This is a genomic window from Bradyrhizobium sp. USDA 4541, assembly GCF_024171085.1.
Classification (GTDB): domain Bacteria; phylum Pseudomonadota; class Alphaproteobacteria; order Rhizobiales; family Xanthobacteraceae; genus Bradyrhizobium; species Bradyrhizobium australafricanum.
This window is the reverse complement of sequence record NZ_JALJZF010000001.1, coordinates 2997790-3228475: the sequence shown is the minus strand read 5'-3', so window position 1 is coordinate 3228475 and position 230686 is coordinate 2997790. Positions and strand designations below refer to the sequence as shown.

The window sequence follows — 230686 nt, the reverse complement described above, 5'->3', positions numbered from 1 at the left end:
CCCACAACAGGCCGGTATAGAGGCGCTTGATCGAGGTGTTGGGCTGGGCAAGGTCGTTGAAGGACGGATCGACCGCGATGATGTCGGGGTCCCAGAAATAGGTGGTCGGCGCACCGCGCGGACTGAAGTCGCGCGGCGGGCTGGTGATCGTCGTCGGCGGCCCGACCGGCGCGGGCGCGTTCTGGGCCAGCGCGCTGCCGATGCCCGCGACGGCGGCGGCGGAAACCGCCAGTCCCTGAACCAGCGTGCGCCGTGAAACATTCGGATCGCGTTGTTCTTCGTTCGGATCGCTCCGCTCGTGGCGTGTCATCGCATCCTCCCACTCTGTTGGCCGGCCGTTGATCCGGCCTGGCGAGTGGAGGTTAGACTGCTCTCGGAGAGGTTGCGAGTGACGGTTTTTCATCCCCGCGCGCGGAAATTTCACATTGTTGTGGTGCGGGCCGTCGTTGCGGAGCGACGTCTCTTACCGCGCCCCGCTTGCGGGGAGAGGTCGAAATTCAAGCGCAGCTTGAATTTCGGGTGAGGGGGTACAGGTCTCACGACCATCACAACTGGTGGAAGCAGCCCCTCACCCTACCCTCTAAGAGCGAGCTTCGCTCGTCTCGACCCCGTGAAGAACGGGGAGAGGGAGGATAGAGCAGCACTCAATCCGGCCGGATCATCTCGAACATGTTTTCCGGCTTGATCTCGAAGTAGTCGCCGCGGCGGCCGGCGCGGACGATCGGGTGCGCGAGGCCGGTCTGGTAGACGCCGTCCTTGATGAAGGCCTTGTCGATGTGGACGGCCACGACCTCGCCGAGCGTCAGCCAGGCCTCGGCCTTCTTGCCGTCAGCGCCCTGGAGCTGGACGATCTGGCTCACCTTGCATTCGAACGACACCGGGCTTTCGGCGACCCGCGGCACGTTGACAAGCTTGCCGGCGACCTGCGTGAGCCCCGCGAGCCTGAACTCGTCGACATCACGCGCGACATGCGCCGCGGTCGCGTTCATGTGCTTGGCGAGATCCATCGTCGCCAGATTCCAGACGAACTCGCCGGTGTCCTGGATGTTGGCGACGCTATCCTTCCAGTTGGTGGAGGAGAAGCCGATGATCGGCGGCACGTAGCAAAAGGCGTTGAAGAAGCTGTAGGGCGCGAGGTTGACGTTGCCGCCCTTGTCGCGCGAGGAGATCCAGCCGATCGGCCGCGGCGCCACGATGGCGTTGAACGGGTCGTGCTTCAGGCCGTGGCCGTTCTTCGGCTCGTAGAAATGCAGGTCTTTGGCGGTCACGATTGCGTCCTCGTCATTCCGGGATGGTCCGTAAGGACCAGACCCGGAATCTCGAGATTCCACAATGCGCGATTGCGCATTGGGGTTCGATGCTTACGCATCGCCCCGGAATGACAAAGGAGTCAACTGACGAAAATGTCAGTGCTGGCGCTCAAGGGCTGGCGCTCAATTGGCGCGGCCGCGCGGCGACAGGCCGGCGATCACGAAATCGATCATCTGGTCGATGGTCGGGCCCGGCTTGGTGGCACATTGGGCGATCATCTGCGGGTGGAAGAACCGCATCATCGCGGTGCAGGCGCACAGCGAGGCGAGCTGCAGGTCCTTGATCTCGAACTCCCCCGACGCGGCTCCTTGCGCGATCACCTCGCCGATAATGGAGGCGATACACTCCATATGCGCGACGCAGACGTCCCAGTCCTCCTGCATCGCGATCTCGACCATCTCGTGCATCTTGGAATCGCCGACATAGCGCTCGGTGTTCATGCGATTGATGGTCGTCATCATCTGGCGCAATCGTGGCGCCGCCGGCCCTTCCGAGCGCGCGATGCGCCGGGCCTCGATCTCGACCTCGCCCATCAGGCCGCGGGCCACGCCCTCGTGGATCGACTTCTTCGAATCGAAGAAGCGGTACACGTTGGCGGGGCTCATCCGCAGCTCTTTGGCGATGTCGGCGACCGTCGTCTTCTGATACCCGATCTGCCGGAACAAGCGCTCCGCCACCACGAGAATCCGCTCGCGGGTGTCGGTTTCGCTATGTTCCGAGATCAGCGTCATGTTGGGCCTGCTCAATCTTCAATTATTCGGCCGCTTCAGCAAGCGAAAATGCGCGTTGCGCATCGCCGGCATGCTGCGGCGCAGTATCGGTTTGCTCGGAGCCGCTTTCCTCGAGGGTCTTGCGGAACCAGAGGGCGTAAAGGCCCGGCAGATACAGCAAGGTCAGGAAAGTCGCAACAAACAAACCGCCCATGATGGTGATCGCCATCGGGCCCCAGAACGCCGAGCGCGACAGGGGGATCATGGCGAGGATGGCGGCCAGGGCCGTCAGCACCACCGGCCGGGCGCGCCGGACGGTGGCTTCGACGATCGCCTCGCGCCGGGTCAGGCCGGACGCCACGTCGCTCTCGATCTGGTCGACCAGGATCACGGCGTTGCGCATGATCATGCCGGCGAGCGCGATCAGGCCGAGCAGCGCCACGAAGCCGAACGGCTGGTTGGCGACGTTGAGCCCCAGCGAGGCGCCGACGATGCCGAGCGGCGCGGTCAGGAACACCAGGAACAGGCGCGAGAAGCTCTGCAGCTGGATCATCAGCAGCGTCAGCATCACCATCACCATCACGGGGAAGAGGATGAAGATCGACGCATTGCCCTTGGCGGATTCCTCGAACGCCCCGCCCGGCTCGATCCGGTAGGCCGGCTCGAGATGGGCCTGGACGTCCTTCAGCTTCGGCGAGATCTGGTTGGTGACGTCGGGCGCCTGCACGCCGTCGACGACGTCGGAGCGCACGGTGATCGCCATGTCGCGGTTGCGCCGCCACAGGATCGGCTCCTCATGCGCATATTCGATCTTGGCAATCTGCTGCAGCGGGACGGCGACGCCGTTGCGCGTGGTGATGGTGAGATCGCCGACGCGGCCGAGATCGAGCCGCTCGGACGGCACCGCGCGGGCGACCACGCCGACTTTCTCGATGCCGTCGCGGATCGTGGTGACCGGCGCGCCCGAGATCAACATAGCCAGCGCCTGCGAGACGTCCTGCGGGGTCAGGCCGAGCGCGCGCGCCCGATCCTGGTCGACGGCGAGCTTCAGGTAGGGCGATTGCTCGTTCCAGTCGAGCTGGACGTCCTTGACGTTCTTGTTCTGGCGCATGACGTCGCGCACCTGGTAGGCGATGTCGCGCACCTTGTTGGCATCGGGGCCGATCACGCGGAACTGGACCGGGAAGCCGACCGGCGGACCGAAATTGAAGCGGTCGACCCGGACCCGCGCCTCGTTCAAAGCGCCGTCGGCGGCAGCCTGCTCGATCTTGGCCTTGACGCGCTCGCGCGCCTCGACGTTCTTGGCGAGGATCACGATCTCGGCAAAGGCCTCGTTCGGCAGCTGCGGGTTGAGGCCGAGCCAGAAGCGCGGCGAGCCCTGGCCGACATAGGCGGTGTAGGTCTGGATGTCGTCATCGCCCTTCAGCAGCCCTTCGGCCTGCTTCACCGCCTTCTCGGTGACGTTGAAGGCGGTGCCCTCGGGCAGACGCAGCTGCAGGAACAGCTCGGGCCGCTCCGACAGCGGGAAGAACTGCTGCTGGACGTGGCCGAACGCAACGATGGAGGCAACGAAGACGCCGACGGTCGCCGCCACCACCTTGATGCGGTGATCGACGCACCACTGCACGACGCTGCGCAGGCCGCGATACATCCGCGTCTCGTAGATCGCGTGCGGATCGTGGTTCTGGTGCACCTTGATGTTGGGCAACAGCTTGACGCCGATATAGGGCGTGAAGATCACCGCGACGAACCAGGAGGCGACCAGCGAGATCGCCACGATCCAGAAGATGCCGCCGGCATATTCGCCGACCGCAGAATTGGCAAAGCCGATGGGGAGGAAGCCAGCGGCCGTGACCAGCGTTCCCGTGAGCATCGGAAACGCGGTGGATTCCCAGGCAAAGGACGCCGCCTTCATGCGGTCCCAGCCCTGCTCCATCTTCACGACCATCATCTCGACCGCGATAATGGCGTCGTCGACCAAAAGGCCGAGCGCAATGATCAGCGCGCCGAGCGTGATACGGTGCAGGTCGAGCGACATTGCGTTCATCACGATGAAGACGATGCCGAGCACCAGCGGCACCGACAGCGCGACCACGATGCCGGTGCGCCAGCCGAGCGCGACAAAGGAGACGAACAGCACGATCGCGAGCGCCTCGACGAAGGAGTGCACGAACTCGCCGACGGCGTGCTCGACCACCTTGGGCTGGTCGGCGATCTGCTGGACATCGACGCCCTGCGGCACCGCCTTCAGGAACTCGGCGGTCGCCTTCTGGACCTCCTTGCCGAGCTCGAGGATGTTGGCGCCCTTGGCGGTGACGACGCCGATGCCGAGCGCCGGCTTGCCTTCCTGACGCACCTTGAAGCTCGGCGGATCGACATAGCCGTGGCTTACGGTCGCGATATCGCCGAGCCGGAACACGCGGCCGTTGCTCTCGACCGGCGTCTCGGCAACCGCCTTGACGCCGTCAAGCGCGCCGGTGACGCGCAGCGGCACGCGCTGCGATGAGCTCTCGACGGTACCGGCCGGGGTGACGTTATTCTGCTTGGCGAGCGAATCGAACAGCGCCTGCGGCGTGATGCCGAGCGTCGCCAGCTTGGCATGCGAGAACTCGACGAAAATACGCTCGTCCTGGGTGCCGTACAGATCGATCTTGGTGACGCCGGGCACCTTCAGCAGGCGCTGGCGAAAGCCCTCCGCGACCTTCTTGAGCTGCGCATAATTGGCGCCGTCGCCGGTCATCATATAGAGGATCGAATCGACGTCGGAGAATTCGTCGTTGACGACGGGACCGAGGATGCCGGAGGGCAGCTCGCCCTGCACATCGACCAGCTTCTTGCGCAACAGATAGAAGAGATAGGGTACGTCCTTCGGCGAGGTCGAATCCTTGAAGGAGACCTGCATCGCCGTGAAGCCCGGCTTGGAATAGGTCTGCACCTTGTCGAAGAACGGCAGCTCCTGCAGTTTCTTCTCGATCGGATCGGCGACCTGCATCTGCATTTCCTGCGAGGTCGCGCCCGGCCACATCACCGAGACGTTCACCACCTTGACGGTGAAGAACGGATCCTCGGCGCGGCCGAGCTTCTCATAGGAGAAGAAGCCGGCGGCGGCGAGGATGATCATCAGGAACAGGACCAGCGTCGGATGGCTGACCGCCCAGGCCGAAAGGTTGAAGCGCTTCATCGAACTCTCCAAGTTCTAGACCAGTCCCAGAACCGTTTCCGCTGCTATGCGAGGGTTAGAACGACAGCGACGACACGACCCGCACCTTCTGGCTCGGATCGAGTTTCTGCACACCGAGGGCGACCACCTTGGCGCCATCGTCGACGCCGCCGGAGATCACGACGTTGTTGCTCTCATAGGCCTTCACCTTGACCGGCTTCAGCGCGATGTCGCCCTTGTCGTCGACGATGTAGAGCGAGGGATCGCCGCCCTGGCTGTACAGCGCCGACAGCGGCAACTTGGCGACGCGCTCGCTCGCCTTGTCGGCCAGCGTCAGCGTCGCGGTCATGCCGAGCGAGACCGCCTCGTCCGCGTCCGGCAGCGAGAATTTTGCGAGATAGGTGCGGGTGGCGGGATCGGCCTGCGGCGCGACCTCGCGCAGCCTGGCGGCATAGCTCTTCTTGGCGTCCGACCACAGCGTCACCGTGGCTACGCCCGACCTGGCACGAGCAAGAAGCGTCTCGGGGATCGCGACGACAGCTTCCTTCTCGCCAAGTCGGGCGACACGGATCGAAGCCTGGCCCGCGGCAACCACCTGGCCGGGCTCGATCATGGTCGCTGTGACGACACCCCGGGTGTCGGCCACCAGCGTTGCATAAGAGAGGGAATTCCTGGTCAGCTCGACCGAGCGCTCGGCACGGTTCAGCCGCGCGCGGGCCTCGTCGCCGGCGGCCTTGGCGGAATCGAGTGCCGCGTCGGTGGTCCAGCCCTTGGCCTTCAGATCCTTGGCGCGCTGCTCGGCGGCGGCGGCCTGCGCCAGCACGCCGGTGGCGGCGCGGAATTCCGCCTCCGCCTGCTCGGCCTGCAGCTTCAGGTCGACCTCGTCGAGGGTGGCCAAGGGCTGGTCGACGTCGACTGTCTGTCCGACCTCGACCAGCCGCTTGGCCACCTTGCCGGCGACCCGAAAGCCCATATCGGCTTCGATACGGGGCTTGATGGTGCCGACAAAGCTGCGCTCAGGGGTTTCAGCTTCATAATGGACGGTCGCCACCAGAACGGGGCGCCCCGGATCGGCGTTTTCAGCCGCCTTTTCATTGCAGCCGGTCAGCGCGAACACCGCGAAAGCCAATGATGCTCCCGTCAAGAGCCTGTAATAGCTCGAGAAAACGGAACGAACGAACATCTGAAATCTCCTTCAGGCTGACGACTGATGAAGAGTATCGATTTATCACTGATAAATGTCAATATTCGTCAGTAATAACCTATTCGTGAGGTTGGCCGTGATCAGGCTCCTCCGCCCGATACCTCGACTTTCGCTTCCGTCCTTTACGGTCCCGGAAGCACCGGCGTGCGAGGTTGCGGCGATGTCATGGATCTTTGCCCTTGGTTACGCCGGCTTCTTGGTCTGGTCGGTAGGCAGAGCGCGCGAACGCGCGGCTGAACATGCTGCGACTGGAATGCTGCGTTCGCCCCTCTATTGGTCTGGCGTAGGGCTCATCGGCGTTTTGGTCGCGCTGACGTTCGCCGAGCGCTACGCCCTGGCACAGGGCGGCGTCCTGATGTGGGCTTGGCTTGCCGCGCTCGGCACCACGCTGGTCGCGATCTTCTTCGTGCGCCGCGCGCTGAAGTGGCGCTATCCGATCTAGCTAGCCCGGTCGCAGGATGGGTAGAGCGCAGCGAGACTCATCATCTCGCCGCGGTTGCCCAATGCTCTACCCATCGCAACCCGTCACGGCGCACGCGTCATCGCTACTTCGCGCCGGCGAACTCGGTCTTGGTCTCGTGGCTGCCGAGGAAAACCAGCAGGCCCGCGGCGAGCGGCAACAGCGACAACACCAACAGGCCGGTCGACGTGCTGCCGGTGGCTTCCTTGACCCAGCCGATCAGATAGGGCCCGCCGAAACCGGCGAGGTTGCCGATCGAGTTGATCAGCGCGATCGCGCCGGCGGCAGCGGTGCCGGAGAGCCAGGCGGTCGGCAGCGTCCAGAACACCGCGAAGGTGCAGAACACGCCGATCGCGGCGACCGTCAGCACCACCATCGTCATGACCGGATCGGTGATGTAGCTGGAGACCGCGAGCGCCAGCGCGGTCAGCAGCAGCGGCGCGCCGACATGGAACACGCGCTCGCGGGTGGCATCGGAACGGCGCGCCCACAGGATCAGCCGAATGCGTACGGGATCGCGGTGACGAAGCCGGTCTGCGCGTTGGTCAGACCGAACGCCTTGACGATCTGCGGCAGCCAGAACTGCATGCCGTAGAGCGAGGCGACGAAACCGAAATAGATCGCGCTGAGCGCCAGCACCTTGGGCGAGGACAGCGCCTCGCCCAAGGTGAAATGCTTCGCCGCCTGCTTGGCCGCGACCTCGGCGTCGAGCTTTGCCTTGAGCCACGCCTTCTGCTCGGCCGAGAGCCACTCGGCCTTCTCCGGCCGGTCGGTCAGATAGAACCAGGTGACGATGCCGAGCAGCACCGAGGGAATGCCCTCGATGACGAACAGCCACTGCCAGCCCTTCAAGCCCATCACGCCGTCGAGGCCGAGCAACAGGCCGGAGATCGGCGCGCCGATCACGGTCGAAATCGGCACCGCGAGCGCGAAGGCGGCGAGGAAGCGCGCACGATACTCGGCCGGATACCAGTAGGTCAGATAGAGGATGATGCCGGGGAAGAAGCCGGCCTCGGCGACGCCGAGGAAGAAGCGCAGCGCGTAGAAGCTGTGCTCGTCATAGACCGCCGCCATCAACGCCGAGAGGACGCCCCAGCTCACCATGATGCGGGCGATCCACTTGCTGGCGCCGAACCGCTCCAGCGCCAGATTGCTCGGCACCTCGAAGATGAAATAGCCGATGAAGAAGATGCCGGCGCCGAACGAGAACACCACCGGCGAGAACTTCAACTCGCTGTTCATGGTGAGCGCAGCGAAACCGAGATTGACGCGGTCGAGATAGGAGAAGAAGTAGGCCAGGATCAGGAACGGGATCAGCCGCCAGGAGATCGCGCGGATCGTCGACGTCTCGATCTCGCTGCGGGCGCCGCGATCGGGCGCGATGGTAGCTGTCTGGCTCATGAGCTTTCCCCGGGTGTTGCTTACCGTGAGGATTATTGGCTGGCCCCACATTGAGCAATGGCAAAAACTCATAGCTCACAGCGCAAACGGGAAACCTGTGCGTTTTGTGCACGGCGTCATTGCGAGCGAAGCGAAGCAATCCACTTATCCGCTTGTGGCGCGATTGCTTCGCTGCGCTCGCAATGACGGAGCCACCCTATTCAGCCAGCTGGAAGCGCTCGAAGCGGTCGAGCTCTTCCTCGATGCGCCGCTTCAGCTCCTTGCGTGCCGCCTGCTTCTTGCCGTTGCCGACCCAGCTCCATTTCTGCATCAGGAGCTTCTTGTTCTGCCGGTCGGTCTTGAGGTCGAGGGCGGCGACGACGTCGTCGCCGACCAGCACCGGCAGCGCGAAATAGCCGAACAGGCGCTTCTCCTTCGGCACATAGGCCTCGAAACGGTGGCCATAGCCGAAGAACAGCTCGGTGCGCTTGCGCTGGATGATCAGCGGATCGAACGGCGAGAGGATGTGGACCAGGGTGGGATCACCCTCGCCGGTCGCGTCCAGCACCTCGGGCCGCGCCCAATGCTCCTGCTTGCCGGCGCCATCGAGCGCGATCCGCACCAGCTCCTTGCGGCGCACCCTCGCCTCGATCAGGCTGCGCACCGCCTTCTTGCTCGGCGCGTCGAGATGGCAGATCGAATCCAGGCTGACGATGCCCTGTGAGCGCAGCGCGCGGTCGAGCAGATAGGCCGTCCGGGCCGAGGCCGGGGCCGGCTTCGGCGGCTTGTCCCAGCCGAAGTGCCGGGTCATCAACTCATAGGTCTTCAGCATGCCGGCGCGCTCGCTGATCGTGACCACGCCGCCGTAGAAGGCGAGCTGCAGCGCGCGCTTGGAGGGCTTGCGGCTCTGCCAGAGATGCTCCTTCTCGGTCAGCACGTCGTCATCGATGTCGCGGATCGTCAGCGGACCGGCACGAAGCAGCCGCAGCACCTTGCGCGTATCCGCCGGGGTCACCGACGAGAACCATTTGTGGCCCTCGCGCTTGTGCGCCTTCATCGCCGGCAGGAAGAAGCCGATGTCCTTGGACGGAATGTAGGACAGCGCGTGCGTCCAGTACTCGAACACGCTCTTGTCCCGGCTCTGCGCCTGCTTGAGGTCGGCGCGGCGGTAGTCCGGAATGCGGCTGAACAGGATGTGGTGATGGCAGCGCTCGATCACGTTGATGGTGTCGATCTGCACATAGCCGAGATGATCGACGGCGGCCGCCACCGCTGACGCCCCCTCGCCGAACGGCACCTGGGTATCGAGCCGCTGCGCGCGCAGCCAGATATGGCGGGCCACAGCATTGTTCAACGAAAGGGGTTCGGCGGCGCGGGACATTGCCCCAGCAATGTAGTGAGATTCGCGCAGCTGTGGAGAGCCGCGCGGCGGAAATCAGCTCCGCATCATTCGGAACGGCTACGTCGATCCGACGACCCGCCGCAACCACGGAACGTCCCCGATCGCCGCCGCGAGCGCGGCGCTTTCTCCATGGAAGATGCGGGACGAATGACCGCCGACCGGAAACCAGCCACGGCCATCTTCGACGTCCCGCCGATATTCCTCGAAGCCGATGCTGCCGTCCGGGCGAAGGAAGATATCGACGCAGCGCGAGGCAGCTTCGTCATTGATCGAGCGGAGGACACGATTGACGTTGGCCATGATGTCCTCGCTTCCCGTCTGCCTGCCTGGCGCAAGGCGGGGCGGCACACCCAACCGTGACCCAGATCACATTCCGGGCTTTGAACCGGTCCTATTCTTCCAGCATCAAAACGACAGCAAGCCGGATTGGCTAGCCCGACATTTGAGGACGAAAACCATGACCCGCTCTTTTTCCTTGTCTTTTCTGACGATCGGCGCCGCGCTGTCGATGACGGCGGGCGTCGCACTGGCCGGCAGCGAGGCCGTTCCTGCCGCACAGATTCTCAATGCGCTGAAGCCGAAGTCGGCCACCCGCGGCCTTTCCGCCGGCACGCAGGTCGACCTCGCGGCTTCCGCCAAGGAGGCAAGCTTCCTCAACACCGTCCGCAACCGGCAGACCCGTTCGTTGTCGCGCGTTGAACGCCAGGAGATCGCCGACATCGCGGCGAACAAGCCGAAGATCGATCTGGAGATCCACTTCGACTACAACTCGGCCGACATCAGCAAGGGCTCGACCCAGGCGGTGCAGGAGCTCGGCAAGGCACTGTCCGATGCCAGCATGAAGGGCTCGACCTTCGTCGTCGCCGGCCACACCGACGCGATCGGCGGCGAGGCCTATAACCAGGACCTGTCGGAGCGCCGCGCCGACACCATCAAGAAATTTCTGGTCGAACATTACGGCCTGAACGGCTCGGATCTCGTGACGGTCGGCTACGGAAAGACCCGGCCGAAGGACCCGAGCGCGCCGATGGACCCGACCAATCGACGCGTGCAGGTCGTCAACATGGATACCAAGACCGCCTCGCAGTAATCTCCCGCAGCCCCGATCCGCCTGCCATGCCCGGCAGGCGGATCACTACTTCAAAGACCGTCATATCCAGCCCTGAAACAGCATCAGGCGGTTGAACGTCGCCATCGACGTCTCGATGACAGCGGCCGTGACCGGCAGCATCGCAACAAACCCTACGCATCCAACCGCAACGAACGCCCACAGCAGCCAGCGCGGCGCACCCTTGCGCGTCAAGGCGTAGACCAGCACGAAACTCGCGGTGGTCGCCGCGGGGAGATAGTAATAGATGAAACCGAGCGTGCGCGGCAGCAGCGCCCAGGCGAGATACGGGCCGAGGTAGAACGCCAGCACGAGAAATGCATCACGGCCGCGCCCGACGATCCAGTCGCGCAGCGCAATGATCAGCGCGATCAATGCCGGCCACAGCACCAGCGGGTTGCCGAGAAGCACGATCGCGGCGAACCTGTCATCGCCGACCTTCTCGAACAGGTACCAGACCGGGCGCACCAGGAACGGCCAGGACGGCCATGAGCTCATATAGGTGTGGCCCGCGATGGCGGCCGTGGTGTTGTCGGCAAAGATGCGACGCTGCGCCTCCATGATATCCGTGAACGAGAGGCCGTAGAGCGGCACGAAGGTCGCGAGATAGACGGCCGCCGGGATCAGCACGAAGCAGACCATGAAGTGCGGAACACGAAAATCCGGCCACAGCTCCGGCCGGTACCACGCATTGGCGTCGGCAAAGCGCGTGCGCCAGCCCTGCATCAAGCGGATCGCAGCGACGATCGCGATGCAGGTCGCGAGCACGAACAGCCCGCTCCATTTGCAGGCACTGGCAAGCCCCGCGAACAGCCCCGCCAGCGCAAGGGCGAATTGCGGCTGCTGTTGCCTGAAGCCGTGGACGAACGCCGCGATCGCGAACAGGCCGAAAGCGAGCGCGAAAATATCCAGCATCGCGATCCGCGACTGCACGAACAGCATCTGGTTGAAGAAGGCGAGCAGCGCGGCAGCGATCGCGCGTTGCTGCGACGCGAACAGCGCAAGCCCGCCGAGATAGACGCCGACCAGCGCCAGCGCACCGAACAGCGCCGCGGGATAGCGCCATCCCAGCGGCCCATCGCCGAATGCCTTGATCGAGAGGGCGATGATCTCCTTGGCAAGCGGCGGATGCATCGGATTGAGGATCGGGCCCTCGCGCACCGGCAGCAGCATCTGCCGCGCCGCCGGCACGTAATGCACCTCGTCGAAATAGAGCTTGTCCGGCGCCGTGATCCCGAGCAGCAGCACGACATGGGCGACGATGAAGACGATTGCTGCGACGATCGCCGTGCGCGCGGCGGGACGTCGCGGAACAGAAGGAGATTTGGATACGGTGTTCAAAGGGCAAGCATGGTGCGAGGGGAACACAGCTTGTGACAAATATACGATATCAGCTGCATCCGCGATCCGTCGCCACGGTCATGTGACGGAACCATCGATGCCCATACTGTCATGCCCCGCTTCATGCGGGCATCGAGTACGCCGCGGCCTGTCGGCCGAGCACCGAAATCTCTGGAATGCTGGATCGCCCGGTCCCGTCTACGCCAAGGCTTCGACGAGGCCACGAATCCCTGGCTCGCCGAAGCTTTAGCGAAGGCGGCGAGCCGGGCGGTGCCAGCGAAGCCCTGCCTTACGCCGCCGCGTCGCCCTCATAGGCCTGGCGCAGACCTTCGATATCGAGCTTGATCATCCCGAGCACGGCCTGCATCACGCGCGCAGCGCCGCCGGCGTCGGACCCGCCGAGATATTGGCGGACCGCCGCCGGCACGATCTGCCATGCGACGCCATAGCGATCGCGCAGCCAGCCACACTGCTCGGCGGTGCCGCCGGCCGCGAGCAACGCGTCCCACAGGCGATCGACCTCGGCCTGGTCGACACAGTCGATCGCGAACGAGACCGCGTGGGTATGCTCCATCCTCATCCCGCCGTTCAGCGCCATGAAGCGCTGACCGGCGAGCGTGAATTCGACCAGCAGCACCGTGCCGGCCTTTCCGCCGGGGCTGTCGATGACATTCTTCTGGACGGTCTCGATCCGCGAACCGGGCAGCAGCGAGACGTAGAAGTTCGCGGCCTCCTCGGCCTCGCCGTTGAACCACAGGCAGGGAGATACCTTCGACATGCTGAGCTCCTCGTGATGGCGGGATGCGATCAGGCGGTCGCCGCGGCGGACTGCGCCTTCATCGCCGCCTCGACGTCCATCCACATCACTTCCCAGATGTGACCATCGGGATCCTCGAAGCTGCGGCCGTACATGAAGCCGTAATCCTGCTGCGGCGACGGATCGGCGCTGCCGCCCGCGCCCGTTGCCTTGGCGACGTAGCCGTCGACCGCGTCGCGGCTGTCGGCGGACAGGCAGATCAGCACTTCGCTCGTGGTTTTGGTGTCGGCAATTTTCTTCGGGGTGAATTCGCGGAACTTGTCGTGCGTCAGCAGCATGACGTGAATCGTGTCGGAGATCACCATGCAGGAGGCGGTGTGGTCGGAAAATTGCGCGTTCTTGGTCGCGCCGATCGCCTCATAGAAGGCGGTCGCGTGGGCGAGATTGCTGACCGGCAGGTTGACGAAGATCATTGTCGGCTTGGCCATGAAAGGCGCTCCTTTTCGCGGGGTTGTGCCCCGAGGACGAACCGCCTCGCCGCGTCCCGACATCACCGCGCCGATTTTTCTTGCGGCGTCCTGCCGCAGGGTGACGTCAGGTCACAATCGGTGTCGGCATGGTCAGGAATGCCCGCGTCACATGCCAGAACAGCTCCCGATTGGTGGCAAGCGCCACCGAATGGGCGGTGCCGGGCAGGATGATGAACTGCCGATCGCCGTTCGGCAGCTTGTTGAAGAACTCCTCGAGGTCCGGAACCGCGGCGATGCCGTCATATTCGCCGCGAACCAGCAGCACCGGCGCCAGCACCTTCTCCGGATGCACCACCGGCAAATTGGCGGTCATGTCGAGATAGGTGCCGGTCGGGATCTGGTCGCCGAACTGCATCTCGACATCGGCCAGCAGCTCGACCACGGCGGGGTCCGACGTGCCGGGCCTGTCGCGGGTCGCGATCGAGCGGATCATGTCGCGGTCGCGCTTGCGCATGTTGTGGCTGCGGTAATAGGCGAGTTGCTCGGCGCGCTTTGCCAGCGTCGGCGAGCCCTCCCCCTTGTAGGTGAAGGCCGCGAACACCAGCCGGTCGATGCGCTCGGGTGCGGCCATCGCGAATGCGCCGGCCCGCAGCGCGCCCGAGGATTCGCCGACGAAGTGATATCGCTCCTGCCCGGTCTCGCGCGCGATCACCTCGACCGCGGCCTTCAGATCCTCGACGCCGCTCGCGATGTCCGCATTGCCCGACGTGCGGCCGGACTTGCCGTAGTTCTCGTGGTCCATGGTCCAGCAATCGAAGCCGTAGCGGGCAAATGTGTTCAGCAGCGAATACTCGCCCTTGCCCGGCACCGTGAGGTCGAACACCCGCGATGTCACCGACGAGCCGTGGACGAAGAACACCACGGGCCGCGCCGGCTCGCCCGGCTTCGGCGCGCCGATCCGCTTGCGGAACATCCACAAGGGGATGTCATCCTTCTTCGCCCAGTATTCGTTGCTCCATATTTCTCCTTCGGCAGGAACCGCGGTGGCGGCCCGTGCCGACGCTGCGCCGAACACGCCGGCGGCCGTTGCAATGCCGATGCCTTTGATCATGCTGCGCCGCGAATGGTCAGATGACATCATGGTTCGCTCCCTTCCGGATTTCTTCGTCCGATACGGCGCGATCGAGCATAGCAGCGGGCATGTCCGGTTGCGCGACGGGCGCATCTCGCCTCCGCCAATCCGATGCACGATTTTGTGAATGCGTTTTCCGGCAAACGGCGCGGACGACGGGCGGACTTGGTCCTAGTCTCCGCGGCGATCCGACCGGAAAAATCCGGCGAGAAGTGGGAGCGAAGAATGAGCAGCAATCTCACCGACGATGAACTTGCCGCCTTGATGCCCTCCGAACTGTGCCAGCACCAGACGCCGATCCCGACCCAGATCGTCTCCAGCGACGAATTCTATCCCGATCCGCAGAACGAACGTCAGCGCGAGGTCGAGGCGCGGCTGCTCGCGATGGCCGACGATCTCGGCGGCAAGCAGGGCCTCGACCGCCGCAGATTCTTCCAGACCGCGGCCGGCATGGCCGCCTGCTTCGTCGCGATGAACCAGGTCTATGGGGAGCTGTTCGCCGTGACGCCGGCGGAGGCCGCGACACCCGCAATGGCGCAGGAGCGCGCCAACTCCCTCAAAGACCAGTTCATCATGGACATGCACACGCATTTCCTGCGCGACGACACCCGCATCATGGGTTTTGTGGAAATGCGCAAGGCGGTCGGCAAGGCCGGCTGGAACAAGGAGCTCAACGATCACGAGCAGACCATCGAGGATCTCAAGTTCGACAACTACAAGAAGGAGATGTTTCTCGATTCCGACACCAAGATCGCGCTGATCTCCTCGGCGCCGTCGGATATCGAGCAGGACTGGTTCCTGACCAACGAGCAGATGGCCGACGCGCGCAAGAAAATGAACGACGAGGCCGGCTCGCGGCGCGTGTTCTGCCACGCCATCTTCACGCCCGGGCAGCCCGGCTGGCTCGACAAGCTCGACGCCGCATTGGCGCTGAAGCCGGAATCCTGCAAGGGCTACACGATCGGCGACAACACCCACAAGGAGATCAGCCGCTACCCCTGGCGGCTGGACGACGAGAAGGTCGCCTACAAGGGTTATGAGAAGATGGTGAAGGCGGGCATCAAGAACGTCTGCGTCCACAAGGGACTGTTTCCGCCCGGGATAGAGAAGCAGTATCCGAATCTGCGCGGCTTCGCCGACGTTGCCGATGTCGGAAAGGCCGCCAAGGACTGGCCGCAGCTCAACTTCATCATCTACCACTCGGCCTATCGCCATGTCGGCGGCGATCCGAAGGTCGCGCTCGCCGAGTTCGAGCGCACCGGCCGCATCGCCTGGACCTCGGATCTCGCCGACATCCCGGCGCAGTACGGCGTCAACAATGTCTATGGCGACGTCGGACAATTGTTCGCGACCACGCTGGTCGCCGAGCCCAATGTCTGCGCCGCGCTGATGGGTACCTTGATCAAGGGGCTCGGCGCCGACCACGTCTGCTGGGGTACCGATGCGCTGTGGACCGGCGCGCCGCAATGGCAAATCGAGGGCCTGCGGCGGCTGGAGATCCCCGAGATGATGCAGAAGAAGTTCGGCTATGCACCGCTCGGCCCCGCCGACGGGCCGGTGAAGACGGCGATCTTCGGCGACAACAACGCCCGGCTCTACAACATCCAGCCGAAGCGCGCGATGCTCGACCTCAAGGGCGATCGCTTTGCGATGATGAAGGCGCAGTATGAGAAGGCTGGCGTAGAGCCGTCGAACACGCGTTACGGCTATGTGGTGCCGAACGGTGTGATCGATCACCGGGTGTTTGCGTAGGGGTTAGGCCCCGTCATTGCGAGCGCAGCGAAGCAATCCATATCTCTGCTCGGGGACAGATGGATTGCTTCGTCACAGCGCAAAATTGCTTGCAATTTTGTCGCGAGCCCCTCGCAATGACGGAAAAGGTCATCGCCCCGTAAATCTCGGCTTGCGCTTCTCGCTGAACGCCCTGGCGCCTTCCTTGAGGTCGTCGCTGTCCTTGATGGCGTCGAGCTGCCGGCGCACCTCGGCGACCGTCTCCAGCGGCCCCTTCGGCATCGCGTCACGGGCGAGCTTCTTGAGCGCCTGCACCACCAGCGGCGCGTTGCCCGCGATCTTGGTCGCCAGCTCCAGCGCCGCCGCAAGGTGCTGCCCCGGTGGCGTGATGCGGTTAACGAAGCCGATCTGGTAGGCCCGCTCGGCCGACAGCTCCTCGCCGACAAGCAGGAACTCCATCGCGATCTTGTGCGGCATGCGGGCCAGCACCGAGGAGACACCGCCGCCGGTGGTGCCGATCTTGGCTTCCGGATAGACGAACCGCGTCGTCTCCGAGGCGACGCAGATGTCGGCCATCTGCACCAGAACGAAGCCGCCGCCCACCACCCAGCCCGACGTCGCCGCGATCACTGGCTTGTCGAGCTCGACACCGAGCCCGGGCACCGCCTGCCACATATTGGCGGGGAAATCCCGGACGTCGGCGCCGACACAGAAGTACTTCTCCTCGGCCGAAGCCAGCACCGCGACGCGGTCATCGCTGTCGCGAAAGCGCCGCCAGGCTTGCTGCAACTCGTCGCACAGCGCATTGTTGAGCGCGTTGTGCGAGGAGACGCGGTCCATCGTGATGGTCGCGACGTGGTCGGCGCTCTCGTAACGCACGAGCGTCATGCTGGCCTCCTCCCCCGGACTGTCATTCCGGGGCACGCGAAGCGTGAACCGGAATCTCGACGCAAATGTCGCGGCTATTTCTTCTCGTCGGGATGGCGGTGCACCGGGTCGACCCACAGCACGGTCTCCGGCTTCTCGATCGGCTCGATATCGAGGTTGATCGCAACCGCCTCGCCGTCGGAGCGCACCAGCACGCATTCCAGCACCTCGTCGCGGCTGGCATTGATCTCCTGATGCGGCACGTAGGGCGGCACGAAGATGAAATCGCCGGGGCCGGCCTCGGCGGTGAACTGCAGCTTCTCGCCCCAGCGCATCCGCGCCTTGCCCTTCACGACATAGATGATGCTTTCGAGATGGCCGTGATGATGCGCGCCGGTCTTGGCATCCGGCTTGATGCTGACGGTGCCTGCCCACAATTTCTGCGCCCCGACCCGGGCAAAATTGATCGCGGCCTTGCGGTCCATGCCGGCGGTCGACGGCACGTTCGGATCGAGCTGGTTGCCGGGAATCACGCGGACGCCGTCGTGCTTCCAGCGCTCGTCGTCGTGATGGTGATGGTCGTGGGAATGGGTGTGATCGTGGGAACCGCTCATCATTCTTGCTTTCGTTGGCCTGATTTCGTGCGTGGAACGCTAGCGAAAAGCAGCCGCGCAGGCGAGCGGAAAATCGGAACCTCGCCGAATCGGAACATCGCCATGTTCCGGCGCGTTACCTCAGCGTATTCCGAAGGAGTAATTTCATGGGTAGCGCGACCGATAGGATCAAGGGCACGGCCAACGAGGCGATCGGCAGGTTCAAGCGGCGTCTTGGCAAGGTCACCGGCTCTCCGGCGATGCAGGGCCGAGGCGCGATCCTGGAAGCCAAGGGCAAGGGACAGAAGGCACTCGGCGGCATCAAGAGGATTGTCGGCAGGGTGACCTCAGCGGCTCACTGGCCTCGCTGAACGAGAGATGACACGGCCGCCCCATCAAGCCGGCCGATCGAGCATGAACGACGCTGCTCAGCCGCGCGGGCGCGGATGCGCCAGCACATCCGGGTTCACGACATTGGTCGGCGTGCCGGCCGCGTAGGCCAATATCTGGTCGAAGATGTCGGTGAACTGGATTTCGTACTCGTCGCGCGAGACGTAGCCGAGATGCGGCGTGCAGACCACATTGTCCATGTTGAGCAGCGGGTCCGCCGTGTCGCGCAGCGGCTCCTTCTCGTAGACGTCGATCGCGGCCATGCCTGGCCGGCCGGCACGCAACGCATTGACCAGCGCGCCGGGCTCGATCAGCGGCGCGCGGCTGGTGTTGACGATCAGCGCGGTCTGCTTCATCCGCGCGAGGTCTTCCGCCTTGACGATGCCGCGCGTCGCGTCGACCAGCCGCATATGCAGCGACAGCACGTCGCAGCGGGCGAAGAAATCCGCCTTGCTGGCTGATGTCTCATAGCCGTCGGCACGCGCCTTCGCCATCGCCGGCTCGCGCGCCCAGACCAGCACGTTCATGCCGAACGCCTTGCCATAGCCCGCGACCACGGCGCCGATGCGGCCGTAGCCATAGATGCCGAGCGTCTTGCCGCGCAGCGTATGACCGACGCCGATCTGCCACTTGCCGGACTTGAGTGCCGCCATCTGTTGCGGGATCGCGCGCATCGCCGCGAGGATCATGCCCCAGGTGAACTCGGCAGTGGCGTAGGACGGCGTATCGGCATGCTGGCTCGACGACACGATGATGCCGAGCCGCGTGCAGGTGTCGATGTCGATATGCGGATAGACGCTGCGCTGGCTGATCAGCTTCAGCTTCGGCAGACGTTCGAGCAGCGGGGTGCGGATCTGGGTGCGCTCGCGGATCAGGACCAGCGCGTCGGTATCGCGCAGCCGTTCGGCGAGCGCATCGACGTCCTGGACATGATCGTTCCAGATCTTGACGTCATACCCGTCGAGCTTGCGGTAGCAATCGAGGGTGCGCAGCGTGTCGAAATAATCGTCGAGGATCGAAATCTTCATCGCTGCGCCCCTGTTGCTGTGGGCCGGTTACTTGACGCCCATCGGCTTATTTGACGCCAAGCAGTTCGACGTCGAACAACAGCGTGGCGTTCGGCGGGATCACGCCGCCGGCGCCGCGCGCGCCGTAGCCGAGGTTCGGCGGGATGATCAGGGTGCGCTTGCCGCCGACCTTCATGGTGGCGACGCCCTCGTCCCAGCCCTTGATCACGTGACCCTGGCCGATCGGAAACTCGAACGGCTCGTTGCGATCGACGGAGGAGTCGAATTTCTTGCCCTTCTGGCCGTTCTCGTAGAGCCAGCCGGTATAGTGCATGACGCAGGTCTGGCCGGTCTTCGGCGAGGCGCCGGTGCCGACCTTGCTGTCGATGATCTGGAGGCCTGAAGCTGTGGTCATGGGCTTTCCTGCAGTTTGGGCCGTTGCCGACCCGCTGACAACGGACGTGGAGACTGCCGCCGCGAGGCCGGCGAATGCAGTCTTGATGATCGTGCGTCGGGAAGATCGCATCTTGCACCTCTCGTGAAGGACGGCCGTCTCTAGCCCAGTGCGGGTCGAATCCCTAGCCATTTTTCAGTGACCGGCCATGCCGCCGTCGCGGTCCAGCGCAAAATCGCCGATCAATGGCGACGACGCGCCCGCGATGAGATCACCGATCAGTTGCGCCGCCAGATACGAGTAGGTGATGCCGGTGACGGGCTTCCGCGGGGCAGGACTAGCACCATCCCCGCGACAACACCTTGTTTCCGCCGGCCCCTGATCGGCCGCGACAATCAGTAGCCGAGCGCGCAGCCGTCCTTGCGCGGATCGGAGCCGCCGGTCAGCGTCCCCTTGTCCCAATCGATCCAGATGCCCTGCCCGCCGCCGAGCGGCGCGACCACGCTGGTGGTCTTGTGACCGATCTTCTTCAGGCCTTCGACGATCTCCGCCGGCACAGAGTCCTCGAGCTGGTAGACGCCTTCGTAGTGCAGGCCGCGCGGCATATCGATGGCTTCCTGAATGTCGCAGCCATAGTCGAGCATGTTGGTCAGCACACGGGTCTGGCCGACCGGCTGGTACTGCCCGCCCATCACGCCGTACGGCATCAGCGCACGGCCGTTCCTGGTGACCAGCGCCGGGATGATGGTGTGCAGCGGACGCTTGCCCGGTGCGATGCAATTCGGATGTCCGGGCTGGATGCGGAAGCCGCCGGCGCGGTTCTGCAGCAGGACGCCGGTCTTGTTGGAGACGATCGCCGAGCCGAACGAATGCGCGATCGAATTGATGAACGAGCAGACGTTGCGATCCTTGTCGACCACCGTGATGTAGACCGTCGACGGATTCATCGGCGGCGCGACGTTCGGCAGTTCGAGCAGCCGGTCCATCCGGATGTTCTTGATGTGCTCTTCGGCGAATTCCCTGGCGAGGATGCCGGCAACGTCGACATGCACGTGCTGGGGATCGCCGATATGCTGCTCGCGCATCATGTAGGCGATGCGTGCCGCCTCGGCCTCGAGATGGAAGCGCTCGATGCTGAGCGGCTTGAACTTGGTCAGGTCGAAGCGCGACAGGATGTTGAGCATGACCAGCATGGTGATGCCGGGGCCGTTCGGCGGGCACTGCCAGACGTCGTAGCCCTTGTACATCGTGCCGATCGGCGAGGTCGCCTCGGTCGAGTGCGCGGCGAAGTCCTCGAGCGTGTGCAGGCCGCCGATGCCGCGCAGCGTGTCGACCATGTCGGCGGCGATCTCGCCGCTATAGAAGGCGTCGCGGCCCTTTTGCGCGATCGCGCGCAGCGTCTTGCCGAGCTCGGGCTGGCGGATCACGTCGCCGGCAACCGCGGGCCTGCCGTGCGGCAACAGATAGCGCTCGGTGTTGGTGCCGTTCTTCAGCTTCTCGAAGCCGTTCTTCCAGTCGAAGGCGATGCGCGGCGCGACCACGTAGCCCTCTTCGGCGGCCTTGATCGCGGGCTGCAGCAGCCGGTCGAAGCCGAACTTGCCGTGGTCCTTCAGGATCACGTCCCAGGCATCGACCGCGCCGGGAATGCTGACCGCATGTGCCGAGGTCAGCGGCACCGAATGGATCTTGCGCTCGAGATACCAGTCGGCGGTCGCCGCCATCGGCGCCCGGCCGCTGCCGTTATAGGCGGTGATCTTGCCTTCTCCCCGCGGCTGGATCAGCGCGAAGCAGTCGCCGCCGATGCCGGTCGATTGCGGCTCGATGACGCCGAGCAGCGCGCAGGCTGCAACCGCCGCGTCGGCGGCCGTGCCGCCCTCGCGCATCACCTCGATGGCCGCGAGCGCCGCTTCCGGATGCGACGTCGCCACCATCGCGTTCTGGGCGTGGACCGTGGAACGGCCGGCGAAATGGAAATTCCTCATAACGGAGTGCTCGCTTGATCGTGATGGTCTGATGCGGCTGCGGCGGATGATGCCAAGGGAGTACAAAGTACATGGCACACTCATCCCCGGCTGAGCAATGCCTGGCATGCCAGGGGAATTATCCCGACAATGCATGGCTTTGTGGGTTTCGCCGGCCTGGCCGGCCTGATAAACCCCGGCGATGCCCTTCAAGGTCGCCGCCTTCTACCAGTTCGCCGCGCTGCCGGACTTCCGCGCGCTGCGCGAGCCGCTGCGCGCGTTCTGCGCCGCGCTCGATCTCAAGGGCAGCGTGCTGCTCGCCCATGAGGGCATCAACGGCACCATTGCCGGCACCGACCAAGGCATCGATGACTTCGTTGCGGAGCTCAGGCACGGAGCGCTGTTCGGCGGCCGCCTCGACAATCTCGAGCTGAAGTTCTCCGAAGCGGCGCAGATGCCATTCCAGCGGCTCAAGGTGCGGCTGAAAAAGGAGATCGTCACGCTCGGCGACACCACGGTCGATCCGACGCGGCAGGTCGGCACCTATGTCGATGCCGCCGACTGGAACGAGCTGATCGCCGCGCCTGACATCGTGGTACTCGATACCCGCAACGCGTTCGAGGTCGCGATGGGCACGTTCGAAGGCGCGGTGGATCCCAGGATCGCGAGCTTTGGACAATTCAAGGAATTTGCGGCGCGAAACCTCGATCCGGCCAAGCACCGCAGGATTGCGATGTTCTGCACCGGCGGCATCCGCTGCGAGAAGGCCAGCGCCTATCTGCTCGCGCAAGGTTTTGCCGAGGTCTATCACCTCAAGGGCGGCATTCTGAAATATCTCGAGGAAACCCCGCAGCTGGACAGCCGCTGGCGCGGCGACTGTTTTGTGTTCGACGAGCGTGTCGCGCTCGGCCACGGCCTGCGCGAGCGTGCGGGTGCGCGTTCGAGCGACGCGGAGCGCGAGAGTACCCCCTGCGAGGCTGCCGTCCATGAATGACACGGCCAAGCTGAGCGAGCGGATCGATGCGCTGGAGGTTCGCCTGACCTATCAGGACGAGGCCATCGAGACGCTGAACCAGACCATCACGGCACAATGGAAGCAGATCGACGCGCTGACGCGCCAGATCGCCGAGTTGCGCGACCGGCTTCAGGAGGCCGAACGCCAGGCGCCCGGCCCCGCCAACGAACGCCCACCGCACTATTGATCGGTGCCGCCGGACCGCGGCAGCACCAGCTACATGTTGCTCACCTGACGCATCGGCTTCGCGCCGCTGAAGAACAGGCTGGACAACCGCTGCACCATCGCCGTGGCGCGGCTGCCTTCGAGACCAGGGCGAACGCACAGCAGGCGCTTCTGCAACGGAAGCTCCGGAAGATAATAGTCCTTCGCCGAGATCAGCGAGGACGGGATCATCCGCTCGGGGCACGCCGTCAGGCCGTACCCGGCCCGGGCGGCTTCCAGTCGCAGCTGGTGGTTCGGGCTCCTGAACACGATCTTGTACGTGATGTTGTGCTTGGTGAGCGTCCGGATCATCCAGTCGTCACCTGGCCAGGCCAGGATCGGGATCGGGGCGCCCGGCCGCAGCACAAAATCGCGCGATCGCACCCACACCGACCGCTCCTCGGCTTCGGCGGCGATCGTCACCTCGTCTTCGTTCTCCTGCGAAGGGTTGCTGTAGACGAACGCGATGTCGATGTAGCCGTCGATCACCCCCCTGATGACGGCCGGTGACATGTCGGCGTGCAGCAGAACGTCGGCGAGTGCATCGGAGGGATGCAGCTTCAGGAATTCCTCCGCGAGCATCGTGCTGATTCCCAGCCGCAACGGCTGGGGTCCTTCATGATTGCCGCCGAGCCGAAGCAGTTGATCGTTGGCTTCGAGGATGCGCCTCGCCTGCTGCACGGCGACCTTGCCGAGCTCGGTGGTCGTGGTGCCGTTTGCGGTTCTGACGAAGAGTGCGCCACCAATCAGGCTTTGCAGGCGCTTGACCTGCGAACTGATCGCCGGCTGGCTGAGGCCGAGACGCTCCCCGGCTTTCGACAGGCTGCCTGTCTCCGCGATCGCAACGACGGTACGAACGATTTCAGTAGGAATATTCAAATGCTGACGCGGTCTATGCATCGCGAGCCCTCCAGTCTCAGCACGGGACGCAATTCCAATCTCCACAGTATGCCATCAGGCTATACTAACATTTGGTTGCACTTTCGTTTAGCCACAATTACCCGCCAAGGCACTGATATTGCAGGTCATATGTATTGTTACGTGCATTGCTCCGCATATCACGGTATCCAACAACTACATCTCCACACGCTGCAGCACCTCAACCGCACCACACCCCGGGTTTTTGCGGGTATCGCATCAAATATTCTGATCGCCCCATAATGCTTCACTGACCCGATAAGTCTGAATTGCGGCCGCTGATTCGTGAAAGCGTTTTCATAGTTTTCCTTAATCAAAGCCTCGCAACGTGACGTCGTCGTTGGCGTTTCGAGGTGTGTTGCAATGACCAGTTTTTTTCGCTGCCGAAGCGGTGCGTCCGCCGTCGAATTCGCGCTGATGCTGCCGCTGTTTCTTGCCTTCATTTTCGGCATCATCGTCTTCGGCTCGTATCTCGCCATGGTGCATGGCGTTCAGCAACTCGCCGCCGAAGCGGCGCGGTCATCCATCGCGGGAATGACCGACACCGAACGCAACAGCCTCGCGACGAGCTATGTCACCGCCAACGCGTCGACCTATCCATTGCTCGTTCCCGGCAATCTCACGGTCAATGCCGCGCCGTCTCCATCGAATGCCAACGTCTACGTCGTGACGGTCAACTACAACGCGGCCGGCAACTTCATCTACAAGCTGCCCTTCGTCCCCGCCCCGGCGAGCACCATCGTCCGCTCCGCGGCGATTCAGTACGGGGGATTTTAGGATGAGAGGCGTCCTCATGCTGATGCGGCGCTTCGGCGCCGACGAACGAGGAAACTTCGCGATGATCAGCGCCGGCCTGATGACGCTCCTGATCGGGTGCGCCGGGCTCGCCATCGATCTCGGCACGATCTTCGCCGACCGGCGCAAGACGCAGAGCACCGCCGATCTCGCCGCGATCGTCGCCGCCGCCAACCTGAACAATCCGGTCAACGCCGCCACCGCGACGGTTACGCAGAACAAGTACCCGGCCAGTGCGCTGGTCAAGGTCGAGACAGGAACCTACACCGCAAACAGCGCCATCGCGCCGCAGGCCCGTTTCGTGACCCCGGCGGTCGGCACTCCCAACGCCGCGCGGGTCACGCTGAACACCCAGACCCCGCTCTACTTCGCGCGGTACCTCACCGGCGCGAGCAGCTTCACCATCAAGACGACCGCTACCGCGACATCGACCGAAATGGCCTCGTTCGCGATCGGGTCGAGGCTGCTCTCGGTCAACGGCGGCGCGCTCAATGCGCTGCTCGGCTCGATGCTCGGCACCACGCTGTCGCTCTCGGTGATGGACTACAATGCGCTGATCAGCGCCAAGATCGACGCCCTGGACTTCCTGTCGGCACTGGCGACCCGGGTCAACCTGACCGGCGTCACCTATAGCGACCTGCTGAGCAGCAACATCAAGGTCGGCGACATCGTCGCGTCGGCGCTGACCACCCAGCAGATCACCAACGGCGCCAACGCGGCGACCACAGCGCTGTCGACGATCTCCCAGGCCGTCACCGGCTCCACCACCAAGATTTCGCCGGGCACGCTGGTCGACCTCGGTCCCTTCGCCAATCTCACGGCGGGGCAGAAACCCAAGGTCGGCGCCAGCGTTTCGGTGTTCGACCTGATTTCCACGGTGGCCCAGATCGCCAACGGCAACCATCAGATCGCGACCTCGATCAATCTCGGCCTGCCCGGCATCGCCAACGTCTCCGTGATCGCAACGATCGGCGAGCGACCGGTCGGCTCGAGCTGGATCGCGATCGGCACCCAGGGTGTGAGCGTCCACACCGCGCAGACCAGGATCCTGGCGACGATCAATGTGCTCGGCTCCGGCACCGTGTCTGCGATCAATCTCCCGGTCTATGTCGAGGTCGCCTCGAGTACCGCGACACTCAACGCGGTGTCCTGCGGCCACCCCAACATCAACACCTCGCAGGTCACGATCGGCGTGACGCCTGGGATCGTGGATGCATGGATCGGCAACGTCACGATCGCCGACATGACCAACTTCACGACCAAGCCCAATCCGCCGCCGGCGACACTGGTCAACCTTGGTCTCGCCACCGTCACCGGCCTCGCCCATGCCGGCATGGGCAACACCACGCCGACCAATGTCAATTTCAGCTACAGCGACATCCAGTCGGGCACCAAGAAGACGGTGACGACGACCAACTTCCTTTCATCGCTGACAGGAAGTCTGCTCGGCGACCTCTCGCTGACCATCAATCTCGGCCCGCTCGGGCTGCCGATCCCGGGATTGGGGGCGCTCGTCATGAGCATCCTGAACGGCGTGACGAGTTCAGTCGATCAGGTGCTGGCGTCGCTGCTCGCGACGCTCGGCATCGGGCTCGGCCAGGTCGACGTTTGGGTGCTGGGCATCCGCTGCGATGGCGCCGTGCTGGTGAACTAGACGATCGATTCCATGAAACCTGCGTCATGGATCAGGCTGATTGGTGGAACGGACGGGTTGTTGGCGGATTCCTCGTTTGCGGTCGGCGAAACGAGGAGTTGTATCATGGCAGGATGGCGGCGAGCGGTCGAATTGGCCATGAGTGATGAAGAGATTGCGACCTTGACGACGCTTTCGCGGTCGAGAACCGAACTGGCGAGCCGGGTGTCGCGGGCGCAGATGCTGCTGGCGTATCGGGAAAATCCTTCGTTCTGCGCGGTGGGCCAGAAACTTGGGGTCCATCATCAGACGGTGCAGCGCTGTGTCGAGCGCGCGCTGGCCGATGGCCCGCTGGCGGCCCTCGACGATCGCCCGCGACCGGGCAAGGAACCAACCATCACACCTGAAGCCAAGGCCTGGTTGGTGTCGCTGGCGTGCGACAAGGCCAAGGACCACGGCTATCCACATGAGTTGTGGACGACGCGGCTCTTGGCGCGCCATGCGCGCGAACACGGGCCGGCGGCGGGGCATGCGTGTTTGGCCAGTTTGGTCCAGGGAACGGTGTGCAAGATCCTCGGCCAGGAGGAAATCAAGCCGCACAAGGTGCGTTACTATCTTGAAAACCGCGACGCCGAGTTCGAACAGAAGATGGCGGAGGTCCTGTGCGTCTATCGTGAAGTCCAAGTTCTGAAGAAAGCCTCTGCCAAGGGAAAGAGGCGGGGAAAGCCGGTGACGATCGTCTCCTGCGACGAGAAGCCGGGAATCCAGGCCATCGCAACGACGGCGTCGGATTTGCCGCCCAAGCCTGGTGTCCACGCCACCTTTGCGCGCGACCATGAATACAAACGCCATGGCACGCTCAGCCTGTTGGCTGGGATCGATCTGCTCACCGGTAAGGTCCACGCCGTTGTCAAAGACCGTCACCGCAGTCGAGAGTTCATTGAACTCCTCAGGCTTATCGATGCCGCCTATCCGCCCAACACTGCGATCAAATTGATCCTCGACAATCATTCCGCGCACATCTCGCGAGAAACCAGAGCTTGGCTCGCCACTCGACCGGTTGGACGCTTCGAGCTCGCCTTCACTCCCAAGCACGGCTCGTGGCTCAATCTCATCGAGGGATTCTTCTCCAAGTTCGCCCGTTCAGTCCTGCGCCACATCCGGGTGGCCTCAAAACACGAACTCAAGGAGCGCATCATGGCCGGTATCGACGACGTCAATCGCCATCCGGTCATCCACACCTGGTCCTACAAACTCGCCGAGGCCGCCTGATATGATTCGAATCAAGAAAACGCTCACCTAGGTGGTGTGGACTCTAAGGATTCCCTTTTAGGCGCAAATCAGATTCAAGGCTGCTTTTGGGGAGGCCGCCTTGGGTGTGATGGACCGCTTGGTATTGAGCGACGCGACATGGGAGCGGATGGCGCCGCTGATCATCGGCCGGCCTGACCAGAAGGGTTCGACCGGACGGGACAACCGGATGTTTGTGGAGGGCGTACTTTGGATCGTGCGCACTGGCTCTCCCTGGCGTGATCTTCCGGAGGTGTTTGGAGACTGGAACAGCGTGTTTCGGCGCTTCAGTCGATGGAGCATCAAGGGGGTCTGGTGGCGCATATTCGAAGCGATGTCCGGTGATCCGGACTTCGAGTATCTGATCGTCGACTCCACCATCGTCCGGGCGCACCAGCACGCCGCTGGGGCGAAAAAAGGGGGTCTGAAGATCAGGCGATCGGTCGCTCGCGCGGTGGCCTGAGCACCAAGATACATATGGCCGTTCGCGGCCTGGGATGTCCCGTACGGTTCAAGCTCACCGCAGGTCAGAAGAGCGACGTACCGCAAGCCGCCGAATTGATCGAGGGATTACCTGCCCAGGTCGTCATGGCGGATACGGCTTATGACGCCGATCACTTGCGCCAGGCGATCGCTGCCAAAGGCGCGCTCGCCGTCATCCCCAACAACCCGTCACGTGCGCTCAAATATCCGCTGGACAAGCATCTCTATGCCCAGCGTCATCTCGTCGAATGCTGCTTCTCAAAACTCAAGCAGTTCCGCCGCGTCGCAACCCGCTTCGAAAAGACCGCCCGAAATTACCTGGCCGTCGTTACTCTCGCAGCCATCGTCTTATGGATGCGATAAATGTCCACACCACCTAGAGCATGATCCGGAAGAGTACGAAGCGGTTTTCCCTCGCGACAAACGCAAAGCGTTTGCGCGGAGATCATGCTCGAACAAGAAGCGAAAGCGCGACCATCGCGCTTGAGGGGACCGATCGCGACGGGCATCACATCGGGGGTAGGAGACTGCCGTGAGCACAACGATAAGATACAAGACCGACAGCCAACGAACGATCCTGCTGAAGCGCGGGACGATCTTCTTCCGCAACAGCAGTGTCGGATGTCTTGTGCTCAACCTCTCGACCGGCGGCGCGGGGCTCGCCGTGGAAAGCGACGTCGCAATCCCGCTCGCGTTCGACCTCGAGATCGAGAGCGAACCGATCCGGCGGCACTGCATTGTGGCCTGGCGCCTGGAGCGCCGGCTCGGCGTGACTTTCGAATCTGACCGGATGCAGCGCCCCGCAAGCGGCCCCGTCTAGACTATCCCGGCGATCACGGTATGCGGACGGGCCCGGTGCTCCGGGCCATCGCTCCGCGGCGAATAGTTCGCCGCATGTGGAACTCTCTTGGCATCGTGGTTAGCAGGCGCTGGCATACACCAGCTAATTGTCCCGATTGCCGTCGTGCTTTGACGGCGCGGGCTGCGTGGCGCTGACCGGATCGGAGGCCGGGAAGGTATCCTCGAGCCCCTCCTTCAGCCGGGTGCGGGCCTTGCGGTCGGCAGCCTGCGCCTCGTGCGGCTTCTCGGCATGCTTGTCGTGCGGGGCAGGATCGAATTTGTCGGCCATGTCGTCCCTCCATTCGGGGGACAACGCGGCCGCGCAAAGGGGGGTTCCAGAACCGCCTTGGCCCATTGCGCTGCAGCGTGTATCAGGGGCGCAAATTTGACCGTGATCAGGAACTATCCGCGTGCCCCAGGATCCCACCAAGAAGCCGCTCATCGACGTGCTATCGGGCCACCGCCAGGCCGTGCCGCCGCTCTGGATGATGCGGCAGGCCGGCCGCTATCTGCCGGAATATCGCGAGCTGCGCGCCAAGGCCGGCGGCTTCCTCGATCTCTGCTTCACGCCCGAATTCGCCGCCGAGGTCACGCTGCAGCCGATCCGCCGGTTCAACTTCGACGCCGCGATCATCTTCTCCGACATCCTGGTAATCCCCTACGCGCTCGGCCGCTCGGTGCGCTTCGAGGCCGGCGAAGGACCGCGGCTCGATCCGCTGGCAACGCCCGGCGAAATCGCGACGTTGGCAACCGATGCCAACTTCGACACGCTCGAGCCGGTTTTTGAAGCACTGCGCCGCGTCCGTCGCGAACTCGCCCCCGAGATCGCACTGATCGGCTTCTGCGGCGCACCGTGGACGGTTGCGACCTACATGGTGGCCGGACAGGGCACGCCGGACCAGGCACCCGCGCGGATGCTTGCCTACCGCCATCCGGATGCGTTCGCCAAGATCATCGACGTGCTGGTCGAGAACTCGATCCACTATCTCGTCGGCCAGTTGAAGGCCGGTGCCGACTGCCTGCAGATCTTCGACACCTGGGCCGGCGTGCTGCCGCCGCGCGAGTTCGCCCGCTGGGCGATCGAGCCGACCCGGCGCATCGTGGCCGGGGTGCGCAAGCAGGTCCCCGATGCCAGGATCATCGGCTTCCCGCGCGGCGCGGCAGGCATGCTGCCGGCCTATATCGAGCAAACCGGCGTCGATGCGGTCTCGATCGATTGGGCCACCGAGCCGTCGATGATCCGCGAGCGCGTGCAAAGCCGCGTCGCGGTGCAGGGCAATCTCGATCCGCTGGCCCTGATCGCCGGCGGCGCCGCGCTCGACCGCGCGGTGGACGATGTGCTGGAGAACTTCGGCAAGGGGCGGATGATCTTCAATCTCGGGCACGGCATCCTCCCCGAGACGCCGATCGCCCATGTCGAGCAGATGGTCGCACGGGTGCGCGCGTATAAGGGCTGACGTCCAGTCGCCCACTCTATCACCGTCACCGCGCAAAGGCTTCGCCTTTGTCGCTGGAGGAGCGCGCTCTTGCGCGCGTCTCGAAGGGTCGACGGCCCGGAGCTTTCCGAGCCGTCAGACCGGGGCCGTGCATCCTTCGAGACGCGCTACGCGCTCCTCAGAGCCTGACTGAAAAATGGGTGAGTGATCTCAGTGGGGTGTGATTCCATCGGATTTGCAAAGATTCGAGGGAGAGCACGATGCCCTGGACCAAGATCACTCGGGAGCAATATCGGCGGGACGATCTGCGTTATGCAAGCGATATGACCGATGCGGAGTGGGCGGTGATCAGACGCCTGTTGCCGCGTGCAGGGCTATTTTTATAGATGGCGGGATACAGGCCGGTGGCAGAGGATTGTCAGCGTGCTTGTCCGACGGGCGCGAAAAAAGCTTGGACGGACACCGAAGCCGACGGCAGCCGTGATCGACAGTCAAAGTGCGCCAACCACCCAAGCTGGTGGACCGCGCGGCTACGATGCAGGCAAGCGCATCTACGGCCGCAAGCGGCACATTGTGACGGATACCAATGGCCTCCTCCTTGGGGTTCATGTTCATCCCGCCAACGTTCAGGACTGCCATGGCGCCGTACCGCTGCTGAAGAACGTGCGGATGAACTTCCCCCGGCTGCGCCACGTCTTTGCCGACCGGATCTACCGCGGAAATCAACTCCTCGACGCGCTCTCAGACTGCGGTCCATGGACTGTCGAGATCGTCGAGCGGCCTCAAGGCGTCAAAGGCTTCCAGCTTCTGCCGAGGCGGTGGGTGGTTGAACGCACATTCGCTTGGTTCGGCAGATGCCGCCGCCTCGCCAAGGACTTCGAGGCGACGGTGGCAACCGAAGCTGCCTGGCTGCTGATTGCACACATCAGGCTCCTGACCCGCAGACTCGCGGCTGCAGCTAAGGTTGAGTGATTTATGAGTCAGACTCTCAGGATGACGGATGGCGTCCTACCTCGCATCCTCCAGGATCATGTCCGACGCTTTCTCCGCGATCATGATCGTCGGCGCATTGGTGTTGCCCGACATCAGGTCCGGCATGACGGACGCATCGACCACGCGCAGACCTTCGATGCCGCGCACCTTGAGCCGCTGGTCGACCACCGCGAGCGGATCGTTGCCCATCCGGCAGGTCGAGGTCGGATGATAGACCGTGCTTCCGGTGCGCCGGCAGAAATCGAGCAGGTCGTCGTCGCTGACCACCTTGGCGCCGGGATCGACCTCGCCCACTGAATAGGATTTCAGCGCCGGTGCCGCCAGGATCTTGCGCAGGATACGGATGCCGTCGATGAAGGCGCGGCGATCGGTCTCGGTCGCCAGATAGTTGATGCGGATTTCCGGCGGCACGCCCGGGTCCGCGCTCCTGATCTTCAGCGAACCGCGGCTCTCCGGACGCAGCTGGCAGACCGAGGCCGTGAAGCCCGAGAACGGATGCAGCTGCTCGCCCATCTTGTCGGTCGAGAACGGCAGGAAGTGGATCTGGATGTCGGGCGAGGCAAGCCGCGGGCTGGTCTTGAAGAACGCGCCCGAGGTGCCGGCGGCGATCGTCAGCGGCCCCTTGCGCAGCGCGGCGTAGCGGAGGCCCGCCATGACGCGGCGCACGGGATGATTGATGACGTCGTTCAGCGTGACGGTCTGCGCGCAGCGCGTGACGATGCGGACCTGCATGTGGTCCTGCAGGTCGTTGCCGACGCCGGGCGCATCGAGCACGATGTCGATGCCGTGCTGCTTCAACAGATCGGCAGGGCCGACGCCGGAGAGCTGCAACAATTGCGGCGAGTTGTACGCACCGCTCGATACCAGCACCTCCCTGCGCGCCTTGGCCTTGCGCAATTGCCCGTTCTGCTTGTAGGCGACGCCGCTCGCGCGCTTGCCGTCGAACAGGATGCGCTGCGCCAGCGCCGAGGTCTCGACATGAAGATTGCCGCGCGTCAACGCCGGCCGCAGATAGGACCGCGCCGTCGAGGCGCGCCGGCCGCGCCGCGTCGTGGTCTGGAAGAAGCCCGCGCCCTCCTGGGTCGCGCCGTTGAAATCCGGATTGGTGGGAATCCCGACCTCGGCTGCGGCATGCACGAAGGCCTCCGACAGCGGATCATGATGCCGCCAATCCGACACCGGCAGCGGGCCGCCGGCGCCGTGATAGGTGTTGGAGCCACGCTGCTGATCTTCCGCCTTCCGGAAATAGGGCAGGACGTCGTCATAGCCCCAGCCGGCATTGCCGCGCTGGCGCCAGCGGTCATAGTCCTCATGCTGGCCGCGCACATAGAGCAGGCCGTTGATCGAGCTGGAGCCGCCAAGCACCTTGCCGCGCGGCTGGAACACCTGCCGCCCGTTCAGGCCCGGCTCGGGCTCGGTTTGGTACATCCAGTTGACGGATTTTTCCTTGAACAGCTTGCCGTAGCCGAGCGGCACATGGATCCAGATGTTGCTGTCCTTCGGGCCGGCCTCGAGCAGCAGCACCGAGTGCTTGCCGTCAGCGCTCAGGCGGTTGGCGAGCACGCAACCGGCCGAGCCGGCACCGACGATGACGTAATCATACTCCGCCGCATCGCTATTGTTGTTCACTGGTTTCCCCCGGAATTTCTTTCTTCCGGTGGTACAGACAAAGCGCAGCCTTGAAAAGACTAGTGCCCTGCGCTGAGGTTCTGGAGCAGTTGCCCGACAAGCATACTGAGCTCGCCGGCATTGCGCGCGGCGCCGAAGACGTAGCGGTCCGGCCGCACGATGACGGCCGCGGAGTCATGCTGCCGCATCCAGTCCGCGAACAAACTGTCGCGTTCGACCACGGTCAGGATATCGCCTCGATCGGCGCTTTCGCCTGATGTGGCGATGACGACGCGCTCGCCCGACAGACGCTGCCAGGCGGCAGCGGACGCATCCGACAGCCACACCATCCGCTCCGCCGCCGTCGTCACGATCGCGAATTCCGGCTGCAGCAGATCGTCGAGCCGGCACGTCCGCCCATCCGGCGCGCGCACATGCGGCTGCACGAACAGCCGCCCGGCAAGCGCGGCATCGCGCGCGATCAGGCCGGAGACGAGATCGGGGATGAATTTCTGCCTGATGGTTTCGGCCTTGCCGGCCTTCAGGTCGGCGCGCAGCCGCATGTCGCGTTCGACGGCGGCCACCGGATCGAGCTCGCCGATGATCTTGCCGAACTCCTTGGCGCTGGCGACGACGGCGCGGACATGCGGCTTGCGCTCGATCTCGTAACTGTCGAGCAGCGCACCGCCCGCGTCGCCGCGAAGAACCAGCCGCAACTTCCAGGCCAGGTTCACCGCATCGCGGATACCGGCGCACAGCCCTTGCCCGAGGAACGGCGGCGTCTGGTGCACGGCATCGCCCATCAGCAGCACGCGGCGGTCGCGCCAGCGCCGGCCGAGCAGCGCGTGAAAGCGATAGACCGCCGAGCGCCAGATCGTCAGGTCGGAGATATCGGTGAAACCCTTGAGCAGCGTCACGACGTTGTCGGGCGCGCCGGCCACCTCGGGGTCCTCGCCGGGCAGCAGCTTGATCTCCCAGCGTCGCAAATTGCGCGGACCCGGCACGAAAGTGCCGGGACGCGACGGCCAGCAATACTGAAAGCTCTTGGCCGGCCGCTTGGCGGGATCGCTGGTCAGCGTGTCCACCACCATCCACCATTCATCGAAGGCGAGGTCGTCGAGGCCGATGCCGAGCTGCTTGCGGACGAAGCTGTTGGCGCCGTCGCAGCCGACCAGATAGCGCGCGCGGATCAAGAACTCCTCGCCGGTCTCGCGGCGTGCCGTCAGCATCACCGCGCCATCGTCCTGCTGCAGCGCCACGCCCGTGGCCGCAAGGAAAATGTCGGCATGCGGATAGTCGGCGAGCTTGTCGCGCAGCGCCTGCTCGACGTCCGGCTGCACGAAGGTCACGTTCGGAATCCAGCCGAGCGGAAACGGCGGCGGCATCGGATCGAAGATCTTGATGATCTCGCCGTCGACGCCGAGATAGTGCGAGCCGTTATGCGGAGCGATCGCCTGTTCCATGAAATCGCCGAGCCCGATCGCCTGCAGCACGCGCAGCGCCTCGTGGTCGAGCGTGATCGCGCGCGGCTTGTCGTAGATGTCGGCAACGCGCTCGACGACCGCAACGCGCAAGCCGGATTTCGCGAGCAGGTTGGCGAAGATGGCACCGACCGGCCCGAGGCCGATGATGGCCACGTCATGGATGGGATAATCGGCTGACAATGACATGCTACTTCGCGAGGTAGCTCTCGAGCGTCAGCGGCTTCGGCTTCACCTCGGGTTCGCGGATCGCGACACCTTCGAACGGCGTCGCCTCCTCGAACCAGGCCTGCCGCGCCGGCAACCCCCACGGGAACGAGATCGTGTGGTCGGACGGATCCCAGCCGACCGGCTCGTTCTCGATGTCCATGATCTGATAGTGGGTGTTGAACAGCTCGACGCGATGCCCGTCGGGATCGCGCATGTAGACATACATCGCGTGTCCCGGCCCATGACGCCCGGGGCCGCGTTCAACCGCCGCGCCATAGCCGAGCTCGCCGGCGACATCGCAGGCGTTGAGCAGATGATGAACTTCGGGCGCGAGAAATGCGAAATGATGCAGCCGCGGTCCGGCGCCGTTGAAGAACACGATGTCGTGCGGATTGCCCTTGCGCTGCAGGAACACGCCGCGCAGGTCGAAGGTATCAGCCGGCGCGATATATTCGCTGAGACGAAACCCTGCCGCGGTGTAGAACTCGCACGCCTTGCGCAGCTCCGGCGTCAGCACCTGGTAGTGATCGAGCCGCAGCGCCGAGCCGCCGGCAGGGCGGGTGAATTTGGTGATCATGCGCGGCTCGACCGGCATGGTCGCGCAGAACTCCAGCGGCGTGCCGGCCGGATCGGTCGCGTGCAGGGTGCGGCCCTGATGCGGCACTTCGGCCCAGGCGGCCCGGCATCCCTGCGCTTCGAAGAAGGCCTTGAGCCGGTCGAGGTCATCGTCCTGAAAGACCCGCAGGCCGAGCCGTGCGCAGGCGGCGCCCTCGCCTTTACGCAACGCAAGGCTGTGATGACAGGCCTCCTCGACGCCGCGGAAATAGAGTGTGCCGCCCTCCTCCGCGGTCAGGATCAGCCCGATCACCTTTTCGTAGAACTGCCGGCTCGCCGCAAGATCACGAACGCTCAGGACGACATGGCTGGCCCGCGTGATACGGAACCCGGGATCGTGGTTCGTCGTCGGGAGGCTCATGCGCACCTTCTGGTTTTTGCCGTTCGCGGGAACCCGACTCATCGCGAAAAACCCGCGGGGGATCAAGCAGCGCGGCGCGCGGCAAGCTTTGCCGATCCGTGACCTCGCGTCACGCATTTGTATCGATTTGTTAGCAATGCCTGCCGGTGGAACCGAAGGAGCGGCCCGCCGCGGCACGGTCCGTTCCAATAGTTCATAGTTTGTCAAAGGTTTGCAGAGAATTCTTCGCCACGGCGCCATGGCCAAACCGGGCAGGCAACGTAGTGATGCGTACCCATCTGAGATCATATTTCGCGACCCTGTTCGCCGGCGACCTCGCGGCCTTCGGTGCACCACCGACGGATGAAGCGCTTGCCGGCCACATTCGCGCCGAACAGGTCTCGCTGGTGCTCGGCTATTCCTTCGGCATCATGCTGGCCAACGCCTGCAACGCGCTGGTGCTCGCGATTGCGCTGTGGCGATCGCCGGACTGGGCCTTTGCGCTGGTGTGGGCGGTCGCGGTGGGCAGCGCGGCGCTGTTCTTCGGCCTGCAGGCGCGGGCATCGCGCCGCATCGCCAAGCCGCAATTCGTGTCGCGCCGAACCATGTACCGGCTGGTGCGCAATGCGCTGGCGCTCGGGACGGCCTGGGGCGTCGTCCCCGTCGCCTTCTTCGCGAACGCATCGAGCGGCGCCCAGCTCGTCATCACCTGCCTGTGCGCCGGAATGCTGGCCGGCGGCGCCTTCGCGTTCTCCACCATCCCGATCGCCGCGATTGCGTTCACCGCGCCGATCTTCGTCGGCACCGCGATCTGCCTCGGCCGGGACGGCGATTTCGTCTACCTCCTGATGGCCGTGCTGGTGCTGGTCTATGGTTCGGTGCTGCTGCGCGGCGTGTTCGTCAACGCGTTCGAGTTCAGGCGGCGGGTCATCGCCCAGCACGAGGCCGAACGGACGGTGAGGCAGGATCCGCTGACGCATCTGCCGAACCGCGTCGCCTTCAATGAAGCGCTCAACGGCGCACTGAACCGGCTGGCGCGGTCGGGCGAGGAATTCGCGGTGCTGCTGCTCGATCTGGATCGCTTCAAGGAGGTCAACGACAGGTTCGGCCATCCGGCAGGCGACGAGTTCCTGGTGCAGGTGGCCGCCCGGCTGCAGCGCTGCACGCGCGCGGCCGAACATGTCGCACGGATCGGCGGCGACGAGTTCGCGCTGATCATGTCCAATCTGACGCGGCCCGAGGACGCGTTTGCAATCGCCGAACGGTTCGTCGCGGCCTTTGCCGACCCGTTCCCGATCGATGGGCTGGAGGTCAACCGGACGATCAGCATCGGCATCGTGCTGGCGCCGCGGGACGGCAGCACGTCCCACGACCTGCTCAAGCACGTCGACATCGCGCTTTACCGGGCGAAGAAATCCGCGCCCGGCACCATCTGCTTCTTCGAGGCCAGCGACGACCGGTCGGCGCGCGACCGCCGCGCCCTGCAGCGGGATCTCGAGCACGCCATCGAGGCGGACGAGCTGTTTCTGGTCTACCAGCCGTTCCTCGACATCCGCAAAGGCCGCGTCACCGGCTTCGAGGCCCTGCTGCGCTGGCAGCATCCGACCCGCGGCCTGATCCCGCCGACCGTCTTCATCCCGATCGCCGAGGAGAGCGGGCTGATCCACCAGCTGGGCGAGTGGGTGATCCGTCGCGCCTGCACGATGCTGTCGCGCTGGCCGGACGACATCCGGATCGCGGTCAATTTCTCCGCGGTCCAGTTCCAGAACGTCGGCATCCTGCAGACGATCGTCGACGCGCTGGCCGAGGCGAACGTCGCGCCGAACCGTCTCGAGATCGAGATCACCGAGTCGATGCTGATCTCGAAATACGGATCGGCGCCCGCGATCCTGCACGCGCTGCTCGAGCTCGGCCTGACGGTCGCGCTCGACGATTTCGGCACCGGCTTCTCGTCGCTGACCTATCTGCGCAAGCTGCCGTTCAGCCGTATCAAGATCGATCAATCCTTCATCCGGGACATGCTGACCCAGCCGGACTGCGCCGCGATCGTCAAATCGGTGATCGGCCTCGCGCAGGAGCTGCAGATCGGCGTCGTGGCCGAAGGCGTCGAAACCGCGGATCAGCTCGAATATCTGCGCCAGACCAGTTGCGATGAGGTCCAGGGCTATCTGATCGGGCGGCCGATGTCAGGCAGCGAGATCTCCGCACTGCTCGATCACGATCCGCAGCACTCGGTGCACGCGGCGTAACGCCGATCGACCGTCCGCGCCGATCGGCTCGTCAGGGCGTGTCCGACCGATGCAGGGTGTCGACCGTGATGGTGCCGCGGGCGCGCGACACGCAGGCGCAGATCTTGCGGCTCTCCCGCTTCTGATGGTCACTGAAGAAGACGTCGCGATGGTCGATCTCGCCGTCGACATCGACCACGTCGAGCGCGCAGACCCCGCATTCACCGCGCCGGCAGTCGCTCATCACCTCATGACCGGCTTCGTTGAGCACGTCCAGGATCGACCGGTCGCGCGGGATGACGAACTCGGTCCCCAGCTCAGTCCCCTCGCCCCTGAGCCGCACGCGGAACGGCTCGGTCGGCAGCAGCCCGCTCGATCCAAAGGTCTCGTAGCGCAAGTCGGAGAGCGGGCGGCCGGATTCCTCCCAGGCGCGCCGCGCCGCGTCCAGCATCCGCATCGGGCCGCAGAACAGTGTCATCGTGTCCTGCGGCAGCGCCGAAAAGACGCGCTCGAGGTCGAGCCGCCTGCCTTCGTCGCCGGCGTGGACGGTGAGGCGGTCGCCGAGCGCACGCTCAAGCGGTTCAAGATAGACCGCATCGCCGCGCGTGCGCACGGCATAGTGCAGCGTCACGCCGGCGTCGCGGCGGGCGAGCGCCTGTGCCGCACCGACGATCGGCGTGATGCCGATGCCGCCCGCGATCAGACAATACTGCCGCCGCGTCCAGTCGAGCTGCACCAGCGAGGTCGGCAGCGTGATGTTGAGCCGCACGCCCGGCGCGAGCGACCACATGTAGCGCGAGCCGCCGCGGGAATCCGCTGCGCGCCGAACTGCGATCCGGTAGCCCTGCGGATCGACTTCGCCGACCAGCGAATAGGAGCGGGTCTGCGGCTGGCCCTCGATGGTGACGCCGACATCGATATGGCTGCCGACCGGATAGGGCGCACCCGTAAAGTTATCCGGCCGCAGCAGGAATTCACGGATGCCGGGCGTGAGGTCGCGCACGGCGAGCAGCGTGGCGGATGTCCAGGTCTCGATGAATCGCATGGCGTTCTCCGCTCAGCCGGCTGCCGAATTGATCAGCGCCAGCGCCGGCAGCAGATCGAGATGGCTGCGGTTGCGCAGCGCCAGCCGCAGATTGCGTGCCGCAAGCCTTGCGTGCTCGCGCATGATCGCCTCGGCGCGCGCGCCCTCGCGGTTCTCGATGGCGTCGACCACAATGCGATGGTGCTCCTGCGCGATCAGCAGGATGTGGCGCGCCTCAGGCAACGCCGATTGCGCCATCACGAAGCCGCTCGGCGAGGCGAATGGCAGCGCCGAGGCGCGGTCGATCTGCCGGATCAGCGGCGGGCTGCGCGACAGCTCGGTGAGCAACGCGTGGAAGCGCGCGTTGAGCGCGACATAGGACGAAAAGGCTTCGACCGAAATCGGATCCTGCCGCACCAGGCCGTCGATCTCGTTGAGGCATTCCTTCAACGGCTCGAGATCGCGCGACGAGACGCCGCGCTCGGCGGCGAAGCGCGCGGCCAGTCCCTCCAGCGTGCCGCGCAGCTCGATCGAATCGAGAATGTCGCGCTCGGAAAATGCCTTGACCATGAAGCCGCCGGAAGGGATCGCCTCCAGCAGGCCTTCCTCTTCCAGCCGCACCAGCGCCATCCGCACCGGCGTGCGCGACACCCCGGTGAACTCGACCGCCTGCAGCTCCGAGATCCGCTCGCCGGGCCGCAGGCCGCCGGAGAGAACGAGGTCGCGCAGCGCAAGCTGCGCCCGCACGGTCTGCGACACTGAACGATCGGTCTCGCGTTCCGCCATGGGCTCGCCCCTCGCCTACTCGGCAGCCTGCAGCTGCTGCGCCGGATTTTCCTTCGCCACCATGCGGTCGATGACGCGCCGCGCCCACATTGCGCCGGCGTCGATGTTGAGATTGTAGAACACCCGGTCCGGATTCTCGTCCGTCGCGCGCTGCTGCGCTTCCAGGATGATCTCATCCTCATGGAAGATGCCGGCGACACCGTCGCGGATTTCGCTAGTCAGCCGCTGCTCGGTGATGCGGTGATTGCGGACGAAGGCCCAGAAATAATGGCAGGTCTTCTCGGTCTCGGGCGTGATCGTGTTCAGCACATAGCCGTTGACGCCCTGCGAACGATCGCCCTCCGGCGCGCCCGAACCGGCCGGCGCGACGCCGACGTCGATGTTGACGGTGCACGGCGCTTCGAAGCGGATGATCTGCCAGCGATCGACCAGGCCCGGCTTCTGCAGCTGCCTGGCCCAGAACGGCGGCGCCTCGATGCCCTTCATCCAGCGCGTCACGGTGACCGTCTTCTCGCCATGGGTGACGTCGAACGGCGCCTCGGCGACCGCATCATTGCCGATGCTCGAGCCGTGCACGAAGGTCTCGTGCGTCAGGTCCATCAGATTGTCGACGACGAGGCGATAGTCGCATTTGACGTGAATGGTCTTGCCGTCGCCGGCCCAGGCCGGATCGTTGTTCCAGTGCATGTCGGGCATCAGCGCGGGATCGGCAAGCGCGGAATCCCCCATCCAGAGCCAGATGAAGCGGTGGCGCTCGACGACGGGATAGGCGCGCACGCAGGCCGACGGATTGATCGTCTCCTGCGAGGGCATGAATGTGCAGCGGCCCTGCGCATTGTATTTCAGGCCATGATAGCCGCAGACCACGGCATCGCCATCGAGCCGGCCCTTGGAGAGCGGCACGAGGCGGTGCCAGCAGGCATCCTCCAGCGCCACCACCTCGCCGTCGCCCTTCCGGTACATCACGACATGCTTTCCGCAGATCGTCCGCGGCAACAGCGCGTGCTTGATCTCGGCATCCCAGCCGGCCGCGTACCACGCGTTCATTGGAAAGGGTTTTGGCACTGGTCCGCCTCTCAGCGTTATGAATACGCTATGTATACATAGTATCGCAAAACAGGCAAATATGAGGTATCAGGGTATTTATGTCCGATTTTCAGTATACATAATTGCACCGTGTCGGGAAGACAATCAAGCCGGCGCCGCCTCCAGGGAGAGCTGGCGACAACGTGGTGCAATTTTCCGAGACGATGGAAGAAGCAGCCAGGCCGCGCTGGAGGCGGTCAGCGGATCGAAGGTTGGACTCTGCAAGAGCCTGCGCAATTTGCCGGAGGCGCTGGCGCGCGGCCTACGAGTTCGACGCCGCGCGGGTCGAGGCCGACTGAACATCCTTGATGTTGATGACGACGGCGATGCGCTTGATCGTGCCGCTGCGGTAGGCCTGCAGGAACTTGTCGTAGTGCTTGACCGAGATGCAGCCGTTGGAGTCGCCATTCGGTCCGAGCATGTAGCTGTGGACCAAGAGGCCAACGCGCCCGAACGTGTCGCTGCCATCGACCGGGGTCATGCGCAGCGCGGGCACGCCGTGGAACAGCTTCTCGCGCGGCTTCATCTCATAGATGCCGGGCGGCGTCGCGCCTGCGTTGCGGGCATTCACGTGCGCCGGGTCGTCGAGCAGATTGCCGAGGCCTGAATGCGCCTCGAACTTGGTGCCGTCGGGCATGTACACGATGCGGCCGGTGATGTCGTAGACCGCCGTGGTGCTGTCATAACCGAGCTTGCCGAGGTCGGGGCTCGGACCGGACAACAATCCATCATTCGGATCGAGCGAGGCCAGCTGCATCTTGCCCGGCATCATATCGGCAATCTTCTGCAGGAACGTCCGGTTGTCGCCCTGCTGCACCGGCGCCTGTGGCGGTGGCGGTTGATCGTTACGCGCAAGCAGATTGGCCTCGGCCGGCCGCGACCGCGGCATCGGCACGGTGGACGTCGTCGCTGTGGTCGTGGCGGCGACGGACGCCGTCGCCGACTGGCTGGTCGGCAGTTCGGTCTGCGTGTCGCGCAGCTGGCCGGACAGCGCGTCCTCGATCTGGCCGAACTCGGAATTGAAATCGCCGCGGCTCGAACGGAACCCGCGGCGCAGTGGATAATAGAGTGAGGCCGAATTGATCGTGGAGCGCGAGCCGAAGCGATCGTCGAAGTTCAGCGAAGCTGAGGTGTTGGCGAGCGCCGGACCGTGAAGCCAAGCGGTGGGGTCGATGCCGACCATCCAGGCGGCAAGGCCAGACGACAGGGCAAGCGCGCTCACGGCAAACGCCGTGCTGCCCACCAGAGACATGCCGCGGCTCGACTTACGCCGGGCAGGTTTCGTCGTTCGTTGACCCATCAATCCCCAAGTTCGGTGCTCTGGGGCCTGTTACCCGGCCCACCGGGATTCACCGATCACTCATCATATCAGGGAATTAGAGTAAGGCATAATCGAGACAAAGCGCACAACGAGAGGTTTTTTAAACGTTTTTCGGGTGGAAAGTGCCAGAGAATCAGCCTTGGGCGGGCTGAATTGACCGAAAAGGTCCCGATTCGGGACGATTTCGGCAGCTCAGGCGATCTTTTCTTCCCAGAGGGTGAGCACCGGGACCGGCTTCCCGATGGCGTAACCCTGGGCGTAATCGACCCCGATCTGGCGCAGCTCGTCCAGGATCGCGAGGTTCTCGACGAATTCCGCGACCACCTGCTTCTGCATGATCTTCGCGGTCTTGGTGATCATCTCGACCATCGCCCGATCGACCTTGCTGTTCAGGATCTCCTTCACGAACGAACCGTCGATCTTGATGATGTCGACCGGCAGGTGCTTCAGATAGGCGATCGAGGACATGCCGGTGCCGAAATCGTCGAGCGAGAAGCTGCAGCCGATCTCGCGCAGCCGCGCGATGAACTTCTGCGCCTCGTCGAGGTTCGAGATTGCGCTGGTTTCGGTGATCTCGAAACACACCGATGCCGGCGAAACGTCAAGCTGCGCGAACAGCCCGGCGACGAAGTCGACGAAGTCGCTGTCGCCGATGGTGGCGCCGGACAGGTTGATGGCGTAGCTCGCAATCTTGCGCGGCTGGTGCTTGCGCTCGGCGATGATCTCGAAGGCGCGGCGAACCACCCAGCGGTCGATCAGCGGCATCAGCCCGTAGCGTTCGGCGGCGGGCAGGAAACTGCCGGGCGGCACCAGCGCGCCGCTCTCGTCGCGCAGGCGCAGCAAGAGCTCGCGCCGGTCGTTGCCCTTCAGCACGCCGTTCACCGGGCGGATCTCCTGCTCGTAGAGGCAGAAGCGCCCCTCATCCAGTCCCTTGCGAATGCGATTGACCCGGCTCATCTCGGCAACGCGCACGGCCATGCCGGTGTCGGACGGGCGGTGCTCCTGGACGCGATTGCGTCCCTTGTCCTTGGCAAGGAAACAGGCAACGTCGGCAAGCCGCAACGCGTCCTGCACGCCGGCGCTGTCGGCCAGCCCGACCAGGCCGATGCTCGCGCTGATCCGGAAGCTCGATCCCTCATAAATGAAGTTCGACTGCTCGATCACCGCCCTGACCCGCTCCGCAACGTCGGCAGCGACGTCGTGCGTCGCGGAGCCGTCGTCACGCAGGAGAATGCCGAACTCGTCGCCGCCAAGACGCGCGACGAGGCCGCTGCTGCCGACTTCGGTCGCCAGCAGCCTCGCCACCTGCTTCAGCAACCGGTCGCCCGCCATGTGGCCGCAGGTGTCGTTGACGATCTTGAACTGATCAAGATCGATCAGCATCAGGTCGGCGCCGACGGCCGGCGAGCCCGACATCGCTTTGTGCAGTTCGAACTCGAACTGCCGGCGGTTGGCAAGGCCGGTGAGCGCGTCATGCGAGGCAGCCCGCGCCAATTCCTCGACCAGCCGCCGCTCGGCGGTCATGTCGTGAATGATCATGACGCGGCCGGCCGGTTCTCCGGCATGCACGATCGGGGTCTCGACCACCGAGACCGGCACGCTGGAGTGGTCCGGCCGCACCAGGAGCTGCGGCCGGCTTTCGTCGGCGGCGTCGAACGATCCGCGCACCGGCTGTTCGGCAATGTTGAACAGCGACGACAGCGGCCGTCCCGTCACCTCCTGCCCTGCCGCGATGAGCCGCTGCGCGGCGGCGTTCATGTAGTCGACCCGCTCGTCCTGCGTCGTCACGATGACGGCATCGCCGATCGACGCCAGCGTGAGCTGGGCGCGCTCCTTCTCGACCGCGAGCGCGGTCTCGGCAAGCCAGCGCCGCCACAGCATCCGCCGCGTATGGACCAGCACGATGCCGGCAAGGCAGGCCGCGATCACGAGGTTGACCAGCAGCAGCAGCGCGGAGACCTGACGCGACGCCTTGCCCAGATGATCGGAGAAATCGACGGCGAGCGTGCTCAGCGCCGCATCAACCGTACCGATCCGTTCGGCCCAATGCCTGATGGTCGCAGCCGACGGATCGTGCAGCGCGACGTCGCTCGCCGCCTCGTTCCGGATTTCAATCAGCTGATCGAGCAGCGCATCCGAATTGCGCCATGCCGTCACCGCGCCGGCCACGTGGTGCATCGTGCGGAAATATTTGAACAGCCAGATCAGGCCGCCGATGTCGTCATCGTGATTACCTGCCCTGGCGAAGCCGGCCCTCGCCACCGCGTCATTGTCGCCCGGCGCTTCCAGCGCGCGCCGCGCCGTGCGATCGGCCAGCGGCACCGCGATCGCGGCATCGAACTTCTGCAGATAAAGCGGCGCACCGGTGCTGACATAGGTCTGCAGGTAGTGGATGGCGTCCTTCTGCCCCTTCGACCACATGCTTTCGCCGGCCACATAGGCCCTGACCGCGGACATCACCTGCAGGCTGCCCGCCGACAGGCCGCCCAGCAACAGCACGATGGCCAGCAGCGGTCCCACCACCCGCCACAACGACCAGCTTCGAAACGAAAAGAACATGCCCAAATGCGCCCGCCCCTGAAATTATCGGGTGAGCCTAGGAACCGTGACTTAACCTCACGTTGCAAAACGCGATGAGTTTGAAACGACTTGGCTGCAGCACAATTGCGTCAAACTTTACGCACCCCGGCGACCGGCGATGACGCTCACGGGTGCAATGTCGGCGACGTGTTCGGCGTCGGCGCCTGCTCCATCTCCGCCTCTTCGGGCAGCTTGTCGGCGTGGACGGCGAGCGGCGTGCCGATCCAGAGCGGATCGTCGTGGTGGTCGCGGCGCGGATTGGTGGTGTTGGGATGGACCAGGATGCTCAGGCTGCCGTGGTTCAGCATCAGCCACGGCACCAGGGTCGGGAACAACTCGGCCGCAAACGCCACCTGATACATCGCCTGATCGTGCGGGCCGACCTTGACGTCGTGCCAGCGTCCGAGCGTGACCAGAAAGCGCTCGCCGATCCAGTTGCGCAGCCGCTCCGCCTCGTCCCGGCTGGCCGCGGGGTCGTAATAGACATGAGCGTGATAGCTCGCGATCTCGCCGATCGTCCGTGGCGCGTCCGTCATCTCAGCTCTCCTTCTGGCCGGTCACTTGCGCCGCAACACACTGAACTGGAACGATTGCGTCGCGCCCCAGGGCGTGACGTGCCGGTGCGCCTCATCCGCGATCAACTCGAATGCCGGACCAATGGTCCTGCCGAGCGTCGCGGGGTCATAGCGCTGCACCGGCAGGCCGCTGCACTTCTCCGGGCCATCCAGCGCGAAGGTGCCGATCACGGCGTGCCCGCCTGCTTTGACGCCGCGATGCAGCCGGTCGAGATAAGCTGCGCGGTCTGGTTCCTCGACCAGGAAGTGAAACGCCGCGCGATCGTGCCAGATGTCGAAGGTCTGCTGCGGCTGCCAGACCGTTGCGTCACCTACGATCCAGTGCACCTCGTCACCTGCTGCGCCGATCCGCTCCCGCGCGTTCGCCAGTGCCGTTTCAGAGAGATCGAGCAAGGTCACATCATGAAAGCCGCTCGCCAGCAGCGCATCGACAAGTCGCGAAGCTCCGCTGCCGACGTCGACGATCGAGGCGTCGCGGCCGGGCGCAACCGATTCGATCAGGCGCAGCGATGGCTGCGGATCGGCCTGCGACCAGCTCACCTGCTGCTCTCCCTTGGTCAGATAGACGGTCTGCCAATGCGATTGCCGATCAGAAGCGGTCATGGCGATAGGTCCCGAAAGCGGCAACAACCTGCGTTGCGCCATTAACCATCAGCTAGGCGCGGCGGTCTCTCGCGTCAACCGGCAGCGGCGGGCACGCACGGCGGCGTAGCAGCAAATGCCGCATTTGCTTCGCCGCATTTTCCAACTAACCTGATAGCCGGGTTGAGATCAGGGCGTCCGGGGATGGCCAATTTCGGCTGGACACGCGGCAACAAGCCTGCACAAGCGGAGGACGCCGCCAGCGACTTGCGCGGCCTTACCGATCCATTGGCGTTTGTCGCCGCGCTCGACAAGGTGGTCCCGCGCTATCTCGATCTCGCCGACAATGGCGTGCTGGTCTATCCGGCCTGCAAACGCAAGTCCGGCGATCTGCTCGGCGACATCAGTGCGATCTGGGAGCACACGCGGCTTGAAGCGATGCGCTATGTCCCGATGGTGCCGCGGCAGGACATCTCGCTGCTGGTCGATCCGGCCCGCCAGGCGGAGATGATCGATGCTTTCCTGCGCCAGCGCGCGCACGACAAGACCGTCGTCGATTTCACCGGCACCGCGATCGAAGACTACGGGATTGCGATCTACGCTGGCCTGAACTGGCTGAACCATTGCGGCGCGCTCGTGGGCGCCGATCCGCAAAAATTTTCCGGCACGTTGCGGAGCTTCCGCAGGGTCATGGTGGTCGCCCAACAGTGGTGGGCGATCGACGGCGCGGCCGAGCGTTGCCGGCAACTGCTGGAAGCGCGCGAACGGCCACCGCTGGTGTTCTTCCTGATGTGGGCCGAATGCACCAATTTGGCGCGGGAGATCGCGATCGCGGCGGCCGGTCCAAATGCAACCGAGCACACTATCTCGCGGATGCGCGCGGCCGAAGACCCGGAACAGCTGACCTAGGGAGCCGGCGGATCCCGGCCGTCAGGCGACAGGGTCCCCGTCGGCCGACGCTTGCTGCAATTCCTTGGATTTGCGCGAGATCAGGCGGGCCAGCTCGCTCTGCTTGTAGGTCTCGACGAACTTGATGGCGAAGCCGTTCGGCAGATGCCGGACCACCCGCCCGACGCAGGCGCCGATCGCAAGCGGCATGCCGACCGGCGGCTGCGCCTCGGAGGAGACCGCCGCGCCGGACAGCGACATGTCGATGATGAAGCAGCTCTGCATGGTGCCGTCCGCCAGCGTCAACATGGCATGCGGCGCGACGGGAACGAAACGCGGGTTGTTGCGCGCCTCGCGGATGCTCGGATCCTTTTGCTTCTTCTCGATCCAGGTCAGCTTGTCGGCGAACTTCTCACGCATGGCATGCGTCATCTCGAGCTCGAGCAGGAAGCTGCCGCTCATCGTGTCGGTGATGCAGCCCTCGAATTTGCCGAACTCCTCGAAATACGAAGTCAGCCGGTCGCCGACCTTGCCGACGACGGGCACGTCCACGATCATCCGGAACGGCGAGACGCGCGTCGTGCGGCAGGCGAAGGTGCGCAATTTGCCCTGGGCATCGTACCAGTTCGGCAACGTGTAGCTGCCATTGACGGTGATCTTGACCGCGCGTTGCTTGAGAAACTTTTCGACGGACACGACTGAACCTCGCCCGAGGCGATGTGAGTGCACGGAGGTCGGGATTGACCGGCTTCACTGCCGGTCCGGTGGTGGGGAAGTCCGCTACCGACGCGATGGTAGCGGGCAGCTGCGGCACGCATCCCAGCGCGTGGCGGAATGGTCCTGGCGCGCAGGTGCGTACAGCCATACCGTCGAAAAACTAGGAAAAAGTTAAACCGGGACGGAGCGTCGGCGCACTCCATGGCGCAACCGTTTCGCGGCGGTTTATTTTGCGAACCGTACAACTGCCGGGAGAGTTGCCGCCCGGCAATGCAATCGCGCCGTGCTCCAAACCGCCTGCCCCGGCTGTCGGCCGGGTGCTAGCCTTCGCTCGATCGGTCCGGACCCTCATAGGCTCAACATGTCAAACAAATCGCTTGCCGACGGCAAGATCCTGCAGGACGTCGTCGACGGTGTCGGCGTCATCACCTTCAACAATCCCGACAAGCGCAATGCGATGTCGCTGGAGATGTGGGAGGGGCTCGGCGAGGCGCTGACGGCGTTGCGCGACGATCCGGCTGTCCGCGTCGTGATCCTGGTCGGCGCCGGCGACAAGGCGTTCGTATCGGGCGCCGATATCAGCCAGTTCGAGAAGACAAGGCACAACGCCGAGGCCTCCGAGGAATATTCACGGCGCAGCGCCGCCCAGCGCACCCTGCTCGCCGACTATCCGAAGCCGACCATCGCCTGCATCCGCGGCTTCTGCCTCGGCGGCGGCATGCAGGTCGCGATGCTGACCGATATCCGTATCTCCGGCGCCAGCGGCCAGTTCGGCATTCCCGCGGCCAAGCTCGGCATCGCCTATGGCTATGACGGGCTGCGCCATCTGGTGTCGCTGGTCGGCCCGTCCTGGGCGCGGCTGATCATGTATACGGGCATGCGGATCGATTCCGCCGAGGCGCTGCGGATCGGCCTCGTCGATCGCGTGCTGCCGGACGCCGAGCTCTGGGACGCGACCATGGAGATCGCGCGCACCATTTCGGGCAACGCGCCGCTGGCGATCAAAGCCGCCAAGATCACCATCGCGCAGGTGCTGAAGGATCCCGCCGACCGCGACATGGCGGCGATCAAGCAGGTCGGCATCGAATGCATGGACAGCGCGGATTTCCGCGAAGGCCGCAATGCTTTCATGGAGAAGCGCAAGCCGCAGTTCAAGGGCCGGTAGCGGCGCCCTCATCCTCACCGGTCATCGCCCGGTTCAACCGGGCGAACCAGTACGCCGCGGCCCATCGGCTCAAGCACGACCGCCTCTGGAATACTGGATCGCTCGCATGCGCATGCGCGGGTGATGACACCGGATGGCGATTGCACGATTTCTGAATAATCGAATAATGCCGCTGATTTGCCCGACGTGTCAAGTCGCCTGGTCGAACGCCGGCCGCCGGCGGCTCCTTTGCATGGGGTTGTTTTCGATATTTTGGCAGTGTGCTCGCGGTTGAACCTGCCCTACTTCTTCTCGCTGACCGGGACCGTGTAGTTCAAGATCAACCGCCCGCCGTCGGGATAGATGGTCTGGCCGGTGATGTAGGAGGCATCGTCGCTGGCAAGGAATGCCACGACGGCAGCGACCTCGCTCGGCTCGCCGCAGCGGCCGGCCGGCGTGCGCGACAGCACGCTGCGCCGCGCATCCTCGGACGAGAAGATCGCCGTCGCCACCATCTCGGTCAGGATCGTGCCGGGTCCGACCGCCACGACGCGAATGCCGTGCGGCGCCAGCGCCACGGCGGCGACCGAGGTGAGCTGCTTCATCGCGCCCTTGGACATCGCATAGGTCGCGAGCGAGGGGATCGCGAGCAGCGCGTTGACCGAGGACATGTTGACGACGACGCCGCCACCGCCCTGCGCGATCATCTGGCGCGCCGCAGCCTGGACGCCGAAGAACGCGCCCTTGAGGTTGATGCCCATCACGTCGTCGAATTCGGCCTCGCTGATGTCGAGGAAGTCGCGGTTGCGCGCGACGCCGGCATTGTTGACCATGACGTCGAGCCGGCCGAACTCCTTCACCGCGGTCGCGACAATGCGATCGACATCGGCGCGCTTGCTGACGTCGGCCTCGACCGCCCGCAACTGATCGATATGTCCGAGTTCCTGGGCGGTGTGGACCAGCCCTGCAGCGTCGACATCCGAGATGACGACCCTGGCGCCGTCGGACAGGAAGCGCGCCGCGCAGGCCTTGCCGATGCCGCGTGCCGCCCCCGTGATGGCGACGACCTTGCCGGAATTCTTCATGGGAGTGCCTCCAGAACAAACTGTTCATGGAGCAATAGCGCATTGCGCGTCGGCAGGGAACGCGGCGGATTCTCCGGGCGAGACCTTACGACTTGATGCGCGCGAGAATCCGGTCGGCCTCGGTACGCCAGTCGGCGCTGCGGGCGAAGTCCGGCGTTCCCTTGGCTCCGAACACGCCCTCATCGGCAAGATCGGCGATCCAGCCCTGCCGCTCGGCGTGCCGGAGGCAGACCACGGCGTCAGCCCGGCCTCGCGCACGGTCTCCGCCACCTCGCGCACCTCCTCGGCGCGCCGCCGGCCGTGCTCGATCACCCGCTGAAAGAAATAGGCGCCCTGCTTCTCCCAGTCGATCGACGGAAAGGTCTCCTTGAGCGAGGCGAGCACCGCATCCTCGACGCCATAGGCGCGCGCGGTGGTGAAGCTCTCGATCACCATGGCCTCCAGCCCCTTGATCATCATGCTGCGACACATCTTGACTGCCGAGGAGACGCCAAGCTCGTCGCTTGCGACCTTCGCCGCAAAACCGAGCGCGACCAGCAGCGGCGCCAGCTCCCGCGCGCCTTGGCCGCCGAGCAGCAGCGGCACCCTGATCCGGTACGGCGGCAGCGAAGTCATCACCGCGCCTTCGACATAGCGGCCACCGGCGCCGTCGATGTGCGCCGCCGCGCGCTGCTTGGCGCCGGGCGAGGCCGAGTTGAAATCGAGAAACCAGACCCCGCTCCGGATCCCGGGCGCGCAGGCCGCGGCCACCGGCACCGCCTGGCTCGCCGTCACCGCCGAGATGATGAAATCGGCCCGCGCCGCAAGAACGGCATGCGATTACGCGAGCTCGACGCCGATCTCCGCCGCGTGTGCGCGCAGCGCCGCGCCCTGTTCGCGGTCAAGCTTGATGTCGTAGGCCGAAACCCTCACGCCCTGCTGGCGCAGATCCTCGGCAAGGATGCGACCGACCTCGCCATAGCCGAGCATGCCGATTTGCCATTGCCGCGGATCGCCGGAGATTGTCATCAGTTCAGGTCCCGTGTCGTGTCGTCGAACAGCTCGTCGACCGTGACGCGCCGGAGGATCAACGCCTGCTGGACGCAATAGTCGATCATCAATTCGAGCGGCTTGCGGTTCGCCGCAACGCCGAACGGCAGCAGGTCCGGCATGCCCGGGCGGGCCGGCCGCTGCCTTGCCGCGCTTGAGCAGCTCGTACAGGCTCCGCACCACGTCCGGCCGCGACGCCGCAAGCCGCGATGTCACCACCACCAGATGATTGACCGGCACCACGCCGTGCCGCTGATACCACAGGGACGCCTCTCGGGCTGGATCGGCGAACAGCGGCTTGAGCTCCGGATCGCTGGAGGTCTCGCCCAGCACGGCGTCGACCTCGCCGTCCCCCAGCATCTGGACGATTGTCTTGCCTTTCGGCGCGCGCTCGGTGCTGTCGACATATTCCGCAACATGTGGATCCTCGAACGTGACCCAGTTGATCCTGTCGAGGTTCACGCCATGGTCATTGGCAAGGATGCCGCGCATCCATGCCCCGGTCGTGGTCGTGAACGAGCGGATGCCGACCCGCTTGCCTTCGAGATCGGCCGGCTCAAGCGTACCGAGGTCGGCGCGATAGAGCGCATGGCCGTGCTGGAAGCGGCCGACCATCGCCGCCGGCAGCAGCACCAACGGCTTGCCGTGCGCCCTTGCCATCAGATAGGTCACGATCGCCATCTCGCAGACGTCGAAGGCCTGCTCGCGCACCATCGGCTTGAACGCGGCGTTGGTCGGCGTGAATTCGGTGAACTCGAGATCGAACAGGTCGGAGCGAAGCTCACCGTTCTTCACCGCCCGGATGTGCGGATGATTGCCGAGCACGGCGCGCAGCCGAAGTTTCTCCATCGCGACAAGCTCCGGACGTTCAGGTCACCACTCGGCCCGGATTCGCGCCCGGGATCTTGCGGGGCGCCCCTTCGTCGAGCGGCGCGGCCTGCAACGCGGCAACGGTGGCGCGCACCAGTTCCTCGATGGCGTGGCCGGCATCGGAGCCGTCGGCGCTGCCGCGCGACAGGCGCGAGACGCGCTCCGGCGTCACCAGCGTGTAGTAGAGCGCGCCGAGCAGGAAGTGGCTGCGCCAGACCAGATCGGTACGCGGAATATGCGGCAGGCTTTCATGAATCGCGTCGATGAAGGCATGACTGGTGTCGTCGAAGGTCTGCGCGATGATCTTGCGCACGACCTCATTGCCCTCGGCCGACATGATCGCGCGCAATCGCGTGAACCGCGTTCCGCCGCCGGCAAGATCGCTGCCGGACGTAAAGGCCGGCAACACATAGGCGCGCACGATCGCCTCCAGCCGGTCCTGCAGATCGCGCACCCGCCGCGCCGCCGCCAACAGCTCGGAGCGCCGGCGGTTCATCGGGCCGCAATGGCGCCGATAGATTTCCAGCAGCAGGCCGTCCTTGGTCCTGAAATGATAGGTCACGCTGCCCGGATTGGCGCCGGCGGCGTGCGCGATGTCGCGTACCGAGACGGCGTTGAAGCCGTAGGTCGAGAACAATTCCTCGGCCGCGGCGAGGATCGCCTCGCGCATGTTCGGCTTGCGGGCGCTGGCCGCCTTCACGTCGGACCTGGCAGGTTTGCGGACCATATTTGTACTATCGTCCAAATAATCCGGTCGCGTCAACAACGCCGCGCGGCACCCATCCGTCAGGATAGTTTGACGTGAGGCTCGGCCCGACCGCGCGCGGCGGCCTCGAGCAGGAACGTCCTGCCATGCTCGGGATCGGCCGCACGCTGCGCCTCATCCATGTCCTGCCAGGCCGAGGTGACCAGCACGCGCGAGAAGTCGCGGCCGACGAATGCCGGGCAACTCGATTGCCTCGCTGGTACGCGCAGCGAACGCAGATGCCGGCCGGCGGGATCGTAAACGTCGACGCGACCGCCACCCCAGCGCGCGTTCCAGATCAGGCCGTCGGCATCGACGATCGCGCCGTCGAGGCCGCCGCTGCCTTGATGCCTGATCAATTCGATGGGTTCACCGGTCGGCAGTCCTGTTGATGGATCGAGCGGCACGCGATGCAGCACGTTGGTTGCGGTATCGGCGAAATAGCCGATGTCGCCCGCGGGCGAAAAGCAGATCGCATTCGGGATGGTGATCCCGGGATAGAGTCGCACGATGCGGCCCCGGTGCAGCGCATAGATCGCGCCGGCACCCTGCTCGGCATGGCGCCCCATGGTGCCGAGCCAGAACGTGCCCGACGGATGCACACGCGCGTCGTTGGAGCGCGTCAGCGGATTGTCGGCCTCCAGCGCAGCGAACAGCTCCAGGCGGCCGTCTGCAACGTGCCGTACATAAAGTCCATCTTCGGCAAGGATCAGCTGCCGCTCGCCGTCGATCCGCGCCAATGCACTCGCCATTTTCGGCAATTCGTGGATGACGGTGCGGCCACCTGCAAATCGATGCTCGAACAGGCGGCGCTCGCGGATATCGAACCACCAGGCGGTGTCGGTCGCCGCATCATAGGTCGGGCCTTCGCCGAGATGGCAACGCTCCGCCGACAGCACCGATGTCGGTACCTCTTCCATCAGCGGCTCGGCGGCACGGTCGGTCATGGCGTCACTCACGCGGTTGAGAAGCGGTAGACGATGCTGCGCCGATAGAGCTGTCCTGGATCGAGCCGCGCCGACGGGAAGTCGGGCCGGTTCGGCGTATCCGGCCAGGCGTGCGGCTCGAGACAGAGCGCGTCGGATTGCCGGTACACACGATCGCCCTTGCCGGCGGTCGAGCCGTCGAGGAAATTGCCGGAATAGAACTGCAGTCCCGGCTGATCGGTGAACAGCTCCATCACGCGGCCGCCGTGCGGCGCCTCGAGGCGCGCAGCAAGGCAAAGGCCCGCCCCCTTGGCCAGACAGAAATTGTGGTCATAGCCGCGCCCGAGCCGCAGCTGCTCGTCATTCATCCTGATCCGCGCGCCGATGGCTGTAGGCTTGCGGAAATCGAACGGCGTGCCGTCGACCGGCCGCGGCGGTTCGTGGAGCGGGATCGCCGTGGCATCCACCGCGAGGAAATGGTCGGAGACGATCGTCAGCCGGTGATCGAGGATCTGCATGCCCGAGCGCGCGCCCTCGAGATTGAAGAAGCTGTGATTGGTGAGATTGAGGCATGTCGGCCGGTCGGTCGTCGCCTCGTAGGTGACCGAGAGCTCCATCGGACTGCGCACGCGATAGGTCACGCGCGCCGCGAGATTGCCCGGATAGCCCTCCTCGCCATGCGGGCTCTCGCGCTCCAGCACCAGCGTCGGCGCCGGATCATCCGATAGTTCGACGATCCGCCACAGCTTGCGATCAAAGCCCTGCACCCCGCCGTGCTGCGCGTTGGGACCGTTGTTGGCGTCGAGCTGCACGGTCTCGCCATCGAGCACGAAACGCGCGCCGGCGATCCGGTTGGCATAGCGCCCGATCGTCGCGCCGAAGAATTTGCGCTGTGCGAGATAGCCGTCGAGTTCATCGTGGCCAAGCACGATGTCGTCGCAATGCCCGTCACGATCCGGCGCAAGCAGCGCCTGCAGCGTGGCGCCGAACGGAAGGATGGCGGCCTCAAAACCGTGTTCGCCGCGCAAGATCACGCGCTCGACCACGGTGCCGTCGTGCAATTTGCCGAAGGGAGCGCGACCGATGCTGGCTGATGTCATTGTCAGTCCTCGAACGCCTCGACGAGGCGCCGTCGTCCGAACATGAAGCTATCGGCGACAAGCTGCAAGGGCGCGAGGTCGACATCGGATTTTCCTTCCGAGGTCAGCGCGACGAAACGGCGGTACAGCGCGGGATATTCCTCATCTGGCGCATCGACCACCAGCCTGCCGCCATCGCGCAGCTGCCTTCCACCTTTCGACAGCGTCACAGGCCCGGCCTCGGTTTCGCACAGGATGTCCCAGCTCGGCGATCCGGTCTGGCGGAAATCGAATTCGGCGTGGATTGGCAAGCCGCTCGCGTCGGAGAGTTCGATCTCTGCCGCAATCGGCGCCTCCCGATTGGACGGAAAGTCCAACGCCGCACTCCTGACAAAGACCGCACGCGGCAGGATCTCGGTCAGGATCGACAGCGCGTTGATGCCGGGATCGAACACGCCGAAGCCACCCGCCTCGAAGATCCAGGCCTGACCCGGATGCCAGACGCGCACGTCTTCCTTCCAGATGATGGTGACCTTGTTGATGGTGCGTCTCGCGAGCAATTGCCGCGCAGGACCGACCGCGCCCGCATAGCGTGAATGCCATGTGGCAAACAATGTCCGACCCGCCTCCTGCGCGGCCGCGATCAGCGGCTTGAGTTCGCTTAACGTCGTGCCCGGCGGCTTCTCCAGCAGCACGTGCTTGCCCGAGGCGAGCGCGGCGGCGGCCTGCGCGTGGCGCATCTGCGGTGGCGTACACAGCGCGACCGCGTCGATCTCCGGCCCGTCGCGCAACAACTCCTGCAAATCACGGAAATGCGGCAGGCCGGGCGGGGTCTTGACGGGATCGGCCACCGCAACGAGAGCCACGCCTGACGTCTTCGCGATCGCAGGCACGTGCTGCCGGCACGCGATCTCGCCATAGCCGACGATGGCGATGCGAAGCAGGTCACTCATGGCCGTCCTCGCGTTGCTGTCCACCTGGCCGGCTGAAGTCGCCAGGCAGAATCATAAGCCAGCGCCGAATACCAACGGCATGATGTGATTTTGGTTGCGGACACGCAAGTCCGCGACGTTCTGTTGCGCGCCTCGCGGCCGGGGTATCGGCTTTGACCAATCAAGGCCGATGCTCCGGATTCCGGCCTTGACGGGCTTTCTTCGCGCGGACCGGTCGCCACCTCGCCCGAAGCCGCGCTAGCGCGCGGCCTCAAACCCGCCGAGCACTGCCGTCAGATTGGCGCCGAGGATGTCGGAGAGATAGCCGCCCTCCTGCACCAGCACCGTCGGCAGTCCGAATCGGGCCAGTCCCTCGCCGATACGGCGGAAGCCGTCGGTGGTGACGGCGAGACCGGCGAGCGGGTCCTTCTCGGAGGCGTCGAGACCGAGCGCGACCACGAGCGCGGTCGGGGCGAAGGAGCGGATCGCCTTCTCCGCCACCGCGAGCGCCTTCATGTAGTCGTCGTCACCGGTGCCCTTGGCGAGGGGAATGTTGAGATTGGTGCCGAGGCCACCTGCGGCGCCGCGCTCATGCGCATAGCCCCAGACGAAGGGGTAGAAGAACGACGGATCGGCGTGGATCGAGACGGTGAAGACATCCGGCCGCTCGTAGAAGATGCCCTGCGTGCCGTTGCCGTGATGCACGTCGACGTCGAGGATCGCGACGCGCTCATGCTTCTGGCGCAGATGCTCGGCCGCGATCGCACTGTTGTTGAGGAAGCAGAAGCCGCCGGCGAGGTCGCGATAGGCGTGGTGACCGGGCGGGCGGCACAGCGCGTAGACGGCGTCCTCGCCGTCGAGCACCATCTGCGCGGCGGTGACCGCCACGTCGCTCGCGGCGCAGGCACCGGCCCAGGTGCCGGGACCGATCGGAGCCGCGGTATCCATCGTGTGCCAGCCGAGCTTGCCGACGATATGAGCAGGGTACGTGCCGGCATTGCGCACCGGGTGGATGTTCGCGATCATCTCCGGTCCGGCATTGCCGAGCGCCGACCATTCGTCCCAGGCGTCCGCGAGAAAGCTCAGATATTCCGGACTGTGCACGCGCGCGCGTGGCCCCTGCCCGAACCTGGTCGGCTCGATCAGCGTGTGCTTGCCAGCCTTCAGGCCCGCCAGCAGGCGGTCGGCGCGTTCGGGCTGTTCGGTGGTACGCTGGACCACACCGCGGACAAGGAAGAATTGCGGATCATGGCTGCGGTGCAGATCACTGTAGACGGCCTTCACGGGGACACTCCTGTTGGATCGGCGGCTGAGCTGGACAGAGCGAGGGCAATGTGCCGCACGCAAGCTCTGGCCTGCGCGTTGTACACTATCAGCGACGGCGACGATCTGAAACCGAGCGCGATTTCATGCTATGCCCGCATGCAGCGCAATGATTGAAAGACGCAGGACGCGAAGTCCGGCCATGGCCAGCGGCAAGACGCAGACAGAGGAAGCGGCAACGGGGCGGCGCGGGCGGCCGCGTTCCGCCGCGACCACGGCCGCGATCCTGGAAGGCGCCTATCAACTGATGGCGACGACCGGCCTCGCCGCGACCACCATCGACGCGATCGCCAGGCATTCCAACGTCTCGAAGATGACGATCTACAAATGGTGGCCGTCGCGCGAAGCCTTGCTGATCGATGCCTTCCTCGACCAGGCCTCGCGGGCCGTGCCGCTGCCCGAAACCGGCAGTCCGGTGGCCCGCATCCGCCGCCACGTTGCAACCTATGTCGAGGCGTTGCAGGGCGAGTTCGGCCGCGTGCAGCTTGCCGTGATCTCGGAATGCATCTCGAAGACCAGCACGGCAGAACTGTTCTACGAGCGTTACCTCGGCCTGCGCCGCAGCAAGATGCTGGAGATCATCGCCGCCGGCCAGAAGGACGGCAGCATCGGCGCGCCGGGCGTCCCCGGCGATATCTATGACGCCATCTATGGCAGCCTGTTCTACCGCTACGTCTTCGGCATCAAGCCGCTGACGCCGGCCTACGCCCGCAATCTCGTCAATCTGGTGCTGCGGCCGCGCACGGACGCTTGACTATCAAGCAGAGCGTTGGCGCTGACGGCGGAACCAGACCCAGGTCTCGCGCGTGACGGCCCGGTAACTGCTGCCGCGATACACGATGTGGCCATCGACGATAGCGTTCAGCTTCGGCAGCGCATGGAACGGCACAGTGGGATAGGCGTGGTGCTCGACATGGTAAGGCATGTTCCAGGCGAACCATTTCATGATCCTGCTGGTCATCGTTGTGCGCGTGTTCTCGAACGCGCTCCGCGTCCGCTCGCAGCCGGTGTGCTCGGCATAGAGATAGGGGCGCAGGATGAGCTGACCGGCCAGGAGCGGCACGATCCACACCCAGAGCAGGATCGCACTGTGCAGCGCGAACGAGGCCGCGAGCAACAGCAGATAGCCCGCGAGATAGAGCCGCGCCTCCAGCACGATCGGGGCGCGCTTGTGCTCCGGAATCCACGGCACGACCACCTTTCCGGTGAGTGCATGCCAAAACATCAGGCGGATGCGAACCAACACCTGCAGCAGTCCCGAATAGGCGATCGCGAGCTGGGTGTCCGACGCGGGCTTGGGGCCGACGATCAGCTCCGGGTCTTTCTCCGGATCCTGCGTGTAGCGATGATGGTCCCAGTGGAACAGGCAGTAATACTGGTAGGGCAGTCCGATCATGAAGGCGGACAGATTGCCTACGACAAGATTGAGCGCTGGACTGCGGAACGCCGTCTTGTGCGCGGTCTCATGCACCACCATGAACAGGAATGCGACGAAGTAGCCCTGCACGGCAATCAGCGGCAGCGCCCATGGCAGACCGTAGCGCGATGAGACCAGGGAGATCAGCGCGCCGACGATGACGATCATCCCGTAATGGCTTGCCGCGCGCACCGCGCCGGCAAGGTTCGACTTGGTCGACAAATCGCGCAAGGTCAGCGGGCTGAGCGGCTTCAGGCGGGGTCCGGCGTCACTGGTCTCTGCGGTGCTCATGGTCGTCTCACCTGTCAGCGTTGCAGCAGCGCCGAGATTTCGGCGTTGATGAAGGCGCGGTCTTCGGCGTTGTTGGCGGGATTGCCGGCCCGGTGCCCGTGGATCGACGGAATCGCATGCAGCGCGGCCGAGCGCGCGTTGACCAGGCGGCCGAGTTCAGCCTCGTTGTCGCGCGGGTCGAAATAGCGATCGGTACGCCCCGGCATCAGCAGGACATGCGCCTTGATCGCGGCCAGCGCCCGGTCGAAGTCGCCGCCGAATTGATCGCAACGGCTGATATCGCCGGCCTGCCAGATCGCGATCTGCGCCATCAGATCATTCGCATCGCGCCGCGCGAAGGCACCGTCCCAGGATCCCGCGAGGTAGTCTTCCAGCGAGTTGAAGCCGGCCGCGCGCCAGACTTCCTCGCGATAGAACTCATGCGACATCGCCCAGCCGGCGTAGACGCGCCCCATCGCACGAAGGCCCGCCGCGGGCTTGCTGACGAAGCGGCCGTCCCGGTAGGCCGGGTCGGCGGTCAGCGCGGCCTTCACACCTTCGAGGAACACATGATTATACGGCGAGCACCACGCGCTGCCGCAGACCACGGCCGCGCGCTCGACCATGTCGGGATACCGCGCGGCCCAGTGATAGGCCTGCATGCCGCCCATCGACCAGCCATAGACCAGCGCGAGCCTGGTCACGCCGAACCGCTCGACCAGCAGCCGCCGCTGGATCGCGACCGCGTCATGATAGGTGAAGGCAGGAAACGGCGCGCCGCCGAGCACCTCGACCGAATTCGACGGCGAGGAAGACAGGCCATTGCCGAACAGATTCGCGATGACGATGAAGTAGCGCTCGGGATCGAGCGCGCCGCCCGGCTGCACCAGCCATTCGATGTCGGAGTGCTGTGCGGCGAACGACGTCGGATAGAGGATGACGTTGTCCCGCGCCGCATTCAGCGTGCCATAGGTCTTGTAGGCGAGCCTCAGTTGCGGAAACACGGCGCCGCCCTGCAGCGTCACATCGCCTGCCTCGAACACCTCATAGTCGCGCGGCGTGGTCATCAGCATTCGACCTCGAGCAGCCGGGCGCAACGCTGCGCCCTTAATAACTGTACTATTGGTACACTAAATGCGAAACCCTGCAATAGCGGCGAAGGTGGAATGACACCGGGCCGATCCATTCAAAATCGGTATGGATCAATACCCGTTTCGGCTTGGACCCATTGTCGTCATCTCTCTAGGACAGACCCCGAGGAAATTTTCGAGGAGGCGCTAATGAGCGCAATTGTGTCCGCCGCAGACACGCGGCGATCCCGCGTCCGGCTCTTGACCGTGACGATGTTGTTTCTCGTCACCACCGTGAACTATGCCGATCGCGCCACGCTCTCGATCGCCGGCCCCGCCCTTTCCAAGGAACTGCATCTCGATCCCGTCGCGATGGGCTACGTGTTCTCGGCGTTCGGCTGGTCCTATGTGGTCGCCCAGGTGCCGTGCGGCTGGCTGCTCGACCGCTTCGGCTCCAAATGGGTCTATGCGCTCAGCATCATCGTCTGGTCGATCTTCACCGCGATGCAGGGCCTGGTCGGATTCCTGTCCGCGGGCGCGGCCGTGGTCCTGTTGTTCGCCCTGCGCTTCCTGGTCGGCATCGCCGAGGCGCCGTCATTCCCGGCCAATGCCCGCATCGTCGCCTCCTGGTTCCCCGGCAATGAACGCGGTACCGCCTCGGCCTTCTTCAATTCGGGGCAGTATTTCGCCACCGTGATCTTCGCGCCGCTGATGGGCTGGATCGCCCATGAGTATGGCTGGCGCCATGTGTTCTACGTGATGGGTGCGCTCGGCATCGTCATGGGCATTGCCTGGATCAAGACCATCTACGAGCCGAAGGAGCACCCCGCGATCAACGAGGCCGAGTTCGACTACATCAAGCAGGGCGGCGCGCTGGTCGACATGGACGCGGCGAAGGCCGGCAAGACCCAGGACAGCGGCCCCAGCTGGGACCACATCCGCCAATTGCTCGCCAACCGCATGATGCTCGGCGTCTATATCGGCCAATACTGCATCAACACCCTGACCTATTTCTTCCTGACCTGGTTCCCGGTCTATCTGGTGAAGGAGCGCGGGCTCTCGATCCTGCAGGCCGGCTTCGTCGCGACCTTGCCGGCGCTGTGCGGCTTCATCGGCGGCGTGCTCGGCGGCGTGATCTCGGACTATATCCTGCGCCGCACCGGCTCGCTGACCATGGCGCGCAAGATCCCGATCGTCGGCGGCATGCTGCTGTCGATGTCGATCATCGCCTGCAACTATGTCGACGGCCAGGCACTGGTGGTCGGCTTCATGGCGCTCGCCTTCTTCGGCAAGGGCATCGGCGCGCTCGGCTGGGCGGTCGTCTCCGACACCTCGCCGAAGGAAGCCGGCGGCGTCTCCGGCGGCTTGTTCAACACCTTCGGTAACCTGTCCTCGATCACGACGCCGATCGTCATCGGCTACATTCTGGCCGCCACCGGCTCGTTCAACGGCGCGCTGGTGTTCGTCGGTGCCAACGCGCTGGTCGCGGCGATCGCCTATCTGTTCATCGTCGGCGAGATCAAGCGGGTGCAGCTCAAGGCGGCGTGAGCGCGCTTCACCTCTCCCCGCCTTCCGCAGGGGTGTCCGGGGAATGATTCACTGTGTCGCGGTGCATGCTCGGCAGGACCGAGGCAAATCGGTCTTTTCTGGTTGTCGAGACACAGAGGGCCGAGCATGCGATATCGCGGTAGCATTTTTGGAAGGCTGCTTGAACCGATCAATCGACGGCAGTTTCAGACGGTTGTGGATCGTCTGGACGGGGATGCCTACGACAAGTCGTTCAGGAGCTGGGATCATCTGGTGGCGCTGATCTATGCCCAGCTTAGCGGCAACAGCAGTCTGCGCGGGGTGGTGACTGGCTTCAACGCCAATTCGCAGCATCACTATCACTTGGGAACCGGCAAGCTGTCGCGCTCGACGTTGTCCGATGCCAATGCCCGCCGTCCGATCGGCATTTTCGCGCAAACCTTTGCGGCGCTGTCGGCGATGGCGCGTCGCCAGCTGCGGAGTGAAGGCATGGAGATGGTGCGTCTGATCGACGCCAGTCCGATCCCGCTCGGCAAGGTCTGCAGTTGGGCGACGTGGAACGGCCGCATCCGCGGCATGAAGCTGCATGTCGTCTACGACCCAAGGAGCGATGTCCCGACCTGCGTCGAGATGACGGCCGCGAACGTCAATGACATCGAGATCGGCCGACAGACCCCAATCCAGCCCGCCACCACCTATGTGTTTGACAAGGGCTATTGCCGTTTCGACTGGTGGCAGAAGATCAATGATAGCAAGGCTTTCTTCGTTACCCGGGCGAAGACGAGCATCCGTCTTCGCTCGCTCAGGCATCGCGCCATCCGCAAGCGTAACGGGGATGGCTTCGAAATCCTTGCCGATGACGAGGTGAAGCTCACCAGCAAGGGCGATTCGCGCCTTCCAATCCCGCTCCGCCGCATCAAGATCAGACGCGAGAAAGGCGGCAAGATCACACTCCTGACCAACGACCTTGCCCGTAGCGCCGTCGAGATCGCCGCCCTCTACAAGAGCCGATGGCAAATCGAGCTGCTGTTCCGCTGGATCAAGCAGCATCTCGATATTCGCAAGTTCCTCGGCGCCAACGACAACGCGATCCGCCTTCAGGTGCTCGCTGCGATGATTGCCTACCTGCTGCTGCGCATCGCCGCTCACACCAACTGCATCAAAATGCTCCCGCTCAGGTTCGCCGAACTCGTCGGCCAGCTCCTGCTCACGCGTCGATCCCTCGCTGCCATCGACAAACCTCCGCCCATCAACCCCAGCCGTCGGAAATCAACCATCTCACCTGACCAGATGGAGCTCCGCTATGCCTGAATTTCCCCGGACACCCCTGCGCCTTCCGCGGGGAGAGGTCGAAATTCGCACAGCGAATTTCGGTGAGGGGCGAAGCAACACGTCTCCGCAGAGACAGTCCTTCCGACTCGTTCGGATCGCGCGTGCACATCGAGGCGGCCGTTGCGCAGAGAGAGCCCCTCACCCCAACCCTCTCCCCGTAAGAACGGGGAGAGGGAGCAGAAAACCAAACGGCGGCTTCGGCCGCCGTCTTTGTCTGCTTTTTTGTCTGCTTTTTTGTCTTCTTGGCCAGTGGGAGGCATCGATGCTAGAACGTACAAATCCCCGCGCGATCAATTCCGGGCTTGCATCGATGTTCGACCTGAGCCAGCTCCGCTGCTTTGTCACGGTGGCCGAAGAATTGCACTTCGGCCGCGCCGCGACGCGGCTCAACATGACGCAGCCGCCGCTGAGCCGGCAGATCCAGGTGCTCGAGCACATCATCGACGCGCCGCTGCTGGAACGCACCAGCCGCTCGGTGCGGCTGACGCCGGCGGGACGCAGCTTCCTGCCCGAGGCGCGGCGCATCCTCAAGCTCGCGGAATCCGCCTCGCAGGTTGCCCGCCGCATCGCGCTCGGCAAGACCGGCTCGCTCAAGATCGGCTTCACCGCCGCGGCCGCCTACGGCTTCCTGCCCGACCTGATCGCGGCCTGCCGCTCGCGCCTGCCCGAGGTCGATTTTTCGCTGAAGGAGATGGTCTCCGGCGATCAGTTCGAGGCGCTCACCACCGGGCAGATCGACGCCGGCCTGCTGCGTCCGCCGATCGCGCGGCCGGAATTCGCCAGCCGGCGCGTCGTGGCCGAGCCGCTGCTCGCCGCGATCCCGAAGAAGCATCCGCTGGCCGCGGCCGAGACCGTGAGCATTAAGGATTTCGACGACCAGCCCTTCGTGATGTATTCGCCCTACGAGGCGCGCTACTTCCACGATCTCTTGGTGTCGATGTTCACGCGCGCCGACGTGCTGCCGCGCTATGTGCAGCATCTCAGCCAGATCCATTCGATCCTCGCTATGGTGCGCGCCGGGCTTGGCGTAGCGATCGTGCCGGAAGCGGCCGCCAGCCTGAAGATCGCGGACGTCAAGTTGAAGCCGCTGAAGCTGCGATCGCCCGTGCCGGTCGAGCTGTTCATGGTATGGCGGCGCGATCACGAGAACCAGTTGCTGCCGTCGCTGATCGAGATCGCGACCGAAATCGCAGCGCCGCATCTGCGCGGCGATTGATGCAGAGTTAGCATCGCTCGATACCGCGTTTGGCTTGGACGCGCATCGAACCATTCCCTAGAAATTCCGCCATGGACGCGCGCTGCTCGCGCATCCCGTTCCCAGAAACATTCAAGGAGTGGCGCCATGAGCAAGATGACCCCTCAGGAGATGGCCGCTAGAATCGGTGGCGGCCTCCTGTCCTTCCCCGTGACCCCGTTCAACGCGGACTATTCGTTCGACGAGGCGACCTATCGCGCCAACATGGACTGGCTGTGCGGCTATGACGTCGCCGGCCTGTTCGCCGCCGGCGGCACCGGCGAGTTCTTCTCGCTGACGCCGAGTGAAGTTCCCCACGTCGTGAAGATCGCGGTCGACGAGACCAAGGGCCGCGTTCCCGTGCTGGCCGGCACCGGCTACGGCACCGCGATCGCGCGCGAGATCGCGGTTGGCGCCGAGAAGGCCGGCGCCGACGGCCTGCTGCTGCTGCCGCCCTATCTCACGCATGCCGAGCAGGACGGCCTCGCTGCCCATGTCGAGGCGGTGTGCGCATCGGTTAAGATCGGCGTCATCGTCTACAACCGCGACAATGCGATCCTGCAGCCTGATACGCTGGCGCGCCTCTGCGAGCGCTGCCCGAACCTCGTCGGCTACAAGGACGGCATCGGCGATATCGAGCTGATGACCCGTGTCTACACCCGGCTCGGCGACCGCCTGACTTATATCGGCGGCCTGCCGACCGCGGAGACCTTTGCCCTGCCCTATCTCGACATGGGCGTGACCACCTATTCGTCGGCGGTGTTCAATTTCGTGCCCGAATTCGGCACCGGTTTCTACGCCGCGGTGCGCCGGCGCGATCATCAGACCATCCATGCAGGCCTGAAGGATTTCATCCTGCCGCTGATCGCGATACGCAACCGCAGGAAGGGTTATGCGGTGTCGATTATCAAGGCCGGCATGAAGGTGATCGGCCGCTACTCCGGCCCGGTGCGGCCGCCGCTGACCGATCTTAACGAGCAGGAGATCGGCGAGCTCGCGGCGCTGGTCGCCAAGCTGCCGCAGGCCGCCGCGCAGCAGGCGGCAGAATAAGCCGAACGGCCAGGAAAACTGCAAAGGACGAAGGGAGGGGCAGATGATCCAGGACACGATCCGCACCGGCTTTGCCGGCGCACCTGTTGTCACGGCGATGGAGGTGATCCCGGTCGCCGGCCGCGACGGCATGCTCCTCAATCTGAGCGGCGCGCATGCGCCGTTCTTCACCCGCAACCTCGTTATCCTCACCGACAACTCCGGCCACACCGGCGTCGGCGAGGTGCCGGGCGGCGAGAAGATCAAGAAGACGCTCGAGGACGCAAGCGACCTCGTCGTCGGCCAGACCATCGGCGCCTGCAACAACATCCTAGCCTCGATGCGCCAGGCCTTCGCCGATCGCGACGCCGGCGGCCGTGGCAAGCAGACCTTCGACCTCCGCGTCACCATCCATGCGGTCACCGCAGTGGAATCCGCGCTGCTCGACCTGCTCGGCCAGCATCTCAATCTCCCGGTCGCGGCGCTGCTTGGCGAAGGCCAGCAGCGCGCCAGCGTCGAGACGCTCGGCTATCTCTTCTTCGTCGGCGACCGCAGGAAGACCAACCTGCCTTACGTCGAGGGCGAGACCGGCAAGCCCGACTGGTTCGATCTGCGCCATCAGGTTGCAATGACGCCGGATGCCATCGTGCGCCTCGCCGAAGCGACGCAGGCGCATTACGGCTTTGCCGATTTCAAGCTCAAGGGTGGCGTGCTCAGGGGCGAAGAGGAGATCGAGGCCGTCACCGCAATTGCAAAACGCTTCCCGAAGGCGCGCGTCACGCTCGACCCGAACGGCGCCTGGTCGCTCGACGAGGCGATCCGGCTGTGCAGCAACATGCATGGCGTGCTCGCCTATGCCGAGGATCCCTGCGGCGCCGAGGCCGGCTTCTCCGGTCGTGAGATCATGGCCGAGTTCCGCCGCGCCACCGGGCTGCCGACCGCGACCAACATGATCGCGACCGACTGGCGCCAGCTCGCGCACGCACTGCGGCTCGGCGCAGTCGACATTCCGCTCGCCGATCCGCATTTCTGGACCATGCAAGGCTCGGTGCGGGTGGCACAGACCTGCCGCGACAACGGCCTGACCTGGGGCTCGCACTCCAACAACCATTTCGATATTTCGCTGGCGATGTTCACCCATGTCGGAGCCGCCGCGCCCGGCAAGGTGACCGCGATCGACACCCACTGGATCTGGCAGGACGGCCAGGCGTTGACGCGCCAGCCGCTGCAGATCAAGGGCGGCAAGATCGCTATTCCGGATCGGCCGGGCCTTGGCATCGAGCTCGATCGCGGTGCCATCGAGGCCGCGAACGCGCTATACAAGCAGCATGGTCTCGGCGCCCGCGACGACGCGCTGGCCATGCAGTTCCTGATCCAGGGGTGGACCTTCGACGACAAGCGTCCCTGCCTCGTGCGCTAAACAAGAAAGGTTGGAAACATGACCGCTCACCAGAAGAACTTCATCGCCGGCGAATGGGTCGACGGAACAGGCATCACGCGGGACATCAACCCCTCCAACACCGGCGATGTCGTCGGCGAATACGCCAAGGCCGACAAGGCGCAGACCGAAAAGGCGATCGCCGCGGCGAAGGCCGCCTTCCCGGCCTGGGCGCGCTCGACGCCGCAGGAGCGCTTCGATGCGCTGACCAGGATCTCGGTCGAAATCCTCGCCCGCAAGGAAGAGCTCGGCCGCCTGCTCGCCCGCGAGGAGGGCAAGACGCTGCCGGAAGGCATCGGCGAGGTGGCGCGCGCCGGGCAGATCTTTGCGTTCTTTGCCGGCGAAGCGCTGCGGCTAATGGGCGAGAAGGGCGCATCGGTGCGCCCCGGCCTCGACGTCGAGATCACCCGCGAGCCGGTCGGCGTTGTCGGCATGATCACGCCGTGGAATTTCCCGATCGCGATCCCGGCGTGGAAGATCGCGCCGGCGCTGTGTTACGGCAACGCCGTGGTGTTCAAGCCGGCCGAGCTGGTGCCGGGCTCCGCCCATGCGCTGTCCGAGATCATTGCGCGTTCCGGCATTCCGGCGGGGGTCTTCAATCTCGTGGTCGGCTCGGGCTCGGTGGTCGGCCAGACCCTGCTCGATCATCCCGATGTCGCCGCGATCTCCTTCACCGGCTCGGTGCAGACCGGCCGCAAGATCGCTCAGGCCTGCGTGCTCTCCAACCCCATGAAGAAGTTCCAGCTCGAGATGGGCGGCAAGAACCCGCTGGTCGTGCTCGACGACGCCGACGTGAAGGTCGCGGTCGAGGTCGCCGTCAACGGCGCCTATTACTCGACCGGCCAGCGCTGCACGGCGTCCTCGCGCCTGATCGTCACCGCGGGAATTCACGACCGCTTCGTCGCCGCGATGACCGAGCGCATGAAGGGACTTTCGGTGGACGACGCGCTGAAGAGCGGCGTACATGTCGGCCCGGTCGTCGACCAGAGCCAGCTCGACCAGGACCTGCGCTACATCAAGATCGGTCAGGATGAAGGCGCCCGCCTGCACTGGGGCGGCGAATTGTTGAACCGCGAGACGCCCGGCTTCTATCTGCAGCCGGCGCTGTTCACCGAGGCGACCAACCAGATGCGGATCGCCCGCGAGGAGATCTTTGGTCCGGTCGCCTGCGTGATCCGCGCCAAGGATTATGAAGAGGCGCTGGCGATCTCCAACGACACCGAGTTCGGCCTTGCCTCGGGCATCTGCACGTCAAGCCTGAAATACGCCTCGCACTACAAGCGCAACAGCGAGGCCGGCATGGTGATGGTCAACCTGCCGACCGCCGGCGTCGACTACCACGTCCCGTTCGGCGGCCGCAAAGGCTCAAGCTACGGCGCACGCGAACAGGGTGCCTATGCCCGCGAGTTCTACACCACGGTGAAGACGGCTTACACGTTCCCGGGCTGAAGCAGTTGAAACAGAGTGCAGCCGCGTAAGACGCTGCACCCCCTCTCCCGCTTGCGGGGGAGAATTGGGGTGGGGGCTCTCCCCGCGAGTCATGCTGTGGAGAGACCCCCACCCGGATCGCATCATTCGATGCGATCCGACCTCCCCCGCAAGCGGGAGAGGTGAAGTGAAGCCAGGAGGAATACGGCATGGACCAGTCGATCGGCGCCCAGGAGCAGCCCCGCTACATCAAGCTCAACGAGCGCGACAATGTCGCGATCGTCGTGAATGATTTTGGCCTGCCGGCCGGCTCCCGCTTCGCCTCGGGCCTGACGCTGCGCGCTTTCGTGCCGCAAGGCCACAAGACCGCGCTGGAAGACATCGCCGAGGGCGCCCCGATCATCCGCTATGGCGAAGTGATCGGCACGGCGCTGTCGCCGATCCTGGCCGGTGAGTGGGTCGACGAGGCCCGTATCCGCATGCCCGAGGCGCCACCGCTCGATCAGCTCGAGATCGCGACCGCGGTGCCGCCCGCGCTGCCGCCGCTCGAAGGCTTCACCTTCGAGGGCTATCGCAATCCCGACGGCTCGGTCGGCACCAAGAACATCCTCGGCATCTCCTCCTCCGTGCAATGCGTCAAGGGCACGATGGAATATGCCGTGAAGCGCATCCGCGCCGAGCTCTTGCCGAAATATCCCAATGTCGACGACGTCGTGCCGTTGACGCACGCCTATGGCTGCGGCGTCGCGATCACCGCACCCGACGCCGTGGTGCCGATCCGCACCCTGCAGAATCTCGCGCTCAATCCGAACTTCGGCGGCGAGATCCTCGTCGTCGGCCTCGGCTGCGAGAAGCTCGCGCCGGAACGGCTGGTGCCGGAGGGCGTCGGCGATGCCATCGTGCGGATGCAGGACGAAGCGTTTGACGGCTTCGGCGCCATCGTCGACGCCATCATGACCCAGGCCGAGGCCCGGCTGAAGGTGCTCAACGCCCGCAAGCGCGAGATCTGCCCGGCCGCCGATCTTGTGATCGGCCTGCAATGCGGCGGCAGCGACGCGTTCTCCGGCGTCACCGCGAACCCCGCGGTGGGCTTTGCCGCCGACCTGCTGGTGCGCGCCGGCGCGACCGTGATGTTTTCGGAAGTCACCGAGGTGCCTGACGCGATCCAGCTTCTAACCCGCCGCGCCGTCAACGAGGATGTCGGCCGCGCGCTGATCCGCGAGATGGAATGGTATGACGCCTATCTCGCCCGCGGCGGCGCCGACCGCAGCGCCAACACCACGCCGGGCAACAAGAAGGGCGGCCTTGCCAACATCGTCGAAAAGTCGCTCGGCTCGATCGTCAAGTCCGGCTCCGGCCCGATCGCGGGCGTACTGTCGCCGGGCGAGAAGGCGCGGCAGAAGGGCATGCTGTTTGCGGCGACGCCGGCGAGCGACTTCATCTGCGGCACGCTGCAGCTCGCCTCCGGCATGACCTTGCAGGTGTTCACCACCGGCCGCGGCACGCCGTATGGCCTGGCCGCCGCGCCTGTCATCAAGGTCGCGACCCGCAGCGAGCTGGCACGGCGCTGGAAGGACCTGATCGATTTCGACGCCGGCTGCATCGCCACCGGCGAGAAGACCATCGAGGAAACCGGCTGGGACCTGTTCCGCCTGATCCTCGACGTCGCGAGCGGGCGCACCAAGCCATGGTCGGACCGCTGGGGCATCCACAACGATCTGACGCTGTTCAACCCGGCGCCGGTGACCTGAGCAACCGTGCCTCCTTAACCACCCGTTAGCCACGTCCTGATCGGCCGGGGAACGTCGCAATTCGATTCAAATTGTCTGGGCATGGAGGCACACATGACCCGGGCAACCGATGATCTCAGAGATCAGGCCGACCGCGCCGAGCGGCTGGCACGCACTGACATCGACTCGTTGACCGTCGAGCGCCTGCGTGCCTACGCGGAGGAATGTCGCAACCAGATCGCTGCGGCCGAGCGGGAGAGGCAATCGGGGGCATCACCAGCGGGATAGATGTCCGGAGTTCGCCACCACACGCTCGTCAAAATTTCTCGAGTCCTCGCACTTCCCTGGCGGCGACCTTGATCAGCGGCTTGACCGCCTGTTCCTCTCGGCCAAGCACAACGCCCGAGGCGAAGGCGCTGGCGCGCTCCTTCCGATGCGGGGACTTCAGCGTCGCATCGACCGCCAGCTTGCGGTGCGCGACAAAATCGTTGAGCGAGCCAAGCGCATCCTGGACCCGCTTCAGGTGCCTGGACAGCCGCGCGAGTTGCTTGCGCTCACCCTTGCGCGGAAACAGGCTTTCGAAGAAGTCGATCGCGTATCTGAGCTTCTTGGCCCTGATGCGCACCTTGTGCCGCTCCTGGGCCGACAGCTCGTCGAGACGCCGGCCATCCTTGCGCAGCTTCCTGATGCGGCGATGCAGCAGCGCGGCGGCGAATTCCTCGATCGGACCGCCTTCATCCTCCGCGGCAACGGTCTGCTTTGCCTCGATCCATTGCAACGTATCGATCAGCATGGACCGATAGCGCTGCGAATTGACCGCGTGCCTCGCGCCGGCAAATGCGCGATCACGGCGGCCGGAAAATTCCTGCCGGATCGCTTTTCCGCCGCGCCGCAGCAGCGCGTCATGCGATGCTGGCTCGATATCTTCCTTGACGAACACGTCAAGCTCGCGCGCCGGGGCGAGCGCATTGGTGAGCCACTTCAGCTGCGTCTTGATGTCTTCCGTCGGGGCCACGGTCAGGATCTTCGAGAACAGCGAGATCGCGGCGCGCAGCCGCCGCAACCCAACCCGCATTTGGTGAATGCCTTCCGCCTCGCCCTCGCGGACGGCCTCGGCATTCGACGAGAGGTGACGAAGCGCGGCGCGCGCGATCACCCGGAACGCCGCGCCGGCGGTAAGTCCGGCGTCGAGCACGATGCTCCCGGCGGAGACGACGACATGCTCCTCGCCATCGGCAAGTTCATAGCCGTGTTCGGCTTTCGAGCGCAGATCGAGCTCCGCTGCCGCCTTCCGCTCCAGCGCCCTTGCGACCCGGAACAGGTCGAGCGGGCGGCCGCTCTTGAGTTCGAGTTCGACCTCGTCGATTCGGCGCGAACGGTGCCCGGCCGTGGTGTAGCCGCGATCGATCGCGAGTTCGATCTCGCTGCGTTTGGTCCGCAGCGGCACGGTGATACGCCGCACTGACGTCTCGAATACCGGTTTCAGCTTGCGACGCAGCCTGCCAGACGTGAGTCCTTCAAGCGGCGTACCTTTGGCCTTGTCGAGGTTGAGGTTTCCGTCCGCTAGGTCAGTCTCCCATTCGCCCCGTTCAAACTGCGGACCCGCTCCCGACTTGATAGTCTGAACATAGTTGCCGCCATCCCGCCGCACGCGCAACGTCAGTCCGTGCCGCTTGAGCTTGTGCTTCGCGGTGTCGAAATAGGTCGAGACGAGATCGCTCTCGGATGGTGCACCGCTCTTGCTGCCGGCGACCAGCGGTTTCTTCAGTCCCTTGAGCTTGCGCGCGGGAACGTGGAATTTGAGCTCCGTCTCGGCCGCCATCGTCGCTCCATGCCTGGGGCACCAAGCAAACGTCCGCCGTGACGAGGTCAGCGACGGACGTTCATGCTCACACAAGATCGCCTGAGTTGGCGTCAATCGTCGTCGTTATGGATGACGGTCTTGCTGCGATTGCCGAATTCGTCCCGCTTCTTGATGACCGTGGTCCGGTCATGGCGCGGCTCACGCTCCTTGATCACCGTGGTGCGATCACGATCGCGATCGCGATATTCGGGTGCCCGGCCAACCGTTACGCCTGCGCCGACGGGACCTGCGCGGACACCGATATCATCGGCGAACACAGGCGATGCGATCGCGGTCACCATGGCCGCGGTTAGCAGATACGTCCTCATGCCGTCTCTCCTCCTCCAGTTGCGACGTGAAGGAGGAACGTCGAGTGCGACGCACCGTTCCTGTATCGACCGTGCTGCAATTGCTCACGCTCAGTTGCGAAATATCGCACCGGGAACTCGCTGAACAGGCATTCATCTGTGTGGCGAAATACCCATGTTCCACGCGTTGAATAGCCTGAATTGATGTCCCACGTCCTTAACTAATAGGAGGACGTTCCATGAAACAGTCACAGCACTTCCGCGATAATGCGGAGAACTGCGCGCAACTTGCCGAGCGTGCCGACGACGGGCCGACCTACAATCGCTTCAAGCGAATGGAAGCGGCTTGGCGCGCGCTGGCAAAGGAACAGGACTGGCTCGACGGCGAGACCTCGCCATCGGAAAATGCAGCCTAGATCCGGGCCAGCCGTGGCGGCAAATGCGACGTCGCCACGGCCCCGCGGCCTATTCGGCGCTGCGTTGCCGCTGCCAGCGCAACAGATAGGCCTGCAGCCGCCAGATGATCGCCGACAGCACCACACCGACCAGCATCAGCACCACGACAGCAACCATCATGCCCGAGGCCTCGCCGCGCGCCTCCGATTCGATGATGAGGCGACCGATGCCGCGCTCGGCGCCGATGAACTCGCCGACGATCACGCCGATCAGCGCGAAGGAGATCGCAGGCGTCAGCGAAGCGAACACCCAGGCCATCGTCGAGGGGATCACCACCGTCCGGGTGATCTGCCATTCGCTGGCGCCGAGCAGCCGCGCGGCGTTGGCGAAGCCTTCGTCGATCGAGCGCGCGCCCTCGAAAGTGTTGAAGAACACCAGGAACACGACGACGATCCAGGACGTCACGATCTTCGACATGTCGCCGATCCCGAATGCTAGCACGATGATCGGCGCCAGCGCGATCCGCGGGATCGAGTTCACCGCGGTGATGAAGGGCTGAAAGATCGCGCTCAGGCGGTCGGATCGTCCCAGGATCAGCCCCGCGATGAAGCCGCTGACAACGCCGGTGACGAAGCCGAAGAAAGTGTTCTTCAGGGTGATGGCGGTCGCGGCCCAGAGGTTGTTCTCGTTGCGCGCCAGGCACTTTCCGAAGTCGCCGTTGAACCAGCTGTTGAAGGCGCCGAGCTTCGAGGTCAGGCAGCTCTGGATCAGGAAGTTGTCGAAGATCATCGACGGCTTCGAGATGAAGTAGGGATCGAGCAGGTCGGGCACCAGCCAGGGCAGTTTGGTGCGGAGGTCGTAGCCCCATTGCCAGACCGACAGCACGACTGCGCAGATCAGGACCTGCCAGCCGACCGTGCCGAGCGTGCCGTACCTCTTCATATGCTGCGGCCCCTGACGAATTCCTCGCCCAGCGAATGCCAGATGTGCTGGAACAGCTCGGCATAATGCGGGGTTTCGCGCACCTTCACCGCATCGCGCGGGCGGTCGAAATCGACCTCGAACATGTCCTTGATCCGGCCCGGCCGCGCCGAGAACAGGATGATGCGGTCGGCCAATGTCAACGCCTCGCCGAGATCGTGGGTCACGAACAGCACGGTCTGCTGCTCGCGCTCCCAGATCCGGAGCAGCACCTCGTGCATGTCGATCTTGGTGTGGGTGTCGAGCGCGCCGAACGGCTCGTCCATCAGGAGAATCTGCGGCTCGACGATCAGCGTCCGCATCAGCGCCGCGCGCTGGCGCATGCCGCCCGACAGCGCCGACGGATAGGCGTTCTCGAATCCCTTCAGGCCGGCTTGCGCGACGCATTCGGCGATGCGCTCCTTCCGTTCGTGAGCCGGCACGCCTGATAGCTCCAGCCCGTAGCCGATATTGTCGCCGACGGTCCGCCACGGAAACAGCGTGTCGCGCTGGAACACGTAGCCGACGTTGGGCGTCGCCTTGCCGGCGACGACGCGCTTGCCGTCGATCAGGATCTCGCCGCCGGTCGGGCGGATCAGCGAGGCGATCATGTTGAGCACGGTGCTCTTGCCGGAGCCCGACGGCCCGAGCAGCGCGACGAACTCGCCGCGGCGGACGTCGAAGGTCACGTCGCGCACGGCCTCGATCGTGGTTTTGGCGAGCTGGAACGACTTGCTCAGGCCCTTGACCTCGACGCGGCGATCGGCCGAGGCGCGCGGCGATACGGTTGCGCTTGTCTCGAGCGCGCTCAACCCGGATAGGCCTTTCGCGCCGCTTCGATCAGGTTGGAATTGACCACGTCGGCGATCTTGAGCGGCTTGATGCCGGTCATCTCGCGAAACCAGACCTTCTCGCCGCGAGCGAAGCTCGCGGCGTCGATCGAGCCCTCATAGTCCGCGACCTTCTGGATCGACGTAATCTCCAGCAGATTGGCCTCTCGCGAGGTGCTGCCGACATAGGGCTCGATGGCGTCGTAGACCTCGGTCGGCTTGTGGGTCTTGATCCACTGCGAGGCCCGCCACAGCGCGGTGACGTAGGCCTGCATCTTGGCGGGGTCCTTGTCGATGGTGGCTTGCAGCGTGAAATGCGCCGTGACCGGCACCTTGCCGCCGATATGCTTGTTCCAGATCGCCTCGTCGGTGCCATCGAACAGCAATTCGCCCCAGCCCTGCTGCTGTGCCTCGTTCAACAGCGACAGCGAGCTGACGAGGATATCGACCTGCTTCGACTTCAGCGATCCCAGCATGGTGTCGACATTGCCGGTGCCGATCCAGGTCACCTTGTCGTCAAGCCCCATGGTTTCCATATAGTAGGACGACCAGACATGGTTGGTGCCGCCGAGCGAGGAGACCGAGACGATCGGCTTGCGGCCATCGGGCCGCTTCCATTGCGTGAACGCCTCCAGCGAGTTGATGCCCTGGTCCTTCAGGTCCTTGCGGATAATGAACATCACCGAGTTCGATCGCGTGTCGACCGGCAACAGCACGCGCGCGGCGCGGCCGTGATTGGTCAGCTGCATCGGATGGGTGACGTCGCCGATGCCGATATCGCCCTGCGACGAGGCTATGATCTCGCGGGTCTTCACGCCGCTGCCGCCCTGCACCAGCTTGCAGTCGAGCCCGGCCTCCTTGAAGTAGCCTATACGGTCGGCGACGAACTGCGTCTGATAGACTGGCACCGCGACCGGATAGATCGCGCGGCCCGCGGCCGCCTGCGCCCACGCACGCCCGGTCGCCAGCGCGGCGCCGCCGGCGGCGATGACCGTCAGCGCCGATCGCCTTGAAATGTGGGGCATGGTGAGGCGCGCCATCACGCGTGCTCCTTGGCCGAGATCCTGTCGAGTGCGCCGAGCACCGCATCGCCCATCTGGACAGTCGACAGCTTTTTCGCCCCGGCCTCGGCGATATCGGCCGTGCGGGCGCCGGAGGCCAGCGCGGCCTGCACCGCCTTCTCGAGCAGGTCGGCGTCCTCCGGCCGGTTCAGCGTCAGGCGCAGCAGCATCGCGACACTCAGGATCGAACCGAGCGGATTGGCGATGCCCTTGCCCGCGATGTCGGGCGCGCTGCCATGCACCGGCTCATAGAGCGCCTTGCGCCGGCCGAAGCGATCGACCGGGCCGAGCGAGGCCGACGGCAGCATGCCGAGCGAGCCCGAAGCCATCGCCGCGCAGTCCGACAGGATGTCGCCGAAGATGTTGCCGGTCACCATCACGTCGAACTGCCGCGGCTCGCGCACGATCTGCATCGCGGCGTTGTCGACATAGAGATGGGTCAGCTCGACATCGGAGAACTCCTCCTTGTGCAGCTTGATCACCTCCTCGCGCCAGACCACACTGGTCTCCAGCACATTGGCCTTGTCGACCGAGCAGACCTTGTTGCGCCGGGTCCGCGCCAGCTCGAAGGCCGAGCGCGCCACGCGGCGGATCTGGTTCGTGGTGTATTGCTCGGTGTTGAAGCCGCGGCGCTGGCCGTCGTGCAGCGTCTCGATGCCGCGCGGCTCGCCGAAATAGATGCCGCTGGTCAATTCGCGGATGATGACGAAATCGACGCCGTCGAGCACCTCGGCCTTGAGTGGCGCGGAGGCCGACAGGGCCGGGCTCGCCACGATCGGCCGCAGATTGGCATAGAGATCGTATTTGCTGCGCAGGCCGAGCAGACTGCCGGCCTTGCGTGCCGCGGCCGGCACTTCGGTGGTCTCCGGCCCGCCGGTCGCACCCCACAGGATCGCATCGGCCTCGTCCATCGCCTCGGCGGTGTCCTCGGGCAGCACCTTGCCGGTCGCCAGATACGGGATCAGGCCGTATTGCGCCTCGCGCAGCGTCATCGGAACGCCGCGCTTCGCCGCGAACCAGTCGAGCACGCGGCGCGACTGCGCGGTGACCTCGGGGCCGATGCCCTCGCCGCCGACGACGGCGACCTTGACCATATTGGATTGCGTGCTCATGCCGGTGTCCTTGAAGCGGGTGTCGTTGTCGAATGAATCCATGGCCGCGCCGCGCGGTCGGAGGCCTGGAAGGCGCGGATCTCGTCGTCGCGCTGCAGCGTCAGCGCCACCTCGTCGAGCCCCTTCAATAGCCCCTCGCGCCGCCGCGGATCGATCTCGAACGAATGCCGCGCGCCCGACGGCGAGACGACGGTCTGGGCCTCGAGGTCGATCGAGACCTTGCCCGCGCCCTGCGTCGCCTCGATGTCGGCGGCAAGCTGATCGACCACCGCCTTGTCGACGATGACGGGCAGGATTCCGTTCTGGAAGCAGTTGGCGAAGAAGATGTCGCCGAAGCCGGAGCCGATGATGGCGCGGATGCCGCGCTCCTGCAGCGACCACACCGCGCCCTCGCGCGAGGAGCCGCAGCCGAAATTCGGCCCGGTCACCAAAATCTCCGCCTCGCGGTACGGCTCGCGGTTCAGGATGAACTCCGGATTCTCCGAGCCGTCGGGCAGATAGCGCAGCGAGCCGAACGCCCATTTACCGAGCGTGCCGCGGATCGAATTGCCCACCAGCCGCTCGATGCGGATGATGACGTCGGTATCGATATTGCCGCGCATGATCGGCGCGGCGGTTGCGGTGAGCTTGTCGAACGGCTTTGGCATGCTCTAGAGCGGTTTCCAGTTGAGGTGAATCGGAACAGTCAAAGGGGATTCCCACGGGCACGCAAATCAGATTCGGTGTTGCCCGCGACAACATGCGGGGCATGCGATGGCGAAGGGATACTCCAAGGACCTCAGGGTGCGTGCGGTTGAGCTTGTTGAGTCCGGCGAAAGCGCACGTGAGGCTGCGCGCATTCTCAATCTCGGCGCTTCGACTACGATCCGATGGATGGATCGTTGGAGGAAGACCGGAAACGTTGAGGCCAAGCCCGGCACCGGGCACAGCCGCTCGCCGTTGGAGCAGCACAAGCAGTGGCTGATCGAGCTGATCGCCGCGGAGCCGGACCTGACGCTCGAGGAGATCCGCGCGCGTCTGCGCTCTCAGAGAAAGCAAAAGGCCGGCATCGGTTCGATCTGGCGTTTCTTCGACCGTCACAGCATCACCTTCAAAAAAAACACTGCACGCCGCCGAGCAGGATCGACCTGACGTCGCTGCCGAGCGTGCCGCGCTGAAAGCCGAGCAGCCCAAGCTGCGTGCACCGCGCCTCATCTTTATCGACGAGACTGCGGTCACGACGAAGATGGTCCGGCACTATGGGCGCTCTCCTCGCGGTGAGCGCCTCGTCTCTGGCGTGCCCCATGGTCACTGGAAGACGCTGACGCTTGTCGCCGCGCTGCGCATCGATGGCCTCACGGCGCCCTATGTCATCGACGGTGCAATGGATGGGCCCTCGTTCCTGGCTTATGTCGAGCAAGTCCTGGCACCGACCTTGCGCAAGGGCGACATCGTCTTCATGGACAACTTGCGCACTCACAAGATCGCCGGTGTCCGCGAGGCGATCGAGGCTGTCGGCGCCCGCGTGCGTTATCTGCCGGCCTACTCGCCCGACCTCAATCCAATCGAACAGGCCTTCTCCCGGTTGAAAGCTGCGCTGCGCAAAGGCGCCACCCGCACGGTCCAAGCCCTGCTCAAACTCATCGGCAAACTCGTCAAGTCGTTTGCGCCGCAGATGTGTGCCAACTACTTTAGGCATGCTGGATACACCAGATGATCCACATCATGTGGAAAATGCTCTAGCGTCCCATCATCCTGACATCGGCGATCGCGCCGGCAATCGCGGATGCCGCGGCGCTCGCGGGGCTCGCCAGATGCGTCCGCGCGCGCGGCCCCTGCCGGCCGACGAAATTGCGGTTCGAGGTCGAGACCGAGCGCTGCCCGGGCGCCACCACCTCGCCATTAGCGGCCAGGCACATCGAGCAGCCCGGCTCGCGCCACTCGAAGCCGGCGTCGATAAAGATCTTGTCGAGCCCTTCGGCGACCGCCTCGCGCTTGACGTTCTCGGAACCCGGCACCACCCAGGCGCGGACCCCGGCCGCGACCTTGCGGCCGCGCGCGACCTCGGCCGCGGCGCGCAGATCGCTGAGCCGGCTGTTGGTGCAGGAGCCGATGAACACCCAATCGACCGGCGTGCCCGCGATCGGCGCCCCGCCTTGCAGGCCCATATACTCGAGCGCAGTCTCGATCGCGGCGCGCCGCAAGGGATCGTCGACCGCCTTCGGGTCGGGAATCACGCCGTCGACGCCGACGACGTGCTCGGGGCTGATGCCCCAGGTCACCTGCGGGATGATCTTCTCGACATCGATCACGACCTCGCGGTCGAACACCGCGTCGGGATCGCTCGGCAGTTCGCGCCACGCTTTCACCGCGAGATCCCACATCTCGCCTTGCGGCGCATAGGGACGGCCGCGGAGGAATTCGAACGTCTTCTCGTCCGGTGCCACCATTCCCATCTTGGCGCCGAGCTCGATCGAGAGGTTGCAGATCGTGAGCCGGCCCTCGATCGGCAGCGCGCGGATCGCACTGCCGGCATATTCGACCGCATAGCCGGTGCCGCCGGCGGCGCCGATATGGCCGATCAGCGCCAGGATCATGTCCTTGGCGGTGACGCCGAGCGGCAGCTTACCCTCGAAGCGCGCGCGCATCGTCTTCGGGCGGCGCTGGATCAGCGCCTGCGTCGCCAGCACATGGGTGAGCTCGCTCGACCCGATGCCGAAGGCGAGCGCCCCCAAGCCGCCATGGGTGCAGGTGTGGCTGTCGCCGCAGACGATGGTCGCGCCCGGCAGGCTCAGGCCGAGCTCCGGACCGATGACGTGGACGATGCCCTGGCCGGGCTGATCGACGTCGAACAGCGTGATGCCGCTCGCCGAGGTCTCGACCCGCAGCGCCGCCAGCAATTCCAGTCCGATCTTGCTGGTTCCGGCGCGGCCCGGCGCCGTCGACAGCGCGTGATCCGGCGTTGCAAAGGTCAGTTCGGGATTGTGGACATTGAGGCCCCGGCTCTTGAGATCGAGCAGGCCGCGCGAGCCGCCGAGATCGTGCAGCAGATGGCGGTCGATATGAAGGAGGTCTGTGTCTTCGCTGAGGCGAGCAATGACATGCTGGTCCCAGATCTTCTCGAGCAAACTTCGGCCGGGCATCCGCCTTCCCCTGCTCTGTGCGTTTCCATGCGGCTTGATCTTATTGGCGCCAATCTGGGCCAAAGTTGTCGTCAAGTGAAGCAGTTTTGCCCTAACATCACATATGTGATGGAGGTGCGGTACTTGACCCACCGAGGAGCCAGCCATGCCGAATCCGAATAAGACGGCCATCGTCAAATCGGCCATGCGGACGTTTGCAGTTCTGGAGTTCTTTCGGAAAACAAAGCGGGCTGCTTCCGTGACCGAAATATCGTCCGCGCTGGAGATGCCCCAGTCGAGCACGTCAGTGTTGCTTCGATGTCTCGTTGAATTGAACTACCTGGAATACGAGCGAAAGACCCGGCTCTTCATCCCGAGCTACCGGGTCAATTTGCTGGGTGACTGGATCCGTCGTTCCCCGTTCCGTGATACCAAGCTCACCGATCTGATGGAGGAACTCTGGACCGCGACGGGCGGCGAAACCGTTATGCTCGGACAACAGGCCGGCGCCGCCGGGATGCAATATCTGCACGTTGTCCCCGGCGGCTCTCAGCTTCAGTACACGGCACAAGCCGGCCAAATACGACCGATGGTGCGGACCGCGCTCGGACATGTGCTGCTGAGCCAAATGCCGAACACCAAAATTCGCGGCATTATCCGGCGCAACAATGCCGAGGAGCCGAGTCAGTCGGCGCGCGTTCGCGAATCCGCCTTTCTCGAAGAGGTCGAGCGCATTCGCCGCCGCGGCTTTTCCGAGACAGGCGGCCGCACGACGCCAGGCGCAAACACAATAGGCATGCTCGTTCCCCTGCCAAAGCGACGCGCTCCGCTGGCTATCGGCATCGGCGGCCCCATCGAACGTATCGCGGCAAAGCGCGCGCGCATCATTGAAGTCATGCAGAGCCGGCTGAAGGAATTGACAGATGAAGCCGGGCCAAAATTCGTTGAGAAATGACCTCTTGGGACGCATAACGCGTCGTGCGGATGACGGAGCCGTAGCCCGGATGAAGCGAAGCATTCGGACTAAATATCTGTCTTCTCCTCCCCCCTGAGGGGGAAGGTCGGGATGGGGGTCAGCCGCAGGCGACGCTCTATGTGGAGAGAGTTGATCCCCACCCGCTTTGCTCTGGCGAGCAAAGCGACCTCCCCTTTTGAAGGGGAGGTTGGGACCCGCGCTGCAGTTAGATCTTTCGAATTTCCTACGACGCCAGCGCTTCTTCCGGCATCACGGCCGACAGATGCTGGCTTTCGGCGACGGCGCGGTTGGTGATGCGGCCGCGATGCACGTTGAGGCCGGCGCGCAGATGCGGATCCTCGACCAGCGCGCGCAGCCCCTTCGATGCCAGCGCCAGCCCGAACGGTAGCGTGGCGTGGTTGAGCGCGTGGCTCGAGGTGACCGGCACCGCGCCCGGCATGTTGGCGACGCAATAATGCACGATGTCATCAACGAGGTAAGTCGGCGCCTGATGCGTGGTCGGCTTCGAGGTCTCGAAGCAGCCGCCCTGGTCGATCGCGACGTCGACCAGCACCGCGCGGCGTTTCATGCCTGCAAGCTGCGCGCGCGACACCAGCTTTGGCGCGCTGGCGCCCGGCACCAGCACCGCGCCGATCACAACATCAGCCGCGAAGACCTCCTGCTCGATCGCTTCCAGCGTGGCGTAACGGGTGCGGACGCGGCCGAGGAAGAGGTCGTCGAGCGCGCGCAGCCGCGGCAACGAGCGGTCGAGAATGGTGACTTCGCTGCCAAGGCCTGCCGCCATCCGCGCCGCATGGGTGCCGACCACGCCGCCACCGATGATCGCAACCCGCGCCGGCGGAACGCCGGGCACGCCACCGAGCAGCTTGCCCATGCCGTCGGCGGATTTGCGCAGCGCGGCGCCCGCGGCCTCGATCGCGAGCCGGCCGGCGACTTCGCTCATCGGCGCGAGCAGCGGCAGTCCACCTTGTGCGTCGGTCACCGTCTCATAGGCCACCGCCGTGCAGCCGGAGGCGATCAGACCCGCGGTCTGCGGCACATCGGGCGCGAGATGCAGATAGGTGAAGAGGATCTGTCCCTCGCGCAGCCTGATCCATTCGGACGGCTGCGGCTCCTTCACTTTCACGATCATCTCGGCGACGGAAAACACCTCTTCGGCGGTATCGGCGATCCGCGCGCCGGCCTGCGTGTAGACGTCGTCGCCGGCACCGATGCCGTCACCGGCGCCGCGCTGGACCACGACCTCGTGGCCGTGCGCCACATATTCCCGCACCGAGTCAGGCGTCAGCCCGACCCGATACTCCTCGACCTTGATTTCCTTGGGCACGCCGATGCGCATGGTCCGCTCCTTGAAGGATTCGTTTCCGCCGTCGTCAAGGCTATGCCCCGTCACATGGCGTTTCTCGGCGATTTCCGGCTTGCTCACAGCAAAATACGCCCATATCCTTCGCATTCCGCTCAGCTCTTGAAGGAAATCTGCGTGGACGGTCTCGATCGTATCGACCTCAGGATCCTCGCCGAGCTGGTCAGCGATGCCCGCGCCAGCCAGATCGAGCTTGCCGAGAAAGTCGGGTTGTCGCCGACCGCCTGCGCGCGGCGGATCCGCCATCTTGAGGAGATCGGCGTGATCCGCGGCTATCGCGTCGACCTCGAACCATCAACGCTTGGACTCGTGACCACCGTCGTCGTCACCATCACGCTGGAGAAGCAGAGCGAGGATTATCTGGCAGCCTTCGAGGCCGCGATCGCACGCTGTCCCGACGTCGTGTCCTGCCATCTGATGTCGGGCAGCGACGATTATCATCTGCAGGTGATCGCCCGGGACATCGCCGACTTCGAGCGCATCCACAAGCAGCATCTGTCGCGGATGCCGGGCGTCGCCCGCATCCATTCCAGCTTCGCGATGCGCGAGGTGGTCCGCCGCACCATTCCCGAGACCGCGCTGCGCGGCTGACGGTCACGCACCACCACGCACTGTCACAATCGCGCACTGTCACAATCGGACACTGTCACAATCGGGCACTGTCACAATCGGACACTGTCACAATCGGGCACTGTCACAATCGGGCACTGTCACAATCGGATCTGCCCGGCTCGCTCCCACACGCAATTTTTAGTTCGTGATTCGCCGCCGTCTATGACAGAATTGCTACAGTTCAATATCAATTCGGTTACACGCGGAGCGGTGAATGAGCATGGAGTGGCGGGCACGGCCGGTTTCGCTGGGTTGGTCAAATCCAGTGGTCCGGTGGTGGGGCTTCTTGAGCCTCGTCAGCGCCGCCAACATCGCGGTCTGGTTCGCGCTCTACCGCCAGTTCAATGAACAGGCCAATGGCAGCTTCAGCAACACCTCGGGCATCGGCCTGATGATGCTGCTGTGCGCGGCCTATGTGTTCGGCTGTGCCTTCCGCTCGGTCCTGCCGCGCGCCGACGTGCAGCGCATCTGCCTGTTCGACACCTGGCTGTCGAGCGTCGTGGTCGGCCGCACCGTCGCCACCGTCGCAGAGGTCTGCTTCGCCGCGCAATGGGCGATCATCCTGCATCAGCTCGGCACCATGACCGGCGCCGAGACCACCGTGAACATCGCCTGGATCATCGTGCCGCTGATCGTGATCGCGGAATGCTTTTCCTGGTATGCGGTGCTGACCACCCATTATCTCTGCAACGCGATCGAGAACTCGATCTGGGCGGTTGTGTTCTTCCTGGTCGGGATCGCGCTGTGCCGGCTGCTGCCGGAGTTTCATGGCCCGGTGCGCTGGGCCTTCGTCGTCGCGATCGTCGGCATCGCCGGCTTCCTCGCCTTCCTGATGACCGTCGACATCCCGATGTATCTGAATCGCTGGCGCGCCAACCTCGCCGCCGGCGGCACGCTGCTGCATCCGCTGGAAGGCTTGCGCGACGTCAGCCGGCGCTGGGTCGTGACCCACGACATCGCCGAGTGGCGCGAGGAGATCGCCTGGATGTCGCTGTATTTCAGCATGGCGGTCTGGTCGAGCCTCGCGCTCTGCGTCGGCTACTCGCTCGAGGATCAGCTGCCGCGCTACCGCACCGAGCCCGTGATCGTCGCAACGACGCCGGCGCCGACAGCGCAGCACACCGCCACGATCGACGCGGCGGTACCGTCGCGGAATTGATCGGCGACCGCCGCGCGCGGCTTGTCGCCGCCAGTGCTTTCGGAGTAAAGGCTGAGGCGTCCCCGCTCATCCGTCAGCGCGTTCCATGCCCCGCATCACCATCATCGAAACCGGGCTCGTCAACCCGCAAGCCCGCGAGCGCCACGGCAGCTATCCGCAGATGTTTCAGCGGATGGTGGCGACCGCCGATCCATCTGTTGGCTGCGACGTCGTCAGCCTCGCCAATGGCGAGACGCTGCCGGATCCGGTCGCATTGGATGCGATCCTGATCACGGGATCGGCCGCCGGCGTCTACGACGACGTCGCGTGGATCGCGCCGCTCGAAGCCTTCGTGCGCACGGCCCATGACAAGCGCATTCCGACTGTCGGCGTCTGCTTCGGCCATCAGCTGATCGCGCAGGCGCTCGGCGGCACGGTGCGCAAATCCGAGAAAGGCTGGGGCATCGGGCGCCATGTCTATCGGATCGCGCCGGACAACGGGCTGATCGACGGCGAGACGATCGCCGTCGCCTGCTCGCATCAGGACCAAGTGGTCGACCCGCCCGCCTCAGCGCGCACCATCCTGTCGTCCGGGTTCACGCCGCACGCCGCCCTGCTCTACGCCAACGGCACGACGCTGTCGGTGCAGCCGCATCCGGAATTCACCGCCGACTATGCCGACGCGCTGTGCGACCTGCGCCGCGGCCTCGCGCCGGATGCCCTGATCGAAGCCGCCAAGACTTCGCTCACCGAACCGCTCGACCACGCCACGCTTGGCGGCGTGATCACGCGCTTCCTCGTGCGCCGTAGCAACTAGACATCGTGTTCGCTTGGCGGCCGCAACGGAACTGCGCTCCCTCGCCCCGTTCTTACGGGGAGAGAGTTGGGGTGAGGGGCTGTCACCACGTCAACGGAGCCAGAAAAATTCGCGGAGGCTCCCCCCTCACCCGCATCGCATCTTCGATGCGATGCGACCTCTCCCCGCACGCGGGGGAGAGCTGAAGGAAGCGCTTGCTTCGCTGTAAAGCCTTCATTCGCAGCTAGCCCTTGTGCCACTGCGCGGCGGCGTCGCGGGCGAAATCGCGATAGGCCCGCGGCGCGCGGCCGAGCAGCTTCGTCAGGCGTGCCAGCTCGTCGGCCGTCGCGACCGCGCCGTCGCTCTGGTACCGGCCAAACATGAGGCGCATGTCGAGCGCGAGCCATGCCGGCATCGCTGCCTTGAAACGCTGCTCCATCGCCGCGAGATCGTCCCCGCCATAGCTGACCGCGCGGCCAAGCTCATCGCGCCAGATCGCAGCCACGCCCTCGCCGGTCACGACGTCGGGGCCGACCAGCGCGTAGGTCTCGCGGCCCAGCGGTGCGGACGCGCGCTCGCGGCGCAGCAACTCGATCGCGGCCGCCTCGCCGATATCGCGGATGTCGACCATCGAGATGCCCTTCGCGCCGATCGGCATGCCGTAGGCGCCGAAGTTCAGCAGCGGCTCCTTCAGCCGAAGATCGTTCTGGATGAAATAGGCCGGACGCAGGACAGTCGCGGGAAGATCGAGCGCCTCGATCATCCGCTCGACCGTGTGCTTGCCGGCGAAATGCGGCACGTCGGCATAGGCCTCGCCCTTGAACACCGAGAGATAGACGATGCCCTTGACGCCGGCCTCGCGTGCGGCGGTCAGCGTCAGCATCGCCTGCGTCAGTTCGTCGGCGGCGTTCGGCACCAGCAGGAACAGCGTGCTGACGCCAATGAGCGCCGCGCGGACCGAATCCACGTCGGCAAGATCGCCGCGAACCGCCGTCACGTGCTGCGGAAATTGCGCCTTGCCGGGCGAACGCGTCAGGGCCCGAACCTCGACGCCCTGGCCGGCGAGATGATTGAGAACCTGGGTGCCGATGGTGCCCGTGCTGCCTGTCACCAGAATGGTCATGTCGAATAACTCCTTTGTTGCGGCAGATCGTCTGCCGCTGCGGAGAAGCTAGACGTTCCAATTTTCCTTTGGAGATGGCATTATCTGAACAGGCCGTTTCGAATATGGAACAGTTCGATGGACCTTCAGGCACTCGCCGATTTCAATCTGGTGGCCGCGCATGGCGGGCTCGGCCGCGCCAGCCGGGCTTCCGGACGGGCCAAGGCCACGCTGTCCCGCCGCGTCGCCGAACTGGAACAGAGTCTCGGCGTCCGCTTGATCGAGCGGGGTTCGCAGAGTCTGCGACGGACCGATGAGGGCCGCGCGCTGCACGAGCGTACCAGCGGTCCGCTGTCCGACATCGCCGAGGCCGGCGAAGCCGTGGTGCTCGGCGCGTCGACGCCGCGCGGCCGCTTGCGGGTCAGTGCGCCGGTCTTGCTCGCCCATGTCGCGTTCGGCCGGATCGGTGCGCGCTTTGCGCACGCCTATCCCGACGTCCAGCTCGAGATCGTCGCGAGGATCGCCTGGTCGACCCGGTCGAGGACGGCTATGACCTCGTCATCCGCATCAACCCGTCAGCGGATGAACGTCTGGTCGGCCGCCGCTTCCTCAGCGACGAACTGCTCGTCGTGGCGCATCCCGATCGACAATGGCCGACGACCGCCGCGCGCGATCCGAATGGCGTCTCCGTCGATGCCGTTCTGATGTCGCAGACGCCGCCGGACACGCTTTGGCACATCCGGAATGAACGCGAAGAGATCACGCTCAGGCCACGGGCGGTGCTGCGTCTCTCATCGATGCTGATGATGCGCGATGCTGTGCTCGCAGGCGCCGGCGCGGCCCTGCTGCCGAAGCTGCTGGTCGATGACGACATTGCCGCGGGGCGGCTCGCCTATTGGGGAACGGATGCCAGACCTCCGATCGAGGTCTGGGCGCTGCAGAGCTCGCGACGGCTGGTCGGCGCAAAGGTTCGCGCGTTTCTCGACGTCGTCGAGCAGGCGTTCCCGAACCGGGTGTTCGTCCCGCCGGCCTGAGTTGCAGCCCGGACGATGCGCCTCAGGTCATGCTGCCCGGCATGAAGCAGCGCACGCGCGGGTGGCCGTCGATATAGTGCTTCCACACCATGGTGCGCCCGACCTTGTTCGGCTCGGTGATCACCGCCTCGTTGGGCACGACAACCCATTCATTGTCGATGAGCACGCGATAGTGGCCATGATCCGACTCCCAGTCGGGATCGGCGACCACATAGCCGTCGGCATCCGAGCAGCATTGTCCATAGCCGCTGTGCAGGCTTTCAAACCAGGGTTTCAGCGGTGAATTGGCGTAGCGGCCGTCGTCCCGCGCCAGGGTCGGCGATGTCAGCCACATCGTCCCGAGCAGCAGTGCCGCACGCGTGATGGCGTGCATGTCGTCGTCTCCGTAAGCGTCTGTCCAGCTGCGGGCGCGTCACAGACTGCTCGCCTGCGACGCTGCCGCCGCAGGCGAGAGCACGACACATCCGCGCCCCAGCACCTGACATTGAACGATGCAAGAGCAGGGCCAGACGGGATGCCGGAAGACTACGGCCGACGAAAGTATAGGGCGTGCGGCACGATCAACGACTCACTGCCGCAACCTCCGGAACAAGCGGCGGTGCGCTGCGCGACGCTGCCTGCAGCGCGCATTCGACGAACCGGCGCGGCAGCAGCGAGGCGTTGGAGCGCATCGCCACCAGCATGCGGCTCTCCGCATCCGGCGTGTCCAGCGGCTTCGCCACCACATTCATCACGCCAGCCTGCTGGTAGCACGACGGCAGGATCGACAGCCCGATCCCGGCCGCAACCAGGCTGAGCACGGTGCGCAGTTCATGCGCCTCCTGCACCACGCGCGGGGCAAAGCCCGCCCGCCGGCACAGCATCGCGGCCTGATCACCGACACCGCAGCCGCTCTCGGCCATACCGACGAATTCATGCTCGGCAAGGTTGGCCATCTCGAGCGCGCCCTTCGCGCCGGCCAGCGGATGATCCAGCGGCAGGAACACCATCAGCCGGTCGCGCCAAACCACATGGACCTGCAGATCGGCCGCCGGCCTGAAATCGAGCGGCGGGCGCATAATCGCGACATCGAGTTCGGCGTCGGCAAGCGCGCGCAGCTGCGTTGCCGTCGACATGTGCCGGAGTTCGATCTTCACCCGCGGATAGCTGGCGCGAAAGCTGCGGAACAGCTCGGCGAACATGTCGAGCATCGGGACCGAGCCGGTGAAGCCGACGCGGATCATGCCGGCCTCGCCGCGCGCCGCACGGCGCACCGTCTCCGACGCCAGATCAAGCTCGCTGACCGCGCGCCGCGCATGTTCCAGCAGCAATTGTCCGGCTTGCGTCAGTTCCACCGCGCGCCGCGTCCGCGCCAACAGGCGCGTGCCGAGCTCTTCCTCCATCGCCTTGATCTGCGTGCTCAGCGGCGGCTGGCTGACATGCAAGCGTTTGGCGGCGCGGCTGAAGCTGAGCTCTTCGGCTACCGCGATGAAGTAACGAAGCTGCCTGTAATCCATCGCTTATTCCGATTCCCTATAAGTCGGGGGTCAACAAGGTATTTGACCTCACGGGGCCGTTTCCCGATCTTCGCGCGAAATCACCAGTCCTCCAAGGGAGAAGCGCGCGAAATGCGTCAGGTTCAGACACGACGGCGCGGCGCTCGCAGCGGGTCAGCCATGCAATATCGCAGCGGACGATAGAAGATGACCGTTCCGTTTCGCGTTCTCGTCACCGGCGACAGCCTCGCGCCGGCCGCCGTCAATGTCCTCAGCGAGATCGGTGCAGATGTCGTGCTGATGCGCGATGCCGTCACGCCTGAGCGTCTCGCGCATGAGATGGCGCGGGCGCCGACGCAGGCGATCCTGATGCGCGGCAATCCGGTGTTCTCCGCCGCCACCATCGCCGGCAATCCGCACCTGCGCGTGATCGCAAAGCACGGCGCCGGCATCGACAGCGTCGATATCGATGCCGCAACCGCCAGGCGCGTGCTGGTGATGGTCGCGGGCGACGCGAATGCGCCTGCGGTTGCCGAGCACACCATCGCATTAATCCTCGCGCTCGGGCGCGACGTCGTCAGCCTGAACGCGCGAACCCATTCCGGCGCCTGGGACCGCGCCACCTATCGCGGCCGCGAAATCCGCGGCCGCACGATCGGCCTGGTCGGCTTCGGTCGCATCGCCCGGCACGTCGCCCGCGCGGCGGCCGCGCTCGGCATGAGCGTCGTCGCGCTCGGCCGGAGCAGCGGCCGTGTCGATCCGGCGCTGGCGCGCGAAGCCGCCGATCTCGCCGAGCTGCTTGCGGTCTCCGACATCGTCAGCCTGCACGCGCCGCTGACCGATGCGACGCGCGGCATGATCGATGCCGGGCGGCTCAACGCCATGAAGCCCGGCTCCCTCCTGATCAACACCGCGCGCGGCGCGCTGGTCGACGAGGACGCGCTGTGCGCGGCGCTGCGCATCGGCCATCTCGCCGGTGCCGGCCTCGACACGCTGGCGGAGGAGCCGCCGGCGAAAGACAGGCCGATCCTGCAGGCGCCGAACCTGATCGTGACGCCGCATATCGCAGCCCAAACCGGCGCATCGATCACGCGGACCGGCGTCGAGGCCGCGCGCAACATCGCAGCTGTCCTCACGCAACGCGACATCGATCGCGCCAATGTGGTCAACCCGGCGGCACTCGACGCGCCTTAAATCTCGCAGAAACGGCCCACCAAGAGGCCGCGACATCAAGAGGAAACGAACATGAATCTGGGGTGGCTGTCCAAGCTGTCCACCGTCGAACGCAAGACCTTCTTCGCCGCCTTCGGCGGCCTTGCACTCGATTCGATGGACACGACAATCTACGCGCTGGTCACGCCGGCGCTGATCGCAACGCTGAGCCTGTCGCGGCCTGACGCCGGCATTCTGGCTTCCAGCTCGTTGATCGGCACCGCCCTGGGCGGCTGGGTCGCCGGAATTGCCGCGGACCGGTTCGGCCGGGTGCGCGTGCTGCAATTCACCATCCTCCTGGTCGCGGTCTCGACCTTTGCCGCCGCCTTTGCCGACGGCTTCTGGTATCTCTTGGTCGCGCGCGCCATCCAGGGCATGGGCTATGGCGGCGAGGCCGCGGTCGGTGCCGTGCTGGTCGCCGAAGTGGTTTCGGCCGGCATGCGCGGCCGCGTCGCCGCCGCGATCCAGAGCGGATACGCCGTCGGCAATGCGCTGTCGGTGGCGCTGTTTCCCGTCATCTTCGGCTGGCTGTCGCAGGACATGGCCTGGCGCGTGTTCTTCGCGATCGGAATCCTCCCCGCGCTGCTGGTCTTCTTCGTCCGCCGCTTCGTGCCGGAATCCGCGATCTTCGTCGAGGAGAAGGCACAGCGCGCCGCCTCGCCGGCGCATAGCTTCTGGACCATCTTCACCGGCGAGCATCTGTTCAAGACGCTGGTCGCGACCTTCTTCACGACCGGCACGCTTGGCGCGGCCTATGTGATGATCACCTGGCTGCCGACCTATCTGCAAACCGGGCTGCATCTACCGGTCACGCACACCGCCGGCTATCTCGCCGTCAACATCTTCGGATCATTCGTCGGACCGATCGCCTTCGGCCTGATCACCGACCGCATCGGCCGCCGCAAGGGTTTCATGCTGTTCCTGGTCTGCCAGGCACTGAACGTCGTCGTGTACACCCAAGCGCCGATCGGACAGGGCATCACGGTCATCCTCGGATTCTTTCTCGGCGCGCTGCAGGCAGGCCTCGCCTCCGGCCTGATGCCGACCTTTGCCGAGCTGTTTCCAACCAGCATCCGCGCCAACGGCGCCGGATTCGCGCTCAGCGCAGGGCGTGGCCTCGGCTCGATCGTGCCGGCGACCGTCGGCATTCTCTCGACGCGGATGCATCTCGGCGACGCAATGGCGATCTGCGCCATCTGCGGCTACACCGCCGCGTTCTGCGCGGCATTGCTGCTGCCCGAGCAGCAGGGCATCGACCTCAGAACGATGACAGCAGGCGCAGCTTCGGACGACGCCGAACGGCTGCCGCACGAACGAGAGACTGGACACCCTAACAACATCCGAAATGGCGTCGCGACCCAATGAACGCCATTACAATGAACGGGAGGATTGCAATGGCCGGAGCGTCCGTCACTGAGCTCGAACAACAGACCATCCGCCGCGTCTATTGGCGGCTGATCCCGATCCTGTTCGTGATGATGTTCTTCAACTATCTGGACCGTATCAATCTCGGCTATGCCGGGCTGACGATGAACAAGGACCTCGGCCTCAGCCCCGCGATCTTCGGCTTCGCGGCCAGCATCTTCTTCCTCGGCTACATGGTGCTCGAGGTGCCGAGCAACCTGATGCTGCACTGGCTCGGCGCCCGGATCTGGCTGGCGCGCATCCTGATCACCTGGGGCCTCGTCGCCGCGCTGACCGCCTTTGTCTGGAATCCGCTCAGCCTCTACGTCATGCGGTTCGGCCTCGGCGTCGCGGAAGCCGGCTTCATGCCCGGCGTGGTGCTTTACCTCACCTACTGGTTCCCGGCGCGCTATCGCGCCCGCGCGGTGGCGGGATACATCATCGCCGGCTCGTTCTCGGCGGTTTTGGGCGGGCCGATCTCGACCAGCATCATGACCTCGTTCGATGGCACTGCCGGTCTCCACGGCTGGCAATGGATGTTCCTCGCCGAGGGCGTGCCGACCATTCTGCTCGGCCTGTTCACGCTCTATTATCTCACCGACCGCCCGGCCAAGGCGAGCTGGCTCACCAAGGAACAGGCGGCCTGGCTGGAGGGCGAACTCGCCGCCGAGCGGGCCGAGATCGAACAACAGGGGCAGCACAGGTTGATCGAATGCGTGCTCGATATCCGGGTCTGGCTGCTGGCGGCGCTGTTCGGCTGCGCATTGGTCGGGATCTACGGCCTCTTGCTGTGGCTGCCGCAGATCATCAAGGGCATGGGCAATCTCAGCAACATCCAGGTCGGCTTCCTCTCGGCGATCCCGCCGCTGCTCGGCGTCATCGGCACTATCGTGGTCAGCCGCAGCTCGGACAAGACCGGCGATCGCAAGTTTCATCTCGCGGCGGTCTATCTGCTCGCCGCCGTCGCGATGCTCGGCAGCGCCTATGTCGCGAGCCCGGTGCTGGCCTTCGTGTTCCTGTGCATCGTCGGCTTCAGCCTCAATGCCGGCAACCCGCTGTTCTGGAGCATCAATGCCTCGCTGCTGACCGGCGCGGCCGGCGCCGCCTCGATCGCGCTGGTCAACACGCTGGCGCAGTTCGGCGGCCTGATCGGGCCGTGGTGCATCGGCCTGATCAAGGACTCCACCGGAAGCTTCTCCTGGGCATTGGTCGGCATCGCCGGCTTCCTGCTCGTCGCCTCCGCCATCGCCGCCACCATGCGCGTCAAGCCGCGCGAGACGGAATTGACGGGCGCGATCCCGTCATCCGTCGCACACTGACACCCCTGCCAAGGAAGCAACCATGATCATCGATTGTCACGGCCATTACACCACCGAGCCGGCCAAGCTGCAGATCTTCCGCGACAAGCAGCTCGCCGGCCTCGCCGACAAGTCGCGCCGGCCGCTCACCACCAATCTCGGCATCACCGATGACGAGATCCGCTCCAGCGTCGAGGGCGCGCAGCTTCGCCTGCAAAGGGAGCGCGGCACCGACGTCACCATCTTCTCGCCGCGCGCCGCCGGCATGGCACATCACGTCGGCAAGGAAGCGACCAGCCGCGAATGGACCACGATCTGCAACGACCTCGTGCACCGGGTCTGCACGCTGTTCCCGCAGAACTTCGTCCCCGTGTGCCAGCTGCCGCAGAGCCCGGGCATCAAGCCTGCCAACTGCATCGAGGAGTTGGAGCGCTGCGTGACCCAGCTCGGCTTCGTCGGCTGCAACCTCAACCCCGATCCCGCCGGCGGCTATTGGTGCGATCCGCCGCTGACCGACGAATGGTGGTATCCGCTGTATGAGAAGATGGTCGAGCTCGACGTGCCGGCGATGGTCCATGTCTCCTCGTCCTGCAATCCCTGCTTCCACGGCACCGGCGCGCATTACCTCAACGGCGACACCACCGCCTTCATGCAGTTCCTGACTTCGGATCTGTTCAAGCGCTTCCCGACCCTGCGGTTCATCATCCCGCATGGCGGCGGCGCGGTGCCCTACCACTGGGGCCGCTACCGTGGCCTCGCGCAGGACATGAAGCTGCCGCCGCTGTCGGAGCATCTCTTGAAGAACGTGTTCTTCGACACCTGCGTCTATCACTTGCTCGGCATCGAGCTGTTGACCAGGGTAATCCCTGTCGAGAACATCCTGTTTGCGTCCGAAATGGTCGGCGCGGTCCGCGGCATCGATCCTGAAACGGGTCATCACTTCGACGACACCCGCCGCTATATCGACGCGCTGCCGCTGAGCGCGGCGGACAAGGCCAAGATCTTTGAAGGCAACGCCCGCCGCGTCTATCCTCGCCTCAACGCCCATCTCGAACGCCGCGCGCATTGAACGAAGCGATCGATGTTTCCGGCCCCGTCATTGCGAGGAGCGTCAGCGACGAAGCAATCCATCGCTCAGCATCTGCGGAAGCATGGATTGCTTCGCTTCGCTCGCAATGACGGTGATGGTCCTACAAGCAAGATATTTCCATCGTCCCGATTGCAAACGTACAATCACGCCCAACATACCGGAGAAAACCGATGGCCATAGGATTTGCTATTCACAAGGCGAAGCGGAAAGTGTCGCCCGATCTCGTCGCGCGCTACCGCACCCTGCCGGTCGCCAATATCAGCGATTCGATGTCGCGGATCGCGGGCACCAACCGGCTGCAGCCGATGCATGCCGGCGGCTGGCTCGGCGGCCCGGCGCTGACGGTCAAGACCCGGCCAGGCGACAATCTGATGGTCCACAAGGCGATCGACCTGGCCCAGCCCGGCGACGTCATCGTGGTCGATGCCGGCGGCGTGCTGGTCAACGCCATCATCGGCGAGATCATGTCGACCTTGGCCGAGAAGAAGGGCGTCGCGGGCTTCGTGATCGACGGCTCGATCCGCGATGCCGGCGCGATCCGCGCCGGATCATTCCCGGTGTTTGCCGCCGGCGTCGCCCATCGCGGACCCTACAAGGACGGCCCGGGCGAGATCAACTGCGCCGTCTCGATCGATGGCATGATCGTCGAGCCCGGCGATCTCGTCGTGGCCGACGACGACGGCGTGCTCTGCGTGCCCTATGACGACGCCGAGGCGATCTGCAAGCTGACCGAGGCCAAGAAGGCGACCGAGGAAAAGGCGATCCAGCAAATCCTCGCCGGCACCAGCGACCGCCGCTGGGTCGACGAGGCCCTGCAGCGCCTCGGCTGCGAGTTCAAGGACTGAGACGATCGGCGGTCCCAAAGGTGGCGATGCCCGCCTTTTGGGCACCAATTTGCGCCAAGTCGGCCGGAATCATCCCGCCCGTATCGTGTGCGTGTGCCCGTCCATCAAAATCGGGAATTTTTCCCGATTCCAGATGGAAAAGAATCCCGGTCCCCCGGGATTGATCTTGTTTGCCAAAGCAAGGGCGTTCCCGCAGTCTCCGAGCCAAGGTTCGTCGGGGATCAAGCCGAACCGCGGCTTGGGGGTGGGCGTCATGGCTGCTGCGTTGTTGCGTGCGGCAACACGGTCTTTGTCTTCTTCGGTCTATACGCGAGGCGCTGCGGCCGTGCTGGCTGTTATTGGCTCTGCACTGCCATCGACTGTCCTGCATGCTCAGACGGCCGATCCGGTCCCCACTGAACTGCCGCCCGTCAACGTGATTGCGCCCACACCTCTGGCCGGCACCCGCAGCGCAAGGCCGACGGCACGGCCGGTGGTTCGGACCACGCGAACCGCGCGAACCCGAACCGGACCTGTTGCTCCGGCAGCGGGACCCGATGTCGGCACCGCTGCACCTGGCCCCTCCGACCGCGACTCCACCCTGATTGATCGCGACAAGGTCCCGTCCAACACCGCGGTGATGACGACGCAGGATTTCAGCCACAACTACTCGACCAACTTCCTCGATGCTGTGAACCGCAAGCTGCCCGGCGTCACGCTCGGCGACCAGACCGGCAATCCGTTCCAGCGCAACCTCGACTACCGCGGCTTTACCGCCTCGCCGGTCCAGGGCACGCCGCAGGGCATCGCGGTCTATCAGAACGGCGTGCGCATCAACGAATCCTGGGGCGACGTGGTCAACTGGGACTTCATCCCGGAAAAGGCCATCGACAGCGTCGCATTGTTTCCCAACAATCCGGTGTTCGGCCTCAACGCGATCGGCGGTGCGCTGAGCATCCAGATGAAGAACGGCTTCACCTATCAGGGCTCCGAGGCTGAACTGTTCGGCGGCTCTTACGGGCGCGTGCAGGGCAGCGTGCAGGCCGGCGGCCAGAGGGACAACATCTCCGCCTACGCTGCGTTCGAATCCGCGTATGATCGCGGCTGGCGCGACTACGCCAATTCGTCGCACATCAACCGCATGTATGTGGATGTTGGCGCACGCAACGACGACACCGAATTTCACGTCAATTTCACCGGCGCCAGCAACCTGCTCGGCAACGTTGCGGCAACGCCGGTGCAGATGCTCAATCAGCGCTGGTCGAGCGTCTACACCTGGCCGCAGACGACGCTGCTTCAGCTCGCCTTCGTCAACGCCACGCTGAACCATAATTTCTCGGATACCTGGTCCTTCCAGGGCAATGCCTATTTCCGCGGCTTCCGGCAGACCCATGTCGACGGCAACGGCACCGACGTGCATGCCTGCGACGGGGGAGACAGTTTGTGCATCGGCGACGACCTGCCGATTTTCGGTCCGGCGGGAGGTCCCTCGGTTCCGAACACGCTGGGCAACGCCTTCCTTGGCGAAGTCGACCGCAACCGGGCCGCGACCAACAGCTTCGGCGGCACAGCCCAGCTGACCAACTCGGACAAGCTGTTCGGACACGACAGCCACGTCGTGATGGGCGTCAGCGTCGACCACGGCAACACGAAATTCACGGCGACCAGCGAGCTCGGAACCATCGATCCGAAAAACCTGTTCGTGACCGGCACCGGCATCTTCATCAACCAGCCCGATGCCGGTCTCGCCCCGGTCGACTTGCGCGCCACCAACACCTACACCGGCGTCTATCTCACCGATACCTTCGACGTGACGAACAGGTTCTCGGTCACTGCTGGTGGACGATTCAACTATGCCCAGATCGATCTGCAGGACCAGACCGGGACAAATGACCAGCTCAACAGCAGCAACCGATTCCAGCGCCTCAACCCGGTGATCGGCGGCACCTACAAGATCACGCCGAACCTCACCTTCTATGCCGGCTATTCAGAGGCCAACCGCGCGCCGACGCCGCTCGAGCTCGGCTGCTCCGATCCGGCCCGCCCCTGCGTCATCGATTCCTTCCTGGTGTCCGATCCGCCGCTCAAGCAGGTGGTGTCGCACACCATCGAGGCCGGCTTCCGCGGCACCTGGGGCAACGACGCCAGGACCGGCATGCTGAGCTGGGGCGTCGGCGCGTTCCACACTCTGTCCGACGACGACATCATCCGGGTGCAGAGCCCCATCGGCACAGGCAATTTCGGCTATTTCCAGAATGCGGGACAGACCCTGCGGCAGGGTATCGAAGCCAAGCTCGACTACCGCGTCAATCGCTGGAACGCCTATGCCAACTACACCTTCATCGATGCGACCTATCGAAGCGCAAACACGTTGCCGGCTCCCGACAACCCGAACGCCCTGACCGATCCGAACAACGATGACGTCCGGTTCATCAACGTCAAGCCGGGCGACCATATCCCGGGCATTCCGGCGCACCGCTTCAAGGCAGGTGTCGAGTACCTCGCCACCGACGCATGGAAGGTCGGCGCCGACATCAACGTGGTCGGCAGCCAGTGGCTGATCGGCGACGACACCAACCAGAGCCAGAAGGTCCCGGCCTACGCGGTCGTGAACCTGCACACCTCCTACAGGATCACGCCGAATATCGAGGTGTTCGGCCTGATCAACAACGTCTTCAACCAGCATTATTATCTCGGCGGCGCGTTCTACGAGACTGGCGGCTTTGCCAGCGCCGGAGCCGCGCCCAATTTGATGGCGCAGCTGACCGATCCGCGCACCTTCGTGCCCGGCATGCCGCTCGCCGCCTATGCCGGCATCAGGGCGAAGTTCTAAAGCGCGATGAGATTAGGTTGAATCGTCATCGCGCTTTAGCTCTTTGTCTGAGCATGATCTTTTCGGAAAACCGCTTCGCACTTTTCCGGATCATGCTTTAGGGCAATTCCTGGAAGACGCTACGCCACCGTCCCGCCGTCGACCGGCATCGCGATGCCGGTGACGAACGACGCCTTGTCCGACAGCAGGAACACCGCGACCTCCGCGATCTCCTCGGGACGCGCGGCGCGGCCCATCGGATTGCGGGTGACCGCGGCCTTGATCAGCTCCTCTGGATCGGCCTCGTTGTGGCCCGGCTGGTCCGGCCGGTTGACGAACACCCGCAGCATCGGCGTGTCGATCGCACCGGGGCAGATCGCGTTGACGCGGACGCCGTCCTTGGCGTGGCGCTTGGCGAGCGCGCGCGCCAGCCCGATCACGCCGGCCTTGGCCGCCGAATAGGTCGGACTCCACGGCGAGCCGACCAGGCCCGAGGTCGATGCAGTGAACAGGATGCTGCCCTGGCGCCGCGCGGTCATCTGGCCGAGCGCCGCGTTGGTGGTGATCAGCTGCGAGCGCAGGTTGAGATCGACGCTGAGATCCCAGCCTTCCAGATCGTCGATCACGGACGGACCGGGAATGCCGAGGTGATTCCACACGCAGTCGAGCGCTCCAAATTCCTTCACGGTTGCCGTGACGATGTCGCGCGCAAAGCCGTCGTCGCGCAGATCGCCGGTCAGCGCCAGCGCGCGTCCGCCGCCCTTTTTGATCTCGTCGACCACCGCCTTCGCGCCGGCCTCGTTCTGGTCGACCACCGCGACCGCCGCGCCCTCGCGCGCGAGGATGCGTGCCCCGGCGCGGCCCGCGCCGGATCCCGCGGCGGTGACGAGTGCGATCTTGCCCTGCATGTCCATGTTTCGATCCTGACTGTGCCCGTGAGCTCGAGCCTTCTTGGGTTCTGAAGTTTTGGTTGAATCAGGACCGCAGCGCTGCCGTCTTGCGCTGACCCGCTAAAGCTTGATCCGGAAAAAGTGCGAAGCGGTTTTCCGAAAAGATCATGCTCAAACAAAGAGCTAAAGCGCGATGACGATTCAGCCTAATCTGATCGCGCCTTAGCGGCCGCCGAACAGGACCGGAGACTGGCCGGGCAGCAGCTGCGAATGGATGTCGCTGTCCATCCGCTCCGCCCCTTGCTGGGTGAAGCTCGCGCCGAAGGACAGGCTGAGATTCGAAGTCGGCCGGAACTCGAGTCCCGCGCGCGCCGAATAGCCGGCGTTGACACCCGGATTGCCGCTGAACGGCGCCAGCGGTCCGCCGGCACCGGGCGGATTGTATTTCAGGGTGTCGAAGCCGGCGAAGAAGGTCACGGGCGTATTACCGACGCCCCTGAAATTGTATCCGAACTGCGCGCCCTGATATTCCAGCGAGCCGAACGCCGCTGATTGGCCGAGTGCGTTCCAGCCGACGCGACCGCCTTCGCTGCCGGCGAACCAGCCGTCGGGCCGGCCGTTCAGGTATGAGAAATCGCCGCCTTGCGCGCCGGCGGCGTCAAAGCTCGGAAAGTTTCCGTAAGTATCCGCCTTCTGGCCGTCGGCAAGGCTGCCGCCGAAGCCGAACAGCGAGCCCGGCGTCCAGTAGCGCACCGGGCCGGCCTGGGCACTGGCCTGCTGGCCGCTCAGGCACAGCGCCAACACTGCGATTGCGGGGCCGAGTTTGCTTACCAAAGTGGTCATCAGATTACCGTCACGAGTACAGGGATTATACGTCCCACCGACCGGGAACACCAGCCTGCGCCCTACCCCGCCGCGAGCAGCTTCTGCTTCAGCAAAACCGTCAGCCAGTCGGCAAATACCGGCAGCCTCCGCGACAGGTGCTGACGGTGCGGATAGAGCAAGGTCATCGGCATCGGCTCGGCGCGGTGCCGCGGCATCAGTTCAACGAGCTCTGCGGCGTCGATATGCCGCTTCACGTCGTCCGCGGGAATCTGGCCGGCGAGGCAGCAGGCGATATAAGCCTCGGCGCTGTTGACGGTGACGCGGCCACGCATCGCGATCGTGCGCGTTGCGCCCTGCTCGCTCCACTCCCACTCCTCGATGCGGCCGGTGGAGGGCGAGGCGTAGTTGACCGCCCAATGCGCGCCGAGATCGTCGGGCGTTCGCGGCGTGCGAGATATCCGGGGCCTGCGACATTCATCAGCGTCAGATCGCCGAGCGGCTGCGATCAGACCGGAATCGCTGCGATCGCGATCCACTACAACAGCGCGGCCACCAAGGCCGATGCCGACGCGACGGTGGCGGCGCTGCAGGCCGCAGGCAGCAAGGCGGTCGCCTTCCAGGCCAACCTCACGACATCGGGCGCGATGGAAAAACTGTTCGCCGAGGCGGTCGCCGCGATCGGCCGCCCCGACATCGCGATTAACACCGTCGGCAAGGTGTTGAAGAAACCGATGATCGAGATCTCGGAAGCCGAATATGACGCGATGAGCGCGGTCAACGCCAAGTTCGCGTTCTTCTTCCTCAAGGAGGCCGGCCGCCACGTCAACGACAACGGCAAGATCTGCACGCTGGTGACGTCGCTGCTCGGCGCCTACACGCCGTTCTATGCGGCCTATGCCGGGACCAAGGCGCCGGTCGAGCATTTCACCCGCGCGGCATCGAAAGAGCTCGGCGCGCGCGGCATCTCGGTCACCGCGATCGGACCCGGACCGATGGACACGCCGTTCTTCTATCCGGCCGAAGGCGCGGACGCGGTCGCCTATCACAAATCGGCGGCGGCGCTGTCGGGCTTCTCCAGGACCGGGCTCACCGACATCAAGGACATCGTGCCGTGGATCCGCCTGCTGGTGTCGGACGGCTGGTGGATGACCGGCCAGACCATCCTGGTCAACGGCGGCTACACCACGAAGTGAGGCGCGATCTCGGTCGCCCTTACCATTCGAATCGCGTGCCGACTCCGACGGATGTCGAGCCCTTCGCATCGACATCCGACTCGACGCGGATATGGCGCGTCACGTCGACATTGGCCGACACTCCTGACTGGCTGGCGCTCGCGCCCGTCCGCACGCCCACGCTCAGCCTGTCGCCGATCGCGCGCGAGGCGCCGACCATCGGACCGCCCGCCCCGGCGCCCACGTCCAGATTGTCGACCCCGAGCGAGCGGCGCATGCGGTCCACCGTTCCCTCGCCACCGCTTGCGAACTGAGCGGCGGCCCCGGCGAGCTGCACGGCCTGCGAGGTCGTCAGGCTGCCCGAACCCTTCTGAAAGAGAATGCGCGACAGGATCTCGTCCTGCGGCAACTCGGGCTGCGAATGGAAGGCGAAGACCGGCGCGGCCGCCGGGCCCGAGATTCCGACCTGCGCGGTGATGTCAGAGGCCTGTATCTCTGCCGCGAAATCGAGCTCGGGCGCGAGATCGCCATTGAAGGAGAGATTGCCCTTGGTGAAGGTCAGCGTCTTTCCGAGCACCACCAGCTTGCCCTGATAGAGCGAGAAAGCCCCCTTCGGAACCGGCGCGTTGCTCGTGCCGCCGACATGAACGGAGCCGCCGAGTTCTGCGGTTACCCCGCGGCCATGGATGAAGACGTGGTTCGGCGCCGAAACTGTCACGTCGAGCGCGGCGTTGAAGAGCGCCGGACGCTTCTTGTTGCCTTTCGGCGTCTCGGCCTTGCGCGCAGCTGCGAGCCGTGCAGCGGCCTGCCCCGAGGCGTTCACATGGTTGATGCCGTCGATCGGCTTCAGCGTCGACGGCAGGCGATCCGGAATATCGACGTTGACGCGAGTCAAGTCGACGCGACCGACGATCCGCGGATCGCGCGCCAGAGCGCCTGTGACGTCGATAGCGAGATTGGCCTGCGCGGTCGCCAGCGCGCTGGAAGCAAGCGTCGCCTGCTGACCGCGAATCGAGATCGTGCCTGGAAAACCTGCATCCGGGGCGACCCTTACCTCGCCGGAGCCGGACAACGTACCGCCGTTGGGCGTCACCGCGGTCAGGCGCTCCACGACGATGCGCTCTCCTTCGGCGGTGATTTTCGCCTCGACGGCATCAAGGCGCGTACCGAGCATGCTGTCACGGAAGGTACCTCCGCTCATGGTGGCGACACCGCCGATCTGTGGCCTGGTACGCGTGCCGCCGACACGGGCATCGAGCGTAACGCTGCCGGACACGGTACGGCCGGAGGCGGAAAGCGCGGCATTGGCGACGGCGGCATCGAGGCGGCCCTTCGCGGTCAGCACGATCGGACCCGTGGCGTCGAGCGGCACCGTGCCCGACGCCGCGATCGCACCGGCTCTTCCCGCGGCAATTGTGGTGTTCAGGCTCGCGCGGCTGCCATCGAGCCGTCCGTCCGCGGCAACGTCGATCGGCGGCAGACCGGCGCTTCTGGTCTGCGGCGCGGTGAGCTGCTTGACCGCGACTTTGTACTGGCCGGTCGGCGCGCTCATGGAGCCCGCAATGGCCGCTGACGCGTCGAGGGTCCCGCTCAGGCCCAGACCGGGTATCGCGACATCGGCCTCGCCGAGCGGGATCGCGCTGGCCATGGCCTTAAGGTCGAGCACCTGGCCGGCCTTGCCGTCCACCGTGAAGCGGCCGCGTCCAATCCCGAGCGCCAGATGCTCGATCAGCACCGTGCCATCGTCGAGCGTGAAGCCCGCGGGGCCCTGCAGCGCAATCGCTTTGGCGCCACGGCGCGCGGTGAAGCGGTTGAGATCGAACCGCACCCGCTCCCTGGTGGTCAGTGCACCCACGGCATCGAGATCGAATCCGGCAGCCTTGGCGGACAGGCCGATCGTGCTCGCATCGGCATTGCCCGCGGCCGCCAGCGTGACGTTTGAGACTGTCTGACCGCCGAACTCGGCACCATTGACCTGCGCATCAGCATTGAGCACCGGATGGCTGTAGAGATCGGCGCCATCGGCGCGCAGATCGAAACTGCGGACGGCCGCACCCGCGGCACGGATTCCCGCGCCCTTGCCGGCAAGCCGGATCGACTGTTGGCCGCCATCGGCCGAAGCGGCAAGGTCGAGTGAGGCCGAACCGGCGAGCTCTGTAAGCGCAAGCGGCGAGAGATCGGCGAGCGCCCCGGCTGCGAAGCGAATCTGCCCGCTGGCGAATCTCTGGGCGTCGATCGTTGCTGCCCCCTTCAGGGATACCGATCCGATCGCGATGTCGACGGTCTTTGCGTGCCATCCGGCAAGGGCGGGAGCTGCGCGATCGTCGGGCTCCGACGATCGACGACTCAACTGAACAATCCCGCGCGCTGGCTTGCCGTCGACGGAGCCGTCGAGCTCGGCCTCGACAGCACAGACTCCATTGATGTCGTTGACCGTCGCGGCGAGCCCGAGATGCGGAATCGGACGCCGCATCGCGGTGGCACGATCCACCGAGGCCACGAACGAAACCCCGGGATGCGCGAGCCCGCCTGTCAGGCCGACGTCGAGAGCTCCCGCACCGGTGAGGCGAGCATCGGCCGCCGAGAGATCCGGCAGGTCCACACGCGCCGACAGGTCGCTCGAGTCGCGCGTCACTGTTCCTTTGGCGCGAACCGCAACATGGGCACCATCGATCGACGCGTCGCGGACCGTGTAAGTGTCGCGTCCGTCAGCAGAGATGTCGGCTGCCAGTGCGAGCCGCGCCCCCGCGAGCCCATCGAGCGCCGCAAGTCCCGTCGCAAGCTTCTCGCCGGCACCTGACATTCTGATATCGAAGCTGCCACGCTGTAAATCCGTGTCGAGATCGAGGCCGAACGCCACCGAACCCTTGAGCTTCAACCCGGCAAGGTCGGCAAAGGCGCCGAGGTCGGGCACGGTTCCGGTTGCCCGGCCATTCAGGCGATCGGCGCTGACATCGCCTGTATAGGTGGCCTGAACCGTCGATGTGCCGACCTCGAGACGCTCGATCCTGGCGCGGCCGCCCAGGTCCGTATCGCCATGGAGCACGAGCGACGCGGTGTTGCCGATCGCGGCCGCCAAACTCGCGTCGCGTGGCGCGATGCCGGAAGCGCGCAGGTTCGCGTCAAGGATGATACGCGTTGCGGGATCGCTGGCCTCGGCACGAGGAACGGCCGTGATCGAAGCATCAAGCGTCTCGACGTCTCCGTCCGGCAGATGAGCACCCGACAGCGCGAGCTTGACCGATGCTGTAGGAGCCTTGATTGGGCCGTTGACGCGGCTGTCGAAGACGAGGCTGCGGATCGAGCCTTGGTCAGTCTCGGTCACGTCGCCGTTGCTTGGCAAGGCGCGGATCGAAGCCGCAAAATCCACGACCTTGTCAGCTCGGAGCAGACCTTTCGCGTCGAGCCGTGCGAGACGGCTCGTCAGCGTCAGCCCGTCCAGGGCGACGCTGCCGTCGTCACCAAAATGCGTCGTACTGTCGAGATGGGTTTCGCCCGCGAAGACCGGCGCGGCGATCGCCGGCAACAACGGTTCGAGGTGACTGGCAAGGCGCGTTGCGAGCACTCGGGCCGCGCCGTTTCGGTCAAGCGCAATCGTGCCGGTCGCATCGATCGTGGGGCCGGCCTGCAACTTCAGGGCACCGCGAAAGCTGTCGAGCGTGCCCTTGCCTCCCAGTGCGAATGTGACGGGCGGCTCGCCCGGCAGATGGCCGAGCTTCGACATGAGTCCGTGGGCTGGCTCGTCGAGCGTGACGTCGAGGGTAAGCGCATTTCCCTGCGGAACGTAGGCGAGAGCGGCCTTGAAGTGGCCCGGAAAATCCTTGCGGGTGGCATCGAGGTTGAAGACGAGCCCTTCCGAGGGCGAGCCGAACTCGGTATTGCCGGTCGCCGCGACACTCAAAGCTTCACCCAGAATCGACTGTCCCAGCGTCAGGGCCCGCAGGTCGAAAGCCTTCACCTGCACCTTCACCGGAAGGTCAGGCAGCATCGGCTGATCGGACTCGGCGGCAGGCTGGTCGGACGGAAGCGGCTTTCGCCTGATCTCAAGTGTGCCGATCTCGAGACGGTCGATTTCCAGCCGCCCCAGCAACAATGCGCTGCGTCGCCAGACGAGGCGCGCCTTGTCGAGCGTCAGCCAGACACCGTCCTTGTCGGTGATGCTAACGTCGCGGACCGTTGCATCCGAGGACAGCACACCATCGACGGCGCCGACATGGACCTGGGTCGCCGGCGTCGAGAGCGTCCGCGAGACGAGACTGGCCAGCACATCCTGCTGGTTCTCGCCGCTCCCGCCCACCATTCCGTAGACAACGACACCAAGCACCGCGGCAGCGATGAGACCCAAGGCCGCGACGGCGGAACCGATAATGAACAGCCGTCGGATGCGCATCAGAAGGCTTGCCCAATGCTGACATAGATCGCGTAACGGCTGTCGCCGGGGCGAGGGTTCAGCGGTGTCGCAACGTCAAGGCGGATCGGGCCGACCGGCGTGAGATAGCGCAACCCAAGTCCCGCGCCGTAGCCCACATAGTCGTCGAAGCCTGGCAGGGACGATCGGGAGGCGGTGCCAAAGTCGAAGAATGGCACGAGGCCGATGGTGGGAGTGATCCTGACCCGCACCTCGGCGGAGCCCTCGATCAGGCTGCGACCACCGGTGATTTGACCGAACATCATCGGCGAAATGGTGTTGAAGCCGTAACCGCGTACGGATCCGCCGCCGCCAGCGAAGAAGCGATGTGCGTCCGGAATCTGGTCGAGCGGCGCGCCCGCAAGCGAGCCTGCGGCCAACCGACCCGCCAGCACGTAGTCGGCCTGCTCGTCGAGCGCATAATAGGCCGAGCCCGCAACCCGCGCTTCGAACAGATCGATCGTGGAACCCATCAGCTTCGGATAGGCATTGACGGTCGCCGAGAGGCGCACACCGCGCGTGGGGTCGAGCGGATTGTCTGTCGTGTCGTAGCGGCCGGTCGCCGTGAAGCCGATCAATGTCGCATCGACCCGCCCCAGCACGTCCTGCGATTTCGATTGCTCGACCTGGAGACCGGCCTGCAGCGAAGCCGCCTCCGAAAAGCGATGGATCACGCCGAATGTGCCGCGCACCGTGTCGTCAGTGTAACCGCCGAGGTCGTTGTTGCCGACGCGCTCGCGGAACGCAGTGGCCTCGATCAGTAGATCGTTGGCCGTACCGAACAAGCCCGGCTTGATGAAGGTGCCGGTAAAGCGTGCGCCGAAATCCGAGCCGCTCAGACTATTGAAGCCGGTGAAGGACGTGCCGTCGATCCGTTGCAAAAGCGAGGCGGACGCTTCGAGCCTCAGGCGCTCGCCGCCGCCGAATATGTTCCGATCCTCGTAGTAGCCAGCAATGCCGGGACCATCGACGGTGGAATATTTCGCCGAGAGGCCCACCGCGTGCCTGGGCCTTTCCGTCAAATCGATGAAGACCGGCAGATTGCCATTCTCATCGAGCTGGTCCGCCTCGCGGACGCGAATTCCCCCGATGGCCGGGATCTTTGCGATCGAGGTTTTCGCCAAGGCGAGCCGCTCTGGCGAATAAGGCTCGCCTTCCCTCAGATAGACGTGCGTGGCCACTACTCTCGGATCGACGTCTCCGCCCGAGATCGTCACGGCGCCGATGCCGGCCTTGGGGCCCGCTTCGACCCGCAGCCGAAGGTCCATCGCGGCGGCGCCATGATCGACGGTGGCCTTGACGTCGGCGACCTTCGCGAGCGGATGTCCGTTGCTGCGGAACCAGTCGACGAGCTTCACCTGCGCGGCGCGCAGGTCGGCAGAGATCGCGGGATCGCCGGACTTCAGCGCAAACGCGCGGCGCGGCAATCCCTGCGGCGCTTGGTCGCGCGGATAGTCTACATCAACGGCACGCAGCTTGAACAACGGACCAAGTCGCGCGATGACCTTGACGGGCACAACGGTCCGATTGCGAAAGCTGTCGGCCCGGCGCGCGGCCGCGGCAAGCCCGATCTCGTCGAGGGAGATTGGAACTCCATCTATCGTCACATCGATCTGGGCGTTGTAGCGGCCAAGCCCCCAAAGGGCATCGAGCAGCGGATTGGTATCCGCCTGCAGCCGGCGCGCGAGACCTTCCCCGTCCGGCGGCGGTTCCTGTCGAAGGCGATAGGTGCCGGCGGCATCGCGCAATGCCTGTTCGGCGTCGCTATCGTTCTTGCCCTCCGGCGCCTTGGCTTCGATCTCCAGCCGATAGGACAGCGTCGTGGCGCTGACCGGCGGCGGATCGTCGGAACCGAACAGGCCAAAGAAGTCGAGCGCGTGAGCCTGCTCGCACAGCGAGCAACCGACGACAGCGACGCACGCCGAACGCAGAACGCGCCGCGCTGCAGCGATGAAATACCTCCGCCCTGCCCGCCCCGGCAAAGGCGGCAGGCATCGTCGCACCACGATTTGCTTGATTGTTCCGCTCCGCCTGCCTGTTGACGCGACCCGAGTCTCTGCACCTCAGGTTCCGGCGATCCCCTGTCTCCGCATTCAACAGGCACCACACGCGAAGTTGATAGACTCATGATGGACAATGTTGGGCAAACGCAAGGGAACTTCGACGTTCGTCGCAGTTATCGACTCTCCGATGCGCGCCACCATCGGTTCCGGCAACCGCATCTTGCGGACAATCCGCCACACGCGTCATCAGCTGGTACCTCATGCGCGCCCAGGAGAAGAACCGGCGCAGCGAGGCCGACGATCGTGCAATGGCCGAACGCATTGGCCGCCTCATCGAGGTCCTCGACAGCGAGATCGCCGAGATCGAGGCCGACATCGGCGCCTTGATTAAAGCCGAAGCGGAGATCGCGGACGATGCGAAGTTAATGCGTTCGCTGCCCGGCGTGGGTCCGGTGGCCTGCATGCAGCTCATCGCCCAGATGCCGGAACTCGGGCGGGTCGGACCGAAACAACTCGCAGCGCTTGCTGGCCTTGCTCCCTTCAACGTCGACAGCGGCGCCTTCCGCGGCAAGCGCAAAATTGCGGGCGGCCGAAAGCGCGTTCGTGACGCCCTTTATATGGCGGCCCTCAACGCAATTCGCAGGGCTGATCCGTTCAAGGCCTTCTATGCACGACTGCGACAGGCCGGAAAACCAGCCAAACTCGCCCTCATCGCCGTCGCCAGGAAGCTGTTGACGGTCCTCAATGCCATGATGCGAGACCGAAAGCCGTACCTGCAGACCAAACCAACGTAACAGTTGCCGGCTTTCGCCGGGACGACGTGCGGAGAGAGCATGGACGGCATTCTCTTCGGTGTCATGCCCGCGCGTGCGAGCATCCAGTGCACCGTGACCTCTCGGCTCAAGCAGGACCGTCTCTCGAATACTGGATCACTCGCATGCGCGGTGATGACACCGAACACGCTCCGCGGCATTGCGCCGCGAGCCGCGCTGCGGCGCAACAATCAAAATGAGACTGCCCGTTAAGCCAATTGGCGCCGACGACATCCGCGCCGCGCCCGCCTTCGGCTAGCTTTGCCGGCAACAACCGGACGCCCATCAGCCTTCGCACGCCAAGTGGACGCCGGCGACAACGCAGAGGGAGGAGCGCGATGTTGAAAGGCAGTTTGGGACTGATTGCGTTGAGCAGCCTGTTGCTTTCGGGCACGGCGTTCGCTCAGGAGAAGATCAAGGTCGGCGTCACCGCGACGCTCGAGGGCACCTACACGGTGCTCGGCGAGGACGGCATGCGCGGCTTCCAGACGGCGCTCAACGTGCTCGGCAAGAAGATCGGCGACAAGGAGCTCGAATTCGTCGTCGCCTCGACCGACGCGACGCCCGACTCCGCGGTGCGCGCGGTGCGCAAGCTGATCGAGCAGGACAAGGTGCAAATCCTGCTGTCGCCGCTGTCCGGCGACGAAGGCATCGCGGTCAAGAACTTCGCCAAGACCCATCCGGAGCTGACCTTCGTCAACGCCGCCTCCGGCGCGCAGGAAACGACCTATGTCGATCCGGCGCCGAACTTCTTCCGCTACAACATGGACGGCGCGCAGTGGCAGGTCGGCCTCGGCAAATACGCCTATGAGACCAAGGGCTATCGCAAGATCGCGACCGTCGGCGAGGACTACTCCTTCATCTACACCCAGGTATTTGGCCTGGTGCTCGAGTTCTGCGGCGCCGGCGGCCAGGTCACCAACCGACAATGGGTGCCGCTCGGCACCAAGGACTTTGCCTCCGTGATCGCCGCGCTGCCTGACGACGTCGACGCGATCTATCTCGGCCTCGGCGGCGCCGATGCCGTCAACTTCCTCAACCAGTATCAGCAGGCCGGCGGCAAGGCGCATCTGATGGGCGGCTCGATCATGATCGACCAGACCATCCTGTCGTCGAAGGGCAACGCCAAGAACGCTCTGATCGGCACCATCGCCGCCAGCGGCCAGGCCGATACCTGGGAGGATCCGGGCTGGCAGAAATTCGTCAAGGCTTATCAGGATGCCTTCCCGCCGGCCAAACGCTTCCCGAGCCCTTCGCTGCTCGCGACCAACTATTACGGCTCGACGATGGCGTTGATCCTGGCGCTGCGCCAGGTCAATGGCGATCTCTCCAACAACCAGGCCAAGCTCAAGGACGCGCTGGCGAAGATCGAGATCGACGCGCCGAACGGCAAGATCAAGCTCGACTCCAACCGCCAGGCGATCGGCACCAATTTCGTCACCGAGGTGGTCGATGACGGCAAGGGCGCGCTGTTCAGCAAGGTCGTCAAGGTGATCCCGAACGTCAACCAGACGCTGGGCTACGATCCGGCGGTGTTCGCCAAGATCGGCCTGCCGAGCCGCACGGTCCCGGAGTGCAAGAAGTACTGACGTATTTGTTGCAGTGCAGGCTGAACGGCCGCGGCATGGTGCGCGGTTGCATCAAGAGCCCTGCTCGCCCTTGCTTTCCGCGGGCGGATGATGAACCCTTGTCGAAAAGACAAGAACATCCCGCGGGAGGGGAGGCATGAGCAGGGCGCTTGCCGTCTTCCACGGCCGGTTCGGTCGCGCGACGGTCTATCAGTTGAACCGTCCCTTCAACGTGCATGCGCACCGCGAGGGGCATCTGATCTTTCATGTCGGCGGAACGCCGGCGCAGATCGACGTCTCGGAGCAGCGGCTGCTGCTCAAGGACGACACCGTCGTCGCGGTCAACCCGTGGGAACCGCACAACTTTCTGCCGACCGACATGGACCACGGCGCGATCTTCTTCGTGCTTTATGTCAACGCCGAATGGTTCGCGCCGCAGCCCGCGACGGCACAGGGCCTGCGGTTCGGCCGCACCTTCTTTCCGCGCACCGAAGCGCTCGACCGGCTGATCCGCCGCACCGCAGCACTAGTGTGCGGCGCGCCGTCGCTGCGCAGCCTCGATTGCGAACTCCGGCAGCTGATCGACTCCTGCTACGAGGAGAGCTGGCAGGCCGCGCAGGATGCGCGCGCGGCGGCCGCGGTGACCGATTTCAGGGTGCGCAAATCGATCAAGCTGATGTCGGAAAGCCCCGGCGCCGAGATCGAGCTCGATGCGATCGCGCGCGAGGCCGGGCTGTCGCGGCCGCATTTCTACCGGCTGTTCCGCACCCAGACCGGCGTCACCCCTCACCTCTACATGAACACGCTGATCATGGAGCAGGCGCTCGATGCGCTGGTGGCGACCGAGACGCCGATCGCCGATATCGGCTTCGACCTCGGCTTCTCCTCGCAGAGCGGCTTCACCCGCTTCTTCGCCGCCAATGTCGGCATGGCCCCGACCGACTATCGCCGCGCCGCCAAGGTGTTGCGGCCGTGAAGGAGTTCCGGAGCGCACGATAAAAGATACTGTCGATCAAATCCTGAGCTTACGCCCTCGGTAGGATACTGGACACGCGGCCCGGCAGACGGTCGCGACCAGTGAGGGAACGCGACGGAGATGGCCAGGTTCATCGAACGCCATCCGGCCTGGGCACTGATCGTGATCATCGCGGTCGCGGTGCTCGCGTGGCTGGTGTTCGCGATCTGGCCGCCGGGGCTGGAGGCCGCGATCGGCCGCAAGCGCGTGTTCCTGAACGCGGTGCTGAACGGCATCACGCTCGGCGGGCTCTACTTCCTGGTGGCTAGCGGCTTCACGCTGATCTTCGGCCTGATGCGCAATGTCAACCTCGCGCACGGCTCGCTCTATCTGTTCGGCGGCTATGTCGGCTACGCGATCAGCAGCTGGACCGGGTCGTGGCTCCTCAGCTTCATCATCGCCTTCATCGCGGTGGCGCTGGTCGGCGTGATCCTGCAGCTCGTCGTGTTCCGACGCATGGAGGGTCAGGACCTCAGGCAGACCATGGTGACGATCGGGCTGTCGATCGTGTTCGCCGATCTGATGCTCTGGGTGTTCGGCGGCGACTTCTACCAGATCCAGACCCCGAGCTGGCTGATCGGCCCGATCCAGCTGCCGCTGCTGACCGCGATCAAATCAACGGGCGAAGCGGTCTATCTGCAATACCCGCTGGTGCGGCTGGTGATCTTCGCTGCGTCCGTCGTGATCGGAATCGCGATGTGGCTGGCGCTCAACCGTACGCGGATCGGCATGATCGTGCGCGCCGGCGTCGACGACCGCGACATCCTGGCCGCCACCGGCGTGCGGATCCAGCTGGTGTTCGTGCTGGTGTTCGCGCTCGGCGCGGGCCTTGCCGGCATCGCCGGCGTGGTCGGCGGCACCTTCCAGTCGCTGTCGCCGGGCGAGGATACGCGGTTCCTGCTCGCCTCGCTCGTCGTCGTGATCGTCGGCGGCATGGGCTCGATCCCGGGAGCGGCGCTCGGCGCCGTCATCATCGGCCTCGCCGAGCAACTCGGCTCGGTCTACATCCCGACCTACGCCATCGTCGTCACCTTCCTGATCATGGTGCTGGTGCTGGCGCTGCGGCCGCAGGGCCTGCTCGCGAGGCGATGACAGATGTCGCTGCTGCAGAGCACCCAGTTCCGCCCCGACCCGTCCGCCAACGCGACCCGCCGCGCCTTCATCCGTGCCTGGCCGGAATTCCAGAACCCGGCGGCCTGGCTGGTCGCGCTGATCCTCGTGATCATGCCGCTGATCGCCAACGGCTTCTTTCTGATCGAGATCTTCGCCACCACGCTGATCCTCGGCATCATCGCGCTCAGCCTGATGTTCCTCGCCGGCTATGGCGGCATGGTCAGCCTGATGCAGCTCACCATCGCGGGCTTCGCCGGCTACATGGTCGCGGTGTTCGGCATCAGCGGCAACGCCAATATCAGCCTCGGCTGGCCGTGGTGGCTGGCAACCCCGATGGCGCTGGCGCTCGCGACGCTGTTCGGCACGCTCGGCGGCGCGCTCGCGGTGCGCACCGAGGGCATCTACACCATCATGATTACGCTCGCGATCGGCGCCGCGTTCTACTACTTTACCAACCAGAATTGGGCGATCTTCAACGGCCACACCGGCATCAACACCGTCGCGACGCCGCAGTTCTGGGGCGTCGACTGGCGCGCCGATATCGCCTTCTATTATGTCACGCTCGGCGTCGCCGCGATCTGCTACTTCGCCGTCCAGTATGTCTCGCGGGCGCCGTTCGGCCTCGCGCTGCAGGGTGTCCGCGACAATTCCCGCCGCATGGCGGCGCTCGGCTTCAACCCCAATGCGCACCGCATCGCGGCCTACGCCTTCGCCGCCTTCATCGCCGCGCTCGGCGGCGTGCTGCAGGTCTGGAACTACCGGCAGATCTCGCCCGGCTCGGTCAGCGTCGGAGCCTGCATCGACGTCCTGATCATCGCCGTGGTCGGCGGCATCACGCGGCCGATCGGACCCTTCATCGGCGCGCTGATCTTCGTGCTGCTGCGGACCTTCGCGCTCGACGTGCTGATCAAGTTCGGGCTCGACGGCAACCGCTTCCGGCTGCTGATCGGGCTCGGCTTCCTCGCCATCGTGTTCTGGTCGTCGGATGGCGTGATCGGCCTGTGGGAACGCTGGCGGCAGCGCAATGCATCCTCGACGCAACGTTCAGGCGGAGGCCGCCATGGATAGCGTCGCGCAGCGGCTGTCCGTGGTCGGCGCCGGCGCGGCGCTGGAACTGCGCGGCGTGACAAGGCTGTTCGGCGCGCTGGCGGCGCTGACCGACGTCACCATCACTGTGCGGCCGGGCGAAAGGCGCGCGGTGCTCGGCTCGAACGGCGCCGGCAAGACCACGCTGTTCAACTGCATCACCGGTGACTTCCCGCCCTCCTCCGGCACGATCCGCTTCTTCGGCGAGGACATCACCCAGTTCCCGCCCTATGAGCGGATCCGCCGGGGCTTACGCCGTACCTACCAGATCTCGGCGCTGTTCCCCGGCCTCACGGTGCAGGACAACGTCTACCTCGCCTGCCGTGGCGTCTCGCGTGGCCGGTTCTCGTTCCTGCGCCCGGGGCAGAACGATGCGCTGATGCACGCGACCGAAACGCTGGTCCAGGCGGTTCACCTCAGCGGCGTGAAGGACCAGCGCGTCGCCGAGCTCGCACATGGCCAGCAGCGGCAGCTCGAGATCGCGCTGGCGCTGGCCGGCGCGCCGCGCTTCATCCTGTTCGACGAGCCGGCGGCGGGGCTGTCGCCGACCGAGCGGCGCGAGCTGATCGAGATCCTGACTTCGTTGCCGGCGCATATCGGCTACATCATCATCGAGCACGACATGGACGTCGCACTGCGCGTCGTCGAGAGCGTGACGATGATGCACAACGGCCGCATCTTCAAGGAAGGCCTGCCGCGCGAGATCGAATCCGATCCCGAGGTGCAGGAGCTTTATCTCGGAGGCGGCCATGAATGACCGCCGCGCAATGCCCGCGCTCGAGGTGAAGGGCCTCGACGTCTATTACGGCCATTCGCATGCGCTGCAGGGCGTCGATCTCACGCTCGAGTCCGGCGTGTTCTCGGTAGTCGGCCGCAACGGCATGGGCAAGACCACGCTGTGCAAGGCGATCATGGGCCTCGTGCGTGCCAGCGGCGGTTCGATCCGGATTCGCGGCGAAGAGGTCACGCGGCTCAATCCGGCACGGATCGCCCGGCTCGGCGTCGGTTATGTGCCGCAGGGCCGCCGCCTGTGGCGGTCGCTGACCGTCGACGAGCACCTTGCGCTTGCCGGCGGCCTGCGGCGCGGCGCCTGGACCATCGAGCGAATCTACGACACCTTCCCGCGCCTCGCCGAGCGCAAGACCAACGGCGGCAACCAGCTGTCCGGCGGCGAGCAGCAGATGCTCGCGATCGCGCGTGCGCTGCTGACCAATCCGCATCTCTTGATCATGGACGAGCCGACCGAAGGCCTTGCGCCCGTGATCGTCGCCCAGGTCGAGGATATGCTGCTGCGGCTCGGCGATGAGGGCGACATCTCCGTGCTGGTCATCGAGCAGAACATCGGTGTGGCGACGGCGGTGTCGCGCAACGTCGCCATCATGGTCAATGGCCGGATCAACCGGATCATCGATTCCGCCCGCCTTGCAACCGACCGCGAGCTGCAGCAGCGGTTGCTCGGCGTCGGCACCCATGGCGCCGACGAGACCGACGCCGAGCCAGCACCGGCGAAGGCCGAAGCGGCCGGTGCCCCGCAGCCGGAACGCAAGGGGCCGACCCGCATCTACGTCTCCAATCCCGTGCTGCCGACCCGCTGGTCGCAGCCGGTGCCGATCGCCCGCATCGAGGCCGCCGCACGGACGCAGTCCACCGGGGTCACTCGGCTCGAGGAGGCAACCCGGCAGCGACGCGAACCGACGACCTCCCGAACGTCCGGGCCACCGGTCGTCCTCATCGTCGGCACGCTCGACACCAAGGGTGCCGAGCTGCGCTTCATCCGCGATATCATCGCCGGCAGCGGCCTGCGCACGCGACTGGTCGACGTCTCGACCAGCGGCAAAGCGGCGAGCTGCGATGTCACCGCGCAGGAGATCGCACTGAACCACGGCCGCGGCGGCTCCGGCGTGTTCGGCGCCGATCGCGGCGCCTCGGTGACGGCGATGGCGGAGGCGTTCGAGCGATGGCTGCGTCGCCAGGGCAATATCGCCGGGATCATCTCCGCCGGCGGCTCCGGCGGCGCGTCGCTGGTCGCGCCCGGCATGCGCGCGCTGCCGGTCGGCGTGCCGAAGCTGATCATCTCCTCGGTCGCGTCCGGCGACGTCGGTCCCTATGTCGGTCCCGCCGACATCACCATGATGTATTCGGTGACCGACGTGCAGGGTCTCAACTCGATTTCGCGCACGGTGCTCGGCAACGGCGCTCATGCGCTGGTCGGCATGGTTAAGGCGCGGCTCGATGAGCAGGCCGGCAAGCAGCGCAGCGCAGGCGCGAACCTTCCGGCGATCGGCATCACCATGTTCGGCGTCACCACCCCGGCCGTGCAGAAGATCGCGGCGGACCTGCGCGAGGATTTCGAGTGCCTCGTCTTCCACGCCACCGGCGTCGGCGGCCGCTCGATGGAGAAGCTGGTCGAGTCCGGCCAACTCGCCGGCGTGATCGACCTCACCACGACCGAGGTCTGCGACCTCCTGATGGGCGGCGTGTTCCCGGCGACCGAGGATCGCTTCGGCGCCATCGTCCGCAGCCGCGTGCCCTATGTCGGCTCGGTCGGCGCGCTGGACATGGTGAACTTCGGCGCACCCGACACGATCCCGGAGCGCTATCGGCAGCGCAAATTCCACATCCACAATCCGCAGGTCACCTTGATGCGGACCACGCCGGAAGAGAACGAGCGCATGGGCCGCTGGATCGGCGAACGGCTCAACCAGATGGACGGGCCGGTGCGCTTCTTCCTGGCCGAGGGCGGCGTCTCCGCGCTCGATGCACCCGGCCAGCCGTTCTGGGACCCGGAGGCCGATGCAGCGTTGTTCCGCGCGCTGGAGCGCACCGTGCGCCAGACCGGCAACCGGCAGATCATCCACATCAAGCGCAATATCAACGATCCCGAGTTCAGCGCCGCCATCGTCAGCGCGTTCCGCCCCTTGCTCGGACGCGCCGGTGGTCGGCGGAGAGTGGCGAGGTGACCCATGGCCAGGTTTGAACGCGCAGCGCTGTTGAAGAAGTTTCACGCCATGATCGCACGCGGCGAGCCGATCGTCGGCGGCGGCGCCGGCACCGGACTGTCGGCGAAATGCGAGGAGGCCGGCGGCGTCGACCTGATCGTGATCTACAATTCCGGCCGCTACCGCATGGCCGGCCGCGGCTCGCTCGCCGGCCTGATGCCCTATGGCGATGCCAACGCCATCGTCGTCGAGATGGCCGGCGAGGTGCTGCCGGTCGTGACCAGGACGCCGGTGCTCGCCGGCGTCAACGGCACCGATCCGTTCCGCGACATGGATGTGTTCCTCGACCAGCTCAAGGCGATCGGCTTTGCCGGCGTGCAGAACTTCCCGACCGTCGGCCTGATCGACGGCACCTTCCGCGCCAATCTCGAAGAGACCGGAATGTCCTATGCGCTCGAGATCGACATGATCGCGAAGGCGCATGAGAAGAACATGCTGACCACGCCCTATGTGTTCAGCGAGCAGGAGGCTGCCGCGATGGCGATCGCCGGCGCCGACATCATCGTCTGCCATATGGGCCTCACCACCGGCGGCACAATCGGCGCGCAGACCGCGCCAAAGCTCGCCGACTGCCCTGCCCGCATCGAGGCCTGGGCCGAGGCCGCGCTCAGCGTCAATTCGAACATCATCGTGCTCGCGCATGGCGGTCCGATCGCGGACCCCGCCGATGCCGATTTCATCATGAAGCAGACCCGCAACTGCCACGGCTTCTACGGCGCCTCCTCGATGGAACGCCTGCCGGTCGAGCGGGCGCTCACGGATCAGGTTCGCAAATTCAAGGCGATCGGCGCGCGCTAGCCGCCGTGACCAAGGGAGGAAGAGATGTCGGGGATGCTGGTCGGTGAATTGATCCTCTGGCTCATCGTCGCAATCGTCGCGATCGTCATCATCGTCTATGTCGTGAACTGGCTGTATCACCGCTCGTCGAAGGAGGTCTCCTTCGTCCGCACCGGTTTCCTCGGCGAGCGCGTGGTGATCAATGGCGGCGCCTTCGTGCTGCCCTTCATCCACGACTACACGCCGGTCAACATGAACGTGCTGCCGATGGGGATCGTGCGCTCCAGGCAGGACGCGGTGATCACCCGCGACCGCATGCGCGTCGACATCGAGGCCGATTTCTACGTCCGGGTTCAGCCGACCCGCGAAGCGGTCTCGATCGCTGCCGCCACGCTCGGCCGCCGCACCATGGAGCCCGAGCAGCTCCACACCCTGCTCTCCGGCAAATTCATCTCCGCGATCCGCTCAGTCGCCTCCGAGATGACGATGGAGCAGATGCACGAGCAGCGCGGCGACTATGTGGCGCGCGTCAAGGCCAATGCCGCCGAAGCACTGGCGCAGAATGGCCTCGAACTGGAGTCGGTCGCGATCACCGATCTCGATCAGACCGACCTCGAATATTTCAATCCCTCGAACCGCTTCGACGCCGAAGGCTTGACCCGCCTGATGGAGGACATCGAGGCCAAGCGCAAGCTGCGCAACGACATCGAGCAGGACTCGATGATCAAGATCCGCTCCCGCAATCTCGAGGCCGAGCGGCAGGCGCTGGAGATCGAGCGCGAAAGCGAGACCGCCCGTCTCGAGCAGGAACGCGACATCGAGATGCGCCGTGCCCTGCAGCGCACTGAGGTCGCCCGCGAGCGCGCGCTGCGCGAGACAGAGTCGGAGCAGGCCCAGATTGCGGCGCGCGAAGCCATCGAGAAAGCGCGCATCGCCAACGAGCAGGCGATCACCGAAGCACGCATCGCCTCGGAGCGCGAGACCCGGCACAAGGAGATCGAGCGGACGCGGGCGGTCGAAGAGAAGGAGCTGCTGGCGCGCGAGGAGATCGAGAAGGTCCGGATCGCCAACCAGCGCTCGGTCGACACCACCCGCATCGCCTCCGAGCGCGAGGTGCGCCAGCGCGAGATCGAGCGGATGCGCACGGTCGAGGAAGCCGAGATCGCCGCTCGCGAGGCGATCGAGAAGGCCCGGATCCAGCAGGACCGCGTCGTCACCGATGCCCGCATCGCCAATGAGGAGGAGACCCGGCGCCGCGAGATCGAGCGCACCCGCGCGGTCGACGAGGCCGAGATCGCCGCGCGCGAGGCCACCGAGAAGGCGCGCATCGCCCAGACCATGACGGTCAATGTCGAGCGCATCTCCTCGGACGAGCGCACCCGCGCGCTGGAAATCCAGCAGGTTCGCACCATCCAGGAAGCCGAGATCGAGGCGCAGAAGGCGGTCGAGGCCGCCCGCATCGCGCGCGAGAAGATGCTGGCCGCCGAGCGCATCGCCGCCGACCACACCACACGCAAGCTCGAGATCGAGCGCAACCAGGCGGTCGAGATCGCCGGGATCAGTGCCCGCGAAGCCACCGAAGCGTCGCGGATCGCCCAGGAAGAGCACGTCCGGGCGCTCGAGATCGCCCGCACCCGCGCGATCGAGGAAGCCGATATCGCCTCCCGCGAGGCGATCGAGGCGGCGCGGATCTCGCAGGAGAAGTCGGTCGCCGCGCAGCGCATCCGCGCCGAGCGCGAAACCCGCGGGCTCGAGATCGCGCGCACCGAGGCGATCGAGGCCGCCGAGCTGAAGCGCCGCGACGCCATCGAGCGGCAGCGCATCGATGTCGAGCTGACGTTGGAGAGTGAGCGGATCGCCTCCTCCAGGACCCGCGAAGTGCTCAACATCGACCAGAAGAAGGCGATCGAGCTCGCCGACGAGGAGCGCGTGATCGCGCTCGCCGCCAAGCGCTCCGAGCGGATCGATGCCGACCGGCAGGTCCGGCAGGCCGAAATTGTGGCGCGCAAGGACATCGACACCACCGACGTCTCCCGCGAGCAGGCGCTGGAGGCGGCCCGGATCGAGCGGCGCCGTGCGATCGAACAGCTCGAGGTCGCTCGCAACCAGTCGCTGCAGGAGGCCGAGATCGTCGCCCGCGAGGAGGTCGAACGCGCCCGCATCGCCTCCGACCGTGGCCTCGACGAGGCCCGCATCGGCCGCGAGCGCGAGCTACGCAAGCTCGAGGTCAACCGCGAGAAGGATGTCGAGACCGCGCTGATGGAAAAGGCCATCGCGCTGCATCAGAAATCACTGGAAGAATCCGCGGCACGAGCCGCGGCCGAGGACGCCCGGATCCACGCCACCGAAGCGGCCGAACGCGTCGTCACCGCGCGCGAAAGCGAGATCGCAAAGCGGCGCAAGACCGTCGAGGTGCTGCTCGCCGAAAAGCAGGCCGAGGAAACCAGGATCGCAGCCGGGGCCGAACGGGTCCGTGCCACGGTCGAGGCCGAGGCGCAGCGTCTGCTTAACGAGGCCGAGAACGTGCTGACCGATCAGGCGCGCTACTCGCTGTTCCGCCGCAAGCTGCTCGACCGGATCGAGGGCATCGTGCGCGAGAGCGTCAAGCCGATGGAGAAGATCGAGGGCATCCGCATCCTCCAGGTCGACGGCCTCAACGGCAACGGGCATGGCAACGGCACCGGACGCAGCGCCACTGACGAAGTGATCGACTCGGCGCTGCGCTACCGCGTGCAGGCGCCGCTGATCGACTCGATCCTCTCGGATATCGGCGTCGAGGGCGGCAGCCTCGCCAAGATGCCCGGCCTGATCCGCGAAGCCCGAGACATGCAAGGCATCAAGGACTCCGCGCGCAAGAGCGGCGCCGAGGAAAAGCCGCCGGCGCCCGAGGGCGGCGGCGAGCCGGCGCGACCTGAGCGCACGCCGCGCAAGAAGGACTGAGCTCACGCCATGGCACGGGTTTACGTTTCCACCGTCGTCAACGCCCGCAACGACCGGGTCTGGGCCCGCGTCCGCGATTTCAACGGGCTGCCGAACTGGCATCCCGCGATCGCCGAAAGCCGGATCGAGGGCGGCGAGCCCTCCGACAAGATCGGCTGCGTCAGGGATTTCCGGCTGCGCAACGGCGATCGCATCCGCGAGAAGCTGCTCGGGCTGTCCGACTACGACATGTTCTGCACCTATTCGATCCTGGAATCGCCGATGGGCGTCGAGAACTACGTCGCGACGCTGCGGCTCACGCCAGTCACCGACGGCGACCAGACCTTCCTGGAATGGACCGCCGAATTCGACTGCGCGCCGGAGCGCGAGACGGAGCTCGTCAACAATATCGGCGGCGGCGTGTTCCAGGGCGGCTTCGACGCGTTGAAGCGGGCGTTCGGAGGATAGACCGTGCCGCATATCGTCAAAAGCACGATCCTGGATGCGCCGACCGATGCGGTGTGGGCCGTGCTGCGCGATTTCAACGGTCATGACCGCTGGCATCCGGCGGTCGCGAGCAGCGGCATCGAGCGCGCCCAGCCGTCCGACAAGATCGGCTGCGTCAGGCGCTTCAAGCTGAAGGACGGCGCCGAGCTGCGCGAGCAACTGCTGGCGCTGTCCGATCTTGAGCAATCGTTCAGCTACTGCCTGCTCGATACGCCGATCCCGATGTTCAACTACGTGGCGCATGTCCGTCTGCTGCCGGTCACCGATGGTGACCGCACCTTCTGGCACTGGGAGTCGCGCTTCACGACGCGAACCGAGGACAGCGAGCGCATCACGCGGATGGTTTCGGAAGACATCTACCAGGCCGGCTTCAACGCCATCCGCCGGCATCTGAAGGAGGCCGCGTAAGCGGAGAGCACCATCATGCCAGTCACGGTGAAGACCTTCACCAGCACCCATGACGCCGCGGCGGCGCTGTCCTCGGATCGCAGCGCCCGCTATCTCGGCGGCGGCACGCTGGTGATGCGGGCGCTGAACGAGGGCGACATCTCGATCTCGACCATCGTGCGCGCCAGCGACCAAGCGATGACACGGATCGATGCCACCGGCTCGCGCATCACGCTCGGCGCCGGCGTCACCTTCGCCCGCGTCCTGGCCGAACGCGACCTCGCCTTCCTGCACGCCCCGGCGCGCTCGATCGGCGGGCCGGCGGTGCGCAACATGGGCACCGTCGGGGGCAATCTGTTCGCGCCGGTGCCGTATGGCGACTTCACGGTCGCGATGCTCGCGCTTGATGCCACGGTGTCCGTCCAGGGCGGCCTCGGCGGGCGCGAGATTCCGATCGAGGAGTTCCTGCAATCGCGCGACCGGCAGGCCGGATCGCTGGTGCTGGCGATCTCCTTTGCCAGGCCCGGCAGCATTGAGGCCTTCCGCTACCGCAAGATCGCGCGCATCAAGCCCAACGGCGGCGCGGTGATCACGCTCGCGGCGCACCTGCCCGTTAACGGCAGCCGCATCGTCGGCGCCCGCGTCGCGCTTGGCTCGATGGCGCCGACGCCGATCCGCGCCCGTGCCGTCGAGCGCGCGCTCGAAGGCCGCGCGCTCGACGCCTCCACCATCAGCGCAGCTGCTGCGGCAGCCGTTGAGGGAACGTCACCCGGCGACAATGCGCTCGCCAGCGCCTGGTATCGCCGCGAGATCGTCGGCGTGCATCTCCGCCGTCTGTTGTCCGGTCAGGAATAATTCGTGATGGCCAAGACTGCCCTTCAATTCCAGCATAACGGCCGTGACGTCGCGATCTTCGTCGACGGCGGCACCAACCTTCTGGTCGCGCTCCGCGAACTGATCGGCGACATGACGCCGAAGTTCGGCTGCGGCCAGGGCGGCTGCGGCACCTGCAGCGTGCTGATCGACGGCGAGCTGCATCTCTCCTGCCTGACGCTCGCCGAAACGGTCGCCGGCCGCTCGGTCGAGACGCTCGACGGCGTCAAGGACGGCCCCAATCTGCACCCGCTGCAGCGCGCCTTCGCCGACAATTTCGCCGCGCAGTGCGGCTACTGCACGCCCGGCATGCTGATGGCCGCGAAGGCGCTGCTCGACCGCAATCCGCAGCCGAGCCGCGCCGAAGTGGTCGAGGCGATCTCCGGCAACATCTGCCGCTGCACCGGCTACGAGCCGATCATCAACGCCGTGCTATCAGCCGCTTCCGGCGGCCGGGCGCGTGCGTAAGGGAATAGTGCCATGCTGGAATTGCGCAAGGACATCTTCGCCGACGAGCGCGACGACGATCTGAAGGAGATCGGCAAAGGCACGCAGCGCCAGGATATGCTCGGCCATGTCACCGGCACCTCGCCCTATTTCGATGACCACAAGCTGCAGGGCATGCTGCATCTGAAGGTGGTACGCAGCGCGCATCCCCATGCAAGACTCCGCCGCATCGACACCTCGGAGGCCGAGCGGTCGCAGGGGGTCCGGCGTGCGATCCGCGCCTCCGACGTGCCGCGCAACCTGAACACGCTGCTCAGCCTGATCAATTTCGGCAAGGACGACGAGCCCTCGCTCGCGGTCGACAAGGTGCGCTACAAGGGCGAACCCATCGTCGCGATCGTCGCCGACAGCCCGCGCGAGGCCTATGAGGCCATCGCAAAGGTCAAGATCGACTATGAGCCGCTGCCGGCGGTGTTCGACGTCGAGGAGGCGCTGAAGGCGGGCGCGCCCGTGGTCAACGAGGTCTATCCCAAGAACACCTTCACCTATCACGAGACCTATGATCACCAGCAGCTGCGCTTCGGCGATGCCGACCGCGCACTCGCGACGGCCGACCATGTGCTGGAACAGCGCTACCAGATGTCGCCGATCGAGCACGCGCCGACCGAAACCAACGGCTCGATCGCAGCTCCCGACACCAACGGCCGCTACATCGTCTACACCTCGACGCAGGCGCTGTTCTTCTCGGTGGACACCTGCGCGAAGATCCTCGACGTGCCTTCCAACACCTTCCACTTCATCGGCGGCACCGTGGGCGGCGGGTTCGGCGGCAAGGTCGATACGCTGACCGAGCCGCTCTGCATCCTCGGCGCGATGCTGACCGGTCGCCCGGTGCGCTATGTGTTCGGGCGCGAGGAGGAGATGCAGTACGGGCCGCCGCGCGGCGCCGAGCGCATCTACATCAAGGACGGCGTGATGCGCGACGGCCGCATCGTCGCCCGCAAGGTGCGCGCCTACTTCGACAGCGGCGCCTATACGCGGCTGTCGAGCTATGCAGCGGTGAAATGCGCCGCCCATCTGCCCGGCCCCTACACGATCCCGAACGTTCATGGCGACGTCTACTGCGTCTTCACCAATCGCACGCCGGCGACCGCGATGCGCGGCTTCGGCGTCACCGCGATGGATTTCGCCATCGAATGCCAGATGGACAAGCTCGCCCATCTCGTCGGCATGGACCCGATGGAGTTCCGGATCCTCAATGCGTATCGCGACGGCGACATGAAGGCGCACCGCCGCGAGGCCAAGAACACCGCGCTGATCGAATGCGTGCAGGTCGCAGCGGAGAAGGCCAAGTGGCCGCTCCGCGAAGACTTCAAGCGGATGTCGTCGCGCAAGGATGGTGGCGGCGCGCGAGCCGCCGTGACGCCGACCCCGCGCGAGCCGCATGCACCGCCGGCCTCACCATCCCAGCAGCGCACGACGTATGACCGCGCGCCGGCCGCGACCCGCGAGCCGCCGCCACCGCCGCCCTCTTCGCCGCCACCGTCGTCTCCGCCGCCGCGGCCGGGCGCGCCGTCGCACGGCGCCACCCGCTTCTCTTCCGTCTTCGGCACCAGGAGGCGCTGACCATGACCCGGCATCGCGGACGCGGCATCGCGTCGGTCAACTATCCCATCGGCATGAACCTCGGCGGCGATCCCAGCCAGGCGCTGGTGCATTCCAACCCGAGCGGCAAGTTCACCGTGGCGCTGTCCTCGATCGACCTCGGCCAGGGCATGAAGTCGGTGACGCGGCAGATCTGCGCCGAGACGCTCGGCGTGCCGGTCGAGGACGTCTATGTCGACACCGCGGATTCCGACACCGGCCCGCACTGCATGGGCTCGTTCGCCTCGCGCGGCACGCATCGCGTCGGCAACGCCGTAATGGCGGCTGCGCGCGAGGCACGCGGTGTGATGATGGAGGCCGCCGCCGAGGAACTGGAGGTGAATGCCGCCGACCTCGAGACCGACGGCCGCGGCAATATCCACGTCAAGGGCGCGCCGCATCGCTCGATCTCCACCAAGGACGTCGCCATCGCCGCGCAGTTCAAGCAGGGCAAGACGATCTCCGGCCGCGGTATCTTCCTGGTGCCGCTGTCCGACGTCGACCCCGAGACCGGCGAGATGTCGCCGGCGACATGCTACGCGCATGCCTGCCTGGTCGCCGAGGTCGAGGTCGACGACGAGACCGGCGAGGTCGACATGGTCCGGATGGACTCCGCCTATGAACTCGGCCGCGCGCTCAATCCACGGCTGGTCGAGCAGCAGCTGGTTGGCGGCGCCTGGATGGGCGTCAGCCACGCGCTCTACGAGACGCCGGAGCCTTATTATCCGGAGCCGGTGCACGGTCCGCGCGACTTCGTCGAATATCTGATGCCGGGTCCGGGCGACATCTGCCCGCACGACATCGCGGTGCTGGAACGCCCGGCGCCCGACGGTCCGTTCGGCGCCAAGGGACCGGGCGAGATGTGCGCCAATCCCGTGCTGCCTGCGGTCGCCAACGCAATCTTCAACGCGGTCGGGGTGCGGATCGACGATCTCCCGATCACGCCGGAAAAGGTGTTGCGCGCCATCAGGGCGCAAGGCGGCGCGCGTCCGCAGCCACGGCGCTGAGGTTTCTCCATGCCGGTCCGCAGCAACATCGTCGGCATCGACAGCCCAGAGGCGCTGGAGAAGGCGCTGCGCGCGGCCTATTATCTCGCCGACGACGGCATCGCGACCGCCTCCTATCTCTCGCTTGCGCTGGGCAAGCCGCTGTTACTCGAGGGCGCGCCGGGTGTCGGCAAGACCGAAGCTGCAAAAGCGATCGCCGCCGTGCTCGGCCGCAGGCTGATCCGCCTGCAATGCTACGAAGGCATCGACGCCGCCGCTGCCCTCTACGAGTGGAACTATCCGCGCCAGATGCTGGCGATCCGGCAGGCCGGCGAGGAGAGCATCGATATCTATGGCGACGCCTTCCTGATCGAGCGCCCGATGCTGGCCGCGCTGCGCGCGCCCGACGCGACGGTGCTTCTGATCGACGAAATCGACCGCGCCGATCAGGAGTTCGAGGCCTTCCTGCTCGAATTCCTCTCCGACTTCCAGATCTCGATCCCCGAGCGCGGCACGGTGCGCGCTGCAGAGCATCCGGTCGTGGTGCTGACGTCGAACCGGACGCGCGATCTGCACGAGGCGCTGCGGCGGCGCTGCGTCTATCACTGGATCGATTATCCGAATGCCGAGCGCGAGGCGCGCATCGTGATGATGCGGGCGTCCAGCGTCGCCGAGGCCACCGCCCGCGCGGTGGTCGCCGCCGTCGGCCGGCTGCGCCGCGAGCCGCTGAGCAAGGCGCCCGGGATCGCCGAGGCGGTCGACTGGGCCGAGGCCGCGACCCTGCTCAACAAGGGCGGCGCGCGCTGGCCGGACGCGTTCAAACGCTCGATCGGCGTCGCGCTGAAGGACGAGGAGGATCTGCATTTCATTTCGCCCCGGCTCGATGCGATCATCGCGGAGGCGGCCGCGTGAACGACGACCTGCAGCTGCCGCGCGCCGCGCGGATATTTGTTTCGTTCGTCGCGCTGCTGCGCGCCAACGGCTTTTCGGTTGCGCCGGAGCAGACGACGAGCTTCCTCGCGGCAATCGAGCTGCTCGGTCCGCGCAGCCTGGAGCACATCCGCCTGGCCGGGCTCGCGACATTGGCGCCGCCGCCCCAGCGCCGGGCGACGTATGACCGGCTGTTCGACATCCACTTCCGCGGCGCCGAGGCGATCGAGCAGGCCGAGGGTGAGGATGAGGAGACCGTTCGCCTGCAGGAGGAAGGCCGCGGCGAGGACGAGCCGCCGCTTGCCGACGAGGCCAATGAGTCCGGCCTCGCCGCGGCGCGCGCCGAGGCATTGGTCGAGCGCCGCTTTGCCCAGACCGCGACCAGCGATCCGCTGCGAAAGCTGTCGCGCGAGGCGGCAAGGCGCCTGCCGCGACGGCGCGGCCACCGGCGCCGCCGTGCACGCAGTGGTCCGTTCGCCGATCTGCGCCGCACGCTGCGCGACAGCGTCCGCAATGACGGCGAGGTGCTGCGGCTCGGGCGGATGCGACGCCGCCAGCGCCCGCGCAAGATCCTGTTCCTGATCGACGTCTCCGGCTCGATGAAGGCACGCACCGAGGAGAACATGAAGCTCGCGCATGTGCTGGTGCAGGCGGCCGGCAATGTCGAGGTCTTCACCTTCGGCACAAGACTGACCCGAGTCACGCCGGCGCTGCGGCTGAAGCGGCGCGAGCAGGCGCTGAACGCGGCCTCCTTCCTGGTCAGCGACTGGGACGGCGGCACAAGGATCGGCGATGCGCTGCAGGCGTTCCTCGCCGTGCCGCGGTTCGGCGGATATGCCCGCGGCGCCGCGGTCGTGATCGTCTCCGACGGCCTGGAACGCGGCGATCCGGCTGCGCTGCGCGATGCCGTGGCAAAACTGTCGCGGCGGGCCTGGCGCGTCAGCTGGCTGACGCCGCTCGCAACCTCGCCCGGCTTCACGCCGCAAACCGAGGCGCTGATCGCGATCCAGCGCTTTGTCGACGATCTCGTGGACGGCGGATCCAGCGCGGCTGTTGTCGCGCATCTGCTGTCGCTTGGAACAAGGAGAGCCGCGTGACTGGCATTGTCGACGGACATCATCACATCTGGCGGCAGGCCGATCTCGCCTGGCTGTCCGGCCCGATGCAGCCGCGCATCTTCGGCCCCTATGAGCCGATCCGCCGCGACTATCCGATCGAGGAGTATCTCGGCGACCTCAAGGGCACCGGCGTCAACCGCTCGGTCTATGTCCAGACCAACTGGCCGAACGGCCAATTCGAGGACGAAGCCGCCTGGGTGCAGCAGACCGCGGACCAGCACGGCTGGCCGCACGCCCTCGTCGCCTATGCCGATTTCTCCGTCGCCGACGTCCGCCCGCAACTCGATCGATTGAAGCGCTATCCGCTGGTGCACGGCGTGCGCATGCAGCTGCACTGGCACGAGAACCCGCTGTACCGCTTCGCCGCGCGTGCCGATCTCTGCAATGATCCCGTGATCCGGCGCAATGTCGGCCACCTCGCCGACTACGGCTGGAGTTTTGACCTGCAGGTATTCGCGCCGCAGATGGCCGATGCGGCCGGCCTCGCGGAGGCTTGCCCTGACGTGACCTTCATCCTGCAGCATGCCGGCATGCTGGAGGACCTGTCGCCGCAGGGCCGCGCCGCCTGGCGCAGCGGGATGACGCGGCTCGCGCGATGTCCGAATGTGGTGTCGAAGCTGTCCGGGCTCGGCACCTTCATCCATCGCAACGATGCCGCGCATATCGCCGGCGTGGTGACCGATACCGTCGCGATCTTCGGCGCCGACCGCTGCCTGTTCGGCTCGAACTTTCCGATCGAGAAGCTGTGGACCAGCTATCGCGAACTCGTCGCCGCTTTCAAGGCGGCAGCCGAACGGCTGAGCCCCGAACAGCGCGATGCGATCTTCAGCACGACGGCGGCGCGGGTCTATCGGCTACAGCCATAGCCGCACCGCGGGGTCGAACATAACAACGAACACGAATTGGGAGGGAGACAGATGCCGCTAGAGATCAAGATTCTGGACTATGGCGATATCGAGCTGGAATCGAGCTTCCTCGTGCTCGGGCACAATTGCGGCCGCACCCGCCGCGTGCTGACGCTCGGCTTCCTGATCCTCGGCGGCCCCTATCCCGTGCTGGTCGACACCGGCTATCGCTCCAACCAGATCATGGAGACGCTCGGCATGCGCGGGCTCCAGTTTCACGAGAACATGATCGAGAACCAGCTCGCCCGCCACGGCGTGCGGATGGGCGACGTCCGCTTCGTCTGTCACACCCACCTGCACATCGACCATGCCGGCAAGGACGACCTGTTCCCGATGAACACGACCGTCGTGCTGAACCGCAAGGAGCTGGAATACTCCGTCTCGGGCCTGATGCACCCGCAGTATCCGGCGCCGGACATCAAGCACCTGATCGACCGCCTGCACACCAAGAGCGCGCTGCGCTTTCTCGACCTCGAAATCACCGGCCCGGTCGAGCTGATGCCGGGCGTCTATTGCGACGCTGCCAACGCCCATACCGAAGGCTCGATGAACATCCATGTCCACACCGCCGACGGGATTGCGACGATCTGCGGCGACGTGATCTATGATTTCAACGACCAGATCGTGAATCCCTTTAACGAGATCCACGACGCCGAGCCGCGCACCACGGGCAACCACGGCACCAGCAAGCGCGCCGAGAAGGCAGCGATCAAGAAGCTGCTCTCGAGCTCCCGCTATCTGCTTCCTGTGCACGATCGCCCGGCCAAGATCGAGGGCGGCATGGTGGTCGGCCGCCTGCATGACCAGGTACCCGGGCCTGTCGTGCAGAGCCTGCCGCAGCGCAACTGGTTCCCGGCGTAGAGGATCGAGGCGATGACGCATGTCACGCTGCGCAGCGAGTTCGAAGACCTGATCGATCCCTACGCGCCGGTCGGCCAGGTCGGGACCGGCTTCGATTTCACGGAGGGACCGATCTGGCATCCGGCCGATCATTTCCTGCTGTTCTCCGACATGCCGGGCGATGTGCGCCGGCGCTGGGATGCGCGGCGCGGCGTCGTCGAGGTCAGGCGGCCATCGAACAAATGCAACGGCATGACCTATGACGCGGACCTCAATCTGATCGTCTGCGAGCACGCGACGTCTTCGCTGATCCGCGAGCGGCCCGACGGGCGGCGCGAGGTGCTGGCTTCGCATTACGAGAACCAGGAGCTCAACAGTCCGAACGATGTCTGTGTGCATTCCTCCGGCGCGATCTATTTCTCCGATCCTTGGTACGGCCGCATGCCGGTCTATGGCGTCGAACGGCCGCGCCAGCTCGGCTTCCAGGGCGTCTACCGCGTGCCGCCCGGCGGCGGCGCGCCGAAACTGCTGGTCGACCGCTACCTGTTCGAGCAGCCGAACGGGCTGTGCTTCTCGCCCGACGAGCGCATCCTCTATGTCAACGACACCGTGCAGGCGCTGATCCGCGCCTTCGACGTCAATGCCGACGGCTCGCTCACCAATCCGCGCGTGTTCGCCTCCGGCATCCGCTCCGAGCTCGAGCCCGGCCTGCCCGACGGCATGAAATGCGACCAGCGCGGCAATGTCTGGGTCACCGCGCCCGGCGGCGTCTGGGTCTATTCGCCCGCCGCCGACCTGCTCGGCAAGGTCCGCCTGCCCGAGCTCGTCGCCAACCTCGTCTGGGGCGGCGCCGACTTCCGCACGCTCTATCTGACCGCGACCCATTCGGTCTATGCGATCCCGACCAAGGTCGGCCCGCGCCACGAGCCCTATATGAGCGGCAAGCGCGGCGGCGCGGGTGCCGCTTCGTCCAGGCCTGCGCCGAATCTCGCCGCCGGTGAGATGCAGCTCGATCCGCAACGCTGCGCGATGATCATCCAGGACATGCAGAACGACGTCATCATGGACGGCGGCGCGTTCGCCGAGTCCGGTGCGCCCGCGCACGCCCGCCAGCAGCATGTCGTCGAGAATGTCCGCCGCGTGGCGGAGGCTGCGCGGGCGCGCGGCGTCGCCATCATCCATGTCTGGTTCGTCGTCGAGCCGGGCGCGCCCGGCATCACCTTGAACGCGCCGCTGTTCGAGGGGTTGGTCGACAGCAAGGCGATGGTGCGCGGCAGCTGGGGCGCGGCACCGGTCTCGGGACTCGAGCCGCGCCCGGGCGACTTCGTGGTCGAGAAGATGCGGATGAGCGCCTGGGAAGGCACCCGGCTCGAGACCATCCTGAAGGCAACCGGCCGCGACATGATCATCAATACCGGAGCCTGGACCAACATGTCGGTCGAGCACACCGCGCGCACCGGCGCCGACAAAGGCTATTTCATGATCGTGCCGGAGGATTGCTGCTCGACCATGAATGCCGACTGGCACAACGCCGCGATCAATTTCGCGCTCCAGAACGTCTCCGTCGTGACCAACGCCGACACCGTGATCAAGGCACTCGGCTAGGGAGGCGCGGTGCCGAAGCTGCTGCACCTTAACTGCTCACCGCGCCCCGATTCGGAATCGGCGGCCGGCGCGCGTGCCTTTCTCGATCGCTTCCGTCATGCGCGGCCGGACTGGGAGATCGACGCGATGAACCTCTGGCGCGAGCCGCTGCCGGAATTCGAGGGATATCTGCTCGAGGCCAAATACGCCCGGATCGACGGCAAGAGCTTCACCAGTTCGCAGCACGACGCCTTCGCGATCGTCGAGCGCCTCGCGCTGCGGCTGTCGCTGGCCGATCGCGTGCTGATCTCGACGCCGATGTGGAATTTCGGCATTCCCTACAAGCTCAAGCAATGGCTCGACGTCATCATCCAGCCCGGGCTGGCCTTCCGCTTCGATTCGGCGCAGGGCTATCTGCCGCTGTTCAAGGACCGCCCGACGATCGTGATCCTCGCAAGCGGCAGCGACTTCGTCACCGGCATGAACCGCGGCCGCATCGACATGGCAACGCCCTATCTGCGCGAGGCGCTGCGCTTCATCGGCATCAGCGACGTGCGCTTCGTACCGATCGGCCCTACCACCGGGCCCACCGAGCCGATCCGCGCCGCCCGCGAGGCGGCGCACCGGCGGCTGGTGGAGATGGCGGGGAGGTTTTGACCTGCTCTTACCACATCGTCGTCCTGGCGAAACCCATAACCACCGAATCTGAATGTAAACGAGATCGTGGGCCCAGCGCAGCATCACAATTGTCATTCGGGGTAATGGGTCCTAGGCTTTCGCCACGACGACGACGTGTGTTGACTGAGGTGTGAGCCGTGCATCGGCACCCAGGGGTAGAACCACAGACGCCCTCGGCCATCCCTACGTTTCCGCGGCGGGAAAGACCAGCCTGCACAACAATCCCGGCGCATTGTCGCGCAATTCGATCCGTGCGCCGTGCAGGCTCGCGACCGCCGCGACCAAGCTGAGGCCGAGGCCGTTGCCCGGCGTGTAGCGGCTCTGCTCGAGCCGGTAGAACCGCTTGAAGACGCGGTCGTGCTGCTCGGCGGGTATCCCGGGGCCGTCATCGGCGATCGAAATCACCGCGCCTCGCTCATCGTTGTCGCAGGTCACCGTCACCCGCCCACCCGCGCGGCCATGCTTGATGGCGTTGTCGACGAGATTGGCAATCGCATCGAACAGCAGGTCGCGGTCCCCGGTAACCAGCACCGCCCGATCGCCGGCAAGGTCGAGCCGGGTGGTAACCTCCTCAGCCGCGGCATCGTAGAGCTCGACCACCTCGGCGGCGATCTCGACGAGATTGACGGTGCGAAACGCACCCTTGCGAGCTCGCGTCTCGATCTCGGAAATCCGCGTGATCGACGCGAACATCCCGAGCACCGCGTCGAGATCGGCGATGGTGTCGCCGATCAGCGCAGCATCCCCCTCGCCGCTCCGCGGGGCGTGATAGGCCTTCTCGAGCCGGCCGCGCATCCGGGTCAGCGGCGTGCGCAGGTCGTGGGCGATATTTTCGCTGACCTGCTTGACGTCTCCCATCAAGGTCTGGATCCGGTCCAGCATCAGATTGAGATTCTCGGCGACGCGATCCCATTCGTCATGGCTGCCGCGAAGCGGGATGCGCTGGTCGAGGCCGGAGAGCATGATAGCGCGACTGGTCGCATTGATCGACTCGATCCGGCCGACGGTTCGCCGCGTGACGCCGATGCTGGCAGCAGCCGCAAGCCCGATGATCAGCACGACGACGGCAATGCCGGCGGCCCTGATCTGCGCCATGAAGCCGTCGAGATCGCTGATGTCATGGCCGACCAGCAGCCGATCGCCGTTTGACAGGGTTTCCGTCACGCCTCGCAGCAGGGAGGGGCCCGAGGAAAGCTGTGGCAGGGAGGCACGAAATTCAGCCCATCCCTTCTCGGCAGCGCCCGCCGGCCACTGTCTGAGATTTCCCGCCAGCACGGTCGATCCGGGACCGACTAACAAATACACATGATCGGCAAAGCCCTTGTCCGCGACGCGTTGCGCGATCAACGCGGTCAGTCCATCGCGGCCGGACCGCGCATAGGCATCATCGAGGCTCGCCTGCTCGGTCATGATCGCGCGGTCGGATCTGTCGCGCACATAGGACAACGTCGACCAGTAGACATAGGCGAAGATCGCGGAGACGATCAGGCCGAAGACACCGATGGCGATCAACGCCAGGCGGAACGTCGACGACTTGAGGGTCTTAGCCAGGAGCACGGAGGCAGTACCCGATGCCGCGGATCGTGTGGATCAGCGGATATGCTTGCTGGTCGTCGACCTTGCGGCGCAAACGTCCGACATAGACGTCGATGATGTTGGTCGAGGGATCGAAGTGCAGGTCCCACACATGCCGCAGCAGCATGGCGCGCGACACCACGCGGCCCTCGTTGCGCGCCAGGTATTCGAGCAGCTGGAATTCCTTCGGCAGCAGCGGAATCCTGCGGCCGCGGCGGCTCGCCGTCCGCGAAATCAGATCGATCGCGAGATCGCCGACCCGCAGGATGGTCTCCTTTGCAACGGTCTCGCTGCGGCGGCCAAGCGCCTCCAGCCGCGCCAGCAGTTCGACAAAGGAGAACGGCTTGACAAGATAGTCGTCGCCGCCGGCGCGCAAGCCACGCACCCGGTCGTCGATTTCGCCGAGCGCGCTGATGATCAGGAACGGCACTGCGATGCCGCCGTCGCGCATCTGACGCATCACCGTGATGCCGTCGATGTCGGGCAGCATGCGATCGATGGTGATCACGGCATAGTCGCGCGCCGCACCCTGGCTCAGCGCCTCGCGGCCGTTCGCCGCCAGATCCACATCATAACCGCTGGTGGTGAGCTCCTCGACGAGCTGATCCGCGGTTTCCGGGTCGTCCTCGACGACGAGAATGCGGCGGTGAGCACCGGTCATATTCCTGAACTCTCTGAGTTGTGTCGAACTCTCCGAGTTCTCAAACTCTCCGAGCGGCCGCCCCGCGACGATCGCCGCCAGACTATCCCATTCCGGGGCAGGATGGAACGTCTGGCGACGACCGCGACAACGGTGCGGTTGGTTGGGCTATCACCAATAGTCCCCGCACACATTGACCCATTGCAGACCGTAAGCCGTCCATACCCTGCGGTAGCAGCCGTAGTCATAGCCGGCGTAGAGATAGGGCGCGCCGAAGAATGCGAAGCGATGGAAGCGGTGGTGGCGGAAGAAGCCGCCATGATGGAAGAAGCGCGAACCGTGGAATCTGGCGCCGGCAAAGCGCGGGCCGATCGCCGGTGCACCGACGAAGCGGGGACCACCAACGTGCCCGCCCGCGAAATGCCCGCCGCCGCCCATGGCGGCGAACGCCGCGCCACCGCCACGCATTCCGCCGCCGAAACCACCGCCATGCATGCCGCCGCCAAAGCCGCCACCGTGCATGCCACCACCCATGGCACCCATGGCACCACCGTGGCCGCCACCGAAGCCACCTCCGCCATGTCCGCCACCACCACCGCCGCCTCTGGCGAGGGCAGCGGGTGCAAGCGCAACGCTGACAGCGAGCGTCGCTGCCGTGAGACACGTGAGAAGCCTGTTCTTCATGAAATCCTCCCTGATTGGGACCGCGGCGAACTCGTATCGCCGCACGCGAGCATGATCAGAAGACGCAAGCCGATGCCCGACTTCAACTGACAAATGCGCCAGATTCTGACACCGGATTTAGAATTCGCGTGCCGGCATACCGAGCGGCAGTTGCCCGGACCGGCGGCCACGATTGCGTTGGCCGGGATCGACGGACATTTGGCTGGAATCGGCGGATAGCGCTCGTTGAATCGATCGGCCGCGGTTCTTAATCCTGCAGCTGTCGGAGAACAACGACGGCGTCGAGGGATCGCAGACCCGCTTCACAATTTGTCAATCACCGGACTCTGCCCTCCCCGCGGCCGTCATCCAACCCGCGATGCAATCACCTTTCGCCTGGCCTCCCTGCGGGCGCCGGGACGGCGAAGTGCTGACCTTCAGCAAGGAGCTTTCGATGAGCGACGAGACCAAAAGACCGTTTCTGACCCACGCCTCCGGCGCCCCCGTTGCCGATAATGTGAACATCCTGACGGCGGGGCCGCGCGGACCCGCATTGCTGCAGGATGTCTGGCTGATCGAGAAGCTGGCGCATTTTCACCGCGAGGTGATCCCGGAGCGGCGGATGCATGCCAAGGGCGCCGGCGCGCACGGCACCTTCACCGTCACCCACGACATCACGCGCTACACCAAGGCCAGCATGTTCTCGGAGATCGGCAAGCAGACGCCGATGTTCGCGCGGTTCTCGACGGTCGCCGGCGAGCGCGGCGCGGCGGACGCCGAGCGCGACATTCGCGGTTTCGCGCTGAAATTCTACACCGATGAAGGCAATTGGGACGTGGTCGGCAACAACACGCCGGTGTTCTTCTTCCGCGACCCCTTGCGCTTCATCGACCTCAACCACGCCATCAAGCGGCATCCGCGCACGGGGGTGCGCGACCCCGACATGAACTGGGATTTCTGGACGCTGCTGCCGGAAGCGCTGCACCAGGTCACCATCGTCATGAGCGAGCGCGGCATCCCGAAAAGCTTCCGTCACCAGCACGGCTTCGGCAGCCACACCTACAGCATGATCAATGCCGACAATGAGCGCGTCTGGGTGAAATTCCATTTCCGCACCCGGCAGGGCGTTCAGAACCTGACCGATGCCGAGGCCGAGGCGCTGGTCGGCAAGGACCGCGAGAGCCACCAGCGCGACCTGTTCCAGAGCATCGAGCGCGGCGACTTCCCGCGCTGGACGCTGTTTATCCAAGTGATGACGGATGCATAGGCCAAGGCATTCCCGTTCAATCCGTTCGATCTGACCAAGGTGTGGCCCAAGGCGGATTATCCGCTGATCGAGGTCGGGTATTTCGAGCTCAACCGCAATCCGGAGAACTTCTTCGCCGAGGTCGAGCAGGCGGCGTTCACGCCGGCGAATGTCGTGCCCGGCATCGGCTATTCACCTGACAAGATGCTGCAGGCCCGCCTGTTCTCCTATGGCGACGCGCAGCGCTACCGGCTCGGCGTCAACCACCACCAGATCCCGGTCAACGCGCCGAAATGCCCATTCCACAGCTATCACCGCGACGGTGCGATGCGCACCGACGGCAATCTGGGCGCCACGCTGACCTACTGGCCGAACAGCCATGGCGAGTGGACCGATCAGCCGCAGCTGAACGAGCCGCCACTCGAATTGTCAGGCGCGGCCGCGCATTGGGATCATCGCGTGGATGACGACCACTGGCAGCAGCCGGGCGACCTGTTCCGCAAGATGAATGCCGCGCAAAAGCAGGCCCTGTTCGACAACACCGCCCGTCAGGTCGGCAACGCGTCGAAGCACATCCAGGAACGGCACGTCGCGAATTGCAGCAAGGCCGACCCGGCCTACGGCAAGGGCGTCGCGGATGCGCTGGCGAGGTTTGCTGCCGGAGAGCTGTAGCCGGGACGGCCCCCTTCGGCCCCGTCATCCTGAGAGTCTGACTCATAAATCCGCGAGTCTGCGGGTCAGGAGCCTGATGTGTGCAATCAGCAGCCAGGCAGCTTCGGTTGCCACCGTCGCCTCGAAATCCTTGGCGAGGCGGCGGCATCTGCCGAACCAAGCGAATGTGCGTTCAACCACCCACCGCCTCGGCAGAAGCTGGAAGCCTTTGACGCCTTGGGGCCGCTCGACGATCTCGACAGTCCATGGACCGCAGTCTGAGAGCGCGTCGAGGAGTTGATTTCCGCGGTAGATCCGGTCGGCAAAGACGTGGCGCAGCCGGGGGAAGTTCATCCGCACGTTCTTCAGCAGCGGTACGGCGCCATGGCAGTCCTGAACGTTGGCCGGATGAACATGAACCCCAAGGAGGAGGCCATTGGTATCCGTCACAATGTGCCGCTTGCGGCCGTAGATGCGCTTGCCTGCATCGTAGCCGCGCGGTCCGCCAGCTTGCGTGGTTGGCGCACTTTGACTGTCGATCACGGCCGCCGTCGGCTTCGGTGTCCGTCCAAGCTTTTTTCGCGCCCGTCGGACAAGCACGCTGACAATCCTCTGCCACCGGCCTGTATCCCGCCATCTATAAAAATAGCCCTGCACCGTCGAATAGGGCGGGAACTCCTGCGGCAACGCCCGCCACTGGCAGCCGGTCGAAACGATATAGAGGATCGCTTCGATCACACGACGCAGCTCCGTCTTACGCGGCCGGCCGCGCCGGTTCGCTCGCGGCAACAGGCGTCTGATCACCGCCCACTCCGCATCGGTCATATCGCTTGCATAACGCAGATCGTCCCGCCGATATTGCTCCCGAGTGATCTTGGTCCAGGGCATCGTGCTCTCCCTCGAATCTTTGCAAATCCGATGGAATCACACCCCACTGAGATCACTCACCCATTTTTCAGTCAGGCTCTGAGGTGCCCGCGGAGCGGGCCTCGAAGGATGAATCGGCCAGAAATGGGGCCGTGCATCCTTCGAGGCTCGCAAGAGCTCGCACCTCAGGATGACGGGGACAGCTTAGGCAACTCAGCCAGAAGCGTCAGGTGGTCGATTTCGAACAAGGCGGCGAACTCGGCTCGAAGCCCTCCTCCGCGGCTCAGGTCGGCTTGCCGCGTCCGTTCTTCTCGGCCGCGCGGCGCAGCGCGTCGGCGAGCGCGCCGCCGCCGGACTGCTCCTGCGGCCGGCGCGGAGCCGACGACGTCATCTTGCCGGAGCCGCGGGAGAAATCGCGCGACGGCGCCGCATTGTCCTTCTTCGGCCCGATCTCGTCGTCAAGCCGCAGCGTCAGCGCGATGCGCTTGCGCGCGACCTCGACGTCCAGCACCTTGACCTTGACGATGTCGCCGGGCTTCACCACCTCGCGCGGGTCCTTGATGAAATTCCGCGACATCGCCGAGATGTGCACCAGCCCATCCTGGTGCACGCCGATATCGACGAAGGCGCCGAATGCGGCGACGTTGGTCACGGTGCCCTCGAGGATCATGCCCTTCTTTAGGTCCTTGACCTCCTCGACGCCTTCCTTGAACACCGCCGCCTTGAACGCCGGACGCGGATCGCGGCCGGGCTTTTCCAGCTCGCGCAGAATGTCGGTGACGGTCGGCAATCCGAACGTATCGTCGACGAAGGATTGCGGCTTGAGACCCCGCACCACGTCGGCATTGCCGATCAGCGCCTTGATGTCGCTCTTGGTCGCCTCGAGGATGCGGCGCACGACCGGATAGGCTTCCGGATGCACGCCGGATGAATCGAGCGGATCCTCGCCATTGCTGATACGCAGGAAGCCGGCGCACTGCTCGAACGCCTTCGGGCCGAGCCGCGGCACCTCCTTCAGCGCCTTGCGCGACTTGAACGGGCCGTTGGCATCGCGGTGCTGCACGATACTTTGCGCCAGTCCCTGGCCGATGCCCGACACCCGCGCGAGCAGCGGCACCGAGGCGGTATTGGCATCGACGCCGACCGCGTTCACGCAGTCTTCCACCACGGCATCGAGCGAGCGGGCGAGCTTGGCCTCGCCGAGATCGTGCTGGTATTGGCCGACGCCAATCGCCTTCGGATCGATCTTGACCAGCTCGGCCAAGGGATCCTGCAGGCGCCGCGCGATCGAGACCGCGCCGCGAATGGTGACGTCGAGGTCGGGCAATTCGTTCGAGGCGAAGGCCGAGGCCGAGTAGACCGATGCGCCGGCTTCGGAGACCACGATCTTGGTCATCTTGCGCTCGGGCAGCCGCTTCACGAGCTCGGCGGCGAGCTTGTCGGTCTCGCGCGAGGCGGTGCCGTTGCCGATCGCAATCAGCTCGACGCCATGCTCGATCGCGAGCTTGCCGAGAATGGCGAGCGCCTCATCCCAGCGCCGCTGCGGCTCGTGCGGGAAAATCGCCGTATGCGCCACCACCTTGCCGGTCGCATCGATCACCGCGACCTTGACGCCGGTGCGATACCCGGGATCGAGCCCCATGGTGGCGCGCGCGCCGGCCGGCGCCGCGAGCAAGAGGTCGCGCAGATTCGAGGCGAACACGCGCACCGCCTCGGTCTCGGCCGCCGTCCACAGCCGCAGCCGCAAATCGATGTTGAGGTGGATCTGGATTTTGGTGCGCCAGGCCCAGCGCACCGTCTCGGTCAGCCATTTGTCGCCCTTGCGGCCCTGGTTGGAGATCGCAAAGCGGTTCATGATCTTGAGCTCGTAGAGGCCGGGCTGGCCTACGACCGGCTCCTGCGCCTCCGGCTTGATGGCGAGGTCGAGGATCTCTTCCTTCTCGCCGCGGAACAGCGCCAGGATGCGATGCGACGGCAACTTCGGCAGCGGCTCGGAGAAATCGAAATAGTCCTTGAACTTCTCGCCTTCGGTCTTCTTCCCGGTGCGGACGGTCGAGGCCATGATGCCGTTCGACCACATCTCCTCACGCAGCGCGCCGATCAGGTCGGCATCCTCGGCGAAGCGCTCGACCAGGATCGCGCGCGCGCCGTCGAGCGCCGCGGCGACGTCGGCGACCTGCTTCTCGGCATTGACGAAGGGCGTCGCGGCCTCGTTCGGATCGCTCTCGGGCTGCGTCAGAAGCTGATCGGCGAGCGGCTCGAGGCCGGCCTCCTTGGCGATCTCGGCCTTGGTGCGACGCTTCGGCTTGTACGGCAGATAGATGTCCTCGAGCCGGCCCTTGCTGTCGGCGGCCATGATCTGAGCCTCGAGCGCGGCGTCGAGCTTGCCCTGCTCGCGGATCGAATTGAGCACCGCGGTACGGCGCTCCTCGAGCTCGCGCAAATACGTCAGCCGCTCTTCCAGCGTACGCAGCTGGGCATCATCAAGCGCGCCGGTGAGCTCCTTGCGGTATCGCGCGATGAACGGCACCGTGGCGCCGCCGTCGAGCAGCGTCACCGCCGCCTCGACCTGTTCGTCGCGAACCCCCAGCTCCTGCGCAATCTGATGATGAATCTTTGCCACGCCTGTCTCTCTGAAATTCCGTTGCGCCGCCGGATCACCGATGGCGCGGAGGTCGCTTATGAACCATCCCGGATTGATTCATCAAGGCGCGCTGTGGATCAAATTGGGCGCGGGCTGCAATCTATTTCCGGGATGTTGGCCGTCCGCGGCTTGACAAATAAACCCGCGCCGAATTGCCGCCGAAAATCGCAGCTCTTGCTTCACTTGACAAATCAGCAAGTAGGCACTCCGCGGCTGCGAACCAGTACGCATAGCCGCCGGCGAGGTTGACGACGGGCCAGTCGCTGCCCCACAGCATCCGCTGCGGCCCGAAACATGCCAGTGCATGATCGACGGCCTCGCTGAGATCGGCAACCTGCCAGTTCGGTGCCGCCTCGGTCGCAAGACCCGAGAGTTTGCAGACCACGTTGGATCGTGTGGCGAGGCTTGCGATGTCGTCCTTCCAGGCCGCGATGTCGCCGGTCGCAAGGTGCGGCTTGCCGAAATGGTCGAGCACGAATTGCAGGTCCGGATGGCGATCGACCACCTGAATGAGCCGCGGCAAATGGCGCGGCAGCACCAGCGCGTCGAAGACCAGGTCATGCCGCGCCATGGCCTCGAGCGGCGCCGCCAGTTCGGGGCGCAGCAGCCAGTCGTCATCGGCGATGTCCTGCACCATCGGCCGCAGACCGACCAGGAGCTCGCGCCCGGCAAACGCGTCGATCCGCGCCGCGGCATCGGCGGCGTCGAAGTCGACCCAGCCGACCACGCCGCGCACCTGCTCGGCGCCCTTTGCGATATCGAGCAAAAATGCCGTCTCCGCTTCGGTCGGCGCGGCCTGCACCAGGATGGTGCCTTCGATCCCGGCCGCGGCGAGATGCGGCGCGAGATCGGCCAGGCCGAAGTCGCGGTAGATCGGCCCGCGCTCGGGCGTCAGCCAGCCGTAATCGGCGCGCGCCAGGGTCCAGACATGGTGATGGGCGTCGATCCGCATCATGCCGGCACCGGCGCATGCTGGTCGAGCAGCCCCTCATTCTTCAGGTCGCGCCACAGCGCGGCAGGCACGGGCGACGACAACGCGGCGACGTTGCGCTCGACCTCCTGCGGCGTCTGCGCGCCGAGCACGAGGCTTGCCACCGCCGGATGGCCGAGCGCGAAATGCAGCGCCGCGGTCGGCAGCGCCACGTTGTGGGCGCGGCAGACCCGATCGATCGCCGCCACCTTCTGCATCACGTCCGGCGGCGCATCCCTGTAATTGTACTTGGCGCCGGCAACCGCGCCGGTCGCCAGGATGCCGGAGTTGAAGACGCCACCGAGCATCATGCCGATGTCCTTTGCTTGCGCCAGCGGCAGGAATTCGGCGAGTGCGGGTTGCTCGAGCAGCGAGTAGCGGCCGGCAAGCAGCATGGTGTCGAACGTTCCGGCCTTGGCGAAGCGCACGCACATCTCGGCCTCGTTGACGCCGATCCCGATGCCCTTGACCACGCGCTCGGAACGCAACTTGTCGAGCGCGACATAGGCGCCCTCCATCGCCGCGCGAAACCGCGCCTCGATCGCGTCAGCTCCGTGGGTCCAGACGTCGACGTCGTGGATCAGCAGCAGGTCGATGCGATCGGTGCCGAGCCGCAGCAGCGACTGCTCCACCGAGCGCATGGTGCCGTCATAGGAATAGTCGAACACCGCGCGATGCGGCGCGCCGCCGGCGAAATTGGAGCCGTCGCCGCGGCCGTGGAACGGGTCCATCCAGCGCCCGACCTTGGTGCAGACGACGACGTCGTCGCGCGCCACGCGGCGCAGCGCGGTGCCGCTGCGGTGTTCGGCGAGGCCATGGCCGTAGAGCGGCGAGGAATCCAGCAGGTTGACGCCCAGCGCAAACGCCCGCTCCGCTGCTGCGATCGCAGCAGTGTCGTCGAGCCGTGCGAACAGGTCGCCGAGCGGTGCTGTGCCGAAGCCGAGAATGGAGACGTCGAGCCCGGTGCGGCCGAGCCTGCGGCGTGGCAGTGCCGGGGAGCCTGGATCGGAGGATTGTTGTTGGGTCATTATGGCCTCCCGCCTGCGTTTCTTGTTAGCCCCTCATCAGACTAGCGTCGTTGACCGGGATCGTGAAGAGACCTTGGCGGCCGACGCCGCGGTGTGGTCTCTCATCGCGCACGCACCACATCGCTAAAATGCAATGCACAGCTTCACGTTGCCTATCGGCGGGAAATAGGCTATGGGAGCGCTCCGCAACTTCAACGCAGGAGGCGACGATGTTCAGGTCTGTGCGCTTCCCGGGTTCGCCGCGCGATATTTGACGCGCGTCCCGGGATCGGATCCCGGGTAAAATCGCAACACCCACCCGCAATCGAATCTGCCGCGGGCCTTGGGCTCCGCGCTTGCGGAACTTTTGTCATGACCTCGACGCTTCAGGTGACCTCTCGTCGCGAGCCACACGCTCCGTGCTGCTCGAACATCAGCTGCGGAGGTATCATCCACACGTTCAGGGAAGGGTCCGCGCGCTGCCATGCGGCACACGCGTCTTGCGGACCTTGCTGCGCGCTTTCCTGCGCTGTTGTTCGCGCTGGCGGTCCCGCGAGCCGGGATCGCGTCGGCGCGCGCACGCGCATGCGTCATCGACGGCCGCTCGCTCGCGGACGCCGCGGCCGCGGCGGGCATTCCGCTGTGGCGGCGCAGATTGCCGCAGGAAGCATTCACCGCTCCGATCACGGGACTGCCCGATGACGAGCTGTTTCGCCGGCAGATCGCGAACCACCTGCCGCCGTCACCGAAGCTCGCGCCTATCTGGCTGAAATCCGTCGCGGCGGTTGCCGAGCTCGCCATGGGCCGGCGGCGGTCTGGATCGCGCGCGAGCTGGTCCCAGCGCCGCCGCGCACCCGTGATGCGCATCCGCCTCCGCCGCGTCGTTGCTAATCGTCGGCAACAATCTGATGGGCAAGGTTGTCGACCACCACAGGACTCTCGAAATAGGTCACCGTCGGATCGGCGCCATATTTCTCGCGGGCGCGGGCGCGCCACGCATCGGTGTAAAGCGCCTCCGCCTCCACCCTCGAGTTCCAGAAATAGATACCGCCGGCCGTCATCCCGTCCTCGGACAGCAAATAGGTCTTTCGGAACAGCCCCTGAATGCCGCGATAGATCGGCGCGGTGCTCAGGAAGATGCTGCGGGCTTCCTCGCGCGTGATCGGCTTCGGCAGCTTGAACGTCGTGACAGCGGTAATCATCCGGATCTCCTCGGGTTCATTCTTGACATCATTGTCAATATTGACGATTGTGTCAACAATGAGCCGATGGAGTGGATCGAAATGGTGGGCGTGCGTCAGTTCGACGAGGACGAGATGATCGCAACCGCGCTCGACGTGTTCTGGCGCAAGGGCCTGCACGATGCGACCATGCAGGACCTCGCGGCCGCGACCGGCGTCCAGCGCGGCAGCCTCTACAACGCCTATGGCGACAAGGAAGCGATCTTCCTGCGCGCCTTCGATCAGTATGCCGCGCAATTCCTGGACGCGGCCGGCAGCGCGCTGGCGCAGGGCGATACCTCAGCGAGACTGAGGGACTTCTTTGACATGATCATCGTCAACATGACGAACGGCACGCCGCAGCGGGGCTGCCTGACGACGCGCACTGCGCTGGACGCTGCCATTTCGAGCGCGGATGTGCGTCAGCGCGTGCTGGACGTGCTCACCCGGCTCGAGCAACTGGTCGGCAAAGCCATCAGCGCGGCGCCGAACAGGCGCAGCACGGCCGATGCAAACCGGCTGGCGCGCGTCATCGTGACGTTCACGCGCGGGCTCGCCGTGATGGAGCGCGCCGGATACAGCCGCAAGCAGTTGAGGGAGTCGGCCACCACATTCATCGATGCCGTGATTGGCGACGCCTGAGGCGGCGTCCTTGTCGCGGCGACGGCGTCATCGAATGGGAGAAACCAGCATGCAGGAACGGAACGGCGGCTGCCTGTGCGGCGCGGTGCGTTACACGCTCAAGAGCGAACCGCGGAGCATCGCGATATGTCATTGCACACATTGCCAGCGGCAAAGCGGCAGCCTGTTTTCATTCAACCTCGTGATCCGCGAAACCGACTACCAGCAGTCGGGCGAGACGGTGGCGTTCGTCGACAAGGGCGACAGCGGCCATCCGGTCCATCGTCATTTCTGCGGGCGCTGCGGGTCCCCTCTGCTGGCGAAGACCGCATTGATGCCCGGCAAGGTCGTGGTGAAAGCCGGCACGCTCGACAGCATGGAGGGATTGCAGCCGCAGGCCGAGATCTATACCGATCGCGCCGTCGCATGGCTCGCGCCGATCCCCGGCGCTGCGCGCTTTCCCCGGAACATGTGACCGGATGCGCCGACCACGGGCGCAGCGGGAAACGATTCAGCCTGGCCAGGGTTGCCTCCGTTCCGATTGCATCGGAACGGAGGCTCTCGATTTTGCTTTGACGCGTTTTCCTCACGCGAACCGGTATCCGCTTCGCTCGAAAACGCTCTGGCGATCATTGACCGGCCGGCAATTCGGCGTAGTTGCCGTCCTTGTCACGGCGGTACACGACGTAGTCGATCAGGGTGATGTCACCCTTCGGCGTATAGCTGATCTTGCCGAGCACGGTATCCCAGCTTCCGGCCTTGATGGCCGCCGCGACCTTCTTGGCGTCGGTGGTCTGGGCACGGGCCGCGGCCTGGCTCCAGATCTGGAACGCGGCATAGCTGTAGAGCGTGTAGCCGTCGGGATCGATGCCCTTGTCCTTGAACTTCTTCAAGGTCGCGGCCGCGGTCGCCTTCTTGCGCGGGTCGGGCGAGAAGGTAAACAGCGAGCCTTCGGCAAGCGGACCTGCGATCGCGGCGAACTGCTTGTCGACCAGGGCGTCGCCGCCCATCAGCACAGCATTGACGCCCTGCTCGCGCATCTGGCGCAGGATCAACGCAGCCTCGGCATAATAGCCGCCGACATAGACGAAATCGATCGACTCTTTCTTGAAGCGGGATACCAGAGCGGCAAAATCCTTGTCGCCCTTGGTATAGGCCTCATAAAGCTTTTCCTTCACGCCCGCGGCGTTGATGGCGTTCTTCGTTTCGTCGGCAAGGCCTTTGCCGTAGGTCGTCTTGTCGTGGATGATCGCGACGTTCTTGGTTTTGTAGTTCTTGATAATGTAGGCGGCCGCAACCGTGCCCTGCTGGTCATCCCGGCCGCAGACACGGAACGTGTTCCACAACCCGCGCTCGGTGAATTGCGGATTGGTCGAGCCCGGCGTGATCTGCAGCACATTGCCCTCTGCATAGGCGTCCGACGCAGGGATCGAGGTCGATGAGCAGAAATGCCCAACGACGAACGGAATCCTCGCGCCTGCCATCTTCTCGGCAACCGACACCGCCTGCTTCGGATCGCAGGCATCGTCGCCGACCTCCAGCTTCAGCTTCTTGCCAAGCACGCCACCCGCCGCATTGATATCGGCAATCGCGAGATCAGCACCGTTCTTGAACTGCTGGCCGAAGCTCGCCTCGGAGCCGGTCATCGGCCCGACCACGGCAACACTGATATCCTGTGCCATGGCGGCGCCGGACAAGGCCAGGCTCGCGCCGAGCGCAAGAAAATATCCTCGAAGTGCAAACTTCATCACATTCTCCTCGATGGTCTCAAGTCGCCTCAATGCATCGCAGTCGACGAATCCGCCGATTGCAACGATCACCGGGGGCTGCCTTTTAAGCGCGAGACGATCGGCAGGCTCGGACTGAGGCGACGGGGGATTGGACATATGCGACATCGGGCAACAATGTGAAACACGTTGTCGTGCATTGACGTCTGAAATCGCCCGCAGCGGACGTGATTGGGCGGCGATGTTGGGTGCGCGACAGCACACAGGCTGGCCGAGAGCGCTGTTTGCGACGTCGCCCGAGATCGACCAGATGCCGGACGACGGCGCCGCGCAGCTCGGGCGTCGCGAGCTGGTAGCTGTCGTCAAGCTCCCTGATGTAGAGCGCCAGCAGACGCATCGCCTCGGTGTTCGCGGGCAACGACCGGTTCAGCATGTCCTCGGGATCGCGGACCAGCAGTGCCAGCGCCTTGCGCGGGAGCCTGAGACCGACGAAACGGCTCGGCGAGACCGGGACCACCATGTTGCCCACCTCCGCGCTCGACTCCAGCACGGCCTGCCCCGGGCCCAGCTCGATGTCGCGGCCGCGCTGCGACGCGCGGGCGTTGCCGCTCGTGATGATCGTCAGCACAAGGTCGTCATTGCCGTCGAACAGCTCGCGCGGCCGTGCGATCTTGAGGTTGCTGCACGCCCAGGACACGATCCCGAGCCCAGGCAGCTCGCGCACATTGGCTTCGGCATGGAACGCGCCGACGCTCAGTGGCTCCGGATCGAGCTTCACGATCATCCGCCCGATCTGCTCGCGAAAGATCGGCAAGCGGTCGCGCTCGCCGAAATCCGCGGTCGAGAACCGAAACCCGGCGATATCCGGCGACTGCATCGTCACCGGCTGATCCTCATGGCGGCAGGAGGTGGCCGGTGATATTCGGCCGATTTGTGGCAGCATGACACCGCGCGTAAGCACGGTCCCGTGCTTACGCGTCGGCGCTTTGCTGGCCGACAGGCGATGCTCGGCCGGATCATCCTGACGTTCTTGTCGGATCTGAAATCGCAACCGAGACCGAAATCGTGCTCGCTCGATATTGCCCGGTGTCGTCATCCCAAGCCGTTACGCGGATTATAATTGACTGACCGGACGGTCAATAGTAATCCAAGCGCACGTCACGCAACCTTCGGCCACCAGAAGCCGCAACGGGAGGTCATCATGGTCAGCGATTTGGTGTTGACCGATATCCGCACCGGATATCGCGTCGTGACGCTCAACGCCTTTCTCGAAAAGCGCGCGACGCGCTTTGTCGGACGAGCCAAAGCTTGAACGTTCGGATTGAACATTCCGCCGTCAAGGCGAGACGCATCATTGATCACAAGTCAGAAGGTCCAATTGCGATGACACAGCCTCAATCCAGTGGTGCACGGACGGCGGGCAACGTCATGAAGCTCGACAGCTTCGTGCGCGGAAAATGGTCCGGCCCGGGCGAACCGGCAGCCGAGATTCACAGTGCCGTCACCGGCGATGTGGTGGCGGTCACCACCAGGAGCGATCTCGACATGCGCGAGATCCTCGCCTATGGCCGCGCGATCGGCGGCAAACATCTCAGAAAGCTGACGTTCCATCAGCGCGCGGGCCTACTGAAGGCGCTGGCCGACTATCTGACCCAGCACAAGGACCGGCTCTACAAACTGTCATTCCACGCAGGCGCAACCCGCACCGACGCAATGATCGACGTCGACGGCGGCATCGGCACGTTGTTCGCCTATGCCGGCAAGGGCCGCCGCGAGCTCCCGAACAGCAAATTCCTGCTCGATGGCAACGTCGAAGGGCTCTCCAAGGCTGGCGCATTCGCCGGTCAGCATATCGTGACGCCGCTGCACGGCGTCGCAGTGCACATCAACGCATTCAACTTCCCGTGCTGGGGCATGCTGGAGAAGCTGGCGCCGGCGCTGCTGGCCGGCGTGCCCGTCGTGACCAAGCCCGCGACGGTCACCTCCTATGTCGCCCACGAGCTGGTTCGGATCATCACCGAATCCGGCGCGCTGCCCGAAGGCGTGCTGCAATTCATCGTCGGATCGACCGGCGACTTGTTCGACCATCTGACCTGCCAGGACGTCGTGTCCTTCACAGGCTCGGCCGACACGTCGCAAAAACTGCAGCGGCATCTGGTCATCGCGCGCGAGGCGGTCAGGTTCATCGCCGAACGGGATTCGCTGAACGCCGCAATCCTCGCTCCGGACGCAGTGCCGGGAAGTCCGGAGTTCGACCTCTTCGTCAAGGAAGTGGCGAAGGAGATGACGGTCAAGGCCGGCCAGAAATGCACCGCGATCCGTCGCGCGCTGGTGCCGTCGGCACGACTCGATGCCGTGATCACGGCGCTGCGCGACCGTCTGGCCAAGGTCACGATCGGCAATCCCGAAAACGACAAGGTCAGGATGGGGCCGCTTGTCGGGCTCGGCCAGCGCAGCGATGTGCTTGCCCATGTCGCGAAGCTTCGCGCCGAAGCCGAACTGGTGGCCGGCGATCCCGGCAACTTCGCGCCGCTCGATGCCGACGCGAAGCGCGGCGCCTTCGTTCCGCCGCTGCTGCTGCATTGCGCCAAGCCGCTCGCCGCATCCGCAGTCCACGCGATCGAGGCGTTCGGCCCTGTCAGCACCGTGATGGGTTACGACGATCTGGAGCAGGCCATCGCGCTGACCAATCGCGGCGGCGGCAGCCTCGTCGCATCCATCTACACGCACGACATCCCGGCAGCGACCGAACTGGCATTTGGCATCGGCAGTTTTCACGGCCGCGTCGCGATCATCGACCGCGACTGCGCGAGCGAGCACACCGGACACGGTTCGCCGATGCCGCAGATGGTTCACGGCGGCCCCGGCCGGGCCGGCGGCGGCGAGGAACTGGGCGGCGTCCGCAGCCTCCAGCACTACATGCAGCGCACCGCATTGCAGGGATCGCCGGCGATGCTGAGCGGCGTCACCGGCCGCTGGTTCAAGGGCAGCCCGATGCTCGAAGGCGACCTGCATCCGTTCCGCTATCACTATGACGATCTCGAGATCGGCCGCACGCTGGTCTCGAAGTCGCGGCAGGTCACGCTCGACGACATCGAGCACTTCGCGCATTTCACGGGCGACACCTTCTACGCCCATATGGACGAGGAAGCGACCAAGGGGCATCCTTTCTTCCCGGGCCGCGTCGCGCATGGCTATCTGCTGCTGTCGTTTGCGGCCGGCCTGTTCGTCGATCCCGACTACGGGCCGGTGCTGGCGAATTACGGCCTCGACTCGCTGCGCTTCGTCAAACCCGTCCAGCCCGGCGAACAGATCCAGGTGCGGCTGACGGCGAAGGAGAAGATGCCGCGCAACAAGCAATATGGCGAGGTACGCTGGGACGTCGAGATCACGACCGGCACCGGCGAAACCGCGGCGACCTACGAGCTGCTGACCATGAACGCGATGCGGGGTTAAGAGGCGCGTCAGAGCAACTCGGCCTGTCGGCCGCGGCCGGCCGATTTCGCCCTGCCGCGCGGCCGGGTGGCGCCGGCCGCGGCATCGTCGGCGCCGGCCAGCACGAGCTGCGCGACGAAACCGGCATATTCGGCGCGGGTCATCGGCCCGCCCTCGCGAAACCACATGTAATGCCAGTTCAGCATGCCGAAGACGCTCATCGTCAGCGGCTTGAGCAGGCGCTTGTGCTTCGCCGCCGGCACGGCGGCGGCGAGTGCGTCCGACATGATCCCGACCAGGATCCGCTCGCTTGCGAGCAGCGGCTGCTGCTTGTCCTTCGGCAACAGCTTGAGACTTGAGATCTGGACCTGATGTTCGGCGTCGGCATGCCGGTAGAGCTCGAGCAGGGTCGCAACGATCGTCCTGAAGCGCGCGACCGGATCGCCGGCCTGTGCGCTCGCCTTGCGGACCGCCGCCACCAGCTTCGCGAGGTGCGACGACAGGATATCGAACAGGATCGCTTCCTTGTCGGGATAATAGTGATAGAGCAGCGCCTTCGAAACCCCGCAGGCATCGGCGATGGTGTTCATCGACGTGCCGACATATCCCGATGCGGCAAACAGCTGGGCCGAGCGATGCAGCATTGAGAGGCGCTTGTCGTCATAGTCCTTGGCGCGCGATCGGGCCATGTCTTGTCCGTTTCACCAGGCGGCCGTTCGGCCATCGTCCAGAGATGTCAGTCAATAGTCGCAAGGTTCCGGGACCACAGCCCCGCCTCCGAACCGCTATTTATTGACCATCCGGTCGGACAATTCCATAAGCCCGGCGATCGGGCAACATTGCCCGGAATGAATTTTCCTGGCGCCGCGTCGCGAGAGCATCTCTCTGCTGCAAATCGCCTCGCCATGCGCGTCTGATTGCAAAGTTCGCGGCGCCGCCGAGTTTCGCGCGCGTCCCGAACAGGAGCGTGTTATCGTTCATCGAACGGCTCGGAATGCGAAGGAGGCTCTGGGTGCGGACATCCTCTTGGCTCCACGTCCTTCGTCGCGCGGCCCGTCGGCTGAAGAGATGGCAGCGGCGGCTGGCCCGCGCCGCCAACCCCGACGGCAAGGACATGCACGAACTCTTTCTGTTTGGTCCTCACGGCTGATCGCTCGTTGGCGCGACGCATGCCCAGTCGAGACCGCAGCAGATGTGATCCATCGCCACGCCGACGTCAGTCTGCCCACGCCGCACATGTCGTGCGGCAGGATCACGCACAGAGCGATAGCATGACAGCTCCTCGAGCGCGTCACGTCATCATCGTCGGCGGCGGTGCAAGCGGCGTCCTGCTGGCGCACCAGCTACTGCGTCAACCGACGGACGATGTCCGTGTCAGCCTGATCGAGCAGCGTCCCGACATCGGGCGCGGCATCGCCTATCATACCGGCAATCCGGATCATCTGCTCAATGTACGGGTCGCGAATATGAGTGCGCTGCCCGACCAGCCGGACCATTTCTGGCACTGGCTGATCTCGCGCGGGGCGGACGCGCCGCTCTGCCCTGATCCCTATTGCTTCGTGCCGCGGCGCATCTTTGGTGACTACATTGCCAGTCTGCTCGAGCAACAGGCGTCCGATCAGGCCAACATCCAACGCCTGTCGATCGTGCACGGCAGATGCATCGCGATCCGCGAACGGCGAGGCGACGTCACCGCCAGCCTCGACGACGGCCGGCAGCTGGTCGGCGACATCGTCGTTCTCGCAACCGGACACGATCCACGCGCGAACAGTCCGGGACATGCCGATCCCTGGGCAGCACCGTCTGCCGCTGCGATCGCCGACGACGCGACCGTCCTGATCCTCGGCACGGGCCTGACGATGGTCGATTACGTGCTGTCGTTGCTGCGCGACGGACATCGCGGGCCGATCGTTGCGATGTCGCGCCGAGGCCTTCTCGCGAAACCGCACCGCCGGGTCGACGCCGTGCACATCGAGGAGGCGGAGGTCCCCTTCGGCTCCGGAATCGGCAGCCTGCTTCGCTGGCTTCGCGGCCGCATCGACCGGCACATCGCAGCGGGCGGCGATTGGCGCAGCGTGATCGATGGGCTTCGCCCCCATACCCAGCGACTGTGGCGTGAGCTCCCGCTTTCGTCCAAGCGCCGGTTCCTCGAGCACGCACGCGCCTGGTGGGACGTGCATCGGCATCGGATGGCGCCGCAAGTGGAGGTCCGGATCACTGAAGCGATCTATGGAGGCCGGCTCACCCCGATGGCCGCAAAGCTGATCTCGGCCGAGCCCGACCGGACAGGCGCGATCGTCAGTTACCGGCGGCGCGGCGAGAGCAGGCTCCGTCGCATGCATGTCGGCGCCATCGTCGACTGCACCGGCATTGTCAAGGATCCGCGCGCAACCGCCAATCCCGCGGTGCGCAGCCTGCTCGAGCTTGGCCTGGCGCGCGTCGATCCGCTCCGCATCGGCATCGAAACCGATCGCAATTGCGCGATCATCGGTCACGACGGCGTCCCATCGCGCCGCCTGTATGCCGTCGGCCCGCTCACGCGCGCCGCGTTCTGGGAAATCAGCGCAATTCCCGACATCCGCAACCAATGCGCCGAGCTTGCCGCTCTGCTGGTTCACTCCGACGAGGGGCGGCGACTTGCATCCCTCGCGCGCGTCTAGAACCCCGTTCCGATGGAATCGGAACGGAGCTCCAGATTCCAGTTTTGACGCGCTTTCCTGCCGCGAACCGGCGTCCACTTCGCTCGGGAAAGCTCTAGCTGCCGAAGCCGGCCGGAATGAACGCCGGCAGCTTCTCCTCGATGAAGTGCTTGACCTCGGGTGAATTGAAGACCTGGATGAAGGCCTTCAGGCGCGGATCGTCCTTCTTGTCCGGCCGCGCGGTAAAGCGCAGCACGAGACCGTCATCGACCGTGCGGTCGATCACCAGCGCCGATTTTGGATCACCGCCGGCCGGAATCAGATAGGTGATGTTGACGAGCGCAAGCGTGACGTCATCGAGCGACCGGTAGGTCTGCGCCGGATCGAGCTCGACGATCTTCAGGTTCTTGGGATTTTCGATGATATCAAACCGATTGACCGAAAAACCCTTGCCCGGCGCCAGCTTGATCAGTCCGGCGCGTTCGAGCAGGATCAAGCCACGCGCGCCGTTGAGCGGCTCGTTCGGGATCGCAACGCTGTCGCCGGACTTGATCTCCTCGAGCGACTTGATCTTCTTCGAGAACAGCCCGACGGGCGCGATCACGCCGACCTTGTCGACCTGGACCAGGTCGAAGCCGCGCTGCTTGTTCTGGATCGCGAGATAGGTGGCGTGCTGGAACAGGTTGGCGTCGACGTCGCCGCTGTTCACCGCCTCGTTCAACGCGACCCAGTCCGACAGCTCGACGATCTTGACGTCCTGCCCCTTATCCCTGGCGAGCTTGGCGGCAAAGCCAGCCAGCTGACCGACCGGGCCGGCGCTGGTCGCGATCTTGAGAGGTTCGTCCGCAACGGCGGCCGCAGTCATGGCAAGCAGCACGCCAGCCGCCTGCGCCAGGCGCAACAATGTCTTCATGGTCTCGGTTTCAACTCCGTCTTCAGGGATCGATCAGGCCGCCTTGCGGCCGCTGCTTCCCGCCTCAGCCTCGGCCAATGCCTGGGTGAGGTCGGCGAGGATGTCGTCGGGATGTTCGATGCCGACCGAAAGCCTGATGTAGCCGGGCGTCACGCCTGCCGCGAGCTGTTCCGCGGCGCTCAGCTGCTGATGGGTGGTCGACGCCGGGTGGATCGCCAGCGAGCGCGCATCGCCGATATTGGCGACGTGATAGAACAGTTTCAGCGCATCGATGAAACGACGGCCGGTCTCGACGCCCCCCTTCAGCTCGAAGCCGACCAGCCCGCCATAGCCGCCCTTCAGATAGAGATCGGCGCGGCGCCGGTCCTCCCCGCTCTGCAGTCCGGGGAAGATCACGTGCGAAACGGCGGGATGTCGTGCCAGGAAATTCGCGACCTTGATCGCGTTCTCGTTGTGCTGACGCAGCCGCAGGGGCAAGGTCTCGAGTCCCTGGATGAACTGAAATGCGTTCTGGGGAGCGACCGCGGCACCGAGATCGCGCAGCAGCTTCACGCGCGCGCGCAGGATGTAGGCGATCGGACCCAGCGGCTTGGCTGCCTCGGTCCAGATCGCGCCGTGATAGGCATCGTCCGGCTGCGTCAGCAGCGGGAAGCGCTCGGCGTGCGCCGCCCAGTCGAAATTGCCGCCGTCGATGATCGCTCCGCCAATCGACGTGCCGTGGCCGCCGATATACTTTGTCGCGGAATAGACGACGATCGCTGCGCCGTGCTCGAACGGGCGCGCAATGAGCGGGACGGCGGTGTTGTCGAGAATCAGCGGCACGCCGAGCGAACGGCCGATATCCGCGACTTCCCTGATCGGGAAGACGTTGAGCTTGGGGTTCGGCAGCGTCTCGGCGAAATAGGCCCGGGTCTTCGCATCGGTCGCCCGGCGGAAGTTTTCCGGATCGGCCGGATCGACGAAGCGAACCTCGATGCCGAACTGCTTCAGCGTCTGCGACAGCAGCGTCCAGGTGCCGCCGTACAGATCGGTCGATGAGACGATATTGTCGCCGGCTTGCGCGATGTTGAAGATCGCGTAGGCCGTCGCCGACTGGCCCGACGCCACGGCCAGCGCGCCAACGCCGCCTTCCAGCGCGGCCAGGCGCTCCTCGAACGCGTCAGCCGTCGGATTCTTGATCCTGGTGTAGATCTGTCCGATCGCCTCCAGGGCGAACAGCCGCGATGCGTGATCGGTATTCTCGAATTGAAAGGACGTCGTTTGGTAGATCGGAACGGCGACGGCGCCGGTCGCCGGGTCAGACCGGTACGATCCGCCATGCAAGGCGAGCGTCTCGACATTCTTGGTTTCGATCGGCATCTCGAAATTCTCCTGAAATCCGTGGACCCAGCATCAAAAGGCAAAGAATGATGCGCAGCAGCGTCCGCGACTGTCGAGACATCGGAGAAAATAGCGATGAGCGTGCTGGCGGCGCGTCTGATGGCGTCGCTAATTTTTCAGCCGCGGCGCCTGTCGCGTAACATTTGTTTCACTGCTCCGCCGGTTTGAACGGCTCAGTGGAGCTGATGAGTCATCTGCCGATCGCGCCTGCAAATCAGTACGCAATGTCGTGCATACCGTCATTTCGAACAGCACGACGACGTCGAACAAACGAATCTCTGCTGCGCCGGATCGAAGACAAAGCACGATCTTGATCCTGTCTTTCCATATAGAAAATAAAACCGCGCAGCTGACGTGATAAATCACCTCTCAGTCCTCAATTAGCGAAATTGCGCAATGACCAGACCAAAGGAACTTCGCTTCAACGCGTTCAACATGATGGCGCCGAGCCACAACTGGGCCGGTCTCTGGTCGCATCCGCGCGACACTTCACTCAACTACAACTCGCTCGACTATTGGGTCGACTACGCCAGAACCGCCGAACACGGCCTGCTCGACGGCATCTTCCTCGCCGACGTCTTTGGTATCTATGACGTCTACGGCAGCAGTCCTGACACTGCGCTGCGTCACGCCGTTCAATTGCCGAACGCCGAGCCGACCCTGCTCGTCTCCGCCATGGCTTACGCAACGAAGCATCTCGGCTTCGGCATCACATCCAACCTCACCTACGAGCATCCCTACCAGTTCGCCCGCCGCTTCTCGACGCTCGATCATCTCACTCGCGGGCGGATCGGCTGGAACATCGTCACCGGCTATCTCGACAGCGGCGCCCGCGGAATGGGCCTTGAGGCCAACCGCGCGCATGATGAACGCTACGAGGCGGCCGAGGAGTTTCTCATTGCGAGCTATAAGCTATGGGAAGGCAGCTGGGAGGACGGCGCCGTTCGCCGTGACCGGACAGCGCGCGTGTTCACGGATCCGGCAAGGATCCACAATGTGCGGCACCAGGGACTTCATTACCAGGTCGACGGCATCCACCTCGCCGAACCCTCGCCACAACGCACACCGTTGCTGTATCAGGCGGGAACCTCGAAGCGCGGCCGCGCCTTCGCGGCGAGGCACGCGGAGGCGATCTTCCTCAACGGCCAGACCAGGCCCATTCTGGCCCGTGCCGTACGCGAGATCAGGGAAGCGGCCAAGGCGTTCGGACGAGATCTCTATGATATCCGCCTGTTCGCCGGCGCGACCGTGATCGTTGCCCCGACGCGCGCGGAGGCCAACGATCTGCTCGAGGAGTACGCAGGGTATGTCGATCAAGCCGGCCAGCTGGCTCTGCTCTCGGGCTGGACCGGCATCGACTTCTCGAACTATCGTCCCGATCAGGCGGTACAATATGTCGAGAGCAACGCGATCCAGTCGATGGTCGAGAATTTCACGTTGCGGAGCGAGCGGCCGGTCAAGGTCGGTGATCTCGCGACGCTGAGCCGGATCGGCGCACGCTCGCCATTCGTGGTCGGCTCACCCCAGGACGTGGCCGATGAGCTGATCGCCTGGGCCGACGAAACCGACGTCGACGGCTTCAACCTGTTCCGCCTCGTCGCGCCGGAATCACTGACGTCATTCGTCGACCTCGTCGTGCCGGAATTGCAGTCACGCGGAGTCTACAAGACAGCCTATCGCGAAGGCACGCTCCGCGAGAAGCTGTTCCCCGGACGCGGACCCTATCTTGACGCCACGCATCCCGGCGCCGGCTTCCGCCGCGCCTCGACGGCAGCGCGCACCGAAGCCGCCGAATAGATCGGCCTGGAAACCTCCTGGCGATGGGCGGTCAACGCCCGTCACCAGGTTGCGATGTAGGTGCCCTTGAAGCGTTTCTCGAGGAATGCCTTGACCTCCTCGGAATGGTAGGCATCGATCAACTGCTTGACCCAGGGCTTGTCCTTGTCCGCCTCGCGCACGGCAACGATGTTGACCCACGGGCCATCGGCCGCCTCGCGAGCAATTGCATCGGTGGCGGGATTGAGCCCGGCCTGAACCGCATAATTGTTGTTGATCGAGACCAGATCGACATCTTGCAGGGAACGCGGCAACTGCGCGGCATCAAGCTCGACGAAGCGCAGATGCTTCGGATTGTCAGTGATGTCGGCAATGGTCGACGCGACGTTGTTGGGGTCCTTGAGCTTGATCACGCCGTGCAGCGCAAGGATCATCAGGCCGCGCGCGCCATTGGAAGGATCGTTGGCGATCGCCACCCGCCCGCCATCCGGAAGATCGGCCAGCTTCTTGTATTTCAACGAGTAGACACCCTGCGGCGACGCAATCGTGTTGGCGACCTTGACGATCTTCCAGCCGGTCTTCGATATCTGGTTCTTCAAATAAGGTTCGTGCTGGAACGAATTGGCCTCGAGATCCCCGAGCGCGAGCGCCTGGTTCGGGATCACGTAGTCCGTGAATTCGACCACCCTGATGTCGAACCCATGGCCCGCAGCCACCTTCTTGACGACTTCGAGGATCTCGGCGTGTGGTCCGGCCGTGACGCCAACGCGGACCGTCTCGGCCCTCGCGGTGCCGACCAGGAGCGTTACCGCGGCAACCGCCGTCATCAGAATACGCATCATCATCCCTCAGCAATTGGAGCGGCAACTACCAGCCGGGCAGCACCGCGCCCTTGAACTTGGTCTGGACGAATTCCTTGATCTCGGGCGTGTGGTAGCTGTCGACCAGGATCTTGACCCACGGCTTGTCCTTGTCGGCGGAGCGAACCGCAATCAGATTGACGTATGGCCCTTTCGGATCCTCGCGCAGGATCGGATCCTTGACCGGATCGAGACCGGCCTGTGTCGCATAGTTGGTGTTGATGACCGCCGCATCGACATCGTCGAGCGCCCGGGGCGCCTGGGCTGCGTCGACCTCGACGAATTTCAGGTTTTTGGGATTGTCGGCGATGTCGATAACGGTCGGCTTGAAGCCGACGTCGCTCTTCAGCTTGATTGCGCCCTTGTCGCGCAGCAGAAGCAGCGCCCGGCCGCCATTGGTCGGATCATTGGGAATTGAGACCTTGGCTCCGTCAGGAACGTCGGCCCAGTTCTTGTGCTTGCGCGAATAGACGCCGATCGGAAAATTGACCGTCAGTCCCACCTGCTCGATCTTGTAGCCGCGATCGGCTTTCTGGTTGTCCAGATAAGGCTGGTTCTGAAACGAGTTGGCCTGGATGTCGCCGGCGTCGAGCGCCGCGTTCGGAACGACATAGTCGGAGAACTCGATAAGCTGAAGCTCGAGCCCGCTCTTCGCCGCGATCGGTTTCACGGCCTCAAGGATTTGTGCATGCGGCCCGGGTGTCACGCCGATCTTGATCGTTTCTGCCGCGGCGGCGGTCGACCAGATCGCAACAGCGCCTGCAAGAGCGAAAATGGATCGAAGCAACATCTTGGTCTCCATGGAACTGAACTCGCTATCAAGCTCATCGCTCGCGCCGGGGACGAAATCAATGAAATGAGAATCCAAATTTTTCCCGATGACGAGTCGCCGCTGCTGTGGCCGCGATGAAAAGAGAATGGAGCCGGCCGGGCATCTTGGCGCAGCGAGCGACTTATCTGCCGATGCCGGCGGCAACGCGTAGGCCAAAAATACTTTTCTCGCTGACTTCGCTCGCAGAGAAAATTGCACTCGTTCGGACGGCTTCTCCGCGATTGCCTCCGACGCACCGATTGCACACAAATGGCAACAGATCGAACCGGCTAAGGACAACTTGCCATGCCCATCTTTGCCCGCCCCATCCCGCAAGCGCAGGCCGCATCATCGGCGACTGCGATGTCGCGCCGTCTTGCTGTCGCCGCCATCGGGCTGCTTGCGATGACCTCGCTGGTTCGGCCTGCGGCCGCCGAGGAAATCCGGATCGGCTACCAGAAATCGTCGACGCTGACCGCTATCCTGAAGACCAACGGCGCGCTGGAGAAGGCGTTGGCGCCGCTCGGCATCACCGTGTCGTGGCACGAGTTCACCAGCGGCCTGCCGCTGCTCGAGGCCATCAATGTCGGCAGCATCGATTTCGGAGCCGACGTCGCCGACACCGTGCCGATCTTCGCCCAGGCCGCCGGCGCCAAGCTCGCTTACGTCGCCGAGGAAGCCGCTTCTCCATCGGCGCAGGCGATCCTGGTGCCGAAGGATTCCGCGATCAAAGCGCCGGCCGATCTCAAGGGCAAGAAGGTCGCGGTCACCAAGGGCGCGGGCAGCCACTTCCTGCTGCTAGCGGTACTTGCCAAGGCCGGACTGTCCTTCAAGGACATCACGCCGGCCTATCTGACGCCGGCCGATGGCCGCGCGGCATTCGTCAGCGGCAATGTCGACGCCTGGGTCGCCTGGGATCCGTTCCTCAGCAGCGCGCAACGCCAGTCCAGCGCGCGCATCCTGACCGACGGCAGCGGCGGGCTCGCCAACTACAAGCGTTACTATCTTGCCTCGGCCGCGATCGCCGAAAAGCGGGCCGATGCACTGAATGTCATCTTTGCCAGGTTGGTGGAAACCGGCACCTGGATCAAAGCCAATCCGAACGAGGCCGCGGCGCTGCTCGCCGGCCTGTGGGGCATCGACGCCGCCACGGTGGAGGAGGCCAACAGCCATCGCTCCTACAAGGTCGGCGTGGTCACCGCGGCCGGCCTTTCCGAGCAGCAGAAGATCGCCGATACCTTCACGGCGGAAGGTCTGCTGCCACGCAAGGTCGATACCGGCGACGTCAAGATCTGGGCACCGAAGGGATCGTGACGCCACCGCGCCTTTAGCGATGACGCAGGCGGCGGTTGACGCGGCGCGCCAGATAGTCGCCGGCGGTCTGCACGGTCTGAACCAGCGCGATCAAAACGACGACGACCGCCAGCATCATTTCGGGCATGAAGCGCTGATAGCCATAGCGAATGCCGAGGTCGCCGAGGCCGCCGCCTCCGACGGCCCCGACCATTGCGGAGTAGCCGAGCAGGCTGACCACCGCGAGTGTCAAGGCCAGCACCAGGCCCGGCAACGCCTCCGGGATCAAGACCTTGAACACGATTTGCAACGGGCTTGCACCGAACGAGGACGCCGTCTCGATCAGACCGGCATCGACCTCGCGGATCGCCGCCTCGACCAGACGGGCAATGAACGGCGTTGCCGCGATGGTGAGCGGCACGATTGCCGCGCCCGATCCGATCGAGGTGCCGGCAATCAGCCGCGTGAAAGGAATGATCGCAACCACCAGGATGATGAACGGCGTCGAGCGGGCCGCATTGACGATGACGCCGAGCACGCCATTGGCTGGCGGCGCGGCGAACAGCTCCCCTTTCCGGCTGGTCGCCAGGAAGACGCCAAGCGGAAGGCCCAGCGCGGTCGCAACCAGCGCAGCCACCGAGACCATGAAAAGGCTCTCGCCCGTGGCCTGAACGATCAGGTTGATGAGTTCACGCGACATAGCCGAGACGCTCCACCAGAATGTCATGCTGAGAAAGATAGGCCAGGGCCTGCCTGGCCGTGGCTTCACCGCCGGGAATGCCAAGGATTAGCGAGCCCACGTGCTGGCCGCCGATCTCATCGATGCGGGCCGATAGCAGCGCCACGTCATGGGACAGTTCGCGCGAAAGCCGCGCCACGACGGTGTCGCCGGCTTCAGTACCGCGCACCTGCACGCGAAGGACCGTCTGCCCGCCGGCAACCGGCTGTGGCGAAAGGCGGCTCGCCAGCGAGACCGGAACACTGTCCCCGATCACCTCGGAAAGGAACGCCTGCGTGACCGGATGCTGGGGATGCGTGAAGATTTCCGCGACATGGCCGCGTTCGACGACCTGGCCGCCGTCGATCACCGCGACTTCCTTGGCGAGTTGGCGGACCACCGACATCTCGTGGGTGATCAACACGATCGTGACCCCGAGTTCACGATTGATGTTGGCCAGCAGGTCCAGAATCGCGCGCGTGGTCTGCGGATCGAGCGCCGACGTCGCCTCGTCGGACAGCAGCACATTCGGCCGAGTCGCCAGCGCGCGGGCGATGCCGATGCGCTGCTTCTGGCCGCCGGACAATTCCGAGGGATAACGATCGTATTTGTCGGCAATGCCGACGAGCTCGAGCAGCTCGGCCACACGGACGGCGATGTCGGCCCTGGACCAGCCGGCGATCTCGAGCGGCAAGGCGATATTGTCCGCCGCCGTCCGCGACGACAGCAGGTTGAAGTGCTGGAAGATCATGCCGATCGAGCGCTGCGCCAGGCGCAGCTCGCGACCGGCAAGCGCCGAGATCTCGCTGTTATCGACGACGACGCGGCCGCTCGACGGCTTCTCAAGCCCGTTGATGAGGCGGACGAGGCTCGATTTGCCAGCGCCGGAGCGGCCGATCACGCCGGTGATCGAGCCGCGCGGGATCGCGAAGTCGATCGCCTGCAAGGCATGCACGCTCGGCTTGCCGCGATAGGCCGGATAGACCTTCGAGACCGCCTCGAAGCGGATCATGGCTCCGCTCGCGTTGGAAGCGAGCGGAATGGACGGCAGCGGCGCAACATGCTGCGCCGTCGTCAGGGATTGATGTACATTCATTCAGTCGGTCCAATTGGGAAATGGCTTCGGTCGCCGGGCACAGCCCGGGCTCAATGACCAAAGAGCAGATAGCTGCGGTCGATGCCGCGGAGATCGCGCGTCTCGTCGGTCCAGCCGACCGCGCGGCGGTAGCTGCCCAACGCGGCAGTCTGCCGCAACGCGACCACGTCGGTCGGGCGAGGCTCCTCCGCATAAGGCGACACGTAAAGCGCGTCCTCGGGACAATACAGTTCGCAGAGGAAACAGGTCTGGCAATCGCCCTGACGGGCGATCACCGGAATCCCCTCCGTCTTGTCGAAGACATTGGTGGGGCAGACATTCACGCAGATGTCGCAGGACGTGCAGCGCTCGGCGTCGATCACCTCGATCATTCCGCGGCCTCTGCATAGCTGGCCTCGGCATGCGGCCGCACCGTGGTCCAGACCTCGTCCAAGCCGCCGCTCGTCACGTAATGGCGTTGGCGGTCGTCTTGATCGGGATAGTCGTCGCGGCGATGCATGCCGCGGCTTTCGTTCCGCGCCAGCGCGCTGCGGTACATCCAGCGCGACGTCGCCAGCATGGCCGCGCTCTCGCGGGCACGTAGCAGATCGTCCTTGCTCGCCGCATCGGCCGATGATGCATCGACCCACGCCGCATCCAGCCGCTCGAGGGCGCCTTCAAGACGCGAGGCGTGCCGGAAGTAGTTCAGCTCATACGGATAGACTTCGTCCTGGACCGCCTTTGCCAGCGCGGCGGGCTCAAACGCGCGACCCGCATTGCTCCGGAACGCGACGGTGCCGGCGGACGCCAGTCGTCGCTGACGCGCCGGGCCCAGCTGCCTTGCATAGCCAGCAGCGCCCCATCCGGCCCAGGTCCCCGATGACATCGCCCAGGCGGCGTTGTGGCTGCCGCCGCCGGTGAAGCCGCCGCAGATCAATTCGCGCGTCGCTGCATCACCGGCGGCATAGAGCCCGGGCACGCTGGTGGCGCAGCTGTCGTCGACAATGCGCAGGCCGCCGGTGCCGCGCACGGTGCCTTCGAGCCGCAAGGTGACGGAAAAACGCTCCCTGAAGGGATCGATGCCGGTGCGATCGAACGGCAGGAAGAAATTCGGCTGCGACGCGCGCATGTGACGCTGCACGTCGTCGTCGGCCTTGTCGAGGCGCGCGTAAACCGGCCCCTGAAGCAACGCGCGCGCAATCGCCGATCGCCCGCCCTTGGATGCCGCACCGGGAACGACGCTGCCGTCCTCGTAGCTGAAGGTCGCCCAGCCGTAGAACAGTGTCTTGGTCACGGAGCCGAACGCCGGTGAGATCGCATAGGGATTCGAGAATTCCATGCTGCTGAACTCGGCCCCGACCTCCGCGGCCATCAGGTAGCCGTCTCCGGTCAGCACATTCGATCCCAGCGTCTTGCTCAGGAACGCGCAGCCGCCGGTCGCCATGACGACAGCCTTGGCGCGCACGATCCAGCGATCGTGCTTCTGGCGGCGCACGCCGCTGGCTCCCGCAACCGAGCCGTCGTCATCCACCAGCAGCTCAAGCGCCGGACTGTGATCGAGAATGGTGACGCCGGCCTGCTTGGTGCGCTTGCGCATCAGGCGCATGTATTCCGGCCCCTGCAGCGAGTTGCGCTGCGATGTGCCGCTGTCGTCGACCGGGTAAGGGTAACCCCAGGCGGCCAGACGATTGCTGTCCTCGTAGGTCTGGTCGAGCACGCGCGCCATCCAGCGGCGATCCTGCAGGTGCCCGCCCATCTTTTCGCGATTGGCCATTGCGGCCCTGCGCAGCGCCGGATTGGGATCGACATACCAGACGCCGGTGCCGGCAGCCGCGGTGGCACCCGACGTGCCGCAAAATCCCTTGTCGGCGAGCACGACGCGTGCGCCGCACTCGGCTGCGCTCACCGCAGCCCACGTGCCTGCCGGTCCGCCGCCGATCACCAGCACGTCGGCGTCGAATTCGACCGAACCGCCTGGCGCGGTTCGCTGTTCGGCGCGTCGCTCGTGGACTGTCATGGTTCAGTTCTCCGGAAGGCACCGATTGCTTGCAACGCGCCGCAACAGCATCGTTACGCGTGCAGGCTGCCCTGGCAATTTCAGATATTTGCGCAGACTTGGACGAAGCTTCCCCTGCCGCGGCACGTGGCAGAATATTCATGCGGCGGCGGAGGGGATGTTCCGCTCATCGCAGAAGATCGACACCGGATTTGTTCGCAGATCGCGCAGCGGAGACGGAAATTTCTTTTTGCATGCACGCGCCGGCCGTTCGTTTTCATGTGGCCTGACAGGCGATACTTCGTGAGTCGTCTCACCTCAATGCGGGGCAGCCATGTCCGATCGTCAGCTTCATCTCAATGTCAATCTGCTGCACTCCGGCGTCTATGCGTCGGCGTGGCGGCTGCCCGAAAGCGATCCTCGCGCCTGCTTCGACGTCGGCCATTATGTGCGCGTGGCTGACATCGCCGAGCGCGGCAAGCTCGATGCGATCTTCCTTGCCGACACACCGGCGATCACCGACCGCATCGACTACCGCTCCTTCATGTCGATGGAACCGACGATCGTGCTGGCATCGGTGGCCGCGGCGACCAGCCATATCGGGCTGATCGCGACCGCCTCGACCACCTACAACGAGCCGTACAACATCGCGCGCCGCTTCGCGACCCTGGATCTCGCGAGCGGCGGCCGCGCCGGCTGGAATGCGGTGACCACTGCCGACGCGTCGGCCAGCCGCAATTTTGGCCTCAGCAACGTGCTGGAGCACAAGGCCCGCTACGAGCGCGCCAAGGAGTTCGCCGAGGTCGTCCATGCGCTGTGGGACAGTTGGGAGGACGACGCCTTTGTCGGCGACAAGTCCTCGGCGCGATTTGTCGATACGTCGAAGGTTCATCCGATCGCGCATCGCGGCGCCCATTACGCCGTGGCCGGTCCGCTTAACGTGCCGCGTTCGCCGCAGGGCCGCCCGGTCACCGTGCAGGCCGGTGGCTCGCACGACGGCCGTGATCTCGCTGCCGCGCAGGCCGAAGCTGTGTTCACGCTGGCGCAGACGATCGAGGAAGGTGTCGCCTATGCGCGCGATCTGCGCGCCCGCGCCGCGACCTACGGCCGCGCCGGCGACTCCATCGTCATCCTGCCGGGCCTTGCCACAGTGATCGGCAGCACCGAAGCCGAGGCGAGACGGCGGCAGGATGAGCTGTGGGAGCTGGTTCCGATCGAGTACAGCCTGGCGCGTCTCGCGGGCACATTGCAGGTCGATCCTGCGATCCTTGAGCTCGACAAGCCACTACCCGATCCGCTGCCGCTGCCGGCCAACGCCAACCACACCATGTTCCAGGGCACGGTGAACCTTGCGCGCCGCGGTGACCTCACCGTCCGGCAGTTGTTGCGCGCGCTCGGCGGCGGGGTCGGACACCGCATCATCGTCGGCACGCCCGAGCAGATCGCCAACGACATCGAGGCCTGGTTCAAGGCCGGCGCGGCCGACGGATTCAATCTGATGCCGGACGTGCTGCCGACCGGGCTCGAGGTCTTCGTCGACAACGTGGTGCCGATCCTGCAGCGCCGCGGTCTGTTCCGAACCGATTACGCCGGCACCACCTTGCGTGAGCATTTTGGCCTGCCTCGGCCGATCAGCCGCTTTGCGCGTCAGACGGAAGCCGCCGCAACCGCGTGACGCAGTTACCGCGAGCTCGCCAGCAGTGGTGGGGTGTCATTTGCAGCAGATGACGCTGCGCGGACGCGCGGGATGATCTCCTTCGCAAAGCGCTCCATCTCGGCCTCGAAAGGCTGGAACTGCAGCATGAACAACTCGATGCCTGCGGCATGGAACGCCCCGACTCGGGCGGCCACGTCATCATAGCTGCCGACCAGCCCGGCAGCGGTGCCGCCGTTGCTGCCGATCCGCTCCGACTTCTGCATGGTCTGCATCATCACGACCTTCGGGTCGGTGTTCTGTCGCTGGATCACCTTTATCGAGGCGTCCTTCCGCGACAGCTCAAGCAGCCGCTCATAGGCGGCCTGGGCCTCGGCCTGCGTCTGGCGCGCGATGACGAAGGCGGACAGCCCGAAGCGAAGCGGCACCGACGTCCGCGGCCGCGCCGCCACGTCGGCAATGAGGCCCGCGACATCCTCGAGCGGCTGACCATTGATGAACCAGACGTCGCCGTGGTCGGCGACCAAAGCGCGCGCCGGCTCGGATTCGCCGCCGACATAGATCAATGGTCGCGGTCGGTAGAGGCTCGTCGGCCGCAACAGATAATCGCGGACGTCGAAATGCTCGCCCTTGTAGGTCAACCGCTCGCCCTGCATCAGGCGCGAGACAATCGTGATCCACTCGCGGCCATAGGCGTAACGGGCATCGTGCTCGGCAAAGCCGATGCCGGCCTTGTCGAGTTCGGGCCGGTTCCAGGCATTGACCAGGTTGATCGCGAAGCGTCCGCGGCTGATGTTCTCGATCCCGAGCGCGAGCTTGGCGAGAACCACCGGATGATAGAGATAGGGCTTGATGGCCGCGATGATCTCGATCCGGCTGGTCAATGCCGCAACGGCCGCCGCCGCGCTCCAGGCCTCGAGCTGATCGAAATCCTCCCGATGCGGATTGATGGTGTGCTGCGCGATCAGCGTGGAATCGTAGCCCAGTGCCTCGGCGGCAAGCACGAGGTCGCGATTGCGCTCCCACGATGCGTCATACGGCTCCTCCGGATCCTGATAGGCCGCGCGCGAACCATGGACCAGCGCCCAGATGCCAAAGCGAAGCGGTCGTGTCGACATGCCGTCTCTCCGATTTCCCTGACGTTACGTCGGCGTGTTTTCAAAGAAGCACGGCGACAGATCAAGCAGCGGCGCATCAAAAGATTTTCCTTGCCGCGCCGCGCGCGCCGATAAACCAGAAAACTCCGGACGCAGCGACAATTGGAATACGGCTCTATTTCTGTTCGAGAAAATTCGTGGGACAGTTTGCGCGACATGAACAACGCCTTCTTTCGTGCGGCGACGCGCCGTTCATCGAGAGAATGGCGGACCATGCCGCGCGCGATCAATGATGCTCGCGCGCAATGTTGGACGAGGACAGAACAGACTTGAGCAACCTCGAACAGGCTGCGTCATCGATCGCGTTTGATTCAACGCCGCGCAGCGTTCAAACGGCATCGCCGTCCCGGAAGCCACGAGTAGAGATCGGCCGGCGCGGCATGCTGCTGCTATCGTGGCTCGCCCCGGTCGTGCTTCTGATCGTCTGGGAATTGCCGGCGCAGGCCGGCTGGCTCTCGCCGCAGGTGCTGCCGGCACCGAGCAAGGTCGTCCGGACGGCATTCAAGCTGGCGACGTCCGGAAGCCTGCTGAACGATCTCGGCGTCAGCCTGCTGCGCGCAACGGCCGGTTTTGCGATCGGCGGCAGCGTCGGATTCGCGCTCGGCATCCTCGTGGGCTTCTCGCGGATCGCGGAGGCTGCCATCGACCGCAGCATCCAGATGATCCGCGCGATCCCGTTTCTCGCCGCGCTACCGCTGGTGATCGTCTGGCTCGGCGTCGGCGAAGCCCAGAAGATCTTCCTGGTCGCGCTCGGCGTCGCCTTCCCGATCTACATCAACACCACGCTGGGCATCCGGCAGGTCGACCCGAAGCTGCTCGAGCTCGGCCGCGTCCAGGGCCTCGGGACACTCGAGCTGATCCGGCGCGTCATCCTGCCCGGCGCCCTGCCATCGATCCTGACCGGTGTGCGCTATGCGCTGGCGACCGCGTGGCTGGCGCTGGTGGTCGCGGAGACCATCGGCGCCCAGTCCGGCATCGGCTTTCTCGCCATGGATGCGCGCGAGTTCCTGCGCACCGACGTGATCGTGCTGACGATCGTGATCTATGCGCTGATCGGCGTCGCCGCCGACGGTATCGCGCGCGCCCTGGAGCGGCGGCTATTGGCCTGGCATCCGAACTATGGAAGCGCGCGATGACGCTGCACGCCGTGCCCTCACCGGCCGCGATTGCGCCGGCCGTCGTGGTGACCGGACTGCATCGCGCCTATGGCAGCCGCGTGGTGATCGAGAACCTCAACCTGCGCATCGAGCGCGGCGAGTTCGTCGTCCTGCTCGGCGAAAGCGGCTGCGGCAAGACCACGCTGCTGCGGGCGCTGGCCGGCCTCGATGCGATCGACGGCGGGCGCATCACGGCACCGCGGCGGCCGGCCGTCGTTTTCCAGGAGCACCGGCTGCTGCCGTGGGACAGTCTGTGGCGCAACGTCTCGCTCGGCCTCAATGCGAGCGACGCCCGTCAGCGCGCCGCCACCGCGCTCACCGAGGTCGGACTCGGCGGCCGTCTCGATGACTGGCCGCGCAACCTCTCGGGCGGACAGGCGCAGCGCGTGGCGCTGGCGCGCGCGCTGGTGCAGGAACCCGAGTTGCTCTTGCTCGACGAGCCGTTCGCAGCGCTCGATGCGCTGACTCGCATTCGCATGCACGATCTGGTGCGCGAGCTGGTCGCCGTCCATCGCCCCGGCGTGCTCCTGGTCACCCACGACGTCGACGAGGCGATCGCGCTCGCCGACCGCATCCTGGTGATGCGCGAGGGCCGGATCGCGTTCGAGCATCCCATGAAACGTAACGGCGCAGCGCCGATCGCCCGCACCGACCTGCTGGCGGAGCTCGGCGTCGACACCTCTCACCCCATTCCTGCCTGAGGACCACTCAATGTCTATCCCCCGGTTCACCAACCCCACCCGTCGCAGCTTCCTTGGCGGCGCCGCCTTCGGCATCGGCGCGCTTGCCGGCTTTGACCTGTCCGAGCCGGCGCATGCGGCGACCGGCCGCGTCACCGACACGGTGCGTCTGACCTGGGGTTTGAGCGGCCTCAATCTGATCGCCAAGGAGCGCGGCGAGTTCGAGAAGCTGCTGACCAGGGACGGCATCAAGGTCGAGTGGCTCGGGCCGTTCCCCAATCATGCGCCGACGCTGCAGGCTGTGACCGGCGGTAGCGCCGATTTCAGCTTCGGCGGCAGCACGACGCCGGCACTCGCCGCGATCATCGCCGGCTCGCCGCTGGTATTCACCCAATTCGTGGTCTACGAGCCGCGCACCACGGCGATCATCGCGCGGGATGACTCTGGCATAAACAAGGTCGAGGATCTCGTCGGCAAGTCGGTGGCGGTGAACCGTTCGGGTCTCGGCGAATTCCTGCTGGTTGCCGCGCTCGAGAAGCACAAGGTCGACCGCTCCAAGGTGACGTTCGTCTATCTCAACCCGCCGGACGCAGCGCCGGCGCTGGCCTCCGGGAAGGTCGACGCCTGGTCGATGTGGAGCCCGGGCGTCGATATCGCGCGGCTCGAATACAAGGCGCACGACATCTTCCTGGAAGGTCGCGATCTCGAGTTCCAGATCGACTACACGTCCTACCTGACCACCCGAAAATTTGCGACCGACAATCCTGCGCTGGTCCGGGCCGTCAACGACGCCTTCCGCGCCGAAGGCAAGTGGATCTCCGCGAACAGCAAGGATGCCGAATACATCGCGCAGAAGGCCGGCAAGTACAGCGACCAGGTCCGCGACCAGTTCATCGCGCTGAACCGGCAGTATCGCTACTTCGCCGCCAACGACGAAAACTTCCTCGCCGAACTGCAAAGGGCCGCCGACTGGCTGGTCGCGCGCAAGGTGCTCCCGGAGCCGATCAAAGTCACCGACCACCTGGCCCAGCTCTGATCAGTAGCAGTCATATCAATCAACGCCATTTGGGTGATACCAATGAACAAGCCTCTGTCCGCCACCTCGCTGGAGCCTTCCGACCGCCTTCACAGCCGCGCACCCGATATCGACGCGCTGCTCGGCCGCATCGCGGAAGGCGCCGCCGACCGCGAACGCGAGCGCGTCCTGCCGTTCGCGCAAGTCGATCTCATTCGCAAGGCCCGCCTCGGCGCGTTGCGGCTTCCGATCGAAGCCGGCGGCGCCGGCCTGTCGATTCGCGCATTGTTCGAGATCGTCATCGGTCTCGGCGAGGCCGACGCCAATGTCGCGCATATCCTGCGCAACCATTTCAGCGTCGTCGAACGCCTGGTGCGCCGGCCGAAGGACGATCAGCACAGGCAGTGGCAGAAGGCAGTTGCCGACGGCGCGATCATCGGGCTCGCGGCGACCGAGCTCGACACGCCGAAGGTCGGCAATGTCACGCCGAACACGACACTCACTGCCGACGGCGACGACTACCTGCTCAACGGCACGAAATACTATAGCACCGGCACACTGTATTCGGACTACGTCCTCGTTCGCACCGCCGACACATCCGCCACCAATGCTGCCGTGCTGATTCCGGTGAACCGCGAGGGCATTGAGCTGATCGACGACTGGGACGGTCTCGGGCAGCGGCTGACGGCGACCGGCACCACCCACTTCCGCAACGTGCGCGTCAAGCGCCAGGAGGTCGTGTTCGATGCACCGGATACCGGCTACGGCATTCCCTACTCCAACACATTTGCCCAGCTGTTCCTGACTGCGATCAATGCCGGCATCGCGCGCGCCGTGCTGCGCGACGCCAGCGCCCTGGTGCGGACCCGCAAGCGGACGTTCTATTACGCGCCGAGTGAGGTGCCAGTGGACGACCCGCTGCTGCAACAGACCGTCGGCCAGATCGCCAGCGGCGCATTCGCCGCCGAGACCGTGGTGCTTGCGGCCGCGGAGGCGCTCCATGCCGCCACCGACGCTTTCGATGCAGGCGACGAAAACGCCGTCGAGGCCGCGCACAAGGCCGCGCTGCTGTCGGCCAAGGCCAAGATCGTTGCGGACGATTTCGCGATCCGGAGCGGCAGCCTGCTGTTCGACGTCGGCGGTGCATCGGCCACCAAGAAGGCGACCAATTTCGACCGCCACTGGCGCAACGCGCGCACCCTGGCGTCGCACAATCCAAACACCTTCAAGGCGCGCTCGATCGGACAATACGAGATCAGCGGCACGCCGCTACCCGCCAAGGGCTTCTTCTAGAGCCCCACTCCGATCGAATCGGAACGGAGCTCTGGATTGTTGTTTTGATGCGTTTTCTTCACGCGAACCGGTATCCACTTCGCTCGAAAACGCTCTGGCGAGGTCCAATCCGGCGAGGCAAAGCAAGGGAGAATCCCGATGAGCAAGCCGGATATTCATCTTGTGGACGCCGACCACGAGATCGAGCGTCAATTTCGCCTTGTCATGCGCCGCCTCCCGGGCGGCGTTTGCATCATCACCGCAGGACAGGGTGAGGACATCACCGGCATGACGGTGACCTCGCTGACGTCGCTCAGCGCCAGCCCACCCCGGCTGCTGGTCAGCATCAACCGGCAGGCATCGTCCTTCGCACCGATCGCCCGCCATCGGCTGTTCGGCGTCAACATCCTCGGCTCCGACCAGCAGGCCCTGGCCGAGCGCTTCAGCAATGGCCGGCTGAAAGGCAGGGAACGCTTCGAGGGCACCGATTGGACCCATGGAGCCTCGGGCGTGCCGTTGCTGCAGCGGTCGCTTGCGATGATCGAATGCCAGGTCGAGGAGATCATCGAGCGGCATTCCCATGGCATCATCGTGGGCCGCCTCGCCAGCATGGAATTGTCGCATCGGCTGTCCGGCCTCACTTACTGGAATGGACAGTATGTCCAGATCGATCACGAGGCCGATCTCGACCTATTGGCCGAAGTCAGCATTCCTCTGGCGCATGTCCGTTAGAACAGAGAAAGGGTGCAGCATGAAACGCGAATTGCCGCCAGCATCGCCTCCGTCAACGGCCGGCGCGGTCAGCAGACCACCGGGCCGCTGGCAGCTCGACCGGATCGTGGCCGAGCTGCGCACCTCCCGCGAGGAGACCCATAGCATCCGGCGCGACGGCGAGGCACGCCGCGCGCCCTCGCGGGACGCGCTGGAGGCGATCCTCGACGGCCTCACCGAGGCGCTGTTTCCGCGCCACTACGGCCAATCGGACCTCGACGGCGAGAACATCGACTATTTCGTCGGCAATACGCTGAGCACAGCATTGGATTCGCTCAGCGCGCAGATCCATCGCAGCGCGCTGTTCGTTGGCGACGAGCTGGAGCCGGGCTTTGGGCACGAAGAGGCGATCGAGCTGACACGCGCATTCGCGACCCAACTGCCGTCGGTCCGCGGACTTCTGATCAACGATCTGCGGGCGGCATTCGTTGGAGATCCGGCGGCGCAGAATTTTCCCGAGATCCTGATCGGCTATCCGGGGATGACCGCCATCATCCACCATCGCCTTGCGCATCTGCTCTACCAGATCGGCGCGCGGCTGGTGGCTCGCCTGATGTCGGAGATCGCCCACACAAGGACCGGCATCGATATCCATCCCGGCGCCCGGATCGGCTCCGGATTCTTCATCGATCACGGAACCGGCGTCGTGATCGGCGAAACCGCCATCATCGGCAACAACGTCCGGATCTATCAGGCGGTCACGCTCGGCGCGCGGCATTTCCCGACCGACGACGAGGGCCATGTGATCAAGGGCGACGCCCGCCATCCGATCGTCGAGGATGACGTCGTGATCTACGCCGGCGCAACCATACTCGGCCGGATCACGATCGGCCGCGGGTCGACCATCGGCGGCAACGTCTGGCTGACCAAGGACGTGCCGCCGAACAGCATTGTGACGCAGGCCACCGCACGAAACAGCCCGAGCGGCGCCTGAACCACGATCTCATCACGCCGCAACCTGTGCCTTCCATCGCATCAAGCGCCGTTCCAACGCCTCCAGGACCGCATTGAATGCCAACCCGATCACGGTGATCCCGATTATGCCGAAATACATCTGCGGGATCAGGAAGCTGTACTGGCTGTTGATGATGAGATAGCCGAGACCGGCCTTGGCGCCGACCATCTCGGATGCGACCAGCACCAGCATGGCTGACGCACTGGCGAGGCGAATGCCGACAAAGATCGTCGGAAGCGCCGCCGGAAGGATCACCTTGCGGAACAGCTGCTGCGGGGTCGCGCCCATGGTCCGCGCCGACTTGATCAAGAGCGGATCGACCTGCTTCACCGCGGCGATGGTGTTGAGCAGGAGCGGCCATGCGCAGCTATAGACCACCATCGTGACCTTCGAGAGCTCGCCGATGCCAAGCAGCAGGATGAACGCCGGCAACAGCGCGAGCGGCGCGGTATTGCGGCAAATCTCGATGAACTGGTTCAGCAGATCGCCGAGCCTTGTGTACCAGCCGACGGCCAGCCCGAGCGGGACGAACAACACGACCGACACCAGAAACCCGGTCAGGGCGCGGAGCAGGCTCGCGGAGGCGTCGTCATAGAGCTCGCCGGTTTGCGCGAGCTGCCAGCCTGCGGCGATGACATCAAAGAATGGCGGCAGAAACACCGCGTCGATCAAGCCGAGCCTCGGCGCGGCCTCCCAGATCGCCAGAAGGGCGATCAGCAGCAGGGAGCGGCGTCCGAAAGCTACCAGACCGCCGGTCGCGGCGCGGACCGCGCTCACTAGCGGTGACCGCGCCGCCACCGCTTGCTCGTCTCGCCGTCCATGCGCGAGCTCCAGCAATGTCAGCATCTCCAGGCTAGACATGAGCGACTTCCTTTGCTTCACGCTCGACACGGCCTGCGCTGACCCTGCCCGCCGATTGCCCCAGCTGCGCTTTCTGCACTTCCTCGCGGAGCAGGCTCCAGATCTCATGGCGCACGCGGCCGAATTCCGGCAGCGAGCGCACATCCTCGGCTTCGCTGCGCAAGGCCGCGGGGATGTCGACAATCTCCTTGATCCGCCCCGGACGGGAAGTCATGACCGCCACGCGCTGACCGAGCACGACCGCCTCGTCGATGCCGTGGGTGATGAAGATGATGGTCTTGCCGGTGGCCCGCCAGATCCGCAGCAGCTCGCCCTGCAACGTTTCGCGCGTCTGGGCATCGAGCGCAGCGAACGGCTCGTCCATCAGCAGCACCTCCGGATCATAGGCAAGGCTGCGCGCGATCGCGACGCGCTGCTTCATGCCGCCGGAGAGTTCATGCGGATAACGGTCAGCAAAACCCGATAACCCGACCAAGTCGAGGAAGTGCCGCGCGATCTCACCGCGTTGTTTCGGCTTGAGGCCGGCGATATCGAGCCCGAACTCCACATTCTGCGCGGCCGTGCGCCACGGAAACAGCGCGTACTGCTGGAACACGACGCCGCGGTCGCGTCCGGGTCCGACGATCGGCCGGCCGTCGAGCAGAATGCGGCCGCTGGTCGGCGTCGCGAGCCCGCCGAGCAGATCGAGCAATGTCGACTTGCCGCAACCGCTTGGACCGACCAGGGCGAGGAATTCGCCGGCGCGGACGTCGAACGTGATGTCCTCGAGCGCGGTGAAATAGCCCGCCGGCCGGCCCCCTTCGCCTCGCGTGACGAACTCCTTGCGGACCTTGTCAAAGCTGATCTTGACCGACGTCATCGCGCCTCCGCCGTCTTTCCGGGACGGAAATAGTTGAACTCGTTGGTGTAGGTGTCCGAGGCCTTGATCTGGCCCGGTTTGAGCAGGCCATCCTTGACCAGCCAGTCGACCCAGACCTGCAGCTCGGCATCCGAGATCACGCCGCCCTTGGACGCGACGCCGGTGCTCTTCCAGTACTTGATCGAGGAGGCATCCTCGTTGCGCTTGCGCTCCGCAATGATCCGGTCGAAGCGGGCCCGCACTTCATCGGGCGGCGTCGTCTGCGCCCACTGGATGGCGCGCGAGATCCCCTCAACCAGCTTGCGGGCGGTGTTCGGATTGTCCTTGATGAACTTCTCCCGCAGCACATAGGCACCGCCGGTGAACTGTCCGAACAGATCGGTATCGTTGAAGAGCGAGCGGATCCCGCCACGCTCCAGCGCCTTGTCGCGCAACACGCCGCTGAGCGCGCTCACCTCGACCTGCCCTTGCCGAAGCGCCTGCTCGCCGGTGACGGGTGGGACCGCCACCAATGTCACCTGCTTGGCCTCGCCGGCGCTAAGGCCGTTGCGCGCCAGATACTCACGCAGCACGAACTCCAGATGAGCGCCAAGCGTATTGACCGCGACCTTCTTGCCGATCAGGTCGCGGGCCGTCTTGATCGGACTGTCGTCCTTCACAAAGTAGCCGTAGTAGGTATTGGAGTCGGAACCGTAGTAGCCGACCACCGCCTTGATCGGCGCCTTGGCCGCGATCAGCTTGATGATCGCACCATAGAAAGCGCCGCCGACGTCGATGTCGCCGGTGACGACGGTCTGAATGTCCTGCGGCCCGCTGATGGTGTTGCCGACCCATTTGAGCTTGAGCGGCGCGAGGTAGCCGAGGTCCTCGGCGAGCTCGGTGAACGTCACCTGCCCGGCCCAGCCTTGATAACGGATCTCGGTCTTATCGAGCGGTGGCTCGGCGAAGGCCGAAGCGATCAGGCCCAACGCAAAGACGCCGGCCAGCAGCAATCGCGCCGCCCGGCGCGCAGCGGCTCGCCGCGCGCGCAGAATTCGAATGATGGCATTCATTGTGTTGCTCCAATAGGCGACATGCTCAGGCTGCCTTCGCCGCTTGCGGCTTCGGCGATTTGATCCGCGTCACGCTGTGGCGGCCGTCGACGCTGACCGGAACCTCGCCGTCGATGGTGGCGCGGCGCACCACACGATGCTGATCGCCGTAGTCATTGACGGCGTAGTGCTGGGTCGCGCGATTGTCCCAGATCGCGACGTCTCCGGCCCGCCAGCTCCAGCGCACGGTATTCTCCGGAGCCGTGATGTGGGACTGGAACAGATCGAACAGCTTCTGGCCGTCATATTTCGGCAGGCCGACAAAGCGCTGGACGAAATTGCCGAGCACCAGCGTGTGCTCGCCCGTTTCGGGATGGACGCGCACGACCGGATGCTCGGTCTCATAGATCGTCCCGGTGAATACCTCGTCGAAATGCTTTCTGTCGGCGTCGGTGGCGCGAGACTTCACCGCGTAATCATAGGCATTGCTGTGAACCGCCCAGAGCTCGTCGGCGAGCTTGCGCAACGGCGGAGGCAGATCGAGATAGGCGGCCGCCGTGTTGGACCAGACGGTGTCACCGCCATAGGGCGGGATCACCACACCGCGCAGCACCGAGATCTTCGGATAGGCATCGACGAACGTGACGTCGCTATGCCATTGGTCCGCGCGGCCGCCACCACGCCCCGAGTCCAGCTCGAGGATCGACGACGTACCCTTGCTCGGGCCGATGGTCGGATGCGGCACCAGTTTGCCGAGCCTAACCGCGAAGCGCTCCTGCTCGGCGTCGTCGAGGTGCTCCTGGTCGCGGAAGAAGATCACCTTGTGCTCGAGCAGCACCTGGTTGACAGCACGGATGACCGCGTCGGGAAGGTCACCCGACAGCTTCACATTCTTGATCTCGGCACCAAGCCGGGCGGCACGCTTGACGATGTCGGCGCGCGGAATGACGTTGTCGATGGTGGTCGTCTTGCTCATGATGTTGGTCTCGTCGCCGCGATCCCCTGGACAAGGCTCCGCCATGCGCCGGTCGCGGAAACGACGGCGGAGATCAATGATGTGGTCGTGATCCTCGCTATTCCGCCGCGACGGGCTGCGGCGGTCGCCAGACAGCCGGTGCATAGAGCTCGGCGGTGAAATCCTCCGCGATCTCTCCGTTGATGCGCGCCTCGTGAGATGCAAGGTCGGCCAGGAACAGATCGCGGCTGACCCTGGCCGTGATCCCCGGAATGTCGCGCTTGAAGCTTGGAACGTCGCCGATCGGCAGGCCGAAGCTGACAAATGCTGCCGGGTTGAAGACGTGAATGTCCTTCAGATACGGCGCGCGGCCCGGAACTTTCTCCAGATACTCGTGCCCGGACCCGAGATAAGGATAGGCCGCCAGGCGATCGTCCTTTTCGTCGTCAGGCGGCACGAAGCGATCTCGCCACAGCAGGATTTCGTCGGCGAAATCGCCGAGCTCTGACTGCGCGCCCAGATCGACGGAATAGCCAGTTCCCGCAATCGCGAAATCGAACGCGAACTCGCCCTGCGGAGTGATGGCGACCGGCCGCACCCCCTTCAATTGCGCCGAGGTCCAGGGTGCGCCCAGGTGCAGATGAAAATTGGGGAAGGCTACCGCGCGCGAGATCGCATCCGGCGGCGGGGTCGACCCAGCCTGCCTGAACCGAATCGCTTGATGCCAGCGCACCGCGTCGGGCAAGCTGCCATAGTTGTCATAGGCTCCCGGGTAGCCGCGGATCCGAATGACCGGCAACGCGGCCAAGGTTTCCCGGCGTGCAAACAGATGAACATCACGCGCTCCGGCCTCAAGGGCTGCGGCCGCCGCATCGAAGGCCGACGCAGCACTCCCGATCACCGCAACGGAAAGACCTCGCAGCGTCCTGAAATCGATCTTCTCCGATGTATGCGCACGGAATCGTTTCGGCAGGACACGCAGCGCGTCGGGGACATAAGCGCCCCCGCTACCCGCAAAGCCGGTTGCGAGCACCAGCTTGCGCGTGGTCTCGATGGTCGTGACCCTGCTCCGCTCCAGATGTAACCGCAAATGATCGGCTGCGGGCTCGATGCGGAGCAGCCGCGTACCGTAACGAATGCCGGCGCCTGTCACGCGGCGATACCAGTCGAGATAGGCCGCCCAGTCGAGCCGCGGAATCCGATCGAGCGCGTCGAAGGCCGCCGCGCCATGGCGCGTTTCATACCATGCTTGGAAACCGAGACCGGGCAGACCGAGCTCCGGACCTGGAAGCGTCTTCGGAGTGCGAAGCTTGTGCATTCGCGCGCTCGTCAGCCACACGCCGGCATTGCTGGCGTCGGCGGCGGCGTCGATCACCGAGACCTTGCCGATCCCGGCGCGCCGAAACGCAAACGCGAAGGCCGCGCCGGACTGGCCACCGCCGACCACGACGACGTTGTGATCGATTCCGTCGCGATCAGGCACCCAGTTCTGTGGGTCGACCCCGATCAGCCGGAGGGCCTCGCGGGCGACGCTGTCGGGATCGGATTGCGGCATGAATGACCACCTCGCTTTGACGTTACAAATCGTAAAAGCGATCGACATTCAGTCAATGAAACGAAACCAGCTTTGTTTTTGATAGCAGGCAATGTTCGCGTCGTGGACAACGCGGGCATTGAAATATTTGCGATGATCGCCGCCTGACCGATCATCTCATGTGCATTGCGACGTGCGGGATCGGCGCGATCGATCGGGAGAACTTCCCAAATCATACGTCGCCGGGATCGGCGCGATCGCAGTCATCTCCGGTGAACGACGAACTCGTCACGTTCATGCTCTCTTGCCGTGCAACAACGCAAATTCATTTCACCGCCGCCGACATAGAGTCTGACGCAGCGCACGCGCCTGACGTCGACGCGCGGCGAGCAACGATGGATCTCTCGAAATGCCGCGAACTGCCGGCAACATCAGCCTTGAACACGATACCCCGGAGCTCGCCCGCTCCTATGATGAAGCGGGACTCGTTCAATTTCGCCACGGCAAGTTCCTGATCGGGCCGCTCGCCATCAAGACCGGCGAGCACGTGCTCGACATCGGGACGGGAACCGGCCGGCTTGCGGAATTCGTCGCCGGACTGGTCGGTCCGGACGGCCGCGTGATCGGTATCGATCCACTTGCCGGCCGCATCGAAATTGCGCGCCTTCGGCAGGGGGATAACCTCCAGTTCGCCACCGGGCGCGCCGAAGAACTGTCGCGCTTCGACGACGCGCAGTTCGACGCAGTCTATCTCAATAGCGTCTTCCATTGGATCTCCGACAAGGATCGCGCGCTGCGGGAGGTCCGGCGCGTGCTCAAGCCCGGCGGCCGCCTCGGATTGAATGTGCAGGATCCGTCCAGGCCGCACCAGTCGCGCCTGCTGCTTCGTCGCGCCATCATCGAGGCGGGTCTTGCCGGCGATCGCCAGGACTCGAACCCGGTGCTCGGATCGACCGACGAGGAGCTCAAATCGCTGTTCGCGGCACACGGCTTCGCCGGCTACCGCAGCGAGCTGCGCGCGCTGATCGATATCCACGACGATGCGGCATCGCTGCTGCAGTGGTCGGAAGCGAGCGCATTCGGAAATTTCCTCGAAGCGTTCACCCCTCACGAGCGCGAACTGGTGCGCCGCACCTTCGCGCGCCTTGTCGAAGAACAGCGCACGCCCGAAGGTTTGAAGCTGGAGCGCTACCTGCGCTTCGCGTTTGCGCACAAGGCGCCGTCCCACCAATAATAATCAGCAAAACTCACGAGATCCGAGATGAGCAAACGACAGCTTTCCCTTAACCTCTTTATTTATCCCGGCGGCCATCACGAGGCGGCGTGGCGCTACCAGGGGTCTGCGGCGGATCGCATCCTTGACGTCAGCTATTACCAGGAGCTGGCGCAGCGTGCCGAGGCGCAGAAATTCGACGCGATCTTCTTCGCCGACGGTCCCGCGCTCGCCGACAATGTTCGCTACGCACAACGCTTCCGGTTCGAGCCGATCACCTGGCTGGCCGCGATCGCCGTCGCCACGAAACGGATCGGCCTGATCGCGACCGCGTCGACGACCTATACCGAGCCTTATAATCTGGCCCGCCTGTTCGCGTCACTCGATCACCTCAGCGGCGGCCGGGCCGGCTGGAACATCGTCACGACCAGCACGGCACAGGCGGCGCAGAACTTTGGCTTGCCCGAGCATCCACCTCACCACGAACGCTACGAGCGGGCGCGGGAATATATCGATGTCATCACGCGGCTGTGGGACAGCTGGGAAGACGACGCCGTGGTGAACGACCCCGCATCCGGCATTTTCGCCGATACGGGAAAGATCCATCCGATCGATCACGTCGGAAAGCACTTCCGGGTACGCGGCCCGCTCAACATCTCGCGGACGCCGCAGGGACGGCCGGTCTATGTCCAGGCGGGTTCGTCTGATGACGGACGCGCCTTTGCCGCGCGCTATGCCGAAGCGATCTTCACCGCGCATCAGACGCTGGCGAGCGCCCAGGAGTTTTATGCGGACATCAAGCGGCAGGCACGCGCGTTCGACCGCAGCCCCGATCAGGTCAGGATCCTGCCGGGCATCAGTCCGTTCATCGCTAGCACGCAGGCCGAAGCCGACCTGTTGCAGGACGAGTTTAACGAGCTGATCCAGCCGGAATACTCGTTGACCCAACTTCGCCAGATGATCGGGCTCGACCTCTCCGGCTTCGACCTCGACGGTCCCTTTCCGCGCCACCTGATCGACACCGGCAGCGCCCGCGGGGTCGCCAGCCGTTTCAAGCTCGTGGTCGACATCGTCGATCGCGAGCAGCCGACCATCCGCCAGCTCGTGCAGCGTCTCGCCGGGGCGCGCGGCCACTGGGTGATCGCGGGCCCGCCGGAGAAGATCGCCGACAACATCCAGACTTGGTTCGACAATGGCGCGGCCGACGGCTTCAACGTGATGCCGCCCTGGCTACCCGGCGGGTTCGATATCTTCGCCGAGCAGGTCGTGCCGATCCTGCGCAAGCGCGGCCTGTTCCGCGACGAGTACAGCGGCACGACGCTGCGTGACCATTACGGACTGAGCCGGCCGCAAAGCGTGTTTTCCGGATCGATCAAGGCGATCGCCTGACGTGATCGAAACCGCCGACCCCGCGTCGGCCGGATCGCTATTTGCCCACAGCCTGAGGATTTGAGAGTTCAATGACCACTGCGCGCGTCCTGCTCGTTTCGACCCTGCTCATTCTCGGTGCTCTGACCGGCGCCGCCCTGCACGCGGAGACATCAGCCAAATCCGATCTGAAAGTCGGCTTCGTGCCGGGCCCCTACATCGACGAATTCAAGGTTGGCGTCGCGCCGGAACTCGAGAAGAAGGGCTACCGTATCCGCTATGTCGAGTTTTCGACCGGGCTGGAAGCCAATAATGCAGTGTTCAAGGGCGAGATCGACGCCAACGTCATGCAGCACACGATCTTCCTGAACTCGTACAACGAGCGGCAGCAAACCGACCTCGTCGGCATCGTCCACGTCCCGACGCCCCCGATGGGGCTTTACTCGAAGAAGCACCCGGTCGGCTCGCCGATCAAGCCCGGTTCGACCGTGGCCGTGCCCAACGATCCCGTCAATCTGCAGCGTGCGCTCTGGATCCTGCGCGATCTCGGCCTCGTCGAGATTCGCGACTCCAAGCCGGTCGATGTCAGCGAACTCGACGTGATCAAGAACCCCGGCGGCATCAAGATCGTGCCGCTGGAAGCGGCACAGGCGCCGCGCGCGCTCGATGACGTTGATTTCGCCGCCATCCAGGGCAACTTCGCGATCTACAGCGGCTTGAAGCTGACCAATGCATTCGCCCTGGAGAAGATGACAACGCCCTATATCAATGTGGTCGCGGTGAAGCAGGCCAATGCGGGCTCGCCGTGGGCGCAGGACATCGTCGCCGGCTACAAATCACAGACGTTCAAGACCACGATCCTGTCCGACCGCTTCTATGACGGGTTTACCTTGCCGGATTACCTGAAGCGCTAGACCCAGCCACCATCAACGATGTGGCTCTGGTTGGTGCAGGCACCGCTGTCATCGGCGGCGAAGAACAGCACGACGCGGGCGATATCATCAGGCACGAGCTTGCGCTTGAGGCATTGGCGCTGCATCAGTTCGGCCACGCCTTCAGACGTCAACCACAGATCCTGCTGCCGCTGGGTCATGATCCATCCGGGCAGGATGGAATTGACCCGTATGTTGTGCGGCCCGAGATCGCGGGCTAGCGCCCGGGTGAGGCCCTGAACGGCTGATTTGGCCGTTGTGTAGCAGGGCATGTTGCCCTGGCCGATCACCCAGCTCACCGAGCCGATGTTGACGATCGAACCGCCCCCTGCCTGCTTCATGTCCGGCGCGACCGCCTGAGCGCTGAAGAACTGGTGCTTCAGGTTGACGGCGATCCGCTCGTCCCAGAATTCCGGTGTGACGTCCTCGATCGCGTGACGATCATCGCGGGCCGCATTGTTGACCAGGATGGTGACCGGCCCGAGCGCCTCGCGGATGCCGGCGACCGCGCGCCGCAGCGCGCCGATGTCGCGCAGATCGGCATGTTCGAAGTGCACGCGGGCTTGTGCCCCGAGATCGGACAGTAGCTGCTCCGACGACGTCAGATCGATATCGATGAATCCGACCCGCGCGCCCTGGCCGATGAACCGGCGGACGATCGCCTCGCCGATGCCGGAACCGCCGCCGGTGACCAGTACGGTCCGGTCCTTGAGACTTGGATAGATGGCGCCCTGCATTGGCATCCTCTCGATATTGGCGCCTGAAGGGCGTCGGTTGCGTTGCTGCGGCTCAGGCAAAAGGGCCACAGATTCCGAGGTTCACTCGGTTGTCTCCATGAGGCTGCGGTCCACGACCCGCAGCGTCCGCCGCACCATGCCGTCGACGATGGTCGCCGACTCGCTTGGACGCACATATATTGCCGTGGACTTGAGCAGCCACGGCAGCACCGCCTGGTCGAGCCTCTCCTCATAGGCACTGCGCATCATGTCGAATGCCTGCAGGCCAGGACCTGCGAGGATGACGTGATGCGGGCGCAGCACCGATATCGTCGTGGCGACCGCTTCGGCAAGCGCGTGACCCGCTTGCTGGAACAAGTGCTCGAGACGGGAATCGCCGCTCCGTGCCCGATCGCGCAACAGAGCCATCTGCGCCTCGGACGGTTGCTGCGACGCCGCGGGCGGCAAGTCGAGAAAGGTGCGGGCATCGCGGTAAAGCGCATAGTCGGCAAGATGGGCCTCGATGCAGCCGCGCTGACCGCAGCGGCATTGCGGGCCGTTCAGCGCCAATTTGACATGACCGATCTCACTGCCCGCGCCGGCACCCCAGCGCGCTTCACCGTCGACAATGATGCCCATGCCGACGCCGTGGCCCACCATGATCGTGGCCGTGAGGCCCTGCGCCAGTGCCGGTTCGGCGGCAGCGAGGGACAGCGCGACCGCGACCGCGTCGTTCGCCATCACGACTTCGACAGCGAACGCCTGGTGGATCGGCTTGGCAAGATCGACGTCGGTGATCGACAGCGCCGGGCTCCACAGATGCCGGCCGGTATCGCCGTCGACGATGCCCTGCAGCGCTATTCCGATTCCGAGCAAGCGATGTCGCGGCGTGGCGGTCGCCTCAAGCATGGCGTCGATCTGTGCGATCACTAGCTCGCATAGTGCGCTTGCATCGAGCGCGCGCGTCGCGAGTTCAAGTCGCGATTGCGCCAGGGCGGAGCCGCTGAAATCGGCGATCAGTGTCTCGACCAGATTCATGCGCAGCGAGACCGCGATGATGCGGCCAAATTCGGGATTCAGGGTCAGCAGGACTGCCGGCCGGCCGCGGCGACGGCCACCATCCGCGTCCTCTTCGTCGGCGTCGTCGGGCCACAGCGTCGCCGCATCTGTCTCGGCTTCGCACAGCAGGTCCTCCGCCATCAGCTTCGACGTGATGGCCGAAATGGCGGGGAAGCTCAGGCCCGTGCTGCGTGCGAGCTCGACCCGCGGCAACGGCCCCTGGCGTCGCAGTACCTCGACGAGACGGCCGGGGTTCGATCCGCGGGCCAGGCTCGAAGCACGTCTCAACGGCTCGGGCTGTTCGTTCATATTGCGCTTTTTAATTCTCTTGATGAAATTATTCAACGCAGGCTACTCGTTTGTGGGTCAAAAAGCGCGGATAGCGACTGAAAAACATCACTCCCATACTATTATTGGCCGAAGGCGTGATCATGATCATCCTTGACTGGACATTTTGTCGCGCTAATTTATTAGTTACGTGAATAAAATAAGGCGTGAAAAGCGCCGGGCGTGAAATCCCCTCACCGGGGGTGTCGACAGGGAGGTGCATATGAATGTCTCAACCAGAAAATTGATCGTGCCGCTCATGGCGGGCGCTGCCGCGCTCGCCATGGCGACGGGGGTAGCACAGGCACAGCAGAAAAAGACCATCGCGCTGGTGACCAATGTCGCGGCCGACTTCTGGACCATCGCGGGCCGTGGGCTTGAGAAGGCGCAGAAGGAGCACCCGGACTACAATATCGAATTGATCGTCACCAATGAAGGGACGGCGGCCGGCCAGCGGCGCGAACTGGACGATCTGCTGGTGCGCGGCGTCGCCGGCATCTCGATCTCGGTCGACGATGCACCGCATGCAACCGAAGAACTTAACAAGGTTGCCGCCAAGACCGTGCTGATCACCACGGACAGCGACGCGCCGCAGAGCAATCGCCTCGCCTATATCGGCACCGACAACGTCGCGGCGGGGCGACAGGCCGGCGAGGAGATCAAGAAGGCGCTGCCGAACGGCGGCAAGATCGCACTGTTCGTCGGAACGATGGACGCCGACAACGCCCGCGAGCGGGTGCAGGGCATCAAGGAAGCGATCGCCGGCACCAAGGTCGAACTGGTCGACGTGTTCACCGACCAGGTGGACTTCGCCAAGGCCAAGGCGAACATGGAGAACGTGCTCGTCAAATATCCCGACATCGCGCTGCTGTCCGGCCTATGGAGCTACGAGACGCCGCTGATCTATGACGCGGTGAAGGCCGCAGGCAAGGCCGGCAAGGTCAAGATCGTCGGCTTCGACGAGGACCAGCGGACGCTGCGCGGCATTTCCGACGGCACGATCGAATCCACGGTCGTGCAGCAGCCCTACGAGTTCGGCTATCTCTCCGCCACCAACATCATCAAGACGCTGAACGGTGACAAGTCCTGGATTCCGAAGGACAGCAAGTTGATCGTGCCGACCAAGGTGATCAGCAAGACCAACGTCGCGGAGTTCGCCGCACATCTGAAGGAACTACTCAAGAAGTAACTTCAGTCGGCTTCAACGCCCGGCCGCCACAGGCCGCCGGGCGTTGTGCAGGAGGACATGCCGAATGGCGGAAACGCTGCTGGAACTCAGCGGAATCAGCAAGACCTATCCCGGCGTCAGGGCGCTCGACGACGTCAATTTGCGCGTCAATCGCGGCGAGGTGCTGGGCCTGATCGGCGAGAACGGCGCCGGCAAATCGACGCTGATGCGCGTGCTGGCCGGCGTGATCGCGCCGAGCACCGGCGTGATCCGCATCGGCGGCACCGAGCACGCCCGGATGACGGTGACCGAGGCGACGCGATGTGGCATCGCCTTCGTGCACCAGGAACTGAACCTGTTAGAGAATCTCGACGTCGCGGCCAATGTCTTCATCGGACGCGAGAAGCTGGCCGGCGGCCCGCTGAAGCTGGTGGACAATGTGCAGATGCACGCCCGCGTGATGCCGCTGCTGGAACGGCTGGGCGCCGATTTCACGCCGGGCACGCTGGTCGAGAATTTGTCGATCGCGGAGCGCCAGATGGTGGAGATCGCCAAGGCGCTCTCGATCGACGCCCGCGTCATCATCATGGACGAACCGACCTCCAGCCTGACGATTTCGGAGACGGAACGGCTGCTCGAGGCGATCGCCGACCTGAAGACGCACGGCATCTCGGTGATCTACATCTCTCACCGGCTCGGCGAGATCATGAGCTGCGCCGATCGCGTCGTGGTGCTGCGCGACGGGCGCACGGTGGGGGAATTGGCGCGCGACGAGCTCAGCCACGCCGCCATGATCCGGCTGATGATCGGCCGCGACCTGAAGGCGCTATATACACCGCCGTCCTGCACGCCGCAGCCGGGCGGCTGCGATATCGCCGGCGTCGTGACCACTGCCTTTCCCGACCGGCAGATCAATCTGTCGGTGCGGCGCGGCGAGATCCTCGGCCTCGCCGGGCTCGTCGGCGCCGGCCGCACCTCGCTTGCCCGCGCGGTGTTCGGTGTCGATCCGATGCTGGGCGGCGAGATCCGGATCGACAACGCCCCGGTCGGCGTCGCCTCGCCGCGTGACGCGATCAGGCAAGGGATCTACCTGGTGCCGGAGGATCGCAAGAAATCCGGTCTGGTGCTGGAACTGCCGATCCGAGAGAACATGACGCTCGCGAGCCTGCTGGATCATGCGCGGATGTGGCTGGTCAACGGCGCGGCCGAGCTCAGAATCGCCAAAGACCAGGCCAGGCGGCTGTCCATCAAGGCGCCGAGCATCGACATCGAAGCCGTGACGCTCTCCGGCGGCAACCAGCAGAAGGTGGTGCTGGGCAAGTGGCTCTCCATGCAGCCGCGCGTGATGTTCTTCGACGAGCCGACCCGCGGCATCGATGTCGGCGCCAAGAGCGAGATCTACGCGCTGATGCGCAGCCTCGCCGACCAGGGCGTCGCGATCGTGATGATCTCCTCGGACATGGAGGAAGTGATCGGCGTCTCCGACCGGGTGGCGGTGATGCATGAAGGCAGTGTCAGCGGCGTGATCGAGCGCGACCAGTTCAGCGAATACAACGTGTTGAGGCTGGCGGTCGGCCAGGCGCTCGAAACCATGGAGGCCGCTGCGCCATGATGAAGAAGGAACTCGGCCTATTCTTGCTGCTGGCGGTGATCTCCGCCATCACCGCCGCGATCAATCCGGCCTTCCTGTCGGTCGTGAATCTGCTGAACATGGCCAATCTGATCGGCCTGTTCGGCGTGTTCGCGCTCGGTGAAGGCCTCGTCATCATCACCGGAGGAATCGATCTTTCGCTCGGCTCGATGTTCGCGCTACTCGGCGTCATCTTCGTCGACCTGCTGACGACCTATCAGGTGCCCTGGCCGTTCGCGCTGGTGCTGGTCCTGATGGGCGGGCTTGCGCTGGGCGGCATCCAGGGCTTCCTGATTACACGGCTGAAAATGCAGCCCTTCATCGTGACGCTGTGCGGGCTGCTGATCTATCGCGGCGCCGCGCGCTATTACACCAGCGATTCGACGCGCGGCTTTGGCTACGGCGACGAGGCGAGCACGCTGAGCAATATCGCCTCCGGCAATATTGCGGGCATCCCGAACACCTTCATCTTCCTGATCATCCTTGCGCTGATCCTCGGCGTACTGCTGCACCGCTCGGTCTACGGGCGCTGGCTTTATGCCGTGGGCAAGAACGAGGAAGCGGCGCGCTTCTCCGGCATCAACACCAATCTCGTGATTGCGACCGCCTATGTCATCAGCGGCGGGCTCGCCGGCGTCTCGACCGTGATGTTTGTGTTCTACACCAACTCGGTTTCTCCGAGTTCCTTCGGCAACTTCTACGAACTCTATGCGATCGCGGCGGCCGTCCTCGGCGGCTGTAGCCTGCGCGGCGGCGAGGGCTCCATTCTGGGCATCGTGCTGGGGACGGCGTTGCTGCAGGTGCTGCAGAACCTTGTGAACATCCTCGGCATTCCCAATTCGCTGAACTTCGCGGTGATGGGGACCGTGATCCTGATCGGTGTGCTGGCGGATCAGCAATTGCAGGCCCGTCGACGGCGCAAAGCCGCGCTGGCAGGCCTCGCCCGCACTGCGCCAAGATCGAAGGAAAGCACAATTCTGCAGGGCGCAGCTCAGCATAGCGCAGCTGCGTTGCCGACGACGACGGGCGATCAGGCATGACAACTCGAAAAGGAAGAACCCGGACCGGGAATATGGTCGCGGCGGCTTGAGTAGAGGAACGAGGGGAAGGAGTTCGAGGCGCAAGATCGATCAAGCTCGCGGCGCTCGTATCCAATTTGGCGCAGCAAGCCTGGCCCAGTGAGCCGCAGGCAGACCCTCGCGACCGTCTCGGAGGGCTTTGCGTGCGCGCATTCTATCTCTGATTGATAGAGCGATGAATTGAAACTATCGCGTTCCCCGCTGAAGGGCTTTGGACGGGAACGTGGCACAAAAATAGACAAAGCCGGGGACGCTGGGAGTGCAGAAAATGTCACTTAGGTCTGTAAACACCGCGCGGGCGTGCGGCGTGGGGATGGCGTTGGCGTTGTTATCTCTGTTCAGCGGCGGCGGCGCGCATGCGGCCGATCTCATGTCGAAGGCTCCGCCGGTGCCTTACACCGAGACCGATGACTTCTGGACAAGACCATATCTGTTCGGCGATCTCGGCAGGACGCAACTAAAGGAGCGAGGGATCTCGCTGGCCCTGACACTGGGCGACGAAGCCGTCGGCAATTTGTCGGGCGGCAACAGGAACACCGCGACCCAAGCCGGACAGCTTTTCTTTCAGGCCAAGTTCGACATGGCAAAACTTGCCGGCATCCATGGCGGCACGGTTGGCCTCACGCTGGTCGACCGCTTCGGCCGCAACCTGAATGACGAGGCGGGAATTCCGGCGCTGCAGCTGACCAACGAAGTGTTCGGCCGCGGCAGCATTCTTCGCCTGACCGAACTCTACTACTCGCAGAAGCTGTTCGATGATCGCCTTGAGCTCAAGGGCGGCCGTCTTCCGGTCGGCTCCGACTTCTTCTTTGGTCTCTGCGAGTTCATCAACCTGACCTTCTGCGGCGGCCAGCCCGGCAACATCCAGGGTGGCTACATCTACAATTGGCCGGTGAGCCAATGGGCCGGTGTGGTGCACTACAACTTCGCCAAGGAATGGCAGCTCTCGGTCGGCGTCTACGACGCCAACCCGAACTACCTGACGACGTCGGACTCCGCGACTTACTTCCTGCCGGGTGTCCCCGGCTCTAGCCCCGCCTCGGGCGTGCTGGTGCCGGTCGAGGTGGTCTGGGCGCCGAGCGGTCCGTTGAACGGGACCTGGAGATTTGGCGGCTGGTATGACAGCGCATCGACAATTGATGGCGGCCTACCGGGGATCATTGCGATCTCTCCGGGCACCGGCGGCGTCTCGGACCAGAATCTCGGAGATTCGCGCGGTCGTTATGGCGTCTATGAATCGATCCTGCAGCGGCTGACGGTTGAAGGTCCCAAGGCACAGGGCTGGTACACCTTCCTCAATACGACCGTCGCCGACCACCGCACGTCGTACCAGGATTACCAGATTGCATTCGGCTTCAGGCACACCGGAACGTTCGCCTCGCGCCCGGAGGACGAAGTCGGCTTTGCGGTCGGTACGACCCATGTGAATACCGCTGCGCTCACGCCCAACGCCGGAGGAAACGAAGTTCCGATCGAAGCCTGGTACGGGTGGCAGGCGACGGGCTGGATGAACCTGAAGTTCGACGCCCAGTATGTGATGCATCCTGGCGGGCGCGGGTACAATGCCGCCGGCGTGAAGACCGACAACGCCTGGATTCTCGGTCTGCGCACGCTGGTGCACTTCTGAGCGGAGGTGGCCAGCATGCTTGAGCAAAGCCAGCCATGGTAACCCCTCACGACGCCGGGCTAGCGGTCCTGGAGTTGAAGGGCATCGGCAAGGAGTTCGGCGCCATTCGCGCGTTGCATGGCGTCGACCTCCGCGTGTCGCCCGGCGAGGTGGTCGGCCTGATGGGCGACAACGGCGCCGGCAAGTCGACGCTCGTCAAGATCATTGCCGGCAACTTTCCGCCAAGTCACGGCGAGATCCGCTTTGATGGCAAGGCGGTTCATTTCGCCCGTCCGATCGATGCCCGTGCGGTCGGCATAGAAGTGGTCTACCAGGACCTCGCACTCGCCGACAATCTCACGGCGGCGGCCAATGTCTTCCTCGGCCGCGAGCTCAAGCGCAAGCTTGGTCCATTCGCCTTGCTCGACCACAAGGCGATGGCAGCGCGCGCGCTGCAGCTGTTCGGCGAGCTGCGCTCGGAGACCCGCCCGCACGATCTCGTCAAGCAGATGTCGGGCGGCCAGCGCCAGGCGGTCGCGATCGCGCGGACGCGGCTCTCCAACGCCAGGCTGGTGATGATGGACGAGCCGACTGCCGCGATTTCGGTTCGCCAAGTCGAGCAGATCCTCGGCCTGATCCATCGCCTGAAGGAACAGGGCGTTGCGGTCATGCTGATCTCGCACCGCATGCCCGACGTGTTCGCTGTCTGCGACCGCGTCGTCGTCATGCGGCGCGGCGAGAAGCGCGCCGACAAGGCGATCGGCGACACCAGCCCCGAGGAAGTCACCTCCCTCATCACGGGAGCGAAGGAGGCTGCGTGATGGCCACGCCCCTGGAATCTCCCCTCACCTTCACCAATGTCGGCAAGGCCAGATGGTGGCGCAGCGGCCTGTTCGCCTCGCAGACCGGCTACGTCCTGCTGGCGCTGGCGGCGCTGTTCGTGCTGATGAACTTCGCCAGCCCCTATTTCCTGACCGCAGGCAACATACAGAATGTGGCGAAGAACTTTTCCTTCATCGCCATCGCCACGCTCGGCATGACCTTCGTCATCATCACGGGCGGCATCGATCTCTCGGTCGGCTCCGTGATGTGCTTTTCAGCGATGACCACCTCCATGGTGATGACGCACGTCTCGACACCGGGCATGCCCGGCGCGGAGTGGTTCGTGCATTTAGCCCCTGACGGCAAGACCGTGATTGCCAATATGCCCGGCTTGATTCTGCTCGTCTCGGTTCTGGCGGGGCTCGGCGTCGCGCTGATTGTCGGCCTCGTCAATGGCTTCTGCATCGCGGTGCTTGGACTGTCGCCGTTCGTCACCACGCTCGGCATGCTCTCGATCGTGCGCGGCCTGGGCTACGTCGTCTCCAACGGCCGCGGCAGTTTTCCCGGCGGCCCCGACGCCGAATATTTCTACACGCTGACATCCGGCGTTGTGTTCGGCATGCCGGCGCCGTTCATCTATCTCGTGGTTCTCGCGCTGGCGATGGCGGTCGTGCTGCATCACACTGGTTTCGGCCGCCACGTCTTTGCCGTCGGCGGCAACGAGAAGGCGGCCGCGCTGACCGGCATCTCGGTCGTCCGGGTGAAGATCGAGATCTACGTGATCTGTGCGCTCGCGGCGGGTCTGCAGGGCATCATCGTCTCGGGCTGGCTGGGATCGGCGCCGGCGAACATGGCGACATCCTATGAGCTCAACGTGATTGCGGCCGCTGTCATCGGTGGCGCCAATCTCGCGGGCGGCGCCGGCGGCCCGCTCGGGGCCATTGTCGGCTGCGTGCTGCTCGAGGTGATCCGCAACGGCCTCGTGCTCGCGCAGGTCAACTCGTACTGGCAGCAGACCCTGGTGGGCGTGATCATCATCGCCGCGGTGCTGGTCGATCGTCTCCGCTCGCGCATGGCCTGAAGAGTTCGTCCTGGAGGATCATGGATGTCCGCCTATCCGCCTCCCGGAGCCGCAGATTTGAGCGGATAGGCACGATAAGAAATGTGGAGGGAAACAATGAGAAAGGCACTTCTTGCCGCTGCGGTCCTCGCCATGATGGCAACGCCTGGCCTGGCCCAGAGCTACAGATTCGTGATCGTGCCCAAGGCCATGAACAACCCGTTCTTCGATTTCGCGCGCGACGGCTGCCAGAAACGCGCCAAGGAGCTCGGCAACATCGAATGCATCTACAAGGGTCCTGTCGAGCACGAGCCGGCGACGCAAGCGCAGATCATCCAGGATTTCGTCACTCAAAAGGTGGATGGCCTGGCGATCTCGGTTGCCGACGTTGCCGCGATGACCAAGTCGATCGAGGCGGCAAGTGCAGCCGGCATTCCCGTCATCACCTTCGACTCGGACGCGCCGGGCTCGAAGCGGATTGCCTATATCGGCACCGACAACAAGGAGTTCGGCCTCGCGCTCGGCAAGCAATTGCTGAAGCTGCGGCCTGATGGCGGCAGATACGCGATGATCTCCGGCGGGCCGGGTGCGGAGAACCTGGCCGAGCGGGTCGACGGCGTGCGTGAGGCACTCAAGGGCTCGAAGTGGACCGAGGTCGGGGGCTCGCCGACCTTCTGCAACGACGATCCCGCGCTCGGCGTTCAGCAGATGAACGATCTGCGCACCGCTGCTCCCGACCTTGCAGCCATCATCCCGGTCGGTGGCTGGCCGATGTTCGCGCCCGAAGGCTTCAAGGCGTTCGCCAGCAAGAGCAAGAAGGACATGGACGCCGGCAAGTTCACGCTCGTCGTGGCCGACACCCTCAAGATGCAGCTTGAGCTTTTGAATGAGGGTTACGCAAATGCGCTGATCGGCCAGCGCCCGTTCGAAATGGGCGAGAAAGCGATGGACACGCTGCTTGCCATCAAGAAAGGCCAGAAGGCGCCGCCGATCATCCACACCGGTCTCGACGTTGTGACAAAGGACAACGTCGCGGCGATACTGAAATAGGCGCGCAGGCAGCCCGAGCGGAACGGCATGGTTCCGGGCCCGTGCTCGCGGCCGACCGACATCGGTATCCCGCTGGGCAGATCCCGGCGGCCATCATCAATGGTGCCGCCATCGCATTTGACGAACGCTAGGGAACTATGTGGGTCCCGGTCTCGCCGGTCAGCGCGCCCATTGCGCAATTAAGATGGCTGATGATCGCGCGCTTTCCACCACCTTCGAGAAAGCGGATGGCGGCATCGACCTTGGGCCCCATGCTTCCCGGCGGAAAATGGCCCTCGCGATGATAGGCCTTGATCTGCGCCAGGCTGACCTGATCCAGCTCCCTCTTGTCGGGCTTGCCAAAATTGATCGCGACGCGGGGCACCGCGGTCAGGATCAGCAGTTCCTCGATGCCAAGCACGTTGGCGATATGGGCCGAGGTCAGATCCTTGTCGATCACTGCCGGCACGCCGGTGCGCACGCCCCGTTCGTCGCGGATCACGGGCATACCGCCGCCGCCGCCTGCGATAACGATCGTGCCGCGCTTGACCAGCGCGTCGACCAGCGAAATGTCGCAGACATGTTTGGGTTTCGGAGACGGCACGACATGGCGCCAGCCACGCCCGGAGTCCTCGCGCATTTTCCAGTTCAACTCGGCGCTGATGCGCTGGGCTTCCTGCTCGGTGAAAAACGGTCCGACGAACTTGGTCGGATTGGCGAAGGCGGGATCGTTGGCGTCGACCTCGACCTGGGTCAGCAGGCTGGCGACGTGCCGGCCGTTGCCATGCGCACGCAAGACGTTCTCAATCGCCTGCATCAGAAGATAGCCGATGCCACCTTGGCTGTGTGCGACGCAGATGTCCATCGACATCGGCGGGATCCGGCTCATCGTCAGCATCTGGCGCATCATGATCTTGCCCACCACCGGCCCGTTGCCGTGGGTGATCACCAGTTCGTTGTCGAGTTCGGCGAGCGGCAGCAGCGCCTCGGCCGTATGCTGGGCGACCGCCTTCTGCTCGTCCGAGGTGCCCCTGATGTCTTCGGGGTGGACGGCATTGCCGCCGATCGCGATCACGAGACGGCGCGGGACCTCATTGAGTGTTCGCATAGCGCGGCATCCTGACGTCGTTGACGGAAAAAGCGAGAGCAAGGTCGCAGGCCTGGGCATTCGACGGCGCCACCACGATGCCGGCGTCCTCGAGCAGCCTGATCTGCGCCGAACGCACTTGGCGATCGAGCTCGGTCCCCGTCACTGACGCAACCAGGACCGGCGCGTCATCCGCGCGGCCCGCCGCGACAGCCGCAAGATGCGCTGCCGGATTGTCATGTGCGCCGTATCCGATCACGAGATCGAGCAGGATGACGGCGACCGCGGGATCGGCCAGCGCCGCCCGCAACGCATCGTCGCGCACCGAGGGATCGATCATCGGATGCGGCCGGCCCTGGGTATATTCGTCGGCCCCGAGGTCGACAATGCGGTCCCTCCCCTGCGCCTCCGGCTCACCGAAATGCGGGACGCCGGGAATAGCGGCGTTTGATGCCACCTTGCGACCGCCCGCGGCAAGGATCACCTGCGCCTCGGCGCAGAGCGTGCCGCCGGCGAACAGCCCTTCGATCCGCTGCGCCGCCTTGCGTCGCGGCGGCAAACGCGCAGCCACGGCGGCAGCGTCGAACTTGCCGCCAATGCTCCGGCCGTTGCCCAGGACTTTTTCGGCCGCTTCCCTCAATGTAGTCGCAAAGCGTGCATTTGGCGGCAGGTCCGCCGCGGCGGCGCCGATGAAGCACACTGTGTAGGGCTTCGAGCTCCGGCCGATCCGGCCAAGCACGGCCCTGGCGACGTCCGGATGCGGCGGCTTGGAGATGAGCACGACGCGATCGGTCTCGGGATCGGCATCGAGGGCGTCGATCGCCATCAATGTCGTGATGCCGCCAATCTCCTTCTTCAAATCCCGTCCGCCGACGCCGATGGCGTGGGAAATTCCTTCGCCCGCCTCGGACAGCAGGCACGACACCTCCTGCGTACCGGTCCCCGATGCGCCGATGATCCCGATCCTCCCACGCTTCAGCCGGTTGGCGAAGGCGAGCGGCGCGCCGCCGATGATCGCCGTGCCGCAGTCCGGTCCCATCATCAAGAGGCCCGCTTCGCGCGCCTGCTGCTTCAGCGACAATTCATCCGCAATCGAGACATTGTCGCTGAACATCAGGACATGAAGTCCGCGGTTCAGCGCCTTGCGCGCTTCTGCCGCGGCGAACTCGCCGGGAACGGAGATCAGGGCGAGGTTGGCGGCGGGTGCGGCCTTGACGGCCGCGGCAATGCTGCGCGGCCGCCACGCCGCTTCGCCCGTGCTGCTCGTCTTGGGGCGATCGAGCGCCTTTTGCGCTTCGGCAAGCGCGACGCGTGCCGCCGCTTCGCTCTCGGCCTTGATCGCGAGGATCAGATCATTGCCCTGCGCGATCACCTCGCCATCGAGCAATCCGGCGTTGCGCAAGATCGCCTGGTTGGACGGCGTGCCCATCATCAGCGCGGCTTCGATGACGCCCGCCGCCGACGCGATCTCGCGCGACAACCGCATCAACGCCACCGAGTCGAGATAGAAGCCCTTGCGAATTTCGTTCAGGACAAACGCGCTCATGACACCCCCAGATCTTCCGCAATGGCGAGAACGGCCTGCCGGAAGCAGGCCATCGGCGCCCGCACCACGCCGGCGCCGACCTGGCCGATGCCGGGCTCGCGATGCGCGATGCCGGTGTTGATGACCGGTGCAAGGCCGGTCTCCACCACCAGGCGAACGTCGATGCCGGTCGGCACGCCGGCAAAGTCGAGCGCGGGGATCGTCCATTCCGGATTCTGCCCGACGGTGATTTCACTCATTGCCCGCGTGAAATTGCCCGCCGACGACGGCGCCCCGGCGCCGATGAATCCGGCAACTGCCGGAGCTGCTGCCATCGCGAAGCCACCAAGCCCGACCGTCTCGACGATCGCAGAGTCGCCCATGTCGGGATTGGCATCCTTGCGCGAATAGCCCGGGAAATAGAGCCCTTCCGGCATTTCCACCGGCGCCGTGAACCAGCGATCGCCCAATCCGCTGACGCGGACCCCGAAGTCGGTTCCGTTGCGGCACATCGCGGTCACCACCGTCGAACCGCGAATCCCGCTGGCGGGATCGGTCAGCGCCTTGCCCATCGCCATCGCGATGTTGAGAAAGAACTGATCGTTCTGCGCGATGAAGCCAATGCAGCTTGCGAGAACCTCGTTGTCCGTCGAGGTGCGCGCCAGCGCCGACCCGATCTCGCGCAGGAACACGCTGGAGCAGGCCAGGTTGCGCTGGTGCATTTCATCGCCCATCGAGAGTCCGCGCGCGATGATCGCCTTCAGGTCGATCCCGCCATGCGCGCGGATCGCCCTGGCCAGCACCGGCCCGAATACATCACGCAGCCAGCCGAGGCGGGCCAGCACGCTATCGTCATTGCCGCCGAAGCGCATAACCTTGCCAAGGCCCTCGTTGATGGCGCAGTAGGCGCGGTTGCCATATTTGACGTTCTCGACGACGAACACCGGCATGGAGACCGTGGTCATGCCGGTCATCGGACCGACCGCGCCGAAATGATGGTTGGGGTGGAAGGCGACGCCGCCGCCGGCCGCGAGTTCGAAGGCGGCTTCAAGATCCGGAGCCCAGCCTTCGAACACGATGGCGCCTGCCACCGCGCCACGCATCGGACCGCACATTCGGTCCCAGGTGATCGGCGGCCCGGCATGAAGGATCATGCGTTCCTTCAACCCTTCCAGCACGTCGCGTGCCGGAACGATATCGATCAGCCTGGGCTCACCCTCGAGGATGCGGGCCAGCGCCTGCTTGTTGGCGTCTTCGATCAGCTTCATGGCCGCGCTCTCACGTACCGAGCTTGGCGAGCAGTGCCGCCATTTTGGGATCGCCGTCGGCGGGAGGCGTCCAGTCGACCTGTACGACCTCGACATCGCAGTCCCGCAAGTCCTTCACAAAGCCTGCCAGCCCGACGTTCACCACGCTCGGCTTGCTCATCAACAAACGCCCGCTCGGCGTCCCTTCCTGCTTGGTCACCACTTGCGGCCTCCCGAGATCCGATGCATCGATCTTAGTAAGAAAGTTTTTACTTTGTCAAACATGCAACCTGTCGTCCGAATTCCCGTTGTGTCGCATGATCGTTTAGGCCCGTGCGATTGATCGCGTCGGCGGGCCGTTGCCGGTGAGGCCGGCATGATGCAGCGCGCTGTCGTTGAGCAGCCGGCACTCGATCGCGCGCAACACCATCAGCGCACCTGCAAACGCATCCAGTCCAGAGCTTTGCCCGATCCGCGACAGCGCCGCGACCGCGGACTTGATACGATCGACCCGTCCGCCAATCGTCGCGTCGATGGCTTCATGGAGCGCCGCCGCCGCGAAGCCAAGCACGGCACTGTGCAGGTGGGCGGCACTGATCTGATTGGTCCGGCCGAGATGCGCGCGACAGGTCTTCCACAGCGCGTCGCGCGTCGCGAGACGGCCGAGGCTGGCGAGCGCGACCAGCGCGCCGCCGATCAAGTCGTCGCCGGATGGCGTGAGCCCGGGACCAAGTCCGATCAATTCGACGATCTCCGGGTAGTCACGCGGTACGCATCGCTCTCCGCGAAGCCCGGCCTCGATCAATTGCTTGAGCGCGGCGAGCGCCGGCGCCGCGGCAGCGAGCACCCGCGACGGCCTTGTGGGCGGCTCCGCGCCACCCGAGGCGGCCAGCCCCTGCTCGACCGGCAAGCGACGCCAGACCTGATCGACCATCGCAAGCCCTACCCGCAAACTGTCGAGCGTCCATTCCGGCGAAGGCGGCGGCGCCCATACGGAGGCCGTCTCGAAACCGGCAAACCGCATACCGTCGACGAGCAGCATCGTGTCGACGATCGCAACCTCTTGTCCGGGAACGAGCAGCCGCGGCTCGATCCCGGTGCACCGAAGATGCAGCGGGCCGGAGCCGAGGTCTTTGACACCGATGCAGATCCAGCAATCGTCGAGCACCGCATAAAGGCTGCGCTCGAACACCGCCGCAATACGGCCGCGCCGTCCGCTGCGCAGCGCGCGGCGCGCAAGCACGCCGACCTCGATTACGGCACCGCCGTCGAATCGTTCAGACACGGGCGCGCCGGGCAGGTCGCGAAACGTATTGCCTGGCCGCATCACACCGATCTCCTGCTGCGCAACCATGGCGTCAGGACGTGAGCACGGCGGTTCGCGGCACGCTACTCCCGTGGGCCTCTCCGCCGAGATAGGCGGCTTCAAGCGAGGGATCCTCCGCGATGATTTCGGCCGCACCGCTCTTCAGGATGGTGCCGGTCTCAAGCAGATAGGCCCTGTCGGCAAGCGCAAGGGCTTGCCCGGCCATCTGGTCGACCACGATCAGGGTCATCCCCTCGACGCGAAGCTGCTCGAACGAGGCGAACAACTCGTCGACGACAAGCGGCGCCAGTCCAAGCGACGGCTCGTCAAGCATGAAGACCTTGGGCGCGGTCAGGAGCCCACGCGCGACTGCGAGCATCTGCTGCTCGCCGCCCGACAAAAGGCCCGCGCGATGGTTGATACGCTCCTTCAGGCGCGGAAAGCGGGCAAACATCGCGTCGATCTCCGCGTCGAGTTCGAGACCCTTGCGTGCGAAAGCGCCGAGCTGCAAGTTCTGCCGCACCGTCAGCTCGGGAAACACCTGCCGTCCTTCGGGTACCAGCACGATGCCGGCCCTGGCGCGGATATGCGCCGGCATCTTGTCGACGCGGGCGCCGGACAGCCGGATCTCGCCGACCGACCGCGGTGGTTCGAGACCGGCAATCGAGCGCATCAGGGTGGTTTTGCCCGCTCCATTGGCGCCGAGTACGGCGATGGCCTCGCCGGGCGCGACGGCAAGGTCGATCCCTCCGAGCGCCCGCGACAGGCCATAGAAGGCATCGAGCGTGCGGACTTCGAGCGCCGTGCCTTGTTTTGCCGGGCGCGTCGCGCGGCGCCGCTCACCCGACGGCGCATCGCCGAGATAGGCCTTGCGGACCAGCGGATCGTTGCGGATCGCCGCCGCATCGCCGATCGCGATGCGCTTGCCGCCATCGAGAACGACGATGAGGTCGCTTAGCGACATGATCATCGGCATGTCGTGCTCGACGATGATGACCGCGATCCCGGTCTCCGCGATGCGACGGAGCAGAACCGTCAGCCGCTGCTTGTCGCCCTTCGAAAGACCCGCGGCCGGCTCGTCGAGCAACAGGACCTTCGGACGCAAGGCGAGCGCCCTCGCGATCTCGACCAGTCGCTTCTCACCATGGGGCAGCGCGTCCGCGCGTCTGCTCAAATCGCCGTCGACACCCGCAAAGCGCAACAGCGACCGTGCAAGGCGCTCCTGCGCGTCATTGTGCAGCGCCGACACGATGTTACCGAGCTTGCCGGCCGTCGCCGCCAGCAGGACATTCTCGATGATCGAGAGCGAGCCGAAGAGCTGCGTCGTCTGGAACGTTCGCGCCACTCCGACACGCGCAAGCTGGTGCGACGGCAAGCCGGTGACGTCGCGGTCGCCAAGCTTCACGGTGCCGGATTTCGGGCGGTAGAAGCCGCAAAGCAGATTCAGCGCGCTGGTTTTCCCCGCACCATTTGGGCCGATGACGCTGATTACCGTGCCGGGTTCGGCGGTAAACGAGACGTCCTGCACGGCGCAGACACCGCCGAACGAGATCGAGAGGTTTGCGACGTCAAGACGCGACGCGCTGTTGGTTCCGATGCTGAGGTCGGCGACCGGCTCGACGGCCCCCGCGCCCGTATCGGCCTTCGATCCCGCCGGCAGGAACCTTGCAGCGAATTGCTCGATCAGCCCCATGATGCCCGAGGGCGCGACCCGCAGCACGGCGAAGAGCAACACGCCAAAGGCAAGCAGACGATACTCCGCGAGATCGGACAGCATTTCCGGCAGCAGCACGACGAGCGCCGCCCCGATCACCGGCCCCAGCGCCGAGCCGGCGCCGCCGACCATGACGCCGAACAGCAGCAGGATCGATTGCAGAAAGGGGAACGAACTTGGGCTGATATAGCCCTGGAGGGGCGCAAATAGCGCCCCCGCCAACGCCATCGCTGCCGCCGAGATGATGAACGCCACGGTGCGGACCCGCACGAGATCAATGCCGATCGAGCGCGTCGCAACCTCGGTGTCGCGGGCGGCACGCATGGCGTAGCCCCAGCCGCTGCGCTTCAAGCGCTCGAACAGGATGAGGCCGGCGAACACCAGCACGACGCCCGCGATCGCCAAATGCCGCTCCGACAGCGGAAAGCCGAACACCTCCGGCGGCGCGGTCAGGATCAGGCCGTTGCCGCCGCCCGTGAGGTCGCGCCACTCGATCGTGCCGTGCTCGACGATGAAGCCGAAGGCGATTGTCACCATCGCGAGATATGGACCTCGCACACGCAAGGCCGGCATCGCGAGCAGACCACCGACGACGCTGACAAGAGCAATCGCTGCAGCCGTCGCCGCAAGATAGGGCCACCCTGCCTTCTCCATCAGGAGCACGGTCGTATAGGCCCCGATCGCCATGAAGCCGATGTGGCCGAGCGAGATCTGCCCGGCGAGACCGAGCAGCACGTTGAGGCCGATACAAGCGATCGCCGTCAGCGCGATGGTCGCGACCAGGAATACGCCGTAGCTGTCGGCAACGGCGGCATAGAGGATGGCGGCCGCGAGTGCCGCGACGGCGGCGAGAACGGAGACGCGAGAGGTCATACCTTTTTCACTCCGGCTCGGCCGAGCAGCCCGTGGGGGAGGACGACAAGAATCGCGATCACCGAGGCGAATGTGATGATCTGGGTGTAGACCGACCCCAGATAGTTGGTCGCGAACACCTCGATCAGGCCGAGGCAGAGCCCGGCCAGCATCACGCCCCAGGCGCTGCCGAGACCGCCGATGATCGCCGCCGCGAAGGCCTTGATGCCGAACAGCGTGCCCATTTCCGAGGACACGTTGAACAGGGGCGCGATCAGCAGCGCCGCAACCCCGGCCAGCATCGCCGAGACCGCGTAGCTTGCCGCGATGGCGCCGCTGACGTTGATGCCCATCAGCCGCGCGGCGTTCGGGTTCTGGACCACCGCGAGCATGGCGACGCCGTGACGCGTCCTGCGACTGAGCAGATGAAGTGCCAGCGCCAGCAGCAATCCGACCAGGGGAATCAGGAGTTGCAACGGATAGACCCCCGCGCCCTCGACGATCTGGATCGGCTTGGCCGCCAAGACGGACGGAAAGCTGCGCGGCTCCTTGCCGAAGACGAACATCATCACATTGTCGACGATGATGCCGACCGCAACGGTCGCCATCAGCCAGTTGTCGGAGCCGCGCTGCACGAATGGCCGAACCGCAAAGCGCTCAATCAGCAGGCCATAGACCGCGCAGACGAGCAGAACGGCGGGAATGCCGGCCGCCGCCGGCCAGCCCCACAGCACGAGGAAGAAGTAGCCGGCAACGGCTCCCAGGGTCATCGAGCTGCCCTGGGAGAAATTGACCGTGCCGGAGACGGCGTAGGTAACGTGGAAGCCAAGCGCAAGCAGCCCGTACATGCTCCCAAGCGCCAGTCCTGTTATCACCGCGGGAAGAAATGACATCGATGACCACCCTGCTTGTTTGTCGGACGATCTCGCGCGGTCAGTTCCGTGCGAACGGCATGATGTGGTTGTCCTCGAACCGCGCCCAGATGTAGTCGCCCGCCGTCAGCGCATCGTGCTTGTCCTGCGCGAACGGCTTCTCGTAGGTCTTGATCAAGCCATCCACGCGATCGATGGCGTAGAAGCCGTCACGGACGGCGGTCGGTTCGGTGCCACCGGCCTTTTCGATCGCTCGCGCAATGACCAGGATGGAGTCGTAGGCGTTGGCCACGCCAACCGCCGGCGTCACGTCCGCAGGCCCCTTGATGTCCGAATACTTCGCCTGAAGGGCCGACATCACCCGCTTGCCGACCGGCGACAAGTTCCCGAAGAAGCTGTAGGTCTGGACGAAGATCACGTTCTCCGCGCTCGGCCCGGCTAGCTCGGTGAAGCGGCCGCCGGCCGGCCCCCAATGCGAGACGATCGGCGGCGCCCAGCCCATACGGTCGAGCGATTTCACCACCTGGGAGGACGGTCCGACGTTGCCGACCAGGTAGAGCGTATCGGCGCCCGCCTGCTTCAGCCGCGACAGCTGGGAAACGACATCGACGTCGTTGCCTTCAAACTTCTCGACGCCGGCAGGCTCGATTCCTGCAGCCTTCAATGCCGCCTTCAGGCCATGCTCGTTCGACTCGCCCCAGGGATTGTTGACCAGGATGAGCCCGGGCTTCTTCGCATTGTACGTCTTGCGCGAGAACTGGACGATCGCCTTATCGACCTCATCGTCCATGGCCGAGACGCGGAACACGTAGTTGGACGGGGCGCCGTTCCGCGTGATGTTGGTCCCGGCGGCCCATGGCACCACGAACGGCACCTTGACGTTGTTGACGAACGGCACGATGGCGAGCTCGACCGGCGTGTCGAGGCCGCCGACCAGGACCGCGACCTTCTCGCGCTGAATCAACTCGCGCGCCGCGATCAGCCCTTTGGCCGGATTGCTCTCGTCGTCGCGGCGGACGAGCTCGAGCGGACGTCCGAGCACGCCGCCCTTCGCATTGATTTCCTCGATGGCGATCGTCGCTCCGCGGGTGAGCGCCTCGCCGGCGCGCGCCGACTGTCCCGACAGGGCGGTCACCAGGCCGATCTTGATCGGTTCGGCCGCGCGCGCGCCGAACGCGAACGGCAACGCGGCCAGCAGGATCGTCGCAGCGGCGTGCCAAGCCGGCCAACGACGCGCAGGTCCGGACGAAACTATGCTCCTGAAGTTCATGTTCGGTGTTCCTCCGCTGATGGCGGCCTCGGCATCGAAGCCGCCAGTTCCTCCGCTGCCGCTTATGCGCGGACTTGACGGAAGTAAAAACTTTCTTCAAAATTATTCCGATGTCAAGCAAGCGATCAACCGCGCGGGGAAAATTCCGATGGACCCAAGGAATGTCGAGGCCGGCGACGTGTTGATCTCGATCGCGGAAGATGGCGACCGCCTGTCGCGCAGGGAAGCCGTGCTGCGCTCGGATTCTGTCGGATCGGTCCTCGCCGCTCACGGACGCTATCGCTACAGCGCGATCGGGCAACGCCCGGATTTCAATTGGCCGCAAGGGCGGCGGCTTGCCGTCTACGTCGGTCTCAACCTCGAGCATTTCGCATTCGGCGACGGGCTCGGTGCCGAGCTCTGCCCCGGCGGTCCGCATCCGGACGTCCTCAACTATGCCTGGCGCGACTATGGCAACCGTGTCGGCGTGTGGCGCCTGATCGAGCTGTTCGACGAGCTGAAGCTGCCGCTGTCGGTGCTCGCAAACAGCAGCATCTATCACTACTGCCCTGAAGTCATGGAGGCATTTCGCGCCCGCGGCGACGAAATTGTCGGTCACGGCCGCACCAATTCCGAGCGCCAGGGTGTGCTTGCGCCCGACGAGGAGCGGCAATTGATCGCGGAAGCGACCGATGTCATCGCGCGAGCCGAAGGGCGGCCGCCGCGCGGCTGGCTGGGGCCCTGGATTTCGCAATCACAGGTCACGCCCGATCTGCTGGCCGAAGCAGGCTACGAGTACCTGCTCGACTGGTGCATGGACGATCAGCCGGTGTGGTTCTCGACGCGGAACGGCGGCCGCATCCTTTCAGTGCCTTATCCGCAGGAGTTGAACGATATCCCTTCGATCGTCGGTCGCAAGGACTCGGGCGAGCAGTTCGCCACCATGATCACCGAGACGTTCGAGGAGATGCTGGCACAGTCGAAAAGGCAATCGCTCGTCATGGGAATTGCGTTGCACCCCTATCTGGTCGGCCAGCCGCACCGCCTACGTCCGCTGCGGCGCGCCCTGCAGACAATCCTGGCGCGGCGTGACGAGATCTGGATCACCACCGCCGGAGGTATAGCCGCATTCTCGCGCGCGCTGCCCGATGGCATCGTCCCAACATGATGAAAACGAATCGGGCCCCGATCGCCTCGCCATTGCGACGAACCGGAGACGACCAGTGAGCACTGCCGACACGCTGTTTCGAAACGCCCGATTGGTCGATGGGCGCACCGTCGATATCGCCGTGCGCGATGGCCGCATCACCTCGATCGCGTCGCAATCGCCGGTCGCGGCCGGCGAAACCCTTGATCTGGCCGGACGCCTGGTGTTGCCGGGGCTGGTCGATGGTCATATCCACCTCGACAAGGGCTTCGTCGGCGACGATTGGAAGTCCCACCGCCCCTGCACCGCCGGTTTCAGCGTGCGCGAGCGCGTCAAGTTCGAGAAGGAGGGGCTTGCCGGCGCGAGGCCGATTGCGGTGCGGGCGGCCGCGCTGATCGACCTCTGCGTCGCGCAGGGCACGACCTGGATGCGCAGCCACGTCGATATCGACCTTCAGGTCGGGTTGCGCAATCTCGAGCAGGTCATGGCGGCGGGTGACGCGCACCGCGACAAGGTGTCGGTCCAGATCGTCGCCTTTCCGCAAAGCGGCATCGTGACGTCGCCGGGCGTGGCCGGATTGCTCGACGAGGCGGTTCGCGCCGGCGCGGACCTGGTCGGCGGCCTCGATCCGGCGGGTTACGATGCCGACATCGACGGGCATCTCGACGTCATCTTCGGCATTGCCGATCGGCGCGGGGTCGGCATCGACATTCACCTGCATGACGGCGGCTTGCTCGGTATTTTCGAGATCGAGAACATTGCACGTCGGACCAAGGCCCTCGGGCTCGGCGGCAAGGTCACGATCAGCCATGCCTATGCTCTCGGCGAGGTGCCGCGAGACGTGGTTCAAAGCACCGCGCAGCTGCTCGCCGAGGCCGGGGTCGCGATTTTGACCAACGCGCCCGGAGCGCATGCGTTTCCGCCGATGTTGCTGCTGCGCGATGCCGGCGTCAATATATTCGCCGGCAATGACAACATCCGCGATTCCTGGTGGCCCTATGGCGACGGCGACCTCCTGGAGCGCGCCATGATCGTCGGCTACCGCTCCGGCTTCAGCACCGATGCCGACCTGGCGGCGGCCTTCGACATGGTGACCACCAACGCCGCGCAGGCACTCGGCCTCCCGGACTATGGGGTGGCCGAGGGCGCGGCGGCGGACTTCGTCGTGATCGACGCGCAGCACGTGCAAGAGGCCGTGGTGGCCCGGCCCAGGCCGCGCGACGTCTACAAGAATGGGCGCCTCGTCGCGCATGGCGGCACGGTCGTGACGTTGGCGCGTTGATGTGGATGTGGAGACCGGAACATCGGGAAGGTTACCCCTTGACGAGCCACCGCAATAGCGATCTCAATCCCGCGAGCCTGCACGGCAGGGCCCCGCATCCCGTTGAACATGATGGGCGGGGGCATATTGTCCGCGCTGGGCTCGTACAACCTGAGAAAAGCTTGTCCCGTGACTGAAACGACAGCATCGACCAGCCCGGCCCGCAGCGCCACACGCGGCAGACGGGCACGCGATTCCGCGTTGACCAAGGAAGCGATCCTGCACGCGGCGACGTTCGAATTCTGCCGCAACGGCATTGGCGGAGCTCGGGTTGAAGCCATCGCGAAACGCGCCAAAGCCAACATGCGGTTGCTGTACGCCTATTTCGGCGACAAGAACGGCCTTTATCTCGCCGTGCTCGAGCACGTCTACACCGAGATCCGCGCGGCCGAACAGCAACTCAAGCTCGACGACCTCGATCCGGTCGCGGCCATGCGCGAGCTGATCAACTTCACGTTCACCTTTTTCGGAGCGCACCAGAACTATATCGCCCTGATCAACAATGAGAACCTGCAGCGTGGGCGTAACCTGCGCAAATCGCGCAAGATCGCCGACCTCACGCTACCCTTGGTCGCGAGCATCGAAAATATCCTTCGCCGGGGCCTTGCGGTCGGGCCGTTCCGCAGCGACGTCGATCCGGTTCAGCTCTACGTCACGATCACGGCCATGAGCTATTTTCATGTCTCCAACCGCTACACGCTGTCGGCGATGTTCGACAAGGATCTGGGAGAGCCGGACTGGCTGGAGAAACGTCGCCACCACGCGCTGGACGTGATCATGACCTGGTTGACGGCGACGGCGGCCGCAAGCGAGGGAAAACGGAAACCGTCCGCAGCCAGAACACCGGCCGGCGCCGCACGCTAGCTCGCGCGCGGCAAATTCCGAACAGTCTGCGGGTGAGCGCTAAGGGTGCTCGCTTCACCGGGCAGCGACGACGCCGTCGCTGCGGGGATCGCTGGCGCCCTCGAGCAGTCCATCCGGGTGCCAGACGATTGCGCCGGCGTGGCCCATGAATTCCTCGAACGCACCGACCACCTGGATGTCGTGGCCGAGCGCCCGCAGCGCGTCGACGACGGCAGGATCGAAACGCGATTCGATCTTGAGATTGTTGTTCTCCTCGCCCCATGTGCGACCGAGCAGCCAGCGCGGCGCGGTCACTGTCGACTGAAGGTCCTGACCGTGCAACGCGTAGCGGGTGAAGATCGCCGCCTGGGTTTGCGGCTGCCCTTCGCCGCCCATCGTGCCGTAGGACAACAGCCGGCCGTCGCTGAGTTCAGCCATTGCGGGCTGAATGGTGTGGAACGGCAGCCGCCCAGGTTCCAGGCGGTTGATATCGGTCTCGGCGAGACCGAAGCTCGTCCCACGGTTCTGCCAGGTGACCCCGCTTTGGGGCAGGATGACGCCCGAGCCGAACTCCCAATAGATGCTCTGAATGAAGCTGACGCTAAGGCCGTTCCGGTCGGTCGCAGCGAGCCAGACCGTATCGCCCTGGGCCGGCGGGTCAGGCCAGCGCGCTGCATGATCGACGGCGACCGTCTTTTCGAGCGCCGCAATGGACTCGTCGGTGAGAAACTCGGCCGCCGACCGCGCCATGTAGTCGGGATCGGTCACGTAGCGATTGCGGATGCGGAACGACGCCTTCGTGCTCTCGACCAGCCGGTGCAGATGATCGACCCCGTCCGCCTCCTTCGCCATGCGCCGGGCATAGAGCGCAAGAATCAACAGCGAGGCCAGGCCCTGCGTCGGCGGCGGCATGTTGAACACCTTGTGCCCGGCCACATCGACCGACAGCGGTGTCACCAGCGTGGCTTGATGCTGTTCCAGATCGAATAGGCGGAGCGGGCTGCCGAGCCGTTCGAGATCAGCGGCCATCGAACGCGCCAGGTCGCCGCGATAGAAATCGGAAAGGCCGGCTTGCGCCAGCTGCCGCAACGTGTCTGCCACGCGCGGCTGCCGCAACCGCGCGCCGACTGCAAGCGGAACGCCCCGCGGCAGATAGACATCGGCAAAGCCCGGCACATCCTGCAGCTCAGCGCGCTTCTTCGAGGTGTTGTCGTGCAGGGTCTGGGTCACGGCGACTCCATCGGCGGCGTAGCCGATCGCAGGTTCGAGCAGCCGCGACAGCGGCATGCGCCCCCCATGGCGATCGCGGCTGAGCTCATAGGCCTTCTGCCAGCCATCGACGGTCCCGGCGGCGGTGAGTGCCGCGAGCGGTCCGCGGCTTGGGATGGTGCTGCAGCCATGCTCGCGATACCAGGCGCGGCTGGCGGCCTTCGCCGACCGTCCGCACGCCTGGATTCCGACCGGTGCGGAGCCCGCCCGGCCGACCAGCCAGAAGTTGTCGCCGCCGAGGCCGTTCATATGGGGATAGACCACCGCGGTCGTGGCGGCGGACGCAATCATCGCCTCGACCGCATTGCCGCCTTCGGAGAGGACGGCGAGCCCGGCCTGCGCCGCAAGGTGATGCGGCGCGGTCACCATTCCGCTATAGCTTCGCTTGGTCTGCAGCATCAACGCGTTCTCCGAAAGCAGCAGCTTGTAATAATATTCTTACTTACATTGTCAAGCAGCCATCGCCTCGCCGCGGCTGCGAACGGCTGGCGGAGGTGCCGCGCGAGGTGGATCAAGGCGAAGCGGAAATCGGCCGCGCAAAGCTGCGCGTCAGCGGCAGCGGGGCGGGTCGCCAAATTCCCGGAGGCCCTGAATCTGTTCCGAAAAAGATGCAAAAAATGTAGTCTCCCGAACCATGGCGACGATCCACGAATTCGGCCCCTACCGCCTCGACGCGGAAGCCGTGATGTTGTTTCGAGAGTCCGAACCGGTCGCGCTCGGGCGGCGCGCGGTGACGCTGCTTCGCCTGCTTGTCGAGCAGGCCGGAACGCCGGTTTCCAAGGACGCATTGATGCAGGCGGCGTGGCCGGGGCTTGCGATCGAGGAGAGCAACCTGACTGTGCAGATCGCCGCTCTGCGGCGGGTATTTGCCGACGTAGAGGGCGGCGCGACCTGGATCGAGACCCTGCCGCGCCGCGGCTACCGTTACGTCGGGCCACTGGTCGCTGCCGAATCCGGCGCCGGCCTGCCCACCTCGCCGGCACCGACGGTGCCGGATGGGCCGTCGCTTGCGGTGCTACCGTTCTCGAATCTCAGCGGCGATGCCGCGCAGGAATATTTTTCCGACGGAATCACGGCAGACATCATCGCCGAACTGTCGCGCTTCCGCTCGCTGTTCGTTGTCGCCCGCCACTCCAGCTTCGCCTACAAGGGCAAGACGCCCGAGATCAAGCGAGTCGGCCGCGAACTCGGCGTCAGGTACGTGGCCGAAGGAAGCGTGCGCAAGATCGGCAGCCGGATGCGGGTGACCGTCCAGCTTCTCGATGGCGCCAGCGGTTACAATCTCTGGACCGAGCGCTACGACCGCGAACTCGAGGACATCTTCGCCCTGCAGGACGACATCGTCCGCGCAATCGTCGCAGCCCTTCCGGGCCGGCTCGAGGACGCCGGCCGCGAGATCGCCAGACGCAAGCCGACCCCGAGCATCACCGCCTATGACCTGGTTCTGCTGGGCAACGAGCGGTGGCGTCAATTGACGGTGAAGGGCATGGCGGAAGCCAGGCAGTTTTTCCGGGACGCCGTCGCGCTCGATCCGCAATATGCCCGCGCTCACGTCAACATTGCCTGGACTATCGTCTGCGACGTGTTTCTCGAATCGCCCGGCATGGCGAAGCTCGACGACGCGCTGAGCGAGATCGAGACCGCGCTCGACATCGACGGCGGCGACGCCTGGGCCCATGGCGTCTTCGCGCAATTGCTGTTCCTGCGTCGCGAGGACGCCAAGGCCGAAATCCATTTCAGCCGGGCTCTCGCGCTCAATCCAAACGACGCCGACGTCGCCGCCGTTTTCGCGAACATTCTGGTCTACTGGGGACGGTGGCGAGAGGCCCTCACATGGATCGGTGCGGCCAAACGACTGAATCCCTTCCCGCCCAATCTGTACCACTGGTACCACGCGCTCGCGCTCTATTCGGGGCGCCAGTACGATGAAGCAGTCAAGACGCTGATGGAGGCGCGATCCCCCGACCGCTGGTCGCACAGTCTGCTTGCCGCCTGTTATGCGCAGATGGGTCGGCACAGCGAAGCGCGATCCGAAGCCGAAGCGTTCGTCACGGAACGTTGTCGAGAAATGAGCGCGAACGGCGCAACGCCGCCAGCGAACACCCTCGATCTCGTTCGAGCACGGGCCGAAAGGTACAGAATTTCTGCCGAACGCGAGCACTTCCTCGACGGCTTGCGCAAAGCCGGCTTATCCGGCTGAGCCGTAGCGAGGGTCACAACAGGCTGTTCGAAATTGACCGACAGCGGTGCTCCGCCTCGGCTTGCTTCAACCTCAAATTTCTGAGCCGCCGCTGCTGTCCGGATTGTGCAATGGTGGAGGATCGACGCTTGGCGTGGCGAGATTCATAGCCCGTGGTAGCGGGGGAGCGCTGCCGCCATTCCCAACACTCAGAAAAACGCCTCCAATGCGCGCTGTGCGGAAGCAGCTCTTCATAGAGGTCGAGGACGAAGGGGAGCGTCTCCGCGGAAAACCGCAGCCCCCGATCTTTGAATCTTTTGGATCTGGCCTGGGATCAGCTCAATCTGAGGAGATCGAGCATTGGAAAACTCCATGAAGGCGTCTGAGGTTTCGAATATTTGATTCACGAGCCCGCGATGCTCTGGTTCAATGATGGAGTAAATGTCGGGTTTGTCGCACCTCCACCATCCTGACCATAGTTCCGCTTTCTTCTCATTGGGATCAAAAATAAGGATGAGCGCCCCTCCGTCCTCATAGATGAGCTCGGCGGGCACGCAGCCGTGTTTGATCAGCGTTTGCAGAACGTGGCAGAACTCATACCCAAATACGTACACATCAGGCTTTAGCTTAACGACTATGGGTTGGTCTGCGTTATCGTACCCGAAGGAATCGGTACTGCTTGGCGGTTTAATCACTTTGATGCTTCCCGCGCTTGCGCCATGAAGCGAATCGCTTAGCCGCCTGCTTGGATCAGTGATCCTGGTCGGTCAGCCGATACATCAGGCGCTCACCTCGATACCCTTGAGAGCATTAGCCGTCCGTGCCCGACGCTCTGAGATACGTCGCTCTATGCCGCGCCGGCGATCGGGTATCGGAACCTGCGAATCCCGCACGTTGCTCCTTCGCCGGACAAGAATTCGCCGATCAGCTACCCTGCGTTCCGTACCCACTTTTCGGTCGTCTCTCCGCACCACGCTTGCCGATCCGGCGATCGCTCTTCCCGGACGGACGGCGTAAGCCCTGCGCGCCACCACTTCGCGGAGCGCCAGCCAGATGAACTCGCTGTTGGTGGAAAGATATCGCCGCCATAACTTGCGCGGCTCCATCATCAGGCGCCAGAACCACTCGAGACCGAGCGATTGGAATAGCCGAGGAGCGCGCCTGATAAAGCCGGCCAAGACGTCGAAGCTGCCGCCGACCCCCAGAATGACGGGAACTTGCAGCCGATCCCGATAGCGTTCACTCCATACCTCCTTGAACGGGGACGGCAAGCCGATAAAGAGAATGTGGGCGCCGCTGGCTCGTATCTCATCGACGATAATTTCGTGCTCGTCCGGACCGAAGTAGCCGTTCCGAAAACCAGCGATCTTCAGCTGCGGAAAGCGCGCCTCGCAGACCCGCACGAGCTTTTCGACGACTTGCTGGTGCGCCCCTAGAAAATAGACACAAAGTCCGTTGGACGCGGCCCCCCTTAAAAGTCCTTCCATCAGATCGATGCCGGCCACGCGTTCCGGCATGTGTTGACCTGACGCTCGTATTGCCCAAACCACCGGCATACCGTCCGCCACCGTCATATCGGCCGCGGAACATGCGTGCGCCAACTCCACGTCTCGCCGCATCATGCAGAGATGCGACGCATTGATCGTCATCACGACGTGAGAACTGTTCGAGCGGAGACAGATATCGACACAGCGCTGCGCCGCCTGATCGAGCGTAACCGCATCAAATTCGACGCCCAATAGGCTCGCGTGTTGCTTCATCTGCTCAACTCCCCTGCGGCGATTGCCGGCTGGCTTGCCACCGAGCCACTTGCTCGGCGTCCAGGCGAGCCGTGGCAGCTCGTTTACCCAGTCTCAGGCACGCGTGCTGATACGTACGAAGAAAACGTCTGAACTCGGGGTCATTATAGCGCGGCAACCCCTTTGCCCAGCTGCTGAAGTAACCCCAAAGCATCGCGATGCTTCCGATGAACATTGGGTGCGCGCGAAGACGGGAAGCCGCCACCGCCAGATAGTAAAACGGCGAAGTGCCCATGAAATACTGACCGAAGCCAGCACGAATTCTGCCTGCCCAGATGCTCTTCTGGCTGGCCCCTTGCGGACGAAGGTGGACGAACCGGATTGGCTCTGAATCGACGCTCTCCGCGATCCAGCCCAGCATTCTGGCGCGGTGGCAATCGATGCCATCCCACATGACTTGTCGCACGAATCCTCCGATCTGCTCGAAGCACTCAACCCGATAGAATTTCGTCATCCCAACCGACATTTCGTCGCCGCAGACCTCGGGCACGAGATCACCGGTTTGGGGATGAACGAACCAGGGTTTGCCTGAGGTCGTCCCGATACGTGGATTATCCTCCATTCGCTGCATCAGCAGCTCGAAGTAGCGAGGCGGCAGGTCGAGATCCATATCAAGCTTGCACAAATAGCCGAAGTCGCCGAGCGACACTTGATCGAGACCATCATAAAACGCCTCAATCACGCCGGGCCCTACCCGCCGATGGCCTCGGTCATGGCGGCGCACGACGCGCAGATAAGGCAACCGCGCCGCATACTCTTCCAGAATCCGTGGCGTCTCGTCGGTGGATCCGTCGTCAACGACGATCCACAGCGCAGGCGGCACCGACTGTTCAGCCACGCTGTCCAGCGTACGGCAGAGATAGGCTCCCTCATCGCGGCAGGGCGAAATCAGCACATACCTGCGCGGCGTGGCGTTGTGCGGAACACCTGAAGCGCGCCTGTCAAGCTCGTCCACAGGTCTACTCCCGGTAATATCCTTCGGACCTGACGCCATTTCTTGCCTCGATGGTTCTAAGCTCGACGGGATCGATCTGGTTGAGCACAATGGTCGACACGCGCTCACGGATGAGCTGCGTTACCGACAACGCTTCGAGCACGCTCGTGCGCTTGGTCTGACCGGATTCCACAACGAAGACGAACTCATCGATGAAGCGCTCGATCAGCCTTGCATCGACGACCGACATGATCGGCGCCACCTCCACCACAATGTAGTCATAGGACTTCCGTGCGACGGCGAGCAGGTTTTCCATTTCCCGCGAGCCCAGGAGTTCAGCAGCGTTGGGAATCCGAAGCGCGCAGGCATTCGGCAGGACATCCAGCCCCGAATGCGGTCGCTTGCAAACAAACTCGCCAAGACGGGAGGGATCTTCCAGCGCTTCGAAAAGCCCGACCTTCGCATCCGGGGACAGTGCAGTCGTGAGATTCCGGAGATGAAGGTCGGCATCGATCAACAGCGTGCGCGATCCAGAGGACGACAATATGAGCGCGGCAAGATTGGCGGCAACGACAGTCTTTCCCTCTTTCGAAACCGCCGACACGACGCCGATGACTTTGCCCCCGGTCGAGGCGGACGAACGGTCGAGCATCGCCTTCACATTGCGAAGACCTTCCGCGAAGCGCGAGAAGGGGGCAGCAAGGACATGCTCCTCGATTGGTAATTGACCAGCATAGACGAAGGGCAGTCCGATGCACCGCATTTCGGTCACCTGTTCGACGGCCTTGGGCGTACGGAACACATCCGCCATCCATTCACGTCCGAAGGCAGAGCCTATGCCGAGAAACAGACCGAGAACAATGCTGCCTGCCGCCACGACGAGGGTTTTCTTGGAACTCTTTGTCAGCGGCGGAACCGCTCTCGTGATGATCTGCGCACTTTGGGCCGGAAGCGTCTCCGCCTGCGCCGCCTCGATCTCCTTATGCTTTTGCAGGAATCCGCTATAGAGATTGCGCAGCGCCTCGGCAGCGCTCTCGAGTTCGCGCAGCTGGCTTCCGGTTTCCGCGGAAAGCTTCGCGGCGGTGTCTTCGAGTTCAGTCTGTCGTGCCCTAGCGACTTCGTATTCGCTGGCGTAGGAATCGGTAATGCGCCCCTCGTCGGACCGAATGGCGGCGTCAACGCCGTTGAGCTGCGCACGAAGCTTGACGACAGCCGCGTGCTTGCGACCGACGCGAGCTTCCATCTCCGCAAGCCGAGACGCAAGATCGCGCTTTTGCGTGCGGAGACGTGCAAGTTCGCTGTTGTTGAGTGCGAAGTTGATGACCGCCGCTCGCTTGTCGTTGAATAGCGCGTCCGTCGACACGGCCGACGGAATCCCGTTTGCCTCTGTCCGCTTGATCCGGTCGAGACGCTCCTTTGCTTCAACTGCCGCGAACTTGGCATTCATCAGCTGGGTATTCAGACTTGCCAGGAGCTCGGTATCCTGAGCGCCAGTGCTGCTGAGATTGTTAGCCGTCTTGAAGTCCTGCAGCGCCTTGTCAGCATCGGCCACCTGCTTCTTCAGCTCGATCAGCCGCTCCTGCAGCCACTTACTCACCTTCTGCGTTGATTTCAGCTTTGCGTCCTGCAGGGACGCGAGATAGCTATCCACGATTCCGTTGGCGATCTTCGCGGCCTTCTCCGCGCTCTGCGACTCGACCGTTACGTTGATAACGTTCGCGACATCCTCACGTGCAACAGTCACCCGCTTCAGCAGAGATTCGAGCGCCGCTCGTTCAGCGGCTGCAGTGGCTTCCGCCGTGCTGGAGTTCCCGTCTGTGGCGCTGCCAAGTGCAGATCGCCCGGCAAACTCGCCATCACTGGCCAGACCCAGCGAGCGAATAACCGGAAGCAGGACCCTGTCTGATGACAGTACGTAGAGCTGACTGCCGACCTCCACTTCATCCATCGTCGGCTGATCTACGATCTTGTTCGTCTGCAGATAACGATTGAGACTTCGATCGATGAGGATGCGTGCACTGCTCTTGTAGGGCGCCTTCATGACCACAACGGAAGCCACGGCAACCGCCAGCCCAATCAACAGCCCGATAACGGGCAACCGCCATTCGCGGCGCAGAACGTCGACAATGTCCCATAAGCCGAAAGCGGGACGGCCCGCCGCAGGCGGACCATAGTCTTCCGCAAGCGGCTGGCCGTATTCCTGAATAACCAATTGATTGGTTCTGGTGTCCATGGCTTCGTTTGATCAGTGGGCCGGTTGGGGAACCGGCGACGGCGGTTTCGTATGCATCTCGGCATTCGACAAAAGATTGACGCTCGCTATGCCATCAGCTGGATGTTTCGGCCGACGGACATTCAGAAGATCATGCACGATCAGTTTGCTGGCGCGTCCCTCACCGAACGGATTGGCACCGAGAGACATGGCTTCGTGCTCCGCTGGCACATCGAGCAGGCGCTCGACGCCTGCAACAATGCGAACCGGGTCGGTGGTGACCAGGCGAGCGACGCCGGCGTCAACGGCCTCCATGCGCTCGCTGGTATCTCGCATGACAAGCACGGGCTTCCGAAGCGCCGGCGCCTCCTCCTGAATTCCACCGGAATCCGTGAGGATGAGATACGAACGCGTCATGAGGTAGACGAACTCGGGATAGTTAAGGGGTTCGATCAGGAAGATATTCGACGCATCGCGCAGATGGTCGAACACCGGCCCGCGCACGTTCGGATTCAAATGGACGGGATAGACGATCTGAATATCGTCCCGCCGACTGATCGTCTTCAATGCCTCGCAGATTTGCCGGAACCCGGATCCAAAGCTCTCGCGCCGATGTCCAGTCACGAGGATGAGCCGCTTCGAGGTATCGAGCCATGAGTATTTCGCTTCAAGCGACCGACGAAGCTCGCCCGGTTGAGAGATATTTGAAGCCATACGAAGCAGTCCGTCGATCACGGTATTGCCGGTGACAATGACGGCGTCTGGCGGATACCCCTCCTTCAGCAGGGCAGAACGCGCCCGCGACGTCGGTGCATAATGCCTCGTCGTAACGACGGCAGTGACCCGCCGATTGGCCTCCTCCGGCCATGGACTCATGAGATTGCCGGTTCGCAATCCCGCTTCGACATGCCCGACACTGACCGACCGGAAGAACGCGGCAAGTGCAGCCGCCGTACTGGTTGCGGTGTCGCCCTGTACAAGAACGTAGTCCGGATTGTAGTCGGCGATGATCGGATCGATTCCGGTCATGACCGCACTGAACACTTCGCTCAACGACTGGTTCGGTCGCATGATGTTCAGGTCGTAGTCAGCCTTCAACGAGAAGGCCGACATCACATCATCGAGCATCTGACGATGCTGACCCGTCACGCAGACGCGCGTATCAATTCCTTCTGCTTCGCCCAGCGCAAGCACAAGCGGTGCCATTTTGATCGCCTCTGGACGAGTACCAAATACGCTAAGAATACGCATGAACCCCGACGCCGCCTGTGTTCAATGATTTGCCGTGTTGAATATTTTTGTCGTTTCGAAATGATGCGGCACGCTACCGGATTTTCCCGACGCGTTCATCGCCAACGTTGGCTCGGCACATGTTAAATGAAATTTATAGCTAATTCTCGGAGTTGCCGCAGAGCGCGTTGCGCATCATCGAAGCCGGCTGTTGTCAGGCGGTTCCAGATTTAACCTTTTCGGGTTAACGCGCACTCACTCATTGTCCGCTGACGTTCTTCGCTACTGCCAGCGAGTTCCAGATTTAACTTCTCCAGGTTAACGCGGATTCGCTGTACCGTTCGCAAATCTTCGCCGATGCATCCTCGTGCTTGCATTCGCAACGGCACGGCGGGAATGCCAATGCGCGTGCAATGAACTCCACAGGCTCGCCATTATCCAATTTCGGGAAAACTTGTACAAAACAAGATTAAATAGCGTATCTGGACTAGCGTTGATTGGCGCCATTGCGCGCATCGTGACGACGATCAACGCGCAACTCGCTCCTGGTCGAGAGATTCCGGAAGTCGTGTGGCCGGCACTTTCCGGCATTTGATAGGTCGGAGGCAGCGCCTCGTGGAAGGCAAGGTTTTACTCCTCTCGCAGCGTCGGATTTCCGATCTTGTTGCATTTTGCCTCAGCTATGAGTTCGAGGACAATTTGGCGGCGATGGCGCGCGCCGATCAGTTCGATGTTCAAAATCGCGCTGCGCTGGAGTTCTCGCGACGGGTCTACAAGTGGACGCGCCTTGCATCAGGATCGACCAAACTGGCAGGTGTGCTGGCACCCTCCCCGCCGCAACTGCGGCTGCAACGTGATTACGAACTGTTCTTCCCGATCTTCAGCAATGCGTATCAACTTCACTCGCTCGCTGCGATTCCCGACTGGCGCAAACGGTGTCGCAAGGCCGCATGCTTCATCACTGAAGTCTGGGCAGACGACATCCCGGAGTATCTGGTCGAGCTCCTGTCCGGATTTGATCATATATTCGTCGGCCTGCATCACTGCGCACCGCAGATTGCGCGAATAGCAGGTCGACCGTGCAGCTATCTGCCGCTGGCGGTCGACGTGGAGCGGTTCGCCCCGAGGCCCGAGCAGCAGCGATCGATCGCCGTGTGCAACATCGGGCGTCGTTCGGCGACGACCCACGCCGCGTTGCTGGCCGGCGCCGAGAGAGAGCGCTTCTTCTACTACTACGACACTGTGGCGGCGAGCGGTTCGAACCGAAAAGAAAGGACGTTTCGGGTCGACAATCCGGAAGAACACCGCATCATGATTGCGAATATCCTGCAGCGCAGCCGCTATTTCATTGCCAATCGCAGTCACGTCAACAACCCGGAATTCACGGCCGGCCGTGATGAGATTTCCGCTCGCTACTATGAAGGCGCTGCAGCCGGGGCGGTGATGGTTGGAGAAGCGCCGCGCACCGAAGAGTTTGCACGGCAGTTCGACTGGCCCGACGCCGTCATTCATGTACCCTTCGATTCGTCCGACATTTGCCAGATCCTCGAAGCGTTGGACGCAGACCCGGCGCGACTGCGAGCGGTTCAGAACGCAAACGTCCGGGAAGCCGCGCTGAGGCACGATTGGCTCTACCGCATACAGACGGTATTCGACATCCTCGGTATTGCTCATACCGATCAGATGCGCGCACGAGCCAACCGTCTGCGCCAGATCGCCGGATCCTTTGAGCTGCCAGCGGCCGCCTGAAATCGTCGCCCTCGCGCAGTGCGGAGCAATGCGGCGTTTCCGCCGGTTTATGGTTAACGGCCTGTTAAGCGGCGGCTGCTACATCCCGGCAGGTAGGCGATCCTTTTCATATGATCGCCAGGGTGTCGCGAACGTCCGCAATGGCGGACAAACGTCAAGCTGCGTATCCAGGCATGAAACGCTCCAGTCAGCTCCCCTCGGCTCAGGCGGCCATCCTCAATGCGCCGCCCTTGCCACGTCAGGCAGACAGGCTTGCTGCACCTCTGCGACGGCGTGGCGCCTGGACGCAATTCGTCGAAGCCCGCCTGCGCGAGCCCGTAAATCCGGAACGAAATCCCGCCGAGCCGCCGCCAGACAGTCCGACCGACAAGCAACCGACGATCCTCGGCGACAATCCGAGCTTGCCAGGCGGTGGGCCGACGAATGAAGCCCACCCGGTCCCCGACTTGGAACACCTGCAGCCGATCGTGCTCCCGCAGGATGAGGTCAGTCTGCGCCTGAATGAGGCCGCGGAGAACATCGGCCGCTGGACAAATGTGGCTCCGCCTGATGCCGGACCAGACGACGGGTCCGTCTCCTCTACGGCCGATCCAAACGATGCTTCAGCGGAGGAATCCGACAACGACACGCAGCCAGCGCCACCGGACTCGCATGCCGGCTCAGCCGTTGCCTCGTACACGCCTGAAGCAGATGAAGGAGAGGGATTCAGTCCGGCCGCGGACCCAGGTCCGAACTCGGTGCCGCCGGCGTCAATCCGTCTAGCAGTGCAACCGCCCGTGCACACCAGCATTGCCGAGGCGAGCGTCGCGGTGCAGGAACCGCAGATCATACTGATCGACAAGCTGATCGCGGAAGAACTTCAGAGCTCGCCGCGAGACCAACGTTCCATCACCAGCGAATGGAAAGTGCGCAACTTTGTGTGGTTCCTTGCTCCGACAGCGGCTCTGCTGGCGATTGGCACCGGAATGCTCATGCGAGGCAATGTTGCATCCGTGTTCAATACAACACCCCAGGTTGTCAGCCATTCGAACGCGACGCCCGTTCAGTCGCCACCGCAAAGCAGACGCAAGCTGAAACCGGCAATTGCCACGTTCGTACATCGTGCTCCGATCGAAGCAGCCGCGCCCGCACCAACCGCACGTTCACTGCCGACGACATATGGGATTTTTGCGTCAAGCATCGGGCGGATGATCCGGCTCGAGCCGATGAACATCCGCCTTCCCGACAGCCGGATCGCCGTGTCGGTATTGACCACGAAGCCGGGCACGGTTGTGGTGCCGCACGGCCCGCTTTCGTTTGTCGCGTATCAGCGCGAGCTTATGACAAGCGCGCCCGACAACGCACAATTGCGCATTCTCGCCCAGGTGGCACGAACACCGTCGTCACCGGCAGTCGCTATGGCCAACGATGCCTGGGCTATCCGGTCCGTTTCCGTCGACCTGACCGTAGCGCCGGTCCCTGAAAGCCGCGAGATGGTCGAGCTGCAGCCAGTGAACCCAGATCTCGTCCTCTCACCCGGCCGTTACGTGCTGGTCTTCAAAAACCAGGCCTACGACTTTGTCGTAGCCGGCAAGGTTACCGATAAGGCTCATTGCCTCGAGAGGGCGGAAACGCCGGACGGCGACAGGTTCACCGAGTGCCGCAGGCTCCCGTAATGTAGGGCGGCCCGGTCCTAGGGCGGCGTCGACGCGACCGCGGCCGGCGGCAACTTTGTCGCTTTCGCAGTGGCAACACCGACGCTGAGCTGGCCGGTCTTGCGCCAAAGCAGCAACCCTGCTCCGCCGCCGATCGTACAGATCGCAAGCAGCACGATTTCACCGCGCCCCAATCCACCAGAGATCAGTGCGTCGGGCAGCATGCCCAGACCCATCCAGAAGAGCTTTTGCCACTGGTAGGAGTCGTACCTCTTGCCAAGATTGCGACGCTTGAACCACAGATCTTTCGCTTCGCGCGAAAACGGAAGGACACGTCGGCACACGGCCGGCACAAGGCGAAGCGTGAGCAGCAAGGCAAGAAACATCGTCAACGCGACCACGATACGATCGTCGCCGCCGGACAGCAGTCGGAACACCGGCAGAATGCAAAGGCCGAGGCCGATCCTCAGGAATGCCCCGGCGGGCCAGGTGTCCAAGTTAATCAGGAAGCGCTCAACGGAGGTCATGGGCGTAATCCAGGATCAGGAGTTGACTTGCAGTCGTACAATGCCGAAGTCGCGTAGCAACGACCACGCGAGTTGCAGTGGCCGCGTGATCCTGAAGACCCCGATCACGACGGTCAGGTAGGCCGTCACACAGATCACGCTCGCGACGGGAATTCGCAGCAACCGCGGCAATTCCTGCAGGAATGCGTCCTGTATCGAGGAGGCGACCGCGACGGCGACCAGCGCAGCAATGGTCTGCGGCGCTGTCGCGCGCAGGACGTCCCCGATTGTGATCCCGACAGGCCTGCCGGCGTAGACCAGCGCTGGAACGAACAGCACGAACATGGTGACCGTGTAGGCGATCGTCACTCCGATCACGCCGAACGGCAGTCCAGCTGCAAGCGCAACCAATTGGCAGATTGCACTGAAGATGCCCCATCGCATCCACCGATCTGGACGCCCGACAGCGACATGGACCCAACCGAGAGTTCGCTCGATGCAGTCTGCAATGCCGCGAATGGCGAGGATACAGAGCAGGGGGCCCGCGGGAGACCATTTTTCTCCGAGAAGCACGATCACGATGTCATGAGCGCTCACGGCCAGGGCCGCGAAGGCAGGCCCCGAAAAGTAGCAAAGCAATGAAAGCGCGCCTTCCCAGGAGCGTTTCAATTCGGCCGCACTGTGCTGGAGCTTGCTCAGTCCCGAAACCGCGATGTTATGCAGCGGCTCACTGAGAATCGACAGCAGGTTGTTGTAGATCGTGAAGGCGTTCTGAAAATAGCCAAGCGGCCCCGCCCCGAGGAAATACCCCATCGCGATTCTGTCCGCCGAACGAGCGAAGTAATCCGTCATGGTGAAGCCGGTGACTCCCAGCCCGAAGCGCAGCAGTTCCTTGACCATTGGCGTGAGCCTGGGCCTGCCTGGGATCCATCGACAGGCGGTCCAGGCTCCCACGACGGTCAAGGCCGATGTTATGATCGGCTTGGCGATCAGCGCCCAGTAGCTCCAGCCCGAAAGCGCCAATCCAACGCTTGCAGCGCTTCCGATGATGTTCGCCGATATGTCGATCATCGCGATGCGGCGAAACTGCATTGCCCGACGCATCAGCGCATAGTGTTGCGTCGACAAGGCCATCATCAGGAAGGTCACCGACAATGCCAATGCCATGCCCGCGAGCGATGGCTCGCCGAAGGCACGCGCTATCCACCGACCGGACGCAGCCAGCACGACAGCCAGCACGACGCCGATCAGAACGTTCAGCCAGAACAACGTGCTGACCTCGGCTCGTGAGATGCTGCGCCGCTGGGCGGAGGCCTCGCTCATCCCGAGATCGACGAAAAGGGGCGCGAAGCCGATCAGGGCCAGCATCATGGCCACCAACCCGAAATCGTGCGGTCCGAGCAGTCGCGCCAGCACGATCGTCGAGGCCAATTGAACGAAGATATTCAGTCCACGCGCAGCAATGAACGCTACGCCGCTGTGCAGCGACCTGCGGCCAAGGCCAGAATATGGCTTGTTGTCCGCAAAATACTGATCGGTACGTTCGTTCCGATGCACGCGCCGTTCCCGTTCAATTCGCTGGATTCTGGCCTTGAGGTACCCGCTCAAGCCAGATTTCTCGCCAATAGGGATAGATGGCGCGCGGGCAGAAGCGGCGGCAGATCGCATAGCGCGCCTCACACACGACATCCTTCAGGATGATCGCGTCCGTCTTGAAACGGACCATCTTGCATGAGCCTTCGTCGATGATTTGCTTTTGACGCCTCTCGACCTCGTACTCGCGCTCGGTGAACGGCACCATCTCCGGATCGAAATACAGGCCGCGATTGCGGTAATTGCAGTCCAGTGTCTCGAGGATGTCCTTGTACGGCTTGACGCGCACGACGTCGCCCACCTGCAGATCAAGCCGGGACTGCGGGACCTTGCTACCCTCCGGCACACCGAAGGGCCTGATCGGATAAGGCACGCCGCCACCTCTCATGCGCTGGAATGTGTCGTAGATCCAGCGCATCGCGGTGCCAATGCCGAGCCCTGCTTCGGTGACCGTGCGCCAGACCGAGAAAGTCAATCCGGCGACGAGGTCCTGCAACCGGACGTTACCCGAAGTGTAGTCCTCGAGATACTGACGCGGATCCCACCACTTCAGGGGTTGCGTGGCGAATTTGACCTGTGTGTTCTGGCAAACGTAGGTCGGCTCGGTTTCGCCGACCTTCGGCGGATGCTTGATCGTGCTCCACAGCGTATCCTCGCTGCAGCCGCCTGACCTGAACGGCTTGTCAGCGCCATCTGGCGACGGCGTTTTCTCGCCCGCCGGCTTCAACCAGGCGTCCTTCCAGAATATCAGGCAGGCCGCCTCACAGCCGTCATGAGCCGCGCCGTTGCAGCGAATGTTCTCGAGATGGACCGTGTTCAGCATCTTGCGCCCGCCGATACCGAGCGCGGGATCGCAGGTCTTGTGAGCTCGCTTGCCGACGCGAAGCCTCTTGCCGCAATACTTCAGCATCTCGGGCATGAAGGGCATTTCCTCCAGGCGACCGTTGGCATCCAGCGTCGCGAGGATCTCCTCCTTGCTTCTGACCTCCACCAGGTCACCAGCTCGAAAGATGCTTGAAAATAGCGTGCTCATATCGTGCGCCTTGAGATACACCCTGCAATCAGAAATTCACCGGCTGCGTGACATCCGCGCAACCATCGTCAGATCAGTGTCAACTTTCGCCCAAAAAATGCCTCGGCGAAGCGTTCCGTAGCCCTGCACTCCATGCCCCGAATCCGTGCGAGGCCGCGAAAGGTGTCCGCATCGAACCACTGCTTGGATCGCTGCGTCCCGAAATGCTTGAGCAGGAGTTCAATCTTACGATCGAGCGCCGCCGCCGACACCGGCATGTAGACGTTGGGTTGACCGAAGTCCCCATCCCACTTCGGGATCTCATATTCCAGAATCTGATGATCACGAAACGTGTTCCAGGTCAGGCGGCAGACCTGACGATGGTCCTGATGAGCATCATCCCTGCGATGCGTCAGAATGACGTCGGGCTCGACCCGCCGCTTCAGCGATTCAAACCATTCCTTGATGGCTTCTCCCCTTTCCGGGAAAAATCCGTCGGGAAATGACAGCACCTCGACATTCGCGGATGCCGCCTCGCACAAGAAGTCAGCCGCCGACGCTCTCGCCTCAGCCTCCCGTATGGCGCCACCGCTTAGAACGCACCAATGCACGTCCAGCTTGATACCCCGCTCGATCAGATCCAGCAGCGTCGCTCCCGCGCCGATTTCGATATCATCCGAATGGGCGCCAAGGCACAGGATCGACAGACGGTCTCCGGGCTTGGCAAGCTGCAATGCTCTCATTCCGGTTATGCCGCGCTGGCGACCGACGAGTGATTCAGCCGCCACGGCGTGTCGCCGCGCTCCACCATGTCCTCCAACACTTGTCTATCGCGCAGGGTATCCATGGCGCGCCAAAAACCCTCATAGCGATAGGCCATGAGATGACCGCCCTCGATCAAACGGTTGAACGGTTCCTGGACGAGTTCTTCTCCCTCCTTGATGTAGTCGAAGATTTCGTTGCGGAAGATGAAGTAGCCGCCGTTGATCCAGATCTCGGACTCCTGGCTGGAGCGAATCCGCTGCACCGACCCCTCGGCGTCAAACTCGGCAAGGTGGAAGCTGATCGGTGGATGGATCGCCACGAAGCAGCCGATCTTTCCGCTTTCCTTGAACTTCTGGATCATGTCCGGCAGCGGCGCATCGGTCAGCCCGTCGCTGTAGTTCGCAAGGAACATCTCCTCGTCCTGGACGAGATGGCGGACGGCCAGCAAGCGCTGCCCGATGTTGCGCCATGTCCCCGTATCCACCAGCGAAACCCGCCAGTCCGGCTGATGTTCTCCGATCAACTCGACCTTTTTGCCGTACTCTGAAATCACGCAGTCGCTGTTCGCAGTCGCGCGATAATTCAGGAAGTAATCCTTGATCACGTTCGCCTTGTAGCCAAGGCACAAGATGAAATCATTGTGATTGTACTGGCTGTAGTACTGCATCACATGCCAGAGGATCGGCTGATGGCCGATCGGGACCATCGGCTTTGGTATACTCTCCGAATACTCGCGGATCCGCGTACCGAGACCGCCGCAAAAAAGGACAACCTTCATGGCGCAACCTCACGCGGATCAATGATTTCGACGTTAGGAATCGGAACGATGAACTTGCAGCCCCAGTCCGCGACATGCCGCATTTGCGCGACGATTTCCCTCTTCAAATTCCAGGGAAGGATGAACAGGTAGTCGGGACGAGCCTCGTCGATTGCTTCGACTGGGAGGATCGGAATGTGCATTCCCGGCGTATAGCGGCCGTGCTTGTAGGGGTTGCGGTCCACAGTGAAGTCGAGAAAGTCGGTTCCGATGCCGCAGTAGTTAAGCAGCGTGTTGCCCTTGCCGGGAGCGCCATAGCCGCAGATCCGCGCCCCCTTGTTCTTGCTCTCAATCAAGAACGACAGCAATTCGCGCTTGGTGCGATGAACACGCGATGTAAATTGCTCGTACTGACCTATGTCTTCCAGGCCGATCCGACGCTCATGGGCCAGCAGTGCGGTCACCGCGGCCGAGACGGCGTGGATCGCGTCGGCGCGGCAGAGATAGACGCGAAGCGAGCCGCCATGCGTTGGGATCTGCTCGACATCGAAAACCTTCAGATCATGCCGCCGCGCGAGACGGTCGATCGTTACCAACGAGAAATAGGAGAAATGCTCGTGGTAGATGGTATCGAACTGATTTTCGTCGATGAGCCGCTCAAGATGCGGGAATTCGAGCGTAATCACGCCTTGCGGCGCGAGCAGGCACGCCATTCCGGCGGTGAAATCGTTTAGATCCGGAACCTGTGCCAGCACGTTGTTGCCGATAATCAGATCGGCCCGCTTGCCATCCGACACCAGCTTCCGCGCAAGCTCCAGGCCGAAGAACTCGACCATTGTCGGGACGTTTTTCTGCCTAGCAACTTCGGCCACGTTGGCCGCCGGCTCGATTCCCGTGACCGGCACTCCGAGCGGCAGGAAGTGCTGCAACAGGTAGCCGTCGTTGCTCGCGATCTCGTAGACGCGGCTCTCGGCACCAAGGCTCAGCCTGGCCTTGATCATCTCACAGTAGCGCCGCGCATGTTCCACCCACGACGTCGAGTAAGACGAGAAGTAGGCATACTCGGTGAAGATATGCTCCGGTTTGACGTATTCCTGGAGTTGCACCAGGAAGCAGACCCCGCAAACCACGGTGTGCAGCGGATAGTACGGCTCCATGGCGTCGGTCTGGTCGGCTGTGAGAAAACTTTCGCAGAGGGGCGACATTCCCAGGTCGACAAACGTCGATTTCAACGTCGCACCGCACAGACGGCAGTTACCGTGAGAGGATTTCGACCGAATCGATTTGAATCTCGAGTGAGCGTTCATTGGGCCGTACCATGAATATAGGATTGCCGAATATGAGATTGCCGGCGCTTAAATCGGGCTCGATAGATTGAATTTTATCGTATGAAAGCGAACAATATGAAGCGATATCGAACAACAAGGTAAACCACGCAGTTGCTGAAAATTTTAGTAAAATTGTATAGAACTTGTCGTCGACAATTGGCCTCTCGGTCGGGAGTGGATACGTCCCATGCGCTTTGAAGCAACAGGACTTGACGGAGCGTGGCTTGTCAAAATCGAGCCTGCACACGATGAGCGCGGCTTTTTTGCGCGCACGTTCTGCGAAGACGAGTTTCGCGCATACGGGCTCGTGACCAGATTTCCCCAGCACAGCATCTCGAGCTCCTCGCGCAAGGCGACATTGCGCGGAATGCACTTTCAGAATGAGCCGCACGCCGAGGTCAAGCTCGTGCGCTGCTTGAACGGATCGATTTGGGACGTCATCATCGATCTGCGTGCGAACTCGCCTACCTTTCGTCAATGGCGCGGCTTCGAGCTTTCAGCGGAGAACGGTTCGCAGCTCTACATCCCCAAGGGGTTCGCGCACGGCTTTCAAACCTTGAGCGACAACGTTCAGGTCAATTACCTGATTTCGGAGTTCTACGAGCCTTCGGCTGCTAACGGCCTCCGATACGACGACCCGATGTTCGGCATCAGCTGGCCTCTGGCCGTAAGCACGATCTCCGATAAGGACCTGAACTGGCCGCTTCGGGGTGCGTGAGCGCCTACCGAACAGGCGCGAGGAGCCCGTGGCGCTCGAGCACCTTTGCTGTCTTCAGAATGACCGGGAACGGCAGGTCGGCACGCCTGGCGATATCAAGCAGAGAATGATGTCCGTCGGACAGATTTAGAATCCACAGCATCGCCATGTTGGCTGCAGCGGCGTCCTTGTCGCCGCCGATCGCACCATAGAGTCCGCGTCTGCCCAGTTGCGGTTCGCCTTTCGGCGACGTGTTGTAGTAGCTGCGGTTGCCTTCGAGCAGGTCGATGACTTCGGAAATGATGCGGAAGGATTCCCCGAGGTGCTCCGGCCGAATGAAGCTCAGGTCGTCGGCCGAGGTATGATACTGAGGGATGGCACCGAAACGGCTGCGCTGAAACAATCCCACCGGCAGGTTGAACCCGGGCGAGCAGTATTGCCGCTCATCATAGCCGTAGGGCGAAAACGCCAAAATCGTCGGCGTCAGTTTGGAATGCTGCAGCGTGTGTAACATTGCACGGTCGATTTCGGCATCGCCCTGCCTGCTCTTCTTGTATGTCGGACCGGCGCCGTCTCCGACCATTGATACCACGAGGCCGTGCTTGATATGAGACACACGATGCTCATTGCGGGCGAGCCAGGTGATCGCGCCAATCGTTCCCGGCGCAAAGAGAAACCGATAGCTGTATCGCGTTCGTATCTGGGAGATGCGGCTTGCGAGCTCCGCAAGCAGGGCCAGACCGGAACAATTGTCATTGGCAAGCGAGGGATGGCAAACATGCGCCGACAGAAGCACCTCGTCGTCTGACTCTCCCCGGTGAAAATACTCACCATAGGTCAAATGCCCGTCGGCGAGGGTCGAGTCGATCACGACCTCGTAGCTATCGTCCCGCAGTTGCTCCAGCTGTCGGTGGGCCATGCAGAAAGCCCAGTTTTCCTGGTAGTAAGACGTTCGGTAGGGGACCAGGTCCGGCTGATCGGGCAATGTGAAGATGTGGGACTTAAGCTCGTCCAACAACATGGTGCGGCGCACCGGCACGCTGTAGCTCATGACGTGCAGGTTCGATTCGTTGAAATCTACGACCTTCCGTCCCCGCGGGTCCTTGATGTACGCGTCCCGGATGTTCCACTCACGTGGCACGACCCAGTCGAGAACGGGTGTACCGGTCGGCACCTCGTGGACATCAAGGGAGATGTACGCACCGATCTCCCGAAGGGTCTGCCGCACACCGTTACCGGTAATGCTGCGGCAGATCGGGTAGATCTTTTGGGCAAGCGCAAAGATCTTTGCGCCTGAACTCGTGCCATCGTCTGCCGCCGACACGCCGTCCTCCTGGTGTGTCAAATCGATCGGCGCGTGTATTAGTTCGCGGCGAGAGCCGATTGCCCGACGCTCTGCCTCGACTTTACATGGCGGAGATCCGCATCGAGCACGCCGTCCGCCAGCAACTTGTTGACGTGGCTGATGCGCTGATACCGGGGACCTTCGAACTCTTCGAGCGTGATGCCCGAGACCCGGTAGGCCTTATAGAGCTGCTCCGCGCCCATCTTCGCATCCCATTGCGGCTTGAACTCCGGCAGCCTGGTTCGAATCTTTTCGAAGCTCACGCGATAGGACCGCGTGTCGGGACCGGCGCCATCGGCAAATTCGATCTGACAACCGGGGACAACATCGGCGACGATCTTCGCGAGATCGCGGATCTGGTAGTTGTGCGCCGTCTGGCCGACGTTGAAAGCTTCATTGAACACCGCCGCCTCGGGAGCCTCCATCGCCGCGATAAAGGCGCGGGAGATGTCCTCGATGTGAACGATGGGCCGCCAGGGCGTGCCGTCCGACTTCAAGAGGATCTTCCGCGTTGTCACCGCCCAGGCAACGAGATTGTTCAGCACGACATCGAATCGGAGCCGGGGAGATACGCCGTAAGCCGTTGCGGGTCGCAAGTAGACCGGGCAAAATCCGTCACCGGCGAGGCTGGCAATATCGCGCTCCGACTGCACCTTGGATTCGCCATAAGCAGTCACCGGGTTGAGGGCTCCGGTTTCGTCGATCATCCCGTCGCCCGCCTTGCCGTAGTTGCTGCAGGAGGACGCAAACACGAACCGTCGCACACCGGCTTGCTTGGCCAGCTGCGCGAGGCGCACGCTGGCTACATGATTGATCTGGTCGGTAAGGCCAGGCCTCAGATTGCCGAGCGGATCGTTAGACAGCGCGGCAAGATGCAGGACCGCATCAAAAGCCTTCAGGTCCGCAAGTTCGATGTCTCGCGTGTCCTTGCAAAGGGCCGGCACATCCACGATCGACCCGCCTTCTGCAAATGTGCAGCGAGAGTACAGATCGCTGTCGAGGCCCACGACTTCGTGCCCGGCACGCCGTAGCATCGGGGTGAGCACTGTTCCGATGTAGCCGAGATGTCCGCTCACGAGAACGCGCATCTAAACGCCTCCAAATTTATTCTGTTTCTATCTCGCCTACTTATTTCAAAATCGCCCGCTGATGCACGTGTTTGTAAAACCTTAGTTAATGGCGCGCCTGAAATTGCGGGAACGATCCGCTCAGGACGATGGAAAATGGTTGAGCCGTACCCCATGATCGTTGACGTCGCCGGTAGCGGCGCCAGGCGAGAGACGCCGCAGCAGCGCTTGGGGAACTCTGCGTAGTTGCCGGTGAAGCCGGTAACGTGTGGTGGAGCGGCTGACGTCGAAGCGATTGGCCAATTCTCCGCCGAACGCCACAACGAATTTGTATCGCGCCTCGTTTTCGATTCCGCCATCGAAATCGAAATGAAGGCCCCGCTCGTGCGCCAGCTCGATGCCACTCCAGAGGAGCAGACTTACTGCGCCTGGATGCGCAATGCTCCTGTCCCGCGATGACAGGAAATAGTGCACGAACTTGTGGTCCCAGACGAAGAAGACCTGGGCGTGGACGTTGTTGTTCGAGTCCACCGCCGCGAGGATCTTGCATTGCTGTCGCTCGTTCGCGGCGGCATAGACAGCTTCCAATCGCGAGAGGTCGAAATACGACTTCGCGCCCTCCAGGTTGGCCTGGTAATACTTCACGAAGTATTTTGGGGACGTGACTTCGCGAATGGCGAGCCGTTCCCGCGCGCGTCGTATCACGTTCTTCGTCTTGTCGCGCAATCCCGACCAGAGCTCGTCTCGGGGGATCGCGCATTTCAGCATGAAAGTCGGATGCGCGCGCACCTCGTAGCCGCACGCGAGGAACGCGGCCACATCGCTGAACCCGGTATCGAGCGTCATCTCGACGTGATCGAAATCCGCGACCTGCTTGAGCAGGTCAGTGATGACCGCATGCGCCAACCGCATGCGCGCTTCCGTCTTGCCGGACTGCAGCGTGACCGTCGGCCCGAGAAAGCGTGTGATTTGAGGCATCTTACATATGTTCATCCCGCCTTCAGTACGCGTGACGAACCGGAGAGAACCCACGACGCGCCCGCCACGCGAACAAGTGACTTCGCGCCAGCCACCGGGAGCCAGCGCATCCAGCCACCAATCCTCGTGAAAGACCGATTTGCGCATCAAATTCCTCTTCCGGAGACTAACCGGATAGCGAATCGGCAATCTGATTAAACCAAAACGTGCAGAAATGCCCAAGGTCCGCGCGGATCAGAAGGCCTTAGCTTCTATTGTAGTTAACGACGTCTGCAGCATTTAAATCGGGGCGCTCGCCTAGTTAGCCTCCGAGCTCGGCGTCGGTCAGGTGACGCATTGACGCAATACCGCGCCTGTTCAAAACATATTTAATCATTGCCCACGAGGCGTGTGCTCACTGCGAACTTTTGCGTGCCGATCCATCCAAATTTGGCTGCACGAACGGCGTGCCGGCGTCATAGCGCGCTTTGGCCGGAAGCACATGAAGCTTCGTTATCCCGACCGGGTCCACCCAAGGCCACTCGTATCCGCGCCCGGCATCGAAGAACGGGGGGCGGCTTGTGAGGTACATGGAAGCAGGCAAGGCCTGATCCTCGCTTCCGGAATCCCAGTGCGTTTTGTTGGTGAGGTAATCAAAATTGCCATATCGAATCGTGGACGTCGCAACCTTTGCGTCCGTCGGATATGGCTTCACGGCGTCCCAGCCGAGCATCCAGACGCCGGGCTTTGCGTCGGTAAAACAAGTTTCATACGACCAGCCGTCCATCTGACCGGGAACCCCGAGCACGTTTCCTATGAAAGACATCCAGTAGGAATACGCCATCAGACCGGCGGCGCGACGCGGCCCATTGCGGAGCTGCGACACATCATCGATCGTCCCGCCAGCCTGATTGTCGAACGCTGCCCGGACGCCGCGCAGATAGTTGCGGAAAAACGTGTGATAGATGCTGTTGCCGTGAGTGTCGTCGCTGTCGGCGTTCTGAGCATAGTTGCCCTCGAACAAGACGTGATGGGCGCCCACCATGTGGCTGGCGTTGAGCCCGGTCTCGATCCAGGCTCCATTGGTATTGATGTAGCCCATGTCCATGTAGTTGTAACCGACCACCGAACCAGCCCCGGCGGAACGCGCCACCACCAGCTTGTTGGCCCTCACGGCAATTCCATTCTCGATCAGAGCTTCCGACGATCCGGCGGAAAGGCTAATGGCATATCCGCCTCCGCCGGGTTGAGCCCAGGCCGCGTCGTGCACGTAGAACTCGCGCAGTTCGACCCGGAAGGAGCTGTGAATTGCAAAGCCTTCGCCGTGCCAAACCGAATTGTCGACATTCTTCGCCCACGAAGAAGCAGCCCAATTGAAGCGAAGATTGCCCGCGTCGCCCCCCTTGAGCGCCAGATCTTCGATGCCCGCGTGCTTCACATGCGGCTGCGCGAACCGTGACAGTTGAGCTGCGTTTGCCTTCCGATAGCTGATGTGAATTGGGGTCGTGAAGGTGATCCTGGAACCGGAGACGGTGCTGATCTCCTTGATCTCGGCGACGGGCCGATCAGGTCTTCCGAACCACGATCCGGCGCTTTGCGGCGTCGATGGAAACCCATCGGGTGCAAAGTCGTCGACAAACTGAATTGCAGGTTTGTGCTTTTGCCAGACAACCCTGAAATCTTCCGACGCCCAGATCTGCCCTCGCCCCTGCGGGTCGACACGCCAATCAGCGGCCGACGCCTCGTCGAGCAGTACGATCTGTCCAGGCACAAAGCCCGCAGCGTCGTCGACCTCGACCGTTCTTTCGCCCTTTATTGCATCATTCCGAAGGTTCGCCGACCGCACGGCATTGACCGTATCGCTCGTGCTGGAGAAAAGCGACGGTCCCACCACGACCAGCGGAGACGGCCGGGCACCGACCGCGTCATTGAAAGGTTTCGCGCCATCCTGCTTTTCGAGCATCGTCCGGCCCGGACCGGAGCCGCGCAGGGTAATTGCCTTGTTGAGCAGCAGGAAATTGCCGCCATTGATCAGAAACCGTCCCGCGGACAGTTGCACGACCTGCCCTACCGGACATGCGTTGATTGCGCCCTGGATTACCGCAGCGTCATCGAGTGTGCCGCCACGAGGCGACAGCGTCGCGCAGATGGTTTTTCGAGAGGGTATACCACCCTCGGCCATCAGGCCGGGTTGCCAGGTGGTCGCGCGATCTGAAGGCAGTATTTCCATCGAATCGAGAGCAAATGCGGACGAATGGCTTGAGCATGCAACGAAGATCATCGTTGCAGCCAAGCGCTGCCAAGGCCGTCGCAGGGCCGTTCGCAGCGTCCGGTGACCAGGGTTGCGCCGCGTCGCGATGACCTTCCGGTTGAACATGCATCCTCTGACTTGCAGCGCCGAACCGACCGGCTTCGCGCCTGCTAGCGTGACCTCACGACGTTGACGGCAGTGGACGGCGGCCTGAACCGCGATCCGTGGGTGCGCCGCATTGCTGGACGCCTGGCTATCCGCAAGCTGGCCGCGGGACGCGCCTGCCCCCAATATCTGGCAGCTTCAACCGCGGCTATAACGAACACGACCCACAGCATTTCGAAGCCGCGCATCCATGTGCTCTCGAGACCGTTGGTAATGGCAACGTAGAGAACGATCGACAGCAGGATCCATGCCCGCGAAAGATCAAAACGCGCCAGGCGACCAATGCCGTGTATCGTCGCAAGGATGAACGCGACAAGCAGGAAAAATCCCGCATAGCCAAGTTCGAGCAACGTGTCTTCATACCCATTGTGGGCGTTGGGCATCTCCTTGACCCAGCCCGGCGCTTCCACGATGCTCGGCGCGTCGGGTCCAACCAGCCAGAACGACTGATAACCCCAGCCCAGCAGCGGCTTCTTTGCGATTTGCATATTTGCAAAATCCCAAATGATGGTACGGCCTGTGAAAGTCGAATCGCCGTACAGCATGTACGATACGCGATTCATGCTGAAGCCGGTGACGAACGAAAAAACCATCCAGCAAATCGGTATCGATACGACAATCACCCACACCGGAACGCGGATAGCCCTGGAAAGCTTGAGCAAGGCCCAGGCGAACGCAGGGACAAGCACCGCAAGAGCAAGCGCCGTCTTTGAATTGCTCAGCAGCAGCAGCGCAACAGACATCAGCGCGGTAACGATGCCGAGAATCCGTCGCCGTCCGGGATGAAGCAGTTCATGTAGCGCAAGCAGGAATGCAACGGCAGCGCATTCGCCTAGATAGTTCTTGCCCGAGAAATAGCCCGGATAGCCCCATGTGGCGAATTTCACATCGATCGGCGGCCGGCCCATGACGAACAGCAGATTCAGCACGGCAGCGATAAAGAAGCACCAGAACAAGCCGCGCAGCAGGTCGGTCGATCGAGTTGCAACGATCGCCGGGAGCGCGATCGAGGCAATGATCATGGCCTGCTGCGCAAATCTGATCCCCGAAGCCTCCGGCTTGAATGCCCAGGCAACGCTCGCCCCCGCCAGCGCAAGATAGGCAAACAGTATGATCAGGATCGGCGGAAAGCGGAGTCGCGACCGATTGCGCAGCGCAACGACGAGCGCGACTGCGGACAGGATCGGCCAAAAGAATTTGCTCTCTGGTCGAGCTTCCAAAAGACAAGCCGAGTCCGTCGGACTACAGGTCACGAGGATCAGGGGAAAAGCAATCGTGGCGTAGACACAAGCCAGCAGCGGGATGATTGCGTATCTATCGATTACCCGATCGGACGGGGCCGCCAAGCCTGGTCGCTGAGAACGCAATACGGCTTCGTGCATGCTCGGTGCCCGTCAACTCCAGTCGCCAAGGCAGCACGCTGATCGTTACTCGCCCGCCTTGCCCGATCGTAGGGCCACGCAGCGATACGATCAGCCTCTCAATGGCTGGCGCCAACACGTACTCAGACACGGCTCCGAACACCAACGATAAGTCAATCTTTCCTGAATTTTTATAGTGAACGCTTCGTTAACGCTTGTCCCCTAGCGTGGCGCACAAGGCGGGCTGTTTCGCCTGGTCGATTGATATTCCGGGAAATTGTGGATGCCGCGTAAGCACATGTTTACTCGCGCAAATTTCTTCCGAGCCTGTGTCCGGCGATGCGGCGGTCGATGCCGGACGGCGACGACCGCAAGCGGCGCGCAAGCAAGCGCGAAGAAGAGACCGGCGTTTACCAAGACTCCGTTCGCTAATCTTCGTTAACCAGGGTCCAATGTCGTGCCGAGAAGTGCAGGCAAGAGTAGTCAACGAACGCCGCGCCTGACCACTCGCGAAGTGACGCCGGCGCATTCGGCTGGCAATTCCTCGCGTCTCGGTGGTGGCCGCCTATTGGGCGCCCTGGCCATCACAGCGACAATCGCGCTCGCTGGCTGCTCGACCATGCCGACCTCGGGACCGGCAAGCTCGTATGTCCGCGCGGGGCAGACCGACCCTGAAAGCGTGCACTATGCTCTGGTGCGCCTCACGGCTGACACCGAGAGGGTCCTCGTGCGCAACTCTAGGCGGATCGACCGCGTTTTCACGGATCGCCGCGGTCCGCCCGAGATTCGTTTTGGCATCGGCGACACGGTCAGCGTGACGCTGTTCGAATCGATGGCCGGTGGCCTGTTTACTCCAACCGAAGCCGGCACACGTCAGGGAAATTACGTCACGTTGCCCAATCAGGCCGTGAACTACAAAGGCAACATCACGGTTCCGTACGGTGGCTCGATCCGCGCTGCGGGCCGGACGCCGGAGGAAGTCCAGAATGCGATCGTGAAGTCCCTGCAGGACCGTGCGATCGAACCACAGGCAGTGGTTGCGCTGGTGGATCAGAAGGCAACGTCCATCAGCGTATTGGGCGAGGTCGGAACGCCTGCACGCTTGCCCGCAAGCGCCAGCGGCGAGCGGCTGCTCGACATCATCACGCGTGCGGGCGGCCCCAAGAATCCCGGCTTCGATACCTGGGTGACCCTCGAACGCGACGGCCGGCAGGGTACCGCACCGTTCGGATCGCTGCTCAGCCAACCGGCAAACAACATCTTCGTTCGCCCCCAAGATACGGTCTACGTATTCACGCAGCCGCAAACCTTCCTCGCGATGGGTGCCTCCGGGCAACAGGGGCAGTTCTCGTTTGGAGCCTGGCGCCTGACGCTGGCCGAGGCCATGGCGAAGGCAGGCGGCCTCAAGGATGATCACGCCGACCCTGGATCCGTGTTTATCTACCGAGGAGAGCCACGCGAAGTTGCCAAGCAGCTCGGCGTCGACTGCACTCGCTATAGCGGACCCCTTGTCCCCGTTATCTATATTCTCGATTTGAGAGATCCCGGCGGCTACTTCATCGCGACAGAATTCGAGATGCGGAATAAAGATGTCATCTTCGCGTCCAACGCAAATTCTGTCGAAGCGACAAAGTTCATGACTTACCTGCGGATGATCATCGGCACAGTGAGCGATCCAATCGTCGCCGGGATCGATGCCTACACGCTGAAGGGACTCGCCAACGGCAGCATCTCTGGCGCGACAACCATCGTTACGTCGTCCCGATGACGACAATTGGCCTGGCGGAATCGGCTCGCGCGGCAGGTATGCTGCCGGCAACCGAATCCGCCGAGGCAACAGTCCGCGACCGGTGGCCCCGCCTTCACGGACACATTCCTGCGCTCGACGGCGTGCGGGGACTTGCCATCGTCATGGTGATGCTGCTGCACTTCGTCGGCAATACGTTGCCCACCAACGCTGTCGAGAAGATCGTCGTCGGAATCACCAACTACGGCTCCTACGGCGTCGAGTTGTTCTTCGTCCTGTCCGGCTTTCTCATCACCGGCATCCTCTATGATTCAAGGGAGGAGCCGAACCTCTTTCGCAATTTCTATATACGGCGCGTGCTGCGCATTTTTCCGCTCTATTATGGCGTGCTTGCGCTTGTCTTCTTCGTCGCTCCGCTTTTGAGCCCGCTGCGTGGTCCGACCCTCGACTATCTGATAGATCGTCAGACCTGGGCCTGGCTGTACGGAGTAAACGTCTACATCGCATGGAACGGTGACTGGTCATTCTCGTATCTGGAGCATCTCTGGTCGCTTTGCATCGAGGAGCATTTCTATTTCTTCTGGCCGCTCGTCGTATATCTGGTCGCGAAGCAACCGAGAAAGTTGATTGCGGTCAGCCTCGGCCTATCGGTCGCTGCGATGCTCGCTCGCCTGGGCGGCTCCTTGGCCGGACTTAGCTGGTGGACAACCTACGTGTTGACACCGTTTCGCCTGGACGGTCTGGCCCTTGGCGCCTTTCTCGCCGTGGTGGTCCGACAACCGGGCGGACTTCAGCGACTTGTTGGCGCCCTTCCATACGTTGCGACCACTGCATTTGGCTTGCTGTCCCTGACTTTCACCTGGACGCGCCTGGTGACCGACCAAGGTAACGCTTTCGTCCTTCCGGTTCGGTCTTCCATCATCACCGTGCTGTTGGCTTGTCTCCTCACCTGGGTGCTCGTTGCGCCAAAACATTCCTTGTTATCGCGCCTTTTCTGCAGCCGACCGCTGATGTTTCTCGGGACCTATAGCTACGGCCTGTACGTCTACCATCACTTTATATCGTACTATCTCGTGACTCACCGAACCGAACTGGCACTCGGCGAATGGCTCGGCTCTCACAGCGCAGCCGTGGCAATACAGGCGACAGCGGGAGCACTCGTCTCGCTGCTGATCGCTTATCTGAGCTATGAATTCGTCGAAAAGCGCTTCCTGGACCTGAAGCGGTTCTTCAAAGCTCAGCGCACCGTTGCTGCTGGCGAAGCGTTGGCGCCTTCCCATCCGTACCGCAACTGATGGCGAGCCTCGTATGGTAAAAACCCTCGAGAGCGCGAGCTGCTGAACTCCAGGCATACTTGCTTTCGGCCAAATGCCTTGCGGAACGTCCGAGATCCGCAGCGCGATCGGCATCGCCCAGCAAGCCGCTGACACGGGCGGCAAAGCTCTCGACATCGTCCGCGATCATGATGTTACGATCCGGCACGGCCTCGATCCCCTCGGCGCCCAGGGTTGTCGAGACGATTGCCTTGCCCATCGCCATAGCCTCGACAATCTTGAGCCGTGTCCCGCCTCCCAATCGCAGAGGGACGACGACGACCGCCGCCTCGGCAAGATGCGGTCTCAGATCCGGCACGAAGCCGGTGAACTCGATTCGGGGACCTGCCAGCGCCAACAGGGCGGAGGGCGGCGAACCGCCAATGATCTTGCAACGCGCATCCGGATGGCTGGCCGCGATGCGCGGCCATATATCATTGATGAAGTGGATGACACCGTCGACATTCGGTGCATACGACAAGAGGCCAAAGAATACGACGGTGCGTCCGTCGGGCTTCGGACCGTCGGCACGCGGGCGATAGAACTCGATATCCGCGGCATTGGGTATGACGGCAGTCCTGGCTTCCGGCACTTCTTCAAGCAGCCGTCGTTCGTCAGCAGCGCTGCACAGATAGACGCCGTCTGCGTCACGATAGGTCCCGAGTTCCTCCTTCCGAAGCTTGCGCCAATTGACTTCGGAATAAAGGCGACGAAACAGGCTGTCGCCGCTTTGGGCGTACTGGCGGGCGAGGTCGTAGTCGATGTTGTGAGAATCCACGACCAGTACCGGAAGCTTCTCTCCTGCCGGCGCCTTGCGCAGCTCGTAGTGACCAAGGAACGTGAACTCGAGATTAACCACGTCGAAGCGCGTCGACCCAAGCAAGTCATCCAGCGTCTGACGCACCACGTCTGCCGTGATTCGCAAACGCTCGAAGCTGAGGGGCGATACCAGGGAGCGCAGTTGAAGCAAGCGCTTCGGCATCCCATCGCGACCGAACGGGTTACGCACGAGCACCACCTTGCGGCAATAGGCCTGCATGGCAGTTCGGCATTCGTCGATGTCGTGCTCGTCATCCACGAGCATGACTGCCGTCAGGTCATGGCGCTGAGCCAATTCCGTCATCAAACCGTGCATGCGTGCCTGCGCGC

General features: G+C 64.3%; 197 protein-coding genes and 8 pseudogenes (2 of these 205 running past the window's edge). 95 read left to right on the top strand and 110 right to left on the bottom strand.

Going from position 1 to position 230686, the window contains the following annotated elements; all coding sequences use genetic code 11:
- The 5 genes from J2R80_RS15140 to J2R80_RS15120 form a co-directional block, all read right to left on the bottom strand.
- Positions 1–310 carry the 5' end (the start) of an SMP-30/gluconolactonase/LRE family protein gene (locus J2R80_RS15140; protein WP_141340509.1) on the bottom strand. The gene continues 932 nt to the left of window position 1, outside the view, so the window shows 310 of its 1242 coding nt (coding positions 1–310); the start codon lies at positions 308–310; the stop codon falls past the left edge of the window.
- Between the two features lie 334 nt (positions 311–644).
- Positions 645–1268: a flavin reductase family protein gene (locus J2R80_RS15135; protein ID WP_141340508.1), complete on the bottom strand. Its 624-nt coding sequence runs from the start codon at positions 1266–1268 to the stop codon at positions 645–647.
- Positions 1269–1433: 165 nt separating this feature from the next.
- Positions 1434–2042, bottom strand: a complete 609-nt coding sequence (locus J2R80_RS15130; RefSeq protein WP_141340507.1) for a TetR/AcrR family transcriptional regulator — start codon at positions 2040–2042, stop codon at positions 1434–1436.
- Positions 2043–2064: 22 nt separating this feature from the next.
- Entirely contained in the window at positions 2065–5202 is a 3138-nt protein-coding gene (locus J2R80_RS15125; protein WP_141340506.1) for an efflux RND transporter permease subunit, read from the bottom strand.
- A gap of 55 nt (positions 5203–5257) precedes the next feature.
- Positions 5258–6364, bottom strand: a complete 1107-nt coding sequence (locus J2R80_RS15120; RefSeq protein ID WP_141340505.1) for an efflux RND transporter periplasmic adaptor subunit — start codon at positions 6362–6364, stop codon at positions 5258–5260.
- Between the two features lie 274 nt (positions 6365–6638).
- Between J2R80_RS15120 and J2R80_RS15115 the strand changes: the two genes are divergently transcribed.
- On the top strand, positions 6639–6827 hold the full coding sequence (locus J2R80_RS15115; RefSeq protein WP_244558721.1) for a hypothetical protein: 189 nt from the start codon (positions 6639–6641) through the stop codon (positions 6825–6827).
- 103 nt (positions 6828–6930) lie between these two features.
- On the opposite strand, the pseudogene J2R80_RS15110 reads toward J2R80_RS15115, so the two are convergent.
- The 3 genes and pseudogenes from J2R80_RS15110 to J2R80_RS15100 all read right to left on the bottom strand — a co-directional run bounded on the left by J2R80_RS15110 (position 6931) and on the right by J2R80_RS15100 (position 9927).
- A pseudogene (locus J2R80_RS15110) lies at positions 6931–8246 on the bottom strand (MFS transporter).
- Positions 8247–8442: 196 nt separating this feature from the next.
- Complete coding sequence (locus tag J2R80_RS15105) at positions 8443–9606, bottom strand: winged helix-turn-helix domain-containing protein (protein WP_141340502.1); 1164 nt, start codon at positions 9604–9606, stop codon at positions 8443–8445.
- A 78-nt stretch (positions 9607–9684) separates the two neighbouring features.
- A complete protein-coding gene (locus J2R80_RS15100; protein ID WP_057017018.1) occupies positions 9685–9927 on the bottom strand; it encodes a hypothetical protein in 243 nt (80 codons plus the stop codon).
- A gap of 157 nt (positions 9928–10084) precedes the next feature.
- Between J2R80_RS15100 and J2R80_RS15095 the strand changes: the two genes are divergently transcribed.
- On the top strand, positions 10085–10717 hold the full coding sequence (locus J2R80_RS15095; protein ID WP_057016944.1) for an OmpA family protein: 633 nt from the start codon (positions 10085–10087) through the stop codon (positions 10715–10717).
- 60 nt (positions 10718–10777) lie between these two features.
- On the opposite strand, the gene J2R80_RS15090 is transcribed toward J2R80_RS15095, so the two are convergent.
- The 4 genes from J2R80_RS15090 to J2R80_RS15075 form a co-directional block, all read right to left on the bottom strand.
- On the bottom strand, positions 10778–12076 hold the full coding sequence (locus tag J2R80_RS15090; RefSeq protein WP_253638813.1) for a phospholipid carrier-dependent glycosyltransferase: 1299 nt from the start codon (positions 12074–12076) through the stop codon (positions 10778–10780).
- 289 nt (positions 12077–12365) lie between these two features.
- On the bottom strand, positions 12366–12854 hold the full coding sequence (locus J2R80_RS15085; protein WP_141340500.1) for a VOC family protein: 489 nt from the start codon (positions 12852–12854) through the stop codon (positions 12366–12368).
- Positions 12855–12883: 29 nt separating this feature from the next.
- Entirely contained in the window at positions 12884–13321 is a 438-nt protein-coding gene (locus J2R80_RS15080; RefSeq protein ID WP_057016942.1) for a VOC family protein, read from the bottom strand.
- A 106-nt stretch (positions 13322–13427) separates the two neighbouring features.
- Entirely contained in the window at positions 13428–14444 is a 1017-nt protein-coding gene (locus tag J2R80_RS15075; protein ID WP_253638812.1) for an alpha/beta hydrolase, read from the bottom strand.
- A 216-nt stretch (positions 14445–14660) separates the two neighbouring features.
- On the opposite strand from J2R80_RS15075, the gene J2R80_RS15070 reads away from it, so the two are divergent.
- Positions 14661–16187, top strand: a complete 1527-nt coding sequence (locus tag J2R80_RS15070; RefSeq protein ID WP_141340498.1) for an amidohydrolase family protein — start codon at positions 14661–14663, stop codon at positions 16185–16187.
- A gap of 129 nt (positions 16188–16316) precedes the next feature.
- Here the strand turns inward: J2R80_RS15070 and J2R80_RS15065 are convergent, their stop codons facing one another.
- Positions 16317–17054, bottom strand: coding sequence for an enoyl-CoA hydratase/isomerase family protein (locus J2R80_RS15065; protein ID WP_253638811.1), 738 nt, complete (start codon positions 17052–17054; stop codon positions 16317–16319).
- 74 nt (positions 17055–17128) lie between these two features.
- Positions 17129–17647, bottom strand: a complete 519-nt coding sequence (locus J2R80_RS15060) for a cupin domain-containing protein (RefSeq protein WP_028338582.1) — start codon at positions 17645–17647, stop codon at positions 17129–17131.
- A gap of 146 nt (positions 17648–17793) precedes the next feature.
- Here J2R80_RS15060 and J2R80_RS15055 point away from each other — a divergent pair, with 146 nt between their 5' ends.
- Complete coding sequence (locus J2R80_RS15055) at positions 17794–17997, top strand: CsbD family protein (RefSeq protein WP_057016940.1); 204 nt, start codon at positions 17794–17796, stop codon at positions 17995–17997.
- A gap of 57 nt (positions 17998–18054) precedes the next feature.
- Here J2R80_RS15055 and J2R80_RS15050 read toward each other — a convergent pair whose 3' ends face one another.
- From J2R80_RS15050 to ggt, 3 genes are all read right to left on the bottom strand, one after another.
- A complete protein-coding gene (locus tag J2R80_RS15050; RefSeq protein ID WP_253638810.1) occupies positions 18055–19044 on the bottom strand; it encodes a D-2-hydroxyacid dehydrogenase family protein in 990 nt (329 codons plus the stop codon).
- Positions 19045–19090: 46 nt separating this feature from the next.
- On the bottom strand, positions 19091–19549 hold the full coding sequence (locus J2R80_RS15045; protein WP_246786590.1) for an FKBP-type peptidyl-prolyl cis-trans isomerase: 459 nt from the start codon (positions 19547–19549) through the stop codon (positions 19091–19093).
- A gap of 263 nt (positions 19550–19812) precedes the next feature.
- Positions 19813–21399 carry a gamma-glutamyltransferase gene (gene ggt / locus J2R80_RS15040; protein WP_076826098.1) on the bottom strand — a complete coding sequence of 529 codons (1587 nt, stop codon included), beginning with the start codon at positions 21397–21399 and terminating at the stop codon, positions 19813–19815.
- Between the two features lie 181 nt (positions 21400–21580).
- On the opposite strand from ggt, the gene J2R80_RS15035 reads away from it, so the two are divergent.
- A complete protein-coding gene (locus tag J2R80_RS15035; protein WP_141340496.1) occupies positions 21581–22372 on the top strand; it encodes a rhodanese-related sulfurtransferase in 792 nt (263 codons plus the stop codon).
- The gene (locus tag J2R80_RS15030) at positions 22365–22580 is read left to right on the top strand and encodes a SlyX family protein (protein ID WP_028333247.1); all 216 of its coding nucleotides are present in this window, start codon (positions 22365–22367) and stop codon (positions 22578–22580) included. Before J2R80_RS15035 ends, J2R80_RS15030 begins: the two co-directional genes overlap by 8 nt.
- Positions 22581–22609: 29 nt before the next feature.
- Here the strand turns inward: J2R80_RS15030 and J2R80_RS15025 are convergent, their stop codons facing one another.
- Positions 22610–23497, bottom strand: coding sequence for a LysR family transcriptional regulator (locus J2R80_RS15025; protein ID WP_229189553.1), 888 nt, complete (start codon positions 23495–23497; stop codon positions 22610–22612).
- A 381-nt stretch (positions 23498–23878) separates the two neighbouring features.
- Between J2R80_RS15025 and J2R80_RS15020 the strand changes: the two genes are divergently transcribed.
- From J2R80_RS15020 to J2R80_RS15000, 5 genes are all read left to right on the top strand, one after another.
- Positions 23879–24292 carry a TadE/TadG family type IV pilus assembly protein gene (locus J2R80_RS15020; RefSeq protein ID WP_057016934.1) on the top strand — a complete coding sequence of 138 codons (414 nt, stop codon included), beginning with the start codon at positions 23879–23881 and terminating at the stop codon, positions 24290–24292.
- 1 nt (position 24293) lies between these two features.
- The gene (locus tag J2R80_RS15015) at positions 24294–25964 is read left to right on the top strand and encodes a pilus assembly protein TadG-related protein (RefSeq protein ID WP_141340495.1); all 1671 of its coding nucleotides are present in this window, start codon (positions 24294–24296) and stop codon (positions 25962–25964) included.
- Between the two features lie 105 nt (positions 25965–26069).
- Positions 26070–27215, top strand: coding sequence for an IS630 family transposase (locus tag J2R80_RS15010; RefSeq protein ID WP_253638809.1), 1146 nt, complete (start codon positions 26070–26072; stop codon positions 27213–27215).
- Positions 27216–27315: 100 nt separating this feature from the next.
- Positions 27316–28079, top strand: a protein-coding gene (locus tag J2R80_RS15005; protein ID WP_139481326.1) for an IS5 family transposase whose coding sequence is annotated in 2 segments (ribosomal slippage) — positions 27316–27651 and positions 27654–28079 — 762 coding nt in all. Because the reading frame shifts where the segments join, the coding sequence is not laid out codon by codon here.
- A 169-nt stretch (positions 28080–28248) separates the two neighbouring features.
- Positions 28249–28536 (top strand): PilZ domain-containing protein, encoded by a 288-nt coding sequence (locus J2R80_RS15000; protein ID WP_229189556.1) that lies wholly within the window; start codon positions 28249–28251, stop codon positions 28534–28536.
- Positions 28537–28659: 123 nt separating this feature from the next.
- On the opposite strand, the gene J2R80_RS14995 is transcribed toward J2R80_RS15000, so the two are convergent.
- On the bottom strand, positions 28660–28845 hold the full coding sequence (locus tag J2R80_RS14995) for a hypothetical protein (RefSeq protein ID WP_028333252.1): 186 nt from the start codon (positions 28843–28845) through the stop codon (positions 28660–28662).
- 121 nt (positions 28846–28966) lie between these two features.
- Between J2R80_RS14995 and hemE the strand changes: the two genes are divergently transcribed.
- Together hemE and J2R80_RS14985 are read left to right on the top strand one after the other, a co-directional pair.
- Entirely contained in the window at positions 28967–30013 is a 1047-nt protein-coding gene (gene hemE, locus J2R80_RS14990; protein ID WP_057016932.1) for a uroporphyrinogen decarboxylase, read from the top strand.
- Positions 30014–30252: 239 nt separating this feature from the next.
- Positions 30253–30964, top strand: a pseudogene (locus tag J2R80_RS14985) (IS5 family transposase).
- Between the two features lie 36 nt (positions 30965–31000).
- Here the strand turns inward: J2R80_RS14985 and J2R80_RS14980 are convergent.
- The 3 genes from J2R80_RS14980 to J2R80_RS14970 are packed head-to-tail and all read right to left on the bottom strand — an operon-like array spanning position 31001 to position 35260.
- Positions 31001–32614, bottom strand: coding sequence for a GMC family oxidoreductase (locus J2R80_RS14980; protein WP_076826091.1), 1614 nt, complete (start codon positions 32612–32614; stop codon positions 31001–31003).
- Positions 32615–32673: 59 nt separating this feature from the next.
- Complete coding sequence (locus J2R80_RS14975; protein ID WP_141340763.1) at positions 32674–34263, bottom strand: bifunctional 3-(3-hydroxy-phenyl)propionate/3-hydroxycinnamic acid hydroxylase; 1590 nt, start codon at positions 34261–34263, stop codon at positions 32674–32676.
- 1 nt (position 34264) lies between these two features.
- The gene (locus J2R80_RS14970; protein WP_253638808.1) at positions 34265–35260 is read right to left on the bottom strand and encodes a VOC family protein; all 996 of its coding nucleotides are present in this window, start codon (positions 35258–35260) and stop codon (positions 34265–34267) included.
- A 266-nt stretch (positions 35261–35526) separates the two neighbouring features.
- Here J2R80_RS14970 and J2R80_RS14965 point away from each other — a divergent pair, with 266 nt between their 5' ends.
- Complete coding sequence (locus J2R80_RS14965) at positions 35527–37488, top strand: bifunctional diguanylate cyclase/phosphodiesterase (RefSeq protein ID WP_253638807.1); 1962 nt, start codon at positions 35527–35529, stop codon at positions 37486–37488.
- A gap of 31 nt (positions 37489–37519) precedes the next feature.
- On the opposite strand, the gene J2R80_RS14960 is transcribed toward J2R80_RS14965, so the two are convergent.
- From J2R80_RS14960 to J2R80_RS14930, 7 genes are all read right to left on the bottom strand, one after another.
- Positions 37520–38512: a PDR/VanB family oxidoreductase gene (locus J2R80_RS14960; RefSeq protein ID WP_253638806.1), complete on the bottom strand. Its 993-nt coding sequence runs from the start codon at positions 38510–38512 to the stop codon at positions 37520–37522.
- A gap of 12 nt (positions 38513–38524) precedes the next feature.
- Complete coding sequence (locus J2R80_RS14955; RefSeq protein ID WP_253638805.1) at positions 38525–39277, bottom strand: GntR family transcriptional regulator; 753 nt, start codon at positions 39275–39277, stop codon at positions 38525–38527.
- A gap of 15 nt (positions 39278–39292) precedes the next feature.
- Positions 39293–40342, bottom strand: a complete 1050-nt coding sequence (locus tag J2R80_RS14950; protein WP_253638804.1) for a Rieske 2Fe-2S domain-containing protein — start codon at positions 40340–40342, stop codon at positions 39293–39295.
- Between the two features lie 283 nt (positions 40343–40625).
- Positions 40626–41615 carry a DUF2778 domain-containing protein gene (locus J2R80_RS14945; RefSeq protein ID WP_225158626.1) on the bottom strand — a complete coding sequence of 330 codons (990 nt, stop codon included), beginning with the start codon at positions 41613–41615 and terminating at the stop codon, positions 40626–40628.
- Positions 41616–41876: 261 nt separating this feature from the next.
- Positions 41877–44243 carry an EAL domain-containing protein gene (locus tag J2R80_RS14940; RefSeq protein ID WP_253638803.1) on the bottom strand — a complete coding sequence of 789 codons (2367 nt, stop codon included), beginning with the start codon at positions 44241–44243 and terminating at the stop codon, positions 41877–41879.
- 146 nt (positions 44244–44389) lie between these two features.
- Complete coding sequence (locus tag J2R80_RS14935; protein ID WP_253638802.1) at positions 44390–44800, bottom strand: DOPA 4,5-dioxygenase family protein; 411 nt, start codon at positions 44798–44800, stop codon at positions 44390–44392.
- Positions 44801–44821: 21 nt separating this feature from the next.
- The gene (locus J2R80_RS14930; protein WP_141340756.1) at positions 44822–45442 is read right to left on the bottom strand and encodes a trans-aconitate 2-methyltransferase; all 621 of its coding nucleotides are present in this window, start codon (positions 45440–45442) and stop codon (positions 44822–44824) included.
- Between the two features lie 183 nt (positions 45443–45625).
- Here J2R80_RS14930 and J2R80_RS14925 point away from each other — a divergent pair, with 183 nt between their 5' ends.
- Complete coding sequence (locus J2R80_RS14925; RefSeq protein ID WP_076826073.1) at positions 45626–46330, top strand: hypothetical protein; 705 nt, start codon at positions 45626–45628, stop codon at positions 46328–46330.
- 21 nt (positions 46331–46351) lie between these two features.
- Here J2R80_RS14925 and J2R80_RS14920 read toward each other — a convergent pair whose 3' ends face one another.
- Complete coding sequence (locus J2R80_RS14920; protein WP_057016920.1) at positions 46352–47005, bottom strand: PilZ domain-containing protein; 654 nt, start codon at positions 47003–47005, stop codon at positions 46352–46354.
- Between the two features lie 382 nt (positions 47006–47387).
- Between J2R80_RS14920 and J2R80_RS14915 the strand changes: the two genes are divergently transcribed.
- Positions 47388–48191 (top strand): enoyl-CoA hydratase, encoded by an 804-nt coding sequence (locus tag J2R80_RS14915; protein WP_253638801.1) that lies wholly within the window; start codon positions 47388–47390, stop codon positions 48189–48191.
- Between the two features lie 281 nt (positions 48192–48472).
- Here the strand turns inward: J2R80_RS14915 and J2R80_RS14910 are convergent, their stop codons facing one another.
- From J2R80_RS14910 to J2R80_RS14875, 8 genes and pseudogenes are all read right to left on the bottom strand, one after another.
- Complete coding sequence (locus J2R80_RS14910) at positions 48473–49255, bottom strand: SDR family NAD(P)-dependent oxidoreductase (RefSeq protein ID WP_092089647.1); 783 nt, start codon at positions 49253–49255, stop codon at positions 48473–48475.
- Between the two features lie 85 nt (positions 49256–49340).
- A pseudogene (locus J2R80_RS14905) lies at positions 49341–50263 on the bottom strand (DUF1932 domain-containing protein).
- A 492-nt stretch (positions 50264–50755) separates the two neighbouring features.
- Positions 50756–50965 (bottom strand): annotated as a pseudogene (locus J2R80_RS14900) (hypothetical protein); the annotation flags it as partial.
- Between the two features lie 187 nt (positions 50966–51152).
- Positions 51153–51881, bottom strand: a complete 729-nt coding sequence (locus tag J2R80_RS14895; protein WP_092089644.1) for a TetR/AcrR family transcriptional regulator — start codon at positions 51879–51881, stop codon at positions 51153–51155.
- Positions 51882–51940: 59 nt separating this feature from the next.
- Positions 51941–52819, bottom strand: a complete 879-nt coding sequence (locus J2R80_RS14890) for an SMP-30/gluconolactonase/LRE family protein (protein ID WP_141340769.1) — start codon at positions 52817–52819, stop codon at positions 51941–51943.
- A 35-nt stretch (positions 52820–52854) separates the two neighbouring features.
- Positions 52855–53925, bottom strand: coding sequence for an aldose epimerase family protein (locus J2R80_RS14885; protein ID WP_253638800.1), 1071 nt, complete (start codon positions 53923–53925; stop codon positions 52855–52857).
- 2 nt (positions 53926–53927) lie between these two features.
- Complete coding sequence (locus tag J2R80_RS14880) at positions 53928–54857, bottom strand: Gfo/Idh/MocA family protein (RefSeq protein WP_200844530.1); 930 nt, start codon at positions 54855–54857, stop codon at positions 53928–53930.
- Between the two features lie 237 nt (positions 54858–55094).
- Positions 55095–56120: a histone deacetylase family protein gene (locus J2R80_RS14875; protein WP_076826066.1), complete on the bottom strand. Its 1026-nt coding sequence runs from the start codon at positions 56118–56120 to the stop codon at positions 55095–55097.
- A gap of 181 nt (positions 56121–56301) precedes the next feature.
- Here J2R80_RS14875 and J2R80_RS14870 point away from each other — a divergent pair, with 181 nt between their 5' ends.
- The gene (locus J2R80_RS14870) at positions 56302–56913 is read left to right on the top strand and encodes a TetR/AcrR family transcriptional regulator (protein ID WP_057016914.1); all 612 of its coding nucleotides are present in this window, start codon (positions 56302–56304) and stop codon (positions 56911–56913) included.
- Between the two features lie 3 nt (positions 56914–56916).
- Here the strand turns inward: J2R80_RS14870 and J2R80_RS14865 are convergent, their stop codons facing one another.
- Positions 56917–57867 carry a fatty acid desaturase gene (locus J2R80_RS14865; protein ID WP_141340750.1) on the bottom strand — a complete coding sequence of 317 codons (951 nt, stop codon included), beginning with the start codon at positions 57865–57867 and terminating at the stop codon, positions 56917–56919.
- Positions 57868–57881: 14 nt separating this feature from the next.
- On the bottom strand, positions 57882–58913 hold the full coding sequence (locus J2R80_RS14860; RefSeq protein ID WP_253640970.1) for an alpha/beta fold hydrolase: 1032 nt from the start codon (positions 58911–58913) through the stop codon (positions 57882–57884).
- 213 nt (positions 58914–59126) lie between these two features.
- Here J2R80_RS14860 and J2R80_RS14855 point away from each other — a divergent pair, with 213 nt between their 5' ends.
- From J2R80_RS14855 to J2R80_RS14820, 8 genes are all read left to right on the top strand, one after another.
- Positions 59127–60464 carry an MFS transporter gene (locus J2R80_RS14855; protein ID WP_253638799.1) on the top strand — a complete coding sequence of 446 codons (1338 nt, stop codon included), beginning with the start codon at positions 59127–59129 and terminating at the stop codon, positions 60462–60464.
- Positions 60465–60590: 126 nt separating this feature from the next.
- Positions 60591–61754 (top strand): IS4 family transposase, encoded by a 1164-nt coding sequence (locus J2R80_RS14850; RefSeq protein WP_057015126.1) that lies wholly within the window; start codon positions 60591–60593, stop codon positions 61752–61754.
- A 331-nt stretch (positions 61755–62085) separates the two neighbouring features.
- On the top strand, positions 62086–62991 hold the full coding sequence (locus J2R80_RS14845; RefSeq protein WP_141340767.1) for a LysR substrate-binding domain-containing protein: 906 nt from the start codon (positions 62086–62088) through the stop codon (positions 62989–62991).
- 126 nt (positions 62992–63117) lie between these two features.
- Complete coding sequence (gene kdgD, locus J2R80_RS14840) at positions 63118–64059, top strand: 5-dehydro-4-deoxyglucarate dehydratase (protein WP_076826062.1); 942 nt, start codon at positions 63118–63120, stop codon at positions 64057–64059.
- Between the two features lie 43 nt (positions 64060–64102).
- On the top strand, positions 64103–65458 hold the full coding sequence (gene gudD, locus J2R80_RS14835; protein ID WP_141340747.1) for a glucarate dehydratase: 1356 nt from the start codon (positions 64103–64105) through the stop codon (positions 65456–65458).
- Positions 65459–65476: 18 nt separating this feature from the next.
- Positions 65477–66925 carry an aldehyde dehydrogenase family protein gene (locus J2R80_RS14830; RefSeq protein WP_141340746.1) on the top strand — a complete coding sequence of 483 codons (1449 nt, stop codon included), beginning with the start codon at positions 65477–65479 and terminating at the stop codon, positions 66923–66925.
- A gap of 188 nt (positions 66926–67113) precedes the next feature.
- Entirely contained in the window at positions 67114–68655 is a 1542-nt protein-coding gene (gene garD, locus J2R80_RS14825) for a galactarate dehydratase (RefSeq protein WP_253638798.1), read from the top strand.
- Between the two features lie 93 nt (positions 68656–68748).
- Positions 68749–68922 carry a hypothetical protein gene (locus J2R80_RS14820; RefSeq protein ID WP_309143757.1) on the top strand — a complete coding sequence of 58 codons (174 nt, stop codon included), beginning with the start codon at positions 68749–68751 and terminating at the stop codon, positions 68920–68922.
- Between the two features lie 28 nt (positions 68923–68950).
- Here J2R80_RS14820 and J2R80_RS14815 read toward each other — a convergent pair whose 3' ends face one another.
- Together J2R80_RS14815 and J2R80_RS14810 are read right to left on the bottom strand one after the other, a co-directional pair.
- Positions 68951–70456, bottom strand: a complete 1506-nt coding sequence (locus tag J2R80_RS14815; RefSeq protein ID WP_141340743.1) for a CYTH and CHAD domain-containing protein — start codon at positions 70454–70456, stop codon at positions 68951–68953.
- A gap of 92 nt (positions 70457–70548) precedes the next feature.
- Complete coding sequence (locus tag J2R80_RS14810; protein ID WP_141340742.1) at positions 70549–70806, bottom strand: hypothetical protein; 258 nt, start codon at positions 70804–70806, stop codon at positions 70549–70551.
- 218 nt (positions 70807–71024) lie between these two features.
- On the opposite strand from J2R80_RS14810, the gene J2R80_RS14805 reads away from it, so the two are divergent.
- Positions 71025–71201 (top strand): hypothetical protein, encoded by a 177-nt coding sequence (locus tag J2R80_RS14805; RefSeq protein ID WP_168857282.1) that lies wholly within the window; start codon positions 71025–71027, stop codon positions 71199–71201.
- A 49-nt stretch (positions 71202–71250) separates the two neighbouring features.
- Here the strand turns inward: J2R80_RS14805 and J2R80_RS14800 are convergent, their stop codons facing one another.
- From J2R80_RS14800 to leuD, 5 genes are read right to left on the bottom strand one after another with little or no spacing between them, the layout of a single operon-like run.
- Positions 71251–72123 carry an ABC transporter permease gene (locus J2R80_RS14800; protein ID WP_141340741.1) on the bottom strand — a complete coding sequence of 291 codons (873 nt, stop codon included), beginning with the start codon at positions 72121–72123 and terminating at the stop codon, positions 71251–71253.
- Positions 72120–72953, bottom strand: coding sequence for an ABC transporter ATP-binding protein (locus J2R80_RS14795; protein WP_141340740.1), 834 nt, complete (start codon positions 72951–72953; stop codon positions 72120–72122). The genes J2R80_RS14800 and J2R80_RS14795 overlap by 4 nt, the downstream gene beginning before the upstream one ends.
- Positions 72950–74011: an ABC transporter substrate-binding protein gene (locus J2R80_RS14790; RefSeq protein ID WP_141340739.1), complete on the bottom strand. Its 1062-nt coding sequence runs from the start codon at positions 74009–74011 to the stop codon at positions 72950–72952. The genes J2R80_RS14795 and J2R80_RS14790 overlap by 4 nt, the downstream gene beginning before the upstream one ends.
- Complete coding sequence (gene leuB, locus J2R80_RS14785) at positions 74011–75144, bottom strand: 3-isopropylmalate dehydrogenase (protein ID WP_141340766.1); 1134 nt, start codon at positions 75142–75144, stop codon at positions 74011–74013. The genes J2R80_RS14790 and leuB overlap by 1 nt, the downstream gene beginning before the upstream one ends.
- Complete coding sequence (leuD, locus tag J2R80_RS14780) at positions 75141–75791, bottom strand: 3-isopropylmalate dehydratase small subunit (RefSeq protein ID WP_141340738.1); 651 nt, start codon at positions 75789–75791, stop codon at positions 75141–75143. Before leuD ends, leuB begins: the two co-directional genes overlap by 4 nt.
- 106 nt (positions 75792–75897) lie before the next feature.
- On the opposite strand from leuD, the gene J2R80_RS14775 reads away from it, so the two are divergent.
- Positions 75898–76840 (top strand): IS630 family transposase gene (locus J2R80_RS14775; protein WP_141343507.1). Its coding sequence is split into 2 segments (ribosomal slippage): positions 75898–76236 and positions 76238–76840, totalling 942 coding nucleotides; the frame shifts between segments, so codons are not numbered across the junction.
- A 22-nt stretch (positions 76841–76862) separates the two neighbouring features.
- Here J2R80_RS14775 and leuC read toward each other — a convergent pair.
- Positions 76863–78266, bottom strand: a complete 1404-nt coding sequence (gene leuC, locus J2R80_RS14770; RefSeq protein WP_141340737.1) for a 3-isopropylmalate dehydratase large subunit — start codon at positions 78264–78266, stop codon at positions 76863–76865.
- A 145-nt stretch (positions 78267–78411) separates the two neighbouring features.
- Here leuC and J2R80_RS14765 point away from each other — a divergent pair, with 145 nt between their 5' ends.
- On the top strand, positions 78412–79200 hold the full coding sequence (locus J2R80_RS14765; RefSeq protein WP_141340736.1) for an IclR family transcriptional regulator: 789 nt from the start codon (positions 78412–78414) through the stop codon (positions 79198–79200).
- Between the two features lie 244 nt (positions 79201–79444).
- Here the strand turns inward: J2R80_RS14765 and ald are convergent, their stop codons facing one another.
- Positions 79445–80560 carry an alanine dehydrogenase gene (gene ald / locus J2R80_RS14760; RefSeq protein WP_141340735.1) on the bottom strand — a complete coding sequence of 372 codons (1116 nt, stop codon included), beginning with the start codon at positions 80558–80560 and terminating at the stop codon, positions 79445–79447.
- Positions 80561–80686: 126 nt separating this feature from the next.
- Between ald and J2R80_RS14755 the strand changes: the two genes are divergently transcribed.
- The 3 genes from J2R80_RS14755 (at position 80687) to J2R80_RS14745 (ending at position 83151) form a co-directional block, all read left to right on the top strand.
- On the top strand, positions 80687–81175 hold the full coding sequence (locus J2R80_RS14755) for an Lrp/AsnC family transcriptional regulator (protein WP_057017008.1): 489 nt from the start codon (positions 80687–80689) through the stop codon (positions 81173–81175).
- Between the two features lie 241 nt (positions 81176–81416).
- Positions 81417–82355, top strand: a complete 939-nt coding sequence (locus J2R80_RS14750; RefSeq protein ID WP_253640969.1) for a hypothetical protein — start codon at positions 81417–81419, stop codon at positions 82353–82355.
- 85 nt (positions 82356–82440) lie between these two features.
- Positions 82441–83151 (top strand): type 1 glutamine amidotransferase, encoded by a 711-nt coding sequence (locus J2R80_RS14745; RefSeq protein WP_141340733.1) that lies wholly within the window; start codon positions 82441–82443, stop codon positions 83149–83151.
- Positions 83152–83374: 223 nt separating this feature from the next.
- Here the strand turns inward: J2R80_RS14745 and J2R80_RS14740 are convergent, their stop codons facing one another.
- Positions 83375–84253, bottom strand: a complete 879-nt coding sequence (locus J2R80_RS14740) for an NmrA/HSCARG family protein (protein ID WP_253638797.1) — start codon at positions 84251–84253, stop codon at positions 83375–83377.
- Between the two features lie 117 nt (positions 84254–84370).
- Here J2R80_RS14740 and J2R80_RS14735 point away from each other — a divergent pair.
- Positions 84371–85266, top strand: a pseudogene (locus J2R80_RS14735) (LysR family transcriptional regulator).
- Positions 85267–85288: 22 nt separating this feature from the next.
- On the opposite strand, the gene J2R80_RS14730 reads toward J2R80_RS14735, so the two are convergent.
- Both J2R80_RS14730 and J2R80_RS14725 read right to left on the bottom strand, forming a co-directional pair.
- Positions 85289–85639, bottom strand: coding sequence for a hypothetical protein (locus J2R80_RS14730; protein WP_057017007.1), 351 nt, complete (start codon positions 85637–85639; stop codon positions 85289–85291).
- A 187-nt stretch (positions 85640–85826) separates the two neighbouring features.
- Entirely contained in the window at positions 85827–86762 is a 936-nt protein-coding gene (locus tag J2R80_RS14725; protein WP_229193443.1) for a LysR substrate-binding domain-containing protein, read from the bottom strand.
- A 186-nt stretch (positions 86763–86948) separates the two neighbouring features.
- On the opposite strand from J2R80_RS14725, the gene J2R80_RS14720 reads away from it, so the two are divergent.
- From J2R80_RS14720 to J2R80_RS14695, 6 genes are all read left to right on the top strand, one after another.
- Positions 86949–87935 carry an NAD(P)-dependent oxidoreductase gene (locus tag J2R80_RS14720; protein WP_141340730.1) on the top strand — a complete coding sequence of 329 codons (987 nt, stop codon included), beginning with the start codon at positions 86949–86951 and terminating at the stop codon, positions 87933–87935.
- 51 nt (positions 87936–87986) lie between these two features.
- Entirely contained in the window at positions 87987–89318 is a 1332-nt protein-coding gene (locus J2R80_RS14715; protein WP_141340729.1) for an MFS transporter, read from the top strand.
- A gap of 29 nt (positions 89319–89347) precedes the next feature.
- A complete protein-coding gene (locus tag J2R80_RS14710; RefSeq protein WP_141340728.1) occupies positions 89348–90676 on the top strand; it encodes an MFS transporter in 1329 nt (442 codons plus the stop codon).
- Positions 90677–90698: 22 nt separating this feature from the next.
- Positions 90699–91724 (top strand): amidohydrolase family protein, encoded by a 1026-nt coding sequence (locus J2R80_RS14705; protein ID WP_141340727.1) that lies wholly within the window; start codon positions 90699–90701, stop codon positions 91722–91724.
- A 191-nt stretch (positions 91725–91915) separates the two neighbouring features.
- Entirely contained in the window at positions 91916–92590 is a 675-nt protein-coding gene (locus J2R80_RS14700; RefSeq protein ID WP_141340726.1) for an RraA family protein, read from the top strand.
- A 325-nt stretch (positions 92591–92915) separates the two neighbouring features.
- On the top strand, positions 92916–95402 hold the full coding sequence (locus tag J2R80_RS14695) for a TonB-dependent receptor domain-containing protein (RefSeq protein ID WP_309143756.1): 2487 nt from the start codon (positions 92916–92918) through the stop codon (positions 95400–95402).
- A gap of 119 nt (positions 95403–95521) precedes the next feature.
- Here the strand turns inward: J2R80_RS14695 and J2R80_RS14690 are convergent, their stop codons facing one another.
- From J2R80_RS14690 to J2R80_RS14680, 3 genes and pseudogenes are all read right to left on the bottom strand, one after another.
- Positions 95522–96295, bottom strand: coding sequence for an SDR family NAD(P)-dependent oxidoreductase (locus J2R80_RS14690; RefSeq protein WP_076826024.1), 774 nt, complete (start codon positions 96293–96295; stop codon positions 95522–95524).
- A gap of 198 nt (positions 96296–96493) precedes the next feature.
- Positions 96494–97114, bottom strand: a complete 621-nt coding sequence (locus J2R80_RS14685; RefSeq protein ID WP_076826023.1) for a hypothetical protein — start codon at positions 97112–97114, stop codon at positions 96494–96496.
- Between the two features lie 62 nt (positions 97115–97176).
- A pseudogene (locus J2R80_RS14680) lies at positions 97177–97617 on the bottom strand (LysR substrate-binding domain-containing protein); the annotation flags it as partial.
- On the opposite strand from J2R80_RS14680, the pseudogene J2R80_RS14675 reads away from it, so the two are divergent.
- Positions 97609–98289, top strand: a pseudogene (locus J2R80_RS14675) (SDR family oxidoreductase); the annotation flags it as partial. The pseudogenes J2R80_RS14680 and J2R80_RS14675 overlap by 9 nt on opposite strands.
- A gap of 19 nt (positions 98290–98308) precedes the next feature.
- Here J2R80_RS14675 and J2R80_RS14670 read toward each other — a convergent pair.
- Positions 98309–102658 carry a translocation/assembly module TamB domain-containing protein gene (locus tag J2R80_RS14670; protein ID WP_253638796.1) on the bottom strand — a complete coding sequence of 1450 codons (4350 nt, stop codon included), beginning with the start codon at positions 102656–102658 and terminating at the stop codon, positions 98309–98311.
- Positions 102658–104682 (bottom strand): autotransporter assembly complex family protein, encoded by a 2025-nt coding sequence (locus J2R80_RS14665; protein ID WP_246786742.1) that lies wholly within the window; start codon positions 104680–104682, stop codon positions 102658–102660. The genes J2R80_RS14670 and J2R80_RS14665 overlap by 1 nt, the downstream gene beginning before the upstream one ends.
- A 257-nt stretch (positions 104683–104939) precedes the next feature.
- Here J2R80_RS14665 and J2R80_RS14660 point away from each other — a divergent pair, with 257 nt between their 5' ends.
- The 22 genes from J2R80_RS14660 to J2R80_RS14555 all read left to right on the top strand — a co-directional run bounded on the left by J2R80_RS14660 (position 104940) and on the right by J2R80_RS14555 (position 127846).
- Positions 104940–105473, top strand: a complete 534-nt coding sequence (locus tag J2R80_RS14660) for a transposase (protein ID WP_253638795.1) — start codon at positions 104940–104942, stop codon at positions 105471–105473.
- A 39-nt stretch (positions 105474–105512) separates the two neighbouring features.
- A complete protein-coding gene (locus J2R80_RS14655) occupies positions 105513–105704 on the top strand; it encodes a hypothetical protein (protein WP_141343034.1) in 192 nt (63 codons plus the stop codon).
- Positions 105705–105829: 125 nt separating this feature from the next.
- Positions 105830–107080: an ABC transporter substrate-binding protein gene (locus J2R80_RS14650; RefSeq protein WP_028333311.1), complete on the top strand. Its 1251-nt coding sequence runs from the start codon at positions 105830–105832 to the stop codon at positions 107078–107080.
- A gap of 136 nt (positions 107081–107216) precedes the next feature.
- Positions 107217–108035: a helix-turn-helix transcriptional regulator gene (locus tag J2R80_RS14645; RefSeq protein ID WP_016847806.1), complete on the top strand. Its 819-nt coding sequence runs from the start codon at positions 107217–107219 to the stop codon at positions 108033–108035.
- A 120-nt stretch (positions 108036–108155) separates the two neighbouring features.
- Positions 108156–109166, top strand: a complete 1011-nt coding sequence (locus tag J2R80_RS14640) for a branched-chain amino acid ABC transporter permease (RefSeq protein ID WP_141343035.1) — start codon at positions 108156–108158, stop codon at positions 109164–109166.
- A gap of 3 nt (positions 109167–109169) precedes the next feature.
- Entirely contained in the window at positions 109170–110255 is a 1086-nt protein-coding gene (locus J2R80_RS14635; protein WP_253638794.1) for a branched-chain amino acid ABC transporter permease, read from the top strand.
- A complete protein-coding gene (locus tag J2R80_RS14630; protein WP_016847809.1) occupies positions 110248–111030 on the top strand; it encodes an ABC transporter ATP-binding protein in 783 nt (260 codons plus the stop codon). Before J2R80_RS14635 ends, J2R80_RS14630 begins: the two co-directional genes overlap by 8 nt.
- Entirely contained in the window at positions 111023–113233 is a 2211-nt protein-coding gene (locus J2R80_RS14625) for an ABC transporter permease (RefSeq protein ID WP_253638793.1), read from the top strand. The genes J2R80_RS14630 and J2R80_RS14625 overlap by 8 nt, the downstream gene beginning before the upstream one ends.
- A 3-nt stretch (positions 113234–113236) precedes the next feature.
- Positions 113237–114070, top strand: a complete 834-nt coding sequence (locus tag J2R80_RS14620; RefSeq protein WP_141343038.1) for a phosphoenolpyruvate hydrolase family protein — start codon at positions 113237–113239, stop codon at positions 114068–114070.
- Between the two features lie 24 nt (positions 114071–114094).
- Positions 114095–116989 (top strand): flotillin family protein, encoded by a 2895-nt coding sequence (locus J2R80_RS14615; protein ID WP_141343039.1) that lies wholly within the window; start codon positions 114095–114097, stop codon positions 116987–116989.
- 9 nt (positions 116990–116998) lie between these two features.
- Positions 116999–117436 carry an SRPBCC family protein gene (locus tag J2R80_RS14610; RefSeq protein ID WP_028338488.1) on the top strand — a complete coding sequence of 146 codons (438 nt, stop codon included), beginning with the start codon at positions 116999–117001 and terminating at the stop codon, positions 117434–117436.
- Positions 117437–117439: 3 nt separating this feature from the next.
- Positions 117440–117883 (top strand): SRPBCC family protein, encoded by a 444-nt coding sequence (locus tag J2R80_RS14605; protein ID WP_141343040.1) that lies wholly within the window; start codon positions 117440–117442, stop codon positions 117881–117883.
- 15 nt (positions 117884–117898) lie between these two features.
- On the top strand, positions 117899–118717 hold the full coding sequence (locus J2R80_RS14600; protein WP_141343041.1) for a xanthine dehydrogenase family protein subunit M: 819 nt from the start codon (positions 117899–117901) through the stop codon (positions 118715–118717).
- Between the two features lie 6 nt (positions 118718–118723).
- Positions 118724–119203, top strand: coding sequence for a (2Fe-2S)-binding protein (locus J2R80_RS14595; RefSeq protein WP_141343042.1), 480 nt, complete (start codon positions 118724–118726; stop codon positions 119201–119203).
- 12 nt (positions 119204–119215) lie between these two features.
- On the top strand, positions 119216–120808 hold the full coding sequence (locus J2R80_RS14590; protein ID WP_253638792.1) for a xanthine dehydrogenase family protein molybdopterin-binding subunit: 1593 nt from the start codon (positions 119216–119218) through the stop codon (positions 120806–120808).
- A 2-nt stretch (positions 120809–120810) separates the two neighbouring features.
- The gene (locus J2R80_RS14585; protein WP_021075858.1) at positions 120811–121833 is read left to right on the top strand and encodes a xanthine dehydrogenase family protein molybdopterin-binding subunit; all 1023 of its coding nucleotides are present in this window, start codon (positions 120811–120813) and stop codon (positions 121831–121833) included.
- A gap of 9 nt (positions 121834–121842) precedes the next feature.
- Positions 121843–122724, top strand: a complete 882-nt coding sequence (locus tag J2R80_RS14580) for a MoxR family ATPase (RefSeq protein WP_028338483.1) — start codon at positions 121843–121845, stop codon at positions 122722–122724.
- Positions 122721–123839: a VWA domain-containing protein gene (locus J2R80_RS14575; RefSeq protein ID WP_141343217.1), complete on the top strand. Its 1119-nt coding sequence runs from the start codon at positions 122721–122723 to the stop codon at positions 123837–123839. Before J2R80_RS14580 ends, J2R80_RS14575 begins: the two co-directional genes overlap by 4 nt.
- A complete protein-coding gene (locus J2R80_RS14570) occupies positions 123836–124726 on the top strand; it encodes an amidohydrolase (RefSeq protein WP_141343218.1) in 891 nt (296 codons plus the stop codon). The genes J2R80_RS14575 and J2R80_RS14570 overlap by 4 nt, the downstream gene beginning before the upstream one ends.
- Before the next feature lie 51 nt (positions 124727–124777).
- Positions 124778–125626, top strand: a complete 849-nt coding sequence (locus J2R80_RS14565; RefSeq protein WP_026193286.1) for an MBL fold metallo-hydrolase — start codon at positions 124778–124780, stop codon at positions 125624–125626.
- 12 nt (positions 125627–125638) lie between these two features.
- Positions 125639–127210, top strand: a complete 1572-nt coding sequence (locus J2R80_RS14560; RefSeq protein WP_141343219.1) for an isochorismatase family protein — start codon at positions 125639–125641, stop codon at positions 127208–127210.
- Positions 127211–127219: 9 nt separating this feature from the next.
- Positions 127220–127846, top strand: a complete 627-nt coding sequence (locus J2R80_RS14555) for an FMN-dependent NADH-azoreductase (protein ID WP_141343220.1) — start codon at positions 127220–127222, stop codon at positions 127844–127846.
- A 204-nt stretch (positions 127847–128050) separates the two neighbouring features.
- Here J2R80_RS14555 and J2R80_RS14550 read toward each other — a convergent pair whose 3' ends face one another.
- The 3 genes from J2R80_RS14550 to J2R80_RS14540 all read right to left on the bottom strand — a co-directional run bounded on the left by J2R80_RS14550 (position 128051) and on the right by J2R80_RS14540 (position 130766).
- Positions 128051–129424, bottom strand: coding sequence for a HAMP domain-containing sensor histidine kinase (locus tag J2R80_RS14550; RefSeq protein ID WP_141343221.1), 1374 nt, complete (start codon positions 129422–129424; stop codon positions 128051–128053).
- On the bottom strand, positions 129411–130103 hold the full coding sequence (locus tag J2R80_RS14545; RefSeq protein WP_028333329.1) for a response regulator transcription factor: 693 nt from the start codon (positions 130101–130103) through the stop codon (positions 129411–129413). Before J2R80_RS14545 ends, J2R80_RS14550 begins: the two co-directional genes overlap by 14 nt.
- Before the next feature lie 150 nt (positions 130104–130253).
- The gene (locus J2R80_RS14540; protein WP_200844556.1) at positions 130254–130766 is read right to left on the bottom strand and encodes a hypothetical protein; all 513 of its coding nucleotides are present in this window, start codon (positions 130764–130766) and stop codon (positions 130254–130256) included.
- A gap of 433 nt (positions 130767–131199) precedes the next feature.
- Between J2R80_RS14540 and J2R80_RS14535 the strand changes: the two are divergent.
- Positions 131200–132663: pseudogene (locus tag J2R80_RS14535) on the top strand (catalase).
- Positions 132664–132705: 42 nt separating this feature from the next.
- Here J2R80_RS14535 and J2R80_RS14530 read toward each other — a convergent pair.
- The 5 genes from J2R80_RS14530 to J2R80_RS14510 all read right to left on the bottom strand — a co-directional run bounded on the left by J2R80_RS14530 (position 132706) and on the right by J2R80_RS14510 (position 139332).
- Positions 132706–133530, bottom strand: a complete 825-nt coding sequence (locus tag J2R80_RS14530; protein ID WP_253638791.1) for an IS5 family transposase — start codon at positions 133528–133530, stop codon at positions 132706–132708.
- A 262-nt stretch (positions 133531–133792) separates the two neighbouring features.
- On the bottom strand, positions 133793–136132 hold the full coding sequence (locus J2R80_RS14525; RefSeq protein ID WP_141340393.1) for a Tex family protein: 2340 nt from the start codon (positions 136130–136132) through the stop codon (positions 133793–133795).
- Between the two features lie 121 nt (positions 136133–136253).
- A complete protein-coding gene (locus tag J2R80_RS14520; protein WP_253638790.1) occupies positions 136254–137108 on the bottom strand; it encodes an amidohydrolase in 855 nt (284 codons plus the stop codon).
- Entirely contained in the window at positions 137105–138151 is a 1047-nt protein-coding gene (locus J2R80_RS14515) for an aldo/keto reductase (RefSeq protein WP_141340391.1), read from the bottom strand. The genes J2R80_RS14520 and J2R80_RS14515 overlap by 4 nt, the downstream gene beginning before the upstream one ends.
- 866 nt (positions 138152–139017) lie before the next feature.
- Complete coding sequence (locus J2R80_RS14510) at positions 139018–139332, bottom strand: monooxygenase (RefSeq protein ID WP_076826962.1); 315 nt, start codon at positions 139330–139332, stop codon at positions 139018–139020.
- Between the two features lie 66 nt (positions 139333–139398).
- On the opposite strand from J2R80_RS14510, the gene J2R80_RS14505 reads away from it, so the two are divergent.
- Together J2R80_RS14505 and J2R80_RS14500 are read left to right on the top strand one after the other, a co-directional pair.
- A complete protein-coding gene (locus J2R80_RS14505; RefSeq protein ID WP_057017458.1) occupies positions 139399–139992 on the top strand; it encodes a TetR/AcrR family transcriptional regulator in 594 nt (197 codons plus the stop codon).
- A gap of 49 nt (positions 139993–140041) precedes the next feature.
- Positions 140042–140446, top strand: coding sequence for a GFA family protein (locus J2R80_RS14500; protein ID WP_057017457.1), 405 nt, complete (start codon positions 140042–140044; stop codon positions 140444–140446).
- Between the two features lie 154 nt (positions 140447–140600).
- Here J2R80_RS14500 and J2R80_RS14495 read toward each other — a convergent pair whose 3' ends face one another.
- Positions 140601–141719, bottom strand: coding sequence for a branched-chain amino acid ABC transporter substrate-binding protein (locus J2R80_RS14495; RefSeq protein ID WP_038382395.1), 1119 nt, complete (start codon positions 141717–141719; stop codon positions 140601–140603).
- Between the two features lie 85 nt (positions 141720–141804).
- Entirely contained in the window at positions 141805–142794 is a 990-nt protein-coding gene (locus tag J2R80_RS14490) for a hypothetical protein (protein WP_141340389.1), read from the bottom strand.
- 24 nt (positions 142795–142818) lie between these two features.
- Here J2R80_RS14490 and J2R80_RS14485 point away from each other — a divergent pair, with 24 nt between their 5' ends.
- Together J2R80_RS14485 and paaZ are read left to right on the top strand one after the other, a co-directional pair.
- On the top strand, positions 142819–143010 hold the full coding sequence (locus J2R80_RS14485) for a hypothetical protein (RefSeq protein WP_141340388.1): 192 nt from the start codon (positions 142819–142821) through the stop codon (positions 143008–143010).
- A 116-nt stretch (positions 143011–143126) separates the two neighbouring features.
- Positions 143127–145154 carry a phenylacetic acid degradation bifunctional protein PaaZ gene (gene paaZ, locus J2R80_RS14480; RefSeq protein WP_141340400.1) on the top strand — a complete coding sequence of 676 codons (2028 nt, stop codon included), beginning with the start codon at positions 143127–143129 and terminating at the stop codon, positions 145152–145154.
- Between the two features lie 8 nt (positions 145155–145162).
- Here the strand turns inward: paaZ and J2R80_RS14475 are convergent, their stop codons facing one another.
- The gene (locus J2R80_RS14475) at positions 145163–145822 is read right to left on the bottom strand and encodes a TetR/AcrR family transcriptional regulator (protein ID WP_141340387.1); all 660 of its coding nucleotides are present in this window, start codon (positions 145820–145822) and stop codon (positions 145163–145165) included.
- 582 nt (positions 145823–146404) lie between these two features.
- Here J2R80_RS14475 and J2R80_RS14470 point away from each other — a divergent pair.
- On the top strand, positions 146405–147793 hold the full coding sequence (locus tag J2R80_RS14470) for an FAD/NAD(P)-binding protein (protein ID WP_141340386.1): 1389 nt from the start codon (positions 146405–146407) through the stop codon (positions 147791–147793).
- A 94-nt stretch (positions 147794–147887) separates the two neighbouring features.
- Here the strand turns inward: J2R80_RS14470 and J2R80_RS14465 are convergent, their stop codons facing one another.
- The 3 genes from J2R80_RS14465 to J2R80_RS14455 all read right to left on the bottom strand — a co-directional run bounded on the left by J2R80_RS14465 (position 147888) and on the right by J2R80_RS14455 (position 150431).
- Positions 147888–148685 carry a MetQ/NlpA family ABC transporter substrate-binding protein gene (locus J2R80_RS14465; RefSeq protein WP_141340385.1) on the bottom strand — a complete coding sequence of 266 codons (798 nt, stop codon included), beginning with the start codon at positions 148683–148685 and terminating at the stop codon, positions 147888–147890.
- Positions 148686–148718: 33 nt separating this feature from the next.
- Positions 148719–150044: an O-acetylhomoserine aminocarboxypropyltransferase/cysteine synthase family protein gene (locus J2R80_RS14460; protein ID WP_141340384.1), complete on the bottom strand. Its 1326-nt coding sequence runs from the start codon at positions 150042–150044 to the stop codon at positions 148719–148721.
- Between the two features lie 129 nt (positions 150045–150173).
- Complete coding sequence (locus tag J2R80_RS14455; RefSeq protein WP_141340383.1) at positions 150174–150431, bottom strand: hypothetical protein; 258 nt, start codon at positions 150429–150431, stop codon at positions 150174–150176.
- 30 nt (positions 150432–150461) lie between these two features.
- Here J2R80_RS14455 and J2R80_RS14450 point away from each other — a divergent pair, with 30 nt between their 5' ends.
- Positions 150462–151862, top strand: a complete 1401-nt coding sequence (locus J2R80_RS14450) for an LLM class flavin-dependent oxidoreductase (protein WP_141340382.1) — start codon at positions 150462–150464, stop codon at positions 151860–151862.
- A gap of 41 nt (positions 151863–151903) precedes the next feature.
- On the opposite strand, the gene J2R80_RS14445 is transcribed toward J2R80_RS14450, so the two are convergent.
- Positions 151904–152680, bottom strand: coding sequence for a MetQ/NlpA family ABC transporter substrate-binding protein (locus J2R80_RS14445; RefSeq protein WP_141340399.1), 777 nt, complete (start codon positions 152678–152680; stop codon positions 151904–151906).
- 28 nt (positions 152681–152708) lie between these two features.
- A complete protein-coding gene (locus J2R80_RS14440; protein WP_057017483.1) occupies positions 152709–153503 on the bottom strand; it encodes a MetQ/NlpA family ABC transporter substrate-binding protein in 795 nt (264 codons plus the stop codon).
- Positions 153504–153875: 372 nt separating this feature from the next.
- Here J2R80_RS14440 and J2R80_RS14435 point away from each other — a divergent pair, with 372 nt between their 5' ends.
- A complete protein-coding gene (locus tag J2R80_RS14435) occupies positions 153876–154826 on the top strand; it encodes an aliphatic sulfonate ABC transporter substrate-binding protein (protein WP_199805249.1) in 951 nt (316 codons plus the stop codon).
- Between the two features lie 13 nt (positions 154827–154839).
- Here J2R80_RS14435 and J2R80_RS14430 read toward each other — a convergent pair whose 3' ends face one another.
- Genes J2R80_RS14430 through J2R80_RS14415 form a run of 4 tightly spaced genes read right to left on the bottom strand, consistent with a single transcriptional unit; the run spans position 154840 to position 158615 of the window.
- Positions 154840–155505 carry a methionine ABC transporter permease gene (locus tag J2R80_RS14430; RefSeq protein WP_141340380.1) on the bottom strand — a complete coding sequence of 222 codons (666 nt, stop codon included), beginning with the start codon at positions 155503–155505 and terminating at the stop codon, positions 154840–154842.
- Positions 155495–156619 (bottom strand): methionine ABC transporter ATP-binding protein, encoded by a 1125-nt coding sequence (locus tag J2R80_RS14425; protein WP_253589213.1) that lies wholly within the window; start codon positions 156617–156619, stop codon positions 155495–155497. Before J2R80_RS14425 ends, J2R80_RS14430 begins: the two co-directional genes overlap by 11 nt.
- 50 nt (positions 156620–156669) lie before the next feature.
- The gene (locus J2R80_RS14420; RefSeq protein ID WP_016840109.1) at positions 156670–156990 is read right to left on the bottom strand and encodes a ferredoxin family protein; all 321 of its coding nucleotides are present in this window, start codon (positions 156988–156990) and stop codon (positions 156670–156672) included.
- The gene (locus J2R80_RS14415; protein ID WP_253638789.1) at positions 156987–158615 is read right to left on the bottom strand and encodes an FAD-dependent oxidoreductase; all 1629 of its coding nucleotides are present in this window, start codon (positions 158613–158615) and stop codon (positions 156987–156989) included. The genes J2R80_RS14420 and J2R80_RS14415 overlap by 4 nt, the downstream gene beginning before the upstream one ends.
- A 313-nt stretch (positions 158616–158928) precedes the next feature.
- On the opposite strand from J2R80_RS14415, the gene J2R80_RS14410 reads away from it, so the two are divergent.
- Entirely contained in the window at positions 158929–160269 is a 1341-nt protein-coding gene (locus tag J2R80_RS14410) for an LLM class flavin-dependent oxidoreductase (protein WP_253625501.1), read from the top strand.
- Positions 160270–160274: 5 nt separating this feature from the next.
- On the opposite strand, the gene J2R80_RS14405 is transcribed toward J2R80_RS14410, so the two are convergent.
- On the bottom strand, positions 160275–161366 hold the full coding sequence (locus tag J2R80_RS14405; RefSeq protein ID WP_253638788.1) for an LLM class flavin-dependent oxidoreductase: 1092 nt from the start codon (positions 161364–161366) through the stop codon (positions 160275–160277).
- A 419-nt stretch (positions 161367–161785) separates the two neighbouring features.
- Between J2R80_RS14405 and J2R80_RS14400 the strand changes: the two genes are divergently transcribed.
- From J2R80_RS14400 to epsC, 6 genes are all read left to right on the top strand, one after another.
- Positions 161786–162541: an ABC transporter permease subunit gene (locus tag J2R80_RS14400; protein WP_309143755.1), complete on the top strand. Its 756-nt coding sequence runs from the start codon at positions 161786–161788 to the stop codon at positions 162539–162541.
- The gene (locus J2R80_RS14395; protein WP_076826951.1) at positions 162538–163263 is read left to right on the top strand and encodes an ABC transporter ATP-binding protein; all 726 of its coding nucleotides are present in this window, start codon (positions 162538–162540) and stop codon (positions 163261–163263) included. The genes J2R80_RS14400 and J2R80_RS14395 overlap by 4 nt, the downstream gene beginning before the upstream one ends.
- A 10-nt stretch (positions 163264–163273) precedes the next feature.
- Positions 163274–164278, top strand: coding sequence for an NrtA/SsuA/CpmA family ABC transporter substrate-binding protein (locus J2R80_RS14390; protein WP_253638786.1), 1005 nt, complete (start codon positions 163274–163276; stop codon positions 164276–164278).
- 42 nt (positions 164279–164320) lie between these two features.
- Positions 164321–165550 (top strand): acyl-CoA dehydrogenase family protein, encoded by a 1230-nt coding sequence (locus J2R80_RS14385; RefSeq protein WP_057017438.1) that lies wholly within the window; start codon positions 164321–164323, stop codon positions 165548–165550.
- A 138-nt stretch (positions 165551–165688) separates the two neighbouring features.
- Positions 165689–166261 carry a flavin reductase family protein gene (locus tag J2R80_RS14380; RefSeq protein ID WP_057017437.1) on the top strand — a complete coding sequence of 191 codons (573 nt, stop codon included), beginning with the start codon at positions 165689–165691 and terminating at the stop codon, positions 166259–166261.
- 19 nt (positions 166262–166280) lie between these two features.
- Positions 166281–167234 (top strand): serine O-acetyltransferase EpsC, encoded by a 954-nt coding sequence (gene epsC, locus J2R80_RS14375; RefSeq protein WP_057017436.1) that lies wholly within the window; start codon positions 166281–166283, stop codon positions 167232–167234.
- A 12-nt stretch (positions 167235–167246) separates the two neighbouring features.
- Here the strand turns inward: epsC and J2R80_RS14370 are convergent, their stop codons facing one another.
- The 5 genes from J2R80_RS14370 to J2R80_RS14350 all read right to left on the bottom strand — a co-directional run bounded on the left by J2R80_RS14370 (position 167247) and on the right by J2R80_RS14350 (position 172516).
- A complete protein-coding gene (locus J2R80_RS14370) occupies positions 167247–168116 on the bottom strand; it encodes an ABC transporter permease (RefSeq protein ID WP_253638785.1) in 870 nt (289 codons plus the stop codon).
- Complete coding sequence (locus J2R80_RS14365) at positions 168109–168975, bottom strand: ABC transporter ATP-binding protein (RefSeq protein WP_253638784.1); 867 nt, start codon at positions 168973–168975, stop codon at positions 168109–168111. Before J2R80_RS14365 ends, J2R80_RS14370 begins: the two co-directional genes overlap by 8 nt.
- The gene (locus J2R80_RS14360; RefSeq protein ID WP_076826947.1) at positions 168972–170027 is read right to left on the bottom strand and encodes an ABC transporter substrate-binding protein; all 1056 of its coding nucleotides are present in this window, start codon (positions 170025–170027) and stop codon (positions 168972–168974) included. The genes J2R80_RS14365 and J2R80_RS14360 overlap by 4 nt, the downstream gene beginning before the upstream one ends.
- Before the next feature lie 25 nt (positions 170028–170052).
- Positions 170053–170982, bottom strand: a complete 930-nt coding sequence (locus J2R80_RS14355; RefSeq protein WP_253638783.1) for a TauD/TfdA family dioxygenase — start codon at positions 170980–170982, stop codon at positions 170053–170055.
- 97 nt (positions 170983–171079) lie between these two features.
- A complete protein-coding gene (locus J2R80_RS14350; protein ID WP_253638782.1) occupies positions 171080–172516 on the bottom strand; it encodes an FAD-dependent oxidoreductase in 1437 nt (478 codons plus the stop codon).
- A 388-nt stretch (positions 172517–172904) separates the two neighbouring features.
- On the opposite strand from J2R80_RS14350, the gene J2R80_RS14345 reads away from it, so the two are divergent.
- The 3 genes from J2R80_RS14345 (at position 172905) to J2R80_RS14335 (ending at position 175990) form a co-directional block, all read left to right on the top strand.
- Entirely contained in the window at positions 172905–173729 is an 825-nt protein-coding gene (locus tag J2R80_RS14345; RefSeq protein WP_057017431.1) for a class I SAM-dependent methyltransferase, read from the top strand.
- A 27-nt stretch (positions 173730–173756) separates the two neighbouring features.
- On the top strand, positions 173757–175097 hold the full coding sequence (locus J2R80_RS14340) for an LLM class flavin-dependent oxidoreductase (RefSeq protein WP_253638781.1): 1341 nt from the start codon (positions 173757–173759) through the stop codon (positions 175095–175097).
- Between the two features lie 71 nt (positions 175098–175168).
- A complete protein-coding gene (locus tag J2R80_RS14335; RefSeq protein WP_141340368.1) occupies positions 175169–175990 on the top strand; it encodes a MetQ/NlpA family ABC transporter substrate-binding protein in 822 nt (273 codons plus the stop codon).
- On the opposite strand, the gene J2R80_RS14330 is transcribed toward J2R80_RS14335, so the two are convergent.
- Positions 175987–176745, bottom strand: a complete 759-nt coding sequence (locus J2R80_RS14330) for an SDR family NAD(P)-dependent oxidoreductase (RefSeq protein WP_057017428.1) — start codon at positions 176743–176745, stop codon at positions 175987–175989. The two genes, J2R80_RS14335 and J2R80_RS14330, sit on opposite strands and share 4 nt — an antisense overlap.
- Before the next feature lie 81 nt (positions 176746–176826).
- Positions 176827–178092, bottom strand: a complete 1266-nt coding sequence (locus J2R80_RS14325; protein WP_168855345.1) for an ROK family protein — start codon at positions 178090–178092, stop codon at positions 176827–176829.
- 241 nt (positions 178093–178333) lie between these two features.
- On the opposite strand from J2R80_RS14325, the gene J2R80_RS14320 reads away from it, so the two are divergent.
- The 7 genes from J2R80_RS14320 to J2R80_RS14290 all read left to right on the top strand — a co-directional run bounded on the left by J2R80_RS14320 (position 178334) and on the right by J2R80_RS14290 (position 186525).
- On the top strand, positions 178334–179299 hold the full coding sequence (locus J2R80_RS14320) for a sugar-binding protein (RefSeq protein ID WP_225158724.1): 966 nt from the start codon (positions 178334–178336) through the stop codon (positions 179297–179299).
- Positions 179300–179363: 64 nt separating this feature from the next.
- Positions 179364–180890: a sugar ABC transporter ATP-binding protein gene (locus J2R80_RS14315; protein WP_253638780.1), complete on the top strand. Its 1527-nt coding sequence runs from the start codon at positions 179364–179366 to the stop codon at positions 180888–180890.
- Entirely contained in the window at positions 180887–181948 is a 1062-nt protein-coding gene (locus J2R80_RS14310) for an ABC transporter permease (RefSeq protein WP_229189718.1), read from the top strand. Before J2R80_RS14315 ends, J2R80_RS14310 begins: the two co-directional genes overlap by 4 nt.
- 307 nt (positions 181949–182255) lie before the next feature.
- On the top strand, positions 182256–183614 hold the full coding sequence (locus J2R80_RS14305; RefSeq protein ID WP_076826941.1) for a carbohydrate porin: 1359 nt from the start codon (positions 182256–182258) through the stop codon (positions 183612–183614).
- Positions 183615–183649: 35 nt separating this feature from the next.
- Positions 183650–184414: an ATP-binding cassette domain-containing protein gene (locus J2R80_RS14300; protein ID WP_141340361.1), complete on the top strand. Its 765-nt coding sequence runs from the start codon at positions 183650–183652 to the stop codon at positions 184412–184414.
- Positions 184414–185496: an ABC transporter permease gene (locus J2R80_RS14295; RefSeq protein WP_225642737.1), complete on the top strand. Its 1083-nt coding sequence runs from the start codon at positions 184414–184416 to the stop codon at positions 185494–185496. Before J2R80_RS14300 ends, J2R80_RS14295 begins: the two co-directional genes overlap by 1 nt.
- Positions 185497–185592: 96 nt before the next feature.
- Positions 185593–186525 carry a sugar-binding protein gene (locus J2R80_RS14290; RefSeq protein WP_253638779.1) on the top strand — a complete coding sequence of 311 codons (933 nt, stop codon included), beginning with the start codon at positions 185593–185595 and terminating at the stop codon, positions 186523–186525.
- A 127-nt stretch (positions 186526–186652) separates the two neighbouring features.
- Here J2R80_RS14290 and arcC read toward each other — a convergent pair whose 3' ends face one another.
- From arcC to J2R80_RS14250, 8 genes are all read right to left on the bottom strand, one after another.
- Entirely contained in the window at positions 186653–187612 is a 960-nt protein-coding gene (gene arcC / locus J2R80_RS14285; protein ID WP_057017420.1) for a carbamate kinase, read from the bottom strand.
- Positions 187596–189137 carry an acyl-CoA synthetase FdrA gene (gene fdrA, locus J2R80_RS14280; RefSeq protein ID WP_076826936.1) on the bottom strand — a complete coding sequence of 514 codons (1542 nt, stop codon included), beginning with the start codon at positions 189135–189137 and terminating at the stop codon, positions 187596–187598. The genes arcC and fdrA overlap by 17 nt, the downstream gene beginning before the upstream one ends.
- Positions 189134–190384, bottom strand: coding sequence for a DUF1116 domain-containing protein (locus J2R80_RS14275; protein WP_253606984.1), 1251 nt, complete (start codon positions 190382–190384; stop codon positions 189134–189136). The genes fdrA and J2R80_RS14275 overlap by 4 nt, the downstream gene beginning before the upstream one ends.
- 10 nt (positions 190385–190394) lie before the next feature.
- Entirely contained in the window at positions 190395–190586 is a 192-nt protein-coding gene (locus J2R80_RS14270; RefSeq protein ID WP_168855260.1) for a hypothetical protein, read from the bottom strand.
- Between the two features lie 102 nt (positions 190587–190688).
- Complete coding sequence (locus tag J2R80_RS14265) at positions 190689–191690, bottom strand: DUF2877 domain-containing protein (RefSeq protein WP_253638778.1); 1002 nt, start codon at positions 191688–191690, stop codon at positions 190689–190691.
- Between the two features lie 31 nt (positions 191691–191721).
- Positions 191722–194256: a branched-chain amino acid ABC transporter ATP-binding protein/permease gene (locus J2R80_RS14260; protein ID WP_253638777.1), complete on the bottom strand. Its 2535-nt coding sequence runs from the start codon at positions 194254–194256 to the stop codon at positions 191722–191724.
- Positions 194253–195128 (bottom strand): branched-chain amino acid ABC transporter permease, encoded by an 876-nt coding sequence (locus J2R80_RS14255; protein WP_253638776.1) that lies wholly within the window; start codon positions 195126–195128, stop codon positions 194253–194255. The genes J2R80_RS14260 and J2R80_RS14255 overlap by 4 nt, the downstream gene beginning before the upstream one ends.
- A gap of 40 nt (positions 195129–195168) precedes the next feature.
- Positions 195169–196377: an ABC transporter substrate-binding protein gene (locus tag J2R80_RS14250; protein WP_371852122.1), complete on the bottom strand. Its 1209-nt coding sequence runs from the start codon at positions 196375–196377 to the stop codon at positions 195169–195171.
- A gap of 148 nt (positions 196378–196525) precedes the next feature.
- Between J2R80_RS14250 and J2R80_RS14245 the strand changes: the two genes are divergently transcribed.
- The 3 genes from J2R80_RS14245 to J2R80_RS14235 all read left to right on the top strand — a co-directional run bounded on the left by J2R80_RS14245 (position 196526) and on the right by J2R80_RS14235 (position 199688).
- Positions 196526–197524, top strand: a complete 999-nt coding sequence (locus tag J2R80_RS14245) for a polysaccharide deacetylase family protein (RefSeq protein ID WP_375162580.1) — start codon at positions 196526–196528, stop codon at positions 197522–197524.
- A 55-nt stretch (positions 197525–197579) separates the two neighbouring features.
- Positions 197580–198785: an amidohydrolase family protein gene (locus J2R80_RS14240; RefSeq protein ID WP_253638775.1), complete on the top strand. Its 1206-nt coding sequence runs from the start codon at positions 197580–197582 to the stop codon at positions 198783–198785.
- Between the two features lie 126 nt (positions 198786–198911).
- Positions 198912–199688: a TetR family transcriptional regulator gene (locus J2R80_RS14235; RefSeq protein WP_233475250.1), complete on the top strand. Its 777-nt coding sequence runs from the start codon at positions 198912–198914 to the stop codon at positions 199686–199688.
- A 54-nt stretch (positions 199689–199742) separates the two neighbouring features.
- On the opposite strand, the gene J2R80_RS14230 is transcribed toward J2R80_RS14235, so the two are convergent.
- Positions 199743–201335, bottom strand: a complete 1593-nt coding sequence (locus J2R80_RS14230) for a gamma-glutamyltransferase family protein (RefSeq protein WP_253638774.1) — start codon at positions 201333–201335, stop codon at positions 199743–199745.
- A 235-nt stretch (positions 201336–201570) separates the two neighbouring features.
- Here J2R80_RS14230 and J2R80_RS14225 point away from each other — a divergent pair, with 235 nt between their 5' ends.
- Positions 201571–203136, top strand: a complete 1566-nt coding sequence (locus tag J2R80_RS14225) for a tetratricopeptide repeat protein (RefSeq protein WP_253638773.1) — start codon at positions 201571–201573, stop codon at positions 203134–203136.
- 758 nt (positions 203137–203894) lie between these two features.
- Here the strand turns inward: J2R80_RS14225 and J2R80_RS14220 are convergent.
- The 4 genes from J2R80_RS14220 to wecB are packed head-to-tail and all read right to left on the bottom strand — an operon-like array spanning position 203895 to position 209311.
- A complete protein-coding gene (locus J2R80_RS14220) occupies positions 203895–204875 on the bottom strand; it encodes a WecB/TagA/CpsF family glycosyltransferase (protein ID WP_057017407.1) in 981 nt (326 codons plus the stop codon).
- A gap of 4 nt (positions 204876–204879) precedes the next feature.
- Entirely contained in the window at positions 204880–205869 is a 990-nt protein-coding gene (locus J2R80_RS14215) for a glycosyltransferase family 2 protein (RefSeq protein ID WP_063790092.1), read from the bottom strand.
- Positions 205870–205873: 4 nt separating this feature from the next.
- Entirely contained in the window at positions 205874–208081 is a 2208-nt protein-coding gene (locus J2R80_RS14210; RefSeq protein WP_057017406.1) for an AAA family ATPase, read from the bottom strand.
- A 12-nt stretch (positions 208082–208093) separates the two neighbouring features.
- Positions 208094–209311, bottom strand: a complete 1218-nt coding sequence (gene wecB, locus J2R80_RS14205) for a non-hydrolyzing UDP-N-acetylglucosamine 2-epimerase (RefSeq protein WP_082653799.1) — start codon at positions 209309–209311, stop codon at positions 208094–208096.
- 594 nt (positions 209312–209905) lie between these two features.
- On the opposite strand from wecB, the gene J2R80_RS43445 reads away from it, so the two are divergent.
- Both J2R80_RS43445 and J2R80_RS14195 read left to right on the top strand, forming a co-directional pair.
- Positions 209906–211039 (top strand): glycosyltransferase, encoded by a 1134-nt coding sequence (locus J2R80_RS43445; RefSeq protein ID WP_168855330.1) that lies wholly within the window; start codon positions 209906–209908, stop codon positions 211037–211039.
- A 140-nt stretch (positions 211040–211179) separates the two neighbouring features.
- The gene (locus J2R80_RS14195) at positions 211180–212694 is read left to right on the top strand and encodes a hypothetical protein (protein WP_253638772.1); all 1515 of its coding nucleotides are present in this window, start codon (positions 211180–211182) and stop codon (positions 212692–212694) included.
- A 17-nt stretch (positions 212695–212711) separates the two neighbouring features.
- On the opposite strand, the gene J2R80_RS14190 is transcribed toward J2R80_RS14195, so the two are convergent.
- From J2R80_RS14190 to J2R80_RS14165, 6 genes are all read right to left on the bottom strand, one after another.
- The gene (locus tag J2R80_RS14190) at positions 212712–213200 is read right to left on the bottom strand and encodes a hypothetical protein (protein WP_253638771.1); all 489 of its coding nucleotides are present in this window, start codon (positions 213198–213200) and stop codon (positions 212712–212714) included.
- Positions 213201–213215: 15 nt separating this feature from the next.
- Complete coding sequence (locus J2R80_RS14185) at positions 213216–214787, bottom strand: lipopolysaccharide biosynthesis protein (protein ID WP_253638770.1); 1572 nt, start codon at positions 214785–214787, stop codon at positions 213216–213218.
- Positions 214750–215763 (bottom strand): hypothetical protein, encoded by a 1014-nt coding sequence (locus J2R80_RS14180; RefSeq protein ID WP_253638769.1) that lies wholly within the window; start codon positions 215761–215763, stop codon positions 214750–214752. Before J2R80_RS14180 ends, J2R80_RS14185 begins: the two co-directional genes overlap by 38 nt.
- Before the next feature lie 110 nt (positions 215764–215873).
- Positions 215874–216527, bottom strand: a complete 654-nt coding sequence (locus tag J2R80_RS14175; RefSeq protein ID WP_168855327.1) for a PIG-L deacetylase family protein — start codon at positions 216525–216527, stop codon at positions 215874–215876.
- A gap of 5 nt (positions 216528–216532) precedes the next feature.
- Positions 216533–217327 carry a glucose-1-phosphate cytidylyltransferase gene (locus J2R80_RS14170; protein WP_028338408.1) on the bottom strand — a complete coding sequence of 265 codons (795 nt, stop codon included), beginning with the start codon at positions 217325–217327 and terminating at the stop codon, positions 216533–216535.
- Complete coding sequence (locus J2R80_RS14165; RefSeq protein WP_076826909.1) at positions 217324–218613, bottom strand: class I SAM-dependent methyltransferase; 1290 nt, start codon at positions 218611–218613, stop codon at positions 217324–217326. Before J2R80_RS14165 ends, J2R80_RS14170 begins: the two co-directional genes overlap by 4 nt.
- A gap of 208 nt (positions 218614–218821) precedes the next feature.
- On the opposite strand from J2R80_RS14165, the gene rfbC reads away from it, so the two are divergent.
- Positions 218822–219352 carry a dTDP-4-dehydrorhamnose 3,5-epimerase gene (rfbC, locus tag J2R80_RS14160; RefSeq protein WP_076826907.1) on the top strand — a complete coding sequence of 177 codons (531 nt, stop codon included), beginning with the start codon at positions 218822–218824 and terminating at the stop codon, positions 219350–219352.
- Between the two features lie 4 nt (positions 219353–219356).
- Here rfbC and J2R80_RS14155 read toward each other — a convergent pair whose 3' ends face one another.
- The 5 genes from J2R80_RS14155 to J2R80_RS14135 form a co-directional block, all read right to left on the bottom strand.
- Complete coding sequence (locus J2R80_RS14155; RefSeq protein ID WP_253638768.1) at positions 219357–220676, bottom strand: DUF4910 domain-containing protein; 1320 nt, start codon at positions 220674–220676, stop codon at positions 219357–219359.
- Positions 220677–220693: 17 nt separating this feature from the next.
- Positions 220694–221764: an NAD(P)-dependent oxidoreductase gene (locus J2R80_RS14150; RefSeq protein WP_076826903.1), complete on the bottom strand. Its 1071-nt coding sequence runs from the start codon at positions 221762–221764 to the stop codon at positions 220694–220696.
- Positions 221765–221884: 120 nt separating this feature from the next.
- A complete protein-coding gene (locus tag J2R80_RS14145; RefSeq protein ID WP_253638767.1) occupies positions 221885–222868 on the bottom strand; it encodes a GNAT family N-acetyltransferase in 984 nt (327 codons plus the stop codon).
- 247 nt (positions 222869–223115) lie between these two features.
- Positions 223116–225077, bottom strand: a complete 1962-nt coding sequence (locus tag J2R80_RS14140) for a hypothetical protein (protein ID WP_244558773.1) — start codon at positions 225075–225077, stop codon at positions 223116–223118.
- A gap of 44 nt (positions 225078–225121) precedes the next feature.
- Complete coding sequence (locus J2R80_RS14135; RefSeq protein WP_253638766.1) at positions 225122–226498, bottom strand: O-antigen ligase; 1377 nt, start codon at positions 226496–226498, stop codon at positions 225122–225124.
- Positions 226499–227045: 547 nt separating this feature from the next.
- Here J2R80_RS14135 and J2R80_RS14130 point away from each other — a divergent pair.
- A complete protein-coding gene (locus J2R80_RS14130; RefSeq protein WP_057017391.1) occupies positions 227046–228245 on the top strand; it encodes a polysaccharide biosynthesis/export family protein in 1200 nt (399 codons plus the stop codon).
- Entirely contained in the window at positions 228242–229519 is a 1278-nt protein-coding gene (locus J2R80_RS14125; protein ID WP_253638765.1) for an acyltransferase, read from the top strand. Before J2R80_RS14130 ends, J2R80_RS14125 begins: the two co-directional genes overlap by 4 nt.
- Here the strand turns inward: J2R80_RS14125 and J2R80_RS14120 are convergent.
- Positions 229455–230686, bottom strand: the 3' portion of a protein-coding gene (locus J2R80_RS14120; protein ID WP_168855323.1) for a glycosyltransferase family 4 protein. It continues 64 nt past the right edge of the window; the window shows 1232 of its 1296 coding nt (coding positions 65–1296); the start codon falls outside the window, past its right edge; it ends in the stop codon at positions 229455–229457. The two genes, J2R80_RS14125 and J2R80_RS14120, sit on opposite strands and share 65 nt — an antisense overlap.

Excerpts from the sequence above, each read along its gene's own strand:
- ggt (WP_076826098.1), bottom strand. The coding sequence starts at position 21,399 with ATGAGGAATTTCCATTTCGCCGGCCGTTCCACGGTCCACGCCCAGAAC.
- J2R80_RS14350 (WP_253638782.1), bottom strand. The coding sequence starts at position 172,516 with ATGCCGCAATCCGATCCCGACAGCGTCGCCCGCGAGGCCCTCCGGCTG.
- J2R80_RS14465 (WP_141340385.1), bottom strand. The coding sequence starts at position 148,685 with ATGAAGACATTGTTGCGCCTGGCGCAGGCGGCTGGCGTGCTGCTTGCC.
- J2R80_RS14765 (WP_141340736.1), top strand. The coding sequence starts at position 78,412 with ATGCCGAATCCGAATAAGACGGCCATCGTCAAATCGGCCATGCGGACG.
- J2R80_RS14475 (WP_141340387.1), bottom strand. The coding sequence starts at position 145,822 with ATGGCCCGATCGCGCGCCAAGGACTATGACGACAAGCGCCTCTCAATG.
- wecB (WP_082653799.1), bottom strand. The coding sequence starts at position 209,311 with ATGCGTATTCTTAGCGTATTTGGTACTCGTCCAGAGGCGATCAAAATG.
- J2R80_RS14880 (WP_200844530.1), bottom strand. The coding sequence starts at position 54,857 with ATGAGTGACCTGCTTCGCATCGCCATCGTCGGCTATGGCGAGATCGCG.
- J2R80_RS15100 (WP_057017018.1), bottom strand. The coding sequence starts at position 9,927 with ATGGCCAACGTCAATCGTGTCCTCCGCTCGATCAATGACGAAGCTGCC.
- J2R80_RS14330 (WP_057017428.1), bottom strand. The coding sequence starts at position 176,745 with ATGCAGGGCGCCATCTATCCAAGTCTCAAGGACCGGACCGTACTGGTC.
- J2R80_RS14360 (WP_076826947.1), bottom strand. The coding sequence starts at position 170,027 with ATGAATGCCATCATTCGAATTCTGCGCGCGCGGCGAGCCGCTGCGCGC.
- J2R80_RS14125 (WP_253638765.1), top strand. The coding sequence starts at position 228,242 with ATGACGACAATTGGCCTGGCGGAATCGGCTCGCGCGGCAGGTATGCTG.
- J2R80_RS14245 (WP_375162580.1), top strand. The coding sequence starts at position 196,526 with ATGGACCCAAGGAATGTCGAGGCCGGCGACGTGTTGATCTCGATCGCG.
- J2R80_RS14225 (WP_253638773.1), top strand. The coding sequence starts at position 201,571 with ATGGCGACGATCCACGAATTCGGCCCCTACCGCCTCGACGCGGAAGCC.
- J2R80_RS14165 (WP_076826909.1), bottom strand. The coding sequence starts at position 218,613 with ATGAACGCTCACTCGAGATTCAAATCGATTCGGTCGAAATCCTCTCAC.
- J2R80_RS15105 (WP_141340502.1), bottom strand. The coding sequence starts at position 9,606 with ATGTCCCGCGCCGCCGAACCCCTTTCGTTGAACAATGCTGTGGCCCGC.
- leuC (WP_141340737.1), bottom strand. The coding sequence starts at position 78,266 with ATGCCCGGCCGAAGTTTGCTCGAGAAGATCTGGGACCAGCATGTCATT.
- J2R80_RS14705 (WP_141340727.1), top strand. The coding sequence starts at position 90,699 with ATGATCATCGATTGTCACGGCCATTACACCACCGAGCCGGCCAAGCTG.
- J2R80_RS15025 (WP_229189553.1), bottom strand. The coding sequence starts at position 23,497 with ATGCATAGACCGCGTCAGCATTTGAATATTCCTACTGAAATCGTTCGT.
- J2R80_RS14565 (WP_026193286.1), top strand. The coding sequence starts at position 124,778 with ATGCCGCTAGAGATCAAGATTCTGGACTATGGCGATATCGAGCTGGAA.
- J2R80_RS14260 (WP_253638777.1), bottom strand. The coding sequence starts at position 194,256 with ATGACCTCTCGCGTCTCCGTTCTCGCCGCCGTCGCGGCACTCGCGGCC.
- J2R80_RS14850 (WP_057015126.1), top strand. The coding sequence starts at position 60,591 with ATGCGATATCGCGGTAGCATTTTTGGAAGGCTGCTTGAACCGATCAAT.
- ald (WP_141340735.1), bottom strand. The coding sequence starts at position 80,560 with ATGCGCATCGGCGTGCCCAAGGAAATCAAGGTCGAGGAGTATCGGGTC.
- J2R80_RS14660 (WP_253638795.1), top strand. The coding sequence starts at position 104,940 with ATGCGCGCCCAGGAGAAGAACCGGCGCAGCGAGGCCGACGATCGTGCA.
- leuB (WP_141340766.1), bottom strand. The coding sequence starts at position 75,144 with ATGAGCACGCAATCCAATATGGTCAAGGTCGCCGTCGTCGGCGGCGAG.
- J2R80_RS14740 (WP_253638797.1), bottom strand. The coding sequence starts at position 84,253 with ATGACCATTCTGGTGACAGGCAGCACGGGCACCATCGGCACCCAGGTT.
- J2R80_RS14230 (WP_253638774.1), bottom strand. The coding sequence starts at position 201,335 with ATGCTGCAGACCAAGCGAAGCTATAGCGGAATGGTGACCGCGCCGCAT.
- arcC (WP_057017420.1), bottom strand. The coding sequence starts at position 187,612 with ATGCGAACACTCAATGAGGTCCCGCGCCGTCTCGTGATCGCGATCGGC.
- rfbC (WP_076826907.1), top strand. The coding sequence starts at position 218,822 with ATGCGCTTTGAAGCAACAGGACTTGACGGAGCGTGGCTTGTCAAAATC.
- J2R80_RS14845 (WP_141340767.1), top strand. The coding sequence starts at position 62,086 with ATGTTCGACCTGAGCCAGCTCCGCTGCTTTGTCACGGTGGCCGAAGAA.
- J2R80_RS14340 (WP_253638781.1), top strand. The coding sequence starts at position 173,757 with ATGAGCAAACGACAGCTTTCCCTTAACCTCTTTATTTATCCCGGCGGC.
- J2R80_RS14615 (WP_141343039.1), top strand. The coding sequence starts at position 114,095 with ATGTCGGGGATGCTGGTCGGTGAATTGATCCTCTGGCTCATCGTCGCA.
- J2R80_RS14380 (WP_057017437.1), top strand. The coding sequence starts at position 165,689 with ATGAGCAAGCCGGATATTCATCTTGTGGACGCCGACCACGAGATCGAG.
- J2R80_RS14955 (WP_253638805.1), bottom strand. The coding sequence starts at position 39,277 with ATGGCGGAACGCGAGACCGATCGTTCAGTGTCGCAGACCGTGCGGGCG.
- J2R80_RS14545 (WP_028333329.1), bottom strand. The coding sequence starts at position 130,103 with ATGACCGGTGCTCACCGCCGCATTCTCGTCGTCGAGGACGACCCGGAA.
- J2R80_RS14640 (WP_141343035.1), top strand. The coding sequence starts at position 108,156 with ATGGCCAGGTTCATCGAACGCCATCCGGCCTGGGCACTGATCGTGATC.
- J2R80_RS14400 (WP_309143755.1), top strand. The coding sequence starts at position 161,786 with ATGCTGCTGCTATCGTGGCTCGCCCCGGTCGTGCTTCTGATCGTCTGG.
- J2R80_RS15010 (WP_253638809.1), top strand. The coding sequence starts at position 26,070 with ATGGCAGGATGGCGGCGAGCGGTCGAATTGGCCATGAGTGATGAAGAG.
- J2R80_RS14960 (WP_253638806.1), bottom strand. The coding sequence starts at position 38,512 with ATGCGATTCATCGAGACCTGGACATCCGCCACGCTGCTCGCCGTGCGC.
- J2R80_RS15050 (WP_253638810.1), bottom strand. The coding sequence starts at position 19,044 with ATGAAGATTTCGATCCTCGACGATTATTTCGACACGCTGCGCACCCTC.
- J2R80_RS14430 (WP_141340380.1), bottom strand. The coding sequence starts at position 155,505 with ATGTCGCGTGAACTCATCAACCTGATCGTTCAGGCCACGGGCGAGAGC.
- J2R80_RS14655 (WP_141343034.1), top strand. The coding sequence starts at position 105,513 with ATGGACGGCATTCTCTTCGGTGTCATGCCCGCGCGTGCGAGCATCCAG.
- J2R80_RS14635 (WP_253638794.1), top strand. The coding sequence starts at position 109,170 with ATGTCGCTGCTGCAGAGCACCCAGTTCCGCCCCGACCCGTCCGCCAAC.
- J2R80_RS14750 (WP_253640969.1), top strand. The coding sequence starts at position 81,417 with ATGGAGTGGCGGGCACGGCCGGTTTCGCTGGGTTGGTCAAATCCAGTG.
- J2R80_RS14250 (WP_371852122.1), bottom strand. The coding sequence starts at position 196,377 with ATGAACTTCAGGAGCATAGTTTCGTCCGGACCTGCGCGTCGTTGGCCG.
- J2R80_RS14490 (WP_141340389.1), bottom strand. The coding sequence starts at position 142,794 with ATGACGACACCGGGCAATATCGAGCGAGCACGATTTCGGTCTCGGTTG.
- J2R80_RS14625 (WP_253638793.1), top strand. The coding sequence starts at position 111,023 with ATGAATGACCGCCGCGCAATGCCCGCGCTCGAGGTGAAGGGCCTCGAC.
- J2R80_RS15080 (WP_057016942.1), bottom strand. The coding sequence starts at position 13,321 with ATGGCCAAGCCGACAATGATCTTCGTCAACCTGCCGGTCAGCAATCTC.
- J2R80_RS14275 (WP_253606984.1), bottom strand. The coding sequence starts at position 190,384 with ATGAAGCTGATCGAAGACGCCAACAAGCAGGCGCTGGCCCGCATCCTC.
- J2R80_RS15015 (WP_141340495.1), top strand. The coding sequence starts at position 24,294 with ATGAGAGGCGTCCTCATGCTGATGCGGCGCTTCGGCGCCGACGAACGA.
- J2R80_RS14910 (WP_092089647.1), bottom strand. The coding sequence starts at position 49,255 with ATGAAGAATTCCGGCAAGGTCGTCGCCATCACGGGGGCGGCACGCGGC.
- J2R80_RS14710 (WP_141340728.1), top strand. The coding sequence starts at position 89,348 with ATGGCCGGAGCGTCCGTCACTGAGCTCGAACAACAGACCATCCGCCGC.
- J2R80_RS14870 (WP_057016914.1), top strand. The coding sequence starts at position 56,302 with ATGGCCAGCGGCAAGACGCAGACAGAGGAAGCGGCAACGGGGCGGCGC.
- J2R80_RS14560 (WP_141343219.1), top strand. The coding sequence starts at position 125,639 with ATGACGCATGTCACGCTGCGCAGCGAGTTCGAAGACCTGATCGATCCC.
- J2R80_RS15045 (WP_246786590.1), bottom strand. The coding sequence starts at position 19,549 with ATGCGATCTTCCCGACGCACGATCATCAAGACTGCATTCGCCGGCCTC.
- J2R80_RS14610 (WP_028338488.1), top strand. The coding sequence starts at position 116,999 with ATGGCACGGGTTTACGTTTCCACCGTCGTCAACGCCCGCAACGACCGG.
- J2R80_RS14135 (WP_253638766.1), bottom strand. The coding sequence starts at position 226,498 with ATGCACGAAGCCGTATTGCGTTCTCAGCGACCAGGCTTGGCGGCCCCG.
- J2R80_RS15120 (WP_141340505.1), bottom strand. The coding sequence starts at position 6,364 with ATGTTCGTTCGTTCCGTTTTCTCGAGCTATTACAGGCTCTTGACGGGA.
- J2R80_RS14410 (WP_253625501.1), top strand. The coding sequence starts at position 158,929 with ATGTCCGATCGTCAGCTTCATCTCAATGTCAATCTGCTGCACTCCGGC.
- J2R80_RS14370 (WP_253638785.1), bottom strand. The coding sequence starts at position 168,116 with ATGTCTAGCCTGGAGATGCTGACATTGCTGGAGCTCGCGCATGGACGG.
- J2R80_RS15035 (WP_141340496.1), top strand. The coding sequence starts at position 21,581 with ATGCCCTTCAAGGTCGCCGCCTTCTACCAGTTCGCCGCGCTGCCGGAC.
- J2R80_RS14315 (WP_253638780.1), top strand. The coding sequence starts at position 179,364 with ATGGCGGAAACGCTGCTGGAACTCAGCGGAATCAGCAAGACCTATCCC.
- J2R80_RS14320 (WP_225158724.1), top strand. The coding sequence starts at position 178,334 with ATGAATGTCTCAACCAGAAAATTGATCGTGCCGCTCATGGCGGGCGCT.
- J2R80_RS14995 (WP_028333252.1), bottom strand. The coding sequence starts at position 28,845 with ATGGCCGACAAATTCGATCCTGCCCCGCACGACAAGCATGCCGAGAAG.
- J2R80_RS14470 (WP_141340386.1), top strand. The coding sequence starts at position 146,405 with ATGACAGCTCCTCGAGCGCGTCACGTCATCATCGTCGGCGGCGGTGCA.
- J2R80_RS15065 (WP_253638811.1), bottom strand. The coding sequence starts at position 17,054 with ATGACGCTCGTGCGTTACGAGAGCGCCGACCACGTCGCGACCATCACG.
- J2R80_RS14965 (WP_253638807.1), top strand. The coding sequence starts at position 35,527 with ATGCGTACCCATCTGAGATCATATTTCGCGACCCTGTTCGCCGGCGAC.
- J2R80_RS15130 (WP_141340507.1), bottom strand. The coding sequence starts at position 2,042 with ATGACGCTGATCTCGGAACATAGCGAAACCGACACCCGCGAGCGGATT.
- J2R80_RS14975 (WP_141340763.1), bottom strand. The coding sequence starts at position 34,263 with ATGTCATTGTCAGCCGATTATCCCATCCATGACGTGGCCATCATCGGC.
- J2R80_RS14450 (WP_141340382.1), top strand. The coding sequence starts at position 150,462 with ATGACCAGACCAAAGGAACTTCGCTTCAACGCGTTCAACATGATGGCG.
- J2R80_RS15070 (WP_141340498.1), top strand. The coding sequence starts at position 14,661 with ATGAGCAGCAATCTCACCGACGATGAACTTGCCGCCTTGATGCCCTCC.
- J2R80_RS14855 (WP_253638799.1), top strand. The coding sequence starts at position 59,127 with ATGAGCGCAATTGTGTCCGCCGCAGACACGCGGCGATCCCGCGTCCGG.
- J2R80_RS14590 (WP_253638792.1), top strand. The coding sequence starts at position 119,216 with ATGCTGGAATTGCGCAAGGACATCTTCGCCGACGAGCGCGACGACGAT.
- kdgD (WP_076826062.1), top strand. The coding sequence starts at position 63,118 with ATGAGCAAGATGACCCCTCAGGAGATGGCCGCTAGAATCGGTGGCGGC.
- J2R80_RS14325 (WP_168855345.1), bottom strand. The coding sequence starts at position 178,092 with ATGAACGAACAGCCCGAGCCGTTGAGACGTGCTTCGAGCCTGGCCCGC.
- J2R80_RS14820 (WP_309143757.1), top strand. The coding sequence starts at position 68,749 with ATGACCCGGGCAACCGATGATCTCAGAGATCAGGCCGACCGCGCCGAG.
- J2R80_RS14935 (WP_253638802.1), bottom strand. The coding sequence starts at position 44,800 with ATGACGGACGCGCCACGGACGATCGGCGAGATCGCGAGCTATCACGCT.
- J2R80_RS14510 (WP_076826962.1), bottom strand. The coding sequence starts at position 139,332 with ATGATTACCGCTGTCACGACGTTCAAGCTGCCGAAGCCGATCACGCGC.
- J2R80_RS14860 (WP_253640970.1), bottom strand. The coding sequence starts at position 58,913 with ATGACCACGCCGCGCGACTATGAGGTGTTCGAGGCAGGCGATGTGACG.
- J2R80_RS14220 (WP_057017407.1), bottom strand. The coding sequence starts at position 204,875 with ATGAAGCAACACGCGAGCCTATTGGGCGTCGAATTTGATGCGGTTACG.
- J2R80_RS14365 (WP_253638784.1), bottom strand. The coding sequence starts at position 168,975 with ATGACGTCGGTCAAGATCAGCTTTGACAAGGTCCGCAAGGAGTTCGTC.
- J2R80_RS14725 (WP_229193443.1), bottom strand. The coding sequence starts at position 86,762 with ATGGATTACAGGCAGCTTCGTTACTTCATCGCGGTAGCCGAAGAGCTC.
- J2R80_RS14385 (WP_057017438.1), top strand. The coding sequence starts at position 164,321 with ATGAACAAGCCTCTGTCCGCCACCTCGCTGGAGCCTTCCGACCGCCTT.
- paaZ (WP_141340400.1), top strand. The coding sequence starts at position 143,127 with ATGAAGCTCGACAGCTTCGTGCGCGGAAAATGGTCCGGCCCGGGCGAA.
- fdrA (WP_076826936.1), bottom strand. The coding sequence starts at position 189,137 with ATGAGCGCGTTTGTCCTGAACGAAATTCGCAAGGGCTTCTATCTCGAC.
- J2R80_RS14170 (WP_028338408.1), bottom strand. The coding sequence starts at position 217,327 with ATGAAGGTTGTCCTTTTTTGCGGCGGTCTCGGTACGCGGATCCGCGAG.
- J2R80_RS14445 (WP_141340399.1), bottom strand. The coding sequence starts at position 152,680 with ATGCGTATTCTGATGACGGCGGTTGCCGCGGTAACGCTCCTGGTCGGC.
- J2R80_RS14700 (WP_141340726.1), top strand. The coding sequence starts at position 91,916 with ATGGCCATAGGATTTGCTATTCACAAGGCGAAGCGGAAAGTGTCGCCC.
- J2R80_RS14800 (WP_141340741.1), bottom strand. The coding sequence starts at position 72,123 with ATGAAGAGGTACGGCACGCTCGGCACGGTCGGCTGGCAGGTCCTGATC.
- J2R80_RS14145 (WP_253638767.1), bottom strand. The coding sequence starts at position 222,868 with ATGCGCAAATCGGTCTTTCACGAGGATTGGTGGCTGGATGCGCTGGCT.
- J2R80_RS14425 (WP_253589213.1), bottom strand. The coding sequence starts at position 156,619 with ATGAATGTACATCAATCCCTGACGACGGCGCAGCATGTTGCGCCGCTG.
- J2R80_RS15020 (WP_057016934.1), top strand. The coding sequence starts at position 23,879 with ATGACCAGTTTTTTTCGCTGCCGAAGCGGTGCGTCCGCCGTCGAATTC.
- J2R80_RS15115 (WP_244558721.1), top strand. The coding sequence starts at position 6,639 with ATGCTGCGTTCGCCCCTCTATTGGTCTGGCGTAGGGCTCATCGGCGTT.
- J2R80_RS14295 (WP_225642737.1), top strand. The coding sequence starts at position 184,414 with ATGGCCACGCCCCTGGAATCTCCCCTCACCTTCACCAATGTCGGCAAG.
- J2R80_RS14310 (WP_229189718.1), top strand. The coding sequence starts at position 180,887 with ATGATGAAGAAGGAACTCGGCCTATTCTTGCTGCTGGCGGTGATCTCC.
- J2R80_RS14890 (WP_141340769.1), bottom strand. The coding sequence starts at position 52,819 with ATGGAAGAGGTACCGACATCGGTGCTGTCGGCGGAGCGTTGCCATCTC.
- J2R80_RS14415 (WP_253638789.1), bottom strand. The coding sequence starts at position 158,615 with ATGACAGTCCACGAGCGACGCGCCGAACAGCGAACCGCGCCAGGCGGT.
- J2R80_RS14715 (WP_141340729.1), top strand. The coding sequence starts at position 87,987 with ATGAATCTGGGGTGGCTGTCCAAGCTGTCCACCGTCGAACGCAAGACC.
- J2R80_RS14305 (WP_076826941.1), top strand. The coding sequence starts at position 182,256 with ATGTCACTTAGGTCTGTAAACACCGCGCGGGCGTGCGGCGTGGGGATG.
- J2R80_RS14505 (WP_057017458.1), top strand. The coding sequence starts at position 139,399 with ATGGAGTGGATCGAAATGGTGGGCGTGCGTCAGTTCGACGAGGACGAG.
- J2R80_RS14440 (WP_057017483.1), bottom strand. The coding sequence starts at position 153,503 with ATGGAGACCAAGATGTTGCTTCGATCCATTTTCGCTCTTGCAGGCGCT.
- J2R80_RS14885 (WP_253638800.1), bottom strand. The coding sequence starts at position 53,925 with ATGACATCAGCCAGCATCGGTCGCGCTCCCTTCGGCAAATTGCACGAC.
- gudD (WP_141340747.1), top strand. The coding sequence starts at position 64,103 with ATGATCCAGGACACGATCCGCACCGGCTTTGCCGGCGCACCTGTTGTC.
- J2R80_RS14190 (WP_253638771.1), bottom strand. The coding sequence starts at position 213,200 with ATGACCTCCGTTGAGCGCTTCCTGATTAACTTGGACACCTGGCCCGCC.
- J2R80_RS14150 (WP_076826903.1), bottom strand. The coding sequence starts at position 221,764 with ATGCGCGTTCTCGTGAGCGGACATCTCGGCTACATCGGAACAGTGCTC.
- J2R80_RS14630 (WP_016847809.1), top strand. The coding sequence starts at position 110,248 with ATGGATAGCGTCGCGCAGCGGCTGTCCGTGGTCGGCGCCGGCGCGGCG.
- J2R80_RS14970 (WP_253638808.1), bottom strand. The coding sequence starts at position 35,260 with ATGAGCCTCCCGACGACGAACCACGATCCCGGGTTCCGTATCACGCGG.
- J2R80_RS14395 (WP_076826951.1), top strand. The coding sequence starts at position 162,538 with ATGACGCTGCACGCCGTGCCCTCACCGGCCGCGATTGCGCCGGCCGTC.
- J2R80_RS14925 (WP_076826073.1), top strand. The coding sequence starts at position 45,626 with ATGGCCAATTTCGGCTGGACACGCGGCAACAAGCCTGCACAAGCGGAG.
- J2R80_RS15085 (WP_141340500.1), bottom strand. The coding sequence starts at position 12,854 with ATGTCGAAGGTATCTCCCTGCCTGTGGTTCAACGGCGAGGCCGAGGAG.
- J2R80_RS14290 (WP_253638779.1), top strand. The coding sequence starts at position 185,593 with ATGAGAAAGGCACTTCTTGCCGCTGCGGTCCTCGCCATGATGGCAACG.
- J2R80_RS14355 (WP_253638783.1), bottom strand. The coding sequence starts at position 170,982 with ATGAGCAAGACGACCACCATCGACAACGTCATTCCGCGCGCCGACATC.
- J2R80_RS14255 (WP_253638776.1), bottom strand. The coding sequence starts at position 195,128 with ATGTCATTTCTTCCCGCGGTGATAACAGGACTGGCGCTTGGGAGCATG.
- J2R80_RS14805 (WP_168857282.1), top strand. The coding sequence starts at position 71,025 with ATGAAACAGTCACAGCACTTCCGCGATAATGCGGAGAACTGCGCGCAA.
- J2R80_RS15060 (WP_028338582.1), bottom strand. The coding sequence starts at position 17,647 with ATGAGCGGTTCCCACGATCACACCCATTCCCACGACCATCACCATCAC.
- J2R80_RS14690 (WP_076826024.1), bottom strand. The coding sequence starts at position 96,295 with ATGGACATGCAGGGCAAGATCGCACTCGTCACCGCCGCGGGATCCGGC.
- J2R80_RS14730 (WP_057017007.1), bottom strand. The coding sequence starts at position 85,639 with ATGCACGCCATCACGCGTGCGGCACTGCTGCTCGGGACGATGTGGCTG.
- J2R80_RS14500 (WP_057017457.1), top strand. The coding sequence starts at position 140,042 with ATGCAGGAACGGAACGGCGGCTGCCTGTGCGGCGCGGTGCGTTACACG.
- J2R80_RS15075 (WP_253638812.1), bottom strand. The coding sequence starts at position 14,444 with ATGATGTCATCTGACCATTCGCGGCGCAGCATGATCAAAGGCATCGGC.
- J2R80_RS14585 (WP_021075858.1), top strand. The coding sequence starts at position 120,811 with ATGACCCGGCATCGCGGACGCGGCATCGCGTCGGTCAACTATCCCATC.
- J2R80_RS14140 (WP_244558773.1), bottom strand. The coding sequence starts at position 225,077 with ATGTTCAACCGGAAGGTCATCGCGACGCGGCGCAACCCTGGTCACCGG.
- J2R80_RS14650 (WP_028333311.1), top strand. The coding sequence starts at position 105,830 with ATGTTGAAAGGCAGTTTGGGACTGATTGCGTTGAGCAGCCTGTTGCTT.
- J2R80_RS14265 (WP_253638778.1), bottom strand. The coding sequence starts at position 191,690 with ATGCGGCCAGGCAATACGTTTCGCGACCTGCCCGGCGCGCCCGTGTCT.
- J2R80_RS15125 (WP_141340506.1), bottom strand. The coding sequence starts at position 5,202 with ATGAAGCGCTTCAACCTTTCGGCCTGGGCGGTCAGCCATCCGACGCTG.
- J2R80_RS14435 (WP_199805249.1), top strand. The coding sequence starts at position 153,876 with ATGTCGCGCCGTCTTGCTGTCGCCGCCATCGGGCTGCTTGCGATGACC.
- J2R80_RS15055 (WP_057016940.1), top strand. The coding sequence starts at position 17,794 with ATGGGTAGCGCGACCGATAGGATCAAGGGCACGGCCAACGAGGCGATC.
- J2R80_RS14405 (WP_253638788.1), bottom strand. The coding sequence starts at position 161,366 with ATGTCGACACGACCGCTTCGCTTTGGCATCTGGGCGCTGGTCCATGGT.
- J2R80_RS15030 (WP_028333247.1), top strand. The coding sequence starts at position 22,365 with ATGAATGACACGGCCAAGCTGAGCGAGCGGATCGATGCGCTGGAGGTT.
- J2R80_RS14940 (WP_253638803.1), bottom strand. The coding sequence starts at position 44,243 with ATGTTCTTTTCGTTTCGAAGCTGGTCGTTGTGGCGGGTGGTGGGACCG.
- J2R80_RS14685 (WP_076826023.1), bottom strand. The coding sequence starts at position 97,114 with ATGACCACTTTGGTAAGCAAACTCGGCCCCGCAATCGCAGTGTTGGCG.
- J2R80_RS14335 (WP_141340368.1), top strand. The coding sequence starts at position 175,169 with ATGACCACTGCGCGCGTCCTGCTCGTTTCGACCCTGCTCATTCTCGGT.
- J2R80_RS14815 (WP_141340743.1), bottom strand. The coding sequence starts at position 70,456 with ATGGCGGCCGAGACGGAGCTCAAATTCCACGTTCCCGCGCGCAAGCTC.
- J2R80_RS14495 (WP_038382395.1), bottom strand. The coding sequence starts at position 141,719 with ATGAAGTTTGCACTTCGAGGATATTTTCTTGCGCTCGGCGCGAGCCTG.
- J2R80_RS14670 (WP_253638796.1), bottom strand. The coding sequence starts at position 102,658 with ATGCGCATCCGACGGCTGTTCATTATCGGTTCCGCCGTCGCGGCCTTG.
- J2R80_RS14520 (WP_253638790.1), bottom strand. The coding sequence starts at position 137,108 with ATGATGCGGATCGACGCCCATCACCATGTCTGGACCCTGGCGCGCGCC.
- J2R80_RS14195 (WP_253638772.1), top strand. The coding sequence starts at position 211,180 with ATGGCGGACAAACGTCAAGCTGCGTATCCAGGCATGAAACGCTCCAGT.
- J2R80_RS14515 (WP_141340391.1), bottom strand. The coding sequence starts at position 138,151 with ATGACCCAACAACAATCCTCCGATCCAGGCTCCCCGGCACTGCCACGC.
- J2R80_RS14540 (WP_200844556.1), bottom strand. The coding sequence starts at position 130,766 with ATGAAGAACAGGCTTCTCACGTGTCTCACGGCAGCGACGCTCGCTGTC.
- J2R80_RS14210 (WP_057017406.1), bottom strand. The coding sequence starts at position 208,081 with ATGGACACCAGAACCAATCAATTGGTTATTCAGGAATACGGCCAGCCG.
- J2R80_RS14865 (WP_141340750.1), bottom strand. The coding sequence starts at position 57,867 with ATGAGCACCGCAGAGACCAGTGACGCCGGACCCCGCCTGAAGCCGCTC.
- J2R80_RS14645 (WP_016847806.1), top strand. The coding sequence starts at position 107,217 with ATGAGCAGGGCGCTTGCCGTCTTCCACGGCCGGTTCGGTCGCGCGACG.
- J2R80_RS14460 (WP_141340384.1), bottom strand. The coding sequence starts at position 150,044 with ATGCCGATCGAAACCAAGAATGTCGAGACGCTCGCCTTGCATGGCGGA.
- J2R80_RS14895 (WP_092089644.1), bottom strand. The coding sequence starts at position 51,881 with ATGGTCCGCAAACCTGCCAGGTCCGACGTGAAGGCGGCCAGCGCCCGC.
- J2R80_RS14790 (WP_141340739.1), bottom strand. The coding sequence starts at position 74,011 with ATGGCGCGCCTCACCATGCCCCACATTTCAAGGCGATCGGCGCTGACG.
- J2R80_RS14930 (WP_141340756.1), bottom strand. The coding sequence starts at position 45,442 with ATGACCGCTTCTGATCGGCAATCGCATTGGCAGACCGTCTATCTGACC.
- J2R80_RS14810 (WP_141340742.1), bottom strand. The coding sequence starts at position 70,806 with ATGAGGACGTATCTGCTAACCGCGGCCATGGTGACCGCGATCGCATCG.
- J2R80_RS14620 (WP_141343038.1), top strand. The coding sequence starts at position 113,237 with ATGGCCAGGTTTGAACGCGCAGCGCTGTTGAAGAAGTTTCACGCCATG.
- J2R80_RS14300 (WP_141340361.1), top strand. The coding sequence starts at position 183,650 with ATGGTAACCCCTCACGACGCCGGGCTAGCGGTCCTGGAGTTGAAGGGC.
- J2R80_RS14745 (WP_141340733.1), top strand. The coding sequence starts at position 82,441 with ATGCCCCGCATCACCATCATCGAAACCGGGCTCGTCAACCCGCAAGCC.
- J2R80_RS14720 (WP_141340730.1), top strand. The coding sequence starts at position 86,949 with ATGACCGTTCCGTTTCGCGTTCTCGTCACCGGCGACAGCCTCGCGCCG.
- epsC (WP_057017436.1), top strand. The coding sequence starts at position 166,281 with ATGAAACGCGAATTGCCGCCAGCATCGCCTCCGTCAACGGCCGGCGCG.
- garD (WP_253638798.1), top strand. The coding sequence starts at position 67,114 with ATGGACCAGTCGATCGGCGCCCAGGAGCAGCCCCGCTACATCAAGCTC.
- J2R80_RS14390 (WP_253638786.1), top strand. The coding sequence starts at position 163,274 with ATGTCTATCCCCCGGTTCACCAACCCCACCCGTCGCAGCTTCCTTGGC.
- J2R80_RS14830 (WP_141340746.1), top strand. The coding sequence starts at position 65,477 with ATGACCGCTCACCAGAAGAACTTCATCGCCGGCGAATGGGTCGACGGA.
- J2R80_RS14595 (WP_141343042.1), top strand. The coding sequence starts at position 118,724 with ATGGCCAAGACTGCCCTTCAATTCCAGCATAACGGCCGTGACGTCGCG.
- J2R80_RS15095 (WP_057016944.1), top strand. The coding sequence starts at position 10,085 with ATGACCCGCTCTTTTTCCTTGTCTTTTCTGACGATCGGCGCCGCGCTG.
- J2R80_RS14600 (WP_141343041.1), top strand. The coding sequence starts at position 117,899 with ATGCCAGTCACGGTGAAGACCTTCACCAGCACCCATGACGCCGCGGCG.
- leuD (WP_141340738.1), bottom strand. The coding sequence starts at position 75,791 with ATGCCAAAGCCGTTCGACAAGCTCACCGCAACCGCCGCGCCGATCATG.
- J2R80_RS14580 (WP_028338483.1), top strand. The coding sequence starts at position 121,843 with ATGCCGGTCCGCAGCAACATCGTCGGCATCGACAGCCCAGAGGCGCTG.
- J2R80_RS14915 (WP_253638801.1), top strand. The coding sequence starts at position 47,388 with ATGTCAAACAAATCGCTTGCCGACGGCAAGATCCTGCAGGACGTCGTC.
- J2R80_RS14175 (WP_168855327.1), bottom strand. The coding sequence starts at position 216,527 with ATGAGAGCATTGCAGCTTGCCAAGCCCGGAGACCGTCTGTCGATCCTG.
- J2R80_RS14345 (WP_057017431.1), top strand. The coding sequence starts at position 172,905 with ATGCCGCGAACTGCCGGCAACATCAGCCTTGAACACGATACCCCGGAG.
- J2R80_RS14945 (WP_225158626.1), bottom strand. The coding sequence starts at position 41,615 with ATGTCTCTGGTGGGCAGCACGGCGTTTGCCGTGAGCGCGCTTGCCCTG.
- J2R80_RS14530 (WP_253638791.1), bottom strand. The coding sequence starts at position 133,530 with ATGCCCTGGACCAAGATCACTCGGGAGCAATATCGGCGGGACGATCTG.
- J2R80_RS14420 (WP_016840109.1), bottom strand. The coding sequence starts at position 156,990 with ATGATCGAGGTGATCGACGCCGAGCGCTGCACGTCCTGCGACATCTGC.